The sequence below is a fragment of the Pseudomonas cremoricolorata DSM 17059 = NBRC 16634 genome, assembly GCF_000425745.1.
In the GTDB taxonomy this organism is placed as follows: Bacteria; Pseudomonadota; Gammaproteobacteria; order Pseudomonadales; family Pseudomonadaceae; genus Aquipseudomonas; species Aquipseudomonas cremoricolorata.
Genome location: NZ_AUEA01000002.1, coordinates 56,490 through 287,175, shown reverse-complemented (window position 1 = coordinate 287,175; position 230,686 = coordinate 56,490). Strand labels below are relative to the sequence as shown.

Here is a 230,686-nt window from a genome sequence, read left to right as displayed (position 1 = left end):
CCAGCCGCTCAGTGGCCCATCAGCCAATGCTGATGCGGGCCGGGTAAAGTCCACAGGCCGAAGAGCATCACCAGCACACCGCCGGCCCGGCGCACCGAGCGCCTGCGCAGCAGCGCCGCGACACGCTCGGCGGCAAGTCCGGTGCACAACAGCAGCGGCCAGGTGCCGACGCCAAAGGCCAGCATCAGCAATGCGCTGTGGCTGGCATTGCCCTGGCTCGCCGCCCACAGCAAGGTGCTGTACACCAGGCCGCAGGGCAGCCAGCCCCACAGCGCGCCGAGCAACAGCGCCCGCGCCACGCTGCGCACCGGCAGCAGGCGCGTGGCCAGCGGTTGCAGGTGGCGCCAGAGGCCGCGGCCCAGGCCTTCGACGCGGGTCAGCCCGCTCCACCAGCCGGCCAGGTACAGGCCCATGGCGATCAACAGCAATGCCGCCACGACGCGCAAGGCCAGCGCCAGCGGGCTGCTGGCCAGCGCCCAGCCGGCAAGGCCCAGCAGCACCCCGGCGCAGGCGTAGCTAAGCACCCGGCCGAGATTGTAGGCCACCAGCAGGCGCACGCGGCGCGCGCGTTGCTCGGGCGGAATGGCCAGAGTCAGGGCGCCCATCAGCCCGCCGCACATGCCCAGGCAATGACCGCTGCCGAGCAGGCCGAGCACCAGCGCCGAACCGAGCAAGGGCAGCAGGTCACTCACGGCGCTGGCCATCCTGGTCGGCATCGGTGCGTTGTTCGGGATGGATCGCGGCCTGGTGCGCAGGGTCCTGGTCGTCGAAAAGAATGCTGTGCGCCGGGCTGTCGAGGTCGTCGTACTGGCCGCTGTCGACTGCCCAGAAGAAGATGTAGATCGCCACGCCGACCAGCAGCACGGCAGCGGGGATCATGATGTACAGGGCAGGCATGGTCGGCAGGCTCGCAAGTAGAAGGGTGAAGCGGTCGCCCGCCACGGACGGCTCATGGGGCCACCGCCAGTGGCATCGGGGTCGCCGCCGGCACGGCAGGCTGGGGCGTCGAGCGGCTCAGGCGCAAGGCGTTGAGCACCACGATCAGCGAACTCAGCGACATGCCGATGGCGGCCCACACCGGGGTAATCCAGCCCAGCGCCGCGAAGGGTAGCATCAGGCCGTTGTAGAGAGTGGCCCAGAGCAGGTTCTGCACGATGTTGCGCCGGGTGCGGCGGGCCAGTTCGAAGGCCTGCACCAGGGCGTCGAGGCGGTTCGACAGCAGCACCGCGTCGGCGTTGGTCTTGGCAAGATCAGTGGCGCTGCCCATGGCGATGCTGATGTCTGCCGCCGCCAGCACCGGCACATCGTTGACCCCGTCGCCGAGCATCAGCACTTTATGCCCGTCATTTTGCAGCGCTTTGAGCCGGGCCAGCTTGTCGTCGGGGCGCAGGCCGCCAATGGCCTGGTCGATGCCCAGTTGCGCGGCCACTTCGGCGACCATCGGTGAGCTGTCGCCCGACAGCAGCACGGTGCGCCAGCCGCGCGCCTTGCAGGCGGCGAGCAGGGCTGGGGCATCGTCACGCAGGCGGTCGTCCAGGCCGAACCAGGCCAGTGCGCCGTGCTGATCGCCGAGCAGCAGCCATTGCCCGCTGGCGCTTGGCGTCGGGGGCACGTCGGCGCCGCTCAGGGCGCAGACGAACGCCGCCTGGCCGATGCGCAGGCGCCGCCCCGCAAGCTCGCCTTGCAGGCCCAGCCCTGGGGTGCTCTGCACCGCCTCGGCGGGCTGCGCAGCGTGGCCGAAGGCGCGGGCGATCGGGTGCTCGGAGCGGGTTTCCAGTGCCGCGGCCAAGGCCAGGCATTGATCGCTGTCGAGGGCGGCCAGCGGGCGAATGCTGCGCAAGGTCAGGCGGCCTTCGGTGAGGGTGCCGGTCTTGTCCAGCACCACCGTGTCGATCTGGTTCAGCCCTTCCAGCACATGCCCGCGGGTCACCAGCAGGCCGAGTCGATGCAGCGTGCCGGTGGCCGCGGTCAGCGCCGTCGGTGTGGCCAGCGACAGCGCGCACGGGCAGGTCGCCACCAGCATGGCCAGAACGATCCAGAACGCGCGGCTGGCATCCAGCTGCCACCACAGCGCGCCGATCACCAGTGCACCAATCAGCGAGCACAGCAGAAACAACCGCGCGGCGCGGTCGGCCAGGCGCGCCAGGCGCGGCTTTTCCGCCTGGGCGCGTTCCAGCAGGCGCACGATGGCCGACAAGCGGGTGGCCTGGCCGAGCGCCTCGACCTCGATGACCAGGCTGCTTTCCACATTCAGCGTGCCGCCAGTGACACGCTCGCCCTGGCGTCGCGGCAGCGGCAGGTATTCGCCGGTGAGCAGCGATTCGTCGACGCTCGAGCAGCCCTCGACGATGCGTCCATCGGCCGGAATCACCGCCCCTGGCAGCACCTGCAGGCGTTCGCCGACCTGCACTTCGCTGAGCAACACCCGCTGCGCCTCGCCGTCGGCGGTCAGGCGCAGGCACGAGGCCGGCAGCAGGTTGACCAGCTGCGCGGTGGCCGCTGCAGTGCGCTGCCGCGCGCGACGTTCCAGGTAGCGGCCGGTGAGCAGAAACAGCGCGAACATGCCCACGGTGTCGAAATACAGCTCGCCACTGCCGGTTATCGCGGTCCAGATGCCGGCGGCGAAGGCCAGGCCGATGGCCAGCGACACTGAAACGTCCATGGTCAACTGGCCGGTGCGCAGGTCACGGGCAGCGCCCTTGAAGAACGGCGCGCAGCTGTAGAAGACGATCGGTGTGGTCAGAAACAGCGCCACCCAGCGCAGGATGGTGTGCAGTTCAGGGGAAAGGTCGGCGTTGAATTCCGGCCAGGTGGCCATGGTCGCCATCATCGCCTGGAACCATAGCAGCCCAGCGACGCCCAGGCGCCGCAAGGCGCTGCGGTTTTCTGCGGCCAGGCGTTCGCTGGCCTGGTCCGGTTGATAGGGGTGGGCGGCGTAACCGATGCGCCGCAGTTCGCCAAGCACCTGCGACAGCGGCAGTTCGGCATCGGCCCAGCTGATCCGCAGGCGATGGCTGGACAGGTTCAACTGCGCCTCGGCCACTCCCGGCAACTGGCGCAGGCGTTTTTCGATCAGCCAGCCGCAGGCGGCGCAACTGATGCCCTCGACCATCAGCGTGGCCTCGGCCAGCTCGCCGCTGTGGCTGACGAAGCCGCGTTGCACGTCGGCGCGGTCGAACAGGCCAAGTTCATCCTGCAACTGTTGCGCCAGCGCCTGGGGGTTGGCGCTGCTCTGGCTGCGGTGCTGGTAGTAGTGCTCAAGACCGCCGGCGACGATCGACTCGGCCACCGCCTGGCAGCCGGGGCAGCAGAACAGCCGCGGCTCACCCAGAACAGCGGCACTGAAGCGTGCGCCGGCAGGCACCGGCAAGGCGCAGTGGTAGCAGGCGACTGGCGCGCCGGCAGGTTCACTCATGGGCGTTGCTCGGCGCCTTGCAAGGCTTCGTCGCCCAGCTCCAGGGTCACACCGTGGGCGACGTCTTCTTCCTCGAACAGGCGCCAGACCTTGCCATCCTGCTGGCCGAGCAGTTCGACGAAGCGACGGCCCTCGACCTGATCGTCCAGCTGCCCCACATATCGCCCCGGCGCAACCCGGTTGAGCTGCACCTTGCGGTCGCGCTCCGGCTGGGTCGGCGAGATCAGGTTCATCTCAAGGCTCTGCGGGTCGCTTTCGCCGTTCAGGCGCAGGGCCACTTCACCGGTCAGCTCGTCGAGCTCGAAAGCGGCCTTGAGGTTCAGCGACTGGGCCAGCAGCTCGCGGTCCAGCGAGCGGTTGATGCCTTTGCCAGCCTCGTAGTAGTTGTCGTTGACCAGGTCGTCCGGGTTGTTCACGGCGATGCTGACCATGGTCAGGCTCAGCGATACCGAGCAGGTGAGGATGCCAATCAGGATCCACGGCCAGAGGTGCTTGTACCAGGGGCTGGCGGCTGTAGCGGGCATAGCGGGTTCCCTTAACGAATGGCTGGGCCGATGAAGCGGCTCTGGGCGTGGATCTGCGTGTCGCTGTCGTCGGCGCTCTTGAGGGTGAAGGTGATTTCGTTGGTGGTCGAAGGCAGCGCCTCGGGGGCCACCGACAACTGCACCGGCAGGCTGACGATATCGCCCGCGGCGACGGCGATTTCCTGCCGGCCTTCCAGGCGCAGGTCAGGCAGGCCACTGGCATCGAGTACATACACGTGGTCGTGCTGGTCCTTGTTCATGACCTTGAGGCTGTAGACGTTCTCGATTCGCCCCTGGGCGTTCTCGCGGTACAGCACGCGGTCCTTGCTGACGTCCAGGCCCACCAGTGGACGCAGGGCGAAGGCGGTAGCCAGGGCGCCGATCATCACCAGCAGTACCGCGGCGTAGCCGATCAGGCGTGGGCGCAGCATCTGCGTGCGCTGGCCGGACAGGTTGTGTTCGGTGGTGTAGCTGACCAGCCCCTTGGGGTAGTTCATCTTTTCCATCACGTTGTCACAGGCATCGATGCACGCGGCGCAACCGATGCAGTCGATCTGCAGGCCGTCGCGGATGTCGATGCCGGTGGGGCAGACCTGCACGCACAGGGTGCAGTCGATGCATTCGCCCAGGCCCTGGGCTTGATAGTCGCTGCCCTTCTTGCGCGGGCCGCGGGCTTCACCGCGACGCGGGTCGTAGGAAACGATCAGCGTGTCCTTGTCGAACATCACGCTCTGGAAGCGCGAGTACGGGCACATGTGCACGCATACCTGTTCGCGCAGCCAGCCGGCGTTGCCGTAGGTGGCGAGGGTGAAGAAGCCGACCCAGAAGTACGCCCAGCCATCGGCCTGGCCGGTGAACAGTTCGAACACCAGGTCACGGATGGGCGAGAAGTAGCCGACGAAGGTCAGGCCGGTGACGAAGCCGATCAGCAGCCACAGGCTGTGCTTGGCCGACTTGCGCAGCAGCTTGTTGGCGCTCATCGGGGCCTTGTCGAGCTTGATGCGCTGGTTGCGGTCGCCCTCGGTGACCTTTTCGCACCACATGAAGATCCACGTCCACACGCTCTGCGGGCAGGTGTAGCCACACCACACCCGGCCGGCGTACACGGTGATGAAGAACAGGCCGAAGGCGGCGACGATGAGGATGCCCGACAGCAGGATGAAATCCTGCGGCCAGATGGTGGTGCCGAAGATGTAGAACTTGCGCTCGGGCAGGTTCCACCACACCGCCTGGTGGCCGCCCCAGTTCAGCCACACGGTGCCGAAGTAGAGCAGGAACAGGCCTGCGCCGGCGACCATGCGCAGACGGCGGAACAGGCCGGTGAAGGCTCGGGTGTAGATTTTTTCCCGTGAAGCGTAGAGGTCGACCGAGACCGTCCCCTTGGCAGGTGGGGTGACGTCCTGTACTGGAATCTGCTTGCTCATCATCGTGTCCCACGGCGGTGGAATGGGTGCCGCGGCCGGTACCTGCCAGCCGCGGTCGAAATCGCGTGCGCGGAGTTCGAGGTCAAAGTCCGGTGCGCTGCCGGCGACTTTTCGTACAACTCCTGGGGCGCCATGATACTCCCGCGATGACGGTGGATGACGGCGCTGCGACCTTTAGTCGCATTGGGATTAGCCTTTTATCGTGATATGGCGGATGTCAATTGACCCAGGTCAGGAAGCCGCCAGATCAGCCGGATCAGCTACCGGCGGCAACAGCGGCGCAGCCCTGGACACGCGTCTCATTGCCCTTGCTCGCTGGCCTCCGGGGTCGGGTGCGACAGGCTGTAGACGTAGGCCGCAAGCAGATGCACACGGTCGTTGCCCTGCAATTGCGCCTGGGCCGGCATCTCACCCTTGCGTCCGTAACGGATGGTCTGCTGCAACTGGGCGAAGCTCGAACCGTAGATGAACGCCTCAGGGCGGGTCAGGTCAGGCGCGCCCATGATCGGCGTACCTTTGCCCTGGGCACCGTGGCAGGCCACGCAAGTGGTCGCGAACAGCGTGCGGCCGTTGTCGACGTTGGCCTTGCTGTCGCCCGGCAGGGGGCGGCCGGCCAGTTCCTTGAGCACGAACGCCGAGACATCGGCCACGCCTTGCTCGCCGAGCATCTGAGCCCAGCCGGGCATCACCCCCATACGGCCGTTCATGATGCTGGCCTTGATGGTGTCCGGCTCGCCACCCCAGCGCCAGACGTCGTCGGTGAGGTTGGGAAAGCCATAGGCGCCCTTGGCATCCGAGCCGTGACACACCGCGCAGTTGGAGGCGAACAGTCGGCCGCCCATCTTCAGCGCCTTGGGATCCTTGGCCACCTCGGCCACCGGCATCGCCGCGTAGCGGGCGAACAGCGGGCCGTAGCGCGCCTCGGCACGGGCCATTTCCTTTTCCCACTCGTGTACGCCGGTCCAGCCTCGCTCGCCGCTGGCGAACTCGGTTTTGCCGGCGTTATCCAGGTAGTTGTAGCCGGGCAGCAGGCCACGCCATTTGCCCAGCCCCGGGTACAGCGCCAGGTAGCCGACGGCGAACAGCAAGGTGGCGATGAACAGCCAGAACCACCATTTGGGCAGCGGGTTGTCGTATTCCTCGATGCCGTCGAAGGCATGCCCGACGGTCTCCTCGGTGGTATCGCCGCGCTGGCCCTTGCGTGTCGAGAGCAGCAGCCAGGTCAGGGCGATGAGGGTGCCGAGGGTCAGCACGGTGATGTACAGGCTCCAGACGGTGCTCATGGCTGGTCACTCCTCGAACCGTCCTGAGCCTTGCGCTCGCGGGCCTGGTCGTCGTCAGCGAAGGGCAGGCGGGTGGCCTCGTCGAAGTCTTTCTTGCGCTTGGGGCTGAACACCCACAGGGCCAGGCCGATGAAGGCCACCAGCACCACCACGGTGCCCAGGCCACGAATCATTCCGATATCCATAGCGTCACCGTTTGCTCTTGATCAGCGTGCCCAGGCCTTGCAGGTAGGCCACCAGGGCGTCCATTTCGGTCTTGCCCTTGACTGCCGCAGCCGCGCCGGCAATGTCGGCGTCGCTGTAGGGCACGCCGAGGGTGCGCAGCACCTCAAGTTTTTTCGCCGTGTCGCGGCCGTCCAAGGTGTTCTCGACCAGCCACGGGTAGGCCGGCATCTTCGATTCCGGCACCACGTTGCGCGGGTTGTACAGGTGCGCGCGGTGCCAGTCGTCGGAGTAGCGCCCGCCCACTCGAGCAAGGTCGGGCCCGGTGCGTTTCGAGCCCCAGAGGAAGGGGTGATCCCAGACGCTTTCGCCGGCCACCGAATAGTGCCCGTAGCGCTCGGTCTCGGCGCGGAACGGGCGGATCATCTGCGAGTGGCAGCCGACGCAGCCCTCGCGGATGTAGATATCGCGGCCTTCGACTTCCAGCGCCGTGCGCGGCTTCATGCCCTCGACCGGCAGGTTGGTGACGTCCTGAAAGAACAGCGGGACGATCTGCGTCAGCCCGCCAATGCTCACGGCGATGACCATGAACAAGGCCAGCAGGCCGACGTTCTTCTCCAGCACTTCGTGTTTCATCGCTGCGCCCCCACGGTGACGATGTTCGCGGCATCAGCGGCCTGCGCCGGGTTGGCGGCGCGCACGGTGCGCCAGGTGTTCCAGGCCATCAGCAGCATGCCCGAGGCGAAGATCGCCCCACCCAGGGCGCGGACGATGTAGCCCGCATGGCTGGCCTGCAAGGATTCGACGAACGAATAGGTGAGGGTGCCGTCGTCGTTGACCGCCCGCCACATCAGGCCCTGGGTGATGCCGTTGACCCACATCGAGGCGATGTACAGCACGGTGCCGATGGTCGCCAGCCAGAAGTGCGCGTTGATCAGCCCGACGCTGTGCATCTGCTCGCGGCCATACAGGCGCGGCAGCATGTGATAGACCGAGCCGATGGAAATCATCGCCACCCAGCCCAGGGCGCCGGCATGCACGTGGCCGATGGTCCAGTCGGTGTAATGGGAAAGCGCGTTGACGGTCTTGATCGCCATCATCGGGCCTTCGAAGGTCGACATGCCGTAGAAGGCCAGCGAAACCACCAGAAAACGCAGGATCGGGTCGGTGCGCAGCTTATGCCAGGCCCCGGAGAGGGTCATCATGCCGTTGATCATGCCGCCCCAGCTCGGCGCCAGAAGGATGATCGACATGACCATACCCAGCGACTGCGCCCAGTCGGGCAGGGCGGTGTAGTGCAGGTGGTGCGGGCCTGCCCAGATGTACAGGGTGATCAGCGCCCAGAAATGCACGATCGACAGCCGGTAGGAATAGATCGGCCGCTCGGCCTGCTTGGGCACGAAGTAGTACATCATCCCGAGAAAACCGGTGGTGAGGAAAAAGCCCACCGCGTTGTGCCCGTACCACCACTGGATCATCGCGTCGGTGGCGCCGGCATAGGCTGAATACGACTTGAACCAGCTCACCGGCAAGGACGCGTGGTTGACGATGTGCAGCATCGCCGTGACCAGGATGAACGCCCCGTAGAACCAGTTGCCGACATAGATGTGCCGGGTCTTGCGCTTGACCAGCGTGCCGAAGAACACCAGCGCATAGCTGACCCAGACGATAGCCAGCAGCACGGCGATGGGCAGCTCCAGTTCGGCGTATTCCTTGCTGGTGGTGTAGCCCAGCGGCAGGGTGATGAGCGCGCCGAGAATCACCGCCTGCCAGCCCCAGAAGGTGAACGCGGCCAGGCCATCGGACACCAGCCGGGTCTGGCAGGTGCGCTGCACCACGTAGTAGCTGGTGCCGAACAACGCGCATCCGCCGAAGGCGAAGATCACCAGGTTGGTGTGCAACGGGCGCAGGCGGCCGAAGCTCAGCCAGGGCAGGTCGAAGTTGAGCTGGGGCCAGACCAGCTGCGAGGCGATGAAGACGCCCAGGCCCATGCCCAGGATGCCCCAGACCACGGTCATGATGGCGAACTGGCGCACGACCCGGTAGTTATAGGCGGTCGTTGCAGGTGCAGTGCTCATGGCAAGGTTCCACGGTATTGATGTTCTTGTTGGTCGAAAATCGCCGCCAGTATCAGAAACCCATCGGCTTCTGGCAACGCACGCTCACTGGCACCGACCCGTGTCCCGACCCCCACCCAGAACGACTGCACGGGTGCGGGGTGCTGGTGAGTGTACACAAACAAATAGTTGTTATGTGTACCGTTTCTCTGTTTTTTCTGATCGAACGGTCAGTGTTTTATTTCCGCCCGCGGTGAATCGACAGGCGTGCGAAAGCGCTAGGCGACCGAGGCCAAAGTCGCACAGGGGCAGCAAGCGCAGGGAAGGGGTGGTGCGGGGATGCCAGAAGCGGAGCGTTCATGGCTTGAAACACTTCGCGGGTGAACCGGTGTTCCGGTGCACCCGCGAACGACGTGCAGCGGACTCAGCGGGCGCTGGTCGCTTCGTCCTGTTCAGGTTGCGACAGGCTGTACACATAGGCGGCCAGCAGGTGCACCTTGTCGTTGCCCTGGATGTCGTGCTGGGCCGGCATCACGCCCGTACGGCCGTAACGGATGGTCTGCTGCAGCTGAGCGAAGCTCGAGCCGTAGATGAATGCCTGCGGCTCGGTCAGGTCGGGTGCACCGAGCATCGGCGTTCCTTTGCCTTGCGCACCGTGGCAGGCCACGCAGGTGCTGGCGAAGATCTCCTTGCCCTTGGCGACATCGACCTTGGCGGTGTCCGGCAGGCTGCGGCCAGCCAGCTGGGTCAGCACGAAGGCCGAGACATCCGCCACGCCCTGCTCGCCGATGGTCTCGGCCCAAGGCGGCATGACACCGGTACGGCCGTTCATGATCGAAGCCTTGATGGTCTCTGCCTCGCCGCCCCAGCGCCAGCTGTGGTCGGTGAGGTTGGGGAAACCGTACGAACCCTTGGCGTCCGAGCCGTGGCACACCGAGCAGTTGGAGGCGAACAGGCGAGCGCCCATCTTCAACGCCTGTTCGTCCTTGGCCACCTCTTCAACCGGCATCGCGGCGTACTTGGCGAACAGCGGCCCGAACCTGGCATCAGCCTTGTCCATCTCCTTCTGCCATTCGTTGACGCCGGTCCAGCCGTCCTTGTAGCCAGGCAACAGGCCTTTGAAGTTGCCGAGGCCGGGGTAGAGGATCAGATAACCCACCGCGAACACCAGGGTGCCGACGAACAGCCAGAACCACCACTTGGGCAGCGGATTGTCGTACTCCTCGATGCCGTCGAAGCTGTGGCCCATGGTCTGATCGGTGGTGTCGCTCTGGCCCTTGCGGGTCGAGAGCAGCAACCAGGTCAGGCCGATCAGGCTGCCCAAGGTCAGTACGCTGATGTACGTACTCCAGAAAGTGGTCATTGCCCGTTACTCCTCATGGCAGGCTCCTGCACCTCAGGGGGCAGGTTGTCGTCGCCGAAGGGCAGCAGGCGCGCCTCGGCGAAATCACGGTCGCGGCGACGGTTGAACACCCACAGGGTGAGGCCGATGAACGCGATCATCACCACCAGGGTGCCGAGGCCGCGGATCATGCCGATGTCCAGTTCCATCGCGATTACCTCTTGTTCTTGATCGCAGTGCCGAGCACTTGCAGGTAGTCCACCAAGGCGTCCATTTCGCTCTTGCCCTTGACCGCGTCGCGGGCGCCGGCGATGTCGGCATCGGTGTAGGGCACGCCGAGGCTGCGCATGACTTCGAGCTTTTTCGCCGTGTCGCGGCCGTCCAAGGTGTTCTCGACCAGCCACGGGTAGGCCGGCATCTTCGATTCCGGCACCACGTTGCGCGGGTTGTACAAGTGCGCGCGGTGCCAGTCGTCCGAGTAGCGCTTGCCGACCCGGGCCAGGTCCGGCCCGGTGCGCTTGGAGCCCCACAGGAAGGGGTGGTCCCAGACGCTCTCACCGGCCACCGAGTAGTGGCCGTAGCGCTCGGTCTCGGCGCGGAACGGACGAATCATCTGCGAGTGGCAGCCGACGCAGCCTTCGCGGATGTAGATGTCGCGGCCTTCGAGTTGCAGCGCGGTGTAGGGCTTCATGCCTTCGACCGGGGTGTTGGTGACGTCCTGGAAGAACAGCGGGACGATCTGCGTCAGGCCGCCGACGCTCACGGCGAGCACCATCAGCAGGGCCAGCAGGCCAACGTTCTTTTCAATGGCTTCGTGTTTCATCAGGCGGTTCTCCTCAGGCCAGCTGGGCGTTGGCGGTGGCGGCTGCACTGGCCGGGGCGCGCACGGTGCGCCAGGTGTTCCAGGCCATCAGCAGCATGCCGGTGAGGAAGATCGCACCACCGATGAAGCGCACGATGAAGCCAGGGTGGCTGGCGACCAGGGTCTCCACGAACGAGTAGGTCAGCGTGCCGTCGCTGTTGACCGCGCGCCACATCAGGCCCTGGGCGATGCCGTTGACCCACATCGAGGCGATGTACAGCACGGTGCCGATGGTCGCCAGCCAGAAGTGCGCGTTGATCAGGCCGATGCTGTACATGCGCTCTTTGCCGAACACCTTGGGGATGGTGTGGTACATGGCGCCGATGGAGATCATCGCCACCCAGCCCAGCGCACCGGCGTGTACGTGGCCGATGGTCCAGTCGGTGTAGTGGGAAAGCGCGTTGACGGTCTTGATGGCCATCATCGGGCCTTCGAAGGTCGACATGCCGTAGAAGGCCAGCGACACGACGAGGAAGCGCAAGATCGGGTCGCTGCGCAGTTTGTGCCAGGCCCCGGAGAGGGTCATCATGCCGTTGATCATGCCGCCCCAGCTTGGCGCCAGCAGCACCAGCGACATCACCATGCCCAGCGATTGCGCCCAGTCGGGCAGGGCGGTGTAGTGCAGGTGGTGAGGGCCTGCCCAGATGTACAGGGTGATCAGTGCCCAGAAGTGCACGATCGACAGGCGATACGAATACACCGGCCGCTCGGCCTGCTTGGGCACGTAGTAGTACATCATCCCCAGGAAGCCTGCGGTGAGGAAGAAGCCTACGGCGTTGTGGCCGTACCACCACTGCACCATGGCATCGGTGGCGCCGGCGTACACCGAGTACGACTTGGTCAGGCTCACCGGCACTTCCAGGTTGTTGACGATATGCAGAATCGCCACGGTGAGGATGAACGCGCCGAAGAACCAGTTGCCCACGTAGATGTGCTTGGTGTTGCGTTTCATCAGGGTGCCGAAGAAGACGATGGCGTAGGCCACCCAGACGATGGTGATGAGGATGTCGATCGGCCATTCCAGCTCGGCGTATTCCTTGGAGCTGGTGTAGCCAAGCGGCAGCGAGATCGCCGCCAGAAGAATCACCAGCTGCCAGCCCCAGAAGGTGAACGCGGCCAGTTGCGGCGCGAACAGGGTGGTCTGGCAGGTGCGTTGCACCGAGTAGTAGGAGGTGGCGAACAGCGCGCAACCGCCGAAGGCGAAGATCACGGCGTTGGTGTGCAGCGGTCGCAGGCGGCCGAAGCTGGTCCACGGCAGGTCGAAGTTCAGGGCAGGCCAGACGAGCTGGGCGGCGATGAAGACGCCGAGCCCCATCCCGACGATGCCCCACACCACCGTCATGATGGAGAATTGGCGGACCACCTTGTAGTTGTAGGCGGCTCTGAGGGTTGTGTTCATGTATGGGTTCCCATCCACGGTTATAGGCAGGCTAAACAGCGAGGGAAGGATGGAAGATGGGCAATTGGCCGGTATTGACTGGGATCAATGGGCGCAGATCGGAAAAGTCCCAGGCTGGCGCTGCGATGTCCCGCCGTTACAGGGCTGCGGCGAGTTTGCCGGGGCGCTGATTCTGGCCCACGGCGCAGGCGCGCCGATGGACAGCACGTTCATGCAGAGCATGGCGCTAAGGCTGGCAGGGCAAGGGGTGGCGGTGCTGCGCTTCGAGTTCCCCTACATGGCCCAGCGGCGTGTCGACGGCGGCAGGCGACCGCCCAATACGCAGAAGGTTCTGCTGCAACACTGGCGAGAGGTGTATCAGCAGGTGCGACCATTGGTCGCAGGCCGTCTGGCCGTCGGCGGCAAGTCGATGGGCGGGCGCATGGCCAGTTTGCTGGTCGATGAACTGGACGCTGACGCGCTGGTGTGCCTGGGCTACCCGTTCTATGCCGCAGGCAAGCCGGAAAAACCGCGCACCGAGCATCTGGCGACGCTGCACACGCGCAGCCTGATCATCCAGGGGGAGCGTGACGCGCTGGGCAACCGCCAGGCCGTCGAAGGCTATACCCTGGCGCCGGCCATCGAGCTGTGCTGGTTGCAGGCAGCCGATCACGACCTCAAACCGCTGAAAGCGTCAGGCTTTACCCATGAAGGGCATTTGCAGCGGGCGGCAGAGCGGGTGGCGGCATTCTTGCGAGGCTTGCCGTAGCGACAGGGCGGGGGCGTCGAGGTGCCCCCGCGGTGCAGCGATCAGTCGACGTATTCGCACAGGTAGGCGGTATCGACCTTGACCTGCAGCTGGAACTTGCTGTCGGCGGCGACCTGGAACTGGCTGCCTGCCTCGAAGGTTTCCCAGCTGTCGGCGCCTGGCAGCTTGACGGTCAGTGCGCCGGACACCACGTGCATGATTTCGCGCTTGGCGGTGCCGAATTCGTATTCGCCCGCCGCCATGACGCCGACAGTGGCAGGACCACTGGCGCTTTCGAAGGCGATCGACTTGACGGTGCCATCGAAGTACTCGTTGACCTTGAACATGGGGCGACTCCTGGAAGAGGGGGTAGGAAAAATCGGCCCGCCAGTATGCCCAAGGCGCCTGCCAGCGTCATCTGCTTTCAGGCACCCTGCATCGGCAGGCTCAACGGCAGCAGGCGTGCGGTATTGCGCGCATCTTCCAGGGCGCGGTGCTGCTGGCCGCTGAACTGCAGGCCTGCCAGGTGCAGCGCACCATTGAGGCCCATCGGCCGCTGCAACTGTCGGGCCTTGGCGAAGCGCTGCTTGAGGTTGATGTGCGGACGCTCGGTGAGCACGCTGTGAATCGCATGCAGGCGCCATTCCTGCAGCAGCTGCTGACGATCGTAGTCACCCCAGCTGACCCACGCCTGCAAGCGTGCGGCGTGCTGCGCCAGCCACGGTTCGAAGGCTGCCCACACCTGATCGAACGGTGCGGCGCCGTCGACACTGGCCTGGCTGATGTGGGTCAGCTGGCGGCAGAACGGCGTCAATTGCGGACGCCGCCTGGGGCGCACGAAGCGCTGGAAGTGATCGACCTCGCGCCCTTCGCGGGTGACCAGGGTGGCGCCGATCTCGATGATTTCCATATCCGTGACCGGCCAGCCACCTTCGTCGGTGGTGGCCTCCAGGTCGATGACCAACCAATGGCCCATGGCAGGCTCCTTTGAATAATCGCTACAGCGTAGACAAGGTCGGCAGACAAGGCCTTGGTAGTGTTGTGCGGCGACGACAAAGCGCCTAGCGTGGGAGCCTGTGCTTCCGATCATCGCGTTGAGTGCTTCAGCTTGAGTTCATCGTCCCGAGTAAAGACCGCGCTGCATTGCGTATCGTTCGCCCTGTTCTGGGTGCTCGGCGCTGCCTGGGCAGACGAGGCCGTCGAGGTGCGCATCGGCGCGGCGCATTTCCCGCCCTACACTCAGCACCCCGAGCGCGGCGCCGACAGCGGCCTGCTGCAACAGCTGGCGCAGTCACTCAACCAGTGCCAGCAGCGCTTCCGCTTCATTCTGGTCCCCACCTCGATCCCACGGCGCTTCGCCGACTTGCAGCAAGGTCGCACAGACCTCGCGATCTTCGAAAACCCGGCCTGGGGCTGGCAGGAGATCGCCCACCAGCGCGTCGACATGGCCCTGGAAGACGCCGAGGTGTTCGTCGCCCGGCAACTGCCCGGGCGCACTCAGGGCTACTTCGACACCCTGGCCGACAAGCGCCTGGCGCTGTTCAGCGGTTATCACTACGCGTTCGCCGGCTTCAACGCCGAGCGGCGCTACCTGCTGCAACACTTCAACGCCAACCTCAGCTATTCCCACGAGAGCAACCTGGCGATGGTCGAGCGCGGGCGGGTCGATGTCGCCCTGGTGTCGCGCTCGTACCTGAGCGACTACCTGGCGCGCCACCCGCGCAGCGCCGCGCGCCTGCTGGTGTCCGAGCGGGTCGATCAGGTGTATCGGCACTACGCCTTGCTGCGCCCGGCCGCGCCGATCAGCGCGGCGCAGTTCGCCGAGTTGCTCGAGCGCCTGCGCGCCGAGGGCGAACTCACGCGCATCTTCGCCCCGTATCGGATCGCCGTGCTCCCCAGGCCTTAAATTCCCGGGCGCTGGCGACGTTTCTGCAAGGTGTCCTTTTCCTGTCGAGCCTCGAGCATGCCTGCCACCGACCCGTCGCTGTCACTTCACCCGCCCCGTTGGCGCAGCCTGCAAGGGCGCTTGCAGCACGATCGGCTGAGCCTGAGCTGGGAGGGCCGGGCGCTGATCGAGCTGCGCGTGTTGCCGGGCGACATCCCGCAATTGCAGGTGCTGGAACTGTGCCACGAGCGCGCTCAGCACGCGCTGTGGGCGGCCTGCTACTGGATGTTCGCAAGCGATGTGCAGTGCCAGCGTCTGCTCTGGCGCCAGCCGGCCAGCGGCGGGCCGGGCCTGGCGGCGGCGCTCGACAGTGGCTTGCTGCTTGCAACCGAGCAGGCAGAACTGCTGCTGTGCGAGCGCGCGCTGTTCTGGCAATTGCCGCAGCCCTGGCTGGGCGCTGCGCAATGCCCGGCGTTTCCCCAGCAGATGCTGATGAGCGAGGGCAAGCGCCATCCGCGCCGGCCAGGCAAGCCCGTGGGCGAGGTGTATCGACGTTTTGACACGCGCCTGGGCGCCTGGGTGTCGCTGCGCACGCTGGACATCGACCAGGACCTTGCGCGCTTCAACCGTTGGCAGAACAACCCGCGGGTGCTGGCCTTCTGGCAGGAGGGCGGCAGCCTCGAGCAACACCAGCAGTACCTGGCAAGGCTCGCCGCCGATCCCCATGCGCTGACCCTGATCGGCTGCTTCGATGACCAGCCGTTCGCCTATTTCGAAGCCTATTGGGCCAAGGAAGACCGCATCGCCCCGTTCTATGACGCGCACGACTACGACCGCGGCATCCACATGCTGGTCGGCGAAGAGCACCAGCGCGGGCCGCATAAAGTCGCCAGCTGGATGTCGGCGCTGGTGCATTACCTGTTTCTCGATGACCCGCGCACCCAGCGCGTGGTGGCCGAGCCGCGGGCCGACAACCAGCGCATGATCGAGTACATGCAGCGCCAGGGGTTTCACTGCGACAAGGAATTCGATTTCCCGCACAAGCGCGCGGCGTTGATGGTGCTTGGACGCGAGCGCTTCTTCGAGCGCTGCCAGTTGGCGTGAGGCGGGCGGGCAGGGCGCCCGGCGCTGGCCGGGCAAGCCCTTGGCGTTATCAACCTTGGCGGTTGGCGGTCTTGCGGCAGTGGATCAGGGCGTCGCGGATCATGAAGTTGACCAGCGTCGGTGACACCCCCAGTTCCTTGGCGATGTCCTTCTGCGGGACGCCGTGCAGGCGGTACATCTCGAAGGCGTAGCGGGTGCGCTGGGGCAGTTCGTTGAGCGCTTCGGCGATGTGTTCAAGGGTGCTGAAGTTGATGTGGCTGGCTTCGGGCGAGGCATTGAGCAGCACCACGTTGAGGCCTTCTTCCTCGCTGCCGGAGTACTTCTGCTCCATGGCCTGCTTGCGGTAGTGATCGATGGCCAGGTTGCGCACGATCTGGAACAGGTAGCTGAGCTGGGCCTTGAACGACGAGGTGATCTGCGGTGCCGACGCCAGGCGGAAGAATGCGTCCTGCACCACATCTTCGGCGCGCGAGCGGCAGCCGGTGATGCGGGCGGCGATCTTCACCAGAATGTTGCGGTTGTCGACGAAGGCTTGGAGCAGGGGTGAATCGCACTTACTTGTGGATAGTTGTTCCGCCATGGAAATCACCTGGTCTCAAGAAGGAGAAGGACGCGGCATCGATCCGGCGCGTCCCAAGACGGTCGACACGCTATTCAAGATGATAATGATTGTCAATTGCGAAAGTTAATTAGTTTCTAACTTTTTCGTTCTATCGCTCGCGTTCCTGGCTATGAGTCGCCAGCCGGCGCCTGGCCTGGCGCGCCGCCCAGGTAGTAATTTCTGCTCAGGGCCATCCGTTCCTCAGAGTACTTCTCACCGCCGCCCCACGCTGCGCCAGACATGGCGCCCTGGCGCGGCGCGACCTACCCAGACTCTGGCAGGAACATTCCATGATGGACGCCTTCGAACTCCCGCTCACGCTGGTCCAGGCCCTGCGCCAACGCGCTGCGAGCACCCCCGAGCAGGTCGCCTTGCGCTTTCTGGCGGACGATCCCCGCGACCAGGCGGTGCTCAGCTACCGGGATCTCGATCAGCGTGCGCGCAGCATCGCCGCGGCGTTGCAGGCCCGCGCCGGGTTCGGCGAGCGGGCGGTGCTGCTGTTCCCAAGCGGCGCCGATTACGTGGCGGCGTTCTTCGGCTGCCTGTATGCCGGTGTCATCGCCGTGCCGGCCTACCCACCCGAATCTGCCCGCCAGCATCACCAGCAGCGCTTGCTGTCGATCATCGACGATGCCCAGCCGCGCCTGCTGCTGACCGTCGAGGCCCTGGCCAGCAGCCTCGGCGAGCTGGAGGCGCTGACCCGCATCGATGCGCCGCAGCTGCTTTCGGTCGACCACCTCGACCCCGCGCTGGCAGACAACTGGCAGGCGCCAGAGCTGGCGCCGCACGACATCGCCTTCCTGCAATACACCTCTGGCTCCACCGCCTTGCCCAAGGGCGTGCAGGTCAGCCATGGCAACCTGGTGGCCAACGAGCAACTGATTCGCCAGGGCTTTGGCATCGACCTCAACCCCGATGACGTCATCGTCAGCTGGCTGCCGCTGTACCACGACATGGGCCTGATCGGCGGGCTGCTGCAACCGATCTTCAGCGGCGTGCCCTGCGTGCTGATGTCGCCTGGCTATTTCCTCGCACGGCCGCAGCGCTGGTTGCAGGCGATCAGTGAATACGGCGGCACCATCAGCGGCGGCCCGGACTTCGCCTACCGCCTGTGCAGCGAGCGGGTCAGCGACGCCGCTCTGGCCGAGCTCGACCTGAGCCGCTGGCGGGTGGCCTATTCGGGCTCCGAGCCAATCCGCCACGACACCCTCCAAGCCTTTGCCGAGCGCTTCGCCGCCTGCCATTTCGGCGCGTCGAGCTTCTTCGCCAGCTATGGCCTGGCCGAGGCCACGCTGTTCGTCAGTGGCAGCCGGCGCGGCGCGGGTATCGCCGCGCTGGGCATCGAAGCCGAGGCGTTCGCCGCGCACCGGGTGGAGCCTGGCCACGACAGCGTGCTGATGGGCTGCGGCTTCGCCCAGCCAGGGCACGCCGTACAGGTGGTGGACACGCAGAGCCTGCAACCGCTGGCCGACAACCAGGTTGGCGAAATCTGGGCCGCCGGGCCGAGCATTGCCCAAGGCTACTGGCGCAACCCCGAAGCCACTGCGCGGACCTTCGTCGAGCGTGACGGCCAGACCTGGCTGCGCACCGGCGATCTGGGCTTTCTGCGCGGCGGCGAGCTGTTCGTCAGCGGCCGCCTGAAAGACTTGCTCATCGTGCGCGGGCAGAACCTCTACCCGCAGGACCTGGAACTGACCCTCGAGCGCGAAGTGCCGGGCCTGCGCAAGGGCCGGGTGGCGGTGTTCGCTGTCGAGCACGATGGCGCGGAGGGTATCGGCGTGGCTGTGGAGGTGGGCCGAGGGGTGCAGAAGAGCACCCCGGCCGACAGCCTGATCAAGCACATCCGCCAAGTGCTGGCCGAAGCCTGCAACCAGGCCCCGGCGGTGGTGCTGCTGCTCAACCCAGGTGGACTGCCAAAGACCTCCAGCGGCAAGCTGCAACGCTCGGCCTGCCGTCAGCGGCTGGGCGATGGCAGCCTCGATTGCTATGCACGCTTCCCGCTGCCGGCTCAACCTGCCGCGCCAGCAGCCGTAGCTGCCGGTGACTTGCAGCAGCGCATCGCCGCGCTGTGGTGCGAGCAGCTCAAGCTCGAGCGCGTGGCCGCCGATGACCACTTCCTGCTGCTGGGCGGCAACTCCATCGCCGCCGCGCAGCTAACCGCGCGGCTCAGCGATGAACTGGGCGTGGCGTTGAGCCTGCGCACCCTGTTCGAAGCGCCGCTGTTGGCCGATTACAGCGCCGCGGTGGCCGCGCTGCTGGGCGCTGCGCCGTCGACCAGCCCGGCCATGATCCGTCAGCCGCGCGACCGCGCCCTGGCGCAGTCGTTGGCGCAGAATCGCCTGTGGCTGCTGTGGCAACTGCAGCCCGAGTCGGCGGCCTACAACATCCCCGCCGGGCTGAGCCTGCGCGGCGAGCTGGACGTGGCCGCGGTGCAGGCTGCCTTCCAGGTACTGGTCGCGCGTCATGAGGCGTTGCGCACGCTGTTCAGCGAGGTCGACGGCCAGGCCCTGCAACACATCCAGCCGGCGCAGCCGTTCAGCGTGCAGCAGCGCGACTGCCGCGGGCTTGCGCCGCAGCAGGTGCTGGCGCTGCGCGAAGAGGAGGCGCAACAGCCGTTCGACCTGCGCCAGGGCCCGCTGCTGCGGGTGACCCTGGTACGCCTGGACGATGAGCTGCATCAGCTGTGGGTGACCCTGCACCACATCGTCGCTGACGGCTGGTCGCTGAACATCCTGCTCGATGAATTCGCCCGGTTGTACGCCGACCCAGGCGCCACACTACCGGCGCTGGCGCTGGGCAGCGCCGACCACGGCATCTGGCAACGCCAGTGGCTGGCCGAGGGTGAGGGCGCGCGGCAGTTGGCCTACTGGCAACAGCAGTTGGGCGATGCCCTGCCGGTGCTCGACCTGCACCCCGATCACCCGCGCAGTACCCTGCACAGCCAGCGCGCCGCGCGCCTGAGTGTGAAAGTGCCGGCGCCGCTGACCAGCGCCCTGCAGACCCTGGCGCAGGCGCAGCAGGCCAGTCTGTTCATGGTCTTGCTGGCCGGCTGGCAGGCGCTGCTGCACCGCTATACCGGCCAGGCCGACATCCGCGTCGGCGTGCCCAACGCCAACCGACCGCTGTTGGCGACCCAAGGCCTGGTCGGCTTCTTCATCAACACCCAGGTGCTGCGCGCCGAACTCGACCCGCGCCTGCCGTTCGCCGCGCTGCTCGAGCAGGTGCGCCAACGCACCCTCGAGGCCCAGGCCCATCAGGACCTGCCCTTCGAGCAACTGCTCGAGGCGCTGCCCGAGGCCCGCGAGCAGGGGCTGTTCCAGGTCATGTTCAACCATCAGCAGCGCGACCTGTCGGCGCTGCGGCGCTTGCCCGGATTGCTCGCCGAGGAACTGCCCTGGCACAGCCGCCAGGTTAAGTTCGACCTGCAACTGCACAGCGAGGAGGACCACCAGGGCCGCCTGACCCTGGCCTTCGACTACGCCGCCGAGCTGTTCGACGCCAGTACGGTGCAGCGCCTTGGCGCGCACCTGCTGGCCCTGCTGGAGCAGGTGTGTGCCCAGCCGCAGGTGGCCATCGGTGAGGTGCAGTTGCTCGATAGCGACAGCCGCCAGCAGTTGCTGACCTGGGGCCAGGCAGCGGCGACGCCCGCCACGCGCTGGCTGCCCGAACAACTCAACGAGCAGGCGCGGCTGTGTGGCGAGCGCATCGCCCTGCACTGGGACGGCGGTAGCCTGAGCTACGCCAGCCTGCACCAGCAGGCCAACCGTCTGGCGCATTACCTGCGTGACAAAGGCGTCGGCCCCGACACGTGCGTGGCGATTGCCCTGGAGCGTTCGCCGCAGTTGCTGGTCGGCCTGCTGGCGATCGTCAAGGCCGGGGGCGCCTATGTGCCGCTGGATGTCGATTATCCGGCCGAACGTCTGGCCTTCATGCTCAGTGACTGCGGCGCCGCGCTGCTGCTCAGCCACAGCGGCCTGCTGGCGCGCTTGCCGCAGTGCGAAGGGGTCAGCGCCATCGCCCTCGACCAACTGCACCTGGACAACTGGCCGAGCCAGCCGCCGCGGGTGACGCTGCACGGCGACAACCTGGCCTATGTCATCTACACCTCCGGCTCCACAGGCCAGCCCAAAGGCGTCGGCAACACCCATGCGGCAGTGGCCGAACGCTTGCAGTGGATGCAGGCTCACTACGGCCTCAGCGCTGACGATGTACTGTTGCAAAAGGCGCCGATCAGCTTCGACGTTTCGGTCTGGGAATGCTTCTGGCCGCTGCTCAGCGGCTGCTCGCTGGTGCTCGCAGGACCGGGCGAACACCGCGACCCGCAGCGCATCGCGGCGCTGGTGCAGCAGTTCGGCGTGACCACCGTGCACTTCGTGCCGCCCCTGTTGCAGGTGTTCGTGCACGAACCGCTGGCGGCCGCCTGCAGCAGCCTGCGGCGCATCTTCAGCGGCGGCGAGGCGTTGCCCGCGGCGCTGCGCGACCGGGTCTTGCAGCTGTGGCCGCAAGCACTGCTGGACAACCGCTATGGCCCCACCGAAACCGCCATCAACGTCACCCACTGGCGCTGCCAGGCCAGCGACGGTGGGTTGTCGCCGATCGGTCGGCCGCTGGGCAACGTCATCTGCCAGGTGCTCGATGATGAGCTGCAACTGAGCGCCCCGGGTGTGCCCGGCGAGCTGTGCCTGGGTGGCCTGGGCCTGGCCCGCGGTTACCTCGGCCGGCCAGGGCTGACCGCCGAGCGCTTCGTGCCGCGTGCCGATGGCCACGGCGAGCGCCTGTACCGCAGCGGTGACCGCGCCCGCTGGAACGTCCAGCATCAGGCCCTGGAATACCTCGGCCGCCTCGATCAGCAGGTGAAAGTGCGCGGTTTTCGCGTCGAGCCGGAAGAAGTGCAGGCCTGCCTGCTGGCCCAGGAGGGCGTCGAACAGGCCGTGGTGCTGATCCATGTCGATGCCGTGGGCGCGCAGTTGCTGGGTTACTACAGTGGCCGCGAGCAGAGCGAGCGCCTGCTCGCCACCCTGGCCGCGCAATTGCCGGCGTACATGGTGCCGGCGCAACTGCTGCATGTGGCGCAGATGCCGCTGGGGCCGAGCGGCAAGATCGACCGCAGCGCACTGCCGGCACCGACCTGGCAGCAGCGTCAGCACGTTGCTCCGCGCACTGGCCTGGAAATCCAGGTGGCGGCGATCTGGTGCGAGGTGCTGGGCCTGGCGCAGGTCGGCCTGCACGATGATTTCTTCGCCCTGGGCGGGCACTCGCTGCTGGCCACCCAGATCGTCTCGCGCTGCCGTCAGGCCTGTGACGTCGAGCTGCCGCTCAAGGCGCTGTTCGACGCCTGCGAGCTGGGCGCCTTCTGCGCTGAAATCGCCAGGGTCCAGGCCGCCGGTGAGCGCAACCGCCAAGGCCCGATCGCACGCATCGACCGCCGCCAGGCAGTACCGCTGTCGCATTCCCAGCAACGCATGTGGGTGCTCTGGCACATGCAGCCGGACAGCCCGGCGTACAACGTCGGCGGCATGGCCCGGCTGCGCGGTGCGCTGCACGTCGATGCCTTCGAGCGCGCCTTGCAGACGCTGCTGGCACGCCACGAAGCGCTGCGCACCACGTTCCCCAGCATCGACGGCAAGCCGCTGCAATGCGTTGCCGCCGACAGCGGCGTACAGCTGGGCTGGCATGATTTCAGCGCCCTGGCAGCGCCTGCGCGCAGTGAGGCCTTGCAGCGCCTGGCCGATGAACAGGCGCACTTGCCGTTCGACCTTGAGCGCGGGCCGCTGCTGCGCGCCTGCCTGGTCAAGAGCGCCGAGCGCGAGCACCATTTCGTGCTGACCCTGCACCACATCGTCACCGAAGGCTGGGCGATGGACATCTTCGCCCGCGAGCTGGGCGAGCTGTACGAGGCCTTCGTCGACGAGCGCGAATCGCCCCTGCCAGCGCTGGCCGTGCAGTACCTGGACTACAGCGTGTGGCAGCGCCAGTGGCTGGAAAGCGGCGAGGGCCAGCGTCAGCTCGATTACTGGAAGCAGCGCCTGGGCGATGAACACCCGCTGCTGAGCCTGCCCAGCGACCGCCCACGCCCGGCGGTGCAAAGCCACCGCGGCGGGCTGTACCGCTTCGACCTCGACCCGGCGCTGGCTGCCCGCGTGCATGCCTTCAACGCCGAGCACGGCCTGACCCTGTTCATGACCATGACCGCGACCCTGGCGATCTTGCTGCACCGCCACAGCGGGCAGCATGACCTGCGCATCGGCGCGCCGGTGGCCAACCGCATCCGCCCGGAAAGCGAAGGGTTGATCGGCGCCTTCCTCAACACCCAGGTGCTGCGCTGCGAACTGGACGGGCAGATGCCGGCCATGGCGCTGCTCGAGCAAGTACGCCAGACCATCATCGAAGGCCAGTCGCACCAGGACCTGCCCTTCGAGCAGTTGGTCGATGCCCTGCAACCGCCGCGCAGCAGCGCCTACAACCCGCTGTTCCAGGTGATGTGCAACGTGCAGCGCTGGGCCTTCCAGCAGAGCCGCGAGCTGTTGGGCATGCAGGTGGATTACCTGGTCAACGATGCCAGTGCGACCAAGTTCGACCTGTACCTGGAAGTCACCGACCTCGACGGCCGCCTTGGCTGCTGCCTGACCTACAGCCGCGACCTGTTCGACGAGCCGCGCATCGCGCGCATGGCCGAGCACTGGCAACAGTTGCTGGGCGGCCTGCTGGACGCCCCCGGGCAGCGCCTGAGCGAGCTGCCGATGCTCGGCGCCGCTGAGCGACACGCGTTGTTCAGCCAACTGCAAGGCGACCGCGACCTGAGCCTGGAGCACACCGTGCATGGCCTGTTCGCCGCCCAGGCGGCGCGTACCCCGACTGCACGCGCGCTGACCTTCGCCGGCAAGCATCTGAGCTATGCCGAGCTGGACCGAGAGGCCAACCGCCTGGCCCACGCCCTGCGCCAGCGCGGGGTCGGCCCGCAGGTGCGGGTGGGCCTGGCGCTGGAGCGTTCGCTGGAGATGGTGGTGGGCCTGCTGGCGATCCTCAAGGCCGGCGGCGCCTACGTACCGCTCGACCCCGAATACCCGCTGGAGCGCCTGCACTACATGATCGGCGACAGCCGGCTGGGCCTGCTGGTGGCCCAGCGCGCGCTGCTCCAACGCCTTGGCGAGCTGCCGGCAGGTGTCGTTACCTGGAGCCTGGAGGACGACTCCCAGGCGTTGGCCGAGTACAGCAGTGAGGCGCCGCAGGTCGCGAGCCTGGCGCAACATCAGGCGTACCTGATCTACACCTCCGGCTCCACCGGCCAGCCCAAGGGCGTGGTGGTCAGCCATGGCGAAATCGCCATGCACTGCCTGGCGGTGATCGAAGCCTTCGACATGCGCAGCGACGACTGCGAGCTGCATTTCTATTCGATCAACTTCGATGCCGCCAGCGAGCGTCTGCTGGTGCCGCTGCTGTGTGGCGCGCGGGTGGTGCTGCGCGCCCAGGGGCAGTGGGACGCCGAGCAAATCTGCCAACTGGTGCGCGAGCAGCAGGTCAGCGTGCTCGGCTTCACCCCAAGCTATGGCAGCCAGCTGGCGCAGCATCTGCAAAGCCAAGGCGAGCGCTTGCCGGTGCGCCTGGTGATTACCGGCGGTGAAGCGTTGCAGGCTGAACACGTGCAGCGCCTGCGCGAGGCGTTCGCCCCGCAGCAACTGTTCAACGCCTACGGCCCGACCGAAACCGTGGTGATGCCGCTGGCCTGCCGGGTGGCCGATGGCGTGCCTGCGCAGGAATCGAGTGTGCCCATTGGTCGGCTGATCGGCGCGCGCACGGGCTACGTGCTCGATGAAGACCTGGCGCTGTTGCCCCAGGGGGGTATCGGCGAGCTGTACATCGGTGGCGCCGGTCTGGCCCAGGGTTATCACGATCGCCCAGGGCTTAGCGCCGAACGCTTCGTCGCCGACCCGTTCGGCGCCCCCGGCGGGCGCCTGTACCGCACCGGTGACCTGGTGCGCCAGCGCAGCGACGGCCTGGTGGACTATGTTGGCCGCGCCGACCAGCAGGTGAAGATTCGCGGGTTCCGCATCGAACTGGGCGAAATCGAAAGCCGCCTGCAAGCCCATCAGGCGGTGGACGAAGCCGTGGTGCTGGCCCTCGACCTGCCCGGTGGCAAGCAGTTGGTGGGCTACCTGCTGAGCGCGCTGGCCGATGCCGAGCCTGCGGCGCAGCAGGCGCTGCGTGAAGCGGTCAAGGCCCAGGCCCGCCAGCACCTGCCCGACTACATGGTGCCGGCGCACCTGGTGCTGCTGGCGCAGTGGCCGCTGATGGGCAACGGCAAGCTCGACCGCCGCGCCTTGCCGGCACCTGACCTGCAACTGGCTCGCCAGCAGTACCAGGCGCCAGGCAACGCGCTGGAAACGCAGCTGGCGCAGGTCTGGAGCGAGGTGCTGCAAGTGCCGCAGGTGGGCGTGCAGGACAACTTCTTCGAGCTGGGCGGTGACTCGATCCTGTCGATCCAGGTGGTCAGCCGCGCGCGGCAACTGGGCTTGCAGTTCACCCCGCGTGACCTGTTCCAGCACCAGTCGATCCAGACGCTCGCCGCGGTGGTCACCCTGGGCGCTGCGCCGAGCCAGATCGAACAAGGCCCGCGCCAGGGCAGCACTGGCCTGACGCCGATCCAGCAGTGGTTCTTCGACAGCGACGTTCCGGCGCCGCAGCACTGGAACCAGGCGCTGCTGCTGAGCGCCCGCCAGCCGTTGCAGGCCGCGGCGCTGGAGCAGGCGCTGCACGCGCTGCTGGCCCACCACGACAGCCTGGGCCTGCGCTTCACCGCCGAGGGCGGGCGCTGGCAGGCGCACTATGCCGCGCCTGCCGAGCAGCGTGAGCACAGCCTGTTGTGGACGGCCAACGTGGCTGACCTGGACGACTGCCAGGCGCTGTACAGCGACGTGCAGCGCAGCCTCGATCTGGCCCAGGGGCCGCTGCTGCGCGGGCTGCTGGTGAGCGACGCCAGCGGCGCGCAGCGGCTGTTGCTGGCGATTCATCACCTGGTGGTCGATGGGGTGTCGTGGCGCGTGCTGCTGGAAGATTTGCAAACGCTGTACCGCGGCCACAGCCTGAGCGCCAAGACCCACGCCATGGGCGATTGGGCGGCACGCCTGGCGCACTACGCCAGCAGTGATTCGCTGCGTGACGAGGCGGGCTGGTGGCAGCGCGAGCTGAGCGCGGTGAGCCGCGAGCTGCCGTGCGATCACCCCCAGGGCGGCAACTTGCAGCGCCACGCGCGCTCCTTGAGCTGCGAGCTGGGCGTCGAGCACACCCGGCAACTGCTGCAACAGGCGCCGGCGGCCTACCGCACCCAGGTCAACGACCTGCTGCTCACCGCCCTGGCGCGCACCCTGTGCCAGTGGAGCGGCAGCGATGAGGTGCTGGTGCAACTGGAAGGACATGGCCGTGAAGGCCTGTTCGACGACATCGATCTGACCCGCAGCGTCGGCTGGTTCACCAACGCCTACCCGCTGCGCCTGAGCCCAGTGCCAGGCAACGACGCGGCCGCCCGCGGCGATTCGCTCAAACGGATCAAGGAGCACCTGCGCCAGGTGCCGCACAAGGGCCTGGGCTTTGGCGTGCTGCGCTACCTGGCCGAGCCGAGCACCTGCGAGCGCATGGCCGCCTTGCCCCAGGCACGCATCACCTTCAACTACCTGGGCCAGTTCGACCAGCAGTTCGACGACACCGCGCTGTGGCAGCCGGTCGATGGCCCCAGCGGCCTGGCCCATGACCTCGACGCGCCGTTGCCCAACTGGCTGAGCGTCGACGGCCAGGTGTATGGCGGCGCCCTGCAATTGCGCTGGACCTTCAGCACCGAGCGCTACGACGAGGCCACCATCGCCGAGCTGGCGGCGGCCTACCGCAGTGAGCTGCTGGCGCTGATCGAGCACTGCCTGACCCCCGGCAACGGCAGCTTCACGCCGTCGGACTTCCCTCTGGCGCAGCTCAGCCAGGCGCAGATCGAACAGTTGCCGGTGCCCAGCGCCGAGATCGAAGACGTCTACCCGCTGACGCCGATGCAGGAGGGCATGCTCCTGCACACCCTGCTCGAACCGGGCACCGGCCTTTACTACATGCAGGACCGCTACCGCATCGACAGCGCCCTCGACCCGCAGCGCTTCGCCGCCGCCTGGCAGGCCGTGGTGGCCCGGCACGAAGCCTTGCGCGCCTCGTTCAGCTGGAACGCCGGCGAGGCGATGCTGCAGATCATCCACAAACCCGGGCGCATCGAGGTCGACTACCAGGACTGGCGCGGCCTCGATCCGGCCACTCAGGAAGCGCGCCTGCAAGCCCTGCACAAGGCCGAGCGCGAGGCCGGCTTCGCCTTGCTCGAACGGCCACCGTTCCACCTGCGTCTGCTGCGCGTCGATGAGCAGCGTTACTGGTTCATGATGAGCAACCACCACATCCTCATCGATGCCTGGTGCCGTTCGCTGCTGATGAACGACTTCTTCGTGATCTACCAGGCGCTGGCCGAGGGCGCTCAGGCGCAACTGGCGCCGCCGCCGCGCTACCGCGACTACATCGCCTGGCTGCAACGTCAGGGCCTGGACGATGCGCGGCAGTGGTGGCAGCGCAACCTGACCGGCTTCGAGCGCGCCACCGCCATCCCCAGCGACCGCCCGCTGCGCCACGCTCACGCCGGTGACGGCATGCTGGTCGGCGACTGTTACACGCGGCTTGAGGTGGCGCAGGGCGCGCGTCTGCGCGAGCTGGCCCAGGCCCATCAGCTGACCGTCAACACCTTCGCCCAAGCGGCCTGGGCGCTGGTGCTGGCGCGCTACAGCGGTGAGCGCGACGTGCTCTTCGGGGTCACCGTGGCCGGGCGTCCGGTGAGCCTGCCGCAGATGCAGCGCACCGTCGGCCTGTTCATCAACAGCGTCGCCTTGCGCGTGCAACTGCCCGCCGCCGACGAGCGTTGCAGCGTGCGGCAGTGGTTGCGGGGCTTGCTGGAACGCAACATGGAACTGCGCGAGTACGAATACCTGCCGCTGGTGGCGATTCAGGCATGCAGCGAACTGCCCAAGGGCCAGCCGCTGTTCGACAGCCTGTTCGTGTTCGAGAACGCGCCGGTGGAAAGCGCCGTGCTCGACCATGCCCAGCAGTTCAACGCCAGCTCCGACTCCGGGCGTACCCACACCAACTTCCCCCTGACCGCGGTGTGCTACCCAGGCGACGACTTGGGCCTGCACCTGTCGTTCGACCAACGCTATTTCGACACGCCCACCGTCGAGCGTCTGCTGGCCGAATTCAAGCGCCTGCTGCTGGCGCTGGTCGAGCGGTTCGACGGCGATATGGCTGCCTTGCCGCTGCTCGGCGAGCAAGAACGGCGGTTCCTGCTCGATGACTGCAACCGCAGCACCCGCGACTACCCGTTGCAACGAAGCTACGTGGAACTGTTCGAGGCGCAGGTCGCGGCGCATCCGCAGCGCACCGTGGCGCGCTGCCTGGAGGCGAGCTTCGACTACGCCGGGCTCAACCTTGCCGGCAACCGCCTGGGCCATGCCCTGCGCGAGGCGGGGGTACAGCCCGATCAGCCGGTGGCGCTGCTGGCCGAGCGCGGCTTGCCGTTGCTGGGCATGATCGTCGGCAGCTTCAAGGCCGGCGCCGGCTACCTGCCGCTCGACCCGAGCCTGCCGAGTGCGCGACTGCAACGCATCGTCGAGCTCAGCCGCACGCCGCTGCTGGTGTGCACCGCCGCCTGCGCCGCGCAGGCCGAGGCGCTGCTCGACCAACTCGATGCGCTGGTGCGGCCAAGGCTGCTGGTGTGGGAGCAGGTGCAGGCCAGCGCGGTCGCCAGCCATAACCCGGGCATCTACAGCGGCCCGCAGCATTTGGCTTACGTGATCTACACCTCCGGCTCCACCGGCTTGCCCAAAGGGGTGATGGTCGAGCAGCGCGGCATGCTCAACAACCAGCTGAGCAAGGTGCCGTACCTGGCGCTGGACGAGCACGACGTGATCGCCCAGACCGCCTCGCAGAGCTTCGATATTTCCGTCTGGCAGTTCCTTGCCGCGCCGCTGTTCGGTGCCTGCGTGGAAATCGTGCCGAACGCCATCGCCCATGACCCGCAGGCCTTGCTGGCGCATGTCGAGGCCAGTGGTATCAGTGTGCTGGAAAGCGTGCCTTCACTGATTCAAGGCATGCTCGCAGACACCCATCAGGCACTCCCACGCCTGCGCTGGATGTTGCCCACCGGCGAAGCGATGCCGCCGGAGTTGGCGGCGCAATGGTTGCAGCGCTACCCACAGGTAGGCCTGGTGAATGCCTATGGCCCGGCGGAATGCTCGGATGACGTGGCATTCTTCCGCGTCGATGCCGCCTCGACCCAGGGCACTTACCTGCCGATCGGCACACCGACCGACAACAACCGCCTGTACCTGTATGGCGAAGAGCAGCAGCTGGTGCCGCTGGGCAGCGTTGGTGAGCTGTGCGTGGCCGGCACCGGAGTCGGTCGTGGCTATGTCGGTGACCCGCAGCGCACTGCGCTGGCCTTCGTGCCGCATGCCGACGGCGCTCCGGGTGAACGGCTGTACCGTACCGGTGACCTGGCGCGGCGCCGCGCCGATGGCGTACTGGAGTACGTCGGGCGTATCGACCATCAGGTGAAGATCCGCGGTTATCGCATCGAGCTGGGCGAAATCGAAGCGCGCCTGCACGAACAGCCCGAGCTGCGCGATGCCGCGGTTGCGGTGCAGCACGGCGACAACGGTGCGCATCTGGTCGGTTATCTGGTGGCCGCCCAAGGCATCAGCGCCGACGACTCCCTGCTCGATCGACTCAAGCAACGCCTGCGCGCCGAGCTGCCCGAGTACATGGTGCCGCTGCATTTCGCCTGGCTCGAGCAGTTGCCGCACAACGCCAACGGCAAGCTCGACCGCAAGGCGCTGCCGGCCATCGACATCGGCGGCCAGTTGCGTGGCGACTACCTGGCGCCGCGCGATGAGCTGGAGCAGCGCCTGGCCGAGATCTGGGCCGATGTGCTCAGGCTCGAGCGGGTCGGGGTGCGCGACTCGTTCTTCGAACTGGGCGGGCACTCGTTGCTGGCCACGCAGATCGCCTCGCGGGTACACAAGGGCCTGCAGCTCGACCTGCCGCTGCGCGCGATGTTCGAGTGCAGCACGGTGGAGGCGCTGGCCGAGTATGTGCGCGGCCTGCAGGGCAGCGTGCTGGATGACGACAAGGTCGAGCGCCTCAGTGACCTGATGGCCGAGCTGGAGGCGCTGTAACAGGCAAGGGGGGCGTCTAGCGCTTGCCGAGGATGCTTTCCAGCATCTGCGGCTGGGGCGCGCCCTGCTGGCGCTGCATGCGGCCTTGTTCGTCGAGGTAGAAGATCGCCGGGGTGGCTTGCAGGCCCATGCCCTGCATCAAGGCCATGTTGCGGGCCAGTTGCTGCTTGACCGCTTCAGGGATCGGCTCGAGCGCCTTGAGCGAGCTGTCCTTGCCGGCGGCCTCGTGCTGATGCAGGGCCTTGGCCGGGTCCTTGGCCGCCAGCAACGCCGCTGACTTGCCGGGGCTGTCGGCGCGGATGATGCCGACCATGATGTGGCGCAACTGCACCTTGCCCGACTCGACCCAGGGCCGCGCCTGCTCCCAGAACAGGTTGCAGTACGGGCAGTTGGGGTCGCTGAAGACATAGACGATGCGCGGTGCATCGGCCTTGCCGTCGGCGATCCAGGCGCTGTCCTGCAGTTTGCCCCAGAGCACCTTGCTCATCGGCTCATAGACCAGCCGTTGCAGTGGCTCGGCGCTCAAATCCTCGCCTTTGGCATCGAACAGGTTGCCCACCAGCACATGCTTGCCGTCAGCGGTCAGGTACAGCGCCAGGGCATTGCCCTGGTACTCGGCGGCGTAACCGCGCAGGCCGTCGGGGGCATCGAAGCGGCCTTTGATCAGCGCGCCCTTGGCCTCGATCTGTTGGATGGCGGCAGGCAGCGACTCGGCCTGGGCCAGCGGGGCGCCGAACAGCGCCAGTGTGAGCATCAATGCAGCAGAACGCATATCAGTTTCCTTGGGTTGCGGCGGGTGCGTCGAGGGCTTGGAGGGCGTGGCGCAGGCTGGCGCGCGACAGCTCGCCCAGGTGACTGCCGACCAGCCGGCCTTCGGCGGTGTAGAACAGGGTGGTGGGCAGGGCCAGCGAGCCGACCTGCTGGGCCAGGCGACCGCCACTGTCGAACAGCACATGGGACAGGTTCAGCCCGGTGGTGGTCATGAAGGTGCTGACGTTGGCCGCGCTCTCGCCCTGGTTGACGAACAGGAAGGTGACGTCCGGGTAGTCATGCTGGGCCTGCTGCAACACCGGCATTTCCCGCCGGCACGGCGGGCACCAGGTGGCCCACAGGTTGATCACCAGCGGTCGGCCACGGTAGTCGTGCAAGGCCACCGGCTCGCCCTGGCTATCGCGCAGGGTCAGTTCGGGCAGTTCGGTGCCCTTGCTGTACAAGTGGCTACCCAGGCTGGCCAGGCCCCAGAACAGCAGCCCGCAGCCCAGCGCCCAAGCCAGCGGACGGCGCAGGGCAGGGCGCCGGTAGCCCTGCCAGAGCGCGCCTGCGGCGAGGCCGAGCAGGCCGCTCCAGAGCACGAAGCCGCCGTCGCGGATGTCGATGATCTGCAACGGCTCGTTGCGGTACAGCGGCCAGTAGGCCAGCACGAAGCCTGCGCGGGCGCCGAGCAGGCCGAGCAGAAACAGGTTGAACAGCGCAGATTCCGGGTTCTCGCCACCGCGTCGGGCGACCCACCAGCCGACCAGGCTGGCCAGCCCCAGGGCGGTGAGCAGCAGCAGGTGATTGAGGGCCATGGTCAGTGGCCCGAGGGTGACGGTCAGCATCAGCCTTGGCTCCGGGTTGCGCTCCAGTGCTCGAGCAGGGTGGCGGCGTCGACTTCGCCGGTGATGCGCTGGGCGCGGCGCTCGTTGCCGTCAGGGCCGAGCCACAGCAGGCTGGGCGGGCCGGGCACCTGATAGCGTTGCAGCAGCGCGCGGCTGTCAGCCGAATCTGCGCTGACATCCAGACGCAGCAGGCGCACCTCGCTCAGTGCGGCTTGGACGTCAGCGCGGGCGAAGACGTTCTTTTCCATCACCTTGCAGGCCACGCACCACTCGGCAGAATAGTCGAGCATCACCCACTGGCCTGCCTTGCGGGCGGCGTCGAGCTCGCCTTGCAGCGCGGCCGGCGAGCGCACGTCGATAAAACCTGCATCGGTGCTCGCCACCGCTGCCGCGCGGGTGCCGGCAAAGGGCTGCAGAGGCTGCCACGGATCGCTGCCGCCAGCGGCCGCGCCGATCACCATCAAGGTTGCCCACAGCCCTGCGAGCAGCGCCAGCACGCGCAGCCCGGTGTGGCTTGCCAGCGCCCACCAGGCGCTCCAGGCCAGACTTGCCAGCCACGCCCCGGCCAGGCCCAGCAGCAGTGGCGCGGGCAGCAAGGTGCGTGCGATGTACAGCGCCATGCCGAGAAAGACGAAACCGAACAGCGCCTTGATCCGGTTCATCCAGGCGCCGGGGCGTGGCAGGAAGCGGTTGCCCACCGTCACCAGTAACAGCAGCGGCAGGCCCATGCCCAAGCCCAGGCTGAACAACACCAGCGCGCCCTGCAGCACGTCACCACTTTGCGCGATGTACAGCAGCGCACCGGCCAGCGGCGCGGTCATGCATGGGCCGAGCAGCAGCCCCGACAGCGCACCGAGCAGCGCAGCGCCCGGCAGGCTGCCGCCCTGGGTGCCGCGACCAGCGCGGTCAAGGCGATCGCGCAGCGCAGCCGGCAATTGCAGTTCGAAGGCGCCGAACATCGGCAAGGCCAGCAGCACGAACAATCCGGCCAGCGCGGCCAGCAGCCACGGTTGCTGCAACCAGGCCTGCAGACTGCCGCCCAGCAGCGCGGCGAGCACCCCCAGCCCGGCATACACCAGCGCCATGCTCAGCACGTAGCTGCCGGCCAGCAGCCAGCCGCGCCGAGGCGTTGCGCCCTGGCCCAGCACAAGCCCTGCGAGAATCGGCAGCATCGGCAGCGAGCAAGGGGTGAAGGCCAGCAGCAGGCCGAGGCCGAAGAACGCCAGCAGGCTCCAGCCCAGGCTCGCGCCTGCCAGCGAACCTGCCAGGACTTGATCGCTGGCCTGTGCCCCCGCGCCAGGCGCCGGGCCGCCGAGGTCGATCACGCTGGTTTGCGGCGGGTAGCACAACCCAGCGTCGGCGCAGCCCTGCCAGCCCAGGCGTAGTTGCCCTTGGGCGTCGGCAGGGATCAGCAGTTGCAGTTGGTCGCGGTAGATCGGGCTATCACCGAAGAACTCGTCATGATGGTTCAGCGGCGTTGGCAGCACCGGCTGCTGCTCGGCGCTCAGGCCATCGAACTTCAGGCGCTTCTGATACAGGTAGTAACCCGGCTGGATCTGGACATCGATGCGCAACTGACCGTCTTCCAAACGCTCATGGCTGACCCGAAACGCCTCATCCACCGGCAGGAAATCGGCCTTGGCGGCAAACGGGTTGGCGCTGAGCAACGGGCTCAGCAGCAGACTGAAAAACAACAACAGGACGCGCATCGACAGGCCTTGGTCAAAGTGAGAGTGCGCGTAGGCTGGCGGGAAGGGATTAACGCGGGGTTAATGGGGGGTTGATGTGGGTCAAGAAGGGGCGGTGCGGCTCAGTTGTTTCACCTACGAAGAACACGCCTACCACTGTCGTGTGGGCTCTCAGTGCCTGACTATCTGACGCAGCGGTTTGGCCGCTGAGTTCTTGATCTTGGTGCTCTTGTACATTGCCCGTCCAGACGACACCGAACGCGACTGTAGCCGGCCGGAGCGCAGGTGTTCGAAGGGGCGTGCGCGTCAGCGCACCCGAGGCGTAGCCGAGGACGCGAGGTGTTAGGGTTGCGCAGCAACCCTTGCCCGCGGCGCCCCGTAGAGCACCGGAGCGCAGGGGACCCGGAACGGAGCGAAGCGCAGTGCAGGGCCGGCTAGTGGAGCATGGGGTTTTGCCCCCTTTTTCCCTAAAAAGGGGGTCGCCGCCAGGCGAAACCAGGCCGTCAGTACATACTCAGCTTTACCGGCCATGCGCGACGTCTAGCAACCACAGGCGAAGCTACACCACCTCACAAATCATCAAAATACCGCTCATGCCAATCCACCAACGGCTGCGGCGAATTGAGCTTCTGCCCATAGATCACCGAGTACGACAGCACGTTCTGCACGTACTGCCGAGTCTCATCGAACGGAATCGACTCCACCCACACATCGAAGCTCAGATGCTTGGCCCCGCGCAGCCACTGCCGCACCCGCCCCGGGCCTGCGTTGTAGGCCGCCGAAGCCAGCACGCGGTTGCCGTTGAACTGGCTGTGCACCTGGCTCAGGTAAGCGGCGCCAAGCTGGATATTGGTGTCGGGGTTGAGCACCTGAGCCGGGGAGGCCAGCGGAATGCTGAACTTGCGTGCAGTTTCCTTGGCCGTGGCCGGCATCAGCTGCATCAGGCCGCTGGCGCCAACACCGGAACGCGCGTCGTCCATGAACGCGCTTTCCTGGCGGGTGATTGCGAACACCCAGCTCGAATGCAGCCCGCGCACCTTGGCTTCACGCACCAGGGTGTCGCGGTGGGCCATGGGGAAGCGAATGTCCAGATCGTCCCAGTACTGCGCCTGGCTGATGGTGCGGATCGCCGGGAAGTACCAGCGCAGTTCATAGGCCAGACGCGCCTGGGCGACCATTTCGTCGCGGTTGAAGTGGCGGCTGACGTGATACCACTCGCGCCGACCGTCGACGATCTGCCCGCGGGCATGGAATTCCAGGGCGCGGCGCACCCCTGGGGTGTTGCGCACCTTGTTGACCAGTTGCTGGCTCAGCACCAGCGGCTTGTTGTTCAGCTGGTACGGGGTCTGCGCCCGGTCGGCGGCGAGGAATCCGTAGAAATCACGCTCGCGGGCCACGGTCTTGTACAGCGCCGGCACTTGCGGGTTGTTCGGCTGGGCCAGCTCCAGGCTGCGCGCCTGCCAGTAGCGCCAGCGGTTGCTGGCGGCCAGTTCCGGCGGCAGGCGGCGGGTCAGGTCGTAGGCCTCCTGCCAGCGGCCCAGGCGCAGCAGCAGGCGCATGCGCCATTCGCTGACCGTATCGTCACGCAGGTCAGGGTCGTAGCCGGTCATCAGTTGCAGCGCGCGTGGATCGTAGCGGCGCGCCAGGGTCAGGCCGATCTCGCGGGCGATGGCGACTTTTTCATCGCGCGAGAAGTGCATGCGCTGGGCGTAGTCGTCGAGCATCGCCATGGCCCGTTCCGGGTCTTGCCGGGCCAGACGGCGCAAGCCAAGGCTGACGATGTCGGACATCGCCTCGGTGGCGGGCATGAAGCGCGAAGGCTGGTTGAGCAACTCGGGCTTCTGCGCCACATCGATCAGCAGCTTGCCCTGGCTGTTGAGGGTAGCAAGGCCATTGACCAGGCTGTTGGCCAGGGCGTAGTTGCGGGTCTGCGCGGCGAGTTTCAGGCGTTCCCAGCGCTTGGCCTCGGTCAGCTGACCTTCGGCGGCCCACATGCCGAACAGCACATCGCAGGCGGCCGGCTGCGACTTGCCGACATGCCAGAGTTTTTCTGCCGTGGCGAAGCCTTCGGCGCGCTGGCCATGGCTGAGCTGGTACTGGCCATTGAGGCAGTCGAGTTCGGTGAAGTTGAGCTTGGGGCTGTAGTAGCGGGCGAAAGTGTCCCATTCGCCACGCTCGGCCAGCCAGCGCAACCAGCGCAGCTTCATCCAGTTGGCCTGGGGCAGGTCGCCGTGGGCGGCGAGGAACGCTTCGATTTCCTGGTTGCTGGCCGATTTCAGCCGCGCGGTCAGTTCGTCGTAGGCCAGGTACGGCGTCAGCGGGTAATCGCTCAGAGCCTGGGCGTAACGCTGGTACGGGCCCTTGTCGCCCTTGGCCAGGGCGCGCTTGGCCTCATCGTAGTACTGGCGCTGCTGGGTGATGTCGGTGGCCTGGGCGGCGCTGGTGGCGGCGGCGCCGAGCAGCAGGCAGGAAATGATCTGGAACAGGCGGCTGCGCATGATACGTCCGTGCAGTTGAACCATGGAAAAGTGGCGGCGTAGCCAGCACTGTGGAGTGACAGGCGCCTAGCTTAGCCGTTTGCCGGGGCTGGGTGAAAGCTCCGCACGGCTGCATCCGGGTTCTGGACGGGCGGTGGGTGCGGCGGGCCGCGACTGCGCGTCTGGCGCGTGCTGCCGGGCGTCAAACCGGGTAGAATGCGCGCCCGTTTTCTGGAGACGCCCATGACCCTTCTCAAATTCAGCGATGTGTCCCTCGCGTTCGGCGCCATGCCGCTGCTCGACAAGGTGTCCTGGCAAATCGCCCGTGGCGAGCGGGTGTGCATCATCGGCCGCAACGGCACCGGCAAATCGAGCATGCTGCGCCTGGTGAAAGGCGAGCAGAAACCCGACGACGGCGAGATCTGGCGTAGCCCGGGGCTCAAGATCGGCGAACTGCCGCAGGAGCTGCCCGTGGCTGACGGGCGTAGCGTGTTCGATGTCGTCGCCGAGGGGCTCGATGGCGTCGGCGCGTTGCTCGCCCAGTACCATCACCTGAGCCAGAACATCCACAGCGACGCCGACCTGGACAAGCTCATGCATGTCCAGCACGAGCTCGAAGCGCGTGATGGCTGGCGTTTGCAGCAATTGGTCGACAGCACCCTGAGCCGTCTGCAACTGCCGGCCGACAAGACCCTCGCCGAGCTCTCCGGGGGCTGGCGGCGTCGCGTGCTGCTGGCCCAGGCGCTGGTGTCCGAACCCGACCTGCTGCTGCTCGACGAGCCGACCAACCACCTCGACATCGGCGCCATCGCCTGGCTCGAAGAAGCCCTCAAAGGCTTCGGCGGCGCCGTGCTGTTCATCACCCACGACCGTTCCTTCCTGCAAAACCTCGCCACCCGCATCCTCGAACTCGACCGCGGTGGGCTGATCGACTGGAACGGCGACTACGCCAGCTTCCTGGTGCACAAGGAAGCCGCGCTGGCCGCCGAGGAAACCGCCAACGCGCTGTTCGACAAGCGCCTGGCCCAGGAAGAGGTGTGGATCCGCCAGGGCATCAAGGCTCGGCGTACCCGTAACGAAGGCCGCGTGCGTGCGCTCAAGGCGCTGCGCGTCGAGCGCGGCGAGCGCCGTGAGCGTCAGGGCAAGGCCAACATCCAGATCGAGGCGGCAGAAAAATCCGGCAAGCAGGTCATGCAGCTGGAAAACGTCAGCTTCGCCCATCCCGGCGGGCCGCTGCTGGTCAAGGACTTCTCGATGGTCCTGCAACGTCAGGACCGCATCGGCCTGCTCGGCGCCAACGGCACCGGCAAGACCACCTTGCTGAAGATGATGCTCGGCGACCTGGAGCCGGTCAGCGGCCGGGTTGATCGCGGTACCAAGCTGGAAGTGGCCTACTTCGACCAGTTGCGCCATCAGCTCGACCTGGAAAAGACCGTCATCGACAACCTTGCCGAAGGCCGCGATTTCATCGAGATCGAAGGGCAGAACCGCCACGTGCTGAGCTACCTGGGCGATTTCCTGTTCAGCCCGCAGCGTGCGCGAACCCCGGTCAAGGCGCTTTCCGGTGGTGAGCGCGCACGTTTGCTGCTGGCCAAGCTGTTCAGCAAGCCGGCCAACCTGCTGGTGCTCGACGAACCGACCAACGACCTCGACGTCGAGACCCTCGAGCTGCTCGAAGAAGTGCTGGCCAACTACAAGGGCACGGTGCTGATGGTCAGCCACGACCGGGCCTTCCTCGACAACGTGGTCACCAGCACCCTGGTGTTCGAAGGCGAGGGGCGTGTACGTGAGTATGTCGGCGGTTATGAAGACTGGATTCGTCAGGGCGGCTCGCCGCGTCTGCTGGGCGTGACCGAGAGCAAGGGCGGCAAGTCCGAGCTCAACAGCGCCGTGGTGGCGAAAGTCGCCGAGGCGGCGCCCGCTGCGGTTGCGGCGGTGGCCGAGGCCGATGGCAGCAAGAAGAAGCTCAGCTACAAGCTGCAGCGCGAGCTTGAGCAGCTGCCGCTGCAGATCGATGCGCTGGAGCAGAAGATGGCAGCCGTGCAGGCCCAGATCGCTGATGCGGGGTTCTACCAGCGGCCAATCGGCGAGACCACCGCGGTGCTGGCGCAACTGGAGCAGTTGCAGGCTGAGCTCGATGGCCTGGTTGAGCGTTGGGCCGAACTGGAAGGGTAGGGCATATTGACGCTGCGGCGCCCGAGGGCGCCGCGTTGCCTGTCAGTCGTCTTTCTTCAGGCGCACGGCCAGCACATCGCACGGTGCACCGTGGAGCACGTCATTGGCGGTAGAGCCCAGCAGCAGTGCCAGGCCATGGCGCCCGTGGCTGCCGACCACGATCAGGTCACAGTGCTCGGTCTTGGCCAGTTCGTGGATTTCCTGGCGCGGCTGACCGTAGACCAGGTGCAGGTCGCCCGGCTCGATGGCGGGTCTGGAGCCGGTGGCGTCGGTCTTGGCCGAATACTTGTCGAGCACCTGCGACATGCGCAGCTTGGCCTGATCGAACTGTTGTTGCTGCAACTGCGACAGGTCCATCGGCACGTCACCGCCGAAGGCCATCGCCATCGGTTCGACAATGTGCACCAGTGACACCTTGGCGCCGGTCGGCCCGGCAATGGCCATGGCGCGTTTGATCACCGGGTCGCACTCTTCCGTCAGATCGACGGCGACCAGAAGATGGGTATAGGACATGAGCGGCGCTCCTGACAGTCGGGGTAATGGAAGTATGGTCGCTTTCGAGCCGCTTGCCGCAACCGGCACTGGCACGCTCATTCGCAACGCTTCAGGGGACGTACAGATATGACTTTCTGGCTAGTGGTGTCAATCCTCGGGCTGATCTTGAGCCCGCTGGCCTGGCTACGCCCTTCGCGCAAGCAGAGCCGGCAGATGGACCTGCGGCTTGAAGGACGGCGGGCGGGTCTGGCCATGCAGCTGGCGCCGCAGCAGTGGCCGCACTGGCTGGACAAGCAACCGCCCAGCCCCTGCCCGCAGTACCACCGTGGACGCCGCGCCGGGCGGCAGGATGCCTGGAGCTACTGGCAAGTCAGCCCCGGCGTGTGGTGGAACCAGTGGCGTGAGGAATGCACCGAGGCGCCACTGCTGAGCGTGTTCGCCAGCCTGCCTGAGAGCGTCTACAAGGTCGAAGCCGACCCGCGCATGATTGCCCTGTACTGGGGCGAGCGCGGCGATGAGGGCGTGGTGGATACCATCAAGCAGGCCCTCGACACTCTCGCCTGAAGTGCCTGGCCTGAAACATCTGGCTACCCAATAGTTCGCATCGTACAACGACATCGCGGGGCCGCAGTGCTCGCCGTCATCGGTCATGGATCGAGACGTGCGAACGCTGCGGCCCCGCGATGCGTTCTGCTTGCGCAGAAAGGCCAGGCAGGCCGGAAGCCTTCAGACTATAGACGTTGTTCGGCGACTGCAGGGTGTCGCTGCAGCGTTTGCCATATAGGCGTGGTCCCATGCCTTGTGTGAATGCCCGGTGATCAGCGTTGCGCAGGCGGGAACCGAACGGCTACAAACTGACTGCAAGGTCGCCATTTCCCCAGCGCTTCGGGCATTTGACAACCCTGCACATTTCGCAGAATCTGTGCGCACCCAAATCAAACGGGCGTATGAATTGAGCGTTTGTCTCTGATGACGCTTCTACAGAATCCCGAACAGCCTGCTGGCGGGTGTGCCTGGTAACGGCGGCGTCATGGCCACGGTTTGCCAGTGACCGGTGGGTACAGTTCAGCTTCCATATCGTGGAGATCAGTTGATGATTTACGAAGGTAAAGCCATCACGGTTAAGGCTCTTGAAAGCGGCATCGTCGAACTGCAGTTCGACCTCAAGGGTGAGTCCGTCAACAAGTTCAACCGTCTCACCCTCGAAGAGTTGCGCCAGGCCATCGAGGCCATCAGTGCCGATGCCTCGGTGAAGGGCGTGATCGTCAGCAGCGGCAAGGACGTGTTCATCGTCGGCGCCGACATCACCGAATTCGTCGACAACTTCAAGCTGCCGGAAGCTGAACTGGTGGCCGGCAGCCTGCAGGCCAATCGCATCTTCAACGCCTTCGAAGACCTCGAAGTACCCACGGTAGCCGCGATCAACGGCATCGCCCTGGGCGGCGGTCTGGAAATGTGCCTGGCCGCCGACTACCGGGTCATGGCCAGCAGCGCCAAGGTTGGCCTGCCGGAAGTCAAGTTGGGCATCTACCCAGGCTTCGGCGGCACCGTGCGCCTGCCGCGCCTGATCGGCCCGGACAACGCCATCGAGTGGATTGCCGCCGGCAAGGAAAACGGCGCAGATGACGCCCTCAAGGTCGGCGCGGTAGACGCTGTGGTAGCGCCCGAGCTGCTCCAGGCTGCGGCCCTCGACCTGGTCAAGCGCGCCATTTCCGGTGAGCTGGACTTCAAGGCCAAGCGTCAGCCCAAGCTCGACAAGCTCAAGCTCAATGCCATCGAGCAGATGATGGCCTTCGAAACCGCCAAGGGCTTCGTCGCAGGCCAGGCCGGGCCGAACTACCCGGCGCCGGTCGAAGCCATCAAGTCGATCCAGAAAGCGGCCAACTTTGGCCGTGACAAGGCCCTGGAAGTCGAAGCCGCAGGCTTCGCCAAGCTGGCCAAGACCTCGGTCGCCGAAAGCCTGATCGGCCTGTTCCTCAACGACCAGGAGCTCAAGCGCAAGGCCAAGGCCCACGACCAGATCGCCCGCGACGTGCAGCAGGCGGCCGTGCTAGGCGCCGGCATCATGGGCGGCGGCATCGCCTACCAGTCGGCGGTCAAGGGTACGCCGATCCTGATGAAGGACATCCGCGAAGAAGCCATCCAGCTGGGGCTCAACGAAGCCTCCAAGCTGCTCGGCAATCGCGTCGAGAAAGGCCGCCTGACCCCGGCGAAAATGGCCGAAGCGCTCAATGCGATTCGCCCGGTGTTGTCCTATGGCGACTTCGCCAATGTCGACATCGTGGTCGAAGCGGTGGTCGAGAACCCCAAGGTCAAGCAGGCCGTGCTGGCCGAGGTCGAAGGGCAGGTTAAGGAAGACGCTATTCTGGCCTCCAACACCTCGACGATCTCCATCAACCTTCTGGCCCAGGCGCTGAAACGGCCGGAAAACTTCGTCGGCATGCACTTCTTCAACCCGGTGCACATGATGCCGCTGGTGGAAGTGATTCGTGGCGAGAAGTCCAGCGATGTGGCGGTCGCCACCACCGTGGCCTACGCCAAGAAAATGGGCAAGAACCCGATCGTGGTCAACGACTGCCCGGGCTTTTTGGTCAACCGCGTGCTGTTCCCTTATTTCGGCGGCTTCGCCCGACTGGTCAGCGCCGGTGTCGACTTCGTGCGCATCGACAAGGTGATGGAGAAGTTCGGCTGGCCCATGGGCCCGGCGTACCTGATGGACGTGGTCGGTATCGACACCGGTCACCATGGCCGCGACGTCATGGCCGAAGGCTTCCCGGACCGCATGAAGGACGAGCGCCGCTCGGCGATTGATGCCTTGTACGAGGCCAAGCGCCTGGGTCAGAAGAACGGCAAGGGCTTCTACGCCTACGAAACCGACAAGCGCGGCAAGCCGAAGAAGGTCGCCGACCCGAGCGTGCTCGATGTGCTCAAGCCGGTGATCTACGAACAGCGCGAGCTGAGCGATGACGACATCGTCAACTGGATGATGATCCCGCTGTGCCTGGAAGTGGTGCGCTGCCTGGAAGACGGCATCGTCGAAACCGCCGCCGAAGCGGACATGGGCCTGGTCTACGGTATTGGCTTCCCTCCCTTCCGCGGCGGTGCGCTGCGCTACATCGACTCGGTCGGTGTTGCCGAATTCGTCGCCCTGGCCGATCGCTACGCCGACCTGGGGCCGCTGTACCACCCGACCGCCAAGCTGCGCGAAATGGCCGCCAGCGGCCAGCGTTTCTTCAACTGAGCGGTCCACAGCTAGAGCGAGAGATTTGATATGAGCCTGAATCCAAGAGACGTGGTGATCGTCGACTTCGGTCGTACGCCCATGGGCCGCTCCAAGGGTGGCATGCACCGCAATACCCGCGCCGAAGACATGTCGGCGCAACTGATCACCAAGGTGCTGGAACGCAACCCCAAGGTCGATCCGAAAGAAGTCGAGGACGTCATCTGGGGCTGCGTCAACCAGACCCTGGAACAGGGCTGGAACATCGCCCGCATGGCCTCGCTGATGACGCCGATTCCGCATACCTCGGCGGCGCAGACCGTCAGCCGTCTGTGCGGCTCGTCGATGAGCGCGCTGCACACCGCCGCCCAGGCCATCATGACTGGCAACGGTGACGTGTTCGTCATCGGCGGTGTCGAGCACATGGGACACGTGAGCATGATGCACGGCGTCGATCCCAACCCGCACCTGTCGCTGCACGCGGCCAAGGCCTCGGGCATGATGGGCCTGACCGCGGAAATGCTCGGCAAGATGCATGGCATCAGCCGCGAGCAGCAAGACCAGTTCGCCCTGCGCTCGCACCAGCTGGCGCACAAGGCAACAGTCGAGGGCAAGTTCAAGGACGAGATCATCCCCATGCAGGGGCATGACGCCGACGGTTTCCTCAAGGTCTTCGACTTCGATGAAACCATTCGTCCGGAAACCACCCTTGAAGGCCTGGCGGCGTTGAAGCCGGCCTTCAACCCCAAGGGTGGCACGGTCACGGCGGGCAGTTCCTCGCAGATCACCGACGGCGCCTCATGCATGATCGTGATGTCCGGCCAGCGCGCCATGGACCTTGGTATCGAGCCGCTGGCGGTACTGCGCTCGATGGCAGTGGCCGGTGTCGACCCGGCGATCATGGGTTACGGCCCGGTGCCTGCGACGCAGAAAGCGCTCAAACGCGCCGGCTTGAGCATTGCCGACATCGACTACTTCGAGCTCAACGAAGCCTTCGCTGCACAGGCCCTGCCGGTGCTGAAAGATTTGAAAGTGCTCGACAAGATGAATGAGAAGGTTAACCTGCACGGCGGCGCAATTGCCTTGGGCCATCCGTTCGGTTGCTCAGGTGCGCGAATTTCCGGCACCTTGCTCAACGTCATGAAGCAGAACGGCGGCACCCTGGGCGTGGCAACCATGTGTATCGGCCTGGGTCAGGGCATCACCACTGTGTTCGAACGCGTCTGATCGCGTCGTTGTCACAGCAGCCGGGGCCAAGTGCCCCGGCTTTTGTTTTTCACGCAGTTACAGCAGGAGTGCGACATGCAGGTGCAACCAGGCATTTATCGTCATTACAAAGGGCCTGAGTACCGCGTATTCGGCACCGCACGGCATTCGGAAAACGAAGAGTGGGTGGTCGTCTACCAGTGCCTGTATGGCGATTTCAGCCTGTGGATACGGCCGCTGGCGATGTTCCTCGAGACCGTCGAGGTTGACGGTGAGCAGGTGCCGCGCTTTGCTTTGCAGACAGCCGAAGCAGGGCGTTTTGATCCGCCGCCTGCGACCGAGGCCTAGACGACTGCGCTTGACCTCACTCTGTCGCCACTATATATAGCGGTGCCGCGTCCGGCACCTGGCGCGTTTTTCATCTTCAGATTCAGGAATATTCCGATCCATGGGCAAATCGCTGGTCATTGTGGAATCCCCGGCCAAGGCCAAGACCATCAACAAGTACTTGGGCAGCCAGTACGTGGTGAAGTCGAGTATCGGCCATATCCGCGACCTCCCCACCAGCGGTTCGGCTAGCGCCTCCAAGGAGCCGGCCGCCAAGCGCGGCAAGGCCGCGCCCGACGCACCGGTACTCACACCGAAGGAAAAGGCCCGTCGCCAGCTGGTGGCGCGCATGGGCGTCGACCCCGAATCGGGCTGGAAGGCCAAGTACGAAATCCTTCCTGGCAAGGAAAAGGTCATCGACGAACTGCGTCGTCTGGCCAAGGATGCCGACACCATCTATCTCGCAACCGACTTGGACCGCGAGGGGGAGGCCATCGCCTGGCACCTGCGCGAGGCCATCGGCGGCGATGACACCCGCTACAAGCGCGTGGTGTTCAACGAAATCACCAAGAAGGCCATTCAGGAAGCGTTCTCGCAACCGGGCGAACTCGACATCGATCGCGTCAATGCCCAGCAGGCGCGGCGCTTCCTCGATCGCGTGGTGGGCTACATGGTCTCGCCGCTGTTGTGGGCCAAGATCGCCCGCGGCCTGTCGGCGGGTCGCGTGCAGTCGGTGGCGGTCAAGCTGGTGGTCGAGCGCGAGCGTGAAATCCGCGCCTTCAACCCTGAGGAATACTGGGAAATCCACGCTGACCTGAGCAGCGCCAAGAACGCCAAGGTGCGCTTCGAAGTGGCGCGGCACAACGGCGAGGCCTTCAAACCGCTGAACCAGGCCCAGGCCATGGCCGCGCTGGACGCCCTCAAGGTGTCCAGCTACAGCGTCAGCAAGCGCGAAGACCGCCCGACCAGCAGCAAGCCGTCGGCGCCATTCATTACCTCGACCCTGCAGCAGGCCGCCAGCAACCGTCTGGGCTTCGGCGTGAAGAAGACCATGATGATGGCACAGCGCCTGTATGAGGCCGGCTACATCACCTACATGCGTACCGACTCGACCAACCTGTCGACCGATGCCGTGGAAATGGCCCGCAGCTACATCGAGCGCGAATTCGGCAGCCAATACCTGCCAGCCGCGCCGATCGTCTATGGCAGCAAGCAGGGTGCCCAGGAGGCGCACGAAGCGATCCGTCCTTCCGAGGTCAATACCCACCCGAGCAAGCTCACTGGCATGGAGCGCGATGCCGAGCGCCTGTACGAGCTGATCTGGCGCCAGTTCCTGGCCTGCCAGATGCCACCGGCGCAGTACCTGTCCACCAGCATCACCGCGGTGGCCGGCGACTTCGAGCTGCGGGCCAAGGGCCGTATTCTCAAGTTCGACGGCTACACCCGTGTGTTGCCGCAACAGAGCAAACCCGGCGAAGACGATGTGTTGCCGGAAATGGCCCAGGGCGAAGCGCTGAAGCTGCTCGAACTCGACCCCAGCCAGCATTTCACCAAGCCGCCGGCGCGCTTCACCGAAGCCAGCCTGGTCAAGGAAATGGAAAAACGCGGCATCGGTCGTCCTTCGACCTATGCGGCGATCATTTCCACCATCCAGGATCGCGGTTACGTCACCCTGCACAACCGCCGCTTCTATTCCGAGAAGATGGGCGATATCGTCACCGAGCGTCTTTCCGAAAGCTTCTCCAACCTGATGGACTATGGCTTCACCGCAGGCATGGAAGAAAACCTCGATGACGTCGCCCATGGCGAGCGCGACTGGAAGAACGTGCTCGACGAGTTCTATGGCGATTTCAGCCAGAAGCTGCTGACCGCTGAAGCCAGCGAGAATGGCATGCGCGCCAATCAGCCAACCCTGACCAACATTGCCTGCAAGGAATGCGGTCGGCCAATGATGATCCGTACCGCGTCCACCGGTGTGTTCCTCGGTTGCTCGGGCTACAGCCTGCCGCCCAAGGAACGCTGCAAGGCCACGGTGAACCTGGTGCCGGGCGACGAGATCGCTGCCGATGACGAGGGCGAGTCCGAGTCGCGGGTGCTGCGCGCCAAGCATCGCTGCCCGATCTGCGCCACGGCCATGGATGCGTATCTGCTCGACGAGAAGCACAAGCTGCATATCTGCGGTAACAACCCGGATTGCCCAGGCTACGAAATCGAGGAAGGCAGCTATCGCATCAAGGGCTATGAAGGCCCGAGCCTGGAATGCGACAAGTGCGGCAGCGAGATGCAGCTGAAAACCGGACGCTTCGGCAAGTTCTTCGGTTGCACCAATCCTGCGTGCAAGAACACCCGCAAGCTGCTCAAGAGCGGCGAAGCGGCGCCGCCGAAGATGGACAAGGTGGAAATGCCCGAGCTTAAGTGCGAGAAGGTCGATGACACCTACGTGCTGCGTGATGGCGCATCCGGGCTGTTCCTGGCCGCGAGTCAGTTCCCCAAGAACCGCGAGACCCGCGCGCCGCTGGTCAAGGAAATCGTGCCGCACAAGGCCGAGATCGACGCCAAGTACCATTTCCTCTGCGATGCACCGCAGCAGGATCCGGAAGGTCGTCCGAGCGTGATTCGCTACAGCCGCAAGACCAAGGAGCAATACGTGCAGACCGAGGTGGAGGGCAAACCGACGGGTTGGAAGGCCTTCTACGACGGCAAGGCGTGGAAGGTAGAAGACAAGCGCTGAGCGTGAGCTGAGCGGTCGAATCGGGGGCAAGCGGGGAAACCTGCTTGCCCCCGATGCGTTTGGGCTTGCCGCGGCCTTGTGATGTCGCTGACACTGCGCTTCTGACCTTATCCACTCAGGGAAACCCATCCATGGCCCAGGAACGCTACACCCGCACCAATCAGAAGCTGTTCTTCGCCGGCCTGGCGCTCGAATCGATGGCCAAGGCTCAGGAAAGCCGCGCGCTGAATGCCCAGGGGCTGATTCAGGCCGAGCGCGAAGCTGCCTTGTTTCACCTCTACGGGGCACTGTTGGGGTTGTGTCACGAGATCGCAGGCTTCTATCGCCTGGAGGAGGGCGGCCGCGACGCGCGAGCGCTGCTCAACGATTCGGCGCTGCGAGACCTGCGCATTCCGGAAATGGCCGAGATGCTCGAATTGGCAGGGCAGAGGGAAACCTGGCTGGCGCGTTTGCTCAGTGCTTATGAAGATTTGTTCCGACCGCCGGTCGCAGTGAAAGTCGCCAAGGGCGACGTCACGCAGCCGCTGATCCAAGCAGTGAATCTCGATGAGCCAGAGTCGCCAGCGCTTTGTCATGAGCAATTGCAGGAGTGGCGCGGTCAGCTCAAGGACGTTGTGCGACGCTTTCGTGACGCGTTGAGTGAGTGCTGATCGCCGCAGTGGCTGTTACAATGCACGCCTTTAGTGGAGAACAGCCCTTTATGTCAACGTCGTTTCTTGAAATTGTCGAGTTGCCGGACGGCCGCATCGAGCTGCGCCGCGCCGAAGATGAAGGGTCTCTGGTGACCTTGAGTTTCTCTGAAGACGCCAAGGTATTCTTGCAAGGACAGCACGTGGAAGTCGCCAAAGCCATGCTCAGCGTAGGCGTGCAGATGGCGGGACGTCTGGTCGAAGGCGACCTCGAGCGCGAAGAAGGCCCTCGCGTACTGCACTGATCGTGCGTACCGCTCAAGGGGCTGCAGAGTGTTTCATTCAGCGAAACAGGCAAAGCCTGGACATCAGCCGATGCGGATGTTCAGGCTTTGTGCGTTTCCGGCACTGGCAGAGCGGATCAGCAATTGCCGGCCACTGGCGTTAAGGCTGCCCAGCCAGCTGACCACGGTGTGGCTGCGGCCCAGGCGCAGCGCTTCTGCGGCCAGGTGCAGCGCGCTTTGATTGCTGCGCGGTTGCAGCAGCAGGATACGTTCGCGATTGAGCCCGGCGTGGCGTAGCCAAGCCTGAGTCAGGCTGGCGGGTGGGGCGATGAGGGTCAGCCAGCGGCTGTGGTCCTCTTCGCTGAGTTCCCTCAGAACCGGCGCCAACAGACTGTGGCAGGGACCCGACGCACCGCGCAGGGTCAGCTCGCTGAACAGGTCGGGTTCGAAATACTGGCCCGCGGGCTCGCGGACCTTGAGTCCGGGCAGCACGGGTTGGGCCAGAAAGGCTTCGAACAATGACAACTGGCTGTGCTCGGGTGCGTGGGTGGACGTATGCATGGGGATTCCTCGATCAGCGGCGAATCACGCCGACACTCAGGCCTTCGATGACCAGTTCCTGATCCTTCAGGTCGACCTCGATGGGCGCAAATTCAGGGTTTTCAGCGATCAGCCAGACCTTGCTGCCTTCACGCTTGAAGCGCTTGACCGTGACTTCGTCGCCAATCCGCGCCACGACGATCTGACCGTTGCGGGCTTCGCGGCAAGTGTGCACGGCGAGCAGGTCGCCATCGAAGATGCCGACGTCCTTCATGCTGGTGCCGTGGACGCGCAGCAGGTAATCGGCCCGAGGATTGAAGAAGTCGGGGCTGATGTTGCACGATTGCTCGATGTGCTGCTCGGCGAGAATCGGCGCACCGGCGGCGACGCGGCCGACGATCGGCAGGCTGGATTCTTCGGGCTTGGCTTCCAGACCCGGAATGCGAATGCCGCGGGATGCGCCAGGGGTCATTTCAATGGCGCCCTTGCGGGCCAGGGCCTTGAGGTGTTCCTCGGCCGCATTGGGCGACTTGAAGCCTAGCTCCTGAGCGATTTCCGCGCGGGTGGGGGGGAAGCCGTTGTCTTCCAGGCAGCGTTTGATGAAAGCGAGGATCTCGGCTTGGCGTGGCGTCAGTTTCAACATGGCGGGCGCTCTGTCTTTTTATCCAGTGACTGGGATTATATACAGTAGTTGGGCGGCTGCAAGCGTCCTGTGCCATCGGCGTGGCACCTCGCGCTATGAAAGCCGGGCAAGTATCGGGCGGACAGGGTAGCGAGCCGGGCGATTACAGGGCTGTCAGATAACGACCGGTCGGTCACTGATCCTTGACAGGGAAAGGACTGAAACGTATGTTTCAAACAACTGTTTGTCTGGCGAGTGGAATCAAGTCATGGCCCAATCCGAAACCGTTGAACGCATTCTCGACGCTGCCGAGCAGTTGTTCGCGGAACGAGGCTTTGCGGAAACCTCGCTGCGGCTGATCACCAGCAAGGCCGGGGTCAACCTGGCGGCGGTAAATTACCACTTCGGCTCGAAGAAAGCGCTGATCCAGGCGGTCTTCTCGCGTTTCCTCGGGCCGTTCTGTGCAAGCCTGGAACGTGAGCTGGAGCGGCGTCAGGCGCGGCCCGAACTCAAGCCGAGCCTTGAGGAGCTGCTGGAAATGCTGGTCGATCAGGCTTTGGCCGTGCAGCCTCGCAGCAACAACGACCTGTCCATCTTCATGCGCCTGCTGGGCCTTGCGTTCAGCGAGAGCCAGGGTCACCTGCGACGTTACCTGGAAGACATGTACGGCAAGGTGTTCCGCCGTTACATGCTGTTGGTCAACGAAGCCGCGCCTCGTATTCCGCCACTGGAGCTGTTCTGGCGCGTGCATTTCATGCTCGGCGCCGCCGCGTTCAGCATGTCCGGAATCAAGGCCTTGCGCGCCATCGCCGAGAACGATTTCGGCATCGATACCTCGATCGAGCAGGTGATGCGCCTGATGGTGCCGTTCCTCGCCGCCGGCATGCGCGCCGATACCGCCGTCAGTGATGCCGCCATGGCCGACGCGCAATTGCGCCCACGCAGCAAACCGCTCACCCCGCCTGCGCCAGCCAAGGCGTAGGCCCCGCGTTTCATTTCTTCCTGTATTCAAGGATTTCCTATGACTGCCCGCCTGCAAGGCTCCCTGATGGTGGATATCGACGGTCACTGGCTGACCGCTGAAGACCGCCACCTGCTTCGTCAGCCGCAAGTGGCCGGCCTGATCATCTTCGCCCGCAATATCGACAGCCCGCGTCAGGTGCGTGAGCTGTGCGCGTCGATTCGCGCCATCCGCCCAGACCTGATTCTGGCGGTGGATCAGGAAGGTGGCCGGGTGCAGCGCCTGCGCCAGGGCTTCGTGCGCCTGCCGGCCATGCGCAGCCTGGCAGAGCATGACAACGCCGAGTACCTGGCCGAGCAGTGCGGCTGGCTGATGGCCACCGAGGTGCTCGCGGTGGGGCTGGACCTTAGCTTCGCGCCGGTGCTCGACCTTGACCATCAGCGCAGCGCGGTGGTCGGCACACGCGCCTTCGAGGGCGATCCGCTGCGCGCCACCGCCCTGGCCGGCGCGTTCATCCGTGGCATGCATGCCGCCGGCATGGCCGCCTGTGGCAAGCACTTTCCCGGCCACGGCTGGGCCGAGGCCGACTCGCATGTCGCCATCCCTACCGACGAGCGCAGTCTCGAGCAACTGCGCCAGGCCGACTTGCTGCCGTTCAAGCACCTGAGCAGCCAACTGGCGGCGGTGATGCCGGCGCATGTCATCTACCCGCAGGTGGACAACCAGCCGGCCGGTTTCTCGCGGCGTTGGCTGCAGGACATCCTGCGCGGTGAGCTGGGCTTTACCGGGGTGATCTTCAGCGATGACCTGTCGATGGCCGGTGCCCATGTGGTCGGCGATGCCGCCAGCCGCATCGAAGCGGCCCTTAGCGCCGGGTGCGACATGGGCCTGGTGTGCAACGACCGCGCCGCCGCCGAACTGGCCCTGAGTGCCGCCCAACGCCTGCACATACAGCCCTCACCACGCATCGCCAGCATGCGCGGTCGCAGCTATCCCCGCACCGACTACCGCGAGCAGCCCCGTTGGCTCCAGGCGTTGGAGGCACTGCGCCGCGCGCAGTGAGCGGCGAACCGTAAGCGGCAAGTGGCAAGCTAAGGTTAGGCTTTGGCTTGCAGCTTGCAGCTTGCAGCTTGCAGCTTGCAGCTTGCAGCTGCGCCTAGCGCGTGCGCCGCGGCGGCAGTGGCGCGAACAGCGCCTCGATATCCTCGTCGCTCATGCGCCATTGCCCGGCCTGTTCGTCACCCAGCAGGCCTGCGGCCAGCGCTGCCTTGTCTTGCTGCAGTTGCTGAATCTTTTCCTCCACCGTGCCGCGGGTGATCAGCTTGAAGACGAACACGGGCTTGTCCTGGCCGATGCGGTAGGCGCGGTCGGTGGCCTGGTTTTCGCTGGCCGGGTTCCACCATGGGTCGTAGTGGATCACCGTGTCGGCAGCGGTCAGGTTCAGTCCGGTGCCCCCGGCCTTGAGGCTGATCAGAAACACCTCGCTGTCGCCGTTCTGGAAGGCCGCCACCGGCGCGCGGCGGTCGCGGGTGTCGCCGGTCAGCAGGCTGTAGCGAATGCCACGTTTGACCAACGCCTGCTCGATCAGCGCGAGCATCGAGGTGAACTGCGAGAACAACAGAATCCGCCGCCCTTCGCGCAGCAGCTCATCGAGCATCTCCAGCAGGCTGCCGAGCTTGCCTTTGTCGTGCTGGCTGCTCTTGACCTCACTGCCTTTGACCAGGCGCAGGTCGCAACACACCTGGCGCAGTTTGAGCAGCGCATCGAGGATGACGATCTGACTGCGCGCCGCACCGTTGCGGGCGATCTCCTCGCGCACTTTCTCGTCCATCGCCACGCGCACCGCTTCATAGGTATCGCGCTGGGCATCGCTGAGCTCGACCCAGTGAATCATCTCGGTCTTGGGCGGCAGGTCGCGGGCCACCTCTTCCTTGGTGCGGCGCAACAGGAACGGTCTGATGCGCCGGGCCAGGTGGGCCATGCGCTCGGTGTCGCCGTGGCGCTCGATGGGCGTACGGTAGTCGCGGTTGAAGCCCTTCTGATCGCCTAGCCAGCCCGGCATGAGGAAGTGAAACAGCGACCACAGCTCACCCAGGTTGTTTTCCACCGGTGTGCCGCTCAGGCAGATACGCTGCTGGGCCTGCAATTCTCGCAGCGCACTGGCGGCCTTGCTGGTGCTGCTCTTGATGTTCTGCGCTTCGTCGAGCACCAGCACATGCCATGGCTGTGCCTGCAGGTGCTCGAGATCGCGCGGCACCAGGGCGTAGGTGGTGAGCACCAGGTCGTATTCGGCAAGTTGGGCGAAATACTTGCTGCGGCCTGGGCCGTGCAGGCTGAGCACGCGCAGGTCGGGGGCGAAGCGCTGCGCTTCGTCGATCCAGTTCGGCACCAGGCTGGTGGGCAGCACCACCAGGGCGGGTCGCTGCAGGCGCCCGGCCTGTTTTTCCAGCAGCAGATGCGCCAGGGTCTGCAAGGTCTTGCCCAGGCCCATGTCATCGCCCAGCACACCGCCGACGCCCAGCTCGCGCAGCACCTGCAGCCAATTGAGCCCCTGCTGTTGGTAAGGCCGCAGGCTGGCCATCAGCCGCTCGGGCGGCGCCACCTGCAACTCACGGGCATCGCGCAGGCGCTGGCCAAGGTGGCGCACCGCCTCGCCGCCTTGCCACTTCAGCGGCAGCGCGTCGAGCTGGTTGAGGCGCGCGGCGTCGGCGCGGTCCAGGCGTAGCTGCGGGTTGCCTGGGTCATCGCTGTGGAACAGATCGCCGAGGGTCGCCATCAACGCGCGCAGGCGGCCGTAGGGCAAGGCCACGCGCAGGGCTGGGCCGTCGGGGCGCTGCTGATTGAGATCGACCAGCAAGTGTTCATCGTCGCCGCGCTTGGCCAGTTCGCCCTGACGCAGCAGTTCTGGGTTGCTGCGCAGCAGGTGCAGAACGATGGGCAGCAGGCTGTGGCGTTGGCCGTCGACCACGATGCCCAGTTCCAGGTCGAACCACTCGCGACCTGCGGCTTCGTCGATATCGGCGTACCAGTCCTCGACGCTGTGCAGGTTGAACGAGAAATCGCGCTGCACGTCGATCACCCAGCCCGCCTCGCGCAGGCGCGGCAGTGCCTCGCGAGATACGCTCAGCCAGGCTTCATCGTCGGGCAACTGCAGCATCTCGCCGGCGCTGTCGGGCAATGCCTTGCTTTGGCGCATGGCGGGCTTGAAACCCAGGTCGCGCAGCACCTTGCGCGCCGCGTTTTCCGCCTTCGGCTGGCGCTCGATGCGCTGGCTGACGGCGTCTTGCAGGCGGGTCAGCGGTTTGTCGCTGCTGCCGCTGGCGCGCACGCCCAGATAGTCGAACGACAGCGCGGCGCGGTGCTGCATCTGTCGCTGCATGCGTCCGGTCTTGGTTGCGTAGGCGCTGAACTCGATGCTGCCCAGGGCCAGGTGCGGCACCGGCTGCACGTCATCGAGGCGCTCACTGCGCACCTGGGTCGGGGTCGGCACCTGACGATTGAGCGCGTTGAGCCGATGGCTCAGCGGCACGACCAGGTGCTCGGGCACGCTCGGCGCCTGGGACAGTTGCGTGGCGATGAACGGGTCGAGTTCATGCTCCAGTTTGCCCAGCAGTCGTTGTTGGCTGTCGAGGTAGAACAATGGCGTCAGTGGCAGGATCTGTTCGAACGCAGCGTCGCCGTCGAACCAGGCGCCGCGGTAGTGCCCGCTGTCGTTGCGCAGCCAGCGAAATTCGCCGCTGCGCAGCGGGCCTGCGCTCAGGGCGGGCAGCTGTTGCGTCCACAGCAGACGCCCGGTTGCCAGGGCGTACTCGAGGATTTCCGCACCTTCGGCGCCATGCAGGGCAATTCTGGACAGCAACGTGCCGTGTGGGCGGTGACTCTCCAGCAGGCGCAGCAGGCGTTTGTCGCCGTCGCTGACGTAGCGCGGCGGATAGTAGACCAGCTCGGGCAACGATTTCACCGGGGTCAGCTCCAGCTCGCCGGCGCTGTCGAGCACGCCCTTGTGCACTTGCAGGTAGCACTGCGGTTCATCGATGCCGACCTGGTAATACAGCGCGCGGCCTTTGCTGTCGGGCTTGTCGGCGCTCGCAGTTGCCGGGTTTTCCAGGCCGCTCATCCAAGAGTTGAGTTCCGGCGGCAGTTGCTGCGAGTGATCATCGCCGGCGCTTGCCTGGGCCTGCTGCTGCAAGGTGTACAGCGCGGCGGCGCTGTGTTTGCAGTTGCCCTGCACCGGGCAACTGCAGCGGCAGATCAACCGCAGGCCAGCGGGCTGGGCGATGAGGTTGATCGACTGCTGGTAGAACTCGGCTCCCGAGCCTTCGCAGCGCGCGATGATCGACAGGTCATCGATCTTCACCAGCCGGGAACGGCCCTGGCGAGCGTACTCGGCGCCGCGCTTCAAGGTCCGCGGATCGAACTGCTCGACCCAGGCGTTGGACTGACGCAACAGGGTCAGGGCGCGCGGTTCGGCCACCGTCACTGCTCCAGCAGTTCAGTGTCGACCGGCGCCGGTTGTCGGCCGCCGACCGGGCTGACCTTGAGCAGCAGCGCCAGATGACCACCGTCGAGGAAGTTGAGCTGGGCGCGTTTGACGTTGGCATTGCTCTGGCGGAACTGTTCGCTTTCGATCACTCGCCCATTGCCGTCGAGCTGGTTGACCCAGAAGCGCGCCTGGGCTGCGATGAAGCGGCCCTCGGTGAGGCTCAGCGTGCCTTCGATGGGGAAGCGACCATAGGTCGACTCACCGCCGCTGAGGGCGATCAGGCTCGGCTGCGGGCCAAGCGACTGCTCCCACGACTTGTGCAGCAGCACGCTGTACTCAGGGTTGCCTTGCAGGCGCTCGAGCTCGCCGTTGAGCCGGGCTGGCCGCTCGGCGTCGGCCGCAAGCGGCGTGGCGCCCTCGCGCCAGTGGGCCGGGGCGGGGGCACTGGCCTGGGCGGGCACGGCATTCTGCCTGATCAGAATCATCTCGACCTGGTACAGGCCGTCAGCGCTGGCGAGGGGGGCAGCGAGGGCCAGCAGCAGGCTCAGGCAATGAATGGCACGCATGGATGTTCCTTCAGGCAGTCGGTGGTGTCAGGCGCTCGAACAGCGCCTCGAGGGTCGAGAAGCGCTCGTCGGCGCGTTCCATCGGAACGAGGAAGCGGAACTGCGTGGCGCCCTCGAACTTGTAGCGCTTGGGCTGGCCCTGAATCAGCTTGATCAGGGTTAGCGGATCGACCGGCGTTTCGGCCTCGAACTCGATCTTGCCGCCATTGGGCCCGGCATCGACTTTCTTGATGCCGAGTTTTTCGGCCTGCAATTTCAGCAGGGTCAGGCGAATCAGGTTCTTGGTCGGCTCCGGCAGCAGGCCAAAGCGGTCGATCATTTCCACCTGCAGGTCTTTGAGGCCTTCCTCGTCGGCGGCCGAGGCGATGCGTTTGTACAGGATCAGCCGGGCATGCACGTCCGGCAGGTAATCCTCGGGGATCAGCGCCGGCAGGCGCAGGTTGATCTCCGGCCCGCCGCCCAGCGGCTGCTCCAGGTTCGGCTGTGTGCCCTTGCGGATAGCCTTGACCGCCCGTTCGAGCATTTCCATGTACAGGGTGAAGCCGACTGCCTGAATCTGCCCGCTCTGGCCTTCGCCGAGCAGCTCGCCGGCGCCACGGATTTCCAGGTCGTTGGTGGCCAGCACGAAACCTGCGCCCAGGTCCTGGGTGTTGGCGATGGCTTCCAGGCGTTTTTCCGCATCGGCGCTGACCTGCTGGCGCGGTGGGGTGAGCAGGTAGGCATAAGCCTGGTGGTGACTGCGCCCGACCCGGCCACGCAACTGGTGCAACTGGGCCAGGCCGAACTTGTCGGCGCGTTCGATGACGATGGTGTTGGCGCTCGGCACGTCGATGCCGGTTTCGATGATGGTCGAGGCCACCAGCACGTTGAAGCGCTTGTGGTAGAAGTCGCTCATCACCTGTTCCAGCTCGCGCTCGCGCATCTGCCCGTGGCCGATGCCGATGCGCGCCTCAGGCACCAGCGCGGCGAGGTCGTTGGCGCATTTCTCGATGCTCTTCACGTCGTTGTGCAGGTAGTACACCTGGCCGCCGCGCAGCAGCTCACGCAGCAACGCTTCCTTGATGGTGCTGTTGTTCTGCTCCATGACGAACGTGCGCACCGACAGGCGCCGCGCCGGCGGAGTGGCGATGATCGACAGGTCGCGCATGCCGGCCACGGCCATGTTCAGCGTGCGCGGAATCGGCGTGGCGGTGAGGGTGAGGATGTCGACCTCGCTGCGCAGCGCCTTGAGCTGTTCCTTCTGGCGCACCCCGAAACGGTGCTCTTCGTCGATGATCACCAGGCCCAGGTCCTTGAAACGCACGTCATCCTGCAGCAGCTTGTGGGTGCCGATGAGGATGTCGATCTTGCCGTCGGCAAGCTCCGCTGCCGCGGCCGACACTTCCTTGGCCGACTTGAAGCGGCTCATGACCTCGACCTTCACCGGCCACTCGGCGAAGCGGTCGCGGAAGCTGTTGTAGTGCTGCTGGGCGAGCAAGGTGGTGGGCACCAGCAGGGCTACCTGTCGGCCACTGTGCACGGCGATGAACGCAGCGCGCATGGCCACTTCGGTCTTGCCGAAGCCGACATCGCCACAGACCAGGCGATCCATGGGCTTGGCGGCCAGCATGTCCTGGCGCACCGCTTCGATGGCCGACTGCTGGTCGGGGGTTTCTTCGAACGGGAAGCCGGCGCTGAAGGTGGCGTAGTCCGCCGCAGGGTCGGCAAAGGCGTGGCCCACCCGCGCCGCGCGGCGGGCGTAGATGTCGAGCAGCTCGGCGGCGACATCGCGGACCTGCTCGGCCGCCTTGCGCTTGGCCTTCTGCCAGGTTTCCGAACCCAGCCGGTGCAACGGCGCCAGAGCGTCGTCGCTGCCGGTGTAGCGGGCGATCAGGTGCAGGTTGGCGACCGGAACATACAGCTTGGCGCCTTCGGCGTATTCCAGCGTGAGGAATTCGGCGGCCTGGTCGTCGATTTCCAGGGTCGCCAGGCCCAGGTAGCGGCCCACACCATGGTCGATGTGCACCACCGGCGCGCCTTCGCGCAGCTCGGTGAGGTTCTTGATCACCGCATCGTTGGCTGCCTCGCCGCGCTTTTCGCGGCGCCGACGCTGCATCACGCGCTGGCCGAACAGCGGGCTTTCGGCGATCAGCGCCAAGTCGGGGTCTTGCAGCTGCAGGCCATCGTCCAGCGGCGCGATGGTGATCGCCAGGCGCGCGGCGCTGCTGACGAACTCGGCCCAGCTCTCGACGTTCTGCGGGCGCAGCTTGAGCCGTTCGAGCAGCTCGAGCAGCACTTCGCGCCGGCCGGCCGATTCGGCGGTGAACAGCACCCGGCCGGGGAACTGCTCGAGGAACTGCGAGAGCGCCGCCAGGGGCTGATTGGCCTTGGCTTCGATGGCAAGATCCGGCAGGCGCTGGGTGGCGAACTGCTGGCGCCCGGTGCCGCTGCCGACATCCTCGCTGCTGACCACCACGCGTGGCCATTGCTTGAGACGGGCGAAGCAGTCTTCCACCGGCAAGAACAGCTCGGCCGGCGGCAGCAGTGGCCGGCTGAGGTCGCCGCGGCGATCTTCATAGCGCCCGCGCACGTCGTTCCAGAAGGTTTCGGCGGCCTGCTCGACGCCTGGCAGGGAAAACACCTGGGTGTCGCCTGGCAGGTAATCGAACAGGGTCGAGGTTTCTTCGAAGAACAGCGGCAGGTAGTACTCGATGCCGGCCGGTACGATTCCGCTGGCCAGGTCCTGGAAGATCGCGCTGCGGCGAAAATCGACGTCGAAACGCTCGCGAAAGCGTGCCTTGAAGCGCGTCACTTCGTCTTTTTGCATCGGGAATTCGCGCGCCGGCAGCAGGCGAATCGATTCGACCTTGTCGATCGAGCGCTGGGTCTCGGGGTCGAAAGTGCGCAGGGTTTCGATCTCGTCATCGAACAGGTCGATGCGGTACGGCTGGCGGCTGCCCATGGGGAACAGGTCGATCAGCGCGCCGCGCACGGCGAACTCGCCGTGTTCGTACACCGTATCGACGCAGCGGTAGCCGCTGGCTTCAAGGCGTGCGCGCATCTGCTCGACGTCGATCTTCTGGCCGACATCCAGCACCAGGCTGCTGCCGAGCAGAAAACGCGTCGGCGCCAGGCGATGCAAAGCCGTGGTGATCGGTACCACGAGGATGCCGTGGTCCAGTTCCGGCAAGCGGTAGAGGCTGGCGATACGCTGGGAAATGATGTCCTGGTGCGGCGAGAACAGGTCGTACGGCAGGGTTTCCCAGTCAGGGAAAGGCAGTACCGGCAACTGCGGGGCGAAGAAGCGCAGTTCCTGTTCCAGACGATCGGCGGCCTGGCTGTCGGCGGTCAGCAGCAAGGTGAAGCGGCCGGCACTGCTGGCCGCCTCGGCAATGGCAAGGCTCAGGGCGGCGCCCTGCAGGTTGCCCCAGGTTTGTTTGCCGGCTGTTGCCGACATTTTCGGGAGGCGCAGAACTGACACGGGAGATCGGACTCCAAGCGTTGCGGCAAAGAGGTCGATTGTACCGGGGGCGGGCATGGCTGTCAGGTTCATGCGGCATTGAATATGCACCACCCCACACGCGTCGCCGATTGCCCGATAGACTCAGGGGCGGCATAATGTAGCCCCTTTTTTTTGTCCCTACATGTGGAAGGTTCCCGTGACTCAGAAGCCCGACCAGTGTCTTGGTGAGTGGATCGATCGTGAAGCGCTTGCCGAAGCGATGATTCCGCTGATTGGTCAGCTCTACCGCAATAACAACGTGGTAAGCTCGATCTATGGCCGCAGCCTGATCAACCGTTCGGTGATCTCGATCCTCAAGGCGCACCGCTTTGCGCGTCATCGTCAGACCGACGAAACCGAGCTGTCCGTGCACGAGACGTTCCCGCTGCTCAAGGCCATGAGCGAGCTGAAACTGGGCGCCGCTTCGGTCGACCTGGGCAAGCTGGCCAACAAGTTCAAGCTCGAAGGCAAGGGCCGTAGCGCCGAAGACTTCGTTCGCGAGGAACTGGCCGATGTAGTGGGTAAGCAAGGCAGCGGCGAGCGCAAGGGCACCGACGTGGTGCTGTACGGCTTTGGCCGTATTGGCCGCCTGCTGGCGCGCATCCTGATCGAGAAAACCGGTGGTGGCGACGGCCTGCGCCTGCGCGCCATCGTCGTGCGCAAGGGTTCGGAAAACGACCTGGTCAAGCGCGCCAGCCTGCTGCGTCGTGATTCGGTGCATGGCCCGTTCGACGGCACCATCGTCATCGACGAAGCCAACAACACCATCACCGCCAACGGCAACCTGATCCAGGTCATCTACGCCAAGAACCCCAGTGAAGTCGACTACACCCAGTACGGCATCAACAATGCCCTGATCGTCGACAACACCGGTGTATGGCGTGATGCCGACGGCCTCGGCCAGCACCTGACCTGCCCTGGCGCAGGCCGCGTGATCCTCACCGCACCGGGCAAGGGCGCGCTGAAGAACGTCGTGCATGGCATCAACCACGGCGACATCACCGCCGACGACAAGATCGTTTCCGCGGCCTCGTGCACCACCAACGCCATCGTGCCGGTGCTCAAGGCGGTCAACGACAAGTACGGCATCATCAACGGTCACGTCGAAACCGTTCACTCGTTCACCAACGACCAGAACCTGATCGACAACTTCCACAAGGGCAGCCGTCGTGGCCGCGCCGCGACGCTGAACATGGTCATCACCGAGACCGGCGCCGCCACCGCTGCGGCCAAGGCGCTGCCGGTGCTCAAGGGCAAGCTGACCGGCAACGCCATTCGCGTGCCGACGCCGAACGTGTCCATGGCCATTCTCAACCTGAACCTGGAAAAGCCGACCTCCCGCGAGGAGATCAACGAGTACCTGCGTCAGACCGCCATGCACTCTGACCTGCACAAGCAGATCGACTACGTCAGCTCGCAGGAAGTGGTCTCCACCGACTTCGTCGGCTCGCGCCACGCAGGCGTGGTGGATGCCGAGGCGACCATCGCCAACGACAACCGCGTCGTGCTGTACGTCTGGTACGACAACGAGTTTGGCTACAGCTGCCAGGTCGTGCGGGTGATGGAAGACATGGCCGGGGTCAACCCACCGGCATTCCCGCGCTGATCGGCGGGTAATGTGCAGGCGAAACGGGAACCTTCGGGTTCCCGTTTTGCGTCTGGCCTGCACAGACTGCGCAAGCGCACGAGCAAGGCGCGCCGAGCGCATGAAACGGCGCCAGCAAGCAAGCAGGCAAGTGACATGTAGTGCAGGCAGAATTGGCCTACGACGCGACCAAGGGTTAATGTGCGCGCCATTGGCGCTTCATTAAACTGCACAAGAATTTTTACATGGCGCTTGGGCGCCATGGCCAAGCCCCGCGGCCAGCTCGGCCGCCGGGCCCGTTCTGAAGGAGTACGCATGGCTGTCTACAACTACGACGTGGTGGTACTGGGTTCCGGCCCTGCCGGAGAAGGCGCGGCGATGAACGCCGCCAAGGCCGGTCGCAAGGTGGCGATGGTCGACACCCGCCGCCAGGTCGGCGGCAACTGCACCCACCTGGGCACCATTCCGTCCAAGGCCCTGCGTCACTCGGTGCGCCAGATCATGCAGTTCAACACCAATCCGATGTTCCGTGCCATCGGCGAGCCGCGCTGGTTCTCATTCCCCGACGTGCTCAAGAGCGCCGAGAAGGTCATCGCCAAGCAGGTCGCCTCGCGCACCGGCTACTACGCGCGCAACCGCGTCGACCTGTTCTTCGGCACCGGCAGCTTCGCCGACGAGCAGACCGTGCAAGTGGTGTGCCCCAACGGCGTGGTAGAGCAGCTGGTGGCCAAGCACATCATCATCGCCACCGGCTCGCGGCCTTATCGCCCGGCCGACATCGACTTCAATCACCCGCGCGTGTACGACAGCGACACCATCCTCAGCCTCAGCCACACCCCGCGCAAACTGATCGTCTACGGCGCCGGCGTGATCGGTTGCGAGTACGCTTCGATCTTCAGCGGCCTGGGCGTGCTGGTCGAGCTGGTGGACAACCGCGGGCAGTTGCTCAGCTTCCTTGACTCGGAAATTTCCCAGGCGCTGAGCTACCACTTCAGCAACAACAACATCACCGTCCGGCATAACGAAGACTACGAGCGCGTCGAAGGGCTCGACAACGGGGTGATCCTGCACCTGAAGTCGGGCAAGAAGATCAAGGCCGACGCCTTGCTCTGGTGCAACGGCCGCACCGGCAACACCGACAAGCTGGGCCTTGAGAACATCGGCATCAAGGTCAACAGCCGTGGCCAGATCGAAGTGGACGAGAACTACCGCACCGACGTCGCCAACATCTATGGCGCAGGCGATGTCATCGGCTGGCCGAGTCTGGCCAGTGCCGCACACGACCAGGGTCGCTCGGCGGCAGGCAGCATCGTCGACAACGGCAGCTGGCGCTTCGTCAACGACGTGCCGACCGGCATCTACACCATTCCGGAGATCAGCTCGATCGGCAAGAACGAACAGGAGCTGACCCAGGCCAAGGTGCCTTACGAAGTGGGCAAGGCCTTCTTCAAGAGCATGGCCCGCGCGCAGATCGCCGGTGAGCCGCAGGGCATGCTGAAGATCCTGTTCCACCGCGAAACCCTGGAAGTGCTTGGCGTGCACTGCTTCGGCTACCAGGCCTCGGAGATCGTGCACATTGGCCAGGCGGTGATGAGCCAGCCCGGCGAGCAGAACAACCTGAAGTACTTCGTCAATACCACCTTCAACTACCCGACCATGGCCGAAGCGTATCGGGTAGCGGCCTACGACGGCCTGAACCGGCTTTTTTGAGCGGCTCCGGCCGGTGGCCTGAGCCGGTCGGGGTGAGTGATTTCAGTCCTTGCCGAGGGTGGTCCTGGCCAAACCGGGAAAGTCTGTAATCAGGCTGTCGACACCAAAATCAGCCAGCCGGTGCATCAGCGCCGGCTCGTTGACCGTCCACACCGACACGTGCAGCCCCTGCGCCTGGGCCTTGCTCAGGCGCTCGGGGGTACACAGCGTCCAGTTCAGTGCGAGCACCTCGCAACCGTAGTTGTGCGCCACCTTCAGCGGATCGAGCCAGGCGTATTCGGCGACCAGGCCGCGCGATACATCCGGAACCAGATCCTGAGCCGCGTCCAGCACTTCCCGAGAGCTGGATGTGATCGTCACCTTGTCGAGCAGGTCGAACTGCTGGGCCAGTTCGCGAATCGCCAGCACCGTGCTGGCGGCGCGGGTGCGCGAAGCGCTTTTGACTTCCAACTGCCAGTGTTCGAAGTCGCATTGCTCGAACAGCGTTTTCAGCGTCGGTATGTGGCAAGGCTGAACCCAGCCTGGACCGCCCTGGCGGGCATCGTAGGTGGCCAGGTCGGCAGCGCTGTGCTCGACCACCTTGCCGCGCCGGCCGGTGGTGCGCTTGAGGGTCGGGTCGTGGATGACCATCAGCTCGTTATCGGCCGACAGGTGCAGGTCCAGCTCGCAGCGGGTCACGCCATGGGACAGGCATTGGCGGAAGCTGGTCAGGGTGTTCTCGGGGGCTTCGCCCTTGGCGCCGCGGTGGCCGTAGATGAGAGTCACGATCGTTCCTTCAGGTCGAGAGAGCAGGGGCTCACGGGGTCGTTGGGTCGTTCTGTTCCAAGGCCTGGCGACGTTGCTGCTGCTGGCGCTGCAGAATGTGCCGGGCCAGCAGCTGGCGCTGGGCATCGGTGAGTTCGGTGAATTCGGTGCTCAGGGCATAGTCACCTTCGGCGCGCGGCTGGCAAGCGCTGATGCGCCCACGCAGCACCAGGCCATGGGCCCTGGGCATGAGCACCATCTGCACGGCAACGCGGGTGCCGGGGGTGATCGGCTGCGCGCTGAGCGAGTCGACGCCATCTTCGGCCAGCATGACGTTCTGCGCGGGGCCGAGCTGCTCGAGCATGCCCTGGGCCACCACCGCGCTGAGCAGATCGATGCGCTTGTTCTGCGCGCGCAGAAAGGCGGCGAGCATGCGGTGCTTGTCGCTGAGCTGGCGCAGCAGGTGCTGGCTTTCGAAGTCGGCCAGGTGCAGCTCACTGAGCAGCGCCACCAGCGCTGAAGCGCCCTGGGTCAGCTCGCTGTCGGCCAGTTCGGCGGCGCTCAGCGGGGTGATTTGCAGTGCCATCCGATCTTCGATGCGGTAGTATCCCCGGCGTTCTTCGTCTGGTGTCGTCATGGTGAACCCATGGTAGCGGCGGTGGTCCGAGTGTAAAGCTGCCTTGCGCACCTCGCCACAAAGACGTTCCCTTTCATCCGAACAAGCCCCGACATGTTCAGACCTCTCTTCGTATTCATTGGTACGCGCTACACCCGTGCCAAGCGTCGCAACCATTTCGTCTCGTTCATTTCCCTGACCTCGATGATCGGCCTCGCCCTGGGCGTGGTGGTGATGATCGTGGTGCTCTCGGTGATGAACGGCTTCGATCACGAGATGCGCACCCGCGTGCTCGGCATGATCCCCCACGCCACCCTCGAATCGGGCGAACCGATCGACAACTGGCCGGCCCTGGCCGAGCGCGTCAAGCAGAACCGCCAGGTGCTGGCGGTGGCGCCCTTCACCCAGATGCAGGGCTTGCTGACCCACGACGGCAAGGTGCAGAAAGTGCTGCTCAACGGTGTCGATCCGGGCCTGGAAAAACAGGTCTCGATCATCGATCGTTTCACCTTGCAGGGCGGCCTGGAACGGCTGGCACCGGGCGAGTGGGGCATCATGATCGGCGACAAGGCCGCCGCCAAGCTGGGCGTAGGCATCGGTGACAAGCTGACCTTCGTCGCCCCCGAGGTCAGCGTGACCCCTGCCGGCATGTTCCCGCGCATGAAGCGCTTCACCGTGGTCGGCACTTTCCATGTCGGCGCGGGCGAGATCGACGGCTACCTGGGCATCACCAACATCACCGACCTGTCGCGCCTGCATCGATGGAAGGCCGATCAGGTGCAGGGTCTGCGCCTGAAGTTCGACGACCTGTTCGAAGCGCCGCGGGTGGCCATGGACATCGCCGAAAGTCTCGATCAACGCTTCTATTCGCGTGACTGGACCCGCACCCATGGCAACCTCTACCAGGCCATTCGCATGGAGAAATCCATGATCGGTCTGCTGTTGCTGCTGATCGTCGCGGTGGCGGCGTTCAACATCATTTCCACCCTGGTGATGGTGGTCAACGACAAGCGCGGCGACATCGCCATCCTGCGTACGCTGGGCGCCACGCCGCGGCAGATCATGGCCATCTTCATGGTCCAGGGTACGGTCATCGGGGTGGTCGGCACGCTGATCGGCGCGGTGGTGGGCATTCTTGCCGCGCTCAACGTCAGCGCCGCGATCGCCGGCATCGAGCGCCTGATCGGGCACAAATTCCTCAATGCCGACGTGTACTTCATCGATTACCTGCCGTCGCAGATCCTCGCCGAAGACGTGTGGATGATCTGCGGTGCGGCGCTGGCCCTGAGTTTCCTCGCCACCCTGTATCCGGCCTGGCGTGCCGCGCGCACCCAGCCTGCAGAGGCGCTACGTTATGAGTGAGTCGCCCATGAGTGATAAAGCCGTATTGAGTTGCCGCAACCTGGGCAAGTCCTACGAAGAGGGTCCTGAGTCGGTCCAGGTGCTGGCGAACCTGCAGCTCGAATTGCTGCCGGGCGAGCGCGTGGCCATCGTCGGCAGTTCCGGTTCGGGCAAAAGTACCTTGCTCAACCTGCTCGGCGGCCTCGACACCCCGAGCCAGGGCAGCGTCTGGCTGGCCGGTGAAGAGCTGTCGGCACTCGGTGAGCGGGCCCGCGGCTTGCTGCGCAACCGGGCACTGGGCTTCGTTTATCAGTTCCACCACCTGCTGGCCGAGTTCACTGCGCTGGAGAACGTCTGCATGCCGCTGCTGATCGGCCGTACACCGATTCCCGAGGCGCGCGAGCGTGCCGAAGCGCTGCTCAAGCGTGTGGGGCTGGGTCATCGGCTCAGCCACAAGCCGGCCGAGCTGTCCGGCGGCGAGCGCCAGCGCGTGGCCATCGCCCGAGCACTGGTCAATCGCCCCGGGCTGGTGATGCTCGATGAGCCGACCGGCAACCTCGACCACCATACCGCACAAGGTATTCAGGAATTGATGCAGGAGCTGTCGAGCGCTTCGCGCACGGCGTTCCTGGTCGTGACCCATGACCTGAACCTGGCGCGGCAGATGGATCGCGTGCTGCGTCTGGAAGACGGTCACCTGGTGCCGATCTGACCCTATCATCCGGGGCCTGGCACAGGCCCCGTCGTCTTTTTCTACTGGGTATCCCTGTCCATGTTCAGACCCTTGCCCCTGTTCCTCGGCGCTCGCTACACCCGCGCCAAGCGGCGCAATCACTTCATCTCGTTCATCTCCATGACCTCGATGATCGGCTTGTCCCTGGGCGTGCTGGCGATGATCGTGGTGCTGTCGGTGATGAACGGCTTCCAGCGCGAGATGAGCTCACGGATTCTGGGCCTGGTGCCGCACGCCAGCCTGCTGGGTTATCAGCCGCTGCAAGACTGGCGCAAAGTCGCCGATGTCGCCCTGCGCAACCCGGCCGTGGTCGCCGCTGCGCCACTCACCGAAATGGAAGGCATGCTCTCGTACAAGGGGGCGATGCAGCCGATTCAGGTCAGCGGCATCGACCCGGCCGAAGAGGGCAAGGTGTCGATCGTCGGTCAGCACATCATCCAGGGCAGCCTGCAAGACCTGGTGCCTGGTGAGTTCGGGGTGGTGATCGGCGAGCTCAGTGCGAGGCGTTTTCGTCTGAACACGGGCGACAAACTGACCCTCATCGTGCCGGAGATCAGCAAGGAGCCGGGGGGCATCACCCCGCGCATGCTCCGCCTGACGGTGGTCGGCATCTTCAAGGTCGGCGCCGAACTGGACGGTGCTCAGGCCTACATCCATGTGGCCGACGCTGCCGAAATGCAGCGCTGGGCGCCGGGCAGCGTGCAAGGGGTGCGCATCAAGCTGCACGATCTGTATGCCGCGCCGCAGGTGTCCAAGGCCATTGCCGCCGAGCTGGGCGAGGGTTACCACGCCGACGATTGGTCGCACACCCAGGGCAGCCTGTTCAGCGCCATGAAGATGGAAAAGACCATGATCGGTCTGCTGTTGATGATGATCATCGCCGTGGCTGCGTTCAACATCATCGCCACCTTGATCATGGTGGTGAACGACAAGGGCGCGGACATCGCCATCCTGCGCACCATCGGTGCCACGCCGGCGCAGATCATGGGCACCTTCATGGTTCAGGGGTCGTTGATCGGTATCGTCGGCACCCTGATCGGTGGCGCACTTGGGGTGGTGGCGGCGCTCAATGTCAGCCAGATCGTCGGCTGGCTCGAGCGGGTCAGCGGGCAGCATATCTTCACCTCTGACGTGTACTTCATCAGCAGCCTGCCGTCGGAGTTGCAGTGGGGGGATGTCGGCATGATCTGCACCGCAGGCCTGGTGATGAGCTTCCTGGCGACGGTGTACCCTGCGTACCGGGCTTCTCAGGTCGAGCCGGCGATGGCCCTGCGTTACGAGTAGGGGCGGGTTCGCCGCAGCGGCACAGCGTCCGCTCCACAGGCGTTGCAGTATCTCCATAAGCACAAAAGCCCCGGCATCGCTGCCGGGGCTTTTGCGTTACAGCCGGTGACTTACGCCTGGACTACCGGAATCTGCGCGGCCTTGGCGGCGTCGCGGAATTCGGCGATCTGGTCGAAGCTCAGGTAGCGGTAGACGTCGGCAGCCATGCTGTCGATGCTCTGCGCGTACTGCATGTACTCCTCGACGGTCGGCAGTTTGCCGATGATCGAGGCCACTGCCGCCAGCTCCGCCGAAGCGAGGTAGACGTTGGTGGCATCGCCCAGACGGTTGGGGAAGTTACGGGTCGAGGTGGAAACCACGGTCGAGCCCGTCTGCACGCGAGCCTGGTTACCCATGCACAGCGAGCAGCCCGGCATTTCCATGCGCGCACCGGCTTTGCCGAAGATGCCGTAGTAGCCTTCTTCGGTCAGCTGGTGAGCGTCCATCTTGGTCGGCGGAGCCAGCCACAGGCGAGTTGGAATACCGCCCTTGACCTTGTCCAGCAGCTTGCCGGCAGCGCGGAAGTGACCGATGTTGGTCATGCACGAGCCGATGAACACTTCGTCGATCTTCTCGCCCTGGACGCTGGACAGCAGGCGGGCGTCGTCCGGGTCGTTCGGCGCGCAGAGCACAGGCTCCTTGACGTCGGCCAGGTCGATTTCGATGATCTCAGCGTATTCGGCATCGGCGTCGGCCGACAGCAGCTCAGGGTTGGCCAGCCAGGCTTCCATGGCTTGCGCACGGCGCTCGAGGGTGCGTGGATCGCCGTAGCCTTCACCGATCATCCAGCGCAGCAGGGTGATATTCGATTGCAGGTACTCGGCGATGGCTTTTTCCGGCAGCTTGATGGTGCAACCGGCAGCCGAGCGCTCGGCCGAGGCGTCGGACAGCTCGAAAGCTTGCTCGACGGTCAGCTCGTCGAGGCCTTCGATTTCCAGGATGCGGCCGGAGAAGGCGTTCTTCTTGCCTTTCTTCTCGACGGTCAGCAGGCCGTTCTGAATGGCGTAGTACGGGATGGCGTGGACCAGGTCACGCAGGGTGATGCCAGGCTGCAGCTTGCCCTTGAAGCGCACCAGGATCGATTCGGGCATGTCCAGCGGCATGACGCCGGTCGCCGCTGCGAAGGCCACCAGGCCGGAACCTGCCGGGAACGAGATGCCGATCGGGAAGCGGGTGTGCGAGTCGCCGCCGGTGCCGACGGTGTCGGGCATCAGCATGCGGTTCAGCCAGCTGTGGATGATGCCATCGCCCGGACGCAGCGACACGCCGCCACGGGTGCGGATGAAGTCGGGCAGGGTGTGGTGGGTGGTGACGTCGATCGGCTTCGGATAGGCCGCGGTGTGGCAGAACGACTGCATCACCAGGTCGGCGGAGAAGCCCAGGCAGGCGAGGTCTTTGAGCTCGTCGCGGGTCATCGGGCCGGTGGTGTCCTGGGAGCCGACGGTGGTCATCTTCGGTTCGCAGTAGGTGCCAGGACGTACGCCCTTGTTGTCCGGCAAGCCGCAGGCGCGGCCGACCATCTTCTGCGCCAGGGTATAACCCTTGCCGGTGTCGACCGGCGCTTCTGGCAGTTTGAACAGGTTGGTGGCGCCCAGACCGAGTTCGGCGCGAGCCTTGTCGGTCAGGCCGCGGCCGACGATCAGTGGGATACGCCCGCCAGCGCGCACTTCATCGAGCAGCACTTCGGTTTTCAGCGCGAAGGTGGTGACCAGCTCGTCGCTTTCGTGACGGCGCACTTCACCTTTGTACGGATAGACGTCGATGACGTCGCCCATGTTCAGGTCGGTGCAGTCGAACTCGATCGGCAAGGCACCGGCATCTTCCATGGTGTTGTAGAAGATTGGCGCGATCTTGGTGCCGAAGCAGAAGCCACCGGCGCGCTTGTTCGGCACGTTGGGGATGTCGTCGCCGAAGAACCACAGCACCGAGTTGGTAGCCGATTTACGCGAGGAGCCAGTACCGACCACGTCACCGACGTAGGCGACCGGGAAGCCTTTGGCGCGCATGTCCTGAATCTGTTTCAGCGGGCCGACCGAACCGGGTTGTTCAGGCTCGATGCCGTCGCGGGTCATCTTCAGCATTGCCAGGGCGTGCAGCGGGATGTCCGGGCGCGACCAGGCGTCTGGCGCCGGGGAGAGGTCGTCGGTGTTGGTTTCGCCAGGCACCTTGAACACGGTCAGGGTGTACTTGTCGGCGATGGCCGCACGCTTGGTGAACCATTCGCCGGCGGCCCAGGATTCCAGCACGGCCTTGGCGTTGGCATTGCCAGCCTTGGCTTTTTCGGCCACGTCGTGGAAGGCGTCGAACATCAGCAAGGTGTGCTTGAGCTGCTCGGCCGCGACGGCGCCGAGGGTGGCGTCATCCAGCAGCTCGACCAGCGTGGCGATGTTGTAGCCGCCCTGCATGGTGCCCAGCAGCTCGGTGGCGCGCTTGCTGTCGATCAGGGGTGAGTTGACTTCGCCTTTCGCGACGGCGGAGAGGAAACCGGCCTTGACGTAGGCCGCTTCGTCGACGCCCGGCGGTACGCGGTCGGTGATCAGTTCAAGGAGGAAGGCTTCTTCGCCGGCCGGTGGATTCTTCAGCAGCTCGACCAGGCCTGCGGTCTGTTCGGCGTTCAACGGCTGGGGCACGATGCCCAGTGCGGCACGCTCTTCGATGTGTTTGCGGTAGGCTTCAAGCACAGTTATTACCCTCATCAGTGGTCCCTAAAGGGAGTCCGGGACGCTTATCCAGCACTTCCGGCACCCAAGCGCCGCAGCGGCTTTTTGAGCCGCCCAGCCAGGGTCGCTGGAAATCCTTGCAGAAGCTGTTTTCAAAGTTTTACGCCTGTAGAACGGAAGGCTGATGAGGGGTTGGTCGGCACATGCGGGGGAGGGCATGCCACCGGCCAACACCGTTCTACCGGATTGACTGTGCTCGTGACGCTTTGAAAACAGCTTCCAACGGACATGGTTGCCTTGAAAAGGCGGGGTGATTCTACGGGAAAAACCGGCCGATGGTAAGGCGAGCGAGGCGACTTTAGCGGGTGACCCTGGTTAGACAAAGGGCTAACATGGCCCGGTGTCTGTTTCAGAAGCTGTACCTCTGCCATGTCCAGCAACAATATCAAGACCCCCTGTGTCGGCCTCTGCTCCACGGTCTATGGCGACCTCGTGTGCCGCGGCTGCAAGCGCTTTCACCATGAAGTGATCCACTGGAACAGCTACGACGAGCAGGCCAAGCGCGCCGTCTGGCTGCGCCTGGAGCAACTGCTGGCACAGGTGATGATGGCCAAGCTGGAAGTGTTCGACGCCCAGCGCCTGCGCCAGCAGCTCGAGCAGCGTTCGATTCGCTTTCTCGCCCGGCAGTCGGAATATTGCTGGGCGTACCAGTTGATCGCCCGTGGCGCGCGCATGATCCGTGACCTCGAGGCCTATGGCGTGGCGCTGTTGCCGGAGTTTCGCGATTGGGAGCTGCCGCAGTTGCGCGACGCTATCGACCGGGAGTTCTTCCTGCTCTCCGAAGCCCACTACGAACGTTACATCGCGCCGGGCTTTCTCCAGCAAGGGCTGGATACCGAGCCCGTTTCCCGCTGAAACAATGATTGCCGAGCCATTAGCGTCTGCGTTGCCTATCCAATAGCAACGGAGCACGACAATGGCCGCGTACCAGTTCACCCCCTCCAAGAGCTTCATCGCCAAGCTGTACTGGCAGGACACGCCCATGAGCGCCGAGCAGTGGGATTTTTCACGGGTGCCGCGCATTGGCGGCACGCGCAATGGCGATGCGCCCTGGAGTAGCGAAGGCTGGTTGCACGCCGGTGCGGACGATTACACCGATCACAACGCCGCCGGCTATGTGATATCCCGGCGCAAGTTCGCCACTCAATTCTGGTTCGGCTGTTATGAAAGTGACGGCCAGTACGACTTCGAGATTCGCGCCGCCGGGGTCGACGATGACCACCCGCACTGGTCGTACGCCAACCGGCGTCTGGATATCAGCCGTAATGGCTACCTGGGCCTGTATCAGGCGGCCGAGCCGCCCGGACATCCGGCTGTGGAAAACGCCACCATGCTCTGGCGCTTCGATTCGCTCGCCGTCGACCACCTGGCCGCAGGCAACCTGTATGCCCAGCTGGAGCTGTACAGCCTGCAAGGCCTGAGGGTCAACCGCCACTACGAGGACGGTTTCGCCTACCTCAACGAGCAGCAGGGCGAGCACGGCTGGCTGGCGCTGGAGCTGATCCAGATGGGAGTGGCGCGGCCCTGAGCCGTACGCCCAGATAGCCCCATTTTGCGGGGTCGTGCATCGATGAGGTGCATCTTTCCTGCTGTGAGTGCACTGGTTGCAGGATTACGTTCGCTGCCCACATGTCGCCCATCGAGGAGCAATGAGAATGGCCAAGTACGTATTCAAACCTGAGAAAAGCTTCATTGCCAGAGTGTACTGGCATGGACCGGCCAGGACCGAGCGAGAGCTCGATTCCTCTAACTGGCAGCGTGTTTACGTCACCTATGACCAGGCCCTGCTGGGCAACAGGGGTTGGTTGCATATCGGCCATGTCCTGCCCAACCCTGAGCTGGAACACTACAGCTCCAATGGCGTGGGTGCTGTGCAGTTCTGGTTCGGCTGTTACCAGGGCGGCGAAGACTATCGATTCGAGATCCGCACCGCTGACCTGGAAGACGGTCACCCCTATTGGAACCACTCCAACTGCCGGCTGGACATCAGTCGTAACGGCTATCTCGGGGTTTACGGGGTGTCGGAAAAACCAGGGCATGATTTCGAAGCCAATGGCACCATGACTTGGCGCCTACCGGGGCTGGAACCTACGCGGCTGTCGGTGGATACACCACAAGGTGGGCTCGATCTGCTCACGCCGGACAGCAAATGCATCACGCGCTTGGACGAAGATGATTTTCCCTATCTGAGCACCAGGGCGGGTCAAAGAAGTTGGCTGGGCTTGAAACTCATCAAAATGGGTGTCGCACATCCCTGACGAAAAACGCCCCGGCAGCCGCGATGGCTGGCGGGGCGTTTTCATGTGCGCAGGTTCAGTCGCCGGTGTATTCGCAGCCGCTGGTGCAGGTTTCGTGAATACGCACCTTGGACAGCTCGGGCAGCAACGGCTTGACCTGATCCCAGATCCACTTGGCGATGACTTCGCTGGTGGGGTTTTCCAGGCCGGGGATATCGTTGAGATAGTTGTGGTCGAGCTGCTCATAGATCGGCTTGAACACGGCCTTGATCTCGCTGAAGTCGCGAATCCAACCGGTGTGCGGGTCGAGTGGCCCGGTCAGGTGCAGGGCGACCTTGAACGAATGGCCATGCAAGCGCCCGCATTTGTGTCCAGCCGGGACATTGGGCAGGCGGTGGGCCGATTCGAATGTGAATTCCTTGAAGATTTCCACGCGTAAACACTCTTGAAAACGATGCCGGGCGGCAGTCTACAGCATGTTTGCTTTCGCGGTTGCAGCCGTTGGGCGCTGTGGGCGGTCAAAGCGCAGGCGTGACCGTGGCCGGTGCTGCGGTATCATGCGGCCACCTTTTCAGTTTCAGTTAAGGCCGCGGCGCTAATGTTGTTTGCGTAGACCACTCGTGACCCATTGGAGAACACCTTATGAAAACTTTGACTGCCCTGTTCACCGCCGCCGCCCTGACCTTCGGCAGCGCCGCCGCCTTCGCCAAGGACGTACAGCCCGACGAAGTGGTGAAACTGGTAAACAACAAGACCATCAAGTCGCTCGATGAGCTGAAGAACGCCGCCATCGCCAAGCATCCGGGTTCCACCGTCACCGACAGCGAACTGGAAGACGAATACGGCCGCTACATCTACAAAGTCGAGCTGCGCGATGGCAACAACGTGGAATGGGACGTGGCCCTCGACGCCAAGACCGGTGAAGTGCTGAAGGACGAACAGGACCGCTGATGCGCACCCTGGCCCGGCCCGCACGCTACCTGGCGGTGTCGCTGCTGGTCGTCAGTGCGCTGGCGACCGCTCGCGACCTGGACCAGGACGAAGCGCTCGAACTGCGGCATCGGGGCACCATCATGCCCCTTGAGCAACTGCTCGAAGCAGCCCTGGGGCGACACCCCGGGGCTCGTCTGCTTGAAGCTGAACTCGAGCAGGAAGATGACCGCTACGAGTACGAAGTGGAAATCCTCACGCCCGAAGGCGTGGTGCGTGAAATCAAGTTTGATGCCGCGACTGGTGTGCTGCTCAAAGACGAGGAAGATGACTGAATGCGCCTGTTGCTTGTCGAAGACAACGTTCCGCTGGCCGATGAACTGACCGCCGCGTTGCAGCGCCAGGGCTATGCCGTCGACTGGCTGGCCGATGGCCGCGACGCGGTCTATCAGGGGCAGAGCGAACCTTACGATCTGATCATTCTCGACCTGGGCCTGCCCGGGTTGCCGGGCCTGGAGGTGCTGGCACAGTGGCGTGCTGGCGCTTTGGCGACCCCGGTGCTGATTCTGACCGCGCGCGGCTCATGGGCCGAGCGTATCGAAGGCCTCAAGGCCGGTGCCGACGATTACCTGAGCAAGCCGTTTCACCCCGAAGAACTGCAACTGCGCCTGCAGTCGCTGCTGCGCCGCGCCCGTGGCCTGGCCAATCAGCCGCGTCTGGAAGCGGCGGGGCTGCACTTGGATGAGGGCCGTCAGTGCGTGACTCGCGATGGCGACGACATTCAGCTGACTGCCGCCGAGTTTCGCCTGTTGCGCTATTTCATGCTGCATCCCAGGCAGATTCTGTCCAAGAGTCACCTCGCCGAGCATCTGTACGATGGCGAAACCGAGCGTGATTCCAACGTGCTCGAAGTGCACGTCAACCACCTGCGCCGCAAACTGGGCCGCAGCGTCATCGAAACCCGTCGCGGGCAGGGTTACCTGTATGCCGGGAGCGCTGCTTGAAGTCGATTCAGGGGCGTCTGAGCCTGGGCCTGGTGGCGGTGCTGATGGTCGTCGGGCTGGTGCTTGCGCAGTCGACGCTGTGGCTGTTCGAAGCCGGCTTGCAGCGCTACCTGCAAGCCGGGCTGCGCAAGGAAAGCGAGAACCTGTTGGCCGCGCTGGTGCGTGGTGAGGGCGGTATGCAGCTTGACGAGCGGCGCATCTCGGCGGCCTATCACCGGCCGTTTTCCGGCTACTACTTTCGCATCGACTTCCCTCAAGGCACCTGGCGCTCACGCTCGCTGTGGGACCTAGACATGCCACAGCCTACCAGTGCCGGCCTTGAAAAGAGCGCAGACCTTGGGCCCGATGGGCAGCAGTTGCTGGTGTTTCGCGCCGACTACCGGCGTCTTGGGCAAAACATTTCCATCAGCGTGGCGCAGGACTATTCGCCGGTGCGCGATGGCTTCCGGCGCATGCAGCAGATTGGCCTGGGTTTGGCTGGGGTGGCGCTGCTAGTGATTCTGGTGCTGCAGCGCATTACCGTGACCCGCTCGTTGCGCCCACTCGAGCGCGCGCGCCAACAGATTGCCCAGTTGCAGCAGGGCCAGCGCTCACAGCTCGATACCCAGGTGCCGGTTGAGCTGGAGCCGTTGGTGGCGCAGATCAACCACTTGCTCGCCCATACCGAAGACAGCCTGCGCCGCTCGCGCAACGCGCTGGGCAATCTTGGCCACGCACTGAAAACCCCGTTGGCCGTGCTGGTGAGCCTGGCCAGCAGCCCACAGCTGCGCCAGTTGCCGCAGCTCAGCGCGCAACTGCACGAACAGCTCGAGCAGATCCAGCAGCGCCTGGCGCGCGAGCTGAACCGTGCGCGCCTGGCCGGGGATGCCTTGCCGGGTGCGCAGTTCGACTGCGATGCCGAACTGCCTGGGCTGCTCTCGACCCTGGGCTTGATTCACGGCGAAGGCCTGCTGCTGGCGCGCGACATGCCGGGCGGCCTGCTGCTGCCCTGGGATCGCGAAGACTTGCTCGAGCTGCTCGGCAACCTGCTGGACAACGCCTGCAAATGGGCCGACAGCGAGGTGCGCCTGGGCATTGCCGAACAGCCCGAGGCGTACCAGCTGTGGGTCGACGACGACGGCCCGGGCATTCCCCAGGACGCTCGCGAGCACGTTCTCACCCGTGGTTCGCGGCTCGATGAGCAGGTGGCCGGGCATGGCCTGGGCCTGGGCATCGTGCGCGATATCGTCGACGCCTGGGGTGGGCGCATCGAGCTGCGCCAAAGCCCTCTGGGTGGGCTGCGGGTCAGTCTCGAGCTGCCGCGCAAGGCGCGTTGACCCAGGCGGTCAGCGAGGCTGCAAAAAAACTGCAGCGAGCGCGCCGTTTTTTGAATTGGCCGGATCCTGTGCAGTTGTGGACAATCGCGACCAGCACGTCCGCCCAACTGTGAAGACCCCAACGCCCCATGCCTTCCACCCCACGTCGTCTGCAACGCCTGTTTGCGCCGCCTTTGGCCCTTCCCCCGCAGCAGTGGCTACGCGCCGGTATCGGTGCGCTGGCCGGGCTGTTCCTCTCCGGTTACCTGTGTAGCCTGGCCTTCGGCGCGGGGATCGCCCTGCACCTGCTCGGCCCGTTGGCGGCAACGGCGGTGCTGGTCTTCGCCGTGCATTCAGGGCCATTGGCGCAACCGTGGCCGGTGCTGGGCAGTTACGTCGTGGCGTGCCTGGTCGGCCTGGCGCTGCGCCATTCCCTGGGCGGCACTTTGTGGGTCGCCGCCGCAGCGCTGGCCGCCTCGCTGGTACTGATGTGTGTGCTGCGCTGCCTGCACCCACCTGGTGGCGCCATGGCGGTCACTGCAGTGCTGGCCGACCCTGGTCTGGTTGCGCTGGGCGATCACTTGCTCGAACCTGTGTTGCTCAACGTCGTGGTGCTGCTGGCCGTGGCGATTGCCTATAACCGCCTGACCGGTGTGGCCTATCCCAAGGCTGCGGTGGTGGCCAAGGATGTGCATCACACCCGCGATCCACTGCCCAGCCAGCGCGTCGGCGTCAATGCCGACGACCTCGACCAGGCGCTGCTGGAGCTGGGAGAATTCGTCGACGTTGGCCGCGATGAGCTGCAACGGATCATCCAGGCCACCGAACAGCACGCCTTGCAGCGCAGCCTGGGCGGCATTACCGCAGCGGCGGTGATGGCTCGCGACGTGCAGTTCGCAACCCCGGAAACCACTCTCGAACAGGCCTGGGCGCTGCTCGCCGAGCATCGCCTGAAGACCTTGCCGGTCCTCGATGGCGGCAAGCTGGTGGGCATCGTCAGCCTCAGTGACCTGGTCGCCCCGGCCATGGCCCGTGGACGCCCGACCTGGCGCTCGGTGTTTCGCCGCGCGCCAGTGCGCATGGCCGAGGTGATGAGTCGGCGGGTGATCAGTGTCGGCAGCGAACACCCGTTGCACCGGCTGCTGCCGCTGCTGTGCGAGCAGGGCCTGCATTGCCTGCCGGTGCTCGATGGCGATACGGTGGTCGGGGTCATCACCCAGACCGATCTGATCGCCGGCTTGCAGCGGCAATTGCTCAGCGCCCAGCCGCAGCGCTCAGAGCGACGGGTCCCAGCGCTGTGACCAGTCGCTGGTACCGCCAGCGGCCAGTTCGCGCACGACCTGCAAAGCCTTGTGCAGCGCATCATCGGCAGTTTTGCGCGTGTACACGAGGAAGGTCGGGTAGGTGAATTCCGGCGCTTGCGGCACCCGCTCCAGCACACCGCTGTCCAGGTAAGCCTGCACCACGCGGGTGCGGAAGTAGCCGCTGCCGCCGCGCTCGAGAATGAACTGCAAGGCCAGCGGGCCGAGGTTGAACGACAGCGCCGCGCGCGCGCAGTCGGGTAGGGCTGCGTCATGCTGACGCCGGAACGCCTCGCCCCAGTCGATGTAGATATACGGCTCAGGCTGGCCGACTCGGCGTACGCGCACCAGCTTTTCTTCCAGCAACTGCTCGATCTGCAGCCCGGCAGCGTAATCGGGCTGGTACACCAGCGCCGCCTCGAGCACGCCCATGTCGACCTTGCGCAGCAAGGCCTGACCCTCACCGACCTCGCTGCGAATGCCGTGACTGGGCAGGGCGTCGTGCAGGGCACTGACCCAGTCCAGCAGTAGCGGGTTGCCCAGGCTCACCTCGCTGCCCACCCGCAGCAGTTGCTGGCGTTGGCGCGGCAAGGGCAGCTCACGGCGCGCCGCCTCCCAGGTCTGCACCAGTTGATTGGCATAGCTGACGAACGCCTCGCCATCGGCGGTCAGGCTGACGCCGCCCGGCCCGCGCAGAAACAGCCGGCAATCGAGTTGTCGCTCCAGGCGTTGCACCCGCGCGCTGATGGCGGTCTGCGACACGCACAAGCGCTCGGCTGCCGCCACCAGGCTGCCGCAGCGGATGATTTCCAGAAAGGTTCGGGCCTGATCGATGTCCATGCATGCTCGCTTGAAATAACCACTGCACTAAGTGCCGGCAGATGATACCGCCAACGCGGCGAGTCAGCCGAGCGGTTGCAGTTGGCCAAGGCGGCTGCGGGTTCTCATCAGGTCGGCCAGGCCCCCATGCAGTGACTCGGCCAGGGGCTTGCGGCCGATCACCAGCAGCTCGATGTCCTGGTCATACAGCACGTCCACCAGGTTGACGAAGCGCTGCTGGGCAGCCAGCGAGCATTCACCCAGATCAATCAGGCCGTCGATGATCCAGCGTGGATAGTCACGGGCCAGGGCCAGGTAGTCGATCACCGCCGTGGGCTGTTGGCACAGGTCATCGAAGGCGAACATCACCTGCCCAGGCTCACAGGCGAGCGCCCGCAGCGCACGGCGATTGACCGTCAGCGTGCACGGCGAGGGCTGCGGTATGGCCAGGCGCTGGCGCTGCTCTGGGGTGCCGGGATAAAGATAATGGCCGCGGGTGAAACGCTGGTGCGTTCGGTTGGCCGGCAAGCTGCGAAAATCGGTATCGCCATCGAGTTCGAGCACCTGCATGCGTTCGCCGATCAGCTCGATGACCGGCAGGAAGCGTTCGTGGTACAGCGGGTTGGGCAGCAGTTGGGCGGGGGCGTAGTTGGAGGTCAGGAGCACCAGGATGCTGCGCTCGAACAGGGCACTGAACAGCCGTTTGAGCAACATGGCATCGCCGATATCGTGCACGTGGAACTCATCGAAACACAGCACGCGGCAGTCGCCGATCAGCTCGTCGAGGGTCGCTGCGAGGGCGTCGTCGTGCTCGCGGTGGCGAAACATGCCTTGGTGCAGGCGGGCGAAGAAGTCATGAAAATGCAGGCGACGCTTGGCCGGCTCGGCCAGCGCCTGGAAAAACCCATCGAGCAGCCAGCTCTTGCCGCGCCCGACCGCGCCATGGATATACAAACCCCGTGGCGCGCCTCGATCCAGCTCGGCCACACGCTCAGCCATCGCCTGCACCACCTGCTGCTGGCCGGTGCTCAGGGTGTAGGCGCGGGCCGCGGCCTGAGCCTTGAAGAACTGCAGTAGATTCGGATCAGCGCTACTTGCTGGCTGGGCAAAGCGGTTCAGCGTGTTACGCATCCATTCAGACACGGGCATGGGCTCCTCGAAGACAGCGACCACTTGGCGGGCGCGGAGGGCATTCTGACCAATTGCCACATGCGACGGCAATCCGAGCAGCACATCACTGCACGGTGCCTGGCAAACCTGAGCAGCTCCAGCTCAGGCTTTGCGTTCCAGTTGCTGCTCGATCAGGTACTTCACCGTCAGGCGCTTTTCCTTGAGGTGGAGCAAATCTTCGTCGACGAAGTTGCCTGCAGAAATCGATTCGGCGGCCAGCACCTGATTGTCGATGTCGACGTACTCATCGATCAGGCTGTCGAGCCGTTGGTCCACCTTGCGCCGCTGCTGAACGATTTCGCGAGGGTAGTGCAGATCCTGGTACAGGTCATGTGAGACGGGCATGGCATCCTCCTGATGGGGCACTGGGGCAGTCATGGCGTTGGAATCGGCAAATCGAGCATTGTTAAGCGAAGCGGTGGATAAAAGCGACGAACGGTCATCTGCCCTGGGTCGGTTCGCTGGCCCGTCAGTAACTTGCTGTTTTCTGGAAATATTTTTAGCGTGCGGGGTTCCCAGGTGAATACTTTGTTGATAAAGTGCCGCGCATTCCTCGACAACATCCCCGTTGTCATTCAGCAGGAAGCATCTGGTCGATAGCGCATGCCGCTATCGAATCCGATACAGGGGCGTCGCCAAGCGGTAAGGCAGCAGGTTTTGATCCTGCCATGCGTTGGTTCGAATCCAGCCGCCCCTGCCATTCTTCTCCAATCTCTTGCAATCGATGTTCACCCGGGCTTGCCTGCGGTGGGTTTTCCTGCGTCCGGGTTTTCCCCGTCCGTAGGGCGCGGGCGTGGCGTAAGATAGGCGCTTTTGCCGGAACCGCTGCAATGCCCCTTGACCCGACCTGCCGCTACCAACAGGCCCTGAGCAGCGGCCAGATCGTCGCCGACCCCGCTCAGGCGCGGGCTGTCGAGGTGCTGCAGCGCTGCTTTGCCGCGGTGCATCAAGGCGCTGTCACTGACGGTGTGTACCTGTGGGGTCCGGTTGGCCGCGGCAAGACCTGGCTAATGGAGCTGTTCTACCGCAGCTTGCAGGTCAGTGCGCGGCGCCAGCATTTCCATCACTTCATGGCCTGGGTTCACCAGCGCTTGTTCCAGCTCAGTGGCACGGCCGACCCGCTCAGCGCGCTCGCCCGGCAGTTGGCCGGGGAGATTCGCGTGCTGTGCTTCGATGAACTGTTCGTCAGCGACATCGGTGACGCGATCATTCTCGGCCGGCTGTTCCAGGCCTTGTTCGCCGAAGGGGTGGTGATCGTCGCCACTTCCAACCAGCCGCCGCAGCAGCTCTACGCCGATGGCTTCAACCGCGAGCGCTTCATGCCTGCGATCAGCGCCATCGAGCGCCATATGCAGGTGGTGGCGGTGGCCGGCGAGCAGGATCATCGCCTGCACCCCGGGGTCGCCTGTCAGCGCTACTGGGTTGCAGACCCTCGGCAACCCAGCGCTTTTGCTGCGCTGTTCGAGCGCTTGAGCGAGGGCGCAGCCGCCAGCAGCGAGCCGCTGCACCTGGGCCAGCGCCGGCTGCAGGCCAAGCGGCACAGCGCTCACGTGCTCTGGTGCAGTTTCGCCGAGCTGTGCGAACAGCCGCTGTCGGCGCTGGAATTCATGGCTCTGTGCGATCGCTTCAAGGTGCTGATGCTTGAGGGCGTGCCGCAGCTCGGCGGCGTGCAGCGTGCCGGGCGTATCGCCCGCGGTACCGAAGATGGTGCCTGTCGGGTCGAGGCCGGCGACCGCCAGTTACCGGCGCTGGCGCCCCGGGATGACAGCGTGCGGCGCTTCATCGCCCTGGTCGACGAATGCTACGACCGCCGCGTGGCGTTGTACGTGCAGGCCGAGGTGCCGCTCGAGGCGCTGTACACCGAGGGTTATCTGGCCTTCGCCTACCAGCGCACCCTGAGCCGTCTGCGCGAGATGCAGCTTCAGCGTTTTGCCTGAGGCGCTGCTCAGGCCGCGCTCAAGCCCCCCAGGGTGACTGCCACCAGCACGGCATAGCGACCGGCCTTGGCCAGGGTCACCAGCAACAGGAAGCGCCACAGCGGTTCGCGCATCAGGCCGGCGATCAGGGTCAGAGGGTCGCCGATGATCGGCATCCAGCTCAACAACAGCGACCAGGTGCCCCAGCGGCGGTAGCGCTGCTGGGCGCGTGCCAATTGCGCGGCATTGAACGGAAACCAGCGTCGGTTGCGCAGGCGGTCGATGCCGCGGCCCAACAGCCAGTTGATCAGTGAGCCCAGCACGTTGCCTGCGCTTGCCACCAGCAGCAGGCCTAGCCAGGCCTGGGGTTCGCGCAGCAACAGCGCCACCAGCACCGCTTCCGATTGCATTGGCAGCAAGGTGGCGGCCACCAGGGCACTGAAGAACAGCGCGGTGTAGCCGAGCATCAATACTGGGCGACGACGATGTCCTGACCGTCGTGGGTCAGCCCGATCACCTGGTAGGCGTCCTGGCGCTCACCCATCTCCATGCCCGGCGAGCCGACCGGCATGCCCGGCACGGCAATGCCTTTGAGATCATCGCGGGCGGCTAGGGCGCGGATCTGCTCGGCAGGTACATGGCCTTCGACGAACTTGCCGTCGATCACCCCGGTGTGGCACGAACCGAGCCGCGGCGCCACGCCCAGACGCTGCTTGACCGCGCTCATCTGCGGCTCGATGTGGTCGTTGACGGTGAAACCGTTGTCGCGCAGGTGGCTGATCCATTTTTTGCAGCAGCCGCAGTTGGGGTCGCGGTACACATCGAGGGTGTCGCCGGCATGGGCGAGGCCGGTAACGGCCAGCAGGCTCAGGGGCAACAGGAGTTTGCGTAGCATGCTCGGGGCGCCTCCGGGCGCGGGCAATGGCGAGGGCCCGGGTGGGCGGGAAAGCCGGCGAAACTGGCGCAGCTTAGTGAGCCGCAGGTGGATTGTCACCTGCCCGCGCTGTCAGCCAGCTGAGGGCAAGATGACAGTTTTGTCAGCTCTGCAGGTCGCGCAGCAGCAGGCCGAAGGCCAGCGGCACCTGCTCGGGGATGGGCAGGTACACCACATGTCCGTCGCCAGGCGCGATGTCGAGGGTTCGACGCTGGGCATCGTGCAGCGTGTGCAGGTCGAAGTGGTAATTGCCGCCCGGGGTCATCAGTTCCAGATGATCGCCCACGGCGAAGCGGTTCTTCACCTTGACCTCGGCCAGGCCATCGACGCGCACGCCGGTCAGCTCGCCGACGAATTGCTGACGCTCGGACACCGAATTGCCGCGCTGGTAGTTCTGGTATTCGTCATGCACGTGGCGACGCAGGAAGCCTTCGGTATAACCGCGCTGGGCCAGCGATTCGAGATTGTCCATCAGGCTACGGTCGAACGGCCGGCCGGCTGCAGCATCATCGATCGCCTGGCGGTACGCCTGCACGGTACGGGCGCAATAGAAGTGCGACTTGGTACGCCCTTCTATCTTCAGCGAATGCACGCCCATTTGGGCCAGCCGCGCCACATGCTGCACGGCGCGCAGGTCCTTGGCGTTCATGATGTAGGTGCCGTGTTCATCCTCGAAGGCCGGCATGTCTTGATCGGGTCGCTGGCTCTCCTGCAGCACGAATACCTGGTCGGTGGGCGCACCGATGCCCAAGGTGGGCTCGACCTGGCGCACGATCTCGCCGGTGACATCTTCGCTGGCAGGGCTGGCCTGGTATTTCCAGCGACAGGCATTGGTGCAACTGCCCTGGTTGGCGTCGCGCCGATTGAGGTAGCCCGACAGCAGGCAGCGCCCCGAGTAGGCCATGCACAGCGCACCGTGCACGAACACCTCCAGCTCCATGCCCGGCACCTGCTGGCGAATTTCGGCGATTTCTTCCAGCGACAGCTCGCGCGAGAGAATCACCCGGCTCAGTCCCAGTTGTTGCCAGAACTGCACGCTCGCCCAGTTGACGGTGTTGGCCTGTACCGACAAGTGCACGGGCATGGCGGGGAAGTGCTGGCGCACCAGCATGATCAAGCCGGGATCGGACATGATCAGTGCATCCGGGCCCATGGCGATCACCGGCGCGAGGTCTTTGAGGAAGGTCTTGAGCTTGGCGTTGTGCGGGGCGATGTTGACCACCACGTACAGGCGCTTGCCCAGCGCGTGGGCTTCTTCGATGCCCTGGGCGAGCGTGGCGTGGTCGAAATCGTTGTTGCGTACCCGCAGGCTGTAGCGCGGCTGACCAGCGTAGACCGCATCGGCCCCATAGGCGAAGGCATAGCGCAGGGTCTTCAGGGAACCGGCGGGGGCCAGCAGTTCGGGTTTGCCGAGAAGGTTCATGGGGCACCTGGAAAAGCGGCGGATGCTACGACCTGGCAGGGCGATGAGTATTGATCTGCATCAACGGCACTTTTGCCCCCTCGGTGCGCACTAAGGAGGTGAATTCTCGAGGAAACCCCATGAACGAAACCGTTTTGCAGAACAAGGCGCTCACTGTTTTGCTCGCCGCGGTCACCATCGCTTTCGTCTGGATTCTGCTGCCGTATTACGGCGCGGTGTTCTGGGCGGTGGTTCTGGCGATCATCTTCGCCCCGATGCAACGCAACATGCTCATTCGCTTCGGGCGTCGACGCAACCTGGCGGCAGGTACCACGCTGATGATCTGCCTGACCATCGCCATCTTGCCGGTGATCATCATCAGTGTGCTGCTGGTGCAGGAGGGCGCTTCGCTGTATCAGCGCATCCAGAGCGGTAACCTGGACATTGCTGGCTACATCGAACACGGCAAGAACATGCTGCCGGCCTTCGCGCAGAATGGCCTGGATCGCCTGGGCGTCGGCAACCTCGACGGCTTGCGCCAGAAGATCACCCAGTTCGCAGGCCAAGGTAGCCAATACCTGGCGACCCAGGCGTTCAGCTTCGGTCAGGGCACGTTCGACTTCGTCGTGAGCTTCGGCATCATGCTCTACGTGCTGTTCTTCTTCCTGCGCGAAGGGCCGGAAACCGCACGCAAAGTGCGCCAGGCCGTACCGCTGCCCGAAGAGCAGAAACGCCGTCTGCAACTGAAGTTCAACCGTGTGGTGCGCGCCACGGTCAAGGGCAACCTGCTGGTGGCCATCACCCAAGGCGCATTGGGCGGGATCATCTTCTGGATCCTGGGCATCCCCAGTGCGTTGGTCTGGGCCGTGCTGATGGCCTTCCTCTCGCTGCTGCCTGCGGTAGGTGCCGGGCTCGTCTGGGGGCCGGTGGCGGTGTACTACGTAGCAACTGGGATGTACTGGCAGGGCATCATCCTCACCGCCTATGGGGTGCTGGTGATCGGTCTGGTGGACAACGTGCTGCGCCCCATTCTGGTGGGCAAGGACACGCGCATGCCCGACTACCTGATTCTGGTGTCGACCCTGGGCGGCATGGCGGTGTTCGGCCTCAACGGCTTCGTCATCGGCCCGCTGATCGCCGCGCTGTTCATCTCCAGCTGGGCGATCTTCGCCTCGACCAAGCCCAAGGTGCAGTTGCCCGACTGAGTCGGCGCAACAGCCTCCCGCGCCCTTGCCGGCGCGGGATCGGGCGGGCTTCAGCGCAAGCTGTATGCCACGCCCACATAGGCGGCAAACCCTTCCCCTGGCGTCGAGCGCGCCACATCCTGACCGTTGTCATTGAAGCCTGGAGTCACCGTGGCCGAGTAGCGCTGGTCGGTCAGGTTGCGCAGGTCGAGCCAGGTCTGCCAGTCCTGCTTGGGCGAATTCCACCCCAGCCGTGCCCCGAACGTGGCATAGGCATCGGCATGTCGGCTGTTGGCGTAGTCCACGTTTACCTTGGAGGCCAGCTGCGTGTTCAGCGCTGCGTATACGCCATTGACCCAGTCGTAGCGCACTTCGCCCTGGTAGTAGTGCACCGGCAGGCCCGGCAGGCGGTTACTGCCAAAGCGTGGATCGTTGCGGTAGTGGAAATCGCTGTAGGTATAGGCCTGGCGCAGGCTCAGGCGGCCACCGTCATCGCTGCGCCACAAGGTGCTGTCGAGCCCGGCTTCCAGGCCCTGATGCACGGTGGGACTGGCATTGAATTCGGCGGTACTGATGTTCGGTACCAGCTCGACCGCCAGCAGCTCATGGCGGACCTGGGCGTAGTACCAGGCCAGATTCCATTCACCGACCGGCGAATCGCCGCGGCCACCGACCTCAAGGGTGGTGGCGGTCTGGTTGCGCATTTCGATGGGCTGTATCTGACCGCCGGCCACCGGTGGCGAACTCCAGATCAGCGCCCACGGATGCGGCGGTTCGACCGAACGGCTGAGCGTGCCGTAGACCTGCAGGTCAGGGGTGACGTCGTAACGCAGGCCCAGGTGCGGGGCGTAGTCCCAGTCATGCTGGCTGACCTTTCCGCCTTGCTCGGGGTAGCTGACATCGCTCTCGCGGCGGGTGTAGATCAACGCCAGGCCGCTGGTCAGCCACAGGTCGGGGCTGAGCTCCAGCTGGTTGTTCAGGTGCACCACGGTGTCCGAGCCCTGGTAGCTGAAATCCCGCGTGCGGGTCCCGACCGGGCGCATGCCGTTGGCCGGCTCAGGCACGCGGACGAACTCCGAAGCGCCGGTGTTGGGCAGGTGCTTGGTGGTGCGCCAGCCCAGACTGGTGCGGCTGTCGTGGCCGGCCAGGGTGTCGCGACGCTGGTAGTCGAGGGTGGCACTGACGTCTGCATAGGCCACTTTCAGCCGGTTGGGGCCTTCGCGCAGGTCCATGGGGAAGTCGTGGTAGACCAGCCCGGCGACCAGGGTCGAGTCGTCATCGAGGGTGAAGGTTGTCTTGTTCGCCAGCCAGGTACTGCCCGGCTGCGGGCGGCTGGCGTCGCGGCGCAGGTACACCGCGTTGGCTGCGCGCGGGTCGTGCTTGATCTGCTGCTGGGTCAAGCGTCCGGCCAAGTCGTTGTCGGTTTCCCGGTAGCGCAGGTAGAAACGCGTTTCCAACTGCGGATTGAAGCGGTAGCCCAAGTTGGCCGCCACGCCCTTGGCGCGGCCACTGCTATGGGCCTGATAGCCGTCGTACTCGCTGTCGGTCAGCGCCACGTAGTAATCCAGATCGCCCAGCACCTGCCCGGAACTCACCTGGCGGTGCGCGTAGCCGCGGCTGCCCAACTCGTAGCGTACCTGCAAGGGCGCGGCATCCAAGCCTGTGTGCGTGACATAGTTGACCGCACCGCCCAGCGCCAGCGCGCCGCGCTGCAGGCCACTGGCACCGCGCAGTACTTCCACCCGGCTCAGCCACAGCGGTTCGAGCAGCTCATAGGGCGTACCCCCCGGACCTGTCAGCGGCAGGCCGTCGAACATCGCGTAGACCCCGGAGCCGTGGGCGCCTGGGGCACGGTTGATGCCCGAACCGCGAATGGAAAGCTTGATCCCGTCATTGCCCGCCGACTGGGCGAACACCCCAGGCTGGTAGGCCAGCACGTCCTGACCGCTGGCCACCCGGCCTTGCTCGACCTGGCCCATGTCCACCAGGTTGCTCGCGCCAGCGACTCCCCGCAGGCGCGCCGCAGCCTGTTCCAGTTCGCTGGTCGGCTCGTTGATGAGCAACTGGTCGAGCTCGACGGGTACCGATTCAGCAGCGCCGGCAGGCAACAGCACCAGCAGCGTCATATAGGAAGGAAGGTGTAAAGCGCGACGCATCAAGCTACTCCAGAACTAAGGCAGGCGGGCAATCGCAGTGAGACGCACGAAAGCTCCTACGAAGCACGGGGCATTTCACTGTCATGCAGTTGCCATCTGGGACGTAGTTGTCAGGACGTTCTTTACAAGTTGCGTCGATGGAGAGGGCGGGGCGCTGTTCGTAAGGTGACGGCTCCGGCACTGATCCCTGCATGGGAAGGCCTTTACGCTTGAGGAGCTTAGACAATGAACACAGCAGTGACCTTGCCCCCTGACGCAAAAACCGCGCCGGCTATTCATCTGACTCCGCGAGAGCGGCAAGTCCTGCTGTGGTGTGCCTATGGCAAGACGTCCTGGGAAATTGGACGAATTCTGGAGTGCAAGGAATCAACGGTGAATTTCCACGTTGGCAACATTCTGCGCAAATTCGACGTTGAAACCCGCGTGGCAGCGGTCATCAAGGCCATCCGCTACAACCTGCTGGCCGAGGATGTGTGCCATGCCCAGTGAGCCATTCGCCGAGCACCCTCAGATGGCGCATCTCGATCCTTGCGCCGATTCCCACGACCCCTTCTGGCCGCGGATCAGCCTGAACGATCTGCGCAGCAGGCTGGGTGTGGGCAACGAGGTCAGTGAAGCGCAGCTGCTGGTGGCCGCGCGGGGTGCCGCGATGACCGCCGCGCGTGAGTTCGCGCAGTGGCGGCATTCGCTGCGTGAGCGCGGATTCAGACGGCTGGAGACACTGGCCGGCCACGCCCCTGGCCGAGCCTTGCAACGCTGCTATCTGCGCAGCGTGGAAATGGCCACTCGCCGGGCATTACTCAAAGGCGCCGAGCGCAACCTGCTGCAAAGCGAGGTCAGGTCATGAGCGATGATTCCCTGTTACTGACCTGCCGCAACGCCATAGAGGCGGGGCTGGGCATTGATCCTGAGGTCGTGTTCGGCGCACTGCTGGGTTCGCTGCTGGTCAGTCTGGCCCGAGGGAGAATGAAAGTGTGGCTGATGCTCGGCGCCGATGACCGATTGTCGCTGCGCAAAAGCAGCCTGCTGGTGGTCTTGAGTGCAGGCGTAGGCTGCCTGTTCGAACCGCTGATACTGACGCTCTCCCCGCTACTGTCCAGCGGCATGGCCGCGTTCTCGGCAGCGGTGGTGGTCATCCCGATCAGCCTTAAGATCATGGTCTGGCTCGACGGACTCGACCTGCGCGACCTGTTGCAGCGGCTGCGTCGCCGTGGCTGAAGCCAGGCAGCGCGGTGTTCGCGCTCGCCGGCGGCGCCCATGGATCGAGCGTGTCGCAGGCGCCTTGGAAGCGGACTGGAAAAGAAATGACCGGAGGTGTTGCCCATCAAGCCAATTGGGTAACAGGGTGAGGGGACGCCCGGCCCAGGGGTCAGGCGTGAGGTGCAGGCATCTGGTCGAGCAGTTGCTGAAGTTGGCTTTCAAGTGCTTTTAGACGCTGCCTGTCCTGCACCTGAATCAGGATCGCCTGACGGTCGGAACCTGCCAGTTCACGCAACTGCGCCAGCAGTCCCACTTCCCACTCGCTCAACGCCACGCTCGATCGGTGCTGTTCACCTTCGCCGAGCAACAGCCAGTCAAGGGAGCACAGATGAGCACGCGCGAGTTCTACGCATAATGCGTAGGGAATGCTCTGGCGCACCTTCCAGCTGCTGAGTGTCTGCGGGCTGATATTGAGCGCGCGTGACAGCTCTGCGTCGGACTGCGAATGCGTCAGTTGCTTGAGACGGGTGAGTACCTCACCCAAGGGGTTGTTACTCATTTTGAATATCCATGACTAGTTTACTGCCGTTATCTAAGCGTAAACTACTCGTTACAAATACCGGCCTGTTATTAAATGAGAGCTTCTGCCATGACAGTCAATCAGCTAATTATCGCCTACAAAAGAGTAGATAAGTCTGACACATACTGCGGAAAAAACTTACATAGCATTCGTGCGACACGTGCTAGGTGCTGGCCGTGAGCGCGTACAAACTGGTGTGCCCCCATTGCCACAGTCGCATGCGTATCAGAACGAGCGAGGGGCGTCATATTTTTCTACGCATCGCCTATCTTCAGTGTTGCGCCGAAGCCTGTGGCTGGTCCGTGCGCGCACAGTTCGAAATGACCCATGAATTGTCACCCAGCGGTATGCCCAACCCGGAGGTCAAGTTGCCCAAGGCTGACCGCGCGCTGCGCCAGGCAGCGATGAACAGGGAAGTGGATGAAACGGTTCACAGCGATTGAACGCTGCAGGAAACAAAACACCCCGCCAAGGCGGGGTGTTTTCGTTGCGCGGTACCAGGATCAGCCCAGCAGCGGCAGACCTGCGTGTTGCACCAGATCCAGCAGAGGCTGCGGGTAGACGCCGAGCACGAAGGCAAGAATGGCGATCGCCAGCAGCATGACGCCACCAGTGCGCTGTTCCCACTTCAGCGGCGCATCATGGCGACGCAGGTTCGGTTCGGCCAGGTACAGCGTGACCATCACTCGCAGGTAGTAATACACGCCAATGGCGCTGCCGATCACCAGTGCGCCGACCAGCCACCACAGTTGCGACTCGACGCCGGTGGCGATGATGTAGAACTTGCCGATGAAGCCTGCGGTCAGCGGAATGCCCGCCAGCGACAGCATCATCACGGTCAGCACTGCGGTCAGGTACGGACGACGCCAGAACAGGCCGCGGTACTCGTACAGCGCATCGGCGTCGCGACCGGCGTAAGGCGAGGACATCAGGGTGATGACGCCGAAGGCGCCCAGGCTTGTGATCACGTAAGTGACCAGGTACACGCCCATGGCCTCCATTGCCAGACCTTTGCTCGCCACCAGGGCGATCAGCAGGTAGCCGAAGTGGGCGATCGACGAATAACCCAGCAGACGCTTGAGGTTGCTCTGGGTCAGCGCCAGCAGGTTGCCGACCAGAATCGAGGCTACCGCAATCACTGCCAGGACAGTACTCAGCACGCCGCTGCTGGCCGCAGGGGAGAGCATGAACAGGCGCACGACGACGGCGAACACCGCCACCTTGCTGGCCGTGGCGAGGAACGCCGCCACGGGTGCCGGAGCGCCTTCGTAGACGTCCGGGGTCCACAGGTGGAAGGGCACCAGCGACAGCTTGAAGGCCAGGCCTACCAGCATCATGCCCAGGCCCAGTTGCGCCAGCAGGCTGGGCATGCCGGTGCTGGCCAGGGCCTTGCCGATACCGTCGAAGCTCAGGCTGCCGGCGTCGGCATAGAGCAGCGCCATGCCGAACAGCAGGAAGGCCGAGCCGGCAGCCGACAGCACCATGTACTTGATGCCGGCTTCCAGCGAACGCTTGTTGAAGAAGGCATAGGCCACCAAGCCGTAGACCGGCACCGACAGCAGCTCCAGACCGATGAACAACCCGGCCAGGTGGTTGGCGCTGACCAGCACCAAGCCGCCCAGGGCCGACATCAGCAGCAGCAGGTACAGCTCTTCACGGTTGCCCGGGTAGCCGGTGGCACCTTCGCCAAGATAGGCGTGGGCCAGGGTGACGCACGCAAGCGTCGCCACCAGCATCAGCGCCATGTACAGACAGGCGAAGTAGTCGATGGTGATCAGGCCAGTCACTGCCAGTGGCGCGACCTTCATGGCCGGGATGATCGACAGCAGGGCTAGGTTCAGGCCGATGGTCGAGAGCAGGAAGGTCTGCGAGTGATTGCGCTTCCAGGCGATCGCCAGCATCACCACCACCGTGGTCACGGTGGTGATCAGCATCGGCGCCAGTGCGATGAAGTGTTGAGTGGTGAATTCCATAGCGCTCTTACCGGGCCGAAGCGAGTTGAGTGAAAGCGGAACCGAGCCATTGCTGCACACCGCTCATGGTGGCGGCAGAGGTATCGAGGAACGGCTGTGGGTACACGCCAAGCACGATCAGCAGGACCGCCAGGCCCAGCACCATGGTCAGCTCGCGGCCATCCATGCCGGCCAGAACGGTGTCCGACTTGGCCGGGCCGAAGTAGGCGCGGTGAATCATGATCAGCGAGTACACCGAGCCGAATACCAGGCCGGTGGTGGCAATCACGGTGATCCATGGCACGTGGGCGAAGCTGCCGATCAGGATCAGGAACTCGCCGACGAAGTTGCCGGTGCCCGGCAGACCCAGGGATGCGGCGGCGAAGAACAGGCTGATGGCAGGCAGGTAGGCGATACGGTGCCAGACCCCGCCCATTTGTCGCATGTCACGGGTGTGCAGACGCTCGTACAACTGACCGCTGAGGATGAACAGCGCGGCGGCCGAAACACCGTGGGCGAGCATCTGGATCACCGCGCCTTGCAGGGCCTGCTGGCTGCCGGAGTAGATACCGATCAGCACGAAGCCCATGTGCGAGACGCTGGAGAAGGCGATCAGGCGCTTGATGTCGGTCTGCGCGAAGGCCAGGAAGGCGCCGTAGAAGATGCCGATCAGGCCCAGGGTCATGGCGATCGGCGCGAACTCGGCCGAGGCGTTGGGGAACAGCGGCAGGGCGAAACGCAGCAGGCCGTAGGCGGCGGTTTTCAGCAGGATACCGGCCAGGTCCACGGAGCCGGCAGTGGGCGCCTGGGCGTGGGCATCGGGCAGCCAGGAGTGGAACGGCACCACCGGCAGCTTCACCGCGAAGGCGATGAAGAAGCCCAGCATCAGCAGGTACTCGACACCGGCAGGCAGCTCGGCCTTGAGCAGGTCGCTGTAGTTGAAGGTGATGACCCCGGTGCTGTTGTAGTTGACCAGCACCAGACCCAGGATCGCCACCAGCATGATCAGGCCGCTGGCCTGGGTGAAGATGAAGAACTTGGTCGCCGCATAGATGCGGGTCTTCTTGCCGTCTGCCGAACTGTGACCCCAGAGCGCGATGAGGAAGTACATCGGCACCAGCATCATTTCCCAGAAGAAGAAGAACAGGAACAGGTCCAGGGCCAGGAATACCCCGACCACGCCGCCCAGAATCCACATCAGGTTGAGGTGGAAGAAGCCGACGTGGCGCTGGATCTCGTTCCACGAGCACAGCACCGACAGCACACCGAGCAGGCCGGTGAGCAGGATCATCAGCAGCGACAGGCCGTCGAGGGCCAGGTGCAGGCTGATGCCGAAGCGCTGGATCCACTGGACCTTGAATTCCAGTGCCCAGGCCGGTTCAGCGCCCGGAGCGGGGGCGAGGGTGTAGTCGCCGTGAGCCCACAGCCACAGGCCGATGCCGAGCAGCAGGGACATGGTCAGCAACGCGATCCAGCGTGGCAGGGTGGCGCCGAAGCGCTCGCCCAGCCAGCACAGAAGGCCGCCGATGAAGGGAATCAGGATCAGCCAAGGCAGAATCATGACGGGTTCGTTTCCTTTCGCAGAGTCGCAAGGTTCGCAAGAGTCAGGGTCATACCGCGGCCACCAGGACAGCGCCAAGCACCAGTACGGCGCCCAGGGCGATGGAGGCGGTGTACCAGCGCAGCTGGCCGGTCTCGGTCTTGCTCATGGCCACGTGTCCGCCGCGCGCCAGACGCGGGATCAGACCGATGGTGCGGTCGACCGGGTCCTTGCGCAGGACATGGCAGATCAGCAGGTACGGCTTGACGAACAGCTTGTCGTACAGCCAGTCGAAGCCCCATGCGGCATACCACCAGGCCGACAGGAAGCGGCCGATGCCGCTGTTGGCGATGGCGCTGACCAGACGGCGCTTGCCCAGGAACAGCATCGCCGCCAGCAGGATACCGGCGATGGCGATGGCGCCCGAGGCGATTTCCAGGCTGTGCTGGGCTTCGCCACCGGCGTGCCCGGCGCTTTGTGGCAACACGCCAGCCAGCGGCGGATGGATCCAGGCGCCGATGAAGGTCGACAGCACGATCAGCACGCACAGCGGCAGGCCATGGGCCAGGCCATGGCCGGCGTGGGCTTCGGTCTTGGCTTCGCCGTGGAAGGCGATGAAGATCAGGCGGAAGGTGTACAGCGAGGTCATGAACGCACCGACCAGGCCGGCGTAGAGCAGGTTGCTGTTGCCGCTGGCGAAGGCCTCCCAGAGGATTTCGTCCTTGGAATAGAAGCCCACGGTGATGATCGGCAAGGCCGCCAGCGCCGCGCCACCCACCAGGAAGCTGGCATAGGCCAATGGCAGCTTCTTCCACAGTCCGCCCATCTTGAAGATGTTCTGCTCGTGGTGGCAGGCGTTGATCACCGAACCGGAGGCAAGGAACAGCAGCGCCTTGAAGAAGGCGTGGGTCATCAGGTGGAAGATCGCCGCTTCCCAGGCACCGACGCCCAGGGCCAGGAACATGTAGCCGATCTGGCTCATGGTCGAGTAGGCGAGGATACGCTTGATGTCGGTCTGCACCAGCGCGGCGAAGCCGGCCAGCACCAAGGTCACACCGCCGACCACACCCACCAGGTGAAGGATGTCCGGGGCCAGCAGGAACAGGCCATTGGTGCGCGCGATCAGGTAGACACCGGCGGTGACCATGGTCGCGGCGTGGATCAGTGCCGAAACCGGAGTCGGGCCGGCCATGGCGTCTGCCAGCCAGGTCTGCAGCGGCAGCTGCGCCGACTTACCGACCGCACCGCCCAGCAGCATCAAGGTCGCCAGCACCATCCAGGTATCACCGGCCTGGAATTTCTGCGGCGCCAGTACCAGCAGCTCCTGCACGTTCAAGGTGCCGAGCTGGGCGAACAGAATGAACAGGCCGATGGCCATGAACACGTCGCCGATGCGCGTGACGATGAACGCCTTGAGCGCCGCGTTACCGTTGTTGCGGTTGCTGTAGTAGAAGCCGATCAACAGGTACGAGCACAGGCCCACGCCTTCCCAACCGAAGTAGATGAACAGCAGGTTGTCGCCCAGGATCAGGAACAACATGCTGGCGATGAACAGGTTGGTGTAGGAGAAGAAGCGCGAATAGCCGCTCTCGCCGCGCATGTACCACGAGGCGAACAGGTGAATCAGGAAGCCCACACCGGTGACCACCCCGAGCATGGTGACCGACAGGCCATCCAGGTACAGGGTGAAGCTCGGCGCGAAGCCATCCACCGACATCCACTGCCACAGCACCTGGCTGTACGCACCGCCTTCAGGCGGCGCGATGTTGAACTGCCAGATCACGTAGGCGGCGACGGCGGCCGAAAGACCGACCGAGCCCACGCCGATCAGCGCGGAAAGGTTCTCGGAGAACCGCCCGCGGGAGAACGACAGCAGCAGGAAGCCGATCAGGGGAAAGACGAAAGTCAGGAAGAGAAGGTTCATCCGCGCATCTCACTGGCAGCATCGATGTCGAGAGTGTGGAAGCGGCGATACAGCTGCAGCAGGATCGCCAGGCCGATACTGGCCTCGGCGGCTGCCAGGCTGATCACCAGGATGAACATCACCTGGCCGTCGGGTTGTACCCAACGCGCGCCGGCGACGATGAACGCCAGGGCAGAGGCGTTCATCATGACTTCCAGGCTCATGAGCACGAAGAGAATGTTGCGCCGGACCATGAGGCCGACCAGTCCTAGACAGAACAGGATGCCGGCGACCGCCAGACCATGCTCGAGAGGGATAGCACCCATGATTTACTCCTTCGCCTCGTTGCGGCCCAGGTGGAAGGCGGTGACCGCTGCAGCGAGCAGCAGCATCGAGGCCAGCTCGACCACCAGCAGGTAAGGCCCGAACAGGCTGATGCCCACGGCCTTGGCGTCGACGGTGGTGCCGCTGATGCCGGCACCGCTCGAGGTCGCGAACAGCACGTAGAGCAGTTCGCCGAGCAGCAGTGCCGCGAGCAGCACCGGCCCCGCCCAGATGCCAGGCTTGAGCCAGCCGCGCTCCTGCGCGACCGAGGCCGGGCCCAGGTTGAGCATCATCACCACGAAGACGAACAGCACCATGATGGCGCCGGCGTAGGCGATCACTTCCAAGGCTCCTGCGAACGGGGCGCCGAGGGAGAAGAAAATCATCGCCACGGAGATCAGCGAAATGATCAGGTACAGCAGCGCATGCACGGGGTTGGTCCCGGTCACCACCCGAAGGGTGGAGACCACGGCGATCCCGGATGCGAAGTAGAACGCGAATTCCATCTTTCTGTCCTTATGGGAGCAAGCTCTTCACGTTGATCGGCTCGGCTTCGTTCTGCGCGGCGCCTTTCGGCTTGCCAGCGATCGCCATCCCGGCAACACGGTAGAAGTTGTAGTCAGGGTTCTTGCCTGGGCCGGAGATCAGCAGATCTTCCTTCTCGTACACCAGGTCCTGACGTTTGAACTCGGCCATTTCGAAATCCGGCGTCAGCTGGATCGCGGTGGTCGGGCACGCTTCCTCGCACAGGCCGCAGAAGATGCAGCGTGAGAAGTTGATGCGGAAGAACTCGGGGTACCAGCGACCGTCGTCGGTCTCGGCCTTCTGCAGCGAAATGCAGCCGACCGGACAGGCCACGGCGCACAGGTTGCAGGCCACGCAGCGCTCTTCGCCGTCGGGGTCACGGGTCAGGACGATACGGCCGCGGTAGCGCGGCGGCAGGTACACGGGTTCTTCGGGGTACTGCAGGGTGTCGCGCTTGCGAAACCCGTGGGAGAACACCATCGCCAGGCTGCGCAGCTGGGTGCCGGTGCCCTTAACGATGTGGCCGATATATTTGAACATGGGTCAAATCCTCACTGGGCCGCGACGGCTGGTGTGTTGTAGAGCACGATCGCAGCGGTCACCAGCAAATTGATCAGGGTCAGCGGCAGGCAGAATTTCCAGCTGAAATCCATCACCTGGTCATAGCGCGGGCGCGGAATCGAGGCGCGCAGCAGGATGAACAGCATGATGAAGAACGCGGTCTTCAGCGCGAACCACAGGAACGGCACCTGCGGCAGCAGATCGAACGGGCCATGCCAGCCACCGAAGAACAGCGTCACCAGCAGCGCCGACACCAGGATGATGCCGATGTACTCACCGACGAAGAACATGCCCCACTTCATGCCGGCATACTCGATGTGGTAGCCGTCGGCCAGTTCCTGCTCCGCTTCCGGCTGGTCGAAGGGGTGACGGTGAGTCACGGCGACGCCGGCGATGAAGAAGGTACAGAAGCCGAAGAACTGCGGAATGATGAACCACAGGTTCTGCGCCTGGTACTCGACGATGTCGCGCATGTTGAACGAGCCCACTTGCACCACCACGCCCATCAGTGCAAGACCCAGGAACACTTCGTACGACACGGTCTGCGCCGAAGCCCGCAGGCTGCCGAGCAGGGCGTACTTGTTGTTCGAGGCCCAGCCGGCGAACAGCACCGCGTAGACCGAAAGACCGGCCATGGCGAAGAAGAACAGCAGGCCGATGTTCAGGTCCGCGACGCCCCACAGCGGGGTGATCGGAATCACCGCGAAGGCGATCAGCAGGGCGCTCATCGCCACCACCGGCGCCAGGGTGAAGATGAAGCGGTCGACGAAGGGTGGGTTCCAGTCTTCCTTGAAGAACATCTTCAGCATGTCGGCAGCGATCTGGAACATGCCGAACGGGCCGACCCGGTTCGGGCCGTAGCGGTCTTGCCACCAGCCCAGCAGACGGCGCTCGACGAAGCTGAGCAGCGCGCCGCAGACGACCACGGCGAGCAGCACCACGATGGCCCGGACGACGCTGAGGATCACATCGATCACTTCGGGGGTGAACCAACTCATTGTGCTGCCTCCTGCAGGCCTTCGACGGTGGCGCCGAAGATCGCCGGCGGAATCCCGTCCAGGCCCTTCGGCAGGGCAACCAGGCCAGCGCCCAGCTCAGCAACGATACGCAGCGGCAGGCGCAGCGACTGGCCGCCTGCGGTAAAGCTCAGCAGGGCGCCATCGTTGACCCCGAGGCGGTCGGCTTCGGACTTGGCCAGGGCGACGTAGGCTTGCGGGATGCGCGACTGCACCGGGGCGGCGCGCGAGGAGTTCTCTTCGCTGCCGAACAGGTGGAACAGCGGCACCACTTTCCAGGTGCCACGGGCCGGGTTGTAGGCACCCGGAATGGCGCTGAACCAGCCCAGGCGATCACCCTGGGTTTCGATCAGGCGCACGCCCGGATCGCCGGCACGCAGGTGACCACCGACTTCATCCTGAAACTTGTTCCACGCCTGGGGCGAGTTCCAGCCCGGCGACCAGGCGAACGGCACCTGCTGGCGCGGTTCGGCCGACCCCGAATAGCCTTCCATGGAGAAGGCGAATGCGGTGTCTTTGTCTTGCGGAGTGCGCGGCTCGTGCACGCTGATGTCGGCGCGCATGGCGGTACGCCCGGAATAGCGCAGCGGCTCACGGGCAAGCTTCATGCCCTTGATGCGGAAGGCAGCGCTTGGCGCGGCGTCGACGATGCCAGCCAGTTGCGGCGAAACCTGCGCGCAGGCCTGGGTGACGTGGTCGAGCTGGGTCCAGTCCACCGGCTTGTTCAGCAGCGTGGCGCGAAGGGCATGCAGCCAGCGCCAGCCTTCGTGGATCTGGATGCTGCTGTCCAGGTATTGCGGGTCGAACACCTGGAAGAAGCGTTGCGCGCGGCCTTCCTGGCTGACCAGGGTGCCGTCGCCTTCGGCGAACGAGGCCGCCGGCAATACCAGGTGCGCACGATCGCTGGTGGCGGTCTTGCTGTGGTCGGCAACGATCACCACCTTGGCCGCAGCCAGGGCCGCATCGACCTTGGCCGCCGGCAGGCGGGCGTAGAGGTCGTTCTCCAGCACCACGATGGCGTCGGCCTTGCCGTCGATCACCGCGTCCAGCGCCGCGTCGGCGCTGTCGCCCCCGAACATGGCCATCCCTAAGCTGTTGGCCTCAGGCACCACCAGGCTCAGCGAGCCGTTTTTCTCGCGAAGTTTCAGCGCCTTGGCGATGTTCGCCGCCGCTTCGATCAGTGCCGGATCGGCCAGCGAAGTGCCGGCGACCACCAGGGGACGTTGCGCCGCTACCAACGCGTCGGCGATGCGCTGGGCAAGGGCCTTGGCCTCATCGTCCAGGTTGATCACCGCAGGCGCGCTCGGGTCGATGGCGTGGGCCACGGCAAAGCCCAGGCGGGCGAGGTCGGCCGGTGCTGCATGTACGCATTCTTCGGCGACGTCGTCGAGCTTGGTCTCGGCCAGCGAGGCGATGAACAGCGGGTACAGCGCGTGCTGACCGATGTTCTTCACCGCCGCATCCAGCCACGGCTGGACCTTCATGGCTTCGGCCATGGCCTCGGCCTTGCCTTTGGTGGCCTGGCGCACGGCCAGGGCGACGCGGGCTGCGGTCTGGGTGAGGTCTTCGCCGAGTACGAATACGGCGTCGTGGTCTTCGATGTCGCGCAGGGTCGGCACTGGCAGCGGGCTGTTGTTGAGCACCTCCAGCACCAGGCGCACGCGCGCCAGTTCGCCGGCTTCGATGCCTGAGTAGAAGTACTCGGCGCCGACCAGTTCACGCAGGCCGTAGTTGCTTTCAAGGCTCGCGCGTGGCGAACCGATGCCGACGATGGTGCGACCGCGCAGCAGGTCGGCGGCCTTGTCCAACGCGGCGTCGAGGCCAAGCTTGCTGCCATCGGCCAGCAGCGGCTGGCGCGGACGATCCTTGCGGTTGACGTAGCCATAGCCGAAGCGGCCACGGTCACAGAGGAAATACTGGTTCACCGAACCGTTGAAACGGTTCTCGATGCGCCGCAGCTCGCCGTAGCGCTCGCCGGGGCTGATGTTGCAGCCGCTCGAGCAGCCATGGCAGATGCTTGGGGCGAACTGCATGTCCCACTTGCGGTTGTAGCGCTCGGAGTGGGTCTTGTCGGTGAACACGCCGGTCGGGCAGACCTCGGTGAGGTTGCCGGAGAACTCGCTTTCCAGCACGCCGTCTTCGACGCGGCCGAAGTACACGTTGTCGTGGGCGCCATAGACGCCCAGGTCGGTGCCGCCGGCGTAGTCCTTGTAGTAGCGCACGCAGCGGTAGCAGGCGATGCAGCGGTTCATCTCGTGGGCGATGAACGGGCCGAGGTCCTGGTTCTGGTGGGTGCGTTTGGTGAAGCGATAACGGCGCTCGTTGTGGCCGGTCATCACCGTCATGTCTTGCAGGTGGCAGTGACCGCCTTCCTCGCACACCGGGCAGTCGTGCGGGTGGTTGGTCATCAGCCATTCGACGACGCTGGCGCGAAACGCCTTGGATTCGTCGTCTTCAATGGAGATCCAGGTGCCGTCGGAGGCGGGGGTCATGCACGACATGACGATACGACCGCGGGTGTCGTTCTCGTCGGTGTACTGCTTGACCGCGCACTGGCGGCAGGCGCCGACGCTACCGAGCGCCGGGTGCCAGCAGAAATAAGGGATGTCGAGGCCAAGCGACAGACAGGCCTGTAACAGGTTGTCCGCACCGTTGACTTCGAGCGCTTTGCCGTCTACGTGGATAGTGGCCATGGTTCAAAGTTCTTCGTTGGCCCGCGTGAGCAGGCGTGGCTAATGGAAATCGGTGTGCCTGCGGCCTGCCTCGAGAAGCTCGGGTCGGCCTGCAGGCGAGCGGATGGCACGGACCACCCGCTGTTCATCTTGTTATGCGCCGACCACGACCGGACCGGCCGGCACGGGTTTGGCCAGGTTCGGGCTCAAGGTGGCGCCTGCAGCTGCAGGCGCGACACCGGCCTCGAACTCTTCGCGGAAGTATTTGATCGCACTGCCCAACGGCTCGACGGCACCGGGTGCGTGAGCGCAGAAGGTGCGGCCAGGGCCGAGGAAGTTGACCAGACCCAGCAGGGTCTCGATGTCCTCGGCGCGGCCCTGGCCTTTTTCCAGGGCGCGCAGCATCTTCACGCTCCACGGCAGGCCGTCGCGGCACGGTGTGCACCAGCCGCACGACTCACGGGCGAAGAACTCTTCCATGTTGCGCAGCAGCGAAACCATGTTGATCGAATCATCGACCGCCATCGCCAGGCCCGTACCCATGCGCGTGCCGACCTTGGCGATGCCGCCGGCATACATCTGGGCGTCGAGGTGCTCGGGCAGCAGGAAGCCGGTACCGGCGCCGCCCGGCTGCCAGCACTTGAGCCTGAAGCCATCGCGCATGCCGCCGGCGTAGTCTTCGAACAGCTCGCGGGCGGTGACGCCGAACGGCAGCTCCCACAGGCCAGGGTTCTTCACCTTGCCGGAGAAGCCCATCAGCTTGGTGCCGTGGTCTTCACTGCCGGCGCGGGCCAGGGACTTGTACCAGTCGTTGCCGTTGGCGACGATGGCCGGCACGTTGCACAGGGTCTCGACGTTGTTGACGCAGGTCGGCTTGCCCCACACGCCGACGGCGGCAGGGAAGGGCGGCTTGGAACGCGGGTTGGCGCGGCGGCCTTCGAGGGAGTTGATCAGCGCGGTTTCTTCGCCACAGATGTAGCGACCGGCGCCGGTGTGGACGAACAGCTCGAAGTCAAAGCCCGAACCGAGGATGTTCTTGCCCAGCAGGCCCGCGGCCTTGGCTTCATCGATGGCGCGGTTGAGGTTCTTCGCCGCGGCGGTGTATTCGCCACGCAGGAAGATGTAGCCGCGATAGGCCTTGAGCGCGCGGGCGCTGATCAGCATGCCTTCGATCAGCAGATGGGGCTGTTGCTCCATCAGCATGCGGTCTTTCCAGGTGTTGGGTTCCATTTCATCCGCGTTGCACAGCAGGTAGCGGATGTTCATGGATTCATCTTTGGGCATCAGGCCCCACTTCACGCCAGTGGGGAAGCCTGCGCCGCCACGGCCCTTGAGGCCGGAGTCCTTGACGCTCTGCACGATGTCGTCGGGGGCCATCTGCGCCAGCGCGGTACGCGCGGCGACGTAGCCGTTCTTCGACTCGTACTCGGCAAGCCACACCGGCTCGCCGTCGTCACGCAGGCGCCAGGTCAGCGGATGGGTTTCGGCTGCACGCGCGATACGGTTGGCCGGGCCGAAGGAAGTGATGGTCATGCGTAACCCTCCAGCAGTTTGGCGACGCCGGCAGGTTGCACGTCGCCGAAGGTGTCGTCGTCGATCATCAGCGCCGGGGCCTTGTCGCAGTTGCCCAGGCAGCACACCGGCAGCAGGGTGAAACGCCCGTCTGCGGTGGTCTGGCCCAGGCCGATGCCCAGTTCGCTCTGGATCTGGCCGACCACCGATTCATGGCCGCCGATGTAGCAGACCATGCTGTCGCAGACGCGGATGATGTGGCGACCGACCGGCTGGCGGAAGATCTGGCTGTAGAAGGTGGCGACACCTTCGACGTCGCTGGCCGGAATACCGAGCACCTCGCCGATGGCGTGGATCGCGCCATCGGGCACCCAGCCACGGGCCTTCTGCACGATCTTCAGCGCTTCGATGGAGGCCGCGCGCGGATCTTCGTAGTGGTGCATCTCGTGCTCGATGGCCGAGCGCTCGGCTTCGCTCAGGGCGAAGCGGTCAGTCTGGATAAGCGTGCTGTTCATGCTTAGCGGTCCACGTCAGCCATAACGAAGTCGATACTGCCCAGATACGCAATGAGGTCGGCGACCATGCTGCCTTTGATCACCGAGGGGATCTGCTGCAGGTGCGGGTAGCTCGGGGTGCGGATACGGGTGCGGTAGCTCATGGTGCCGCCGTCGCTCGTCAGGTAGTAACTGTTGATGCCCTTGGTCGCTTCGATCATCTGGAACGACTCGTTGGCCGGCATGACCGGGCCCCACGAGACTTGCAGGAAGTGCGTGATCAAGGTCTCGATGTGCTGCAGGGTGCGCTCTTTGGGCGGCGGCGTGGTCAGCGGGTGGTCCGCCTTGTACGGGCCTTCTGGCATGTTGCGCAGGCACTGGTCGATGATGCGGATGCTCTGGCGCATCTCTTCGACGCGGACCATGCAGCGGTCGTAGGCATCGCCGTTGTGCGCCAGCGGCACTTCGAATTCGAAGTTCTCGTAGCCCGAGTACGGGCGCGCCTTGCGCAGGTCGAAGTCGCAACCGGTGGAGCGCAGGCCGGCACCGGTGGTGCCCCATTCCAGCGCTTCCTTGGTGTTGTAGGCGGCAACGCCGATGGTCCGGCCCTTGAGGATGCTGTTCTGCAGGGCAGCCTTGGTGTACTCGTCGAGGCGCTTGGGCAGCCAGTCGACGAAGTCCTTGACCAGCTTGTCCCAGCCGCGTGGCAGGTCGTGGGCGACGCCGCCGATGCGGTACCAGGCCGGGTGCAGGCGGAAACCGGTGATGGCTTCGATCACGGTGTAGGCGCGCTGACGGTCGGTGAAGGTGAAGAACACCGGGGTCATGGCGCCGACGTCCTGAATATAGGTACCCAGGAACAGCAGGTGGCTGGTGATACGGAAGAATTCGGCGAGCATGATGCGAATCACGTCGACCTTCTGCGGCACCTGGATACCGGCCAGCTTCTCTACCGCCAACACGTACGGCAGGTTGTTCATCACCCCACCGAGGTAGTCGATACGGTCGGTATAGGGAATGAAGCTGTGCCACGACTGGCGCTCGGCCATTTTCTCGGCGCCACGGTGGTGGTAGCCGATGTCGGGCACGCAGTCGACGATCTCTTCGCCGTCCAGTTGCAGCACGATACGGAACGCACCGTGCGCGGACGGGTGGTTGGGGCCCAGGTTGAGGAACATGTAGTCCTCGTTGGCACCCTGGCGCTTCATGCCCCAGGCCTCGGGGTTGAAGCGCGCCGACTCTTCTTCGAGCTGCTGCTTGGCCAGGGTCAGGCTGTAGGGGTCGAACTCGGTGGCGCGCGCCGGGTAGTCCTTGCGCAGCGGGTGACCTTCCCAGGTCGGCGGCATCATGATGCGGCTCAGGTGCGGGTGGCCGGCGAAATCGATGCCGAACATGTCCCACACTTCGCGCTCGTACCAGTTGGCGTTGGGCCAGATGCCGGTCACGGATGGCAGGTTCAGGTCGCCCTCGCTGAGCGAGACCTTGATCATCACGTCGCTGTTACGTTCTACCGAGAGCAGGTGGTAGAACACGCTGAAATCGGCGGCAGGCAGGCCGCGGCGCTGGGTGCGCAGGCGCTCGTCGACGCCGTGCAGGTCGTACAGCATGCTGTAGGGCTTGGCGACATTGCGCAGGAAGCTCAGGATTTCCTTGAGCTGGGCACGCTTGACCCACAGCACCGGCATGCCGGTACGGGTTTCCTGGGCGACGAAGGCGTCGGCGCCAAAGCGATTGTGCAGTTCGACGACCACATCCTGGTCGTCAGCCTTGTAAGGCGGAATGTAAATAGCGGTGTCCGCTGTCATGGTCTCGGTCGCTTTCGGTCAACGTAGAGAATGAAGCCAGGCCGCCGGCTCCAGGGGAGCGGGCGGCAGGTCGCTGGATCAGACTTCGTCGGGGCTGCGCAGGTTGGTTACCGCGATTCGCTGTTCGCGGCGCAGGTCCTTCTGGGCAGGCATCTCGGCACGGTAGATGCCTTGATCGCCCACCACCCAGGACAGCGGGCGACGCTCTTGCCCGATCGACTCCTGCAACAGCATCAGCCCTTGCAGGAAGGCTTCGGGGCGAGGCGGGCAGCCCGGCACGTAGACGTCCACGGGGAGGAACTTGTCGACCCCCTGAACGACCGAGTAGATGTCGTACATGCCGCCGGAATTGGCGCACGAACCCATGGAGATGACCCATTTCGGCTCGAGCATCTGCTCGTACAGGCGCTGGATGATCGGCGCCATCTTGATGAAGCAGGTGCCGGCGATGACCATGAAGTCGGCCTGACGCGGCGAGGCCCGGATGACTTCGGCGCCGAAGCGGGCGATGTCGTGGGGTGCCGTGAAGGCCGTGGTCATTTCCACGTAGCAGCAGGAAAGGCCGAAGTTGTACGGCCACAGGGAGTTCTTGCGACCCCAGTTGACCGCGCCCCGCAGAACATCCTCGAGTTTCCCCATGTAGATGTTCTTGTGGACCTGATCTTCCAGCAGCTGGTCGGTTACGGTTTCCCGCTCGCCGACCGGATACTGCTCGTTAGGCGCGTCCGGATCGATTCTGGTGAGATTGTATTGCATTGCCAAAGCCTCATTGTTTCAGCTTCGCTTGCCGCTTGCGGCGTGCTTCCGGCGCCCAGTCAAGGGCCCCCACACGCCATAGGTAGACAAGACCTGCCAACAGAATTGCTATGAAAACGAGTGCTTCGACGAATCCGGTCCAGCCGCTTTCGCGGACGGACACAGACCAGGCAAAGAGAAAGAGGGCTTCGATGTCGAAGATCACGAACAGCATCGCGACCAGATAGAATTTGGCGGACAGGCGCAGACGGGCGCTGCCGGTGGGCAGCATGCCGGACTCGAACGGCTCGTTCTTGGCCCGGCCCCAGGCCTTGCTGCCCAGCAGGCTGGAAAGACCGAGCATGAAGGCACACAGGCCGACGACACCGAGAAGGAAGATGGCCAGGCCCCAGTTGTGGGCGATCAGTCCTGTCGAATCGGGCATGCTCAAGTCCTTATACAGAGCCCAGGCTCTGCGTTCTGAAAATAATTAAAGCGGCGACGTGGTGTCGCAGGCGCAGTGACCAAATGTCGCAGCTGGATCAATCCGGCTGATTTTATGGGTAAACCCTATGCAAGTAAATTTACCCAGGCAAATTTATTCGTAGGATTAAGAACAAAAATCGCTCTTAACTCGCTGAAGCCCTTGAATTTCGGGCATTCGCGCACTTCTCTCAATTGTGTTTATTGTTTCCGGTAACGTTCGTCTTGTTTGTAATGATAATTACTATCATCTAAATAAGCCTGATCGTTTTAGTTGGTCTTTAATGCACTAACTGCGCATCAACGAGCCTCACGCTGAACGTGCAGGCAGCCGACTGTTGTACGCAAAAATGGGCTGGGGTGCGCGGTGCTGGATCAATGAATCGACGACGGACTGCCGTCTCGGTGCGAAGGGGTGCAGGTGCGCAGGCCAGTGAGCGGGACATGTAACCGTCCTTGCTTCTTTATTGTCTGCCAAGCATAGCCCGTATTTCCCTGTGCGCACGGATCGATTCGGCAAGCCCGAGCGCGTGCGCCGTTGTCGTACGGCCCATGACCTTGCGCACACAGCACGAGGCCCGGAGCGCTGGCGCGGTCCGGGCCTCGATGATTGCCGGGCGAATCAGTGGAACTGTTCTTCCTCGGTCGAGCCGGTGAGGGCGGTGACCGACGATGCGCCACCCTGGATCACGGTGGTCACGTCATCGAAGTAGCCGGTGCCCACCTCCTGCTGGTGGGCGACGAAGGTGTAGCCCTTGCTGGCGTCGGCGAACTCCTGTTCCTGCAGCTTGACGTAGGCGGTCATGTCGTTGCGGGCGTAGTCGTGCGCCAGGTTGAACATGCCGTGCCACATGTTGTGGATGCCGGCCAGGGTGATGAACTGGTGCTTGTAGCCCATCGCCGACAGCTCGCGCTGGAATTTGGCGATGGTGGCGTCGTCGAGGTTCTTCTTCCAGTTGAACGACGGCGAGCAGTTGTACGACAGCAGTTGGTCTGGGTATTCCTTCTTGATCGCCTCGGCGAAGCGACGTGCCTCGTCCAGGTCGGGCTTGGCGGTTTCACACCAGATCAGGTCGGCGTAGGGCGCGTAGGCCAGGCCGCGGGCAATCGCCTGGTCCAGGCCGGCACGTACCTTGTAGAAGCCTTCGCGGGTGCGCTCGCCGATCACGAACGGTTGGTCGTACGGGTCGCAGTCGCTGGTCAGCAGGTCGGCGGCGTTGGCGTCGGTGCGCGCGAGGATGATCGTCGGCGTACCGGCAACGTCGGCTGCAAGGCGCGCGGCGACCAGTTTCTGCACCGCTTCCTGGGTGGGCACCAGAACTTTGCCGCCCATGTGCCCGCATTTTTTCACCGAGGCCAGTTGGTCTTCGAAGTGCACACCGGCAGCGCCGGCCTCGATCATGCTTTTCATCAGTTCATAGGCGTTGAGCACGCCGCCAAAACCGGCTTCGGCGTCGGCGACGATCGGCGCGAAGTAGTCGATGTAGCCGTCGTCACCCGGGTTCTTGCCGGCTTTCCACTGAATCTGGTCGGCGCGGCGGAAGGAGTTGTTGATGCGCTTGACCACCGTCGGCACCGAATCGACCGGGTACAGCGACTGGTCGGGGTACATCGATTCAGCCGAGTTGTTGTCGGCGGCGACCTGCCAGCCCGACAGGTAGATGGCCTGGATGCCGGCCTTGACCTGCTGTACGGCCTGGCCGCCGGTCAGGGCGCCCATGCAGTTGACGAAGTCTTTTTCGGGGCGGAAGGAGGGATGGGCACCTTGGGTGACCAACTTCCAGAGTTTCTCGGCACCGGCGCGGGCCAGGGTGTATTCCGGTTGCAGCGAACCGCGCAGGCGCACGACATCGGCGGCGGTGTAGGTACGGGTCACGCCTTTCCAGCGCGGGTTCTCGGCCCAGTCTTTCTCGAGGGCTGCAATTTGCTGTTCGCGTGTCAGTGCCATGGAAATAACCTCGTCGCATCAGTCGGTGAAGTAGGTGCTGGGCTCGGCGCACGGCTCAGGGGGCGTGGCGGCTGTCCTGCGCGAGGAAGGTGATGCAGCGAAGGGGTGAGGGCGGAAGAAAGCAGGCGCGGTGGACTTGCCGGCAGCGTGGCTCGTGGATGCCGTGCTGCACAGGCGACGTCGGTGGCCGTGGCTGCGGTAAAGCGCTTCCGTCCCTCGGGACAACTTCTTCGTTGCAGTCACCATCGCGTCGCGCTGCCTTTTGGGCTGCATGGACACGGAGCGCCTCCACAGGTGGCGGGAGTGCGCCCCGCAGGCCCGGTCAGGGCCCCTGATCAGCGGGAGCGAGGCAATCATGCCCAGTGCAAAAAGCGCCTGTCAACGACTTTGTAGTGGTTTTATATGCTCACTACATCTTTGGTCTAATACGACTTGTCAGTCAGTTTCGGGGCCTCTGGTCGCAGGCCGGAGGGGTCGATATCAGTCCACCAGGTCGACTTTTACCCGCAGGGTCATGTTCTCGCCCTGCTGGGTGCTGTAGCTGAGCCTTCCGGGAGTCCGGTCTGCCTGACTTTGCTGGTTGAATCCGGCGAGGATGATCCAGGTGCCCAGCTCACCGCTGACTGTCGTGTCGGTGCTCTGAACATTCACTACATCTGCACGTTCACGGCTGATGCGATCATTATTGCTGCTGATTTGCAGCTGAACCGTATTGCCCATTACCTGCGGGGTGACATAGAACCCCTGGGTGACATTGCGATATTCAGTGTCGCTCTGTACGCGCCCATAGCCATCGCTCGAGGTGCTTGTGAACGGAACGCTCTGGCCGACCTGAATCAGTGCCGGCTGCCCTTCGCTGGCGCGGATTTGCTGCAGGCCGCCCTCGCGGTTGCGGGTGCCGTGGCGGATGATCCTGGCGTTGCCGCGGGTGTCCTGGAAGTTGCTGTCCTGGGTGTCGACGCTGATCAGCAAGCGCTTGGGGGCAGTGTCGAGCTGCTGCAGCAGTGTGCGCAGCTCATCGATGCGCGGCTGGCTGGCATCGACCACCAGCTTGTTTTCGAAGGCGCTGACGGTGCCTTCGCTGCCGATGAATGCCTGGGCGGTGGGCAGCAACTGGGCGCTGCTGCGGTGCTCCAGGGGCAGTACGGCGGTGGCTGCCTGGCAGGCGAAGCTGCTGCACAACAACAAGGTGGCGAACGAGGGGCGTAGCGGCATGGCGGCGGTCTCCGCGAGTGGAGTCAGCATGATGGCAAATTTGGCGGCAGTCTGCCGCTTGGTCGGTCCTGGGCTGCGGCTGGTCGGGCGGGCACAAATTCCGTAACATCGCGCCTCTTTTTCCGCTTGCGTCATCCGCTCACTGCTGTTCAAGCACAGCCGAACGCTGGCCTGACCACAGGACCTTCATGAAACCCGTTCGTCTTCGCGCCGACTTGCTGGCCGGCCTGACCACTGCCTTCGCCCTGGTGCCCGAGTGCATCGCCTTTGCCCTGGTGGCCCACCTCAACCCGCTGATGGGCCTGTATGGCGCGTTCATCATCTGCACCCTGACCGCGTTGTTCGGTGGTCGCCCGGGGATGATTTCCGGTGCTGCCGGGTCGATGGCGGTGGTGATCATCGCGCTGGTGGTGCAGCACGGTGTCGAGTATCTGCTGGCGACCGTGCTGCTGGGCGGTGCCTTGATGGTGCTGTTCGGAGTGCTGCGCCTGGGCAAGTTGATTCGTCTGGTGCCGTACCCGGTGATGCTTGGCTTCGTCAACGGTCTGGCCATCGTCATCGCCCTGGCGCAATTGGAGCACTTCAAGCGCGGCGAGCAATGGCTCAGCGGTACGCCGCTGTACGTGATGATTGGCCTGGTGGCGTTGACCATGCTGGTGGTCTACGTACTGCCCAAAATCACCCGCGCCGTGCCGCCGGCACTGGTGGCGATTCTGGGTGTGGGCTTGCTGGTGTATGGCCTGGAGCTGCCGACCCGCACCCTCGGGGACATGGCGCAGATCGCTGGCGGCTTGCCGGCGCTGGCTTGGCCGCAGGTGCCGTGGAGCCTCGAGACCCTGCGCATCATCGCCCCTTACGCGTTGCTTATGGCCATGGTCGGCCTTCTGGAAACCTTGCTGACCCTCAACCTGACCGACGAAATCACTGAGAGCCGCGGCTTTCCGGACCGCGAATGCGTGGCGCTGGGCGCGGCCAACATGGCTTCGGGCCTGTGTGGCGGCATGGGCGGCTGCGCGATGATCGGCCAGACCGTGATCAACCTCAGCTCGGGTGGCCGCGGGCGGCTGTCCGGGGTCACCGCAGGGGTGATGATTCTGCTGTTCGTCCTGTTCCTGTCGCCGCTGATCGAACGCATTCCGCTGGCGGCGCTGGTGGGGGTGATGTTCGTGGTGGCGCAGCAGACCTTCGCCTGGGCCTCGCTGCGGGTGCTGCACAAGGTGCCGGCCAGCGACGTGCTGGCGATCGTCGCGGTGACGGTGGTTACGGTGCTCACCGATCTGGCCGCGGCGGTGCTGTTCGGCATCGTAATCGCCGCGATCAACTTCGCCTGGCAGCACGCCCGCGAGCTGTACGCCGACAGCCGTATGGAAGGCGACGGGCATAAGCATTACCAGGTGCACGGCACGTTGTTCTTCGCCTCGACCACGCCGTTTCTCAACCAGTTCGACCCGGCCGGAGATCCGCCGAGCGTGACCCTGGACTGCCAGCACCTGAGCTTTGTCGATTACTCGGCCATCGCCGCACTGAAAACCCTGCGCGAGCGCTATGCCAAGGCGGGCAAGCATTTGCGCGTGGTGCACCTGTCAGAGCGCTGCAAGAAATTGCTCAAGCGGGCGGGCGAGCAGCATTGAGTGCGCCGGCCTGAGGGCTCAGGCCAGCGCAATCAGGGGCGAGTCGACTCAGTCGGCCAAGGCCTGCAGGTGCCACTGGCCGTCTTCCTCGCGGGCCAGGCCGCTGGCGCCGAGCAGTGCGAACAGGCGCGGGTGCAGGGCGCTGTCGGTGAAGGTCTTGAGGGTGTCGAGGTCGATCACGCCAAGGGTTTGCAGCTCGGCCTGGGTATACGACAACCAGGCCTTCTTGAGCTTTTGCAGAACGTCGCTGGCGGCGGTGCTGGCAAAGCGCCGATGTGCGGGCTTGGCGTCGAACTCGAAGGTGTGCAGGTGGCTGTAGTCGGTCTGATCGCCGCCGCTCTCGGCGCAGCGATAGCAACTGCAAGGGCCGTCGCCGAAGGCGCTGCGCAGGTAGCTGTTGAAGTCGGTGACTGGCTTCAGGCTCAGGCGTTTGTCGACTTCGAACAGGTCGGCGGTCATGGGTTGCTCGGCGCTCACGTTCGGCTCCTGATGTGGTGGGGCGGGCATCGGCGGGCACCCTAACAGATCGGCCCCTTCCAGGCCATCGGTGCGCTAGAGACAAGTGCCTGGCCGTGCCGTACCCTACGCGGCCCTGAAACTGCGAGGTCATCGGCTTGAGCACCTACCCCTACACCGCCACCATCACCGTCAGCACCGAGAACTTCGGCGGCGATGTCGAGGCCACGGAAAACCCAGGCATCCGCGTGGGCCTGGAAGCGGTCACCGAAACCCTGAAGAAAGTGCACTTCGTGCACACCCTGGCGGCCCCGGACGGCGCTACCCATATCTGCGTGACCCTGGACAACGGCCTGAGCTACTACGGCCCGATCGTCAACGGTCACGCCGAGCTCGAAGGCGGCTGGATCGCCTTCGAATGCGACATGCTCACGCCGCAGGAACTGGGGTTGTAGGCATACTTCGTCGAACGCATAGCCTGCGCGGCGTCTGGCGCTCAGCGTAACTGCGCCAGGCAGCGTTCGAGGATATCCAGCCCTTCCTCCAGCACCTGGGCCTCGATGGTCAGCGGTGCCAGCAGGCGCACGATGTGCCGCGCCTTGCCACTGGGCATCAGCAGCAGGCCCTGGGCGCGCGCCGCATCGAGCAGCGCGCTCAATTGCGCCGGGGCAGGGGTGCCGTCCGGGTTGATCAACTCGATGCCGCGCATGGCACCGACGCCGGTCAGGCGGCCGAGGAACGGGCTCAGGCCTGCGGCCTGCCAGCGCGAGTAGCGGGCAAGCAAAGCCTGCTCCTGACGCTCGCCCCAGGTGGCCAGATTGTCGTCGCTCATCTGCGCCAGGCTGGCCAGTGCCGCGGCGCAGGCGATGGGGTTGCCCGAGTAGGTGCCGCCGAGCCCGCCCTTGGGCAGCGCTGACAGCAGCTCGCGGCGACCCACCACCGCGCCCAGCGGCATGCCGCCGGCGATGCTCTTGGCCAGCAGCAGCAGGTCGGGTTCGATGCCCAGTCGCGAGAAGGCGAAACGCTGGCCGGTGCGGCCGAAGCCCGACTGGATTTCATCGACGATCAGCACGATGCCGTGGCTGTCGCAGAAGCGGCGCAAGGCCTGGGCGAAGGTCGGGTCGAGCGCCAGAAAGCCACCTTCGCCCTGCACCGGCTCGATGATGAACGCCGCCACGTCCTCCACTGCCAGCTCGACGCTGAACAGCCGCTCCAGTGCCTTGAGCCCTTCGGCGCAGCTGACGCCGTTGTCGGCGCTGGGGTAGGGCAGGTGATACACCGGGCCGGGCAGCTCGCCCACGCGCTGTTTGTAAGGCGCGACCTTGCCGTTGAGGTTGAGGGTGGCCAGGGTGCGGCCATGGAAGCCCCCGTCGAAGGCGATCACCGCGCGCTTGCCGGTGGCGCCACGGGCGACCTTCAAGGCGTTTTCGGCGGCCTCGGCACCACTGTTGGTGAGCATGCCAGCGATGGGGTAGCTCAGCGGCACGAACTGGCCGAGGCGCTCCATCAACTGCAGGTACGGCGCGTGGGGCGCTGCGTTGAACGCCGAGTGGGTGAGCTGGGTCGCCTGGTTGCAGATCGCCTCGACCACTGCCGGGTTGCAATGGCCCAGGTTGAGCACGCCAATGCCGCCGACGAAGTCGATATAACGGTTGCCGTCGGTGTCCCAGACTTCCGCATTACGGCCGTGGGAAAGTGTAATCGGGTGAACGATGGAAATGGATTGACTGATACTTTCCGGATTCATCTGCTCGCAGGCCTGTGTTCAAGTTTCTTATTATCCAAGCGCTTCGCGCAGCCCATGCGCAAACGAATTATCCGATTGGCTTCATTCCCTCAACTATGGAAGTTACGGCTCACACACCTTCCGCGACCCGCTCGCGTATCCACTGCACGAAGGCGCGCACCTTCGGTACCTGCGCGGCATGCTCGGCGTGTGCCATGAAATGCCGGCCATTGCTGGGCACCGGGTGGTCCCACGCCACCACCAGCTTGCCCTCGGTCAGTTCTTCGGCCACCAGGTAGCGGGGAATCAAGGCGATGCCGCAGCCGGCGATGGCTGCGCGAATGCACAGGTAGAACGTATCGAAGCGGGGGCCGTGGTAGCTGTTGTGGCTGTGCAGGCCCTGACCGAGGAACCACTCGTGCCAGGCCTCGGGGCGCGAGGCGCATTGCAGCAGGCGGTGCTCGATCAGCGCCTCGGTACTGGCGAAACGCTGTTGCTCGAGCAGCTGCGGCGCACACACCGGCAGCACTTCCTCACTGAACAGCTCGATGCACGTGGCCCCGGGCCAGGTGCCCTGGCCGAAGAAGAAGGCGACGTCAGCCTTGGCCTGCACCAGGTCGAAAGGCTCGAGTTCGTTGCGAATGTCCAGGTGAATGCGTGGGAAGCGTTCGCCGAAACCCTTGAGCCGTGGCACCAGCCAGCGTGCGCCGAAGGTCGGCTGGGTGGCGATGCGCAGCACTTCGGTTTCATCGCCATAGCTGAGGATGTAGCGGCTCGAGATGTCGATCTGGGTGAGGATCTTGTTCACCTCGGTCAGGTACAGCGCCCCGGCCGGGGTCAGGTGCAGGCGCCGACGAACGCGCTCGAACAGTGGGTGCGAGAGCATGTCTTCGAGCTGCGCGACCTGCTTGCTGACCGCGCTCTGGGTCAGGTGCAGCTCTTGCGCGGCGCGGGTGAAGCTCAGGTGGCGGGCGGCCGCTTCGAAGCACTGCAGGGCGGTGGTCGAGGGCATCAGGCGTTTGGACATGGCGATGGCGTACCCCGCGAAAAGTCAGGAGTTCATTCTCTAATGGAATCATGTACTGCAAAAAGGTCGTTTGTTGACGACCCGCGGGTAGATTAATACTGACCTGCATCAATGAAGGCAAGCCGGGATTGAACGAGGAGGAAAGTGCGCGTCGCCGGCATCTGCAGAACAACAAAAACATGCATTCGAACTTGAGCTGAATCTGCTCCAACAGTCAGTCGCCCACTGTGCGACAACCCAGTCGAGGGTTTTTCATGGCGTCCCCCCACAATAAAAAACAACGCTCGTTGCAGCATGGCCTGAGCTCGCGTCAGGTCTCGATGATTTCCATTGCCGGCATCATTGGTGCCGGATTGTTCATTGGTTCGTCCAATGCCATCGCCACGGCCGGCCCGGCCATTCTGATTTCCTATGCCATGACCGGGCTGCTGGTGCTGCTGGTCATGCGCATGCTTGGCGAAATGGCCATCGCCAACCCCAACAGCGGCTCGTTTTCCACCTACGCCACCGAGGCCATCGGCCCCTGGGCCGGGTTCACCATCGGCTGGTTGTACTGGTGGTTCTGGGTGCTGATCATTCCGGTCGAGGCCATCGCCGGCGCCGACATTCTTCACGTGTACTTCCCGGCGGTGCCATCCTGGTTGTTCGCGTTCCTGATCATGCTGCTGTTGTCGTGTACCAACCTGGTCAGCGTGCGCAACTTCGGCGCGTTCGAGTACTGGTTCGCGCTGGTCAAGGTGATCGCCATCATCGCCTTCATCGGCATTTGCAGCCTGGCCGTGCTGGGCTTCTGGCCGCTGGCCGAGACCTCCGGGGTCAGCCGTCTGTGGGAAAACGGCGGCTTCATGCCCAATGGCTTCGGCACCGTGCTGGGCGGGGTGCTGATCACCATCTTCTCGTTCTTCGGCGCCGAGATCGTCACCATCGCCGCCGACGAAACCGCCAACCCCAAGGAAAAAATCCGCCGCGCCACCAACCTGGTGGTGTATCGCATCGCCATCTTCTACCTGGCGTCGATCTTTCTGGTGGTGTCGCTGGTCGCCTGGAACGACCCGGCGCTCAAGGAAGTCGGCTCGTTCCAGCGGGTGCTGGACGTGCTGAATGTGCCGGGTGCCAAGTTCGTGGTCGACATGGTGGTGCTGGTGGCCGTGACCAGTTGCATGAACTCGGGCCTGTATACCGCTTCGCGCATGCTGTATTCGCTGGGTGCGCGGGGTGAGGCGCCAGTGATGACCCGGCGTATCTCCGGCGCCGGTGTGCCGACCGTGGCGGTGCTGCTGTCGACCCTGGCCGGGTTCGTCGGCTGCCTGGTCAACTACGTGTTTCCCGGCAAGGTCTTCGGCTTCCTGCTGTCGACCACCGGCGCGATCGCGTTGCTGGTGTACCTGGTCATCGCCGTTTCGCAGTTGCGCATGCGCGCTCGCGCCGACCGTGACGGCACCGTGCTGGAGCTGAAGATGTGGCTGTTCCCCTGGCTCACCTGGCTGGTGATCGGCACCATCGCCCTGGTGCTGGGCTACATGTTGTTCAGCGATGCGTACCGCTACGAGACGCTGATGACCGCTGCGGTGACCTCGATCATTCTGCTGATCTCGCTGAGCCGGCGGCGTGCTGCGGCGAACGCTCTGCAGGCCAGTGTGCAGGGCGGTCAATGACCCACCGAGACTGACGCAACGCCAAGCCCGCGGTACCTGCCGCGGGCTTTTTTCGTCCTCAGGGGGTAGCCGTCTTACGCCGCGGTTGACGGGGTTTGCCGGCAGCTTTGCTGGCGCCTTTGCCGGCGCTCTTGGCCTTGCCTGCGCCGCTGCGCTTGTTTTTCCACGCAGGGGCCTTGTTGCCGCTGCCCAGAGGCGGTCCGCTGATGACCAGGCGCATGCCCGCGCAGCGCTGCACCAGCTTGCTCATCCACGCCGATTGGCGCGCAACGAACTCCTCCAGGCTCATTTCACCGCTTTGCACCATGTCCAGAGCCTGCTCCCAGATCGCCGTGGTGCCGGGGTCGGCGATCGCCCGGGGCACGGCATCGATCAGGCTGAAGGCCGCCGGCGTGGCGGCCAAGGCCTTGCCGTTCTTGCTCAGGTAACCACGGTCGAGCAGGCCCTGGATGATGCTGGCGCGGGTGGCCTCTGTGCCGATGCCGGTGGTGTCCTTGAGTTTTTGTTTGAGCAGTGGGTCTTGCACCAGCTTGGCGACGTTTTTCATCGCCTTGATCAAATCGCCTTCGGTGAAAGGTTTGGGCGGCTGGGTCCACAAGTCTTTCAGGTACACCTGCTCGACGGCGCACAGCTGGCCCTGCTGCAACGCCGGCAGAACCTGTGCCGGTGGCGCCTCGCGGCCTTTGCTTGGGGTCAGCGCTTCGGGCAGTGCGCGGCGCCAGCCCGGTTCGATGATGTGCTTGCCCACCGCCCGCAGGTGTTGGCCGGTGCAGTCGAACTCCGCCTGGGTGCGGTCGAAGCTGTGTGGCGGCAGGAACTGCGCCAGGTAGCGGGCGCGAATCAGGGTGTAGACCGCCTTGTGCTTGCTCGGCAGCCGGCTCGGGTCGCTGGCGGCGAGCGTGGGAATGATGCCGTGGTGAGCACTGACCTTGGCATCGTTCCAGGCCCGCGAGCGGCGACTGGCATCCAGATGCACCTGCAGCGCAGCCAGCGAAGAGTCGGCACGCTGCAGGGCTGCGAGGATGGCGCCAGCTTCGCCGTGCTGGCTGAGCGGCAGGTAGCCGCAGTCGCTGCGCGGGTAGGTGATCAGCTTGTGGGTTTCGTACAGCGCCTGGGCGATGTCGAGGGTTTCCTGGGCGCCCAGGCCGAGCTTCTTCGAGCACAGTTCCTGCAGGGTGCCGAGGTCGAACGGCAGCGGGGCGGCTTCGCGGACGCGCTCGGTTTCAATCTTCAGCAGCACTGCCTGGGCCGCGCTGCGCATGGCCTCGGCTGCCTGTTGCGCCAGCGCTTGCTGCAGGCAGCGGCCTTGGTCGTCGCAGGCATCGTCCGGCGCCCGCCATTGGGCCATGAACGACTGCCCGGCATGGCCGAGTTGAACCTCGATGGCCCAGAACGGCACCGGCACGAAGTCGGCGATGCTGCGGTCGCGGTCGACCACCAGGCGCAGGGTCGGGGTCTGCACGCGGCCGACCGGCAACACGCCTTGATAACCCGATTGCCGGCCCAGCAAGGTGAACAGACGGCTCATGTTCATGCCGATCAGCCAATCGGCCCGTGAACGACCCAGCGCCGAGTGGTAGAGGGTGAAGGTCTGCTGGCCGGGCAGCAGGCGGGCCAGTGCCTTGCGGATCGAGGCGTCGTCCAGTGCCGACAGCCACAGGCGCTGCACCGGGCCGCGGTAGCGGCAGTGTTCGAGCAGCTCACGGGCGATCATTTCCCCCTCACGATCTGCGTCGGTGGCGATCACCAGCTCCCGCGCTTCACCGAGCAGGCGCTTGACCGCCTTGAACTGGCTGGCGGTCTTGGTCTTGACCAGCATCTTCCATTTTTCCGGAATGATCGGCAGGTCATCGAGCGCCCAACGCTTGTAACGGGCGTCGTAGCTGTCGGGCGGAGCGGTTTCCAGCAGGTGACCAATGCACCAGGTGACGCACACGTCGGTGCCTTGCCAGCAGCCATCGCCCTTGCGCGTGGCGCCGAGCACTTTGGCGATGTCTTTGGCCTGGGAGGGTTTTTCGCAGAGAAACAGGCGCATGGCCGGGCACGCTCAAGTCGCAGGTGATGAGCGACAGGATGCGCAAACGAAAGCCTGGAGGCAAGGTTTATCTGGATGGATGTACAGTCTTTCAGGGATTTGCAGGAGCGGACCGCCCGCTCCTGCAACTCGCGCCCCGCAATCGGCGCGCGACAGCGTGGTTACTCGCGAACCATATCCACGTGGGGAATGCCGGCTTCGAGGAATTCCTCGCTGACCACACGAAAGCCCAGGCGCTCGTAGAACGAGGTTGCGTGCACCTGGGCACTGAGCCGCTGCGGCGCGAGCTGGCGGCGCTGGGCTTCGGCGATCACTGCCTGCATGAGCGCGTCGCCGACCTTCAGCCCGCGCCAGTCCTTGAGCACCGAAACACGGCCGATGGTGCCGTCAGCCAGCAGCCGGGCGGTGCCTATCGGGTAGTCGCCTTCCAGGGCCAGAAAGTGCACGGCGTCCTGGTCGTCGGCGTCCCACTCGAGCTCCGCTGGCACCTGCTGCTCGGCGACGAACACCGCCTCGCGGATGCGCCGCAGGTCGGCGTTGTCCTGCTGCCAGTCGGCCAGACGCACACGGATCTTATTCATCGGCGAATCCCAGGCTGCCTTGGGTGACCAGTTGGCAGACCAGCAGCATGGCTTCTTCGTCTTCGAGCCATGCAGCGAGGTTGTCGCTGTGCAGGGCATCGGCGGCGCAGATCAGCTTGAGCAGCTCACGCAGGTGGCCGGAGAGCAGGCGGCTCTGGCCGCTGGCGAACAGCACCAGGTTGTCTTCCATTTCCGACCAGGCCAGCCGCGCGCTCGGGTTGCGAATCAGCAGCGCGCCTTGCTCCAGGCTCTGGCGCAGGTCGTCTTCGCTGAGTTCTTCGCCCGTGACTTGCTCTGGGTAGCGCGGCTCGGTCATGAACTGGCCGAACCAGGTCAGCAGCAGGCGCTCGTCGCCCATGTGCTCGGCCAGCAGCGCCTTCAGGCGATCGAGGGCGTCATGCTGAATCTGATGCGGGTCGCTGACCGGCTGCGCATCGGCGTCGCTGTAGCGCTCTTCGTCGGGCAGGAACTGGCTGAGGAAGTCGGTGAAGTGGGTCAGCACTTCAGCGGCGCTCGGCGCGCGGAAACCGACCGAGTAGGTCAGGCAGGCGTTCTCGGCGATGCCGTAGTGGGCCAGGCGCGGCGGCAGATAGAGCATGTCGCCCGGTTCGAGCACCCACTCTTCACTCTGCTCGAAGTCGGCCAGGATGCGCAGGTCGGCATGGTCGAGCAGGGCGCTGTCGCTGTCGCACATCTGGCCGATTTTCCAGTTGCGCTTGCCGTGGCCTTGCAGCAGGAACACGTCGTAGTTGTCGAAATGCGGACCGACGCTGCCACCTGGGGCTGCGTAGCTGATCATCACGTCATCGATGCGCCAGCTGGGCAGGAAGCGGAAGTTTTCCAGCAGCTCGGCCACTTCGGGTACGAACTGGTCGACGGCCTGCACCAGCAAGGTCCAGTCACGCTCGGGCAGGTCGGCGAAGGCGTCTTCGGCGAACGGGCCGCGGCGCAGTTCCCACGGACGCTCGCCGTGCTCGAGCACCAGGCGCGACTCGACTTCTTCTTCCAGGGCCAGGCCGGCCAGCTCATCCGGGTCGATGGGGCTTTCGAAATCGCTGAACGCCTGGCGCACCAGCAGCGGCTTTTTCTGCCAGTAGTCACGCAGGAATTCACGGGCCGTCAAGCCGCCAAGCAGCTGCAGTGGAGTATCAGGATTCATCTTCAACCTATTGAAAAAATGTAGTTTTCGTCCGCGAATAAAAACGCCCGGCTAAGCCGGGCGTTGGCCGCATGGCATCGATCAGACGCGTTTGGCCTGGGCCACGGCGTTGCCGATGTAGCTGGCAGGGGTCAGTCGCTTGAGCTCGGCCTTGGCCTCGGCCGGCATGTCCAGGCCGTCGATGAAGCTCAGCAGGGCATCGGGGGTGATGCCTTTGCCACGGGTCAGCTCCTTGAGCTTCTCGTAGGGGTTGTCGATGTTGAAACGACGCATGACGGTCTGGATCGGCTCAGCCAGGACTTCCCAGCAGGCGTCCAGATCAGCGGCGATGCGCGCGGTGTTGATTTCCAGCTTGCCGATACCTTTGAGGCTGGCCTCGTAGGCGATCACGCTGTGGGCGAAGCCGACACCGAGGTTGCGCAGCACGGTGGAATCGGTGAGGTCACGCTGCCAGCGCGAGATCGGCAGCTTGCTCGCCAGGTGCTGGAACAGCGCGTTGGCGATGCCCAGGTTGCCTTCGGAGTTTTCGAAGTCGATCGGGTTGACCTTGTGCGGCATGGTCGAGGAGCCGATTTCGCCGGCAACGGTCTTCTGCTTGAAGTAGCCCAGCGAGATGTAGCCCCAGACATCGCGATCGAAGTCGATGAGGATGGTGTTGAAGCGGGCGATGGCATCGAACAGCTCGGCGATGTAGTCGTGCGGCTCGATCTGCGTGGTGTAGGGGTTGAACTGCAGGCCCAGCTCGTCTTCGATGAAGGCGCGGGCGTTGGCTTCCCAGTCGATCTGCGAGTAGGCCGAGAGGTGCGCGTTGTAGTTGCCCACGGCGCCGTTGATCTTGCCCAGCAGCGGCACGGCTGCGACTTGGGCGATCTGCCGCTCGAGGCGGTAGACGACGTTGGCCAGTTCCTTGCCCAGGGTGGTCGGCGAGGCCGGCTGACCGTGGGTGCGCGACAGCATCGGCACGTCGGCGTACTGGTGGGCGAGGGTGCGCAGGGCTTCGGCGATCTGGCGCATCAGCGGCAGCAGCACTTCGTCACGGCCGGCGCGCAGCATCAGCGCGTGGGACAGGTTGTTGATGTCTTCGCTGGTGCAGGCGAAGTGGATGAACTCGCTGACCTTGGCCAGCTCCGGCACGCCTGCGGCCTGCTCCTTGAGCAGGTATTCGATGGCCTTGACGTCGTGGTTGGTGGTGCGCTCGATTTCCTTGACCCGCTCGGCGTGGGCCAGCTGGAAGTCGGTGGCCAGGGTGTCGAGTACCGCATTGGCCTCGGCGGAGAAGGCCGGCACCTCATCGATCTGCGGGTGAGCGGCCAGGCGCTGCAGCCAGCGCACTTCCACCAGGGCGCGGAAACGGATCAGGCCGTATTCGCTGAAAATGGGGCGCAAGGCCTGGGTTTTGCCGGCGTAGCGGCCGTCTACAGGGGAAACCGCAGTGAGCGAGGAGAGCTGCATGGCGTGTTCTCGGACAGTCAGGCTTTTGGGGGCGCGTATCATACACGAAAAAGCAGCTGCGAGCTGCGAGCTCTGAGCTGCAAGCAGTGAGCGTCACGGCAGCACTGCCTGCTCGCCTCAGCCGCGCATCAGGTCGTACAGGGCGTTGAGCAGTTTGCGGCGGCTGAACACCAGCTGCCAGCGATGGCCGCCCAACTGGCGCCACAGGCGTGCCGAACGAATCCCGGCGAGCAGGATGGCGCGGATCTTCGAGGCGTTGTTAGCCTGTTGCAGGAAGCGTGTGTCGCCGTGCACCTGAATGCGTTGGCGGAAGGTACTGAGGGTGTCCTGGTACAGCGCGCCGCACGAGGCGATCACGTTGTCGTGGACCAGGCCGAAATGGTCGGCCTGGGATTGCACTTGCGGCAGGCGCTTGCCGATCACTTCCAACAGGTCGCCGCGCTTGGCCAGTTGCCGCTCCAGGCCCAGCATCGCCAGGGCGTAGCGCAGCGGTTCGCGCTGCAGGATGGCCGGATCGCGCTCCAGTGCACCGACCAGCGCGCGGTAACCGTCGCGCAGTTGCTGGTCGTTGCCGCCGAACACCTCCAGGGTGTCCTTGGGGTCGAGCACCAGCAGGCTGCCGAGCATGCAGCCCAGCGGCGCCTCGCCGACCTGGCCGGTGCGGGCGATCTGATCCACCAGTACGGCGGCCTGGAACACGCCGCCCAGCGCGATCAGCTGATCGTCAAGGTTGCTCATGGACGCGGGCTCCACGCTTCGGCCGCTTCGATGACGCCGCCGCCCAGGCACACCTCACCGTCGTAGAACACCACCGACTGGCCGGGTGTGACAGCGCGTTGCGGCTCATCGAACACCGCGCGGTAGCCGGCTTCGGTGCGCTCCAGCAGGCAGCGCTGATCGCCCTGGCGGTAGCGCACCTTGGCGCTCAGCTGGCGCGGCGCGCCGAGGTCGACCGGGTTGACCCAGAAGATCTCCGAGGCCAGCAGCGCACGCGAGAACAGCCATGGATGCTCATTGCCCTGACCGACCACCAGCACGTTGCGGGCAAGGTCTTTTTCCAGCACGTACCACGGTTCGTCGCCAGCATCCTTGAGGCCGCCGATGCCCAGCCCCTGACGTTGGCCGATGGTGTGGTACATCAGGCCGTGGTGCTGGCCGATCACCTCACCCTCGGTGGTCTGGATTTCACCGGGCTGGGCGGGCAGGTACTGTTTGAGGAAGTCGCTGAAACGGCGCTCGCCAATGAAGCAGATGCCGGTGGAGTCTTTCTTCTTGGCCGTAGCCAGGCCGTGCTTCTCGGCGATGGCGCGCACTTCAGGCTTTTCCAGCTCGCCGACCGGGAACAGCGTACGGGCGATTTCGTTGCCGCCCACGGCATGCAGGAAGTAGCTCTGGTCCTTGTTCGGGTCCAGGCCCTTGAGCAGCTCGGTGCGGCCTTCGGTGTCGCGACGACGCACATAGTGACCGGTGGCGATCAGGTCGGCACCCAGCGACAGGGCGTAGTCGAGGAAGGCTTTGAACTTGATTTCCCGGTTGCAGAGGATGTCCGGGTTGGGCGTGCGCCCGGCTTTATATTCTTCGAGGAAATGTTCGAAGACGTTGTCCCAGTATTCGGCGGCGAAGTTGGCGGTGTGCAGCTTGATGCCAATGCGGTCGCACACGGCCTGGGCGTCGGCGAGGTCCTCGCGGGCGGTGCAGTATTCGGTGCCGTCGTCTTCTTCCCAGTTCTTCATGAACAGCCCTTCCACCTGGTAGCCCTGCTCGAGCAGCAGGACGGCGGAAACGGACGAGTCCACGCCGCCGGACATGCCGACGATGACGCGGGTCTGGGCGGGTGCTTTGAGTGCTGGGTTGGTCATGATTACCGGCGTGTATCAGGGAAAAAACGCCGATTCTATCAGGCTGCTGGCTGCCCGTCAGTCGCGCAGCAACTGCAGGCTGTGCAGCGGGCCTGCCAGATAGTCGTCCAGGCAGCGTGGCACCAGCTCGCTGCGCCAGCGCTGCGGCTCGGCCAGCAGCTGCTCGCGAGTCAGCCACACGGCGCGGGTGATATCGCTGTCCAGGGCGCGATCGGGGTGATGGCGCACAGGCTTTGCGGCAAAGCAGATGCGCTGGTAGGTCACGCCGTTGCTCGGTGCGGTGTACAGGTAAATGCCCACCACGCCGGTGAGTTCGACGTCCCAGGCGGTTTCTTCGAGGGTTTCGCGCAGCGCGGCTTGGCTCAGGGTTTCATGGGCTTCCAGGTGCCCGGCCGGTTGGTTGAAAACCTGGCTGCCAGCCTTGAATTCTTCGACGAAAAGAAACTTGCCATCGTCCTCGACGACGGTGGCGACGGTGATATGCGGTTGCCAGTTCATGGGGACACCTTGGGCGCGTGAGTGTAAGAATCGTGTGCAACGTTCGCGGATAGTGAGCCCATAACGCACGAACCCCGGTGCGTGGCCGGGGTTCGTGGTTGTTGCAGCTCAGGCTTACAGGGCGGCGAGCGCGCTGTTGAAGGTCTGGCTTGGGCGCATCACTTTCTTGGTCAGCTCAGGGCTTGGCGCGTAGTAGCCGCCGATGTCGGCCGGCTTGCCTTGCACGGCGTTGAGCTCGGCGACGATAGCGGCTTCGTTCTCGCCCAGCACCTTGGCCAGCGGAGCGAAGCGCGCTTGCAGGGCGCTGTCGTCGTTTTGAGCTGCCAGGGCCTCGGCCCAGTACAGGGTCAGGTAGAAGTGGCTGCCACGGTTGTCGATGCCGCCGACCTTGCGCGAAGGCGACTTGTTGGTGTCGAGGAACTTGCCGGTGGCCTTGTCCAGGGTGCTGGCCAGCACCTTGGCGCGTGGGTTGTCGTAGACGTTGCCCAGGTGCTCCAGGGAAGCGGCCAGGGCGAGGAATTCACCCAGCGAATCCCAGCGCAGGAAGTTCTCTTCCACCAACTGTTGCACATGCTTGGGCGCCGAACCGCCAGCACCAGTTTCGAACAGACCGCCACCGCTCATCAGCGGCACGATCGACAGCATCTTGGCGCTGGTGCCCAGTTCCATGATCGGGAACAGGTCGGTCAGGTAGTCGCGCAGCACGTTGCCGGTCACCGAAATGGTGTCCTTGCCTTCACGGATACGAGCCAGAGAGAACTTGATCGCTTCGACCGGTTCGAGGATGCGGATGTCCAGGCCGCTGGTGTCGTGGTCCTTGAGGTACTTCTGGACTTTTTCGATCATCACCGCGTCGTGGGCGCGTGCCGGGTCGAGCCAGAACACCGCAGGGGTGTCGCTCAGGCGGGCACGGTTGACGGCCAGCTTGACCCAGTCCTGGATCGGCGCGTCCTTGGTCTGGCACATGCGGAAGATGTCACCGGCTTCGACGTTCTGCTCGAGAATCACCTTACCGCTGGCATCGACCACGCGCACCACGCCGTCGGCCTTGATCTGGAAGGTCTTGTCGTGCGAGCCGTACTCTTCGGCCTTCTGCGCCATCAGGCCGACGTTCGGCACGCTGCCCATGGTGGTCGGGTCGAAGGCGCCGTTGGCCTTGCAGTCTTCGATGGTGGCCTGGTAGATGCCGGCGTAGCAGCGGTCAGGAATGATCGCCTTGGCGTCCTGCAGTTCACCTGCGGCGTTCCACATCTTGCCCGAGTCACGGATCATCGCCGGCATCGAGGCGTCGACGATCACGTCGCTTGGCACATGCAGGTTGGTGATGCCCTTGTCGGAGTTGACCATGGCCAGGGACGGACGGTCGGCGTACAGGGTGTTGATGTCGGCTTCGATCTGCGCTTGCAGCTCGGCCGGAAGCTCTTTGATGCGGGCGTAGAGGTCGCCGATGCCATTGTTCGGGTTGAAACCGACGTCGGTCAGCGACGAGGCGTACTTCTTCAGCACTTCGCCATAGAAGGCTTCGACGATGATGCCGAACATGATCGGGTCGGAGACCTTCATCATGGTCGCCTTCAGGTGCACCGAGAGCAGCACGCCGGCGGCCTTGGCATCGGCGATCTGCTCGACGATGAAGGCTTGCAGGGCCTTGCGGCTCAAGGTGGCGCAGTCGACCACTTCAGCGGCCTTGACGGCGGTTTTTTCTTTCAGGACGGTGGTGTTGCCATCCTTGCCGATCAGTTCGATGCGCAGGCTGCCATCGGCTTCGATCAGCGCAGCTTTTTCGCTGCCGTAGAAGTCGCCGCTGGTCATGTGCGCCACGTGGGACTTCGAATCGGCGCTCCACGCGCCCATCTTGTGCGGGTGCTTGCGGGCGTAGTTCTTCACAGACAGCGGCGCGCGGCGGTCGGAGTTGCCTTCGCGCAGTACCGGGTTGACGGCGCTGCCCTTGATGCGGTCGTAACGGGCGCGCGACTCTTGCTCGGCGTCGGTGGACGGCTCATCGGCATAGTCGGGGATGGCGTAGCCCTGGGCCTGCAGTTCCTTGATCGCAGCCTTGAGCTGCGGAACCGACGCCGAGATGTTCGGCAGCTTGATGATGTTGGCTTCAGGCGTGGTTGCCAGTTGGCCCAGTTCCGCCAGGTGATCGGCTACCTGCTTCTCGGCACCCAGTTGCTCGGGGAACGCCGCGAGAATACGACCGGCCAGGGAGATGTCCCGGGTTTCGACGGCGATATCGGCACACGCCGTGAACGCCTCGATGACGGGCAGCAGTGAGTAGGTGGCGAGGGCGGGGGCTTCGTCGGTGAAGGTATAGATGATCTTGGAACGGGTGGGCATGCGGGTTAACTCTCTGTGTTGCTGCGCGAGCCCGTGTCTCGAAATGCGCTGGGTAGGCGCAGCGCCCAGCAAGGGCGTGGTCGAGCGGCCGCGAGCGGTGATGGTGGATGCATCATTCGAGCGTCAATGCTGGCGTGCGGTAACACGTCAGGCTTGTCCAGGTCAGGCGGCCATTGCCAGCCGGCCCGGGGTGGAGCGAGCCGCATATTCCAAGGGTTCGCCCCGATGACCCTACGGTCAGCGCCGGAGTATATCAAACCCATCGGCGTAATCAGCAAGGCCAAGTGCGATCGGGCTGCATATGCGACCAAAGACTGAGAGACAATGCGGTGCGTTGCCGCAGCGAATGCGCGGGTTCGAAGGGGGGATTTTGCGAAGGCTGGAACTGAACGAGGCGGCGCTCGAGCAGGGGAGTGCGGCGGGGTGACCGGCCAGTGATCGCCACTGGCCAGTCTGGCTAGGCTCACGCCTTGACGGCGTCTTCCTGAGCCCGGGCTTGAGCGCCCACGGCCTGGGTTGCGTTCGCCTCGGACCGGATCGAGCAAGCATGCGGGCCTTTCGGGCCTTCGATGATGTCGAAAAGCACTCGGTCGTTAGCTTTCAGAGATTTGTAACCATCTCCTACGATCTGGCTGTAATGGGCAAATATGTCACCCATTTCCTTGCCATCCGCTATCAGGAAACCAAACCCTTTGGCATTGTTGAACCACTTGACTTTACCGCTCGCCATCCCTACGTACCTCTGCAAAGGACTCCATCACTGGAGTATCATCCCGGTATCCGCCAGCCCATCGGCAAAAAACTGATTGACTGTGCGGAGCTTTTTACACCACGGTGAGTTCATATTGGTTGTAACACCGATTCAGCGTTAGTCAAGGTCACCCGGCGGCGCCTGCGCGGACCGTCTGGGCCGCGGACTCAACCCTCCAACCTGTCGATGTGATGAATTTCTTTCCATGCATGCACACAGCCAGACTCGTCTAACATTCAATCAGGATCCTCCGCACGAGCAGGAAGACGGCGCTTCGGGCCTGGCTGTCGAAGAGGCCAAGCCGATCCTGCAGGCACCACCGATGTACAAGGTGGTCTTGTTCAATGATGACTACACACCAATGGATTTCGTCGTCGAGGTGCTCGAGACGTTCTTCAGTTTGAACCGGGAGTTGGCCACCAAGATAATGCTGACCGTCCATACCGAAGGGCGCGCAGTGTGCGGCTTGTTTACCCGCGATATTGCCGAAACCAAGGCTATGCAGGTCAACCAGTACGCCAGGGAGAGCCAGCATCCGCTACTCTGTGAAATCGAGAAGGACGGTTAATCGCCGACCACTTGGGTATGAGGTGAAGCTATGTTGAACCGCGAACTCGAAGTCACCCTCAATCTGGCCTTCAAGGAGGCCCGCTCGAAACGTCATGAGTTCATGACCGTCGAGCATCTGCTGCTGGCGCTCCTTGACAATGAAGCCGCCGCTACCGTGCTGCGCGCCTGTGGCGCCAATCTGGACAAGCTCAAGCACGACCTGCAAGAGTTCATCGACTCCACCACCCCGCTGATTCCGGTTCACGATGAAGACCGTGAAACGCAACCGACCCTGGGTTTCCAGCGCGTTCTGCAACGCGCCGTGTTCCATGTGCAGAGCTCGGGCAAGCGTGAAGTCACCGGCGCCAACGTGCTGGTAGCGATTTTCAGCGAGCAGGAAAGCCAGGCCGTGTTCTTGCTCAAGCAGCAAAGCGTGGCCCGTATCGATGTGGTCAACTTCATCGCCCACGGCATCTCCAAGGTGCCAGGACACGGCGCCAGTTCCGATGGCGAGCAAGACATGCAGGACGAAGAGAGCGGCGAAGCCAGCTCGTCCAGCAACCCGCTCGATGCCTACGCCAGCAACCTCAACGAGCAGGCTCGTCAGGGGCGCATCGACCCGTTGGTCGGGCGTGAATCGGAAGTCGAGCGCGTCGCGCAGATCCTTGCCCGGCGGCGCAAGAACAACCCGCTGCTGGTCGGTGAGGCCGGTGTTGGCAAGACCGCCATCGCCGAAGGCCTGGCCAAGCGCATCGTCGATGGTCAGGTGCCTGATCTGCTCGCGCAGAGCGTGGTGTATTCGCTCGATCTTGGCGCGCTGCTGGCCGGCACCAAGTACCGCGGCGACTTCGAAAAACGCTTCAAGGCGCTGCTCGGTGAACTGCGCAAGCGGCCCCAGGCGATTTTGTTCATCGACGAGATTCACACCATCATCGGTGCCGGGGCGGCTTCAGGGGGCGTGATGGACGCTTCCAATCTGCTCAAGCCGCTGCTGTCGTCTGGTGAAATCCGCTGCATCGGCTCTACCACCTTCCAGGAGTTTCGCGGCATCTTCGAGAAAGACCGCGCGCTGGCGCGGCGCTTCCAGAAGGTCGACGTTTCCGAACCTTCGGTGGAAGACACCGTGGGCATCCTGCGCGGCCTGAAGGGGCGCTTCGAGAGCCACCACAACATCGAATACAGCGACGAGGCCCTGCGCGCCGCTGCCGAACTCGCTGCCCGTTACATCAACGATCGGCACATGCCCGACAAGGCCATCGACGTCATCGATGAAGCCGGTGCCTATCAGCGTCTACAACCTGAGGCCAATCGGGTCAAGCGCATCGATGTGCCCCAGGTCGAGGACATCGTCGCCAAGATCGCGCGGATTCCGCCAAAGCATGTCAGCAGCTCCGACAAGGAACTGCTGCGTAACCTGGAGCGCGACCTCAAGCTCACGGTGTTCGGTCAGGACCAGGCCATCGATGCCCTGGCAACGGCAATCAAACTGTCGCGGGCTGGCCTCAAGTCGCCTGACAAGCCGGTTGGCTCGTTCCTCTTCGCTGGCCCTACCGGGGTGGGTAAAACCGAGGCGGCGCGGCAGTTGGCCAAGTCGCTTGGGGTCGAGCTGGTGCGTTTCGACATGTCCGAATACATGGAGCGCCACACCGTTTCGCGCCTGATCGGTGCGCCGCCAGGCTACGTCGGTTTCGATCAGGGTGGTCTGCTGACCGAGGCCATCACCAAGCAGCCCCATTGCGTACTGCTGCTCGATGAAATCGAAAAAGCGCATCCGGAAGTCTTCAACCTGCTGCTGCAGGTCATGGACCACGGCACGCTGACCGACAACAACGGGCGCAAGGCCGACTTCCGCAACGTGATTCTGATCATGACCACCAACGCCGGCGCCGAGACCGCAGCGCGCGCCTCGATCGGCTTCACCCATCAGGACCACGCCTCCGATGCCATGGAGGTCATTCGCAAGAGCTTCACGCCGGAATTCCGCAACCGCCTGGATACCATCATCCAGTTCGGTCGTCTCTCCCACGAGACCATCAAGAGCATCGTCGACAAGTTCCTCATCGAGCTTCAGGCGCAGCTGGAAGACAAGCGGGTGCTGCTGGAAGTCAGCGAAGAGGCGCGGGGCTGGCTGGCGAGTTCTGGCTACGATGTGCAGATGGGCGCGCGGCCGATGGGTCGTCTGATTCAGGACAAGATCAAGCGGCCATTGGCCGAAGAGATCCTGTTCGGCGAATTGGCCGAGCATGGGGGTGTGGTTCACGTCGAGCTGCGCGATGGCGAGCTGGTCTTCGATTTCGAAACCACCGCTGAAGTCGCCTGACGTGCTACCGGGGCTCATTGGGCCCCGGTTCAGCCCCTCATCGATGACGCATAAAAAACCCGGCTCGATGGCCGGGTTTTTTCATGGCTTGGCTTAGCGGGCGCGGTAGGTGATGCGGCCCTTGCTCAAGTCGTACGGCGTCAGTTCGACGCGCACTTTGTCGCCAGTAAGAATACGGATGTAGTTCTTGCGCATCTTTCCGGAGATGTGCGCGGTCACGACGTGCCCGTTTTCCAACTCCACGCGGAACATGGTGTTGGGCAGGGTGTCGACGACAGTACCTTCCATTTCGAAGCTGTCTTCTTTCGACATTCAGTAGAGCCCTCGGTATACAGTTGACCGCCCCCTGCATGAAAGGCAGCGGGCAAAAAAGTGGCGTGGATTATGCCCGAAAAGTGCAGGTGCAGCCACTGCTTTCAGTTGACAGTGACCCAGCGCTGGTTGATGAGCAGTTCGATAGGCCGATACTGCGTCTTGTAATTCATCTTCTGGCAGTTCTTGATCCAGTAGCCCAGATAGACCGCTTCCAGGTTTTGCCGCAGGCTTTCGCCGATCTGCCAGAGAATGGCGAAGCGGCCCAGGCTACGGCGTTCCTCACTCGGGTCGTAGAAGGTGTAAACCGCCGACAGCCCATTGGGCAGGACGTCGCAGACCGCGACGGCGACCAGGCGTCCGTTGAGGCGAAACTCGTAAAACCAGCAGAACGGCAGATCGCGCACCAGGAACGTCGAGAATTGCTCACGGCTGGGCGGGAACATGTCGCCATCGGCGTGGCGCTGTTCGATGTAGCGCCGGTACAGCTCGAAATATTCCTCTTTGAAAGCAGGGCGCGTCGCGCGCACGCTGATGTCCTGGTTGCGCTTGAGAATGCGCCGTTGCTGGCGGTTGGGGATGAACCTGGCGGCCGGGATGCGCGCCGGTATGCAGGCATTGCACTGTTGGCAATGCGGCCGGTAGAGGTGATCGCCGCTGCGGCGAAAGCCCATGTCCGACAGATCGGCATAGACATGCACATCCATCGGCTGGCTGGGGTCGAGGAACAGCGTGGTGGCCTGTTGCTCGGGCAGGTAGCTGCAGGAATGAGGTTGAGTGGCATAGAACTTCAAGCGCGCCAGCTCTGTCATGATCTACCCCTCCTGTGTGATGCCGTCGATTAAGTGTATGCCAGTCGCAAGGCGCATGCTCAGACGTGCCAGCGCATGCCGTTGGGCTGGTCGCAGTACTCGCGCAGAGACTGCGCGAACTGGCTGCGGCTGATGGCGCGGGCGCCGAAGCTGTGCAGATGCTGGGAGGGCATCTGGCAGTCGATAAATATGAAACCTGCGGCGCGCAGGTGTTCAACCAAGGTTGCGAAGCCGACCTTGGAGGCGTTGTCGGCGCGGCTGAACATCGATTCGCCGAAGAATAGCCGGCCCATGGCCAGGCCATACAACCCACCGACCAGCTCGCCATCGGCCCAGACCTCGACCGAGTGGGCCACGCCCTGGGCATGCAGCTGGCAATAGGCCGCCTGCATGCCGGCGGTGATCCAGGTGCCATCGGCGTAACTGCGCGGCGCGGCGCAGGCGGCGATGACCGCAGCGAAGTCGTTGTCGAAGGTCACCTGGTAGCGGCCCTGGCGCATGAGCTTGGCCAATGAGCGCGACACGCGCAGCTCGTCGGTGAACAGTACCGTGCGCGGATCGGGCGCCCACCACAGAATCGGCTGGCCATCCTGGTACCAGGGGAAGCAGCCATGTCGGTAGGCCTGGACCAGGCGCTCGGCACTCAGGTCGCCGCCGGCGGCCAGCAAGCCGTTGGGTTCGCGCAGCGCTTTTTCCAGCGGTGGGAAGGTCAGGGAGTCGCGATTGAGCCAGGTCAGCATGATCGTCAGGCGGCAGGGGAGGGGAGAACCCGCAGCATGGCGGCAGCGGCCAAGCAGGTCAACGCCTGAACCAAAGCCTCTGGGCTGGGGTTTATTCCCACTTGACGACGCTAATCGGCACCATCTGCCACATTTGCTGTCACACCTGTGCAAAAACACAGCATAAGCCTTTGTCACGCAAGACAATGCGTGCTCAAATTGGCCCTTATCGGAAATCGTTCACCGTTGATGCCCCGTTGGCGACCTGTCATGGCGGCAGGTGGGCAGTAATGTTAAAAGTAGTGGACATCGGCCAGTGCCCGGCTGAGCACTAGTGAACGCGCAGCCTGCGCAGGAATACACGCGTTTTGAAAAAAACCACCGCAACCCCGACCCCTCTGCCCGTGCCGCTATGGCGCCAGCAGATGCATTACCGGCTCAAGGAAGGTGCACTGATTGCCGTCGGCGCGCTGTGCCTGTACCTGTGGATGGCGCTGCTCACCTACGATGCCGCCGACCCAGGCTTCAGCCACACCAGCAACGTCGACCAGGTGCAGAATGCCGCTGGCCGCGCCGGTGCCTACTTCGCCGATGTGATGTTCATGGTGCTGGGCTATTTCGCCTATATCTTCCCCTTGCTGCTGGCGATCAAGACCCTGCAGATCTTCCGTGACCGCCACCAGCCCTGGCAGTGGAGCGGCTGGCTGTTCTCCTGGCGGCTGATCGGCCTGGTGTTCCTGGTGCTGTCGGGCGCGGCGCTGGCGCACATCCACTTCCACCCAACTGCCAATCTGCCGTTCGCAGCCGGTGGGGCGTTGGGCGAAGGGCTGGGTGAGCTGGCCCGCAGCCTGCTGAACGTGCAGGGCAGCACCCTGATGTTCATCGCACTGTTCCTGTTCGGCCTGACCGTGTTCACCGACCTGTCGTGGTTCAAGGTGATGGACATGACCGGCAAGATCACCCTCGACCTGTTCGAGCTGCTGCAGGGCGCGGCCAGCCGCTGGTGGGAGGCGCGCAACGAGCGCAAGCGTCTGCACGCGCAGTTGCGTGAGGTGGACGAGCCAGTACTGAACACCCCCGCAGAACGCCGTGAGCCGAGCAAGGCACGAGAGCGCGTGGCCGACCGCGAGCCGGTGCCGAGCAAGCCCGTTGCCGCCATCGCCAGCGCCGCTGCCAAGGAAGCGCCGGCGCCCCGCGAGGTGGTGGTGGCGCGCGAGACCGTGGTTGCCCGTGAGCCTGCGCCGGTCGTGGCCCGCGAGAACAAACCGGCACCTGTGATCATCCCGCCGTCGAGCAAGGCGCCCGAGCCGGTCAAGCGTGTGGTGGCCGAGAAGCCCCAGGCGCCGGTGGTCGACACCGCCATGCAAGGCACCTTGCCGCCGATCTCCATCCTCGATCAGGCCGAAGAGAAAAAAATCGAGTACTCGCCCGAGTCGCTGGCAGGCGTGGGCAATCTGCTGGAAATCAAGCTCAAGGAATTCGGTGTCGAGGTCACGGTGGACTCGATCCATCCGGGCCCTGTGATTACCCGCTACGAAATTCAGCCGGCCGCAGGGGTCAAGGTCAGCCGCATCGCAAACCTCGCCAAGGACCTGGCGCGCTCACTGGCAGTGACCAGCGTGCGGGTGGTCGAGGTGATTCCCGGCAAGACCACGGTGGGTATCGAGATTCCCAACGACAACCGGCAGATCGTGCGCTTCTCCGAGGTGCTTTCGTCCAATCTGTTCGATGAGTCGAAATCGCCAGTGGCCCTGGCCCTGGGCCATGACATCGGTGGCAAACCGGTGATCACCGACCTTGCGAAGATGCCGCACCTGCTGGTGGCCGGTACCACAGGCTCCGGTAAATCGGTGGGGGTCAACGCGATGATCCTGTCGATCCTGTTCAAGTCGGGCCCTGAAGATGCGCGGCTGATCATGATCGACCCGAAAATGCTCGAGCTGTCCATCTACGAAGGCATTCCGCACCTGCTGTGCCCGGTGGTCACCGACATGAAGGACGCCGCCAACGCCCTGCGCTGGAGCGTTGCCGAGATGGAGCGCCGCTACAAGCTGATGGCGGCCATGGGCGTGCGCAACCTGGCAGGCTTCAACCGCAAGATCAAAGACGCCGAAGCTGCGGGTGAAATCATCCATGACCCGCTGTATCGCCGCGAAAGCATGGACGATGAACCACCGGCGCTGAAGCCCCTGCCCACCATCGTCGTCGTGGTCGACGAATTCGCCGACATGATGATGATCGTCGGCAAGAAGGTCGAAGAGCTGATTGCGCGCATCGCGCAGAAAGCGCGGGCTGCCGGTATCCACCTGATCCTCGCCACCCAGCGACCGTCGGTGGACGTGATTACCGGCCTGATCAAGGCCAACATCCCCACGCGCATGGCGTTCCAGGTGTCGAGCAAGATCGACTCGCGGACCATCATCGACCAGGGCGGCGCCGAGCAGTTGCTGGGCCACGGTGACATGCTCTACATGCCGCCGGGCACCAGCCTGCCGATTCGGGTGCATGGTGCCTTCGTCTCCGACGATGAGGTGCACCGCGTGGTCGAGGCGTGGAAACAGCGTGGCGCCCCGGATTACAACGACGACATCCTCAACGGCGTCGAGGAGGCCGGCAGCGGCTTCGAAGGCGGCGGCGGTGGCGATGGCGACGATGCCGAAACCGACGCGTTGTACGACGAAGCCGTACAGTTCGTTCTGGAAAGCCGCCGTGCATCGATTTCCGCCGTGCAGCGCAAGCTCAAGATCGGTTACAACCGCGCCGCGCGAATGATCGAATCGATGGAAATGGCCGGCGTGGTCACGCCCATGAACAGCAACGGCTCGCGGGAAGTGATTGCCCCCGGCGGCCCGCGCGATTGATGATCTACCTGCCGGGCGCCCTTCAGGGCCCCGGCCCCTTCACTGTTCGACGAGGATTTCCATGCCCGCGATTCGCATGTTGTTGGTTTCTGCTCTGACTGTAGCCAGCGTATCGGCCATTGCCGGTGAAAAAGACGTATCCCGCCTGACCCAGTTGCTGGAAAAGTCCCAGACCATCGACGCCAGCTTTTCCCAGCTGACCCTCGATGCCAGCGGCACCAGCCTGCAGGAAACCACCGGCAAGATGACGGTCAAGCGCCCGGGCCTGTTCTACTGGCACACCGATGCGCCGCAGGAACAGGTGGTGGTCTCCGATGGCAAGAAGGTCACCCTGTGGGACCCTGACCTGGAGCAGGCCACCATCAAGAAGCTCGACGTGCGTCTGAACCAGACCCCGGCCCTGCTGCTGTCTGGCGATGTGTCGAAAATCAGCCAGAGCTTCGACATCACCTCCAAGGAAGAGGGCGAGGTGATGGACTTCACCCTCAAGCCCAAGACCAAGGACACCTTGTTCGATTCGCTGCGCGTCTCGTTCCGCAAAGGGCTGATCAACGACATGCAACTGATCGACAGCGTCGGCCAGCGCACCAACATTCTGTTCAACGGGGTCAAGGCCAACCAGCCGGTGGCCGCCGACCGTTTCGTGTTCAACGTGCCCAAGGGCGCGGACGTCATTCAGGAGTAACCCGAGCGCGCCATGGACCTGTTTCGAAGCGAACCTGTCGCCCAGCCCCTGGCGGCGCGCCTGCGTGCGTCGAACCTGGATGAGTACGTCGGCCAGGAGCATCTGCTGGCACGCGGCAAGCCGCTGCGTGAAGCGCTGGAACAGGGCGCGCTGCACTCGATGATCTTCTGGGGCCCGCCAGGGGTCGGCAAGACCACCTTGGCGCGGTTGCTGGCGCAATTTTGCGATGCACATTTCGAAACCGTCTCGGCGGTGCTGGCCGGGGTCAAGGAGATTCGCCAGGCCGTCGAGGTGGCGCGGCAGCAGGCGGCACAGTACGGCCGCCGGACCATCCTGTTCGTCGATGAAGTGCACCGTTTCAACAAGTCGCAACAAGACGCCTTTCTGCCGTTCGTCGAGGACGGCACGCTGATCTTCATCGGCGCTACCACCGAGAACCCCTCCTTCGAACTGAACAACGCGTTGCTTTCGCGGGCGCGGGTGTATGTGCTCAAAAGCCTCGACGAGGCTGCCCTGCAGCGCCTGGTGCAGCGCGCCCTGAGCGATGAGCGCGGGCTGGGCAAGCGGCGGTTGCGTGTGAGTGAAGAGGCCATGCAGATGCTCATGGCTGCCGCCGATGGCGATGGTCGGCGCATGCTCAACTTCCTCGAGAACGCTTCGGACCTTGCCGAGGATGGTGATGAGATCGACATCGCCATGTTGCAAAGCCTGCTGGGTGACAGCCGGCGGCGCTTCGACAAGGGCGGCGAGGCGTTCTACGACCAGATATCGGCGCTGCACAAGTCGGTGCGCGGCTCCAACCCAGACGCTGCACTGTACTGGTACGCGCGCATGCTCGATGGTGGCTGTGATCCGCTGTACATCGCCCGGCGCGTGGTGCGCATGGCCAGCGAGGACATCGGCAACGCCGACCCACGGGCGTTGAGCCTGTGTCTCTCGGCCTGGGATGTACAAGAGCGCCTCGGCAGCCCGGAAGGCGAGCTGGCGGTGGCCCAGGCCATTACCTACATCGCCTGTGCGCCGAAGAGCAACGCCGTGTACAGCGGTTTCAAGGCGGCCATGCGCGAGGCCGCCGAGCATGGCTCGCTGGAGGTGCCTCTGCACCTGCGCAACGCGCCGACCAAGCTGATGAAACAGCTCGGCTACGGTGACGAGTACCGCTATGCCCACGATGAGCCCGATGCCTATGCCGCCGGGGAAGACTACTTCCCCGATCAATTGCCACCGCGCCCCTACTATCAGCCCGTGCCACGGGGTCTTGAATTGAAGATCGGCGAGAAGCTGCGGCACCTGGCAGAACTGGACCGCAACAGCCCACGTCAGCGGAGAAAGCCATGATTGCCCTGATTGCAGCGGTTACGGCGGGCGGTATCGCCGGTACACTGTTGCGCTTTGCCACCGGAAACTGGGTGGTGGCGCACTGGCCGAGGCACTTTTATCTCGGCACGCTGGCGGTCAACCTGGTGGGTTGCCTGCTGATCGGCTTTTTGTACGGCCTGTTTCTGCTCAAGCCTTCAGTACCGATCGAGTTGCGTGCCGGGCTGATCGTCGGATTTCTCGGCGGCCTGACCACGTTTTCGTCGTTTTCGCTGGATACCGTGCGCCTGCTGGAAAGCGGGCAAGTTGCGCTGGCCCTGGGTTACACCAGCGCCAGCGTGGTGGGCGGGCTGCTGGCCACCTGGGCTGGCCTGGCCCTGACCCGAATCTGAACCAACCTATTAGATAACGAGAGAACGCTATGCTCGATGCCAAACTGTTACGCGGCCAACTTCAGGAAGTGGCGCAGCGCCTGGCCTCCCGGGGCTTCAGCCTGGATGTCGCGCGCATCGAATCGCTTGAAGAGCGCCGCAAGTCGGTGCAGACCCGTACCGAACAACTGCAGGCCGAGCGCAATGCCCGCTCCAAGTCCATTGGCCACGCCAAGGCCAAGGGCGAAGACATCGCGCCGCTGATGGCCGACGTCGAGCGCATGGCCGCAGAACTGACCGAAGGCAAGGGCGAGCTGGATGCGATCCAGGCCGAGCTGGACGGCATTCTGCTGACCATTCCCAACCTGCCCGATGCCAGCGTGCCGGTCGGCGCCAGTGAAGATGACAACGTCGAAGTACGCCGCTGGGGCACCCCGAGCGAATTCGATTTCGAGGTCAAGGATCACGTCGCGCTGGGTGAAATCAGCGGTGGCCTGGACTTCGAAACTGCCGCCAAGCTCTCTGGTGCGCGCTTTGCCGTGCTGCGTGGGCCGATCGCCCGCCTGCACCGCGCCTTGGCGCAGTTCATGATCAACCTGCATACCAGCGAGCATGGCTACGAAGAAGCCTATACCCCGTACCTGGTACAGGCCCCGGCGCTGCAAGGCACCGGGCAGTTGCCCAAGTTCGAGGAAGATCTGTTCAAGATCAGCCGAGAAGGCGAGGCCGACTTCTACCTGATCCCGACTGCCGAAGTGTCGCTGACCAACCTGGTGGCTGGTGAGATTCTCGACGCCAAGCAGCTGCCGCTCAAGCTGGTGGCGCATACGCCGTGCTTCCGCAGCGAAGCCGGTGCCTCCGGGCGTGACACCCGCGGGATGATCCGTCAGCACCAGTTCGACAAGGTCGAGATGGTCCAGGTGGTGGCGCCAGCCACTTCGATGGAGGCTCTGGATGGCCTCACCGCCAACGCTGAACGCGTGTTGCAGGCGCTCGAGCTGCCGTACCGCGTGCTGGCCCTGTGCACCGGAGACATGGGCTTCAGTGCAGTGAAAACCTTCGACCTGGAAGTCTGGGTGCCGAGCCAGGGCAAGTACCGCGAGATCAGCTCGTGCTCCAACTGCGGCGACTTCCAGGCGCGGCGCATGGGTGCGCGCTGGCGCAACTCGGAAACCGGCAAGCCGGAATTGGTGCATACCCTCAACGGTTCGGGCCTGGCCGTGGGTCGCACCCTGGTCGCGGTACTCGAGAACTACCAGCAGGCCGACGGTTCGATCCGCGTGCCAGAGGTGCTCAAGCCGTACATGGCGGGCGTCGAGGTCATCCGCTAAATGGATTACCTGCCGCTGTTTCACAAGCTGCAGGGCGCGCGCGTGCTGGTGGTGGGTGGGGGCGAGATTGCCTTGCGCAAGGCGCGCCTGCTCAGTGACGCCGGCGCCGAGCTGCGCGTCGTGGCGCCACAGGTCGATGGGCAACTGGTCGAGCTGGTTGCCCAAAGTGGCGGCCAGGTGTTTGGTCGCGGCTACCAGGCCAGTGACCTGACCGGCTGCCGGCTGGTGATCGCCGCCACCGATGATCCGCAGCTCAACGCCCAGGTGTCGAGCGAGGCGCAGGCGCTCAGCGTGCCGGTCAACGTGGTCGATGCCCCGGCGCTGTGCACGGTGATCTTTCCGGCCATCGTCGACCGCTCGCCGTTGGTGGTGGCGGTGTCCAGTGGCGGCGACGCGCCGGTCCTGGCACGCCTGATTCGCGCCAAGCTCGAAGCCTGGATTCCGGCCGCCTACGGTGAGCTGGCTGGGCTGGCGGCGCGGTTTCGGCATCAGGTCAAGGCGCTGTACCCGGACGTCAACCAGCGCCGCGGCTTCTGGGAGGATGTCTTCCAGGGGCCGATCGCCGAGCGCCAGTTGGCGGGGCAGGGCGATGAAGCTGAGCGCCTGCTGCGCGCCAAGGTCGAAGGCGCGCCGGCGCAGCAGGGTGGCGAGGTGTATCTGGTCGGTGCGGGCCCTGGCGACCCCGATCTTCTGACCTTCCGCGCCCTGCGCCTGATGCAGCAGGCCGATGTGGTGCTGTACGACCGCCTGGTGGCGCCGGCGATCATCGACATGTGCCGACGTGACGCCGAGCGTATCTACGTCGGCAAGCGTCGCTCCGAGCATGCCGTGCCGCAAGATCAGATCAACCGCCTGTTGGTCGATCTGGCTCAGCAGGGCAAGCGCGTGCTGCGTCTGAAGGGCGGCGATCCGTTCATCTTCGGCCGTGGCGGGGAAGAGATCGAAGAGCTGGCCGAGCATGGCATCCCCTTCCAGGTGGTGCCGGGCATCACCGCCGCCAGTGGCTGCTCGTCGTATGCCGGCATTCCGCTGACCCACCGCGACCATGCGCAGTCGGTACGCTTCGTGACCGGGCACCTGAAGGATGGCAGCAGCAACCTGCCGTGGCTGGACTTGGTGGCGCCGAACCAGACCCTGGTGTTCTACATGGGCCTGGTGGGGTTGCCGACCATCTGCGCCGAGCTGATCGCCCATGGCCGTGCCAGCGACACCCCGGCAGCCCTGGTGCAACAGGGCACCACGCGCAACCAGCGGGTGTTCACCGGCACCTTGGCCAATCTGCCCGAGCTGGTCGCCCAGCACGAAGTGCACGCGCCAACTCTGGTGATCGTCGGCGAAGTGGTGCAACTGCGCGACAAGCTGGCCTGGTTCGAAGGCGCGCAGCCTTCCTGAATCCGACGCGCTGCTGCGACCGGCTGCTGGTCAGCCGGTCCGCCGCGCTTTGAAACATCACGAATTACCGCCACGCTCCTCTTAACCACTTCACAACGAACCTGTCGGCGTTTCGGCCATCCAAGGCACATGCGCGCGTTTTCGTACATGAGGTGGAGTATGCGTCCTACATTGCCAAGCCTGACCGTCGGCCTGCTGCTGAGCGTGCTGGCCGCCGTCTGCGCAGCTGGCGCCCCGGTTCTTGTGGCCAACGACGGGGTTCGCGCCAACAGCACCAACCCCTATAACAGCCCCATTCAGCGGGCCAATCCCAACAGTCGCCAAGGCAGTATCCCGGCCAGCCCGCCCGTGCGCGGGCCGTCGACCGAACCGATAGTGCGGCCACCGACTTTGGAAAACCGCGGCATCGGCAACGGTGACAACCTGCGCCGGCAACAGCAGGCGCCTGCGCTGGAACCTGCCCGCCCGCCGCGTGACAGTTCGCGCACGCCTTGAATCCTGGCGCTACCGCCAACTCGCCCCTCTCCACATCGAAGGAATCGAGCATGAAGCCACGCCTGCTGCTGAGCACCCTGACCGCCGCTGTGCTATTCCCCTTGCTGGCCCACGCCGCCGATGAGCAACGTCTGCCCAGCGAGGAGGGCGAGCTGACGGTCAGTACCGTGGCCGATGGCTTGCGTTACCCCTGGGGCCTGGCATTTCTGCCTGGCGGCAAGGACATGCTGGTGACCGAGCGACCCGGCAACCTGCGTCTGGTCGGCGCCGATGGCAAGGTCGGCCCGGCGCTGTCCGGCGTACCCAAGGTCTGGGCCGAAGGCCAGGGCGGTCTGCTGGATGTAGCGCTGTCGCCGAGTTTTCCCAACGACCGCACGGTGTACCTGTCGTTCGCCGAAGTCGGTGAAGACGGCAAGGCCGGCACCGCCGTGGGCCGTGGTCAGCTCTCGCAGGATCGCACCCGCCTGGAAAATTTCACGGTGATCTTCCGCCAGCAGCCCAAGCTGTCGGTGGGCAACCACTTCGGTTCGCGCCTGGTGTTCGACCGTGAGGGCTATCTGTTCATCGCCCTGGGCGAGAACAACCAGCGCGCCACGGCCCAGGACCTGGACAAGCTGCAAGGCAAGCTGGTGCGCATCCTGCCGGATGGTGAAGTGCCCAAAGACAACCCCTTTGTCGGGCAGAACAACGTCAAGCCGCAGATCTGGTCGTTCGGTCACCGTAACCAGCAGGGCGCCGCGCTCAATCCGTGGACCGACCAGATCTGGACCCACGAGCACGGCCCGCGTGGCGGCGATGAGATCAACATTCCCCAGGCCGGTAAGAACTACGGCTGGCCGGTGGCGACCCACGGCATCGATTACTCCGGGCAGCCCATCCGCGAGGCCCAGGGCAAGCATGTCGAGGGTATGCAAGACCCCCATCACGTGTGGGAAAAGTCGCCAGGTATCAGCGGCATGGCTTTCTACGACAACCCGACCTTCACCGCCTGGCAGCACAACCTGTTCATTGGCGCACTGGCCAGCAAGGAGCTGATTCGCCTGCAACTGGACGGCGACAAGATCATCCATGAAGAGCGTCTGCTGGGCGAGCTGAAAGCGCGCATACGTGATGTGCGGGTGGGCCCGGATGGCTACCTGTATGTGCTCACCGATGCCAAGGACGGAGCGCTGCTCAAGGTGGGCCTGAGCACCGAGTGAGCCGTAATGGCATGACGCAGGCCGCCTGCCGGCGGCCGCTTCAGGCGCTCAACGATTGCGCGCCACCGAGCAGGTCTTTCAGCGCCTGGGCCAGATGCTGGGGCTGCACAGGCTTTTGCATCACCACGCTGTCGGGCAGATCGAGCCCTTGTAGCTCGGCGTAACCGGTCAGAAACACCACCGGCATGCGTGGGAAACGCTCGCGTACCGCGTTGGCCAGCTGGCCGCCGTTGAATTCCGGCATGGCGAAGTCCGTCAGCAGCAAGTCGATGCCATCGTCCAGCAGCGCCAATGCCTGCTCGCCGCTGTGCGCCTGGCGCACGCGATAGCCGTACTGGCGCAGCACATCGCCGAGCAGGTCGCGCACCAGGTGATCGTCATCGACCAGCAGAATGGTGCGGTCCAGCCCGCTGTCATCCAGGCTCAGCGGCGCGCTGACGGGCGTCGCTTCCACCACCGGCAGCTCGCGTACGGCGGGCAGGTAGACGCTCACCTGCGTGCCCTTGCCAGGTGTGGTGTCGATGCGCACACCGCCGCCGGACTGCTTGGCGAAGCCGAACACCTGGGCCAGGCCCAGGCCTGAACCTTTGCCGATGTCCTTGGTGGTGAAGAATGGCTCGAAGACCTTGGCCAGCACCTCTTCGCTCATGCCACAACCGGTGTCGCGGATGGTCAGCACCACGTAGTCGCCTGGCTCAGGGTCTTCCGGGCGCTGCGCCGGTTCGAGCAGTTGCGTGTTGCGTGTGGTCAGCACCAGCTGGCCGCCATCGGGCATGGCGTCGCGGGCGTTGATCGCAAGGTTGAGAATGATCATCTCGGTCTGGGTCGGGTCGGTCATCGCCTGCCACAGCTGCGGATCGAGGTCCAGACGCACGGCGATGTTGCCGCCCAGGCTGCGCTGCAACAGCTCCTGCACGCCATCGACGGTGCGGTTGAGGTTCAGCGCGACAGGTTCCAGGCGCTGCTTGCGCGAGAACGCGAGCAACTGCGAGGTCAGCTTGGCACCGCGCTCACCGGCTTCGCGAATGTGTTGCAGGCGTGAGCGGGCCTTGGCCAGGTCTTCCTTGTGCAGGTCGCGTTCCAGGAAGCTGGCGCCGGTGATGATCACGGTCAGCAGGTTGTTGAAGTCGTGGGCCACGCCTGCGGTCAGCTGGCCGACCGCTTCCAGGCGCTGCATCTGTTGCAGGGCGGCCTCGATGCGCTCGCGCTCACCGATCTGCTCACGCAGACGGTCGTTGGCCTCGGCCAGGCCGATCGCCGATTCGCGCTCGCTGGTGATGTCACGGGCGACCACATACAGCAGGTTGTCTTCACGCACCACCACCCACGACAGCCAGCGCTGATGACCACTGACATGCTGGATGCGCCCGACGAAGCGGGCACTTGTACGGCCCTGGGTGAGGGCTTTGAGTTCGTCGAGAAAATGCGCCTGTTCGCTACTCGGCACCAGGTGCAGCAGCGAGGTCTGGCTCAGCCGCTCACGGCTGATGCCCAGGGTCGCCTCCCAGGCCGGGTTGAGCGCCACGGGTGTGAGGTCGTTGTTGAGCACGGCGAGCAGGTCGTGGGACAGCTCCCAAGCCCGGTCGCGCTCACGGGTGCGCAGCTCGACTCGCTCACCGAGCAACTCATTGAGGTGCTTGAGCCCTTGAGTGGCCTGGCGCTGCTGATGAATATCCTGCAGCACGCCTGAAAAGCGCACGCACTGGCCGTCGGCGAAACGCGCCTGGCCGGTGCTCAACAGCCAGTGCGGCTCCTGGCCGTCTGCCATGTTGATGCGAAACTCGGCGCGGTAGTGGCCGTCGCCTGTAGGGTCCATGGCCAGGTCGACGGCGGCACGCACCGCTTCGACATCCTCGTGATAGATGCCGGCATAGAACACCTCGAGCGTGACCTCGGCATTGGGCGTCAGGCCGAACAGGGTCTTGCTGCGCTCGTCCCAGTGCAGGGTGCCTTCGACCGGGCGCAGGTCCCAGCTGCCCATGCCGGCGGCATCGATGGCGATGCGTGCACGCGCCTCGACGTCGGCCAGGGCTTCCTCGGCGTGGCGCCGACGCTGGCGTTCCTGCACCTCGGTAAGCGCGCGACGCACGGCCTTGGGCAACACCAGCAGGTTTTTCTTCAGCACATAGTCGGTGGCGCCCAGGCGGATCATCTCCACCGCGTGCTCTTCACCATAGATGCCGGAGAGGAAGATGAACGGCACGTCTGGGGCCAGGCGCTGGGCGACTTCCAGCACTTGCGTGCCCGAAGAGCTGGGCAGCACGCAGTCGCAGAGAATCAGGTCGAACGATTGCGCCGCGAGCGCCTGCTCCACGCCAACATGGTCGAACACCAGGCGCGACTGGATCTGCAAGCCGCTGCGTTCGAGCCGCAGCAGGGTCAGCTCGGCGTCCATCGAGCTGTCTTCCACCATCAGCAGTTTCAGCGGCGTTTGCTGCATCGTGCGCGCCTCAAGAGTTACCGCGACGGTTCAGACGCAGCGAGCCGGGTGGTGGCTCGTTGAGTACCGCCCAGAACACGCCGAGGTCGGAGATGGCGGTGACGAATTCCTTGAACTCCACCGGCTTGACCACGTAGGCGTTGACGCCCAGTTCGTAGGCACGCAGCAGGTCGGGTTCCTCGCGCGAAGAGGTCAGCATCACTGTGGGGATGCTGCGCAGCTCCGGGGTCGAACGCACGGCCTTGAGCACCTCCAGGCCATCGACCTTGGGCAGTTTCAGGTCGAGCAGCAGTACGGCCGGGTTACCGTCGTCACGGTCGCTGTAAGCATTGCGACGCAGCAGGTAGTCCAGTGCGTCGGCGCCATCGCGCAGGATGATGACTTCATTGGCCAGCTGGCTGCGCTCCAGCGCGACGAGGGTCAACTCCAGGTCTTTGGGGTTGTCTTCTACCAACAGGATAGGTTTGAGCATGATCGGTGTGCTTCCCTCAGGATTGCAGGGGGTGTAGGGGGAGGGCGAAGTGGAACGTCGCGCCCTGGTCAATCTCGCCTTCGGCCCAGACTCGGCCCTCGTGTCGCTCGATGATGCGGCGCACGCTGGCAAGGCCAATGCCGGTGCCTTCGAAGTCTTCCATGCGGTGCAAGCGCTGGAACACGCCGAAGAGCTTGTTGGTGTACGCCATGTCGAAGCCCACGCCGTTGTCACGCACGTAGATTTCCACCTCATCGGCATGCTCGCGCGCGCCGATCTCGATGCGCGCAGGTTGCCGGCCACGGGTGTACTTGATGGCGTTGGAAATCAGATTTTGCAGCACCAGGTTGATGAACGCCGGGTCAGCGATGACCTTGGGCAGTTGCTCGACCTGCCAGACGATGTCGCGCCCGGCGTAGTCCGGCGCCGATTCGGCGAGGATAGTGTCGATCAGTGCATTGAGGTCGACGTCCGACATGCGCAGGGCCGAGCGGCCCATCTGCGAAAAATTCAGCAGGTTGTCGACCAGGGTGCCGGCAAAATGCGCGGCTTCCTCGATGTGCTGCAGGAAGCGCTGGCCGCGTTCCGAGAGGTTCTGGCCTTCGATCTCGCCGAGCAGCTCGCTGTAGCCTGCGATGTGCCGCAACGGCGCGCGCAAGTCGTGGGACACGCTGTATGAGAACGCTTCGAGCTCTTTGTTCGAGCGTTTCAGCTCGCCGGCCAGCTGGGCCAGCTCTTCGGCCTTGCGCAGCACGATGCCCAGCACGGAAATCCGCAGCTCCAGCACGCCCTCGATGATCAACGGGTCCCATGGCGTGCAGAAACCGCGGATTTCCTCGTGCCAGCGCTCGAAACTGTGCCGCGGGCTGAGATTGCCGGCGGCGCTGATCTGCTTCTCCGGGCGACCCGCCCAGTTGACCATGCGTGCCTGTTCCGGGCGGAACCACACCAGGTAGTGCGAGTGAATCTGCGAAATCGCCACGGCCAGCACGCCACCGACGTGCTCGGCCAGCTCCGGCAGCAGGGGAATGTCGCGCTCGACGTTGTCGCTGACGAACACGCCTTCTTCATCCTGCTGGCCCAGCCAGTGCACCAGGGCGAGGACCAGCGATTCGGGCGGGGTCTGGCCGATCAGGTCGCAGCGCTCGGCGCTGATGATCGCAGCCCCGCTGGCGCCTGCGAACTCCAGCATCACCTTGGGCAAGGCCAGCAAGCCGTCGCTGACGCTGTCGCGGTCGGCCATGGCGGCGAGCATCTGCACGATGTGCCGGCGCAGGTCGAGGAGCATGCGCGTATTGGTGTGCGATTCGCGCGATTCGATCTGCAACGACAGCACACTGGCCAGCAGCTCGCAGGCGGTGCGGGTCTGGAAGTCGACCGCGCGTGGCACCTCGTGGTGGCAGGAAACCAGGCCCCACAGGCGACCATCGACCACGATCGACAGCGACATCGAACCCAGCGTGCCCATGTTGCGCATGTATTGCAGGTGCACCGGCGAGACGCTGCGCAGCGACGCGAAACTCATGTCCAGGGGTTTGCCGGTGCGCGGGTTGTTGACCGGCAGCAGCGGCGAGGGTTGGTAATTGGCGTCTTCGATCACGCGGATACGGTTGATGCGGTACAGCTCGCGGGCCTGGCGCGGAATGTCGGAGGCCGGAAAGCTCAAGCCCAGGTAGCCGGCATAGCCAGGGTCGGCGGCTTCGGCCATCACCGTGCCATTGCCCTCGGCATCGAAACGGTAGGCTTTGACACGACCGAAGCCGGTCAGGCGCTTGATCTGCAATACCGAGCGCTCGAGCAGCTCTTCGAGGCTGGCGGCATGGTGCAGGCTGCTGACGAAGCCGCGCACCAAGGGGTAGTAATCGGCATGCGCGCCTGAGCGGCACGGCTCGAACTCGGCGATCAGTACCTGGTCGTGGCGGTGTACCAGCAGGCGCAGCGGCTCTTGCCAAGGAGCATCGGCGTGCAGCGTGACGTCACCCAGGTGAAATGGAAAAACGTCTTCTACGGGCAACTGCTGCAAATGCTTGCGCAGGTCGAACGCGCCGCTGACCAGTTCATTGAACGGGCGCTCGAGCAGGCGTTGCGCGCCGACGCCCAGCCAGCGCTGGACATTGTCGCTGGCCTGCACGACACGCAGGTCCTGTTCGTCCAGGACTAGCATGAAGCCGTGGGGCTGGATGCTACCTGGCACCTGAATCGGCTCCTGGGCGCAGCGTTCGACGGCCTGGTCGAAGGCACTCTGGGCAGTTGTCAAGGAACACTCTCCGGTCATGGCCCCGTGGTCAGGCCGCAAGCAGGTGATTAAGAAGGGGATTTAGTTACCCACGTTATCAGAAAAGTGCCAATCCATCGTTGGATTATGGCCTTTTGAGGCCAATTGGCCGGGTAGGTTCTACGCCGAAGGGGGTTTTGTACAACTTTTTTCAATGCTTGGCGTGGATTGCTGAGCACGCGCTCGGCGAACGTTGCCCGCCTCTGCGCCTGCCCATTGCAGGCTGGCGCAGAGGCGAGCCGATCAGCGCAGAGTGGCGGCCATCGTCTGCAAGGTGTCCAGCACCGCTGCAGCGAGGGCCTTGGAGCGATGGCCTGACCAGCCCGTTTCGGCATTGGGCGCATCGTCGTGGTCCTTGAACGGCATCTCCAAGGTCAACGCCAGGCAGTCATGGGTCTGGCCAACCGCATTGCAAGCCAGGGTCATGTTGGCCTGGCCGGGGGCGCTGCGGGTGTAGCCGTGAACCTGCTGGAAGTCGCGGGTCAGGCTGCACAGGGTGTCGCGGAACTGCGCTTCCAGGGCGGCCAGGCGAGGCGTGTAGCCAGGGTTGCCTTCGCAGGCAGCGGTGAACACATGGGGAATTTCTTCATCACCGTGCACATCGATGAACGCGTCGACGCCGTAGCGCTGCATTTGCGTCTGGGCAAAGAACACCTCCGGGCTCAGCTCGACGCTGGCGTCCTGCCAGGCACGGTTGAGGTCCTGACCTTTGAGGTTGGTGCGCAGATGGCCGTGGTAGGCACCATCAGGGTTCATGTTGCAGATCAGGTACAGGTCTGCGAACGCCAGCAGTTGCTGAATCGAGGTGTCGTTGCCTTGCAGGCGGTCGATGACGCCCTCCATGAACCATTCGGCCATGTGCTCGCCAGGGTGCTGTTGAGCGATCAGCCACACTTTGCGTTTACCCGGTGCGCCATCGCCGGCGCGCAGCAGGGGGATTTCCCGGCCTTCGACGCTGCGGCCACTGGCAAGCACGTGCACGCCAGGCAAGTGCCGGGCGCGTTCGATCAACTGGTTGTGGCGCGCGCGCGGGTAGGGCTCGAAGTAGGCGAACCAGGCTTGCGTCTGCTCGGCGTCGAGGCTGAAATGGAGCGCAGCTCCATCGAACTGGCTGGGGACACGGAACCAGCGCTGCTGATCGTAGGACGCCACCGCCTGATAGCCGCTCCAGGCATGGGGATAGGACGATTGCCCGGCGTTCTCGAGACTGAATCGATGGCGCTGCCCGGGAATCAGCCCGCTGCTGCGAAAGTGAAACCACTGAAAGTGCGCGCTGTGTGTGTCGGGGCGAATCGCCAGGCGCACGTTGAACGGGTCGCTCGAGTCGAGCACCTCGATGTTGCCTGAATCGAAATCACAGTCGATGTGTAGCGGGGTTGGCGTCACGGTCATTGCCCGGCTCCTCCGGCATTGTTGTGACGCTACTTTACACCCCTCAGCTCCACAGACCGAACGCCAGCAGCGCAGCCGCGCCAAGCCCCAGGGCCAGCGAGCAGCCACCCATGGAGAAGGCCGCACGACCGGTGCGGTACCAGCCTTGTTCACCCAGTTCGCGTGCCGGTGCCAGCAGGCTGCGCCAGTGCAGTTCGGTGGCGTGAAAGGCTTGCAGGTGGTCGGGTGACGCATCCAGCCAGCGGCGAAAATCGATGCGTTCGCAGGCGCTGGCGGCCGGACTTTGCAGGCGTACGTACCAGCGCGCGGCCTGGGCGTTGAGGGCAGTCGATTCGGCTGAGGTACTGAGCAGGGCTTCGATCATCAACTGCTCGACCCTGGGCAAGGGCAGAGTCAGCCGTGTGGCAATCAGGGCAAACTCCAGTTGGTCGAGGCGATTGAGCAGAAACACCTGTTGCGCCCGGCGCGGCAGGCGTCGCAGGCCATGCAGCAATACCTGGCTGGCAGGTTCATCGACAGCGCGCGGGCCGTGGTCAAGCGGCAGCAGTAGACGGCTCATGGAGATTCCTTGCAGAAGGGTGGGGGCATCTTCCGTGACGCGGCGCCAGCTTAATCTTAACGAGATTGATTCTCAAGTGCTGATTCGGCAAAACCTTGCAATATGCTTTTATCGGGCGATATGGGTTTGCTATCATCGCCGGCATTACAGCGGTAACCCTTCTTCATTAGCCTGAAGAGCCAAAAAAAAGACCCAGCAAAAGCTGGGTCAAAAACCGTGATTAGCCTGATGAGGAGATAGTCTGAAAGCCCGACCTGAGGGCCTTCGGATTATCCAGCGGGTCTCTCGACCTGCTGAGTGCAATAATAATCGTTATCATTTGGCAGTCAAATGATTTTTAGCGATGTGGCGAAAAAAAACGCCTGAGCACTTCCTGATTGCGGTTTTGCACCTTCCTCGCTGCCTGATGGCTGCCCTCGTTATTCACGTCAGTTGCGCATTCTTTTGCTCGAGCAGTGACCTGGCCATGTTGATCATGTGCATCAGGGCGTACATGACCTCCCGCACATTACCTTGCTGATGGCTTGCGCTGTCACAGGCCGTGGCCGCCGCGCTGCGCAGCAGATTCATCACATGGGCATCGACCATCTCGGGCGTCGCATCATCGCGTACCGCCCAGGGCGTGTTGTCTACGCTGGTGCTCGAAGGGGTCGGGTTGAGGTAATAATCCAGGGCGCGGCGGGCAGCCTCGCTGTCGAGATCCTTGTCTGAATATGTCGTGGGTTTCATCCTGTTACCAATCAGTTGTGAGTGAGACATGAATACCACTCGAATAATAGTACATGCCGTACTTGATTGGATGGTCACAAATACTACAATTTGTGTATTGAGCGCCTCGGGGCAGTCCGTATCGTGCGGGCGATGGATAAATGGATCGCGCTGGTAAAGCAAAAACTACGTGAACTCGGCCTTTCGCAGGAGCAGCTCGCCGAACGCATCGGGGTCACCCAAGGCGGTGTCGGGCACTGGCTGCGGGGTACCCGTACCCCCAAGGTCGAAATGATGAACAAGGTGCTGGTGGCCCTGGGCATGCCGCACCTGCAGGTTTCTCTGAAGATCCTGCCGGTGACGGGCGTCGGTGAGCGTGCAGGCACCTATGCCGGTGCGCCGAACGAGTCCGAGGTCGATGACAGCGGGCAGTACATCCTGTCGTTTCGCTACCCCGTGCTGGCCTGGGCTGAACTCGATGGGCCGTTGCCGCTCACCAGTATCGTTACCGAACAGACCGACTACTGCGCCCAGGGCAATGCGTTCTGGTTGCGGGTAGAGGGCGATCTGATGAGTTCGGCCACCGGCCCCAGCGTGCCAGAGAACATGCTGGTGCTGGTCGACCCTGGCGTGCCGGCAGCCCCGGGCAAGCTGGTCATCGCCCGCCAGGCCGGTACCTCGGCGATGTTTCGCCAGTTGGTCGAAGATGGCGGTCAGCGCTACCTGAAACCGCTCAACCCCACCTATCCCAAGCTGCTCTGCGGCGAGGGCTTTGAAGTGCTTGGCGTCGTGGTGCGTTCCCACGGCATGCATTGAGAGACCGCGGCCTGGCCAGGGCCGCGTCTGTTTCAGCTCGGTGTCAGCGCTACCAGCAGCGTGCCTTCACTGACCATGTTGCCTTCCTCACACATCAGCGCGCTGACCGTGCCCGCCTCGGGCGCGCGGATGCTGTGCTCCATCTTCATCGCCTCCAGCACCACCAGCGCGGTGCCGGCTTCTACCGTCTGACCCAACTCGACCAACACCCGCACGATGCTGCCGTTCATTGGTGCACTCAGCCCCCCCACACACGCATCTGCATGGCTTGCAGCCGCTGCCGGGTCGTCCAGCTCCACCTCATGCACTTCACCCTGCCACTGAAGGTACAGCGTATCGCCGTGCAGCTCGGTCAATGGCTGGCGCAGCCAGTCGATCTGGGCGAGCCCTCCACGCGGGTCGTAGTCCAGGCTGACCACCTGCCGTTGATCCTGGCTGCGCAGCGACAGCACGCCGCGTGCTGGCTGACCAAGGCGCAGGCCGCTGGGCTCGGTCCAGGGTGATTGGCCATCGTCGGCGCGGTGGACATAGCCGCGCCAGTGCAGCCAGGCCATGGCGGCGTTCTTCCAGAACTCGCTCGGCAGCGGCCCGCTGGGCGGCGGCAACAGTTCGGCGGCATGCCGGGCGATGAACCCGGTGTCCAGCTCGGCGGCGACGAAGGCGGGGTGGGCAAGAATGTGTCTGAGGAAACGCAGGTTGCTTCTTACCCCGGCGATTGCCATTTCTTCCAGCATCGCGAGCAGACGTTGCCGCGCCTGTTCGCGGTCTTGCCCCCAGGCGATCAGCTTGCCCAGCATCGGGTCGTAGTACGGCGAAACCGTGTCGCCCTGGTCCACGCCGCTGTCGATTCGACGGCCCTCGCCTGGCGCCGGTTCGCGGTACACCACCAGGGTGCCGGTGGAGGGCAGAAAATCCTGCTGCGGGTCTTCGGCATACAGCCGCACTTCAATGGCATGCCCTTGCAGCGGCACTTGAGCCTGGCTGATGGGGAGCGGCTCGCCACGGGCCACTTCGATTTGCCAGGCCACTAGATCGAGGCCGGTGATGGCTTCGGTGACCGGGTGCTCCACTTGCAGGCGGGTGTTCATTTCCATGAAGAAAAAATCGCCCCGGGCGTCGAGCAGGAACTCCACGGTGCCTGCCCCCACGTAGCCAATCGCTTGCGCTGCGCGCACCGCGGCCTCGCCCATGGCCTGGCGCAGGGCAGGGGACAGCCCCGGTGCCGGCGCTTCTTCGACGACTTTCTGATGCCGGCGCTGGATCGAGCAGTCGCGCTCGTGCAGGTACAGGCAATGCCCGTGCTGGTCAGCGAATACCTGGATCTCCACGTGACGCGGTTGCAACAGGTATTTTTCCAGCAGCATGCGCGCGTCACCGAACGCCGATTGCGCCTCGCGCTGCGCCGAGGCCAGGGCTTCGGCCAGTTGGTCTGGTTGCTCGACCACTTTCATGCCTTTGCCGCCGCCGCCGGCACTGGCTTTGAGCAGCAGTGGGTAGCCGATGGCGTCGGCGGCCTGCTGGAAGGCGCGCAGGTCCTGTGCCTCGCCGTGATAGCCGGGCACCAGCGGCACGCCGGCTGCGGCCATCAGCGCCTTGGCCGCCGATTTGCTGCCCATGGCTTCGATGGCGCTCACCGGTGGCCCGATCAGCAGCAGGCCGGCGTCGGCCACGGCTTGGGCGAACTGGGGGTTTTCGGACAAAAAACCGTAGCCAGGGTGAATGGCCTGGGCGCCGCTGCTGCGGGCGGCGTCGAGCAGCTTGGCGATGTCCAGGTAGCTTTCGCTGGCCTTGGCGCCGCCCAGGTCGACGCGCCGGTCGGCTTCGCGCACATGGCGCGCATCACGGTCGACGCTGCTATGCACGGCCACGGTGCTCAGGCCCATGGCCTTGGCGGTGCGCATGATGCGGCAGGCGATTTCGCCACGGTTGGCGACCAGCAGGGTGGTCAGGGTCGGTTGGCTCATGACTGCGGGTCCTGTGCGGTAATGCCGGCCTGCCAGGCCGGAGGGCGTTTTTGCAAAAAGGCCTGCAAGCCTTCCTGGCCTTCGGCGCTGACGCGAAGTTCGGCGATGCAGTGCTGGCAGGCCTGGCGCAGTTCGCTGCTCGGAGCGCCGCCTTCGACCTCGACCAGCAGCGCCTTGCTGGCACGCAGTGCCTGCGGGCTGTTGAGCAGCAGGTTGTCGACCCAGCGCGCCAGTTGTGCTTCCAGCTCGGTGGCCTCACACACTTCACTGAACAGCCCCAGTTGCCCGGCGCGCTCAGCGTCGAAACGCTCGGCGCTGAGGGCGTAGCGGCGCGCCGCGCGGGCGCCGATGGCGCGGGCCACGAACGGGCTGATCACCGCAGGCGCAAGGCCGATGCGCACCTCCGACAGGCACAGCGTGGCGTCACGGCTGCCCAGGGCCATGTCGCAGCAGCTGATCAGCCCCAGCGCACCGCCAAAGGCCGCGCCGTGGACCACGGCCAGGGTCGGCATGGGCAGGCCGTGCAGGCGATACATCACCTCGCCCAGGGCCTGGGCATCGCGCAGGTTGGCTGCGTAATCGAGCTGCGCCGCCGCGCGCATCCATTGCAGGTCGGCGCCGGCGCTGAAGTGCCGGCCGCGGCCGCGCAGCACGACGAACCTCAATGAGGCATCGGCGGCAAGCTGCTCCAGGGCGCGATTGAGCTCGGCGATCATCTGCCCGTCGAAGGCGTTGTGTTTCTCGGCGCGGTTCAGCCACAAGGTGGCGAAGCCGCGTGGGTCGTGAATCAGTTCCAGGGTGTCGAACAGGCTCATGGGCTTACATCCGGAAGATGCCGAAGCGGCTGGGGGCAATCGGGGCGTTGAGCGCGGCGGACAGTGCCAGCGCCAGCACGTCGCGGGTCTGCGCCGGGTCGATGACGCCGTCGTCCCACAGCCGCGCGCTGGAGTAGTAGGGGTGAGCCTGACGTTCGTACTGTTCGACGATCGGCTGGCGCAGCGTGCGTTCATCCTCGTCGCTGAACTCCTTGCCACTGCGCTCGCTCTGCTCGCGCTTGACCTGCACCAGCACGCCTGCAGCCTGTTCGGCGCCCATCACGCCGATGCGCGCGTTGGGCCACATCCACAGAAAGCGTGGGTCGTAGGCTCGGCCACACATGCCGTAGTTGCCGGCGCCGAAGCTGCCGCCGATGATCACCGTGAATTTCGGCACCTGCGCGCAGGCCACTGCGGTGACCAGCTTGGCGCCATGCTTGGCGATACCGCCTTCTTCATACTTCTTGCCGACCATGAAGCCTGTGATGTTCTGCAGGAACAGCAGGGGAATGCCGCGCTGGCACGCCAGCTCGATGAAATGCGCGCCTTTCTGCGCCGCCTCGGCGAACAGGATGCCGTTGTTGGCGAGGATGGCGATCGGGTAGCCGTGCAGGTGGGCGAAGCCGCACACCAGGGTGGTGCCGAACAGCGCCTTGAATTCATCGAACTGCGAGCCGTCCACCAGCCGCGCGATCACCTCGCGCACATCGAACGGCTGCTTGGCATCGCTTGGGATGACCCCGTACAGCTGCTCGGCGTCGTAACGTGGCTTTTGCGGGATCTGCGTGTGCAGTTGCCCGAGCTTGCGCCAGTTGAGGTTGGCGATGCAGCGTCGCGCCAGGGCCAGCGCGTGTTCATCGTTCTCGGCATAGTGGTCGGCCACACCGCTGGTGCGGCAATGCACGTCGGCGCCGCCCAGAGCCTCGGCGCTGACCACCTCGCCGGTGGCGGCCTTGACCAGTGGCGGGCCGGCGAGAAAAATCGTCGCCTGCTCGCGGACCATGATCGCCTCGTCGGCCATGGCCGGCACGTAGGCGCCGCCTGCGGTGCACGAACCCATGACCACCGCGATCTGCGGGATGCCCGCGGCGCTGAGGTTGGCCTGGTTGAAGAAGATCCGCCCGAAGTGCTCGCGGTCGGGGAAGACCTCGTCCTGGCGCGGCAGGTTGGCCCCGCCCGAGTCCACCAGATAGATGCACGGCAGGCGGTTCTGCTCGGCGATGGTCTGTCCGCGCAGGTGCTTTTTCACCGTCAGCGGATAGTACGAGCCACCCTTGACCGTCGCATCGTTGGCGATGATCAGGCATTCGACGCTCTGCACTCGGCCGATACCGACGATCAGCCCGGCGGCCGGTACGTCTTCGCCGTAGACCTCATGGGCTGCCAACTGGCCGATTTCGACGAAGGCAGAACCGGGGTCGAGCAGGCGGTCGATGCGCTCGCGCGGCAGCAATTTGCCCCGCGCGCTGTGACGCGCCTGGGCCTGGGCACCGCCGCCCTGGCTGACCTTGCTCAGCAGGGCGCGCAGGTCGTTGACCAAGGCCTGCATGGCGGCGCGGTTGGCCTGGAATTCGGACGATTGCGGGTTCAACTGCGACTTCAGAATCATGGCGTTCCTCTGCGGAGCTGCAAGGGTTGAGCGGCAAGCGGCGAGCTGACCTGCCGCCGGCTGCGAAGCCAGGCGTTCACATGGTCTCGTTGAACAGTTCGCGGCCAATGAGCATGCGGCGGATTTCGCTGGTGCCGGCGCCGATTTCGTACAGCTTGGCGTCGCGCAGCAGACGCCCTGCGGGGAATTCATTGATGTAGCCGTTGCCGCCAAGAATCTGGATCGCCTCCAGCGCCATCTGCGTGGCCCGCTCGGCGCTGTAGAGGATCACTCCAGCGGCGTCCTTGCGCGTGGTCTCGCCACGCTCGCAAGCCTGGGCCACGGCATACAGGTAGGCGCGGCTGGCGTTGAGCTGGGTGTACATGTCGGCGAGCTTGCCCTGGATCAGCTGGAATTCGCCGATGCTCTGGCCGAACTGCTTGCGGTCGTGAACGTAGGGAATGACCAGGTCCAGGCAGGCCTGCATGATGCCGGTCGGCCCGCCGGCGAGCACCACCCGCTCATAGTCCAGGCCGCTCATCAGCACCCGCGCGCCGCCGTCCACCTGGCCGAGTACGTTGTCTTGCGGCACCTCGACATCATCGAAGAACAGTTCACAGGTGTTCGAGCCGCGCATGCCCAGCTTGTCGAACTTCTGGCTGCGGGAAAACCCTTTCCAGTCACGCTCGACGATGAATGCGGTGATGCCTTTGCTGCCGCGTTCCGGGTTGGTCTTGGCGTAGATCACATAGGTATTGGCGTCCGGGCCGTTGGTGATCCAGGTCTTGCTGCCATTGAGCACGTAGCGGTCGCCGCGCTTGTCGGCGCGCAGCTTCATCGACACCACGTCAGAGCCGGCGTTGGGTTCGCTCATGGCCAGGGCGCCGATGTGCTCGCCGCTGATCAGCCGGGGCAGGTAGGTTCGCTTTTGCTGGTCGGTGCCGTTGCGGTTGATCTGGTTCACGCACAGGTTCGAATGGGCACCGTACGACAACGCCACCGATGCCGAGCCGCGGCTGATTTCCTCCATGACCAGCACATGGGCCAGGTAGCCCAGGCCCGCGCCGCCGTACTCCTCCGGCACGGTGATGCCGAGCAGGCCCATGTCACCGAACTTGCGCCACAGATCTGCGGGGAACTGGTTGTCCTGGTCGATCTGCGTGGCGCGCGGCGCCACCTCGGCGGCGACGAACTGGCGCACTTGGTCGCGCAGCATGTCGTGGGTTTCGCCAAGGGCGAAGTTGAGGGTGGGGTAATGCATGGCGGGCACCTTGTTGTTGTTCGGCGGTTGCTCAAAACCCTAGACCAAGATCAGCGCCACCTACCTTGAACGGAAACGGCGGGTGCGTATGGCTGGGATCAATTTCACCTTTACGTTAACGTAAACGTGCCTGCGGGTGCTGTCAAACGCTCAGTCACCTTTACGTAAACGTAAATATGCACCACAGTTATTGCCGCTTGCCTCAGCCATGCCCCGACACAATCACAACAAGGGATCATCATGCGCCAATCCAGTTACGTCCGCGGCCGGCAGGACCGCCCATTGTTGCAGCAGACCATCGGCCAGGCCTTCGATGCCACGCGTGCCCTTCACCCCGAGCGCGATGCCCTGGTGGTGCGGCACCAGAACCTGCGTTACACCTGGCATGAGCTGGGCGAGCAAGTCGACCTGCATGCCCGGGCGCTGCTGGCGCTGGGCATCGAGGTGGGCGAGCGGGTGGGTGTCTGGGCGCCGAACTGCGCCGAGTGGTGCATCCTGCAACTGGCCAGCGCCAAGCTCGGTGCGGTGCTGGTGAACATCAACCCGGCTTATCGGCTGGGTGAGCTGGAGTACGTGCTGCGCCAGTCGGGGTGCGCCTGGCTGGTGTGCGCCGGCGCCTTCAGGCAGTCGGACTATCACGCAATGCTCGGCGAACTCCTGCCGGGCCTGCGCGTGCAAGCGCCCGGCACGTGCCTGAGCGACGCGTTGCCCGAGCTGCGTGGGGTGGTCAGCCTGGCGGCGGCGCCACCTGAGGGCTTCGTGCCCTGGCACACACTGGCGGCCCGCGCCAGCGAGGTCACCGAGGCTGTTTATCAGGCGCGCCAATCCAGCCTCAGTCCCGAGCAGGCGGTGAACATCCAGTACACCTCAGGCACCACAGGCTCGCCCAAGGGCGCCACCCTGAGCCACCACAACATCCTCAACAACGGCTTCATGGTCGGTGCCAGCCTGGGCCTGAGCGCAACTGATCGGCTGGTGATTCCGGTGCCGCTGTACCACTGCTTCGGCATGGTCATGGGCAACCTGGCCTGCGTTGCCCACGGCAGTTGCATGGTTTACCCCAGCGAAGCCTTCGACGCCGAGCAAGCCCTGCGCAGCGTCGCCAACGAGCGTGCGACCGTGCTCTACGGCGTGCCGACCATGTTCATCGCCTTGCTCGACCATCCGCTGCGCACAACATTGGACTTGTCTTCCCTGCGCAGCGGCATCATGGCCGGGGCCACCTGCCCGATCGAGGTCATGCGCCGGGTCATCGAGCAGTTGCACATGCGCGAGGTGCAGATCGCCTATGGCATGACCGAAACCAGCCCGGTGTCATTGCAGACCGCCGCCAGCGACGACCTCGAACACCGCGTCAGCAGTGTCGGGCGCACCCAGCCACACCTGGAAACGCAGTTGCTCGATGAGCGTGGGCAGGTGGTCGCGCGCGGCGAGATTGGCGAGCTGTGCACCCGTGGCTACAGCGTGATGCTCGGCTACTGGGCCAACCCGCAGGCCACGGCCGAAGCGATCGATGCGCAGGGCTGGATGCACAGCGGCGACCTGGCAGTGATGGATGAGCACGGCTACGTGTCGATCGTCGGGCGCAGCAAGGACATGATCATCCGCGGCGGCGAGAACATTTACCCGCGCGAGCTCGAAGAGTTCTTCCACCGCCATCCGGCCGTGGCTGAAGCGCAGGTGGTGGGGATTCCATGTCCGACCTACGGCGAGGAAATCGTCGCCTGGATTCGTCTGCATCCAGGCCATGAAGTCGATGGCGAGACCCTGCGCCAGTGGTGCAAGAGCCACCTGGCGCACTTCAAGGCCCCGCGGCATTTTCGTTTCGTCGACAGCTTTCCGATGACCGTCACCGGCAAGGTGCAGAAATTCAGAATGCGCGAGATCAGTATCGAGGAGCTGGGGCGCGGCTGAAGCGCCGCGCAGTGTCAGCGTCTTGCACCACTGAGGGAGAAGGCCGCACTCACAAAGGAGTGGCCTTCATTGGCGGCTCATCACTGGGCGGATCGCCCACCGTCGGCGGTACGGTCGGCTTTACCGGCAGTTCATCGGGTTCTTCGTCGGGCACCGGCGGCGGCAGGCTGGGGTCGTCGATGTTCGGATCGGGGGTTTCCGGCGGGGTTGGAATGTTCATGACGGCACCTCTGGGTTTGGAGTGGGCGTTGCAGTGAACGGTTGTCTGGGTTAAGACCGACGTGCGGCCTGCCTGGCTCAATGTTTTTTTGAACCACGTGCTGGCCGGCCCGCTCTGAACCTTCACCGCCTCAGTCCCAGGGAGCAAGGTCCGATGTCAGGTAACGCGCCTTTTGAACACGTACCCACGGCCAACGATCACCCCGACCAGGCGATCAGCCTGGCCGAGGCGCTGATGGCGCCGCGGATCGTCATCGAAGATGTCCAGCCGACCCTTGATGGCGGCGCTTTCCCGGCCAAAGCCACCGTCGGCCAGCCGGTATCGGTATCGGCCAAGGTCTACAGCGATGGCCACGACCGTCTGGCCGTGATGCTGCACTGGCGCGCCGGCGGCCAGGGTGACTGGCACAGCACCAGCCTGATCAGCCAGGGCAACGACCTGTGGACGGGCGAGTTCACCCCCGAAGCGCTCGGTCCGCACCAGTTCCACCTGCAAGCCTGGATCGACCCCTACGCGACCTTCTGCTACGACCTGGAAAAGAAATTCCAGGCCGGTGTCGATGTGGCGCTGGAACTCGAAGAAGGCCGCCTGATGCTCGGCCATGCCAGCGAACGCTGCTCGGGCGATGTGCGCCAGCGCCTGGAACAGGTGCAGGCAAGCCTAGCCGGGCGTGAGCCGGTCGAGCAGGTGGCGCTGCTCCTGCAAGCCGACACTGCGCTGGCGATGGCCGACGCCGAGCATCGCAGCTACCTGACCCGCAGCGCCGAACTGCCGCTGGATGTCGACCGTGAGGCGGCGTTGTTCGCCAGCTGGTACGAGCTGTTCCCGCGCTCGATCACCGATGACGCCGAACGCCACGGCACTTTCGACGATGTTCACCAGCGACTGCCGATGATCCGTGACATGGGCTTCGACGTGCTGTACTTCCCGCCGATCCACCCCATCGGCACGCAGCACCGCAAGGGGCGCAACAACGCCCTCAACGCCCAGCCCGGTGACCCCGGCAGCCCGTATGCGATTGGCAGCGAGGACGGTGGCCATGAAGCCATTCACCCGCAATTGGGCAGCCGCGAAGACTTCCGTCGCCTGGTCGCTGCCGCCGCCGAGCATGGCCTGGAAATCGCCCTGGATTTCGCCATCCAGTGCTCCCAGGACCACCCATGGCTGAAACAGCATCCGGGCTGGTTCAGCTGGCGCCCCGACGGCACCATTCGCTATGCCGAGAACCCGCCGAAGAAGTACCAGGACATCGTCAACGTCGACTTCTACGCTGCCGATGCCGTGCCGTCACTGTGGCTGGCGCTGCGTGACGTGATCATCGGCTGGGTCGAGGAGGGCGTGAAGACGTTCCGCGTCGACAACCCGCACACCAAGCCGCTGCCGTTCTGGCAGTGGTTGATCGCCAACGTGCGCAGCCAGTACCCCGAGGTGCTGTTCCTCGCCGAGGCGTTCACCAAGCCGGCGATGATGGCGCGTCTGGGCAAGGTCGGTTATGCGCAGAGCTACACCTACTTCACCTGGCGCAACACCAAGGAAGAACTGCGCGAATACTTCGAGCAGCTCAACCAGCCGCCATGGCGCGATTGCTACCGGCCGAACTTCTTCGTCAATACCCCAGACATCAACCCGTTCTTCCTGCAGCAGTCGGGCCGCGCCGGTTTTCTCATCCGCGCCGCCCTGGCGACCATGGGCTCGGGGCTGTGGGGTATGTATTCAGGCTTCGAGCTGTGCGAGGGCGCCGGGCTGCCCGGCAAAGAGGAATACCTCGACTCGGAAAAGTACGAGATTCGCCCGCGCGATTTCACAGCGCCCGGCAACATCATTGCCGAGATCGCTCAGCTCAACCGCATCCGTCGGCAGAACCGCGCGCTGCAAACGCACCTGGGGGTGACTTTCCTCAACTGCTGGAACGACAACATCCTGTACTTCGCCAAGCGCACGGCAGAACTGGACAACTACATCCTCATCGCCATCAGCCTCGACCCGCACAACGTGCAGGAAGCGCATTTCGAGCTGCCGCTGTGGGAGCTGGGCCTGGATGACGGTGCCGACACCCAAGGCGAAGACCTGATGAACGGCCATCGCTGGACCTGGCATGGCAAGACCCAGTGGATGCGCATCGATCCCAATTACCAACCCTTCGGCATCTGGCGCATCCAAACGCTGGCGTGACCCTTGGCAGCAGGTGAGCCGGCGTGCCGGCCGCCCGCGGTTGCAGGTCGCGAGGATTATCAGAGGAGTCGCACATGGCCAAACGCGCACGCTCGGCAGCTTTCATCGATGATCCGCTGTGGTACAAGGACGCGGTGATCTACCAGTTGCACGTCAAGTCGTTCTTCGATGCCAACGGCGATGGCATCGGTGATTTTGCAGGGCTGATCAGCAAGCTCGACTACATCAGCGAGCTGGGCGTGAACACGCTGTGGCTTCTGCCGTTCTACCCCTCGCCGCGTCGCGACGATGGCTACGACATCGCCGAGTACAAGGCCGTCCACCCCGACTACGGCAACCTGGCCGATGCCAGGCGCTTCATTGCCGAGGCGCACAAGCGCGGCCTGCGGGTGATCACCGAGTTGGTGATCAATCACACCTCCGACCAGCACCCGTGGTTCCAGCGTGCGCGGCATGCCAAGCCGGGCAGCAAGGCCCGCGACTTCTACGTGTGGTCCGACTCGGAGCAGAAGTACGACGGCACGCGAATCATCTTCCTCGACACGGAAAAGTCGAACTGGACCTGGGACCCGGTCGCCGGCCAGTACTTCTGGCACCGCTTCTATTCGCATCAGCCGGACCTTAACTTCGACAACCCGCAGGTGCTCAAGGCGGTGATGGCGGTGATGCGCTTCTGGCTCGACATCGGCGTCGATGGCCTGCGCCTGGACGCCATCCCGTATCTGATCGAGCGCGACGGCACCAACAACGAGAACCTGCCCGAGACCCATCAGGTGCTCAAGGCCATCCGCGCCGAGATCGATGCCAACTACCCCGACCGCATGCTGCTCGCCGAGGCCAACCAATGGCCGGAAGACACCCGCCCGTACTTCGGTGAAGGCGAGGGCGACGAATGCCACATGGCCTTCCACTTCCCGCTGATGCCGCGCATGTACATGGCCCTGGCCATGGAAGACCGCTTCCCGATCACCGACATCCTGCGCCAGACCCCGGAGATTCCGGCCAAGTGCCAGTGGGCGATCTTCCTGCGCAACCACGATGAGCTGACCCTGGAAATGGTCACCGACCGTGAGCGCGACTACCTGTGGAACCACTACGCCGAAGACCGCCGCGCGCGCATCAATCTGGGCATCCGCCGGCGCCTGGCGCCGCTGTTGCAGCGTGACCGCCGACGTATCGAACTGCTCACCAGCCTGCTGCTGTCGATGCCCGGCACCCCGACCCTGTACTACGGCGACGAGCTGGGCATGGGCGACAACATCTATCTCGGCGACCGCGACGGCGTGCGCACGCCCATGCAGTGGTCGCCGGACCGCAACGGCGGCTTCTCGCGGGCCGACCCGCAGCGCCTGGTGCTGCCCCCGGTGATGGACCCGCTGTACGGCTTTCAGACGGTCAACGTCGAGGCGCAGTCCCACGACCCGCACTCGCTGCTCAACTGGAATCGTCGGCTGATTGCCGTGCGCAACCAGCAAAAGGCCTTTGGCCGCGGCACGCTGAAAACGCTGACGCCGAGCAACCGGCGCATCCTTGCCTACCTGCGTGAATACACCGACGACGCCGGCAATCAGGAAATCATCCTTTGCGTGGCCAACGTCTCGCGCACCGCACAGGCGGCCGAGCTCGACCTCTCTGCGTATGTCGACAAAGTACCGGTGGAGATGCTCGGCGGCAGTGCCTTCCCGCCCATCGGCCAACTGCCGTTCCTGCTGACCCTGGCGCCCTATGGCTTTTATTGGTTCCAGCTGGCCAACCGCGAGCGCATGCCCAGCTGGCATCAGGAGCCTGCCGAAGCGCTGCCCGAACTGACCACGCTGGTGCTGCGCCAGCGCATGGAAGAACTGCTGCAAACGCCTGCGCGCGACACCCTGCAACAGGCCATCCTGCCGCAGTACTTGCCCAAGCGGCGCTGGTTCGCTGGCAAGGAAGGGCCGCTCGACGATATCCGCCTGTGCTACGGCGTGCGCTTGGGCACCGCCGAGACGCCGGTGCTGCTGACTGAAATCGAAGTGCTCAGCAATGGCGTCGCCAGCCGCTATCAATTGCCGTTCGGCCTGCTGCGCGAGGAACACATCAGCAGCGCGCTGCCGCAACAACTGGCCTTGTCGCGGGTGCGCCGGGGCAGGGAAGTGGGGTTGATCACCGATGGCTTCGTGCTCGAGCCGTTCATTCGCCAGGTGCTGCTGGCTTGTCAGCAGCAGTCGCGCTTGGCGCTGGAGGACGGCGAGCTGCAATTCCACTGCACCAAGCAACTGGCCGCGCACGGTATCGACGAGCAGACCTCGGTGCGCTACCTCAGCGCCGAGCAGTCCAACAGCTCGGTGGTGGTCGGCGAGAGCCTGGTGCTCAAGCTGATCCGCCGGGTCAACGGTGGTATCCACCCTGAACTGGAAATGAGCGCCTACCTCACCGCTGCAGGCTTTGCCAACATCTCGCCGCTGCTGGCCTGGGTCAGCCGCGTCGATGCCCAAGAGCAACCCCACCTCTTGATGATTGCCCAGGGCTACCTGAGCAACCAGGGCGATGCCTGGGCCTGGACCCAGAACACCCTGGAGCGAGCGATTCGCGATGAGCTGGAGGCCGATCAGCATTTCGAGCAAGGTCATGCCGACGCCCAGGCCGAGCTGGCCGCCTTTGCCGCGCTGTTCGGTCGGCGCCTGGGCGAGATGCACCTGCACCTGGCGGCGCCCAGCGACGACCCAGCGTTCGCCCCGCAGGTGAGCGAGGCGGCCGACAGTCAGCGCTGGGCCACCCAGATCAGCGCTGAACTCAGCCACGCCCTCGACCTGCTCGAACAGCACCGCGACAGCCTCGATGCCGACAGCCAGGCGCTGGTCGATGACCTGCTGCAACAGCGTGGCGGCCTTGCCGAGCAGATCGCGCGCCTGGCCGAACAAGCCCGCGGCGGCGTGCTGATTCGCGTGCACGGCGACCTGCACCTGGGACAGGTGCTGGTGGTGCAGGGAGATGCCTACCTGATCGACTTCGAAGGCGAGCCGTCGCGGCCGCTGGAGGAGCGTCGCGCGCGGCACAGCCCGTTCAAAGATGTCAGCGGCGTACTGCGTTCTTTCGACTATGCTGGCGCCATGATTCTGCGCAGCGCCGCAGCCGGCGAACTCGCCGACAGCGAGCGCCAGGCGCGGCAGCGCGTTGCCCGGCAGTACCTGCACCAGTCGCGACAAGCCTTCATCGATGCCTACAGCCTGGCCACTGCCGATTTGCCCCATGCCTGGGCACAGTCCGGGGGCGAGCGCGCGGCACTGGAGCTGTTCAGCCTGGAGAAGGCTGCCTACGAGATCACTTACGAAGCCGAAAACCGTCCCGCTTGGTTGGCCGTGCCTTTGCATGGCCTGCATGGACTGATCAGTACCTGGGGAGAGTCCTGAATGAATGCGACAACGCGTGACAATGGCGGCTTGCGCCAGCGCGATCTGAACGCCCTGGCGCGCGCCGAGCACGCCGACCCGTTCGCCGTGCTTGGCCCGCACCGCGACGCGAGCGGTGGTATCAGCGTACGGGCTTTCCTGCCCAATGCCCTGCACGCAAAGGTGCTGGCCCGCGACGATGGCCGCGTGCTGGCCGAGATGCAACAAGGCAGCCTGCCCGGCCTGTTCACCGCGCAGTTGCAGCAGTCGCAGCCTTACCTGCTGCAGATCGGCTGGGCCGGCGGCGAGCAAGTCACCGAAGACCCCTACAGTTTCGGCGCGGTACTCGGCGATATCGACCTGCACCTGTTCAATGAAGGCACCCACCGTGACCTGTCGTCGCGCTTTGGCGCGCAGCCGATGCAGGTCGAGGGGGTCGATGGTGTGTGTTTCTCGGTCTGGGCGCCCAACGCCCGGCGCGTTTCGGTGGTTGGGTATTTCAACAACTGGGATGGACGTCGCCACCCGATGCGTCTGCGCCATGGCGCTGGCGTGTGGGAGCTGTTCGTGCCGCGCCTGGGCCCCGGTGAAACCTACAAGTTCGAAGTGCTGGGCGCCGAAGGCGTGCTGCCGCTCAAGGCCGACCCGCTGGCGCGCGCCACCGAGCTGCCGCCGAGCACCGCCTCCAAGGTGGCCGGGCCGCTGGCGCACAGCTGGGGCGATGGTGAATGGATGGCCCAGCGTGACCAGCGCCACGCAGTGAGCGCACCGCTGTCGATCTACGAGCTGCATGCAGGCTCGTGGCGCTGCGAACTGGACGACCTGGGCGACACCGCGCGGCTGTACAACTGGCGCGAGCTGGCCGAGCACCTGGTGCCCTACGTTCAGCAACTGGGCTTCACCCACATCGAGCTGCTGCCGATCATGGAGCACCCCTTCGGCGGTTCCTGGGGCTACCAGCCGTTGTCGATGTTCGCCCCGACGTCGCGCTACGGCAGCGCAGAAGATTTCGCCGCGTTCATCGACGCCTGTCACCAGGGCGGCATCGGCGTGATTCTCGACTGGGTACCGGCGCATTTCCCCACCGACGAGCATGGCCTGGCACGTTTCGATGGCACGGCGCTGTATGAGTACGCCAACCCCCACGAAGGCTTCCACCAGGACTGGAACACGCTGATCTACAACCTGGGCCGCAACGAGGTGCGCGGCTTCATGCTGGCGTCGGCGCTGCACTGGCTCAAGCACTTCCACATCGACGGCCTGCGCGTCGATGCGGTGGCCTCGATGCTCTACCGCGACTACTCGCGCAAGGCCGGCGAATGGGTGCCGAACCGGTACGGCGGGCGCGAGAACCTCGAAGCCATCGAGTTCATCCGCCAGCTCAATAGCGTGGCGGCGCAGGAGGTGCCGGGGGCGTTGATCATCGCTGAAGAGTCCACCGCCTGGCCTGGGGTCAGCCAACCGGTCGAGCAGGGCGGTCTTGGCTTCAACTACAAGTGGAACATGGGCTGGATGCACGACACGCTGCACTACATCCAGAACGACCCGATCCACCGCCCGCATCATCACAATGAGCTGAGTTTCGGCCTGGTGTATGCCTACTCCGAGCGTTTCGTGCTGCCGATTTCCCACGACGAGGTGGTGCACGGCAAGCATTCGCTGATCGACAAGATGCCCGGCGACCGTTGGCAGAAGTTCGCCAACCTGCGCGCTTACCTGGCCTTCATGTGGATGCATCCGGGCAAGAAGCTGCTGTTCATGGGCTGCGAATTCGGCCAGTGGCGTGAGTGGAACCATGACCATCAGCTGGACTGGTACCTGTTGCAGTACGCCGAACACCGTGGCGTGCAGGATCTGGTCAGCGACCTCAACCGTCTGTATCGCGAGCTTCCTGCCCTGCACGAGCAGGACTGCAAGCCGGCCGGCTTCCAGTGGCTGATCGGCGACGACGCGCAGAACAGCGTGTTCGCCTGGCTGCGCTGGGGTCGTACTGGCGAGCCGGTACTGGTGGTCGCCAACTTCACGCCGGTGCCGCGTGAAGGTTATAGGGTAGGCGTGCCGTCGCAAGGTCAATGGCGCGAGCTACTCAACAGCGATGCCGAGCGCTATGCCGGGAGCAACGTCGGCAACGGCGGCGGCGTGAATGCCGAGCCCCTGCCCAGCCATGGACAGGGGTACTCGTTGTCGCTGAACCTGCCGCCGTTGGGTGTGCTGGTGATGCAGCTCGAAGCGTCCACGCAGGCGTAAGCGATTCGGGTTCGTCTCGCGGCCCCATCCTCACAGGCACGGCCCTCGCTCGAGGGTCGGCCCGATGTTTTCCCACACCGCTATGCCTCGCGCAGGCCGCTCGTTCGTTCGAGCGGCAGCGCTGCGCCTTGGCTGGACCTCAACCTTCGACGCCATGGCAGCGGTCATAGCCATTGACCTTGGGCGCGACCCAGCCCTCAGGTCGCTGTGTGGCCGCGTAGATTTCCACCAGCAGCGGGTAACACTTGGCCGAGTCGGACGAGTGCTCGGAAGAGCAATCGCCGCCCGGGCAGGCCGACAGACACCCCAGCAGATCGAGCTCGGCGAAAAACTCCAGAAAGTCCCCCGGCCTTACGGGGCTTGCCTTCATGAAGTACTGCCCGGTATCGCGGGTGAAACCGGTGCACATGAACACATTGAGCACATCGTGCACATGGGGTTCGGCCTGGTGCGGCGTGAGGCCAGTGCCGGCCGACAGCGCGCGGATCAGGTTGGAGTGGCAGCAATGATGGTACTGGCCGCCGTCGCTGAGCAGGTTGTGCGTGTAGGGGTCGCAGCGCGTGCCGATGACATCGTGCACCGAGCCGCCGAAGGCGTCGAAGCCATACCAGTCGAGGGTGTCGTGGGTGATGGTGGCCATCGGCCGCAAGGTCGGAAAGCTGGTGAACAGCTGGTCGCCGACGCCCAGGTGGGTGCCGTTCAGGGCGCGGGTCTTGCCGGTGTAGAAGCGTTCGCTTAGGTCGTGTTGGTTGAACAGGTTGAGGTCGCCGACTTGCGGGCCTTCGGTCGAGACGATGCGAAAGAATCCGCCAGCGGGCACGCGGAAGGTGGCGGCGTCGCGAGCCGGCACCACCACGGTCTCGACCAGCGTGAGCCCTTCGCGTACTGCGCGGTAGGCGTCGATGTCAGGCCGTGGCAGGGTTTGCACCGGGTAGCAGAGCACCGGCGCGATGGCCTTGCGCTGCGCGGCGTCGTCGGGAGCTTGGGTCAGGGCAACGGGTTTCATGGGTATCTCCATAGGCCGGCCAGCACAGGTGCTGGGCTAGGCGCGGGCAGGGTGGCTCAACAGATCGAGCAGGGCATGCTCGGAATCGTCGAGGTAACGGTTCATGGCTTCGGCCGCCGCCTGGCGCTGGCCGGCGGCGAGCAGGTCGTGGATTTCGTGGTCGCGTTCGAGCCACGGGCGCTGGAAGTTCTCTTCATCGGGCGCCACCGCGAACACCAGGCGCATTTGCGCCGCGGTGTTGGTGAAGAAGTCGTCCAGCAAGGGGCTGCGCAGCAAACCGACGATGTGCTGGTGGAAGCGCAGGCTGTGGGTGCCGAAGGCTTGCCAGTCTTCGCGCTCGCGGGCCAGCTCTGCCGCCTCGATGGCTTCGAGCATGCGGTCGGACTGGTACTCACGCAGCGGCTTGCTGCCCAGAATGGCCTGGATCTCCAGCGTGCGCCGCACCAGGAACAGGTCGCGCACCTCGGCGGCGCCGACGCGCCGGACCATCACCCCTTTGTTGCGCACGTAGGTGGCCAGGCCTTCACGACCGAGCCGGTGCAGGGCCTCGCGCACGGTATTGCGCGAGGCGTTGTAGCGGTTCACCAGGTCTGCTTCGACCAGCGCCATGCCCGGCAGCAGGCGCCCGCCGATGATGTCTTCGCGCAGCTCGCAGGCCACTTGGTCGGCCAGTGACAAACCGGTTTCGGTTGGAGTCTTCATGCCAGTTGCACGTCCTTGAGAAAACGCCCCATGCGCTCGCTGCGGTTGTCCAGCAACTGGCGCGGCGAGCCGGCCTGGACGATTTGCCCGCTTTCCATGAACACCACACGGTCCGAGACCTGGAACGCGAACTTCATCTCGTGGGTGACGATGATCATGGTCATGCCCTCGCGTGCCAGCTCCTCGATGACCTTCAGCACGTCGCCCACCAGCTCCGGGTCCAGGGCCGAGGTCGGTTCGTCGAAGAGCATCACCTTGGGCCGCATGGCCAGGGCACGGGCGATCGCCACGCGCTGCTGCTGGCCGCCAGACAGTTGGTGCGGGTATTTGCCGGCATGTTCGCGCAGGCCCACCTTGGCCAGCAGCGCAAGGCCCAGGGCACGCAACTGCTCGGCATCGGCGTGGCCATGGTGGCGCGGGGCGAGCAGCACGTTGTCGAGCACGGTCTGGTGTGGAAACAGGTTGAAGCCTTGGAACACCATGCCGACCTGCACGATGCCGTCCATGTGCCGGCGCGTTCCCAGCGCGCCGCCAGGCTCCTGGGCACCGCGCAGGAAGGCGTGCCCGCACAGCTCGACACTGCCGCGGTCCAGGCTTTCGAGGCCGTTGAGGGTGCGGATCAGGGTGGTCTTGCCCGAGCCGGACGGGCCGATGATCGACACCACTTCGCCGAAGCGCACGTCCAGGTCAATGCCCTTGAGCACTTCGAGCTGGCCATAGTGCTTGCCCGCACCGCGCACGCTGAGCGCCAGCCCGTCTTGCCCGGCGCCTGGCGGCGCCGGCGCTGCGACGTTGGCAGTGCTGTCGGCGACCGCGCGCGGCTTGCGCTGGCTGACGTCCAGGTAACGCTCCAGGCGCTGCAGCAGGAAGCTGAACACGGTGACGATCAGCACGTAGTAGAACGCCACCGCCAGCATGGTCTCCATGACCAGGAAGTTCTGCGTGTACAGCTGTTGGCCGACCAGCAGGATTTCGGCCAGCGAGATCACCGACACCAGCGAGGTCAGCTTGACGATGGTGATGTACTCGTTGGCGAGCGTCGGCAAGGCCACGCGCAGGGCCTGGGGAATGACGATCAGCCGTTGTACGCCGCTGTAGCCGATGCCCAGGGCCTTGCCGGCCTCCAGTTGCCCCTTGGCTACGGCCAGCAGGCCGCCGCGATGGATCTCGGCGATGTAGGCCGCCTCGCTCAGCACCAGGGCGATCAGCCCTGCCGCATAAGGGTTGGAGAGCAGCACGCTGGTGGACGGAAACACCTGCGGCAGGTTGTAGACGAAGATCAGCAGCACCAGCAGCGGCAGGCTGCGGAAGAACCAGATGTACAGCGCCGCGGCGCGGTTGAGCACGCGCCTGGGCGATTGCCGGGCCAGGGCCAGGAGAAAGCCCAGCACGATGCCCAGCACCCAGGTTTCCAGGCTCAGCTCGACCACGGTGCCTACGGCTTTCCAGAAGTCGCCGTTGGTCAAGAGGCCGAGGGCGTAATGCCAGTCGAATTGCATGGGAAGAACTCCGGTCTACTGCGCGGCGGCGGTGGGCTGGCCCAGGGCCTGGGCGATGTCGGCGGCGCTGGGTTCGGCCAGGTTGTACTGGCTGAGCAAGGTCTGGTACTCGCCGCTGGCCTTGAGCGCGCTGAAGCCCTCACGCAGCTCACCGAGCAGCGCCTCGTTGCCCTTGCGCACGGCCAGGCCGATGACCACCGGGTAGATCAGGCTATCGGAACTCAGGGTGACGCGGCCCTTGAGCTTGTCGCTGATGATGCGCGCCACGGCGGCGTCTTCGAATTGCACGTCGATGGCCTTGGACAGCAGGGCCTGGGCCGCTTCCGGCGAGGTGGGGTATTCGCGCGAATCGATCGGCGCCTGGCCGTTGGCCCGGCAGTAGTCCTTCGAAAGCTGGGTCAGCTTGGGAATCCACGAACCGCCCTTGATCGAGCCGACCCGCTTGCCGCACAGGTCTTCGGGGCGCTGCGGGCGGAAACTGTCGTCGGCGCGCACCATCAGCGATGCGCCGCTTTTCAGGTAGGGCAGAAAATCCACCTGGGCTGCGCGCTCCGGGGTGACGTACAGCGCCGAGGCGACCAGATCGAAACGGCGGGCGTTGACGCCCATCACCAGGTTAGCGAAGCGCGTGTCGACGAAGGCCGCTTCCAGCTTCAGGTGCTTGCTCAGCAGGCCCATGAAGGTCGGATCGAAGCCGGCGGGCTTGCCCTGTTCGAGGTAGGCATAGGGTGGGTAGGTGAGGTCGGAGCCGATGCTCAGGCGCTGTGGTTGCAGGGTCGCGTCGGCGGCATGGGCGCCGGCACTGGCGAGCAGGGCGGTGACAAGCAGGGAAAGGGCAGGGCTGGCACGTCGAGACATGGGTGACTCCGGAAGGTGGATTGTTCAACAATCGTTATCCGAATGCATATCAATTGGCGTGCCAAGAATTGCCTGTGTCACGTTTTTAGTGGGCTCGATTCGCTGTATCTTTGGCTGCGACGATTTTGCCAATGCCCAATTTTGGGTTGCCAGCCGGCTACAGTGTTACCCGATGGTGCGTTTTCAGTTCACACGCGCATGCCCTTGGGGCAATCCCGCCGCGTGAGCCGCGGCGGCGATACGCGCCGCATCGACCAGATTCTCGACCCTGTCCAGGCCCGCGCCCACACGCCAGGTGGCGAACATCTGCAGATCCGCAGGCAACGGCTGCACGCGCAGCTGGCACAGACGGCCATTGCGCAGGGCATCGTCGACCAGCGCAGGCGGCAGCGCGGCAATGCCGAAATCTTCGGCCAGCAGCCGTTCGATGGCCGCCACCGAATTGATGCAGCACAAGCGCGGGGCGCGCAGGCCATGGGCGTGGAGCAGGCCGAGCAGGTCCTGGTGCGGGCGCGAATGGCGGGAAAACGTGATCAGGCGCTGCTGCGAAATCTGCGCAAGGTCGGCCGCGGCCCAGGCGCTCGCCGGACGCGCCAGCCAGGCCATGGGGTAGCTCGCCAGGTGGGCGTTGCGCAGGCCCTCGTCGGGCAACGGGTCGGTTTGCAGGATCAGGTCGAGCTGGCCACGGCGCAATTGCTCGGCCAGGTGGCGTGCGGTGTCGGCCTGCAGGTCGAGCTCCAGGGCCGGATACAGGCTGCCGACACGCTGGATGAAGGGTGCCAGCCAGGTGTGGATCACGCTTTCCATCACCCCCACACGCACGCGCCCCGGCTGGTCGGCCACTGCCGCCTGGCGCAGCGCGTGGCTGCTGTCGAGCACCTGTTCGGCATGGCCGAGCAGCGCCTGGCCGCGCGGCGTCAGGGTGGCGCCGCGGGCGTCGCGCTCGAACAGGCGCACGCCCAGGTCCTGTTCCAGCGCGGCGATGCGGTTGGACACCGCGGCCTGGGTGCTGAACAGCTTTTGCGCCGCCAGTCGAAAGCTGCCCAGGCGCGCGACCCAGATGAAGGTTTCCAGGAACTTGAGATTCATGCCGCATGCCTGTGCCAGGGAAAGGTCTCCATCATAGGGTGATCGACTTTACTGTTCACCCCTGGCCGGAATAACCCGTTGGACGGCTGCGCGAGCCGGGCGCGACCATCGAGGCATCGGTCATCTGGAGACGCCCATGAAACGCCCCCTGCTCAATTGCGATATCGGCGAAAGCTTCGGCGCCTGGTCCATGGGGCTGGACGAACAGGTCATGCCCCTGATCGACTGCGCCAACATCGCCTGCGGCTTTCACGCCGGCGACCCTGGGATCATGCGCCGCACTGTGGCCCTGGCCGTGCGCCATGGCGTACGCATCGGCGCGCACCCGGCCTATCCCGACCTGGCAGGCTTCGGCCGGCGCAGCATGGCCTGCTCGGCGCAGGAGATCGAAGACCTGGTGCTGTATCAACTGGGCGCGCTGGAGGCGATGTGCCGAGCCGAGGGGACTCAGGTGCGCTACGTCAAACCCCACGGCGCGCTGTACAACGACATGATGGCCGACCCGCTGCGCCTGGCAGCGGTGATGCGTGCCGTGCGCGCCTATGACGCGCAGTTGCCGCTGATGCTGATGGCCACTGCCGATACCCGCGCCAGCCGCGCCTTGGCTGCCGAACATGGCCTGAACCTCTGGTTCGAAGCGTTCGCCGACCGTGCCTACGAACCCGATGGGCAACTGGTCAGTCGGCGCCTGCCCGGCGCGGTGCACCACGAGCCGGCGCAGGTGGTAGCGCAAGCCCTGGGCCTGGCGCGCGGTGAACCCTTGCTCACCCGCGACGGCAGCGCCTTGCGCTTGCAGGTCGACACCCTCTGCGTGCATGGCGACAACCCGGCATCGGTGGCCGCGGTGCGGCAGATCCGTCAGGCCTTGGACGGTCTGCCGGCATGAACCTGCGCGTGGAACTTGCCGCCATCGACTGCCTGACCCTGCGCCTGTTCGATGCCATCGACGAAGCCAACGTGCCCTGGCTGCTGGCCGCCGCCGAGCGGCTTCGCGCAACGTTCGGTACGGCGCTGGTGGATCTGGTGCCGTCGTACACCACGTTGATGCTGCACTACGACCTGGCGCAACTGGACGATACCCAGGCCCGCGCCCTGTGCCAGCAAGCCTTGAGTGGACTCACCCCAGCGCTGGCCGAGCGGGGCCGCGAAGTGTCGTTGCCGGTGTGGTACCACCCAAGCGTCGGCCCCGACCTGGAACCTCTGGCCCGCCAGCGCGGCCTGGCCGTGGACGAACTGATCGCCCTGCACAGCGGCCGCGCCTATTCGGTGTTCGCCCTGGGCTTTGCGCCCGGCTTCGGCTTCATGGGCCTGGTCGACCCACGGCTTGCCAGCCCGCGCCTGGCTACGCCGCGCAAGGCGGTGGCCGCCGGCAGTGTGGGCATCGCCGAGCGGCAGACGGCGATCTACCCGGCCGTCTCGCCCGGTGGCTGGAACCTGGTGGGGCGCAGCCCGACCCGCTTGTTCGACCCGGCGCTGGAGGGTTTCAGCCTGCTGCGGCCCGGCGACCGGGTGCGCTTCGTGCCGATCGAACGTGACCAATTCCTTCGCCTGGGCGGCGATGCAACGCCGATGGAGGCGCAGCCATGACGGCACTGATCGTGGAAAAGGCCGGCCCGCAAGCCAGCGTGCAGGACGGCGGCCGCAGCGGGGTACGGCACCTGGGCCTGACCCAGGGCGGCGCGCTCGACTGGCTGGCCCAGCACTGGGCCAACTGGATGCTGGGCAACGACCTGAACGCCGCCGTGGTGGAAATCACCCTCGGCGGGCTGCACCTGGAGTGCCAGGGTGAGGGTTGGTTGGCGCTGGCCGGCGCAGACCTCGGCGCGACATTGGATGGGCAGCCGCTTGAGGTATGGCGCCCGTTCAAGGTCGCTCTCGGGCAGCGGCTGCGCTTCGCCAGCCCGCGCCTGGGCGCACGGGCCTACCTGGCGCTACCGGGCGGCGTGCAGGCGCCGCTGCTGGCCGGCAGTTGCGCCACGGTGCAGCGCGAAGGGGTAGGCGGGCTGGATGGCCAGGGCAGCGCCTTGCGTGTGGGCGACCGCCTGGCCTGGATCGATGAGCCGGCTGCCGTGCGCGCCGTGCCGGCGGCGCGGATTCCCGACCTGTTAAGCCCTGCGCGGCTTGAACTGATTCTCGGCGCCCAGGCCGGTGGTTTTACCGGGCAAAGCCTGTTCGATGCCTTCAACCGACCCTGGACCGTGGATGCACGCAGCGACCGCATGGGCCTGCGCCTGACCGGCGAGCCGCTGCGCTATAGCGGGCCGGGCCTGATTTCCGAAGGCATCCCGCTGGGTGCGGTGCAGGTGCCGCCCGATGGTCAGCCGATCATCCTGCTCAACGACCGCCAGACCATCGGCGGGTATCCGCGGCTGGGCGCGTTGAGCCCGTTGGCGGTCGCGCGGTTGGCGCAGTGCCTGCCGGGCGAGACGGTGCAGCTGTGGCCGCAGGTGGCCTATGCGGCGCAGCAGCGCCATCGTCAGGCGGCCGTGAAGGCGGGTTGAACCGCGGCAGGTCAGCCCAGGCAGCGGGTCACATGCTTGACCGACTGGTACGCGCTCAGCCCCCACGGCCCCAGCTCGCGGCCGATACCGCTGGCTTTGCTGCCGCCCCACGACGTTTCGACGAACACCGCTTGCACTGAGTTGATCCACACATGCCCCACCTCCAGCGCCGCAGCCACCCGCTCGGCACGCTGCAGGTCGGCGCTGGCCACGGTGGCGACCAGGCCGAAATGGCTGTCGTTGGCCAGGGCGATGGCCTGTTCCTCGCTGCTGAAGCGCTGCGCGCAGAGCACCGGGCCGAAGATTTCTTCAGTCCACAGACGGCTGTGGCCGGGGACAGCGGCATACAGCGTCGGCGCGACGAACCAGCCCGGGCCGTGCAGTTGCCGCCCACCGGCCAGGCAGCGCAGGCCCTCGTGCTCGGCCACGGCAAAGTACTCGCCCACCTTGTGCCACTGGGCTTGGCTGGTCAGCGGGCCCATATCGATATCCTGCTCCAGCGGATTGCCGACCCGCAGCCCGTCGAGCGCTTCGGCCAGGCGCTGCAACAGCGCATCGGCGATGCCGTCCTGCACCAGCAGGCGCGAGGTGGCCGAGCACATCTGCCCGGCGTTCCAGGCGATGCCGGCGACGATCCAGTCGACGGCTTGGGCGACATCGCAGTCGTCGAAGACGATGATCGCCGACTTGCCGCCCAGCTCCAGGGTCAGCGGCCGGCAGTGTTCGGCGGCGCTGTGCATGACCCGGCTGCCCACCGCGTTGCTGCCGGTGAACGACAGCTTGTCCAGGCCGCGATGGGCGCTGAGCGCCGCGCCCACTTCGGCCTTGCCGGAGGCGATGTTCAGCACCCCTGGCGGCAGGCCGAGTTCATCGGCGATCTGGCCGTAGACGAGCTCGATCAGCGGGGTGACTTCCGAGGGTTTGAGCACCACCGTGCAGCCTGCCGCCAGGGCCGGGGCGATCTTCCAGGCGCTGGTCACCAGCGGGAAGTTCCAGGGCACGATCAGGCCCACCACGCCGATGGCTTCCAGGCGTGTGTGCGAGCTGAAACCCGGCGCGGCCAGGGCGACCGGGTGGTTCTGCCGATCATCCAGGCCCTCGGTCAGCTCGGCGTAGTAGCTGAAGGTGGCGATGGCGTCATCCAGGTCGACTTCGGCTTCATGGCGCGGTTTGCCGTTGTTGCGCATCTGCTGTTCGATCAGCGCCGTGCGGCGTTTGCCAATAGCCTCGGCGAAGCCGCGCAAGTAGCTGGCGCGCTGGCTGGATGAGGTGGTTTTCCAGGCCGGCAGCGCCTGACGTGCTGCCATTACCGCCTGATCGACCTGCTCAGTGCTGGCGGCGCGTAGTTCGGCGTAGGGCTTGGCCGTGGCGGGTTCGAACACGCTGATGATCTCGGCGCCCTGGCCTTGCTGCCAGTGGCCCGCGATGTAGTGGGGGTGGTTCATGAATCTCTCCGATGGCGCTTGTCATGGGCCGTAGCGAATAGAGGGGGAGAAGCGGTGGCGTTAGTTACCCTGTGATCACGGCGCAAAGGGCGGCGCCTCGGCCAGTTCGATCAGCAGGGGTCGGTCATCCGGCGCCTCGCGCAGCAGCGCTTGCAAATGCGCATGGTCGCGGGCGCGCTCGGCCACGCAACCGAAGCCGCGGGCGATGGCGATGAAATCCGGCGTGTAGATGTCGACGCCCACTGGGGTGATGTCGCGCCGCTGCATGTAGCGCTTGATTTCCCCATAGCCCTGGTTGTTCCACAGCAGCACGACCACGCCGACTCGCGCCTCGACCGCACTGGCAAGCTCGGCCAGGGTGAACTGGATACCGCCGTCGCCCATCAGGCTGATCACCGGGCGGCTCGGCTCGGCCAGTTTGGCGCCGATCGCTGCCGGCAGGCCGTAGCCCAGGGTGCCGTAGCCGGTGGATGAGTTGAACCAGCGGCGCGGGCCGTCCAGCTCCAGCAGGTGGTTGCCGCTGTAGACCGTCTGCGTCGAATCACCGACCAGGCGCGCGGTGGGCAGCACCTCGAGGATGGTGTCGAACAGGCGTCGGTAATGCGCCCAGCCGCTGAACTCGGCGGCCAGTTGCCGACGCGCGGCCGCCGCCCGCGCGGCTCCGCCTCGCTCAGCGCTCTGTGGCAGTTGCGCGAGCAGCGCGGCGATGGCCAGGCCCGCGTCGGCCTGGATGGCCAGCGTCGGTGCGTGGTTGCGGGTCAGTTGCGCCGCGTCGATATCGATACGAATCAGCGCGCCGCCGATCTGGAAGTTGCCGTCGAACACCACGTCGTAGTCGGTCTCGCCAAGTTCGGTGCCGATGGCCAGCACCACATCGGCGTCGCGCGCCAACTGCCGCACCGGCGCCAGCGACTGGTTGCTGCCCAGCAGCAACGGGTGATCCGGCGCCAGCAGACCCTTGGCGTTGATGGTCAACGCCGTGGGCGCATCCAGCGCCTCGGCCAGCCGGCGCACGGCATCGGCCTGCGCCACGCAACCGCCGCCGATCAACAGCAGCGGGGCCTGCGCCTGGCGCAAGCGCTGCGCGGCCTGTTCGATCAGCGCAGGGTGCGCAGCCGGCGGTGGGGTGATGACCCGTGGGCGCAGCGGCAGGTGCCCGGCCGCAGCAGTGATCACATCCAGCGGCAGCTCGATGTGTACAGGCCGCGGCCGCTGACTGTCGAAGACCGCGAAGGCGCGGGCCAGCACCTCGGGCAATTGCTCGACCGTCATCACCGTATGACTGAACGCGGCCACCCCGGCGACCAGCGCGCGTTGGTCGGGCAGCTCGTGCAGATACCCCTTGCCCAGGCCCAGACGGTCACGTTCGTTGACGCTGGAGATCACCAGCATCGGGATCGAGTCGGCATAGGCCTGGGCCATGGCGGTGAGGATATTGGTCATTCCGGGCCCGGTGATGATCAAGCACACACCGGGTTTGCCGCTGACCCGCGCGTAACCGTCGGCCATGAACCCTGCGCCCTGCTCGTGGCGTGGGGTGACATGGCGGATGCCGCTGCCCGGCAGGCCGCGATACAGCTCGACGGTGTGCACGCCGGGAATGCCGAACACGGTGTCCACGCCCCAGGCCTGGAGCTGCTGGACGAGAAATTCTCCACAGGTGGTCATGCTGGTTTTCCTTTGAAGTGAGCACGCGGCACCTGTGCTGGCTGGCACCGGTGCAGCGAATCGACGCCAGACCTTAGGCAATGCGCGTGGCGTGCAACTGCGGCCGGGTCAGCAGGCTGCCCAGCACGAAGGCCAGCAGGCCGACGCTCAGGCTGTAGTAGATCGGTGTATTGGCTTCCAGGCCGTCGCGCAGCATGAACACCAGCGCCGTGCCGCAGCCCAGCGCCATGCTCAGAATCGCCCCGGTGGTGGTCGCACGCTTCCAGTAGATGGCGCCGAGCATCGGAATCAGGATGCCGCCGACCAGCAGGTTGTAGGCCAGGGTCAGCGCGCCGATCACATCCGTGACCACCAGGGCGATGCCCAGCACCAGCAAACCGGTGAGGAAGGTGAAGGCGCGGGCCATGCCCAGGCTCGATGCGCGACCGCCGCGCAGCCTGGGCAGCAGGTCTTCGGTGATGGTGGTCGAGGCGGCCAGCAGCCCGGCGCTGGCGGTGGACATCATCGCCGCCAGGGCAGCGGCGATCACCAGGCCGCGAATGCCGTCGGGCAAGGCGCTCTGCACGATCGAGGCGAAGGCGTTGTTGGCGTTGGCAAGGTCGGGCAGCAGCACTTTGGCGCACATGCCGATCAGCGCGCCGACCAAGCCATAGATCACGCAGTACATCCCGGCCAGGCTGCCGGCCACCCGCGCCACGCGTTCGCTGCGTGCGGTGAACACCCGTTGCCAGATGTCCTGGCCGATGAGGATGCCGAAGAAGTAGATCAGGAAGTAGGTGAGGATGGTGTCGTAGCCCAGGGTGGTGAAGCTGAACGCGGCGTCGGGCAATTTCGCTTGCAGGGCCTCCCAGCCGCCGACGCGCCACAGGCAGATCGGCAACAGCACGAACATCAGGCCGACGGTCTTGATCACGAACTGCACGATGTCGGTCAGGGTCAGCGACCACATGCCGCCGATGCTCGAATACACCACCACCACGCCACCGGCCAGCAGAATGGCGGCGACGAAGGGCAGGTCGAACAGCACCTGCAGCACGGTGCCACTGGCCAGGGTGGAGACCACGGCGATCATCAGCGCGTAGGCGAACATCACCACCGCGCTGGCCTGACGCGCCATCGGCGTGTAGCGGCGCTCGAGGATCTGCGTCACGGTGCTGATGCGCAGCCTGAGCAGGGGTTTTGCCAGGAACAGGTTGAGCACGATGATCCCGGCGCCCAGGGCCGCGCACAGCCAGAACCCGGAAATGCCGTGCACATAGCCCAGGCGCACGGTGCCGACGGTCGCCGCACCGCCCAGCACGGTGGCCGCCATGGTGCCCAGATAGAAGGCCGGGCCGAGGTTGCGCCCGGCCACCAGGTAATCTTCCTGGGTGCGTGCGCGGCGCATGCCGTACCAGCCGAGCAGCAGCATGCCGGCGGCGTAAACGATCACTACGGAAATATCCAGGAGCATGGTGTTGTTCTCATTGTTCTGGAAAGGAAGTGGGCCGGGCGCCGCGCGCCCGGTGCACGAAGGCTCAGGCCAGACCCGCGCCCTTCACGGGCAGGCCGGTGGGACTTTTCTGCCGCACCCAGCGCGGGCCGGCAGGCCCATAGACCTCGGCCGGTTCCGGGAACAGGTTGAGCAGCGCCAGGTACAGCAGCGCGGCCAGGCCCAGGGTCACCGGCAGGCTGATGTCGATGCCGCCGGCCAGCGTGCCCAGCGGGCCGACGAACTGACCGGGCAGGTTGACCAGGCACAGGCCCAGCGCCGCGCTCGGCAGCCAGGCGCCCAGTCCACGCCAGTTCCAGCCATGCTCGAACCAGTAGCGCCCGCCGCGCTCACCACGGGTGAACACCTGCAGGTCGTCGGCGTGGTAGACGCCGCGGCGCACGATCAGGCCAAGGATCATGATCACCATCCACGGGCTGGTGCAGGTGACGATCAGCACGGCGAAGGTCGAGACGCTCTGCACCAGGTTGAAGGCGAAGCGGCCGATGAAGATGAACGCGATCGCCGCCACGCCGATCAGAAGCGTTGCCAGCGCGCGGCTGAGCACCCGCGGGAACATGCTCGACATGTCCAGACCCGTGCCATACAGCGCGGTGGTGCCGGTGGACATGCCGCCGATCAGCGCGATCAGGCACACCGGCAGGAAGAACCAGCTCGGCGCGATCGCCAGCAGGCCGCCGACGTAGTTGCTCGCCTCGATGTACTGCGGCGCCTGGGTCGCTACCAGGGTGGCGGTGCACAGGCCGAACAGAAACGGAATCAACGTACCGGCCTGGGCCGCGACCACCGCCAGCATGATCCGGCGCTTGGGGGTGTGGCGCGGGATATAGCGCGACCAGTCGCCGAGAAAGGCGCCGAACGACACCGGGTTGCTCATCGCCAGCAGCGCCGCGCCGATGAACGCCGCCCAGAACCCTGGCTGCTCGACGCTGAGGGTGCCGGCGTAGTTGACGTCGAACGGCCCGGCGAAGGCGACCACACCGAGCAGGAACAGCAGACTCGACGCCCACACCGCGACCTTGTTGACCCACAGCATGATGCGAAAGCCATAGATGCACACTGCCAGCACCAGCACGGCGAACAGCCCATAGGCAAGACCCAGGGTCAGGTCGTTTTCGGGTAGGCCGACCAGGCGCCGGGCGCCGCCGATCAGCGCATCGCCCGAGCTCCACACCGACAGTGAGAAGAACGCCACCGCCGTGAGCAGTGAAAGGAACGAGCCGACGATGCGCCCGTGCACGCCGAAGTGTGCGCCGGAGGAGACCGCGTTGTTGGTGCCGTTGAGCGCGCCGAACAGCCCCATGGGCGCAAGAATCACCGCGCCCACCGCCACGCCGAGAATGATCGCCCAGACCCCGGCCTGGAACGACAGGCCGAACAGCACCGGAAAGCTGCCCAGCACCGCCGTGGCGAAGGTGTTGGCGCCGCCGAAGATCAGTCGGAACAGGTCGGTGGGGGAGGCATTGCGCTGGGCGTCGGGAATCTGCTCGACGCCGAAGGTTTCGATACCCGTGGAGTGACTCATGGTGGTTCTCCGGTGCCTGTCACGGTTCTTGTAAGGTCGGCTCAGGCTCGCCGACCTTTTTATTCACCCCCGGCAAGCGCCGGTGGGCGGTGTTACGGCAATACGGCAAGGCCCTGGATGTGGGGCCACGGCGCGCGCGGGGAGGGTAGCCCCAGGCGCGCCGGCGATCAGCTCAGGCTGGGGGCCGAGAGGTGCTCGTGGCACGCCAGCCAGCGTCCGTCCTCGCGACGAAAGACGATGGTCTCGCGCTCCTGCAAGTGCTGTTCCTGGCCGTCCAGATACAACTGCGTGGCAACGTCATGGATGAAGATCGCTACCTCGCCGTACAAGCTGACGTGCGCTGCGCTGGAGCGACAGCCCAGTACCGCGAAGCCCTCGCTCTGCCACTGCTGCCAGAGCGCTTTGTACGCCTCGAGCGACAGCGGCCGCGGCTGGGTGTGGAAGACGAACGTCGCATCGTCACTGAAACAGGCGAAGTAGCGCGCCGTGTCGTTGCTGGCGAAGGCCTCCACCAGCCGTTCGGCGGCGGCCTGCACCTCGGCTTCGCGGCCGTTCGGTGCACTGTCTGGCAGCGCGGCGCTCATCGGTGCACCACCCCTGGCAGCACGCAGAGCATCTCATACAGCAGGTTGGCGCCCAGCAGCGCGGTGTTGCCGCTGGTGTCGTAGGGCGGGGAGACCTCGACCAGGTCGCAGCCGATCAGATTCAGGCCCTGACAGCCACGGATGATTTCCAGCGCCTGGATGGTGGTCAGCCCGCCGACTTCCGGGGTGCCGGTGCCCGGCGCCCAGGCCGGGTCGATGCCATCGATGTCGAACGACAGGTACACCGGGCCGCCATCGACCTTGGCCCGCACCTCAGCCATCAACGGCGCCAGCGACTGGTGCCAGCACTCTTCGGCCTGCACCACGCGAAAGCCCTGGTTGCGGCTCCAGTTGAAGTCGTCGGCGGTATAGCCCTGGGCGCGCAGGCCGATCTGCACCACGCGCTCGCTGTCGAGCAGGCCTTCCTCCTGGGCGCGGCGGAAAGTGGTGCCGTGGGCGATCTTCTCACCGAACATGTGGTCGTTGACGTCGGCGTGGGCATCGACGTGGACCAGGCCGACCTTGCCGTACTTCTTTTTCATCGCACGCAGAATCGGCAGGGTCAGGGTGTGGTCGCCACCCAGGGTCAGCGGGATGATGCCGTGTTCGAGAATGCCGTCGTAGTGCTGCTCGATGATGCGCACGGTGTCGAGCAGGTTGAAGGTGTTGAGCGCGACGTCGCCGATGTCGGCCACGTTCAGCGAGTCGAACGGCGCCGCACCGGTGGCCATGTTGTAAGGGCGAATCATCACCGACTCGGCGCGAATCTGCCGGGGGCCGAAGCGCGTGCCGGAGCGCAGCGAGGTGCCGATGTCGAGGGGGATGCCGATGAAGGCGGCGTCGAGCCGGGCGAGTTCTTCCGGGGCCTGCACATGGGGCAGGCGCAGCATGGTGGCGATGCCGCCGAAGCGCGGCATCTGGTTGCCGCCCAGGGGTTGGTGGAGGGAGTCGTCCACGGTGGGCCTCACAGATTTTATGGTTGTCGTGGGCCGATTCTGGGCACTGCGCGGGGTGCGACAAATCGCTGCGAGCAAATAATCACTTCAGAGATTTCTGAACTATCGGACGCTAGACTGGCGCTCTCTGTGATCTCTCCCAGGAACGCCGTCATGTCGTCCGCATTGCCCGATCTCAAGCTGCTGCGCATCTTTGCCAGCGTGGTGCGCAACCAGGGGTTTGCCGCCGCCCAGCAAGAGTTGAATCTTTCCACCTCGGCGATCAGTACCTACATGAGCCAGCTGGAGTCGCTGCTCGGGGTTGCCCTGTGCCATCGCGGTCGCGGCGGTTTCAGCCTGACCGGCAAGGGCGAGCTGTTTCATCAGGAGACCTTGCGCATGCTGGCCGAGCTGCACGACTTCGAGCGCTATGCCGCCTCGTTGAAAGGCGAGCTGCGCGGCACGCTCAACCTCGGTGTGCTGGACTCCACCGTCAGCGACCCGGCGCTGCCGCTCGCCGACATCATCGGCGCCTACACCCAGGAGCATCCGGCGGTGCACCTGCACCTGGCGGTGCTCAGCCCGGCCGAACTGCAACTGGGCCTGCTGGACAATCGGCTGGATCTGGCCATCGGCGCCTTCTCGGTGCGCACCAGCGGGCTGGTGTACCAGGCGCTGTACAAGGAGCAGCACTGGTTGTACTGCAGCGACCGCCATCCGCTGTACACGCAGACGCGCATCCCCGCCGAAGTCATCGCCCAACAGCGCATGGTCGGACGCGGCTACTGGAGCCAGTCGGAACTGGCGCGGCACGGGTTCAAGCAAAGCGCCGCCACCGTCGAGTCGATGGAAGCCCAGCTGATTCTGGTGCTGTCAGGTGCCTATATCGGTTATTTGCCCGAGCACCACGCCCAGCACTGGGTCGAGCGCAAGCGCCTGAAGGTCTTGCTGCCCAACACCTTTGGCTATCAGGCGCCCTTCACCACGGCCATACGCCGCGGCCGTTCCCGCGAGCCGCTGATTCAGAGCTTTCGCGATCGCATCAAGGTGCAGGCGGGCAAACAGCCGACGGCGCCCACAGCCCCGGAGAAACCGCCTGCAGCCTAGAACTGCACCTCAACCGTCAATGGCAGATGATCGGACAAATGCGTCCAGGGCCTGTGGCCGAGAATCTTCGGCGCATGGCTCTGGGCATTGCGCAGGTAGATGCGGTCCAGGCGCAGCAGTGGCAGGCGCGCGGGGTAGGTGCGCGCCAGCAGGCCGTGGTGGCGTTCGAAGGCTTCGTGCAGCTCGGCTTCTTCTGCCAGGGTGCGGTTGCCGCGCAGTTGCCAGTCGTTGAAATCGCCAGCGATGATCACCGGTGCCTCCGCGGGCAGTGAGGCGAGCAGCCGGCGCAGCAGTTGCAGCTGCTGCTGGCGGTGGCTTTCCAGCAGCGACAGGTGCACGCAGATGGCATGCACCGGCTGCGGGCCGGGCACATCCAGCACGCAGTGCAGCAGGCCGCGACGCTCGGGGCCGGTGATCGACACATCGAGGTTGCGGTGCTCGAGAATCGGGTATTTGGACAGCAGCGCGTTGCCATGGTGACCGGCCGGGTACACGGCGTTGCGCCCATAGGCGTAGTCGCTCCACATGCTGTCGGCGAGAAATTCGTATTGCGAGGTGGCCGGCCAGCCAGGGTGGCGGGCGGCGTGGCGATCGTGGTTGCCGAGCACTTCCTGAAGGAAGACGATGTCGGCCTGGGTGCTGCGCACCGCATCGCGCAGTTCCGGCAGGATGAAGCGCCGGTTGAATGCAGTGAAGCCCTTGTGGGTGTTGACCGTCAGGACCCGCAGCCGGTGTACGGCTGCGGCCTGGGCGGAAGTGGCGAAACCTTGACCGCCGGCTTCGTGATTCACGCGTCCTCCTGAAACTGCCGTCGGGGCGGGCAGATACTGTCTACGACACAGCCCGCCCCGGCGCGGTTCAGTCCTCCTCGCGCTGCAAGGCGAACAGCAGCAGCGAACGCCCCTTGACCTCGAACTGCGTGTCGAAGGCGTGTTGCTCGCCCTTGCGCAGCTTGGGTCGGTCGGTGTCGATCAGGCAGTTCCATTGATCGCCATCGGGCACCGAAGGCAGGGTGAACGGCACGGTGTCGTGGTGGGCGTTGACGATCAGCAGCAAGCTGGCGTCCTCACCCTTGCGGGCGATGCCGCTGACCTGCGCGCGGCCATCCATGAGCATGCCCAGGCAGCGGCCATTGGCGTCTTCCCACTGCTCGACGTTCATCTCGTTGCCGTCGGGCGCCAGCCAGGTGACGTCCTTGACCCCGGTGGCCTCGTTGAAGTCACCGACCAGGAAGCGCGACCGACGCAGTACCGGGTAGGTCGAGCGCAGGCGGGTCAGGCGCTTGACGAAGGCCAGCAGCTCACTGCCTTCCTCGTCCAGCTCCCAGTTGATCCAGCCGATCTCGCTGTCCTGACAGTAGGCGTTGTTGTTGCCGTGCTGGGTGCGGCTGAACTCGTCGCCGGCAACGATCATTGGTGTGCCCTGGGACAACAGCAGGGTGGCGAAGAAGTTGCGCATCTGGCGCATGCGCAGGGCTTTGATCTCCGGGTTCTCGGTGGGGCCTTCTTCACCGCAGTTCCACGAGATGTTGTTGTTGCTGCCGTCGTTGTTGTCTTCGCCGTTGTCCTCGTTGTGCTTGTCGTTGTACGACACCAGGTCGCGCAGGGTGAAGCCATCGTGGGCGGTGATGAAGTTGACCGAGGCGTAAGGCCTGCGACCACGATTGTTGAACTGATCACCGGAGGCGGTGATGCGCCCGGCGAAATCGGCCAGCTGGCCTTCATCGCCTTTCCAGAAGGCGCGCACGGTGTCGCGGAAGGCGTCGTTCCATTCGGCCCAGCCGGGGGCGAAGTTGCCCACCTGGTAGCCGCCCGGGCCGCAGTCCCACGGCTCTGCAATGAGCTTGACCGATCGCAGCAGCGGGTCCTGGCGGCAGGCGACGAGGAAGCTGTGACGCTCGTTGAAGCCGTCGTGGTAGCGGCCAAGGATGGTCGCCAGGTCGAAGCGGAAGCCGTCGACATGCATCTCGCCGGCCCAGTAGCGCAGCGAATCGGTCACCAGCTGCAACACGCACGGGTGGCTCAGGTCGAGGGTGTTGCCGGTGCCGGAATCGTTGATGTAGTAGCGCTTTTCTTCTGGCATCAGGCGGTAGTACGAGGCGTTGTCGATACCGCGCATCGACAAGGTCGGGCCTTTTTCGTTGCCCTCGGCGGTGTGGTTGTAGACCACATCGAGAATCACCTCCAGGCCCGCGTCATGCAGGTGCGCGACCATCTCCTTGAATTCGGCGATCTTGCCGCTGGCAAGATACGCCGGGTGCGGCGCGAAGAAGGCGATCGAGTTGTAGCCCCAGTAGTTGTTCAAGCCCTTGTCGAGCAAGTGCTGGTCGTTGACGAAGGCATGGATCGGCAGCAGCTCGATGCTCGAGACGCCCAGGTCCTTGATGTGCTTGAGCAGATCATCGTTAGCCAGGCCTGCGAAGGTGCCGCGCAGTTTCTCCGGAACCGAAGGGTGGCGCATGCTGATGCCACGGGTATGGGCTTCGTAGAACACGGTATTTTCCCACGGCACCTGCACGCGCTGGTCTCGGCCCCAGGTGAAAGCGGGGTCGATGACCTTGCACTTGGGCACGAAGGGGGCACTGTCGCGCTCGTCGAACGTGGTGTCCTCTTCACCCAGCACGTAGCCGAACAGCGCAGGGTCCCACTTCAGCTCACCGACCAGCTGCTTGGCGTAGGGGTCGATCAGCAGCTTGTTGTGGTTGAAGCGGTGGCCGTTCTCAGGCTCGTACGGGCCATACACACGGTAGCCGTAGACCAGCCCGGGATGGGCGTCGGGCAGGTAGCCGTGGTAGATCTCGTCGGTGTATTCGGGCAGCTCGATGCGTTCGAGTTCGTTCTCGCCGGAGGAGTCGAAAATGCACAGCTCGACCTTGGTCGCGTTGGCCGAGAACAAGGCGAAGTTGACGCCCAGTCCATCCCAGGTGGCGCCGAGGGGAAAGGGCATGCCTTCACGAATGCGCGAAGGGGCGACAGAGCGGTTTTTCTTCGGTTTACGTTGGGTCATGGCAGTCTCGGATGGCCAAGTGATCGGGGACGGTGAAACGTTTCAGGCCTCCACGCCAACCGGTCCGTTCCCCGTCAGGGGCGGACCGATTCGCAGGTAATGCCGGTACAGGTACAGCGGGGTGAAGGGCGCTGCCGGGCGGCAGCGCGAAAACCGCAAGGGTCAGCCGTCGGTGGCTTTCTTGGCCGCAGTGCGTGGCTTTTTCGCAGCCGTGGTCTTGCCCTGCGGCGAAGGCTCGGCGCCAGGCAGGGCAGCGCTCTTGGCGACGCTGGCGCGCTTGGCCGGGGCGGCGCTGCGGGTAGGGTCTTGGCTGACGTCGGCGCTGGTCTTGCCTTTGGCCGCTGCGCGCTTGCGCGGCGCTGCCTTGGGCGCCAGCGACTCGGCTTCGGCCAGCTTGCGGGCCATGCCCCAGTGGCGCTCTTCCTGGCCTTCTGGCTTACCTTCCGATTCCCAGATCTGGTAGGCGAACTCGCGGATACGTTTATCTTCGACACTCATCGTTATGCTCCTGGATGCGCTTAATCATGTTCGATGAACAGGTTGACCGGAAACTCGGCTAACGCGGCGCTCAACTTCAGCTCCTTAGTAGGGCTGACAGCGGCGTTTGCGAAAAGTCCCGACCATGTGGCAGGGGAGAAGTCGAACGGCAAGATCACCCGGGTGTCGTCCCATGTCTGGGCAGGGATCAACGGCGTCTGCGCCTGCTCACCGAGCAGGCTGGCGGCCAGCCGCGGGAGAATCACGATGGCACGCTCGCCATCAGCGACGCGGGCGAAGGCCATGACCTTGTCGGCATGCCGGCCCTCTACGCTCAGCGGCTGATATTCGCCGCGGCGGAACAGCTCGGGGTGGGCGCGGCGACAGTCGAGCACCCGTGCGATCAGCGTCTGCTTGATACGCCCGTCGCGCCAGTGAGCGAGCAGCTCATCGAGCGCGACGCTGTCATCCAGGCTGCGCCGACGCGCCGGGTAGTCGACCGGGCGGCGGTTGTCCGGGTCGACCAACGACAAGTCCCAGTACTCGTTGCCCTGATACAGGTCAGGCACGCCCGGCACGGTCATGCGCAGCAGGCACTGCGCCAGGCCGGTGAGGGCACCGGGGCAGGCGATGGCGTCGGCTGCCTGGTGCAGCGATTCACGCAGCTCGGCGTGCGCGTCGGCGCTGAGCAGGTCGGCGATATAGGTGGCGCAGACCTGCTCGTAGTCTTGGTTGGGTGCATTCCAGCTGCTGCGCAGTTTGGCCTCGCGCAGGGCTTTTTGCTGCCACTGCTGCAAGCGCTCGATGTAGCTCTTGACCGCGCTGCTGTCGTTGAGATCGAGGTCAAGCGGCCAGCTGCCGAGCAGGGTCTGCAACAGCATCATTTCATCGGCCGGGCTCGGCGCCGGGCCGTCCGCGTCGTCCTTGCGCAGGGGCGCGGCCAGGCTGCGCCAGTGCTCGATGCGCTCGGCCAGCCACGGGCCGCGCTCGCTGAGCACCGCCAGGCGCGCGCGGGTGTCCTCGCCACGTTTGTGGTCGTGGGTGGCGGTGGCCAGCAGGTTGTCGGGGAAGGCGCCAAGGCGGCGCTGCGCCTCGATGTGGAAATCCTCCAGCGGGGCGCTGAAGCGCTCGGCCTCGAAGCCCACATCGTTGCGCGACAGCAGCCGCGCCGAACGGTAGAAGGCGGTGTCTTCCACGGCCTTGGCCGCGCTTGGGGCGGTGAGCTGCTGGAAGCGTACGCAGGCGTGGCGCAATTGCTTGCGCGCCTTGCCCGGCGGCAGGCTGCGCCAGCGTTGCCCGCCCAGCCACACTTGCAGTTGCTCGAGCACCGGCCAGTCTGCTTCGGGCAGTGACTGGCGGGCATCACTCAACGCCTGCTGGAAGAACGACTCGTCCTCGGCCGGGCGGCCCAGGGCGTTGATGTAGGTGCGGTACACCGAATAGTGCTCGACCAGCGCCTGCACGCCGCGGCGGATCGCGCCGAGGGTGATGTCGCGGGTCATCAGGTCGTTGCGCGCCACCTGCAGCAAGGCCTGCGCCACTGACTCGAAGTCGCCGGCAAGGCTGGCATTGAGCACCAGCGCACGGGCCTGGCGCACTTCCTCGGCGAACAGCGGACGTTCGCTCAGGCGCTGCCACAGCTCGGTGAGCGGGGCCTCGCCGGCTGGGTCGTGCAGCACCAGCGACACCTGGTTCATGAATTCATAGCCGGTGGTGCCGTCGGTCAGCCAATCGCGGTGCAGGTGCTCGCCGGTGCCGAGGATCTTCTCGACGTAGATCGGGAAGTGCTCCACAGCGGTGTCCAGCGGACGCGCCGCCAGCAGGCCATCGACCCGGCGGCGCAGTTTGCGGCAATAGCCGCGCGGGTCGGCCAGGCCGTCGATGTGGTCGATGCGCAGGCCATCGACCAGGCCGCGCTCGATCAGCTCGAACAGCTTGGCGTGGGTCGCCTCGAAGACCATCGCGCGCTCGACGCGCAGACCGCCCAGTTCGTTGATGTCGAAGAAGCGCCGCCAGTTGATGTCGTCAGCGGCGGTGCGCCAGCTGGCCAAGCGATAAGCCTGGCGCTCGAGCAGTGCGTGCAGCCGCTTGAGGCCGGCTTCGCTGCGGGCGTCGAAGGCTCGCAGTTGCGCATCGAGGCGCACACCATCGGCATGCAGTTGCGCCAGCTCGCCTTGCAACGCCTGGGCGGCTGCCAGCGGCACGGCGGCATCGCGCAAGGCGCCGAAGCGCGCGGCCAGGGCTTGCAGCTCAGGGCTGTCGCTGCCTTGCAGTACCTGGGCGTAATCGAGCGGGCAGATCGGGAAGCGGTGCTCGTGGTGGGCCACTTCCAGGCGGCCGTGTTCGCCGTCGAAGGTCAGCGGCAGCTCACCGTTCTTCAGCGCGATGCCGTAGTCGTTGCCAAGGAACGGCAGCAGCAACTGGCCGGCCAGCAGCGGGTCGCTGGAGTGCCACTGGATGTCGAAGAACTCGGCATACGGGCTGCGCCGACCCCAGGCCAGCAGGCTCTGCCACCAAGGGTTGTCGGCGCCGCCGACGGCCATGTGGTTGGACACGGTGTCGAGAATGAAGCCCATACCGTGCTGGCGCAGCGCGGCGATCAGCCGTTCCAGTGCGGCTTCGCCGCCCAGCTCAGGGTTGACCTGGGTCGGGTCGACCACGTCATAGCCATGCCGTGAGCCGGCACGGGCCTTGAGGATCGGTGAGGCGTACAGGTGGCTGATGCCCAGCTGGGCAAAGTAGGGCACCAGCGGCACGGCGTCGTCGAGGGTGAAGTCACTGTGAAATTGCAGGCGTACGGTTGCAGTCAATGGCTTCATCGGTCGCGCTCCCACGCGTATTCACGGGCTTGTGCCAGCAGTTCCAGACGCCGGGCGGCGTCGACCTCGTCGAGTAGCTTGGCGGCAGGCGGCGCCAGGCGCCGCTGCCAGTTGGGGTGGCCGTCGGTGGTGCCGGGCATGTTCGGTTGCTCGCTGTTGCCGAGCAGGTCTTCCAGGGGAATCAGCACCAGCGGTGCGCGGGTCTTGCCAAGGAAGGCGATGGCCGCATCGATCACCGCCTCGTCGTCATCCAGCGCGCCGCATGCCTGTTCGAGCAGGGCGCGCAGCCCGGCAGTTTCCTTGTCGCGTTCCTCACGCCAGGACCGTTCGGCGTCGTCGTCGATCAGCTCCAGGCGCTTCTGCCAGTCGATGTCGCGCGCTTGCAGCCAGCCTGCCAGCGGCGCCAGATCATGGGTGCCGGTGGTGGCCAGGGCGTTGTCGGGCCACTGCATCTGCGGGGTGAAATTGCCCGGGCCCTGTTGCTCGAAGGCCAGCACGCGCATACCCAGCACGGCCTTGTCGGCCAGCTGTTCGCGCAGGCCTTCGGGCACGGTGCCGAGGTCTTCACCGAGCATCACCGCCTGATGGCGCACCGATTCCAGGGCCAGCAGGCGCAGCATGTCGTCGAACGGGTAGTGTACGTAGGCACCTTCTTTGGGTGAGGCACCCTTGGGGATCAGCCAAAGCCGGCGCAGGCCCATCACATGGTCGATGCGCAGGCCGCCGGCATGCGCCAGGTTGGCCCGCAGCATTTCGATGAAGGCGCGGAACCCGTTGCGCTTGAGCCCTTCGGGCGAGAAACCGCAGATGCCCCAGTCTTGGCCTGCGCGGTTGATGATGTCTGGCGGGGCGCCGACGGTGAGGTCTGCGAGCAGTTCATCCTGACGGCTCCAGGCCTGGCTGCCGGCACCATCGGCACCGACCGCCAGGTCAGCGATCAACCCCACCTGCATGCCATTGCCCCGGGCCGCCTGTTGCGCCCGTTGCAGGCTGCGGTCGGTCAGCCACTGGCAGAAGGCGCGAAACTCGATGCGCGCCGGGTAGGTACTGGCGAAGGCCTCGACTTCAGCGTGGTAGGGGTCTTGCCAGGCCTTCGGCCAGCGCCGCCAGTCGGCGCCCAGCCCCTGGTCGACCGCTTCGCCTTGCAGCACTTCGAAGCGGCAATGGTGTTCCAGCGCTTCGCCAGCGGCCTCGCGGAAGCTGTCGAAGTCGGCGCGCAATGGGTGCTGGCCCTGGCTGAAGTCCTTGTACAGCGCCTGCAACAGGCGCTCACGCACCTCGGCGGCGCGCGGCCAGTCGACCAACGGTTGGGCTTCCAGGTCTTCGAGAATCTGCCCCAGTCCTTCAGCCTCGATCGCCGCGCGCACTTCACGCTCACCGAGCAAGGCGGCGGGGCTGGCGTAGAGGCTGTTGAGCAGCAGGCGGCTTGACGGTGAGTAGGGGCTGTAGTGCTGTTGTTCGTAGGGCGACAAGGCATGGATCGGGCTGATGGCGATGGCATCGGCGCCGCGTTCGGCCGCGCTGCGCGCCAGATGCTCCAGGGCCAGCAGGTCGCCATAGCCGCCGTCACCGCTGCGGCGCAGGCTGTACAGCTGGGCGGCCAGGCCCCAGCAGCGCGCAGGCGGCTCGCCAACGGCGTCGTCAAGGCTATGGCAGCGCAGCGGCGCGACGGCAACGCTCAGGCTGCGGCCGTCGACGTCGATCTGGTAGTAGCCGATGGGCAGGTCGTTGGGCAGCTCGGCCTGCTCGCCGAGGGTCAACTCGCGGCTGGCGCCGGTCTCATCGGTGCAGCGGGCGGTGCTGCCAGGGCTGAACCACGGTTGCAGCGTCAGCGCCTGACCGACATCGCAGGTGAGTAGTTTGGGCAATGCCTGAAGATCTTGCGCTTGTTCCAGCTCGGCCAGGCTGGCGCTGACCTCACCGGCGTCGGCGGCGGGGTGACCCAGGGCGCCGAGTACACCGCGCAGCACGTCATCGCTGACCTGCTGCGCACGGTTGTTGGCGTCGGTCCAGTCGCGGGCGATGCCGACCCGTGCCGCCAGTTGATGCAGGGGGTTGTCGCTCATGGCGTCTCCGCGGCAGGTGGAGTCAGGCTGACGACGCAGCTGTAGGCCGCCAGCATCGAGTCGGAATGGGCGTTGTCACTGCTGTCGAACAGGCGCTGGGCCGGGGCCGGCAGCTCGACCGCCTGGGGCCGCTCGGCAAGGTTGAGGTCGATGCGCAGCTCGCTGCCATCGCCCAGGCGCCAGCGCGCGGTGAGGGCCTTGTCGCCCAGCACCTGGCTGCCCAGGCTGTGGCTGCCGGGCAGGTGCGGCACGATGCGCTGATGACGCAGCGCCAGCAGCTGTTGGTACAGGCCATGCCAGCCGGCCAGCACGTCGTCGCCGTGAGGCTGGCTGGAGTGGAAGGTGGCAAGGGCGTTGGGGTCGGGGATGTTTTCCCGGGTGTCGGGGTCGGCGAAGGCGGCAAAGTGCGCGAATTCACCGCGGCGGCCTTCGCGCACAGCGTCGGCCAGCTCGTCATGGAAGTCGGTGAAGAACAGGAACGGCGCGCGACTGCCTTCTTCATCGCCCATGAACAGCAACGGGATCATCGGCGACAGCAACAGCAGGCCGGTGGCGGCGCGCAGCGCGGCAGGCGGGCACAGCCGGGTCAGGCGCTCGCCCAGCGCACGGTTGCCGATCTGGTCGTGGTTTTGCAGAAACAGCACGAAGGCGCTCGGCGGCAGGTGCCCGCTCGGCTCGCCGCGCGCTTCGCCGTGGCGGTTTTGCTGGCCCTGGAACACGAAGCCTTCTGCCAGGCAGCGCGCCAGTTGCTCGATGGGGCGGTCCTTGTAGTCGGCGTAATAGCCTTCGGTTTCGCCGGTCAGCAGCACGTGCAGGGCGTTGTGGCCGTCGTCGTTCCACTGCGCGTCGAAATCCTCCTCCAGCAAAAACGCCTGGTTGTGCTCGTTTTCCAGCACCAGCCAGACCTCACGGCCAGCGGTTTGTTCGCGCACGCGCTGCGACAGTTGCTTGAGAAAGTCCGGCGAGTCGATGGCGTGCACGGCGTCCAGGCGCAGGCCGTCGATGCGGTAGTCCTGCAGCCACATCAGGGCGTTCTGCATGAAGAACTCGCGCACCGCCGCCTGCTTGAAGTCGATGGCCGCGCCCCACGGGGTTTTCTTCGCCTCGTTGAAAAAGCTCGGGGCGTATTCATGCAAGTAGTTGCCGTCGGGGCCGAAGTGGTTGTAGACCACATCGAGCATCACCGCCATGCCCAGCCGGTGCGCTTCATCGACCAGTTGGCAGAGCTCTTCGGGGGTGCCGTAGCTGTGCTGCGGGGCGAACGGCAGTACGCCGTCATAGCCCCAGTTGCGCTCACCGGGAAATTGCCCAAGCGGCATCAGCTCGATGGCGGTGATGCCCAGCTTGGCCAGGCGCGGCAACTGCTCGGCGACACCCTTGTAGCCACCGAGCACGCCAACGTGGACTTCCTGAATCACCGCCTCGTGCCAGGGCCGGCCATTGAACGGGTGCTGCCAGGCGAACCATTCGGGTGCAACCACCTCGCTGGGGCCGTTGACACCTTCAGGTTGATAACGCGAAGCGGGGTCGGCGACCTTGAGCTGGCCGTCGATGACGAAGCGATAATGCTGCCCGGCCTGGGCTGGGCCGGTGGCGCTGAACCAGCCATCGGGCTCAGGCTGCAAGGTCAGCGGTGATTGCCCTGCGACTTCCACGCTCACATCGCGTGCGCCAGGCGCCCAGAGGGCGAAGCGCGCGGACGTGGCGTCCACCAGGTGTACGCCGTGTCTGTGCATCTTCAGCTCTCCGAATCAGTAGTGGGCCAGCTGGCTCTGCTTGACCAGGTCCTCGTACAGGCGCGCATAGGGCGTGACCGCCTGGCACCAGTTGAAGGGTTGCGTCATCGACAGGCAGCGCATGGCGTTGAGCAGGTCGGGCTTGCTGTAGATGTAGAAGGCCCGGGCCAGTGCCTCGCGGTAGCTGTCGGCGGTCGATTCGTCGAAGAGAAAGCCTGTGACGCCATTTTCGATGGTGTCGGCCAGCCCGCCGGTATTGCGCGCCACCGGCAGCGAGCCGAAGCGTTGCGCGTACATCTGGCTCAGGCCGCACGGCTCGTAGCGCGAGGGCATCAGCAGGAAATCGCTGCCGGCGAACATGCGCCGCGCATCGGTCTCATTGAAGCCGATGCGTACGCCGATGCGCCCGGGATGGCGCAGCGCCAGCTCGCGCATGGCTTGCTCTTCTTCCGGTTCGCCGCGGCCGATGATCGCGATCTGACCGCCTTGCTCGACGATGAAGTCGGCCACTGCCAGGGTCAGGTCCAGGCCTTTCTGGTAGACCAGACGCGAGACCACGGCGAACAGCGGCCCTTCGCTCGGCTCGAGCTCGAACAGTTCACGCACTTCATCGCCATTGAGCGATTTGCCCTCCCAGTCATTGAGGCTGAAGTTGTGCTGCAGGTGCTGGTCGGTGGCTGCATCCCAGCTTTCATCGATGCCGTTGGGAATGCCGCCGAGCAGGCCCTGCTGGGCTTTGCTGGCGAGAAAACCATCGAGGCCGCAGCCAAATTCGGCAGTGGTGATTTCCTTGGCGTAGGTGGCGCTGACCGTGGTGATGTGGCTGGAGTAGGCGAGGCCGGCCTTGAGGAACGACAGCTTGCCGTAGAACTCCATGCCTTCTTGTTGCAGCGCATGCTCGGGAATCGCCAGCTCCGGGCAGCAGGCCAGGCTGTACACGCCCTGGTAGGCCAGGTTGTGGATGGTGAACAGGGTCGGCGTGCTCAGGCCGCGCCAGTGCATGTAGGCCGGCGCCAGGCCTGCCGGCCAGTCATGGGCGTGAACCAGATCAGGGGTCCAGTGCGCCATGCCTTCACCGGCGGCGATGTCGGCGGCTGCCAGCCCCAAGCGGGCGAAACGAATATGGTTGTCTGGCCAGTCGCGACCATTGTTGGCGCCGTAGGGGGTGCCTTCACGCTCGTACAGTTCGGGGCAGATGAGGACGTAGATGACCAGGCCGTCCGGCAAGTCCATGCGGCCGATCTTGCACGGCGGCAGGGCGGCGTGACCGCTCAGCTCACCGACGATGTGGATCGGGTTGTCGCTGTCCATCACCTGCGGGTAGCCGGGGATCAGCACGCGCACGTCGTGCAGATCGGACATCGCCCGCGGCAGAGCGGCGGACACGTCGCCCAGGCCGCCGGTCTTGACCAGGTCGGCGATTTCCGAGGTCACGAACAGGACCTTGCGCTTGTTCGGGTTGTTCTGGCGCTTGGCGCCCGGTGCCTTGGCTGTCGTGATGAAACTCGGAGTCAGCGGCTCGCGATGCGGCGTGGTGAAGGTGTTTACAGATGGCTCGACAGCGGCACTGATCATTAGTCTCTCTCCGTCCCTATGTTCGGGTGCTGGGACCCGATGCATTTACATCACGTTGATTCTCGCTTGTGCATGTTGCGGTAATGCATATTGCGTTCCGTGCCCCGAGTCATGCACAGCTGCACCGCGCACTGGCCGTCCTGGCCAAAGGCGCTTGAGCTGCTTGGGGTAGGCAGGCGTGGCAGGCGAGTGAAGTAGCCATGGCCTGCTTAGTGATGACTGGCCGCGCTAGAGGAAAGTTCGACTGATTTCAGGCGATTGTTCCGAACGGTGCGCGGGCCGAATTTGAGTGTAGGAGAGAAGGGTGATAAGAGCGTGACCCGTTGGTCACTTTTCGTTATTTAACCGACGGGATGCCTTGGGCAGGCTGTTCGCGGCTTGAGCCGCTACTACAGGACCACCACGTTCCAGGAATGGGTTTAGCCGCGATGGCCTGCGTCGCAGGCCCAGTTCACACGACCACCGTTCACTGATGCCGCTGCAATGGCGCCTCACTCGCACCCCGCTCATCGTTCACTTCAGCTTCCTTGAGCGGCACTTCACCGATCTGCAAGGCACGCTCGATCGACAGGCTGTCGCCCTGGGCCTGCAAGAGGGCCTGCAATCGCTGGAAATCCCCGCACCAGAGGGTTTCGATGTCGCGGTCGCGCTGCCGATCACGTTCGGCGTGCAGAGCCACTGCGCGCACTTGCAGGCGACCGCTTTCGGCCTGTCCGCCGACCTCGACGCCGTAGCCCGGCGTGGCTGGCTTGCGCAGCACCACGCGACCGGTCTGCGCCCAGCCGGTGGCCATGCCTTCACGCACTTCGTAGCCAAGGCTAGCCAAACCTTGCAGCACCGCCTGGCGTCGCGCCTCGGCGGCCAGGGCGTTGGCATGCTCGGCCAGCACCGCCTCGGCGCGCTCGATCAGTGCGTCGAGCTGCGCGGTTTGCGTCTGGTTGGTGCACGCATCCAGTTGCGCCAGCAGCTCGCTTTGGGTGTCAGGCAGCAGTTCGGCGATCTCGCCGCTCAAGGTGTGCAGCTGTTCCAGGCGCTCACGGCGTTGTTCGCCGCTACGGGTGGCGGCGGCCAGGTCGAGCACCAAGCTGTCGAGCAGCAGATTGCGCTGGCCCCCGGCAGGCAACGCCTCGGCGCGCTGCAAAGCGCCGAGGAAGGCCACGGCAGCGTCATCGCCCTGCAGCAGCTGCAGCTCGACGATGTGCCGGTCGATGCGTTGCAGGCGCGGGTCGCGAGCCTCGTCGCTGCCGTGCTCGGCCAGCCACTGGGCATAGCTGGGCTGCTGCTGGCCGTCGTGCAACCGCTCAGCGAGCTGTTGCTGGGCCAGCGACAGCGGGGCCTCGGCTTCAGGCACGGCGAGCAGGGCGAAGGCCTGAGCCAGGCGCTGCTCGGCATCGGCCTGGGCCGGGCGTGCGGCGAGTTCATCGAGGTCACGCAACGCCGCCGCACTGGCAGGCGTCCCCGGCACCGCTGCCAGTGCCTTGTGCAGTACCGCGGCGTTGTCCTGCACCCGGCGTTGCCGCTGGCGCTGCTCGGCGCCGCGCTCGATGGCCTGGGCCTGGCGTTCGCGCAGGTCGCGCTTGAGAAAGGCTTGCTCCACCGCCACGGCGTCCTGCACCTCCCGGAAGCGATCTTGCGCCAGCAGGGCGCGCAGGCGTTGGTCGCGTGCCTCGATCGCGGCGAGCTGAGTGGCGTCGAGCGTACCCAGGCGCTGCGCCTGGGCCTGCCAGCGCGCGGTGGCCTTGTCGAGGCGCTGCAATGCGGTTTCGCACTGGGCGAGGATTTCTTCGCGGGTGACGATGCGCACCACCTTCGGACCACTCATGGCGTCACCTGTGTTGGCGTTTGAGTTTCGGCTGGCGGGGTGCCGGCAGCAGCGGCAAGTGCCTGTTCGATGGCCGCCTGCAAGCGCGCCTGTTCACCTGCCGGGTCGTGGTACCAGGCTTGCGAGGACACCCGGTGCAGGTGCGCAATGGCCCGCCCGAGCACCTGCGGGCGCCAGATTTCCCGCGCCCTGGCCCGCGCCAGCAGGCCGTGGCACGGCGCGTCGCACTCGATCCCGATGGCGTACAGGCCGGTGCCGGGGTCTTCGATGGCGAAATCCAGGCCGAAAGCATCGCCTGCACTGGCCGGGGTCGCCAGCCAGCCCTGGGCGGCGATGAACGCCGCCACTTCCCTGACGAAGCCGTCACTGGCACCGGCCTGAGTGCGCGGCGCGGCGCTGCTGCGGTCGGTTTGCAGGCGCTCGAGCAGGCGGGCGCCGTTGTCGAACTCTCCCGCCGAGAGGCTGCGGGCGTACTCTAGATACCCTTGCAGGTAGTCACGCGGGCTGCTCGGTGCACGCTGGGTGTTGAGCATGTCGGAAATGTCGCCAATCGGCATCGAGGTGATCATCACCACCTTGCGCCGGGCGCGGGTCACCGCAACGTTGAGCCGGCGCTCGCCGCCGGTCTGCCCGAGTACGCCGAAGTTGCGCCGGAAGCTGCCCTGGGCATTGCGCCCGAAGGTGGAGGAAAACACGATGATGTCGCGCTCATCGCCCTGGACGTTCTCGACGTTCTTGACGAACACCGCCATGTTCTCGCCGTCTTCGCTGCGTTCGCGTTCCTCGGCGTAGGCGGCGCGGAACGCGGGGTCTTGTTCGGCGCGTTGCTCCAGGCAGTCCTCGATCAGTTCGGCCTGCTTGCGGTTGAAGGTCACCACGCCCACCGAGTCGCGCTCGGCATAGGGGCGCTGCCACAGGGCGGCCAGGTAGTCGACCACCCGTTCGGCTTCGGTCGGGTTGCTCTGGTTCTGGTAGATGCCCTGAACCTGAATCAGCTCAAGCGGCTTGATGCGCAGAATGTTGGCCTGCGGATGACGCACCGGCACGTTCAGGCGGTTGCCATAGAACGAGGCATTGGAGAAGCCGATCAGTTCGCGGTAGGCCGAGCGGTAGTGAATCTGCAAGGTGGTGCTGGGCAGGGCATTGCGCGCCAGTTGCAGCAGGTCTGGGCAGTCTTTGATCTCGCGGCGGTTCCAGGTGTCTTCGAAGGCCTCGCGCTCCTCTTCGTCGGCGTCTTCATCAGGCTCGTCGCCGTCGAACAGCTGCGCTTCGTCGCTTTCCACGCGGCTCGAGAAGAACGCTGTGGGCGGCATTTGCTTCTCGTCGCCGCTGACCACCGTGACCTTGCCGCGGAACAGGGTCGGCAGGGCGAATTCCACCGGCATCTGCGAGGCTTCGTCATAGATCACCGTGTCGAACAGGCCCTGGGTCAGCGGTAGCACGCGGCTGGCGACGTCGGGGTTCATCAGCCAGACCGGGCGCAGCTCCATCAGCCCCAGGCGACTGCCCATTTCGATGAATTCACGCAGGCGCCGCGAGCGCTTGCCGGTCAGCCGGGTGACATCCTCCCACTGCTTGCGGTTGCCCAGGCGGCTGAGGTCGATGCCCTGGCCGAGCAGGCTGCGGTTGAGTTCGCGCATCTGCGCATCGGCTTGGGCCAGGTTGGCGATCTTGGTCTGGGTCTCGGCCTGGCTGAACAGCAGTTCGGGGTTGGCCTGCTCGATGCGGTGCTTCCAGCCCAGGCGTGCTTCACGCTTGAGCAGGCGGCGCACGGCGGCTTCGAGCTGGTCTGCCGGGATGTGCTCGAGCGCGTCCTGACGCTGGCGCAGCAGGGCCAACAGGTGCAGCTCGTCGCTGCCCAGTTGCCCGGCGCGGGCGCGAAAGTGCTGATAGGCCGGTAGGCTCGGCAGCGCCTGTTGCAAGGCGTGAAGGACCGCCTCGTTGCTCTGGTTGTGCGCCAGCGCCGTGGCCAGTTGCGCCTGCAATGGTTCGCTGAGCCATTGGCCGAGAGCCTGCAAGCTGTGCTGGCTGGTTTCCCGCGCGGCCTGGCGCAGCAGCGCAGCGTCGAGGTCATCGAACAGCGCCTGAAGCTGCGCCGGCTCGCCACTGAGCGCGGCGGCATCGCTCTGCGCAGCGCGCGGCGAGGCGGCCAGCGCCGCCGCCAGGCGTTCGACCTGCTGCACCTGGCTGTGCACGCTGTGCACCGCCCCCGGCAACTGCAAGCCGCCCTCGCTGGCTTGCACTGGCAGGCCAAGCTGCTGGCGGATGCTGGTGAACTGGTCGTGCAATGGGTACCAGGCCAGTTGCAACTGCGCGGCACTGGCCAGCGCGGCCAGTTGGGCAGGCTCGGCCTGTTGCCCCTGCTGGCGCAGGAAACCTTGCACGCGGTTGCGCCGCAGCCAGTGCAGCGGGTTGAGCCAGCGCGGCCAGCCAGCAGGGGCGAGCAGTGCCTGGCTGTCGTCCAGCATCTGCCGCAGTTGCCCACGGGGCATGGCGGCCAGGGCCGGGGACACACTGGGCTGGTAGTGCCCGGCGTCCAGCTCGGCCAGTCGCTCTTGCACCTGCTGCAACTGCGCCAGCAGCTGGGCGCCGCGCAGGGGCTGCTCGGCACGCTGCTGACGGAACAACCCCAGCCACTGCGCCAGACGCTCACGGCTGGCGGCATCGAGGCTCAGCAGGCGCTCGGCATGGGCGGTGCGCCAGGCGCGGTAGGGCGCCGGGTCGTCGACCTCGAAGCTGGCCGGGTGTGCCTGCAAGGTCTCCAGCCGCGCCTGCTCTGCGGCGCAGAAGCGCGCCAAGCTGTCAGTAAACGCCTGCACGCTGGCGGCATCGGCGGCGAAGCTGCGCAGTTGGGCGAACGGGCTGCCCTCGAACTGTGCCGGCAACCAGTGGCGAATCAGCGGGGCGCAGTGTTCTTCCAGCTGCGCCAGGCGGCCCACATCGAGCGCACCCAGGCGCTGGCGCAGGGCGGGAAATTCCAGTGGCGCAGGCCCTGCCTGCAAGTCGATGAGCTCACCGAGCAGGGCGCGGTAGCTCAGGCCGGTGGCCGGGTCAGGCTGGTGCAGGCTGTGCTGGAAGCGGTCGAGCTCGCCTTCCAGTGCTTCGATGCGCGCGGCCACTTGCTGGCGCTGATGCTGCACGCTGTGCGGCGCGCCAGCCGGGTCGAGCAGCGCTTCGAGTTGCTCGCGCACGCTGCGGATCACCGGCTCGCGGTCGCGGTTGATGTCGTTGAGCATGACGATGCGCTGGCCCAGCCCCTCGGCCACCAGGCGCTTGTACACCACCTCCAGCGCCGCGTGCTTCTGGCAGACGATCAGCAGGCTGCGTTGGCGGCCGATGGCATCGCCGACCATGTTGACGATGGTCTGGCTCTTGCCGGTGCCGGGCGGACCTTCCACCAGCAGGCCCGGAGCCTGGCGCGCCTGCAGCACCGCCGCTTCCTGCGACGGGTCGCTGGCGACGGTGAAGAAGCGCTGCAGTTCGCCGACCGCCTGCACCTGTGCCGGGGCCTCATCGCTGCGCAGACGCAGGGCGGTTTCCAGGCCCGTGCCGGCCGGCGACAGGCCTTTGAGCAGGCGCAGGTCTTCACCGATCGCCTGGCCCATGAAGGTGACGTGGAACAGCACGGCCGCGCAGGCCAGTTGATCCTGATACGGCGCAAGCTCGACGCTGCTGGCAGGCAACGGGCCGAGGCTGCGCGACAGCGTGCCGGCGAGCAGGCCGAAGGCGTCCAGCACATCGCCTGCGCGCAGCGACGAGCGACCCAGCAGTTCATCGGCGATGCTGCGCCAGCGCTTGCACGCCTCGACCCCGAGCACGCCTTCCAGGGCCGGGTTCAGGCGCACTTCTTCACGTTCACTGTCGAAGGCCAGGGCTGCCTGGCCACGGCGGCCGAGTTCCAGTTGCAGCTTGACCGGCCACAGCAGCAGCGGCATCAGCCGCGGTCGTGCGGTGCCGCGCGGGTCACGGCTGAGCAGGAACGGGAAGCCCAGGTACAGGCCGTCGATGCCGGTATCGCGGCGATACAGCGCACTCTGCCGGTACAGCCCGTGCAGGCGCGACTCCACGGTATCGTTGCTGGCGAAGCATTCCGGGTCGAGGGTCACCTCGCGGGCGTTGCGTTGCAGCAGGTGGTCGAGCAACGCCGCGGCCGGGCGGCGCTCGCTGTGCAGCTCGTTGAGGTCGACCCGCGCGGTGGTCTTGCCGATGCTCATGCGCACCAGCGGCCCGCGCAGCACGGCGTTGACCACCTTCTTTTCGAAGTAATCGAGAATCTGCGCCACGTATTGCTGTTTCTGCGGCTCCAGCCACTGGCTGGAAGGGATCGCCAGCAGCACCAGGGCATTGGCCAGTGGCATGCGCCGCTCGAGGCGGAACTGCTCGGCCCACTCATCGACCGTGCCCACGCCGCAGCGGGCGAAGCCCTGGATGCGCTGGTCGATGGCCCTGAACAGCTCGCTCTGGCCCTGCTGCAACAGCGCGCTGGCAGCCTCGGCCTCGAACCAGCCGACCTCGGCGCTGCGGGCAAGCTCGGCTGCCTCATTGACGATCGACTCGGCCGAGCGGAACTGGCCGAGCTCGGCACTGAGCAGCACGATCAGGTCTTCTTCGGCGATCACCCGGCGCTGTGTCAGTGACACCACACCGGAGTGGTCGCTGTCGGGGAACAGGCGCTGACGGGCCTGCCATTGGCTGGCGAGGTTGGCGCGCGAGGTCGACAGCAGGTAGATACGCAGGGTCTGTTCGTCCAGCTCGATGTGCTGGTGCAAGGCGCGCTGACGCACGTTCTGCGCGCGGGTCTTGAGCCGCGACAGCCAGGTGTCGGTCTGCAAGTGTTCGAGCAGGTCGGGCACCGCGCCGCTGATCAGCCGGTAGCCTTCCAGCGGATGCTGCAGCAGCCAGCCAGGGGTGACGATCTCGCCCTGGTAGATCAGCGGAATCTGCGGGTTGAGCAGTTTCAGCGCCAGCATCAGGCGCAGGTCGTCTTCCAGACCCTCGTGCTGCACCACCTGGCGCAACCCGGCGAGCACCGTCGAGGGCAGGCCCTGTTGTTCTGCCCAGGTCACCAGCACACCGCGCAGCAGGTGATCGAGGGCCTGCGGCCAGTGCTCGGCCTGGGCGGCGGCGAGGGCGAAGATGCGTGGGTTGCGGTACTGCTGCTGACCGAGCTGCACGGTGGCGCCTTCGCGGTCATCGGCCTGTTCACCGGCGCTGGCCGGGGCCTGTACCGGCTCACCGGCCAGCCAGGCACTGACCTGCGGCCATTGCCAGCGCTGGTGGCGGTCGCGTGCGAGCAGGCCGCGCAACAGCAGGTGCAGTTGCGGGTCGAGGTCATCGGGCAGCGGCACACCGTTGGCCAGCACATGAATCAGGTAAGCGTTGGCGTTGATCCCGGCAAAGCACGCGCCGTGGGTCAGCTGTTCGAGCAGGATCATGCCCAGGCTCCACCAGTCCGAGGCCGCCGCCACGCCACCGGCCACAGCTTCCGGGGCCATGTAGCGGCTGGTCTCCAGTGGCGAGACGATGTCCAGGTCGAACTCCGAAAGCCGCGCCGAGCCGAAACCGCTGATGACCATGTCCAGCGGCTCGCGGCTGCGCAGCAACAGGCTGGTGGGACGCAGGTCGCGGTGGCGCAGGCCGGCTTCGTTGAACGCGTGCAGGGCCTGACCCAGCTCGCGCAGCACGTTGCGCACGCTGTCCAGGTCGTCGAGCACGCTGCCCAGGTCCGCCAGGCTGCCGGCCAGCGCTTCGCTGACCTCATAGGCGCGATCGTGCCAGCGGCCGGTGACGAACAACTGCGGCACGTGCTCAAGCGGCAGGCGGCGCAGCACGTCGTAGATGGCCGGGTCCGGCTCGGCGCCGGCGCGGTAGAGGGTCAGCACCGCCTGCTGGCCGGTGTCGCGGTGGCGGGCGTGGTAGCGCTCGCGGATGCCGTCGGTGTTGCTGATCTGCTGCTGCAACTGCCAGCCGTCGATCTCGCTGGCTTCATCTGCGCTGTGCTCGACGGTCGCCGGCTGGATGACAGCGTCGCTGCCGGCAGCGACGCTGGCTGGGGCGGCGGCGCCGGTTTCGATGGCGCTGGCGCCGCAGGTCAGGCACAGCAGGTCACCCGGTTCGAGGGGGTGGCCGTTGCTGCAGGTGGGCGTGGCGGAATCGGCAGCGGCTGGGGCACTTTCAGCTGCGGCGGCCGACGCTGGCGCAGGCGTTTCTTGCGCAGGCGTTGTTTCGCCAGGCGATCCTGCGGCAGGCGATCCTGCGGCAGGCGACCCTGCGGCAGGCGATCCTGCGGCAGGCGACCCTGCGCCAGGCAACCCTGCGCCAGGCGCGGGCGCCGCCGACCTGATCGGTTCGGCAGACAAATCCCAGCCACACGGCTGGCCGTGCACGCTGCCGGCGCAGAACAGCTCGTCGAGGCCGCGCTCGGTGTGGCAATTGGGGCAAAAACGAATCATCGGTGAACTCCACTCAGCGCCGCGGTCGGTGCGCGCTGGTCTGAATCTGGTGGCCCTGGGCTTGCAACAGATCGTGCAGGCGCAGCAGGTCGCCACGTTGGGGTATGCCAGCCATCCACACGCTGCCCGCCTCATCGAACATCACGTCGAGGGCCTTGTCGGCCGCCTGCAAGGGACGCTCGTAGCTGCCCAGACGTTCCCGTCCAAGCGCCGTCAGCAGGCTCAGGCGCTGGTTGTCGCTGCCGCGCAGGGCCAGGGTTTGTGCGCTGTCATTTTGGAATGGGTCGCTGATCAGCGCGTCGATCAGCCCTTGGGCCTGCTGCAACTGCGCCTGCAATTCCTCTAGTGCGTAGCCGCTGTAAACCAGAATGTCGCCGCCGCTGCGCTGGCGCAGGCCGCGCAGCAAGTGCAGCAACGCATCGAACTGCTCGAACGGCTCGCCCCCCGACAGGGTGATGCCGTCGGCCTCGGCCAGCCACGGGCTGATCTGATCGAGCAACGCCTCGACGCTCAGCCAGCGCTGGCCGGCACCCCAGGTGTCGGCGGAAATACAGCCCGGGCAGCGGATGCTGCAGCCTTGCAGCCAGATCCCGACGCGCCTTCCCGGCCCCAGCGTGGTCACCGGAAAGTGCACCCGTGACAGGCTCAGTTGCAGGCTCAAAGACGTTGCACGGTAAGGCCGGCGAGGTCGACGGCGGTGATGCTCAGCGCTTCGCCGGGCTTGATGTCCTGGTCGAACAGCACCCGCGCCAGCGGGTTGAGCAGGCGCGCTTCGAGCTGGTTGCGAATGCCGCGCCCGCCATTGGACAAATCTTCAAGGCACAGCGCGCGCAAGGTCTGCTCGGCCGGCTCGCTGAGGCTCACCTGATAGCCTTGGGCGTGCAGGTCGGCGAAGGTGCCGGCGACCATCTGCTGGAAGATCTGCGCCGCCACATCCTCACGAATGAAGTCGAAGACGATGATGTTCTCGCCGATGCGGTTGAGGATTTCCGGGCGGTTGAGCACCAGTTTGAAATAGCGCTCGATTTCACTGTTGACCTTGTCCTGGACCTGCTCGAACGGCTCGGTGGGCAGCACGTTGGCGACCCGCTCGCCGTTCTCGCCCTGGCGGTATATGCCCAGGTTGGAGGTGAAGACGATCAGCGCTTCGGAAAAGTACACCCGGTCGCCGCGCCCGGAGGTGAGCACGCCGTCGTCGAGAATCTGCAGGAATTTATCGAGGATGCGCGGGTGGGCTTTTTCGATTTCATCGAACAGCACCACGCTGAAGGGTTTTTCGCGGATGGCGTTGGTCAGCTCACCGCCAACGTCGTAGCCGACATAGCCCGGCGGTGCGCCAATAAGGCGCTGGTCGGCGTGCTCGGCACTGAACTCCGACATGTCGAAGCGAATGTAGGCGCTTTCATCGCCGAACAGCAGGCGCGTGATGGTCTTGGCCAGTTCGGTCTTGCCGACCCCGGTGGGGCCGGCGAGGAAGGCCACCCCGCGCGGGCGATTGCCCTTGCGGCTGGCGCCGACGCCGGTGAGCGCGCGCTTGACGATGTCGAGCATGTGCGTCACCGCGTGCTGCTGGCCCTTGACTCGCTGCTGGACGATGCCATGGGCGTCGCGGATGCGCGTGCGGTCCAGCTGCAGCCACGGGTCTTCGGTGACGCCGACCTTGTAGCGGCGCACGGCGTCGGCGATCTGAGTCATGTCCACGCCCTCGACCCGCGCCAGCTGGGCGATGGCGCTGAGGTCAAGCAGCAGCAGCCCTTCGGTGTTCTCGACGAAGGCCTCGACCGCCTGTTGCAGGGCCTCGGGCTCGGCGCCCTGGCTGCCGGCAAGGCCGCGCAGCAACGCCGGAGCCAGGGCGCGGCGGCAGCGCTGGTCGGGCTTGCCCACCGGCACGTGGCGCAGGCGCGGGTTGTCCACCAGCAGCCAGTCGGGCAGATCGCCTTCCTTTTCCACCAGCCACAGCACGCTGTTGAAGAACGGTTTGCGCTGCTCGCCCGCCGGGCGGCTGCGGGCCTGGTGCGATTGCACCAGGGCCTGGGTGAACAGGCGATGCTCGGTGGCGCTGAGGTTGTCGTTGCGCACCGCCAGGCGCGAGGCGAAATCGATGATCAGCGCCACCGGCTCCGCGTTGTGCGCCACCAGGCGGCTGAGGGTCGCGCCGAGCAGGTCGATACCGGCCGGGGCCACGCCATCCACCGGGTTCAGGCCAAAGCCGCGCAGCACGCCATGGCTGGCACTGGGGTCACCGCCGGGGCGGGTCAGGGCGCTGAAACCGGCCACAGGGTCCCACAGCAGGACGTGGCTGTAGCCACTGTCGAGCAGCGCGGTGCACAGGGTCTGGTTGAAGCTCTGCGCGGTGACGGCGCCGGGCGCGACCTCCGAGGCTTGCAGGTCACGGATGTTGCCTGACAGCACGAACTGGCTCTTGAGCGGCAGAAAGCGCAGCAGGTCGCGCAGCCAGCGTGGACGTTCGAATTGGGCAATCCCTGTCATGTGCGTACTCGCAGCGCTGGTCGATAGGGCAGGGTATTGCTGGCAACGCGGATTTTCCAGTGCTGATGTAAGAATGTGTCTTGGTTTTCGTCAGACATATAGCTGGCCGCTGTGCAGCGGGTGCTGGCGCGTACAACGCGACGCTGGCATGCCAGAAGACCATCTACCGCGTGGCTTGCGGCCGATCATCCGATTTCATCCGGCGCGCCTGGCAAGGGCTTGCTTCCCGCTTCGCTTAGGCTACGGTTGCCGATGCGAGATCGGATCAATACGTCTTTAGTCGAAGGAGCGAGCGACATGAGAATCCGTGGTGACCAGTTCTGGTCATGGGCTGACCCCAATCTGCACCATCGCCGGCATGACGAGACCCTGAGCAACGGCACCTGTATCGATGTGCAGGTGCGCCTGTCACGCACCGGCGCCACGCAGTTGTTCCTGGGTATTTACGCGGTGTCCGGCGCGGCCCTGCATGAAGAAGCCTTCGACGCCCGCCCCGGTGAATCGATGACCCGCGCGCTGGCCTGGGGCGTTGCGCGGGCCCGCGCCATCGCCGCCGGCACAGGGCTGGTCGCTGGCGTGGAGAGCCTGCCGGCGCAGCGCCTGCGCGCTGGGTTGCGCTGATTGTGCGAAGGCGCACTGGCCGCGTCAGGTTGTGTCGTTGCCCTCTGCTAGGCTCGGCGGATGTCCGCAGCCAAGGAGTGGCGCATGAAGTATGTGGTCATCAAGGCCCACCGCAGCGAGTACCCGCAGCCGATCTGTTTCGACAAAGGTGCGCTGCTGTCGGTTGGCCAGCGCTTTGAGGGCAACGACGGCTGGCAGGACTGGTTCCTGTGCACCTGCCCGGCCCAGGAGCCGGGCTGGGTCCCGGCGCAGATCATCGAAGCCCTGGGCGTCGGCCAGGGCCGCGCTCGTGAGCAGTACAACGCCCACGAACTGGACGTAGACCCCGGACAACTGATCGAAACCCTGCGCGCGCTCAATGGCTGGTACTGGTGCCGGCGCCTGAGCACCGGCGAGCTCGGCTGGCTGCCGAGTGAGGTGCTGCATTTGCAGGGGTGATCGGCTCAGGCCGTGCTCACCCAGGGCGGCGGGCGAGCGGCTGTCGTTGGCAGTTGCGCAGGCGCCGGCAGCGGTTCATGCAAACCCCGCAGGCCACCTCGAGCTGAGCGAGTCGACTCAGAAATCGTCTTTCGGACTCTTTTTGAAGGTCCAGTCGCTCAGGTTCTTGTTCTTGTCCGCCAGCAGGGCCTGGCAGGCATCCTTGAACTGCTGCTTGTTCGCGTCCTTGGACAAGCTGGCCAAGTGCTGTTCGTACTGATCTGGCGCGCAGGTGACTTCGGTGGCTTGCGGTACTTTTTCTTCCGAGCAACCTGCCAGCAGTACGGCGATGCCCAGCGCCGCGCTCAGTGAAGTCCATTTGCTCAACATGTCTCGTTCCTTCCTCGATGGTTTGGTTGCACAGAGCGGGCTAGGTGGAGCCCGCGCTAGCCTAACGGCGGGCTTAGGAAATTGCCACATGGTGTTACAGCGGCGGCGAGTCACGGCGTATCTGATCTGCTTTTTTTCCACGAACCTGCATCTGTAACCGTATCAGTCACAGGCGGAAAATGCCTACCAGCCCCAGCCATTGATCTCGGCCTGTGCTGGGCAGGTCGCACTGCGCCGCTGGTGGCGCGCGTCGGCCAGGCCGTTCGTTCTCCGCAGAGTAGAGGTTCGCAATGGGCAAGATGGCATGGTTCATAGGTGGTTTTCTCGTGCTGGCAATCGTCGTTGGCCTGCTCGGCACCATCCCGCCGGGTTGAGACCCGCGCTACACGGCCTGCCTCCCTCGCAGGCAGGCCCGCTGCTGCCGTCCTGGCAGCACGCGTGCACCTCGCCCGTGTCAATGGGTTCAGGTCATCACTCTTTCATGTCTGGTCGGTTAACCTGCGCGGCGTTCCAGGTGGGAGGAAGTGCGGGTGATCATGCGACACGATAACGGGATGACGGCCATCGGCCAGTGGCGTAACCGGTTCCTGGGTTTGCCCGGTTTCCACGAAGACGACTACCAGCGCGCCTTGCTGCAGGCGCAGGCGCTCGAGCACGACGGGGTGATCAGCACCCGCGAGTGGATCGAGCTGGTTCGCCAGGCCAACCAAGCGCTGATGACGGTGCGATAAGGCGATCGTTGCCAGGGAAATCTGTCCACAAAAAGCGTGGGTAGGTCTGTGGATAACGCGCTGGATGCCATGATCGCCAAGGCTTGGCGCGGGTTGGACATAATTTGTACAGGTGCCGTTGGCCGTGCACACGGCGCAATAGGCAAAGGCTGCCCGGCGTCGACGGAGCGGTTTTGCAAGGCTGTGAGCTGGAGTTCGCACAAATTGCCAATAGTGGCTGAACATTAGGTTTGGATTGCTGCTTGTGCTCGTTCGCTGGCATAGAAGGCAATTGTTTCGTGTAGCGCCTTTGTATACTGCTGATCCCCTTCAAGGATCAGCCCCATGCAAGCACTGGTCATGGACTACGCCCACGGCGACGCCGTGGCCGAGCACTGTCACAGCGAAGACCAACTGATCTACGCCGCCTGCGGGGTCATGCGCGTGAACACGGCCGCAGGCAGCTGGGTGATCCCGTCAGGCCACGCGCTGTGGATGCCGGCAGGGGTGGAGCATGCGGTCCGCATGGAAGGCTCGGTGGGCATGCGCACCTTGCTGTTGCCCGCGCGCATCGAGCGCTGTGAAGTGATCGTGGTCTCGGGTTTGTTGCACGAACTGGTTCTGGCCGCCTCGCGCTTGCTGGAGCGTGAAGTCAGCGCCTCGGCACGGGCGCTGATCTTCGACGAACTGACCATGGCCCAGCGAATTTGCGCTTTCGTGCCCGTGCCACAGCACCGGCGCCTGCGCGCCTGGTGCGAAACCTTCCTCGACGACCCGGCGCAGGAGGTCAGCCTCGAGCAGTGCGGGGCACGCCTGAACCTCAGCGCGCGTAGCGTCGCCCGTCTATTTCAACGGGAAGTGGGGATGACCTTCGGTGAATGGCGCAGCCATGCGCGGGTCATGCTCAGTCAGCGCTGCCTGGCTGCCGGTCAACCGATCCTCATCGTCGCCCTCGATCATGGCTACCAGAGCGCCAGTGCCTTCGCGGCGATGTTCAAGCGCGTGCTCGGCCATAGCCCGCGGCATTGGCAGTTGAACACCCTGCAACGACGCGGTGGGTTGCGCTGAGCGCCACGCTGTCCATTTCGCGCGCATGCTTGTCCGTCACGCGGCGGCGGCCGCTCGAGCGCCTTGGTTAACCTCGCTTCACCTTCGATGATGCGATGTCGCCATGCCCACAGTTGCCCCCTTCAACGCGATAGTCCTGCGCGCCAGTGCGCTTGCCGCCCTGGCGACGCTGCTCGGCGCCTGCGCCGTCCCCCCAGTGACCGAGCCCACGCAGCCGCTGCTGCAGCTCGAGCGTCCCGCGCAGTTGCCGCCAGGCCTGAGCGAACAGCCGCTGCCTGCGCGCTGGTGGTCGGTGTTCGATGATCCGCAACTGGACCGCTGGGTCGAGCGCGCATTGGCGCACAACCAGCGTTTGGCCGAGGCCGATGCGCATATCCAGGTGCTGCTGGCGGGCCTGGACGCTGAGCAGGCGCGGCGTTTACCGAGTACCGAACTGAGCCTTGCGGCCGACTATGGCAAGCGTGCCGATGAGCAGATCCTGGCGACAGCCGAGGATCGCCACGCCTCCACGCGCTGGCGCTTGAGCCCCGGCCTGGACCTGAGCTATCAGATCGATGTCTGGGGCCAGGTGCGTGCAGCCATCGAGCGCGCCGCCACCCAGGTGCAGGCTGCGCAGGCGGCGCGAGAACTGTTGCGCCTGCAGGTGGCGTTGCAGACCAGCCGCGCTTACCTCGACCAGTGCGCCGCCCAGGCGCGCCTGGAGCAGACCCGTCAAGGTCTGGACAACCTGCAACGCAGCGTGCGTTTGCTCGAGCGCCTGCAACGGGCGGGGGTCGCTGGCGCGCTGGAGGTCGAGCGACTGCTGGCCCTGCGCGACACCCTGCGTGCTCGCCTGCCGCCGTTGCAGGCGGCAGGCCAGGTAGCCGCGTTCGAGTTGAGCCAGTTGAGCGGACACGCGCAGCTCGATGAATCGGCCAGTTGCAGGGCCATTCCCCAGCCAAGCGGCGCATTGCCGCTCGGCGATGGCTGGCCGTTGCTGGCGCGCCGTCCTGACCTGCGCCAGGCCGAACGCGAGCTGCGCGCAGCGAGCCTTGGGGTTCAGGTCGCCACCGCCGACCTGTATCCGCAGGTGCGTTTCGGCGCCGCGCTGGCCGCCAGCGACAGCCACCTCGACGGGCTGGGCAACAGCCGCGCGCTGACCTTCGGCATTGGTCCGCTGATCACCTGGCAGTTCCCCAATCTGCGCGCCAACCGCGCCAGGGTCGACCAGGCCCAGGCCCTGCGCCAGGGGCAGATCGCTCGTTACCACGGCGTGGCCCTGGCAGCGTTGAAGCAGGTGCGCCAGGCCCTGGCCGAATACAGCGCCGCGCAGGAGGCGCTTGATGGCGCCGGCGCTGCGCTCGCACACGGCGAGCAGGCCCAGCGTCTGCTTCGCCATGGGCTGGCGGCCGGCAGTGTCGATGGCCTGACGGTGCTCGACAGCGAGCGGCAACTGCTCGGCCTGCGCGCTCGACAGGTCGACGCCAGGGTGCGCCTGGCTCACGCCCAACTGATGCTGTTGCACGCCCTCGGCGGGCGCTGGCAGCACCACCCCCCTGAAACGGAAAACCCCGCATGAATGTCGCTGACAGCGCCTCGACCGAAGCTGTGCAGAACCCGCCAGCTACCCCAAACCGTCGCCGTATCACGCTGATCAGCGCCGGCCTGGCAGCCTTGCTGGTGTTGGCCGGCTACCTCAGCCATTGGTGGCTGCAGGGACGCTTCGTGCAAAGCACCGACGACGCCTATGTGCAGGCCGACTGGATCGCGCTGAGCCCACGGGTAGCGGGTTATGTCGCCAAGGTGCTGGTGGCCGACGATCAGCCGGTCAAGGCCGGCGACATCGTCGTGCGCCTGCAGCCGCGTGATTATCAGGCGCACCTTGAGCAGGCCCGCGCGGCTGTGGCCCAGGCCGAGGCAGCGCTGGCGGCAGGGGTGGCCGACCAGCAAGTGGCGCAGGCGCACATCCGCCAGCAGCAGGCGGCCATTGACCAGGCGCAGGCCGCGGTGCGCAGCGCGCTGGCCGAGCATCGGCGAAGCCAACTGGACGTGCGGCGCTATCGCGATCTGGTCAGCGATCACGCGGCCAGCGCCCAGCGCCTGGAACGCGTCCACGCCGCCGCCGCTCAGGCTCAAGCGGCGTGGCGGGGTGCCGAGGCAGCGCTGCGCGCACGCCAGGCGCGGGCGGCGATGGTCGAGGCCCAGGCCGAACAGGCCGCCGCGCGCCGGCACCAGCAACAGGCGGCGGTACGCAGTGCACGGGCGCGCCAGGCGCTGGCCGAACACGACGCCGAGGACACCGTGCTGCGCGCACCGGTCGATGGCGTGGTGGGGCAGCGCCGCGTGCGCGCCGGTCAATACGTGGTGCCGGGCCAGCCGCTGCTGGCCGTGGTGCCGTTGCAGCGCACCTACGTGGTCGCCAACTACAAAGAGACCCAGCTGCACGCCATGCACCCTGGCCAGCCCGTGCGGATCGAGGTCGACAGCGTCCCCGGCACGCCGCTGAGTGGACGGGTGGCCAGTGTGTCACCGGCCTCGGGCAACGTGTTCGCGCTGCTGCCGTCGGACAACGCCACCGGCAATTTCACCAAGATCGTCCAGCGTTTTGCCGTGCGCATCGTGCTCGATCCGCTGCCACCGGGCGTGACGCTGCGCCCGGGCATGTCGGTGCTCAGCCAGGTCGACACCCGTCCCGAGGGCGCCGCCCATGCCCGCTGAGACGGTGTCGCCGCGGGCCTGGGTGGCGGTGCTCGGCGGCTTGCTGGGCTGCTTCATGGCGGGCATGAACGTGCATGTCACCAGCGCCGCCTTGCCGGAGATTCGCGGCTCGCTGGGGGCAAGCTTCGAGGAGGGGTCGTGGATTTCCACGGCCTACCTGGTGGCGGAAATCGTCATGATTCCGCTGACTGCCTGGCTGGTGGAGGTGTTCTCGCTGCGCCGGGTGATGTGGAGCGGTTCGCTGATTTTCCTGCTCGCCTCGCTGGCGTGTTCGGCAGCGCCCAACCTGTCGAGCATGATCGTCTTGCGGGTGATCCAGGGCGCGGCGGGTGCGGTGCTGATTCCGCTGTCGTTTCAACTGATCATCACCCAGTTGCCAGCCAGCCGGATGGCCATGGGCATGGCGCTGTTCAGCCTGGCCAACAGCGTCGCCCAGGCCGCCGGGCCGTCGCTCGGCGGTTGGCTCACCGATGCCTATTCATGGCGCTGGATCTTCTACCTGCAAGTGCTGCCCGGGGCGCTGCTGCTGTGGGCCATCGCCTGGTCGATCGATGCCAGGCCGATGCAACTGGCCTTGTTGCGCCGTGGCGACTGGCTAGGCATCACGGCGATGGTGGTGGGCCTGGGCGGCTTGCAGATCGTGTTGGAGGAGGGCGGTCGGCTGGATTGGTTCGAATCAGGGCTGATCGTGGGCCTGAGCCTGCTGGCCGGCATTGCTCTGGTGCTGTTCGTGGTCACGCAACTGTATGGCAGGCGCGCGTTCATCAACCTGCGCTTGCTGGGGCACTACAATTTCGGTGTCGCCAGTGTGGCGATGTTCGTGTTCGGTGCGGCCACCTTTGGCCTGGTGTTCCTGGTGCCCAATTATCTGTCGCAGATTCAGGGCTACAGCGCCCATGACGTCGGCGTGGCGCTGATCGCCTATGGCGTCGTGCAACTGCTGCTGGCGCCCTTGATGCCCACCCTGATGGGCTGGACCAGCGCCAAGTTCATGGTCGCCAGTGGTTTTCTGATCATGGCCCTGGGCTGCTGGCTGGGTGCGAGCCTGAGCGCCGATAGCGCAGCCAATGTCATCATTCCTTCGACCGTGGTGCGCGGCATTGGTCAGCCGTTCATCATGGTCGCGCTGTCGGTGCTGGCCGTGGCCGGGCTGGATAAGGCCCAGGCAGGTTCGGCCTCGGCGCTGTTCTCGATGTTGCGCAATCTGGGTGGCGCCATCGGCACTGCGGCATTGACGCAGATCGTCGCCAGCCGCGAACGATTGCACAGCGCGCGTCTGCACGAACAGCTCAACGCATTCGCCCCGGCCGTGCAGGAACGCCTGGGCGCGAACCCGCCTACCTGGCTGCCCGAGCATCAGCAAAGCTTGGAAGTCATCGCCCGCAGCGTGCGCCAGCAGGCCTACCTGATGGGTTACAGCGACGCCTTCTACCTCGCCTGCCTGGCGTTGCTGGGCTGCGCGTTGGCAGCGTTGTTGTTGCGCGGGCGGCGTGTGGGCTAGGCGCCTGCATCGACCCAGAATCCGGCCGTGCGCTGTGTGCGGCGACAGATGGATACATATCGCGCTACGTGCAAACCCTCAGCAGCAATGGGGGGCATGCTATGATCCGCGCCATCGTTCAGGAGGACTGGCTGGATGAAATCCAGAGTTTTTTTCTCTAACCAATTAGTCTCTGAGGCCAACGCCAAGCTCGCCTCGCGCAGAGAACATACCCATCGCAAATTACCGCTGGAAGTCAACGAGATCATCTCTTGCTCTCGTCGCACGCCCGAGGAAATTCGCTTGGCCCTGGAAGCCGCCTCTGCACGGATGAGGGAGGCCTGAACCCATGCCCAAGGAAGGCTATAACTTCATCTACACGGAGCTCGTCAAGAATCAGGACGATATCCTCGGTGCCATAGCGTATTCACTCTATAAGCGGCAAAAAATCTAGTTCGTCAAAAACTTCCATGACAAGCACGCGCGCAACCCTGTCGATGCAGAACTGATCCAGTTTCATGAAGTCAGTAACTCCGGTTTCCAGCTGCAAGCTTACAGAAATGAAGCGGTGAAACTGGCCCAGGACTTCCTCAATACGTCCTTGGAATCTGAGGCCGAGCGCCTTGATCAGTACTATGAAGCCAAGCTGAATGAGCAACTCAAAGGCTATAGACCTAGCTTCTGGTCAGGTGTGTCTCAAGGCGTGGTTGCCTCGATAATCTTTGTCTTGTTGTTGGGTGTGCTGGTTATCTTTACGTGGAGCCTCAATCAAGGGCCCAGGCAAGTGATCGAACAAATCTTCAATGTCAGAATTCTCGACAACACTGCGACCTCGACAGGCCCCGTGAGGGAGCCCCAGCCCGCTGATTCATAGGTCGGTTTGAAATCTGTACAACCAAGGATTGAGCGGCACCCGTCTCAACGCTCAATGACACCTCTCCTTTATCTCGATCGAACCGCTCCCTGCCGCTGCTTGCCTCACACCACCTCGCGCCGCACCTCATACTGCACCACCCGATTGCGCCCCATGGCCTTGGCCTGGTACAGCGCCTGGTCGGCGTGGGCGAGGAGGATGTCGAGGTGATCGCCCGGCCCGACCAGGCTGGAGCCGGACAACCCGGTACTGACAGTGATGTGCAGGCGCTGGCCCGCGTGCAGCGGGGCCAGTTCTTCGATGGCGCGGCGCAGCCGTTCGGCGATGAAGCTGGCCTGGTACGGGGCGACACCCGACACTACGATGGCGAACTCTTCGCCGCCCAGGCGGGCGAACAGTGCAGCCTCGGGCAGATGTTCCTGCACGGTGCGGGCGAACTGGCGCAGCACCAGATCGCCAACGGCGTGACCGTGGCGGTCGTTGATGGCTTTGAAGTGGTCGATGTCGAGCATCATCAGGGTCAGCGGCACGCGCGCGGCGCGGCATTGCTCGAGCAGGCTGCCGGCCTTGTGGGTAAAGGCGCTACGGCTCAGTGCGCCGGTCAGATGATCGACCGCCGCCTGGTGCTCGAGGCGCCCGAGCAACAGGCGATTGGCCTGGCTGACGCAAGCCACCAGCAACGGGCCGAGCACCAGCATGGCAATGCCCAGGCGCGCCGACATCAGCGCCGTCACCGCCGTTTCGCTCTGCGGCAGGCTGAAGTGCATGACATTCTGCGCGACCGCCACGATCAGCGTACTGCCGGTGCCCAAAGTCAGCAGCGAGAGCAGAAACGGCGAGTAGCTCAGCGCACACCACAGCAGCGCAGCGATGGGGAAGGCGATGGCACCCGGACCGCCCACCAGCAGCCCCAGGCCCAGGGCTGCCAGCAGCACCAGCAACGGCGCCAGGCGAATCGCCTGGCTGCCACTGCGCAGCAACGCGCGCGGTGTGGGGGCGGTGAGCACCAGCGGCAGCACCAGCACGCTGGTCGAGAACTGCTCGCTGAACCAGGCAAGCCAGGTGGTGCGCAGCGACTCTTCGAACCAGGGCGTTGCCACCAGACACGCCAGGCTGGCGGCGACCACCGCGGCCAGGGCGCTGGCGCCAAACAGGTGCAGCACCCCCTGCGCGGTGCGCAAGCGCCGCTGCGCCAACGGCAGGCGGACCATCAGCGACCACAGGGTCAACACCACGCTGAGGTTGCACAGGTTCAGCCACATCGCCGGCTGCCAGGCGCTGCCACAGGCAAGGTCCGCCGTGAGCATGCCCAGGTACACCAGGCCCCAGCCCAGCGGCGTGGCGCGTCGCGGGTGACGCAGCAGCAGGCCGGCAAGCACCGCGTTCACCGGCCAGAACAGCGACAGCGTGGCGAACGGCCGGGCCAGGATGCCGGCCAGCGTGAGCCCCAGCGTCACGCTGAACAGCAGCACATAGACCAGTAGGCGCGACTGGGCCGAAGACACCATGAACAGAACCCACATAACGCGGTGAGGGAAGGCTGCCAGGCGGCCCGGCGGCCAGTTCCCAGCGGCAAATGCGCGCAGTGTGTTGCAACCGAGTAATTGATGTCAAACAGATATCATCGTGTCGACATCGGTGTCGATAGTGCCCATAGCTCAGTACTCATGACAGCTTCATGACAGCGGAAACAGCCACGGCACCATCACCACGGTCACCAGCATCACCAGCAAGGTGAACGGCACGCCGACTTTGACGAAGTCGCCGAAGCGGTACTGGCCAGGGCCGAGTACCAGGGTATTGACCGGTGACGATACCGGGGTCATGAACGCCGCCGACGCGGCCAGTGCCACGGTCATGGCGAACGGGTAGGGCGACAGCCCCAGCTGGCTGGCGGTGCTGATCGCCACCGGCGCCATCAGCACGGCGGTGGCGGTGTTGGAAATGAACAGCCCGATCACTGCGGTGAGGGCGAACAGACAGGCCAGCATCACCTGCGGGCCGGCGCCACCGAGCAGTTGCACCAGCGCGCTCACCACCAGGTCGATGCCGCCGGTCTTCTGCAGAGCCAGGGCGAAGGGCAGCATGCCGACGATCAGCACCAGGCTTGGCCAGTGGATGGCACGGTAGGCGCTATTCATGTCGATGCAGCGTCCGGCGCCCATCAGCAGGCAACCGATCAGCGCGGCCACCACGTTGGGCACCAGGCCGCTGACCATCAGCACCACCATCACCGCCAGACTCAGCAGCGCCTGTGGCGCGCGGCGACGCGCCGGGGCCACCTGGTCGATCTCCGCCGGCAGGCTGAGCACGAGAAAGTCATGCGGCAGGGTCTGCAACTGGCGAATCGACTTCCACGGGCCGACCATCAGCAAGGTGTCGCCCATGCGCAGCGGGGTTTCGATCAGTTGCTCGTCGATGGCGTTCTGCTCGCGGCGCAGGCCCACGACATTGAGCCCGTAGCGACTGCGCAGGGCCAGGCCCAGAACGGTCTGGCCGAGCAGCGCCGAACCCGGCGGCAGCGACACTTCGGCCATGCCCAGCTCCTGCGACTGGTCGATGAAATACGCCGCCTTGAAGCGCAGCGGTTCGAGCTGCATCGACTGACACAGGCTGCGCAGGTTGTCGCCCTCGGCGAACAGGTCGAGCAACAGCACGTCGCCTTGGTGCAGCACGGTCGCCGAGTCCGGGTTGAGTACCCGCGTGGTCAGATGGTGCTGGCGCTCGATGCCGATCACATTGGCGCCGTGGCGGGTGCGTAATTTCAGCTCGCCCAGCGAATGGCCTATAAGCGGTGAGTGCGGGCGGATGCGCAGGCGCCGCTCGCGGCCGCTCAGGCGGTAGTCGAGCACCAGGTCGTGCAAGGTACGGCGGCTCTGCTCGCGGCCCTGATCGCCAGCTTCGCCCCTGAGCCAGGTGCGCGTCAGCAGCATGTAGCCGACGCCCAGCAGCAGGATCACCAGGCCGAACGGGGTGAAGCTGAAGAAGCCGAAACCGCTGCCCAGGTGGCGCACCAGCTCGCTGTGCACGACCACGTTCGGCGGCGTCGCTACCAGGCTCAGCATGCCGCTGATCAGGCCGGCAAAGCTCAGCGGCATCATCAGCCGACCGGGCGCCACCCGCAGGCGCGCGGCGATGCTGAGCACGATGGGAATGAAGATGGCCACCACCCCGGTGGAACTCATCACCGAGCCCAGCAAGGCCACCGCGACCATCAGCAGCACTAGCAGGCGCACCTCGCTGTTGCCGGCGGTCTCGCTCAGCCACTCGCCGATGCGGTAGGCGATGCCCGTGCGCACCAGCCCCTCGCCTATGACGAACAGCGCCGCGATCAGCACCACGTTGGGGTCGCTGAAACCGGCCAGGGCTTGTTCCAGGGTCAGCACCCCGGACAGCGGCAGGGCGAGGATCACCAGCAGGGCGACCACGTCCATGCGCGGACGATTGATGATGAACAGCGCGACGACGATGGCCAGCAGGCCAATCACCCATAACAGCTCGACATTCATGGGGGAGGTGATCCTTCACTTCGGGATACGCGGGGAAAGGTTGCCAGTGTGCCAGCCTGCGCGAGATTGCGGGTTGATGTATTGCAGGCTTTTTCACCGCGCCGTAGAGCATCTGCGCCTGTTGGCTGCTGTTCTGTCCCGTTGGGTCATGGCTGCGCAGCTCGCAGGCCCCGTACACTCGCCCCAGGCCGCAGCGAAGACGGCCATCTGCCACACGGTGAAGAGCATGATTGCCCATACCCCGACGCTGTTCGGTGCGGTTGCCCTGGTGGCGACCATCCTGGCGTTTTGCCTGTTGCTGGTCGGCCGCGTCAATCGCCGCGATCCGCTGATTCTCACCGGCGCCGGCCTGCTGGTGCACGCCCTGGCCTATGTCTGCTACACGCTGTACGGGCAGGTCTCGCTGCTGGTCAGCTATGGCCTGGGCAACAGCCTGCTGTCGCTGGCGGTGGCGTTGTACAGCGCCGGGCTGTTCCGCGTGCGTGAGCAGGCGGTGCCGTGGCGGCGCATCTTCCTGCTGCCGGCGAGCATGCTGGTGGGGCTGATGCTGCTGCTCGACACCCTTGAACCGCGGATGTTGCTGGCCTCGTTACTGCTGATGGCGCAGTGCGCGCTGCTGCTGTACTGGGCCCAGCGCCACCAGCAATGGCAGGGCCGTGCGCACCTGCTGCTGTCGATCGGTGCGGTGATCAGCCTGGTTGGCCTCGGGCTGCGGGTGGTGGCGGTGCTCAGTGGGGGGGCGGCGCAAATGCGCTACGACACCAGTAACCTCAAGCAGACCCTCTCGGTGAGCATCGGCACGGTGACGGTGATGATGTTTTCCATCGGCCTGGTGCTGATGGCCAAGGAGCGTAGCGAATCGCGCTTGCAGCACATGGCCCTGCGCGATGGCCTGACCAGCACCTTCAACCGTCGGGCGATGCTCGCGCGTTTTTCCCAGGAGCTGCAGCGCTCGGCAGGCGGCGGGCACAGCCTGGCGGTCGCGATGATCGACATCGATCACTTCAAGCGCATCAACGATGTTCATGGCCATCAGGCCGGCGATGAGGTGCTGTGCCATTGCGTGCGGCAATTGCAGCAGCGTTTGCGGCGCAGCGATTGCCTGGGCCGCTGGGGAGGCGAGGAGTTTCTGTTGCTGCTGCCAGACACCGACCGCGAAGGGGCGCTGGCGATGCTCGATGACCTGCGCCGCACGCTTTCGAGCAACCCGGCACAGTTTGCTGGCCAGAGCATCGAGGTGCGTTTCAGCGTGGGCTTATGGTGTGGGGTACCGCAGGGGTCAGACAGCACCGCATCGTTGATCGCTCAGGCCGATGCAGCGCTTTACCAGGCCAAGGCCAACGGGCGCAACGCAGTGCACCTGGTGGCCTTGCGTGAGGCAGTGTGAGCCTTCAAACCGTCTCACTTGCCCGAATGGATCGCCAGTACTACGCCGTTGGTGACCTGCACCAGCACGTAGCGCCCACCCATCTTCACCCATTGGCTTTCTTTCTCAGGCTCAGGCAAGCCTTTGGCTTTCCAGTCCTGCACGGCTTCTTCCTTGCGTTTGTACTGGTCAGGGGCTTTGTCGCCGACTTCCAGCTCGCGGTTGTGGGTGTCAGGCGCCTTGACGCTTTCCTGGGTGGATTCGGCGGCGTGGGCCACCACCGGCAGGCCGGCAAGCGAGCCAGTGAACAGCAGGGCGCAGAGCAGAGAGTTGGCTTTCATACCGTCATTCCTTGTAGGGCGGGTGTGCAGATTCGGACACCGGCGGCTACGGACAATTCACTCCAGGTGCGGGCCGGTGCTAGAGTCGCGTTCTTTTTTTCGCGAGGAAGCGAACATGCGAGCACTTGTACCGATGGCTGCCGTGCTGCTGCTGGTGGGCTGCGCCTCATCGACCATGGAGGCCGCGCGCAGCGGCGCACCGACTGCCCAGCTCGAATCGCGCAAGGCCCCCGAGCGGGTCGCCGAGTGCATTCAGTACAGCTGGCAGGATGAAGCGGTGTTCGGCGTCGATGCCAGCGGCTACCTCGACCCGCGCAAGGCAGGTGGTTTCACCGTGTACACCCGCGAGGCGGAGGCGTTCGTCGACGTCTATGCGCAAGGTGCTGGCAGTCACGTCGATTTCTACGCCAAACAGCAGGACGCCAGCGCCCTGCGGCGCAAGGCTGCGGCTGCCACCTGCCTTTGAGGTGGCTTCAGGCCAGATAACCGCCATCGACGTTGAGGCTGGTGCCGGTGGTGTAGCTGGAGGCGGCGCTGGCCAGGTACAGCACAGCGCCGGCCATCTCGCTGGGCGCGGCCACGCGCTTGAGCGGAATATGCTGCAGGGCTGCGTCGAGGATGGTCGGGTTGTTGACCAGCGCCGAGGCGAAGCGGGTGTCGGTCAGACCGGGTAGCAGCGCGTTGCAGCGGATGTTGAACGGCGCGCATTCCTTGGCGAAGGCCTTGGTCATGTTGATCACCGCGGCCTTGGTGACCGAATAGATACCCTGGAAATGCCCGGGGCTGACGCCGTTGATCGAAGCCACGTTGATGATGCTGCCGCCGGCACCTTCGCGCATCAGCTTGCCGGCGGCCACCGACATGAAGAAATAACCGCGAATGTTCACGTCGACCGTCTTCTGGAACGCCGCAGGCTCGGTGTCGAGGATGTTGCAGAACTGCGGGTTGGTGGCAGCGTTGTTGACCAGAATGTCCAATCGTCCGAAGCGTTGGCGGATCTCGGCGAAGGTCTGCTCGATCTGCTCCAGCTCGCCGATATGACACGCCAGCGCGCTGGCCTTGCCACCGGCTGCGGTGATCGCCTCAGCGACCTGCTGGCAGCCGTCGAGCTTGCGGCTGGAGACGATGACATGGGCGCCGTGGGCGGCCAGCAGGTGGGCGATGGCTTCACCGATCCCGCGGCTGGCGCCGGACACCAGGGCGATCTTGCCGTCGAGGTCGAACAGGTTGGGGCTGGGCATGCGGTGCTCCGAAATGGATTTGTCAGAGGGGCGAGCGGGCGATGACCTCGAGGGTCATGCGTTCGAGCAGGCGGTTCATGTCGATGAACGCGGCGAAACGCCGGTCTTTGGTCTGGCCGTGGAAGTAACGGTAATAGATTTGCTGGACGATGCCGGCCAGGCGAAACAGGCCATACACATGGTAGAAGTCGACGTTGTCCAGGCGCAGGCCGCTGCGTTCGGCATAGTGGGCAACGAACTGCTGACGGCTGAGCATGCCGGGGGCGTTGCTCGGTTGCCGGCGCAGTTGCTGAATCGGCGCCGGGTCGTCGGCCTCGATCCAGTAGGCCAGGCTGTTGCCCAGGTCCATCAGCGGGTCACCGACGGTGGCCATTTCCCAGTCCAGCACGCCGATGATGCGGGTGGGCTGCCGCGAATCGAGAATGACGTTGTCGAGGCGGTAGTCGTTGTGGATGATCGCCGGGCGCGGATGATCGGCCGGCTGGTGCTCGCGCAGCCAGGTGATCACCGCCTCCCAGCGCGGCGCATCGGCGGTCAGTGCATCTTCATAGCGCCCGGCCCAGCCCTCGACCTGACGCTGCACGTAGCCCTGCGGCTTGCCCAGGCCGGCCAGGCCACAGGCCTGGTAGTCGACCCGGTGCAGCTCGACCAGGCGCTCGATGAAGTGTTCGCACAGCACTCGGCTGGCGTCGGCATCCAGGCCTGCGGCCTGGGGCAGGTCGGCCCGCAGGATGATGCCCTCGACCCGCTGCATCACGTAGAACTCGCTGCCGATCACCGCCGGATCGGCGCAGTGCAGATACGCCTTGGGGCAGTAGGGGAAACCTGCATTGAGGTGGTTGAGGATATGAAACTCGCGCGCCATGTCGTGGGCGCTCCTGGCCTTGTGGCCGAATGGCGGCCGGCGCAGCACCAGCTCGCGATCGGCGTAGCTCAGCAGGTAGGTGAGGTTCGAGGCGCCACCCGGGAACTGGCGGATCGTCGGCGTGCCGCGCAGATCGGGCAGGTGCGCCTTGAGGTAGGCATCGACCGCCTGGGCGTCGAGTGCTTCGCCGGGGCGTGCCTGGGTCGCTTGATCGGTCAGGGGCATGGCGCTTCCTTGTCGTTCTGGCTGCGGTGGCGCTGTGCCTAAGCTAGACAGCCTGGCCAGCGCGGGCAAGTGCGTGGGGCCTGCATCGACGTGGGTGTTGCCAGGCGATCAGATCCCCTGATGCAGGCCGCAGACGAAAAAAAAACCGAAGCCAGGTGGCTTCGGTTTCTTGGCATGCGATGAGTTCGACCTCAGGCCGGGAACAGTTCGCTGAGTTTCATCGACAGCATCATGTCGCCCTCGACGCGCAGCTTGCCGCCCATGAACGCCTGCATACCGTCGGTTTCGCCACTGACGATACCCTTGAGGGTTTCGCTGTCCATCACCAGGGTGCAGTTGGCGTCCGGGTTCTCGCCTTCCTGCAGTTCGCAGGTGCCGTCCTTGATGATCAGCGCGTAGTGCTTGTCTTCGTCGGTGACGTTGAAGCCGTAGACCAGGTCCAGGCCCTGGGCAGCGGCGGGGTTGAACTTCTCTTGCATTTTCTTGACGGCATCGGCTACGGAGGTCATGGCGTGTTCCTTATTGAGTGAAAGTTGCATCGCGCAGGGTAGAGCGGGCCGGTTCATCGGTAGGTGATGAGCTCCGGGGATTGCAGCAGGCGCACATGGGCCTGGCTGTTGAACGTGCTGAGGCTGACCTCGCGGCCGCGGAATTTCAGGTGGCTGAACGAGGTGTTGATGATCTGCCAGTTGAGCGTGAATGCCTGGGCCGGGGTGATGCCGGTGAACAGGTGCAGCAGCGTCGCAATGCTGCCACCGGAGGTGAATACAGCGATGTCGTCGGCTGGGCTGGCGGCGTCGAGCAGGCGCTGCAAGCCGCGTTCGATGCGTGCGGTGAAGGCTGTCCAGGTTTCCAGGCCCGCGTCGTGTTCGCCTGCGTGCCAGCGCTGCACCATCAGGGCGAACAGGCGCTGGAATTCACTGCGTTGCTCGCGCGGGTCGCGCAGCACCTGCAAGGCGTCGGGTTCATCGCGCAGCAGCGCCGGGGTGAGGCTGCGCACCAGGCCTTCGGCATCGAACTCGTTGAAGTCGGGGTCTGTCTCGATGTCGGGAGCTGCGCAGCCGCTGGCTTGCAGGGCCTCGAGGGTCAGTCGCGCAGTGTCTTGCTGGCGTCGCAGGCTGCCAGCGATGCAGCGGTCCAGGCGCAGGCCCAACTGGCCCAGGTGTACGCCCAGCGCATGGCTTTGACGCGCGCCCAGTTCGGAGAGCACGTCGTAGTCAGCGGCGCCGAACGAGGCCTGGCCATGTCGAATCAGATAGAGGTTGCCCACCGGATTGCCTGCACACACGGGGAAGTGATGCGAGGGTAGGACGCACTCCGCGGGCTGTCAACGAAAAAGCATACAAGCGTTTGAAAAGGGCGTTTGAATGGTAGTCCCCGCTGCGGTTCACCGTGGCAGCGGCCGTTGCGGCGCTGCCACGGCTTGCGCCATCAATGCGCCCCGGCCGCCTTGCTCAGGTCGCTCTCGGCCCATTCGGTGTAGATGCAGGCATCGGCCACTGCCCAGCGCACCTTCACCGTTTCGCCCGGTTGCATCGGCATGCCGGCTGCCGACAGCGCCTTGACCGTCAGCTCGGTGCCGCCGTCGGTGCGCACGTGGCAGGTCTGGCTTTCACCGAGGAACAGCACTTCGCCGACCTTGGCACTGACTTCGTTCCAGCCTGCCGGCAATGGTTCGGCGGCGGCCTGTTGCAGGGTCATGGCCAAGGCTTTTTCCGGGCGCACCATGATCAGCGCTTGGCTGCCGGCATCGAGCCCAGGGGTCAGGCGAATGGCCAGCGGCTGACCTTCGAAGGTGCCGGCGCCGTTGCTCTGGGCAGTGATGCGCAGGAAGTTGGAGTTGCCCAGGAACGAGGCGACGAAGGCATTGGGCGGGTTCTGGTAGAGGTCGTAGCCGGTGCCCAGACCGACGATCTTGCCGTGGCTGAAGATGGCGATGCGCTGCGACAGGCGCATGGCTTCTTCCTGGTCGTGGGTCACGTAGACGATGGTGATGCCCAGGCGCCGGTGTAACTGGCGCAGTTCATCCTGCAGGTCTTCACGCAACTTTTTATCAAGCGCCCCGAGCGGTTCGTCCATCAGCAGAATGCGTGGCTCGTACACCAGTGCGCGGGCAATCGCCACGCGCTGCTGCTGGCCGCCGGACATCTGCGACGGCTTGCGGTGCGCGAACGGCTCGAGCTGCACCAGCTTGAGCATGGCGTCGACGCGCTTGCGGGTTTCAGCCGCGGCCAGTTTGCGGATGGTCAGCGGGAAGGCGATGTTGTCGCGCACGTTCAGGTGCGGGAACAGCGAGTAGCGCTGAAACACCATACCGATGTCGCGCTTGTGCGGTGGCACCTGCACCAACGACTGGCCGTCGACCAGAATCTCGCCGCTGCTGGGGGTTTCGAAGCCTGCGAGCATCGACAAGGTGGTGGATTTGCCCGAGCCGCTGGAGCCGAGGAAGGTGAGGAATTCACCGTCCTGAATGTCCAGATCGAGGTTGTCCACGGCGGTGAAGTCACCGTAATGCTTGTTCAGGCCGCGCAGGCTGACCAGGGTCTTGCCCGGCGCGTTGTCTTGGATCACTGCACTCATTGTTGTTGTCTCCGCAGGGCTCAGGCGTTGGCTTCGGCGCGCCGGCGCAAGGCGGCGGCAATGAACATGACGAACAGCGACAGACCGATCAGCAGCGTCGAGGCGACGGCGATCACCGGGCTCAGGTCCTGACGCAGGGTGGTCCACATTTTCACCGGCAGGGTTTGCAGGTCGGGGCTTGCCATCATCACGCTAAGCACCACTTCATCCCACGAGACCAAGAAGGCGAACAGGCCGCCGGCGATCATCCCCGGGCGTATCGCCGGGAAGGTCACCTTGAAGATCGCCTGCAAGCGCGAGGCGCCGCAGATAACCGCAGCATCCTCGATCGACTGGTCGAACAATTTGAGCGAGTTGATGATCGAGATGATGGTGAACGGCAGGGCGACGATCACATGGCTGACCACGAAGGCGAACAGCGTGCCGGTGTAGCCAAGCTTGAGAAACAGCGCGTAGACCGCCACGGCGATGATCACCAGCGGCACGATCATCGGCAGGGTGAACAGCCCGTAAAGCATCTCGCGACCGGGAAAGCGGCCGCGCACCAGGGCGAAAGCGGTCGGCAGGCCCAGCGCCACGGCGGCGATCGTGGTGAGCACGGCGACCTTGAGGCTGGCCAGAGCCGCGTCCATCCATTCGGGGTTGGAGAAGAACTGGCCGTACCACTTCAGGGTCCAGCCCGGCGGCGGGAACACCAGCCACTGCGACGAGCCGAACGACAGCAGCACGATGAACACCACCGGCAGCAGCAGGAAGGCGGCGATGACCCCGGTGGTCAGGTACAGGCCGGTGCGCAGCGGCCGGCCCATGGCGTTGGGTGAAAGAAGCATGCTGAATTACCTCGCGTTGCCGACCGGGGATTCCGGTTGCAGCTTCAGGTACAGGTAGAAGAGCACCAGGGTGATCGCCACCAGCAGTGCCGCGGCAGCGCTGGCCATGCCCCAGTTGAGGAACGACTGCACCTGCTGAATGATGAACTCAGGCAGCATCATGTTCTGCGCGCCGCCCAGCAGCGCTGGGGTCACGTAGTAGCCCAGCGACATGACGAAGACCATCAAGGCGCCCGAGAACAGCCCCGAGCGGCACAGCGGCAGGAACACCTTCCAGAAATTGGTCCAGGGGCTGGCGCCGCAGATCGAGCCTGCCTGCAGCACCATCGGGTCGATGGCGTGCATGGTCGCCTGCAGCGGCAGCACGATGAACGGAATCATGATGTAGCTCATGCCGATCACCACCCCGGTGAGGTTGTGCACCATTTCAATCGGCGCATCGATGATGCCCAGCGCCATCAACACCTTGTTCACCACCCCGGAGCTTTGCAGCAGCACCAGCCAGGAGTAGGTCCGCGCCAGCAGGCTGGTCCACATCGACAGCAGCACGATGTTCAGCAGCCAGCGGCCCCAGCCGCGTGGCACCAGGGTGATCGCCCAGGCCAGCGGGAAGCCCAGCAGCACACTGATCACCGTCACCAGCCCGGCCACCGAGAAGGTGTTGACCAGCACCCGGGTGTACGCCGAGTTGGCGAACAGCTGCTCGTAGTTGCCCAGCCCCGGCACCGGTTCGAGCACGCCGCGCAGCAGCAGGCCGATCAGTGGCACGAAGAAGAACAGGCCGAGGAACAGCAGGGCAGGCAGCAGGTTGCGGCTGCCTTTCCAGCGCTGGCCGAGACCTGGGCGACGGGCTACGCCGCCTGCTGCCCCAGGGCCCTGGGCGTTTTGCAAGGCGTTGATGGCGACTTTCATTTCACCAACCACTCATTCCAGCGCGCGGCGATGGCCTGACCGTTCTTGGCCCAGTAGGCGAAGTCCAGGGTCACCTGATCGCTGACATGGGCGGTTGGCAGGTTGGGCGCCAGGTCCTTGTCGAGCTTGGCCACGCTGTCGAGGTTGACCGGCGCGTAGGCGGTCTTGTTGGCGAAATCAGCCTGACCCTGGGCGCTGCTGGCATTGGCCAGGAACTTCATGGCCGCGTCCTTGTTCTTCGCGCCTTTGGGGATGACCAGGAAATCGGCCATGACCAGGTTCTGCTTCCAGCTCACGCCGACCGGCGCGCCGTCTTGCTGCAGGGCGTAGACCCGGCCGTTCCAGAACTGGCCCAGCGAGGCTTCACCCGAGGCGAGCAGTTGCTGCGACTGTGCGCCACCGCCCCACCAGACGATGTCTTTCTTGATGGTGTCGAGTTTCTTGAACGCGCGGTCCAGGTCGAGCGGGTAGAGCTTGTCGGGGGCGACGCCGTCGGCCAGCAGGGCCAGTTCCAGCACGCCCGGGCTTGGCCACTTGTACAGCGCGCGCTTGCCGGGGTAGGTCTTGGTGTCGAACAGCGCGCTCCAGTCCACTGGCTTGTTGGCGCCGACCTTGCCGTCGTTGTAACCGAGCACGAAGGAGAAGAAGAACGAACCGACACCGTGGTCGGAGACGAAGCGCGGGTCGATCTTGTCGCGCTGGATGGTGTTGAAGTCCAGCGGCTCGAGCAGCCCTTCACTGGCTGCACGCAGGGCGAAGTCGGCTTCGACATCGACCACGTCCCACTGCACGTTGCCGCTTTCGACCATGGCCTTGAGCTTGCCGTAGTCGGTTGGGCCGTCCTGCACCACTTTGATGTCGGTCTGCTTGCTGAAAGGGATGGCCCAGGCTTCTTTCTGCGCATCCTGGGTAGTGCCACCCCAGCTGACGAAATTGACGCTCTCGGCGGCAGTCGCGGCCTGGCAGGCCAGGGTGAGCAGGCTGGCAGACAGCACTGCGGTGACACGTTTGCTCAACAGCATGGTTACGCCCTCGTTACTTTTGTTATTCGAGGCAGGCTGGAATGTGTGCCCGCCAATCGTGTTCGGGGAGCAGCTTTGCAGCAGGTGCAGCACCGGAATTCCGGGGGTAAGACGGTGGGGCAGTTATTTAGGTCTACGGAATATCATATTATGGTATTCCAAGATTTTGGCAAGTGGGAGCAGGCGACCGGCCCTCACTCGGTGACAACGCGTGATGGCCGGTGGATCGTGGCTATGCCTGTGGCTCGAACGGGATGCTCTGCACCACTTCCAGCTCATAACCGGCCAGGCCTGCGTACTTGAGTGGCGGGCCGAGGTGGCGCAGCTTGCCGACGCCCAGGTCTTGCAGGATCTGTGCGCCGGTGCCAACTTCCGAATACACCTTCGATTGCCCACGCTGATAAGGCCGTGCCGGTTGGGTCAACTGCGGAATGCGTTCGAGCAGGGCCTGGGAGGATTCGTGGTTGGCGAGAATCACCACCACCCCGGTGCCTTCGCTGGCGACCTTCTCCAGTGCCGCCCACAGCGTCCAGTTGGCTGGGCCTGCATATTCGGCGCCGACCAGGTCGCGCAGCGGGTCGATGACGTGCACGCGCACCAGGGTCGGTTGCTCGCGGCGGATGTCGCCCATGACCATCGCCATGTGCACGCCGCCTTCGATGCGGTCTTCATAGCTGACCAGGCGGAAGGTGCCGTGCACGGTGGGCAGCTCGCGCTCGCCGATGCGCTTGATGGTCTGCTCGGTGCTCAGGCGGTAGTGAATGAGGTCGGCGATGGTGCCAATCTTGATGCCGTGGCGCGCGGCGAAGACTTCCAGGTCGGGGCGGCGGGCCATGGTGCCGTCGTCGTTGAGCACCTCGACGATCACCGAGGCCGGGGTGAAACCGGCCAGGCGCGCCAGGTCGCAGCCGGCTTCGGTATGCCCGGCGCGGTTGAGCACCCCGCCTTCACGGGCGCGCAGCGGAAAGATATGCCCGGGTTGCACCAGGTCTTCCGGGCGGGCGTCGACGGCCATCGCGGCGGCGACGGTGCGCGCCCGGTCGGCGGCGGAGATGCCCGTGGTGACGCCGCTGGCCGCTTCGATGGACACCGTGAACGCAGTGCTGAACACGCTGCCGTTGGCCGGCACCATCTGCTCGAGCCCAAGACGCTGGCAGTGATCATCGGTGAGGGTCAGGCAGATCAACCCGCGGGCTTCACGGGCCATGAAATTGATGGCGTGGGCATCACAGCGCTCGGCGGCGATCAGCAGATCGCCTTCGTTTTCCCGGTCTTCATCGTCCACCAGCAGCACCATCTTGCCCTGGCGGTAGTCCTCGAGGAGTTCTTCGATGCTGTTGAAAGCCATGGTGCACACTCACTGTCTAGGGTGATTATTATGGTATACCATCATACACAAATTCCGTTGAAGGAGCGTGCAGATGAAGGCTTACTGGATTGCCCATGTCGATGTCACAGACCCCGAGCAGTACCAGCACTACACCCAGCGTGCGCCGGCCGCGTTCACGCTGTACGGCGGGCGTTTTCTGGCCCGAGGCGGGCGCAGTGAGGCGCTGGAAGGGCGGCCGACGCCGCAACGCAGTGTGGTGATCGAGTTCGATTCGTACGAACAGGCGCTGGCCTGTTATCGCTCTGCCGAGTACCAGGACGCTTGTGGTCATCGCCAGGGTGCAGCGCAGGCCGAGGTGATCATTGTAGAAGGTGTGGCGCCCTGAGCCAGGTGACGGCTCAGTAAACCCACACCTCGACCCGGCGATTGCGCAGGCGGTCTTGCGCCTGCTGATTGCCGGCGACCGGCAACTGTTCGCCCAGGCCGTTGACCTGCAAGGTCTCGACGCCGTGGCGCGCCAGTTCACGGCGCACCGCCAAGGCCCGCAGGCGCGACAGCAGGGCAGCCCGGCCAGGGGTTTCCTTGCGGTCGCCAAACCCCACCAGCACCGCGCGACCGCGCAACTTGCCGGTGCTTTCCAGGTAGCTGGCGATGCGCTGCACATCGCGCAGCGCCTTGTTGTCCAACTGCGCACTGCCGGGCTGAAAGCGCAGGCTCACGCTCAGGCGCCTGGCCTGCTGCGCAAGGTCTGCATAGGCCGGGGGCTGGTCGGCGTGCAGGGCCACGGGCAAGGCCTGGATCTGCTGGGAAACGAAGCCTTGCGCAGCGACGATGGCCTGGCCCGCAGCGCTCTGGGTGAAGTCGACCAGGGCGCGGGCCTCGCTACTGGCAGGCTGGGGTAGATAGAAGTACAAGCGCCGCGCCAGCGGATAGTCTTCGCTGGCCACCAGCGCCCGACTGGGCAGCAGCGCGGGCGCGTCGCCGGCAGCGATCGCCAAGGTCCGCACGCCGTGCACCGAGGCCAGGCCGCTGAAGCCGATCGCCTGGCGGTCGGCCTCCACCTGTGCGGCCAGCTCATCGGCTGACTCGAAACGCCGCGCCGAACTGGCGAGCGGGCGCTGCGCCGGCAGCAGCACCAGGCCATTGAAGGTATCGAAAGTGCCGGAGCGCTCGTCGCGCGTATACAGATGAATCTCGCCACCGCTGACACCTAGCTGCTCCCAGCGCTGCACCTGGCCGGAAAACACCTGGGCCAGTTGCTCGATGCTCAGTCGTGTCAGCGGGTTGTCTGGGTGGGTGATGATCGCCACCGCGTCCAGGCCGATGATCTGCTCGCTCGAGGCCGCGCGCAGATCCCCCCGCGCGCGCAGCGCGTGGGCTTCATCGTCACTGATCGGCCGAGAGGCGCTGACGATGTCGGCGCTGCCCGCTGCCAGGGCGCTGAAGCCGGTGCGCGTGCCATGGGCGCCGATGTCGATCTGCTGCGCCCGACCGGTGCTGTCGCGGGCGCGAATGACCCATTCGTTGGCGCTGTTGCCCTTCGTCTGCTCGATTGCCGTGGCCCCTTGCGCCCGTAACCAAGCCTGCACCAGCGCCGGGGCCAGAGCCGTGCCAATGGTGTTGGAGCCCTGGATACGCAGTTGCGCCGGGTCTGCCACGGCCAGGGCGGGAAGTAACATGCACAGCATGATGAGGCGGCGGAGCATGCCGGTCGGCCTGAAGCGGGAAGGTGCGCCGCAGCCTACGACGGTCACGTGAAGGGCAGGTGACAGGCGCGGCGTGACTGTAGCGCTGCCACAGCGGATAACTGTTGCGGTCGCGGCAACGGCAATCGGTTTATGCTGTTTCGAAATATTTCTATAACCGTTCGTACAAGGAACAGCCTGATGCCGCTCAAGGACCTGCTGATCGCCCTGGTGGTGATCGTTGCATGGGGAGTCAACTTCGTGGTTATCAAGGTGGGGCTGGATGGTCTGCCGCCGATGCTGCTCGGTGCCCTACGGTTTTTGCTGGTGGCCTTTCCCGCGGTGTTGCTGGTCAAGCGCCCCAAGCTGCCATGGCGCTGGCTGATCGCCTACGGCGCGACCATTTCGCTCGGGCAGTTCGCCTTTCTGTTCCAGGCCATGTACAGCGGCATGCCGCCAGGGCTGGCATCGCTGGTGTTGCAGTCGCAAGCGTTCTTCACCCTGGGCTTTGCCGCGCTGTTTCTTGGCGAGCGCTTGCGCGTGGCAAGCGTTTTGGGGCTGCTGGTGGCAGCGGCGGGCCTGGCGGTGATCGGTAGCGAGGACAGCAGCCATGTGCCGCTGATCGCGCTGTTGCTGACCCTGTGCGGCGGGGCGATGTGGGGGCTGGGCAACATCATTACCCGGCGCTTCGGCAAGGTCGACCTGGTGGCGCTGGTGATCTGGGGCGGGCTGATTCCGCCGCTGCCATTTCTGGCGTTGTCGTGGTGGCTGGAAGGTCCCGAGGCCATCAGTCATGCCCTGCTGAACATCTCGCTCAATTCGGTGCTGGCGCTGGCCTACCTGGCGTTCATCGCCACCATGGTCGGCTACAGCCTGTGGAGCACACTGTTGTCGCGCCATCCGGCGGGCAAGGTGGCGCCTTTTTCACTGCTGGTGCCGGTCATCGGCTTGAGCTCTTCGGCGATGTTGCTCGGCGAGCGACTGAGCACACTGCAATGCTGGGGCGCGGCGCTGGTGATGCTGGGGCTGTTGATCAACGTGTTTGGCGCGCGGCTGGGTCAGCGTCTGATCGGCAAGGCCGGGCGCGCAGCGTGATGGGTCGGGCAAGCCTTGCTCGAGTGCTGAGCGGCGGGCTTTTCTGCCGATTGCTTGATCTTGCGCAGCGTATCGGTAGATAGCGCTCGTTGAGCACAGGCTTGTGTGGTCTTCTGTAAGGCATTTCAACAATGCCGAGGGAAAGTGCCATGCGAGTCAGGGAAGATGTCTACTGGCAATGGGCCGACGCCAATCTGCACAGCCGTTGTCACGATGAAGCGCTGAGCGACGGCACATCGTTCGATGTGCAGGTGCGTCTTTCACGTCTGGGCGCCACCCAGCTGTTTCTGGGCCTGTACAGCCGTGAGGGCAGGGCGATCCATGAGGAATACCACCGCCATCGCCCCGGCGAGAGCATGACCCGGGCCATGGTCTGGGGCGTCAACCGTGCGCGTGCTCTGGCCACCGCCGCAGAACCCTTGCCGAGCAAACGCTTGCGCGCCTGAAGGGTTCAAACGACAACGCCCGGCAGGATCGCCGGGCGTTGTGTTCATGCAAGGCAGGTCATTAGATCGGTTCGATCACTTTCACCGCATCACGCTCGCGGGCCGCTGGCCATTCCTGTTGCAGGGTCTGCAGCACCCGGGCGACGAATTCGGTGTCGGCTGCCGCCTTCTTGCCGACAAAGCCCTGGCCGCGGCGGTACACCTTGAAGCGTGCGCGCATGCTCGGCAGATGCTCGAGGCATTCATCGACGGCGGAGTTCGGCGGCAGGCGGTCGAGGCGGACTTCGCCGGACTGGCTGAGCCACAGCAGATGGTCATCCAGGCTGTCCTTGCGCGCGGCGAACAGCTGGGCCAATTGATCGATAGTCGGTTTGTCGTTCAGGTTCATCATAAAGCCCCCATTACCCATTGTCGGTGTCGTTCAGACTTGGCGCCACGTGGTGTAGCGCACTTCCAAAGCTGCTACGCAGCATTGCAACAGGGGCTTTCTCACGCTGTCTTTTGGACAGTTCCCGCTCCAGAGACGGCTTGCGTTACCGCGCAAGCCGTCTGGAATACCCGTGCCACCGTCCCCGATCAGGGAGACGGCCCAATCATGCCCAAGCCCAAAACAGCTCGTCAATAGTTTTGTAGTGGAAATTATTGCCCACTACAAAATCAATGTCGCAGCGCGGCTGGCGCTCGAGACCTGTGAGCGACTGGGGTTTTTCTCAAAGCGGCGTTTATCATTGCGAACCCTCGCCCGCTAAACGGGTCAGGGTTACGCTAGTTTTCATAAAAGCGTCAGCCAGACGCGCAGCAGGAGTTTCACGTGTATGCCGATAAAGCCCGACCAGGAAAAACCCGCCAGCATCAACCCTCCCGTCTTTTGGATCTCGGCTTTTCTGCTGTTGGTGCTGGTGCTCTACGCCAGCGTCTTCCAGACCCACGCCCAGGCGCTGTTCGCCGAGATTCAAGGCTGGATCATCAGCAACGTCAGCTGGTTCTACATTCTTGCGGTGGCGATCATTCTCGGTACGGTGGTGTTTCTCGGCTTCAGTCGCTACGGCGATATCAAGCTCGGGCCTGACCACAGCACCCCCGACTACAGCAGCACCACCTGGTTCGCCATGCTGTTCTCAGCAGGCATGGGCATCGGCCTGATGTTCTTCGGCGTTGCCGAACCTGTGATGCACTTCGCCAAGCCGCCGTTCGGCGACGGCGGTACGGTGCAGGCGGCAGGCGAGGCGATGCGCATCACCTTCTTCCACTGGGGCCTGCATGCCTGGGCCATCTACGCCATCGTGGCGCTGATCCTGGCGTATTTCAGCTTCCGTCATGGCCTGCCGCTGACCTTGCGTTCGGCGCTGTACCCACTGATCGGTGAGCGCATCTACGGCCCTATCGGCCATGCCGTGGACATCTTCGCCATCATCGGTACGGTGTTTGGCGTGGCGACCTCGCTGGGCTTTGGCGTATCGCAGATCAACACTGGCCTGAATGCGTTGTTCGGCGTTCCGGTTTCGATTCCGATCCAGATCGCGCTGATCATCGGTACCACCTTCCTCGCCACGCTGTCGGTGGTATCGGGCCTGGACAAAGGCATCCGTCGCCTGTCCGAGCTCAACCTCGGCCTTGCCGTACTGCTGCTGCTGATGGTCATAGTCCTCGGCCCGACCGTACTGATTCTGCAGACCTTCGTGCAGAACACCGGCGGCTACCTGGGCGAGATCGTCAGCCGCACCATGAACCTCAACGCCTACCAGCAGAGCGACTGGATCGGCGGCTGGACCCTGTTCTACTGGGGCTGGTGGCTGGCCTGGTCGCCCTTCGTCGGCCTGTTCATCGCGCGGATTTCCCGTGGCCGTACCATCCGTGAGTTCGTCACCGGCGTGCTGCTGGTACCCACCGGCTTCACCCTGCTGTGGATGACCGTGTTCGGCAACACCGCGATCCACATGATCCTCGACCAGGGCTTCACCGACCTGGCCCAGGCGGTGGACAAAGACACCTCACTGGCGTTATTCGCCTTCCTCGAGCACTTCCCGTTCTCCAGCGCCATCAGCACGCTGGCGATCGTCATGGTGGTGGTGTTCTTCGTCACCTCGGCTGACTCCGGTGCCATGGTGGTGGACATGCTCGCTTCGGGCGGGCAGGAAAACACCCCGGTTCGTCAGCGCATTTTCTGGGCGTCGAGCATGGGCCTGGTAGCCATCGCACTGTTGCTGGCTGACGGTCTCAAGGCATTGCAGACAGCCACCATCGCCAGTGCCTTGCCGTTCACCATCGCGCTGCTGTTCAGCATGCGCGGGTTGCTCAAGGCGCTGAAACTCGATGCCACCAAGCGCGGCCTACGCCACCAGGCGCTGGCGATCTCGCCGAACTCCTCGCGTGGGGCGAGCAACTGGCAGCGCCGCTTGCGCACCCTGGCGATGTTCCCGCGCCGCTCGCACGTGCTGCGTTTCATCAGCGATGTCGGCCTGCCAGCGTGCCAGTCGGTGGCCGAAGAATGGCGTCGGCAGGGTTATGAATGCAGCGTCGAAGAGGGCGATGATGGCGATGTGACCCTCAAGGTCGGGCCGAGCGACGATACCTTCATCTACCACATCCGCCCTCAGGCCTACGCCATGCCCAGCTTCGTCACCAGCGACGCCGATGGCGACGACCGCAAGTACTTCCGCGCCGAAGTGCATTTGCGTGAAGGCGGCCAGGACCATGACGTGATGGGCTGGTCCAAGGATGAAGTGATTGGCGACATCCTCGACCACTACGAACGCCACCTGCACTTCCTGCATTTGGTGGGGTGACAGGGAGTTCAGTTATACCGCTTTGATTGGGGCCGCCTGGCGGCCCCAATGGCTTGAACCAACAGCACGAGCCGCATGATGCGGCCCTCGGTCACTTGTCGAAATCTGCCGCGCTGTGACGCTCGACCACCTGGGTCGCTTCATCCCCCCAGGGCCGGTTGACCCGGGTGCCGCGCTGCACGGCCGGGCGTTCGGCGATGGCCTTGGCCCAGTGCAGCACATGCGGATATTCCTCGACCGCGAGGAACTCGGCGGCGTCATACACCGTGCCCAGCACCAGTTGCCCGTACCACGACCACACGGCGATATCCGCGATGCTGTAGTCGTCACCCCCCAGATACGGACTCACCGCCAGGCGCCGTTCAAGCACATCCAGTTGCCGCTTGGCCTCCATGGTGAAGCGGTTGATGGCGTACTCGATTTTCTCTGGCGCGTAGACGTAGAAGTGACCAAAGCCGCCGCCCAGATAGGGTGCCGAGCCCATTTGCCAGAACAGCCAGTTCAGGGTTTCCGTGCGAGCGGCGAGGTCTTTGGGCAGCAAGGCACCGAATTTCTCGGCCAGGTGCAGCAGGATCGAACCCGACTCGAACACCCGCAGCGGCGGTTCGACGCTGCGGTCGAGCAGGGCGGGAATCTTCGAGTTGGGGTTGACCTCGACGAAGCCACTGGAGAACTGATCGCCATCGCCGATCTTGATCAACCAGGCGTCGTACTCCGCGCCACTGTGGCCGAGGGCGAGCAGTTCCTCGAGCATGATGGTGACCTTGACCCCGTTGGGCGTGGCCAGCGAGTAGAGCTGCAAGGGCTGTTTGCCGACGGGCAAATCCTGGTCATGGGTGGGGCCAGCCACCGGCCGGTTGGTGCTGGCGAACTTGCCGCCGGAGGCTGCATCGTTGCGCCAGACCTTGGGCGGCACGTAGGGGGAACTGCTCATGGAAATGTCTCCTGAAGGTGGGAAAGGCTGACGAGCAATGGACCGGTTGGCACAGGGGAGGGTTCGATACCCTCGGTCTCGGTGGCCCTCAACTGTAGAAAGATGGCGTCGGCAGCACCCGTTTCAAGGCCCACTCGCCCAGTTCATGCAGTTTGTAGTCGAGCGGGTCGTGCAGGGTTTGCACGCGCAGGTTGCGCCAGTAGCGGTCGAGGCGTAGCGCGGCCTGGGTGGCGCGTGCCCCGGTGACTTCAAAAAGGCGGTTGCAGATGTCCAGCCCGCTGCGGCTGGCCGCGACCTTGGCCGTGGCGATCGACACCGCCAGTTGCCCACGTTGCTCGGCACCGAGCGCCTCACCCTCGGCCCAGGCCTGATCCAGCTGCTGCGCGGCGCGCTGCACCAACAGGCGCACGCCCTCCAGTGCCACCCAGAACTCGCCGTAGTGACGCAGCACGTAGGGGTCATCGCTGGCCTGCTCGACCTTGGCCCGCAGCCAGGGGCGGCTCTGCTGCAAGGTGTACTGGCGGGCCTCTGCCAAAGCACCTTCGGCGATGCCCAGGAACAGGTGGGTGAAGTGCAATTGCGCGATCAGTGGCCGCAGGCAGGCAAACGGCGTGCTCAGCGGACCGGGATCGAGCAGCAGCTCGTGGTCTTCGACGCGCACCGCCTCGAAGCTGGCGCTGCCGCTGTCGGTTTGCCGCTGGCCGATGTTGTCCCAGTCATCATGCAGGGTGATACCGGTGCGCGAGGTGGGAATGGCGGCAATCAGCAAACGCCCGCCCGCAGCGGGGTCGACGGCCGAGGCAATCAGCATCTGTGAGTCGCTGGCACCCGAGCAGAAGCTTTTCTGACCGTTGAAGGTGCGCACCCCGTCGACCACCTCGACCACCGTGCGCTGGTCCAGCGGATTCAGCGCATTGCCCCAGAACAGTTGCTGCTCGGCCGTCTGCGCAAGCCAGGGCCGCCACTGTGCGGGCTGCGCGAACAAGCGCACGGTGGCGAGCATCAGGTGATGAAAGCCGAACACGTGGGCCACTGAGCTGTCGACCGTGGCCAGCTCGCGCACCACATCGAGGGTTTCACTCCAGGTGGCGCCGTGGCCACCGAGCTCACCGGGAATGCTCAAGGCCAGCAGACCGCTGTGGCGCAGTGCGTCGCGCTCAGCCTTCGGCGTTCCCCCGAGCACGTCCCGCTCACGGGCGGTTTCGGCGAACTGTGCAGCGAGCTGACGGGCAGTGGTTATTGCATCGAAGGGGCGGGGCGTGGGCGCTGAAGTCATGCAGGTGTCCAGGGCTGGGGGCTGTGAAGGTGGCGACGTCGAAGGGTGAGCTTCAGGTGATAGCATGCGTCGCTCAACAGCCTAGCAGTGGCGCAGTGCAGCGCACGTCCCAGGAGGTCACCATCAAAGCCTTATCCATCGTCCATCCCGGCGGCATGCGCATCGCGTGTGGCGAGAAAACCCTGGAAATCCGTCGCTGGGCCCCTGAATTGCAGCCCGACGAAGACCTGCTGATCGTGGAAAATCGCCGCTTCCTGCACGTCGATGGCGAGCAAGACGGCGATGGTCGGGCGG

General features: G+C 65.0%; 188 protein-coding genes, 1 tRNA gene and 1 pseudogene (1 of these 190 running past the window's edge). 71 read left to right on the top strand and 119 right to left on the bottom strand.

Features of this window, described 5'->3' with window-relative positions; genetic code table 11:
* Window positions 1-8: 8 nt before the first annotated feature.
* The 13 genes from H618_RS0103715 to ccoN (H618_RS0103655) form a co-directional block, all read right to left on the bottom strand.
* Entirely contained in the window at window positions 9-692 is a 684-nt protein-coding gene (locus H618_RS0103715) for a sulfite exporter TauE/SafE family protein (RefSeq protein WP_028693788.1), read from the bottom strand.
* The gene (gene ccoS / locus H618_RS0103710; protein ID WP_028693787.1) at window positions 685-897 is read right to left on the bottom strand and encodes a cbb3-type cytochrome oxidase assembly protein CcoS; all 213 of its coding nucleotides are present in this window, start codon (window positions 895-897) and stop codon (window positions 685-687) included. The genes H618_RS0103715 and ccoS overlap by 8 nt, the downstream gene beginning before the upstream one ends.
* A gap of 52 nt (window positions 898-949) precedes the next feature.
* Window positions 950-3,415, bottom strand: a complete 2,466-nt coding sequence (locus H618_RS0103705; RefSeq protein ID WP_028693786.1) for a heavy metal translocating P-type ATPase — start codon at window positions 3,413-3,415, stop codon at window positions 950-952.
* Window positions 3,412-3,939 (bottom strand): FixH family protein, encoded by a 528-nt coding sequence (locus H618_RS0103700; RefSeq protein ID WP_028693785.1) that lies wholly within the window; start codon window positions 3,937-3,939, stop codon window positions 3,412-3,414. Before H618_RS0103700 ends, H618_RS0103705 begins: the two co-directional genes overlap by 4 nt.
* 11 nt (window positions 3,940-3,950) lie before the next feature.
* Window positions 3,951-5,363, bottom strand: a complete 1,413-nt coding sequence (gene ccoG, locus H618_RS0103695; protein WP_028693784.1) for a cytochrome c oxidase accessory protein CcoG — start codon at window positions 5,361-5,363, stop codon at window positions 3,951-3,953.
* Between the two features lie 299 nt (window positions 5,364-5,662).
* Window positions 5,663-6,646 (bottom strand): cytochrome-c oxidase, cbb3-type subunit III, encoded by a 984-nt coding sequence (ccoP, locus tag H618_RS0103690; RefSeq protein WP_028693783.1) that lies wholly within the window; start codon window positions 6,644-6,646, stop codon window positions 5,663-5,665.
* Window positions 6,643-6,831 carry a CcoQ/FixQ family Cbb3-type cytochrome c oxidase assembly chaperone gene (locus H618_RS0103685; protein ID WP_028693782.1) on the bottom strand — a complete coding sequence of 63 codons (189 nt, stop codon included), beginning with the start codon at window positions 6,829-6,831 and terminating at the stop codon, window positions 6,643-6,645. Before H618_RS0103685 ends, ccoP (H618_RS0103690) begins: the two co-directional genes overlap by 4 nt.
* Window positions 6,832-6,835: 4 nt before the next feature.
* Window positions 6,836-7,444, bottom strand: a complete 609-nt coding sequence (gene ccoO, locus H618_RS0103680) for a cytochrome-c oxidase, cbb3-type subunit II (protein ID WP_028693781.1) — start codon at window positions 7,442-7,444, stop codon at window positions 6,836-6,838.
* The gene (ccoN, locus tag H618_RS0103675) at window positions 7,441-8,886 is read right to left on the bottom strand and encodes a cytochrome-c oxidase, cbb3-type subunit I (RefSeq protein ID WP_028693780.1); all 1,446 of its coding nucleotides are present in this window, start codon (window positions 8,884-8,886) and stop codon (window positions 7,441-7,443) included. Before ccoN (H618_RS0103675) ends, ccoO (H618_RS0103680) begins: the two co-directional genes overlap by 4 nt.
* Window positions 8,887-9,289: 403 nt before the next feature.
* A complete protein-coding gene (gene ccoP, locus H618_RS0103670) occupies window positions 9,290-10,228 on the bottom strand; it encodes a cytochrome-c oxidase, cbb3-type subunit III (RefSeq protein WP_028693779.1) in 939 nt (312 codons plus the stop codon).
* A complete protein-coding gene (locus H618_RS0103665; RefSeq protein WP_028693778.1) occupies window positions 10,225-10,416 on the bottom strand; it encodes a cbb3-type cytochrome oxidase subunit 3 in 192 nt (63 codons plus the stop codon). The genes ccoP (H618_RS0103670) and H618_RS0103665 overlap by 4 nt, the downstream gene beginning before the upstream one ends.
* Window positions 10,417-10,421: 5 nt before the next feature.
* On the bottom strand, window positions 10,422-11,030 hold the full coding sequence (gene ccoO / locus H618_RS0103660) for a cytochrome-c oxidase, cbb3-type subunit II (RefSeq protein ID WP_028693777.1): 609 nt from the start codon (window positions 11,028-11,030) through the stop codon (window positions 10,422-10,424).
* Between the two features lie 13 nt (window positions 11,031-11,043).
* Window positions 11,044-12,468 (bottom strand): cytochrome-c oxidase, cbb3-type subunit I, encoded by a 1,425-nt coding sequence (gene ccoN / locus H618_RS0103655; protein ID WP_028693776.1) that lies wholly within the window; start codon window positions 12,466-12,468, stop codon window positions 11,044-11,046.
* Between the two features lie 49 nt (window positions 12,469-12,517).
* Between ccoN (H618_RS0103655) and H618_RS0103650 the strand changes: the two genes are divergently transcribed.
* A complete protein-coding gene (locus H618_RS0103650; RefSeq protein ID WP_028693775.1) occupies window positions 12,518-13,216 on the top strand; it encodes an alpha/beta family hydrolase in 699 nt (232 codons plus the stop codon).
* Between the two features lie 41 nt (window positions 13,217-13,257).
* On the opposite strand, the gene ppnP is transcribed toward H618_RS0103650, so the two are convergent.
* Window positions 13,258-13,542, bottom strand: coding sequence for a pyrimidine/purine nucleoside phosphorylase (gene ppnP, locus H618_RS0103645; RefSeq protein ID WP_028693774.1), 285 nt, complete (start codon window positions 13,540-13,542; stop codon window positions 13,258-13,260).
* 77 nt (window positions 13,543-13,619) lie between these two features.
* Complete coding sequence (locus H618_RS0103640) at window positions 13,620-14,171, bottom strand: 3'-5' exonuclease (protein WP_028693773.1); 552 nt, start codon at window positions 14,169-14,171, stop codon at window positions 13,620-13,622.
* A 132-nt stretch (window positions 14,172-14,303) separates the two neighbouring features.
* Here H618_RS0103640 and H618_RS0103635 point away from each other — a divergent pair, with 132 nt between their 5' ends.
* Window positions 14,304-15,101, top strand: coding sequence for a substrate-binding periplasmic protein (locus H618_RS0103635; RefSeq protein WP_081673697.1), 798 nt, complete (start codon window positions 14,304-14,306; stop codon window positions 15,099-15,101).
* A 57-nt stretch (window positions 15,102-15,158) separates the two neighbouring features.
* Window positions 15,159-16,184, top strand: coding sequence for a GNAT family N-acetyltransferase (locus H618_RS0103630; RefSeq protein WP_028693771.1), 1,026 nt, complete (start codon window positions 15,159-15,161; stop codon window positions 16,182-16,184).
* A 49-nt stretch (window positions 16,185-16,233) separates the two neighbouring features.
* Here H618_RS0103630 and H618_RS0103625 read toward each other — a convergent pair whose 3' ends face one another.
* Complete coding sequence (locus H618_RS0103625) at window positions 16,234-16,764, bottom strand: RNA polymerase factor sigma-70 (protein ID WP_028693770.1); 531 nt, start codon at window positions 16,762-16,764, stop codon at window positions 16,234-16,236.
* 311 nt (window positions 16,765-17,075) lie between these two features.
* On the opposite strand from H618_RS0103625, the gene H618_RS0103620 reads away from it, so the two are divergent.
* Entirely contained in the window at window positions 17,076-30,029 is a 12,954-nt protein-coding gene (locus H618_RS0103620) for a non-ribosomal peptide synthase/polyketide synthase (protein WP_028693769.1), read from the top strand.
* Between the two features lie 16 nt (window positions 30,030-30,045).
* On the opposite strand, the gene dsbG is transcribed toward H618_RS0103620, so the two are convergent.
* The 4 genes from dsbG to H618_RS0103600 form a co-directional block, all read right to left on the bottom strand.
* Window positions 30,046-30,801 (bottom strand): thiol:disulfide interchange protein DsbG, encoded by a 756-nt coding sequence (gene dsbG, locus H618_RS0103615; RefSeq protein ID WP_028693768.1) that lies wholly within the window; start codon window positions 30,799-30,801, stop codon window positions 30,046-30,048.
* A gap of 1 nt (window position 30,802) precedes the next feature.
* Window positions 30,803-31,627, bottom strand: coding sequence for a TlpA family protein disulfide reductase (locus tag H618_RS0103610; protein ID WP_028693767.1), 825 nt, complete (start codon window positions 31,625-31,627; stop codon window positions 30,803-30,805).
* Window positions 31,627-33,336, bottom strand: a complete 1,710-nt coding sequence (gene dsbD / locus H618_RS0103605; protein ID WP_028693766.1) for a protein-disulfide reductase DsbD — start codon at window positions 33,334-33,336, stop codon at window positions 31,627-31,629. Before dsbD ends, H618_RS0103610 begins: the two co-directional genes overlap by 1 nt.
* 548 nt (window positions 33,337-33,884) lie before the next feature.
* Complete coding sequence (locus tag H618_RS0103600; RefSeq protein WP_028693765.1) at window positions 33,885-35,813, bottom strand: transglycosylase SLT domain-containing protein; 1,929 nt, start codon at window positions 35,811-35,813, stop codon at window positions 33,885-33,887.
* 222 nt (window positions 35,814-36,035) lie between these two features.
* On the opposite strand from H618_RS0103600, the gene H618_RS0103595 reads away from it, so the two are divergent.
* Complete coding sequence (locus tag H618_RS0103595) at window positions 36,036-37,967, top strand: ATP-binding cassette domain-containing protein (RefSeq protein WP_028693764.1); 1,932 nt, start codon at window positions 36,036-36,038, stop codon at window positions 37,965-37,967.
* A gap of 42 nt (window positions 37,968-38,009) precedes the next feature.
* Here the strand turns inward: H618_RS0103595 and H618_RS0103590 are convergent, their stop codons facing one another.
* Window positions 38,010-38,480, bottom strand: a complete 471-nt coding sequence (locus H618_RS0103590; protein ID WP_028693763.1) for a universal stress protein — start codon at window positions 38,478-38,480, stop codon at window positions 38,010-38,012.
* 108 nt (window positions 38,481-38,588) lie between these two features.
* Between H618_RS0103590 and H618_RS0103585 the strand changes: the two genes are divergently transcribed.
* The 7 genes from H618_RS0103585 to H618_RS0103555 all read left to right on the top strand — a co-directional run bounded on the left by H618_RS0103585 (window position 38,589) and on the right by H618_RS0103555 (window position 46,880).
* Window positions 38,589-39,026, top strand: coding sequence for a hypothetical protein (locus H618_RS0103585; RefSeq protein ID WP_028693762.1), 438 nt, complete (start codon window positions 38,589-38,591; stop codon window positions 39,024-39,026).
* 529 nt (window positions 39,027-39,555) lie between these two features.
* Window positions 39,556-41,703 carry a fatty acid oxidation complex subunit alpha FadB gene (fadB, locus tag H618_RS0103580; RefSeq protein WP_028693761.1) on the top strand — a complete coding sequence of 716 codons (2,148 nt, stop codon included), beginning with the start codon at window positions 39,556-39,558 and terminating at the stop codon, window positions 41,701-41,703.
* Between the two features lie 30 nt (window positions 41,704-41,733).
* The gene (fadA, locus tag H618_RS0103575) at window positions 41,734-42,909 is read left to right on the top strand and encodes an acetyl-CoA C-acyltransferase FadA (RefSeq protein WP_028693760.1); all 1,176 of its coding nucleotides are present in this window, start codon (window positions 41,734-41,736) and stop codon (window positions 42,907-42,909) included.
* 75 nt (window positions 42,910-42,984) lie between these two features.
* Window positions 42,985-43,236 carry a DUF1653 domain-containing protein gene (locus H618_RS0103570; RefSeq protein ID WP_028693759.1) on the top strand — a complete coding sequence of 84 codons (252 nt, stop codon included), beginning with the start codon at window positions 42,985-42,987 and terminating at the stop codon, window positions 43,234-43,236.
* A 100-nt stretch (window positions 43,237-43,336) separates the two neighbouring features.
* Window positions 43,337-45,946 (top strand): type I DNA topoisomerase, encoded by a 2,610-nt coding sequence (topA, locus tag H618_RS0103565; protein ID WP_028693758.1) that lies wholly within the window; start codon window positions 43,337-43,339, stop codon window positions 45,944-45,946.
* A 131-nt stretch (window positions 45,947-46,077) separates the two neighbouring features.
* Entirely contained in the window at window positions 46,078-46,596 is a 519-nt protein-coding gene (locus H618_RS0103560; RefSeq protein WP_028693757.1) for a DUF6586 family protein, read from the top strand.
* Window positions 46,597-46,646: 50 nt separating this feature from the next.
* Window positions 46,647-46,880, top strand: a complete 234-nt coding sequence (locus tag H618_RS0103555) for a hypothetical protein (protein WP_028693756.1) — start codon at window positions 46,647-46,649, stop codon at window positions 46,878-46,880.
* Window positions 46,881-46,943: 63 nt separating this feature from the next.
* Here H618_RS0103555 and sulA read toward each other — a convergent pair whose 3' ends face one another.
* Window positions 46,944-47,420, bottom strand: coding sequence for an SOS-induced cell division inhibitor SulA (sulA, locus tag H618_RS0103550; protein WP_028693755.1), 477 nt, complete (start codon window positions 47,418-47,420; stop codon window positions 46,944-46,946).
* A 13-nt stretch (window positions 47,421-47,433) separates the two neighbouring features.
* On the bottom strand, window positions 47,434-48,042 hold the full coding sequence (gene lexA, locus H618_RS0103545; RefSeq protein ID WP_028693754.1) for a transcriptional repressor LexA: 609 nt from the start codon (window positions 48,040-48,042) through the stop codon (window positions 47,434-47,436).
* Window positions 48,043-48,289: 247 nt separating this feature from the next.
* Here lexA and H618_RS0103540 point away from each other — a divergent pair, with 247 nt between their 5' ends.
* Together H618_RS0103540 and nagZ are read left to right on the top strand one after the other, a co-directional pair.
* Entirely contained in the window at window positions 48,290-49,003 is a 714-nt protein-coding gene (locus tag H618_RS0103540; protein WP_028693753.1) for a TetR/AcrR family transcriptional regulator, read from the top strand.
* 51 nt (window positions 49,004-49,054) lie between these two features.
* Window positions 49,055-50,044, top strand: coding sequence for a beta-N-acetylhexosaminidase (nagZ, locus tag H618_RS0103535; protein ID WP_211232351.1), 990 nt, complete (start codon window positions 49,055-49,057; stop codon window positions 50,042-50,044).
* A gap of 94 nt (window positions 50,045-50,138) precedes the next feature.
* On the opposite strand, the gene H618_RS22275 is transcribed toward nagZ, so the two are convergent.
* The 3 genes from H618_RS22275 to mfd are packed head-to-tail and all read right to left on the bottom strand — an operon-like array spanning window position 50,139 to window position 57,491.
* The gene (locus H618_RS22275; RefSeq protein WP_081673696.1) at window positions 50,139-53,456 is read right to left on the bottom strand and encodes a DEAD/DEAH box helicase; all 3,318 of its coding nucleotides are present in this window, start codon (window positions 53,454-53,456) and stop codon (window positions 50,139-50,141) included.
* A gap of 2 nt (window positions 53,457-53,458) precedes the next feature.
* Window positions 53,459-54,031 (bottom strand): CsiV family protein, encoded by a 573-nt coding sequence (locus tag H618_RS0103525; RefSeq protein ID WP_028693751.1) that lies wholly within the window; start codon window positions 54,029-54,031, stop codon window positions 53,459-53,461.
* Window positions 54,032-54,041: 10 nt separating this feature from the next.
* The gene (gene mfd, locus H618_RS0103520; RefSeq protein WP_028693750.1) at window positions 54,042-57,491 is read right to left on the bottom strand and encodes a transcription-repair coupling factor; all 3,450 of its coding nucleotides are present in this window, start codon (window positions 57,489-57,491) and stop codon (window positions 54,042-54,044) included.
* A gap of 163 nt (window positions 57,492-57,654) precedes the next feature.
* Between mfd and H618_RS0103515 the strand changes: the two genes are divergently transcribed.
* Together H618_RS0103515 and sthA are read left to right on the top strand one after the other, a co-directional pair.
* Complete coding sequence (locus tag H618_RS0103515; RefSeq protein ID WP_028693749.1) at window positions 57,655-59,118, top strand: glyceraldehyde-3-phosphate dehydrogenase; 1,464 nt, start codon at window positions 57,655-57,657, stop codon at window positions 59,116-59,118.
* Between the two features lie 294 nt (window positions 59,119-59,412).
* Window positions 59,413-60,807: a Si-specific NAD(P)(+) transhydrogenase gene (gene sthA / locus H618_RS0103510; RefSeq protein WP_028693748.1), complete on the top strand. Its 1,395-nt coding sequence runs from the start codon at window positions 59,413-59,415 to the stop codon at window positions 60,805-60,807.
* A 42-nt stretch (window positions 60,808-60,849) separates the two neighbouring features.
* On the opposite strand, the gene H618_RS0103505 is transcribed toward sthA, so the two are convergent.
* Together H618_RS0103505 and H618_RS0103500 are read right to left on the bottom strand one after the other, a co-directional pair.
* On the bottom strand, window positions 60,850-61,572 hold the full coding sequence (locus H618_RS0103505; protein ID WP_028693747.1) for a glycerophosphodiester phosphodiesterase: 723 nt from the start codon (window positions 61,570-61,572) through the stop codon (window positions 60,850-60,852).
* Between the two features lie 31 nt (window positions 61,573-61,603).
* Window positions 61,604-62,188: a PilZ domain-containing protein gene (locus H618_RS0103500; RefSeq protein ID WP_028693746.1), complete on the bottom strand. Its 585-nt coding sequence runs from the start codon at window positions 62,186-62,188 to the stop codon at window positions 61,604-61,606.
* Window positions 62,189-62,281: 93 nt separating this feature from the next.
* Between H618_RS0103500 and H618_RS0103495 the strand changes: the two genes are divergently transcribed.
* Genes H618_RS0103495 through H618_RS0103485 form a run of 3 tightly spaced genes read left to right on the top strand, consistent with a single transcriptional unit; the run spans window position 62,282 to window position 65,525 of the window.
* A complete protein-coding gene (locus H618_RS0103495) occupies window positions 62,282-63,529 on the top strand; it encodes a lipoprotein-releasing ABC transporter permease subunit (RefSeq protein WP_028693745.1) in 1,248 nt (415 codons plus the stop codon).
* A 7-nt stretch (window positions 63,530-63,536) separates the two neighbouring features.
* A complete protein-coding gene (lolD, locus tag H618_RS0103490; RefSeq protein ID WP_205621220.1) occupies window positions 63,537-64,220 on the top strand; it encodes a lipoprotein-releasing ABC transporter ATP-binding protein LolD in 684 nt (227 codons plus the stop codon).
* A 60-nt stretch (window positions 64,221-64,280) separates the two neighbouring features.
* Window positions 64,281-65,525, top strand: coding sequence for a lipoprotein-releasing ABC transporter permease subunit (locus tag H618_RS0103485; RefSeq protein ID WP_028693743.1), 1,245 nt, complete (start codon window positions 64,281-64,283; stop codon window positions 65,523-65,525).
* Between the two features lie 110 nt (window positions 65,526-65,635).
* Here the strand turns inward: H618_RS0103485 and acnB are convergent, their stop codons facing one another.
* Entirely contained in the window at window positions 65,636-68,245 is a 2,610-nt protein-coding gene (gene acnB, locus H618_RS0103480; protein ID WP_028693742.1) for a bifunctional aconitate hydratase 2/2-methylisocitrate dehydratase, read from the bottom strand.
* 408 nt (window positions 68,246-68,653) lie between these two features.
* On the opposite strand from acnB, the gene H618_RS0103475 reads away from it, so the two are divergent.
* From H618_RS0103475 to H618_RS0103465, 3 genes are all read left to right on the top strand, one after another.
* Window positions 68,654-69,139 (top strand): DUF1289 domain-containing protein, encoded by a 486-nt coding sequence (locus tag H618_RS0103475; RefSeq protein ID WP_028693741.1) that lies wholly within the window; start codon window positions 68,654-68,656, stop codon window positions 69,137-69,139.
* Window positions 69,140-69,200: 61 nt separating this feature from the next.
* The gene (locus H618_RS0103470) at window positions 69,201-69,812 is read left to right on the top strand and encodes a hypothetical protein (RefSeq protein WP_028693740.1); all 612 of its coding nucleotides are present in this window, start codon (window positions 69,201-69,203) and stop codon (window positions 69,810-69,812) included.
* 127 nt (window positions 69,813-69,939) lie between these two features.
* A complete protein-coding gene (locus tag H618_RS0103465) occupies window positions 69,940-70,542 on the top strand; it encodes a hypothetical protein (RefSeq protein ID WP_028693739.1) in 603 nt (200 codons plus the stop codon).
* 55 nt (window positions 70,543-70,597) lie between these two features.
* On the opposite strand, the gene queD is transcribed toward H618_RS0103465, so the two are convergent.
* Window positions 70,598-70,954 carry a 6-carboxytetrahydropterin synthase QueD gene (queD, locus tag H618_RS0103460; RefSeq protein ID WP_028693738.1) on the bottom strand — a complete coding sequence of 119 codons (357 nt, stop codon included), beginning with the start codon at window positions 70,952-70,954 and terminating at the stop codon, window positions 70,598-70,600.
* Window positions 70,955-71,163: 209 nt separating this feature from the next.
* Between queD and H618_RS0103455 the strand changes: the two genes are divergently transcribed.
* The 5 genes from H618_RS0103455 (at window position 71,164) to H618_RS0103435 (ending at window position 75,051) form a co-directional block, all read left to right on the top strand.
* The gene (locus H618_RS0103455; RefSeq protein WP_028693737.1) at window positions 71,164-71,472 is read left to right on the top strand and encodes a PepSY domain-containing protein; all 309 of its coding nucleotides are present in this window, start codon (window positions 71,164-71,166) and stop codon (window positions 71,470-71,472) included.
* On the top strand, window positions 71,472-71,786 hold the full coding sequence (locus H618_RS0103450) for a PepSY domain-containing protein (RefSeq protein WP_028693736.1): 315 nt from the start codon (window positions 71,472-71,474) through the stop codon (window positions 71,784-71,786). Before H618_RS0103455 ends, H618_RS0103450 begins: the two co-directional genes overlap by 1 nt.
* Window positions 71,787-72,455, top strand: coding sequence for a response regulator transcription factor (locus H618_RS0103445; protein WP_028693735.1), 669 nt, complete (start codon window positions 71,787-71,789; stop codon window positions 72,453-72,455). It abuts the gene before it with no gap.
* The gene (locus tag H618_RS0103440; RefSeq protein WP_028693734.1) at window positions 72,452-73,771 is read left to right on the top strand and encodes a sensor histidine kinase; all 1,320 of its coding nucleotides are present in this window, start codon (window positions 72,452-72,454) and stop codon (window positions 73,769-73,771) included. Before H618_RS0103445 ends, H618_RS0103440 begins: the two co-directional genes overlap by 4 nt.
* A gap of 128 nt (window positions 73,772-73,899) precedes the next feature.
* A complete protein-coding gene (locus H618_RS0103435; protein WP_028693733.1) occupies window positions 73,900-75,051 on the top strand; it encodes an HPP family protein in 1,152 nt (383 codons plus the stop codon).
* On the opposite strand, the gene H618_RS0103430 is transcribed toward H618_RS0103435, so the two are convergent.
* From H618_RS0103430 to H618_RS0103420, 3 genes are all read right to left on the bottom strand, one after another.
* On the bottom strand, window positions 75,025-75,891 hold the full coding sequence (locus H618_RS0103430) for a LysR family transcriptional regulator (RefSeq protein WP_028693732.1): 867 nt from the start codon (window positions 75,889-75,891) through the stop codon (window positions 75,025-75,027). The two genes, H618_RS0103435 and H618_RS0103430, sit on opposite strands and share 27 nt — an antisense overlap.
* Window positions 75,892-75,954: 63 nt before the next feature.
* Window positions 75,955-77,013 carry a cell division protein ZapE gene (gene zapE, locus H618_RS0103425; protein ID WP_033727483.1) on the bottom strand — a complete coding sequence of 353 codons (1,059 nt, stop codon included), beginning with the start codon at window positions 77,011-77,013 and terminating at the stop codon, window positions 75,955-75,957.
* 129 nt (window positions 77,014-77,142) lie between these two features.
* Window positions 77,143-77,385 carry a hypothetical protein gene (locus tag H618_RS0103420; protein ID WP_028693730.1) on the bottom strand — a complete coding sequence of 81 codons (243 nt, stop codon included), beginning with the start codon at window positions 77,383-77,385 and terminating at the stop codon, window positions 77,143-77,145.
* 280 nt (window positions 77,386-77,665) lie between these two features.
* Between H618_RS0103420 and H618_RS0103415 the strand changes: the two genes are divergently transcribed.
* Window positions 77,666-77,740 (top strand) — tRNA-Gln (locus tag H618_RS0103415).
* Between the two features lie 130 nt (window positions 77,741-77,870).
* Entirely contained in the window at window positions 77,871-78,977 is a 1,107-nt protein-coding gene (gene zapE / locus H618_RS0103410; protein ID WP_028693729.1) for a cell division protein ZapE, read from the top strand.
* 8 nt (window positions 78,978-78,985) lie between these two features.
* Here the strand turns inward: zapE (H618_RS0103410) and H618_RS0103405 are convergent, their stop codons facing one another.
* From H618_RS0103405 to trhP, 3 genes are all read right to left on the bottom strand, one after another.
* A complete protein-coding gene (locus H618_RS0103405; RefSeq protein WP_028693728.1) occupies window positions 78,986-79,423 on the bottom strand; it encodes a YqaA family protein in 438 nt (145 codons plus the stop codon).
* A complete protein-coding gene (locus H618_RS0103400; protein WP_028693727.1) occupies window positions 79,423-79,851 on the bottom strand; it encodes a DUF411 domain-containing protein in 429 nt (142 codons plus the stop codon). Before H618_RS0103400 ends, H618_RS0103405 begins: the two co-directional genes overlap by 1 nt.
* A 142-nt stretch (window positions 79,852-79,993) precedes the next feature.
* Window positions 79,994-81,313 carry a prephenate-dependent tRNA uridine(34) hydroxylase TrhP gene (gene trhP, locus H618_RS0103395; protein ID WP_028693726.1) on the bottom strand — a complete coding sequence of 440 codons (1,320 nt, stop codon included), beginning with the start codon at window positions 81,311-81,313 and terminating at the stop codon, window positions 79,994-79,996.
* 119 nt (window positions 81,314-81,432) lie between these two features.
* On the opposite strand from trhP, the gene H618_RS0103390 reads away from it, so the two are divergent.
* On the top strand, window positions 81,433-82,497 hold the full coding sequence (locus H618_RS0103390; RefSeq protein WP_028693725.1) for an AI-2E family transporter: 1,065 nt from the start codon (window positions 81,433-81,435) through the stop codon (window positions 82,495-82,497).
* Window positions 82,498-82,547: 50 nt separating this feature from the next.
* On the opposite strand, the gene H618_RS0103385 is transcribed toward H618_RS0103390, so the two are convergent.
* The gene (locus H618_RS0103385; RefSeq protein WP_028693724.1) at window positions 82,548-84,632 is read right to left on the bottom strand and encodes a TonB-dependent receptor family protein; all 2,085 of its coding nucleotides are present in this window, start codon (window positions 84,630-84,632) and stop codon (window positions 82,548-82,550) included.
* Between the two features lie 225 nt (window positions 84,633-84,857).
* Here H618_RS0103385 and H618_RS0103380 point away from each other — a divergent pair, with 225 nt between their 5' ends.
* The 3 genes from H618_RS0103380 to H618_RS0103370 are packed head-to-tail and all read left to right on the top strand — an operon-like array spanning window position 84,858 to window position 85,850.
* On the top strand, window positions 84,858-85,121 hold the full coding sequence (locus H618_RS0103380; RefSeq protein ID WP_050577191.1) for a helix-turn-helix domain-containing protein: 264 nt from the start codon (window positions 84,858-84,860) through the stop codon (window positions 85,119-85,121).
* A complete protein-coding gene (locus tag H618_RS21185) occupies window positions 85,111-85,479 on the top strand; it encodes a head completion/stabilization protein (RefSeq protein ID WP_245586745.1) in 369 nt (122 codons plus the stop codon). The genes H618_RS0103380 and H618_RS21185 overlap by 11 nt, the downstream gene beginning before the upstream one ends.
* Window positions 85,476-85,850, top strand: coding sequence for a hypothetical protein (locus H618_RS0103370; RefSeq protein WP_028693722.1), 375 nt, complete (start codon window positions 85,476-85,478; stop codon window positions 85,848-85,850). Before H618_RS21185 ends, H618_RS0103370 begins: the two co-directional genes overlap by 4 nt.
* A 151-nt stretch (window positions 85,851-86,001) precedes the next feature.
* Here the strand turns inward: H618_RS0103370 and H618_RS0103365 are convergent, their stop codons facing one another.
* Window positions 86,002-86,391 carry a helix-turn-helix domain-containing protein gene (locus H618_RS0103365; protein ID WP_028693721.1) on the bottom strand — a complete coding sequence of 130 codons (390 nt, stop codon included), beginning with the start codon at window positions 86,389-86,391 and terminating at the stop codon, window positions 86,002-86,004.
* Window positions 86,392-86,588: 197 nt separating this feature from the next.
* Between H618_RS0103365 and H618_RS22270 the strand changes: the two genes are divergently transcribed.
* Complete coding sequence (locus tag H618_RS22270; protein WP_081673706.1) at window positions 86,589-86,855, top strand: Ogr/Delta-like zinc finger protein; 267 nt, start codon at window positions 86,589-86,591, stop codon at window positions 86,853-86,855.
* Between the two features lie 60 nt (window positions 86,856-86,915).
* Here the strand turns inward: H618_RS22270 and nuoN are convergent, their stop codons facing one another.
* From nuoN to H618_RS0103285, 15 genes are all read right to left on the bottom strand, one after another.
* Complete coding sequence (gene nuoN, locus H618_RS0103355) at window positions 86,916-88,385, bottom strand: NADH-quinone oxidoreductase subunit NuoN (RefSeq protein WP_028693720.1); 1,470 nt, start codon at window positions 88,383-88,385, stop codon at window positions 86,916-86,918.
* 7 nt (window positions 88,386-88,392) lie between these two features.
* Window positions 88,393-89,925, bottom strand: a complete 1,533-nt coding sequence (nuoM, locus tag H618_RS0103350; RefSeq protein WP_028693719.1) for an NADH-quinone oxidoreductase subunit M — start codon at window positions 89,923-89,925, stop codon at window positions 88,393-88,395.
* Between the two features lie 49 nt (window positions 89,926-89,974).
* Window positions 89,975-91,828, bottom strand: a complete 1,854-nt coding sequence (gene nuoL, locus H618_RS0103345) for an NADH-quinone oxidoreductase subunit L (RefSeq protein ID WP_028693718.1) — start codon at window positions 91,826-91,828, stop codon at window positions 89,975-89,977.
* Window positions 91,825-92,133, bottom strand: a complete 309-nt coding sequence (gene nuoK / locus H618_RS0103340; RefSeq protein ID WP_008096201.1) for an NADH-quinone oxidoreductase subunit NuoK — start codon at window positions 92,131-92,133, stop codon at window positions 91,825-91,827. Before nuoK ends, nuoL begins: the two co-directional genes overlap by 4 nt.
* A gap of 3 nt (window positions 92,134-92,136) precedes the next feature.
* Complete coding sequence (nuoJ, locus tag H618_RS0103335) at window positions 92,137-92,637, bottom strand: NADH-quinone oxidoreductase subunit J (RefSeq protein WP_028693717.1); 501 nt, start codon at window positions 92,635-92,637, stop codon at window positions 92,137-92,139.
* 10 nt (window positions 92,638-92,647) lie between these two features.
* Window positions 92,648-93,196, bottom strand: coding sequence for an NADH-quinone oxidoreductase subunit NuoI (nuoI, locus tag H618_RS0103330; RefSeq protein WP_028693716.1), 549 nt, complete (start codon window positions 93,194-93,196; stop codon window positions 92,648-92,650).
* Between the two features lie 11 nt (window positions 93,197-93,207).
* Window positions 93,208-94,215 (bottom strand): NADH-quinone oxidoreductase subunit NuoH, encoded by a 1,008-nt coding sequence (gene nuoH / locus H618_RS0103325; protein WP_028693715.1) that lies wholly within the window; start codon window positions 94,213-94,215, stop codon window positions 93,208-93,210.
* Window positions 94,212-96,926, bottom strand: coding sequence for an NADH-quinone oxidoreductase subunit NuoG (nuoG, locus tag H618_RS0103320; RefSeq protein ID WP_028693714.1), 2,715 nt, complete (start codon window positions 96,924-96,926; stop codon window positions 94,212-94,214). The genes nuoH and nuoG overlap by 4 nt, the downstream gene beginning before the upstream one ends.
* A gap of 132 nt (window positions 96,927-97,058) precedes the next feature.
* The gene (gene nuoF / locus H618_RS0103315) at window positions 97,059-98,438 is read right to left on the bottom strand and encodes an NADH-quinone oxidoreductase subunit NuoF (protein WP_028693713.1); all 1,380 of its coding nucleotides are present in this window, start codon (window positions 98,436-98,438) and stop codon (window positions 97,059-97,061) included.
* Window positions 98,435-98,932 carry an NADH-quinone oxidoreductase subunit NuoE gene (gene nuoE, locus H618_RS0103310; RefSeq protein WP_028693712.1) on the bottom strand — a complete coding sequence of 166 codons (498 nt, stop codon included), beginning with the start codon at window positions 98,930-98,932 and terminating at the stop codon, window positions 98,435-98,437. The genes nuoF and nuoE overlap by 4 nt, the downstream gene beginning before the upstream one ends.
* 2 nt (window positions 98,933-98,934) lie before the next feature.
* Window positions 98,935-100,716 (bottom strand): NADH-quinone oxidoreductase subunit C/D, encoded by a 1,782-nt coding sequence (gene nuoC / locus H618_RS0103305; RefSeq protein ID WP_028693711.1) that lies wholly within the window; start codon window positions 100,714-100,716, stop codon window positions 98,935-98,937.
* Between the two features lie 78 nt (window positions 100,717-100,794).
* Entirely contained in the window at window positions 100,795-101,472 is a 678-nt protein-coding gene (locus H618_RS0103300; protein ID WP_012313769.1) for a NuoB/complex I 20 kDa subunit family protein, read from the bottom strand.
* A gap of 10 nt (window positions 101,473-101,482) precedes the next feature.
* Window positions 101,483-101,896, bottom strand: coding sequence for an NADH-quinone oxidoreductase subunit A (locus H618_RS0103295; RefSeq protein ID WP_028693710.1), 414 nt, complete (start codon window positions 101,894-101,896; stop codon window positions 101,483-101,485).
* Between the two features lie 660 nt (window positions 101,897-102,556).
* Window positions 102,557-103,882: an isocitrate lyase gene (gene aceA, locus H618_RS0103290; protein ID WP_028693709.1), complete on the bottom strand. Its 1,326-nt coding sequence runs from the start codon at window positions 103,880-103,882 to the stop codon at window positions 102,557-102,559.
* Window positions 103,883-104,362: 480 nt separating this feature from the next.
* Window positions 104,363-105,097, bottom strand: coding sequence for a secretin N-terminal domain-containing protein (locus tag H618_RS0103285; protein ID WP_028693708.1), 735 nt, complete (start codon window positions 105,095-105,097; stop codon window positions 104,363-104,365).
* Window positions 105,098-105,285: 188 nt separating this feature from the next.
* Here H618_RS0103285 and H618_RS0103280 point away from each other — a divergent pair, with 188 nt between their 5' ends.
* A complete protein-coding gene (locus tag H618_RS0103280) occupies window positions 105,286-106,728 on the top strand; it encodes a SulP family inorganic anion transporter (RefSeq protein WP_028693707.1) in 1,443 nt (480 codons plus the stop codon).
* Between the two features lie 48 nt (window positions 106,729-106,776).
* On the opposite strand, the gene H618_RS0103275 is transcribed toward H618_RS0103280, so the two are convergent.
* Window positions 106,777-107,205: a hypothetical protein gene (locus H618_RS0103275; RefSeq protein ID WP_028693706.1), complete on the bottom strand. Its 429-nt coding sequence runs from the start codon at window positions 107,203-107,205 to the stop codon at window positions 106,777-106,779.
* Between the two features lie 137 nt (window positions 107,206-107,342).
* Between H618_RS0103275 and H618_RS0103270 the strand changes: the two genes are divergently transcribed.
* Window positions 107,343-107,639 carry a hypothetical protein gene (locus H618_RS0103270; protein WP_028693705.1) on the top strand — a complete coding sequence of 99 codons (297 nt, stop codon included), beginning with the start codon at window positions 107,343-107,345 and terminating at the stop codon, window positions 107,637-107,639.
* A gap of 41 nt (window positions 107,640-107,680) precedes the next feature.
* Here the strand turns inward: H618_RS0103270 and H618_RS0103265 are convergent, their stop codons facing one another.
* Window positions 107,681-108,931, bottom strand: coding sequence for a 2-aminoadipate transaminase (locus H618_RS0103265; RefSeq protein WP_028693704.1), 1,251 nt, complete (start codon window positions 108,929-108,931; stop codon window positions 107,681-107,683).
* Window positions 108,932-109,040: 109 nt separating this feature from the next.
* A complete protein-coding gene (gene gcvA, locus H618_RS0103260; protein ID WP_028693703.1) occupies window positions 109,041-109,937 on the bottom strand; it encodes a transcriptional regulator GcvA in 897 nt (298 codons plus the stop codon).
* A 254-nt stretch (window positions 109,938-110,191) separates the two neighbouring features.
* Here gcvA and H618_RS0103255 point away from each other — a divergent pair, with 254 nt between their 5' ends.
* A complete protein-coding gene (locus tag H618_RS0103255; RefSeq protein ID WP_028693702.1) occupies window positions 110,192-111,592 on the top strand; it encodes an amino acid permease in 1,401 nt (466 codons plus the stop codon).
* A 58-nt stretch (window positions 111,593-111,650) separates the two neighbouring features.
* On the opposite strand, the gene H618_RS0103250 is transcribed toward H618_RS0103255, so the two are convergent.
* The 9 genes from H618_RS0103250 to H618_RS0103210 all read right to left on the bottom strand — a co-directional run bounded on the left by H618_RS0103250 (window position 111,651) and on the right by H618_RS0103210 (window position 122,246).
* Window positions 111,651-113,627, bottom strand: coding sequence for a DNA topoisomerase III (locus H618_RS0103250; protein ID WP_028693701.1), 1,977 nt, complete (start codon window positions 113,625-113,627; stop codon window positions 111,651-111,653).
* Window positions 113,628-113,788: 161 nt separating this feature from the next.
* Window positions 113,789-114,208, bottom strand: coding sequence for a GNAT family N-acetyltransferase (locus H618_RS0103245; protein WP_028693700.1), 420 nt, complete (start codon window positions 114,206-114,208; stop codon window positions 113,789-113,791).
* Window positions 114,201-115,367 (bottom strand): ribosomal protein uL16 3-hydroxylase, encoded by a 1,167-nt coding sequence (locus tag H618_RS0103240; RefSeq protein WP_028693699.1) that lies wholly within the window; start codon window positions 115,365-115,367, stop codon window positions 114,201-114,203. Before H618_RS0103240 ends, H618_RS0103245 begins: the two co-directional genes overlap by 8 nt.
* Before the next feature lie 81 nt (window positions 115,368-115,448).
* Complete coding sequence (purB, locus tag H618_RS0103235; protein ID WP_028693698.1) at window positions 115,449-116,819, bottom strand: adenylosuccinate lyase; 1,371 nt, start codon at window positions 116,817-116,819, stop codon at window positions 115,449-115,451.
* A gap of 117 nt (window positions 116,820-116,936) precedes the next feature.
* Complete coding sequence (gene hflD / locus H618_RS0103230; RefSeq protein ID WP_028693697.1) at window positions 116,937-117,557, bottom strand: high frequency lysogenization protein HflD; 621 nt, start codon at window positions 117,555-117,557, stop codon at window positions 116,937-116,939.
* Window positions 117,554-118,678 (bottom strand): tRNA 2-thiouridine(34) synthase MnmA, encoded by a 1,125-nt coding sequence (mnmA, locus tag H618_RS0103225; RefSeq protein WP_028693696.1) that lies wholly within the window; start codon window positions 118,676-118,678, stop codon window positions 117,554-117,556. Before mnmA ends, hflD begins: the two co-directional genes overlap by 4 nt.
* Window positions 118,679-118,735: 57 nt before the next feature.
* Window positions 118,736-119,176, bottom strand: coding sequence for an NUDIX hydrolase (locus H618_RS0103220; protein WP_028693695.1), 441 nt, complete (start codon window positions 119,174-119,176; stop codon window positions 118,736-118,738).
* Between the two features lie 114 nt (window positions 119,177-119,290).
* Window positions 119,291-121,516 carry an NADP-dependent isocitrate dehydrogenase gene (locus H618_RS0103215; RefSeq protein ID WP_028693694.1) on the bottom strand — a complete coding sequence of 742 codons (2,226 nt, stop codon included), beginning with the start codon at window positions 121,514-121,516 and terminating at the stop codon, window positions 119,291-119,293.
* A gap of 463 nt (window positions 121,517-121,979) precedes the next feature.
* Entirely contained in the window at window positions 121,980-122,246 is a 267-nt protein-coding gene (locus tag H618_RS0103210) for a cold shock domain-containing protein (protein ID WP_028693693.1), read from the bottom strand.
* Between the two features lie 226 nt (window positions 122,247-122,472).
* On the opposite strand from H618_RS0103210, the gene clpS reads away from it, so the two are divergent.
* Together clpS and clpA are read left to right on the top strand one after the other, a co-directional pair.
* Window positions 122,473-122,835: an ATP-dependent Clp protease adapter ClpS gene (clpS, locus tag H618_RS0103205; RefSeq protein ID WP_028693692.1), complete on the top strand. Its 363-nt coding sequence runs from the start codon at window positions 122,473-122,475 to the stop codon at window positions 122,833-122,835.
* 30 nt (window positions 122,836-122,865) lie between these two features.
* Complete coding sequence (gene clpA / locus H618_RS0103200) at window positions 122,866-125,136, top strand: ATP-dependent Clp protease ATP-binding subunit ClpA (RefSeq protein ID WP_028693691.1); 2,271 nt, start codon at window positions 122,866-122,868, stop codon at window positions 125,134-125,136.
* A 93-nt stretch (window positions 125,137-125,229) separates the two neighbouring features.
* Here clpA and infA read toward each other — a convergent pair whose 3' ends face one another.
* From infA to aat, 3 genes are all read right to left on the bottom strand, one after another.
* Window positions 125,230-125,448, bottom strand: coding sequence for a translation initiation factor IF-1 (gene infA / locus H618_RS0103195; RefSeq protein WP_002553999.1), 219 nt, complete (start codon window positions 125,446-125,448; stop codon window positions 125,230-125,232).
* Between the two features lie 104 nt (window positions 125,449-125,552).
* A complete protein-coding gene (locus H618_RS0103190; protein WP_028693690.1) occupies window positions 125,553-126,260 on the bottom strand; it encodes an arginyltransferase in 708 nt (235 codons plus the stop codon).
* Between the two features lie 59 nt (window positions 126,261-126,319).
* Complete coding sequence (gene aat / locus H618_RS0103185; RefSeq protein WP_028693689.1) at window positions 126,320-127,000, bottom strand: leucyl/phenylalanyl-tRNA--protein transferase; 681 nt, start codon at window positions 126,998-127,000, stop codon at window positions 126,320-126,322.
* Window positions 127,001-127,347: 347 nt separating this feature from the next.
* On the opposite strand from aat, the gene H618_RS0103180 reads away from it, so the two are divergent.
* The 8 genes from H618_RS0103180 (at window position 127,348) to H618_RS0103145 (ending at window position 136,630) form a co-directional block, all read left to right on the top strand.
* Window positions 127,348-129,840, top strand: coding sequence for a DNA translocase FtsK (locus H618_RS0103180; RefSeq protein ID WP_028693688.1), 2,493 nt, complete (start codon window positions 127,348-127,350; stop codon window positions 129,838-129,840).
* A 61-nt stretch (window positions 129,841-129,901) separates the two neighbouring features.
* Window positions 129,902-130,525, top strand: a complete 624-nt coding sequence (gene lolA, locus H618_RS0103175; RefSeq protein WP_028693687.1) for an outer membrane lipoprotein periplasmic chaperone LolA — start codon at window positions 129,902-129,904, stop codon at window positions 130,523-130,525.
* A 12-nt stretch (window positions 130,526-130,537) separates the two neighbouring features.
* A complete protein-coding gene (locus H618_RS0103170) occupies window positions 130,538-131,863 on the top strand; it encodes a replication-associated recombination protein A (RefSeq protein WP_028693686.1) in 1,326 nt (441 codons plus the stop codon).
* Entirely contained in the window at window positions 131,860-132,234 is a 375-nt protein-coding gene (crcB, locus tag H618_RS0103165) for a fluoride efflux transporter CrcB (RefSeq protein WP_028693685.1), read from the top strand. Before H618_RS0103170 ends, crcB begins: the two co-directional genes overlap by 4 nt.
* A 29-nt stretch (window positions 132,235-132,263) precedes the next feature.
* A complete protein-coding gene (gene serS / locus H618_RS0103160; protein ID WP_028693684.1) occupies window positions 132,264-133,544 on the top strand; it encodes a serine--tRNA ligase in 1,281 nt (426 codons plus the stop codon).
* Window positions 133,545-134,936, top strand: a complete 1,392-nt coding sequence (gene cysG / locus H618_RS0103155; protein ID WP_028693683.1) for a siroheme synthase CysG — start codon at window positions 133,545-133,547, stop codon at window positions 134,934-134,936.
* Between the two features lie 159 nt (window positions 134,937-135,095).
* Complete coding sequence (locus H618_RS0103150; protein WP_028693682.1) at window positions 135,096-135,431, top strand: hypothetical protein; 336 nt, start codon at window positions 135,096-135,098, stop codon at window positions 135,429-135,431.
* A 50-nt stretch (window positions 135,432-135,481) separates the two neighbouring features.
* Window positions 135,482-136,630, top strand: a complete 1,149-nt coding sequence (locus H618_RS0103145) for a PQQ-dependent sugar dehydrogenase (protein WP_028693681.1) — start codon at window positions 135,482-135,484, stop codon at window positions 136,628-136,630.
* A 40-nt stretch (window positions 136,631-136,670) separates the two neighbouring features.
* On the opposite strand, the gene H618_RS0103140 is transcribed toward H618_RS0103145, so the two are convergent.
* The 6 genes from H618_RS0103140 to H618_RS0103115 all read right to left on the bottom strand — a co-directional run bounded on the left by H618_RS0103140 (window position 136,671) and on the right by H618_RS0103115 (window position 144,497).
* Window positions 136,671-139,070 carry a response regulator gene (locus H618_RS0103140; protein WP_028693680.1) on the bottom strand — a complete coding sequence of 800 codons (2,400 nt, stop codon included), beginning with the start codon at window positions 139,068-139,070 and terminating at the stop codon, window positions 136,671-136,673.
* A 10-nt stretch (window positions 139,071-139,080) separates the two neighbouring features.
* Entirely contained in the window at window positions 139,081-139,542 is a 462-nt protein-coding gene (locus H618_RS0103135; RefSeq protein WP_028693679.1) for a response regulator, read from the bottom strand.
* A 16-nt stretch (window positions 139,543-139,558) separates the two neighbouring features.
* Window positions 139,559-141,817 (bottom strand): ATP-binding protein, encoded by a 2,259-nt coding sequence (locus H618_RS0103130; protein ID WP_033727442.1) that lies wholly within the window; start codon window positions 141,815-141,817, stop codon window positions 139,559-139,561.
* Between the two features lie 243 nt (window positions 141,818-142,060).
* Window positions 142,061-143,209: a M14 family metallopeptidase gene (locus tag H618_RS0103125; protein WP_028693677.1), complete on the bottom strand. Its 1,149-nt coding sequence runs from the start codon at window positions 143,207-143,209 to the stop codon at window positions 142,061-142,063.
* 43 nt (window positions 143,210-143,252) lie between these two features.
* Window positions 143,253-143,768: a DUF4880 domain-containing protein gene (locus H618_RS0103120; protein WP_028693676.1), complete on the bottom strand. Its 516-nt coding sequence runs from the start codon at window positions 143,766-143,768 to the stop codon at window positions 143,253-143,255.
* Between the two features lie 423 nt (window positions 143,769-144,191).
* Window positions 144,192-144,497: a DUF6124 family protein gene (locus H618_RS0103115; protein ID WP_028693675.1), complete on the bottom strand. Its 306-nt coding sequence runs from the start codon at window positions 144,495-144,497 to the stop codon at window positions 144,192-144,194.
* Between the two features lie 132 nt (window positions 144,498-144,629).
* Between H618_RS0103115 and H618_RS0103110 the strand changes: the two genes are divergently transcribed.
* Complete coding sequence (locus H618_RS0103110) at window positions 144,630-145,292, top strand: LexA family protein (RefSeq protein WP_033727440.1); 663 nt, start codon at window positions 144,630-144,632, stop codon at window positions 145,290-145,292.
* Window positions 145,293-145,324: 32 nt separating this feature from the next.
* Here the strand turns inward: H618_RS0103110 and H618_RS0103105 are convergent, their stop codons facing one another.
* From H618_RS0103105 to H618_RS0103090, 4 genes are all read right to left on the bottom strand, one after another.
* The gene (locus tag H618_RS0103105) at window positions 145,325-147,256 is read right to left on the bottom strand and encodes an acetyl/propionyl/methylcrotonyl-CoA carboxylase subunit alpha (protein ID WP_028693673.1); all 1,932 of its coding nucleotides are present in this window, start codon (window positions 147,254-147,256) and stop codon (window positions 145,325-145,327) included.
* Window positions 147,253-148,071 carry a gamma-carboxygeranoyl-CoA hydratase gene (locus tag H618_RS0103100; protein WP_028693672.1) on the bottom strand — a complete coding sequence of 273 codons (819 nt, stop codon included), beginning with the start codon at window positions 148,069-148,071 and terminating at the stop codon, window positions 147,253-147,255. Before H618_RS0103100 ends, H618_RS0103105 begins: the two co-directional genes overlap by 4 nt.
* A 4-nt stretch (window positions 148,072-148,075) precedes the next feature.
* A complete protein-coding gene (locus H618_RS0103095) occupies window positions 148,076-149,680 on the bottom strand; it encodes a carboxyl transferase domain-containing protein (RefSeq protein WP_028693671.1) in 1,605 nt (534 codons plus the stop codon).
* 76 nt (window positions 149,681-149,756) lie between these two features.
* Window positions 149,757-150,920: an isovaleryl-CoA dehydrogenase gene (locus H618_RS0103090; protein ID WP_028693670.1), complete on the bottom strand. Its 1,164-nt coding sequence runs from the start codon at window positions 150,918-150,920 to the stop codon at window positions 149,757-149,759.
* A 240-nt stretch (window positions 150,921-151,160) separates the two neighbouring features.
* Between H618_RS0103090 and H618_RS0103085 the strand changes: the two genes are divergently transcribed.
* Window positions 151,161-152,834: an AMP-binding protein gene (locus tag H618_RS0103085; RefSeq protein ID WP_028693669.1), complete on the top strand. Its 1,674-nt coding sequence runs from the start codon at window positions 151,161-151,163 to the stop codon at window positions 152,832-152,834.
* Between the two features lie 49 nt (window positions 152,835-152,883).
* Here the strand turns inward: H618_RS0103085 and H618_RS22910 are convergent, their stop codons facing one another.
* Entirely contained in the window at window positions 152,884-153,054 is a 171-nt protein-coding gene (locus H618_RS22910) for a hypothetical protein (protein ID WP_169338828.1), read from the bottom strand.
* Window positions 153,055-153,207: 153 nt separating this feature from the next.
* Between H618_RS22910 and H618_RS0103075 the strand changes: the two genes are divergently transcribed.
* From H618_RS0103075 to glgB, 3 genes are all read left to right on the top strand, one after another.
* Window positions 153,208-155,226, top strand: a complete 2,019-nt coding sequence (locus tag H618_RS0103075; protein WP_028693668.1) for an alpha-1,4-glucan--maltose-1-phosphate maltosyltransferase — start codon at window positions 153,208-153,210, stop codon at window positions 155,224-155,226.
* Window positions 155,227-155,300: 74 nt separating this feature from the next.
* A complete protein-coding gene (treS, locus tag H618_RS0103070) occupies window positions 155,301-158,612 on the top strand; it encodes a maltose alpha-D-glucosyltransferase (RefSeq protein WP_028693667.1) in 3,312 nt (1,103 codons plus the stop codon).
* Window positions 158,613-160,838: a 1,4-alpha-glucan branching protein GlgB gene (gene glgB, locus H618_RS0103065; protein ID WP_028693666.1), complete on the top strand. Its 2,226-nt coding sequence runs from the start codon at window positions 158,613-158,615 to the stop codon at window positions 160,836-160,838.
* A 139-nt stretch (window positions 160,839-160,977) separates the two neighbouring features.
* Here the strand turns inward: glgB and H618_RS0103060 are convergent, their stop codons facing one another.
* The 5 genes from H618_RS0103060 to H618_RS0103040 all read right to left on the bottom strand — a co-directional run bounded on the left by H618_RS0103060 (window position 160,978) and on the right by H618_RS0103040 (window position 165,992).
* A complete protein-coding gene (locus H618_RS0103060) occupies window positions 160,978-161,844 on the bottom strand; it encodes an urea carboxylase-associated family protein (RefSeq protein ID WP_028693665.1) in 867 nt (288 codons plus the stop codon).
* Window positions 161,845-161,880: 36 nt separating this feature from the next.
* Window positions 161,881-162,546, bottom strand: coding sequence for a GntR family transcriptional regulator (locus tag H618_RS0103055; RefSeq protein ID WP_028693664.1), 666 nt, complete (start codon window positions 162,544-162,546; stop codon window positions 161,881-161,883).
* Window positions 162,543-164,045, bottom strand: a complete 1,503-nt coding sequence (locus H618_RS23250) for an amino acid ABC transporter permease/ATP-binding protein (protein ID WP_028693663.1) — start codon at window positions 164,043-164,045, stop codon at window positions 162,543-162,545. The genes H618_RS0103055 and H618_RS23250 overlap by 4 nt, the downstream gene beginning before the upstream one ends.
* A gap of 15 nt (window positions 164,046-164,060) precedes the next feature.
* A complete protein-coding gene (locus H618_RS0103045; protein ID WP_028693662.1) occupies window positions 164,061-164,903 on the bottom strand; it encodes a transporter substrate-binding domain-containing protein in 843 nt (280 codons plus the stop codon).
* Between the two features lie 183 nt (window positions 164,904-165,086).
* Window positions 165,087-165,992 carry a LysR family transcriptional regulator gene (locus H618_RS0103040; protein ID WP_028693661.1) on the bottom strand — a complete coding sequence of 302 codons (906 nt, stop codon included), beginning with the start codon at window positions 165,990-165,992 and terminating at the stop codon, window positions 165,087-165,089.
* A 136-nt stretch (window positions 165,993-166,128) separates the two neighbouring features.
* Here H618_RS0103040 and H618_RS0103035 point away from each other — a divergent pair, with 136 nt between their 5' ends.
* Genes H618_RS0103035 through H618_RS0103025 form a run of 3 tightly spaced genes read left to right on the top strand, consistent with a single transcriptional unit; the run spans window position 166,129 to window position 168,493 of the window.
* Window positions 166,129-166,878, top strand: a complete 750-nt coding sequence (locus H618_RS0103035) for a 5-oxoprolinase subunit PxpA (RefSeq protein ID WP_028693660.1) — start codon at window positions 166,129-166,131, stop codon at window positions 166,876-166,878.
* Window positions 166,875-167,579 carry a 5-oxoprolinase subunit PxpB gene (pxpB, locus tag H618_RS0103030; protein ID WP_028693659.1) on the top strand — a complete coding sequence of 235 codons (705 nt, stop codon included), beginning with the start codon at window positions 166,875-166,877 and terminating at the stop codon, window positions 167,577-167,579. The genes H618_RS0103035 and pxpB overlap by 4 nt, the downstream gene beginning before the upstream one ends.
* Window positions 167,576-168,493 (top strand): 5-oxoprolinase subunit C family protein, encoded by a 918-nt coding sequence (locus H618_RS0103025; protein WP_028693658.1) that lies wholly within the window; start codon window positions 167,576-167,578, stop codon window positions 168,491-168,493. Before pxpB ends, H618_RS0103025 begins: the two co-directional genes overlap by 4 nt.
* Window positions 168,494-168,504: 11 nt before the next feature.
* Here H618_RS0103025 and H618_RS0103020 read toward each other — a convergent pair whose 3' ends face one another.
* The 6 genes from H618_RS0103020 to speB all read right to left on the bottom strand — a co-directional run bounded on the left by H618_RS0103020 (window position 168,505) and on the right by speB (window position 176,163).
* Complete coding sequence (locus tag H618_RS0103020) at window positions 168,505-169,938, bottom strand: aldehyde dehydrogenase family protein (protein WP_028693657.1); 1,434 nt, start codon at window positions 169,936-169,938, stop codon at window positions 168,505-168,507.
* Window positions 169,939-170,013: 75 nt separating this feature from the next.
* Window positions 170,014-171,606: a 5-guanidino-2-oxopentanoate decarboxylase gene (locus H618_RS0103015; RefSeq protein ID WP_028693656.1), complete on the bottom strand. Its 1,593-nt coding sequence runs from the start codon at window positions 171,604-171,606 to the stop codon at window positions 170,014-170,016.
* Window positions 171,607-171,679: 73 nt separating this feature from the next.
* Window positions 171,680-173,059: a sodium:solute symporter family protein gene (locus H618_RS0103010; RefSeq protein ID WP_028693655.1), complete on the bottom strand. Its 1,380-nt coding sequence runs from the start codon at window positions 173,057-173,059 to the stop codon at window positions 171,680-171,682.
* A gap of 64 nt (window positions 173,060-173,123) precedes the next feature.
* The gene (locus tag H618_RS0103005; RefSeq protein ID WP_028693654.1) at window positions 173,124-174,623 is read right to left on the bottom strand and encodes a purine-cytosine permease family protein; all 1,500 of its coding nucleotides are present in this window, start codon (window positions 174,621-174,623) and stop codon (window positions 173,124-173,126) included.
* 167 nt (window positions 174,624-174,790) lie between these two features.
* Window positions 174,791-175,207: a YybH family protein gene (locus H618_RS0103000; protein WP_050577190.1), complete on the bottom strand. Its 417-nt coding sequence runs from the start codon at window positions 175,205-175,207 to the stop codon at window positions 174,791-174,793.
* The gene (gene speB / locus H618_RS0102995) at window positions 175,204-176,163 is read right to left on the bottom strand and encodes an agmatinase (protein ID WP_028693652.1); all 960 of its coding nucleotides are present in this window, start codon (window positions 176,161-176,163) and stop codon (window positions 175,204-175,206) included. Before speB ends, H618_RS0103000 begins: the two co-directional genes overlap by 4 nt.
* Before the next feature lie 153 nt (window positions 176,164-176,316).
* Here speB and H618_RS21180 point away from each other — a divergent pair, with 153 nt between their 5' ends.
* Window positions 176,317-177,249 (top strand): LysR family transcriptional regulator, encoded by a 933-nt coding sequence (locus H618_RS21180; RefSeq protein ID WP_050577189.1) that lies wholly within the window; start codon window positions 176,317-176,319, stop codon window positions 177,247-177,249.
* Here the strand turns inward: H618_RS21180 and H618_RS0102985 are convergent.
* The 11 genes and pseudogenes from H618_RS0102985 to H618_RS0102935 all read right to left on the bottom strand — a co-directional run bounded on the left by H618_RS0102985 (window position 177,246) and on the right by H618_RS0102935 (window position 199,759).
* A complete protein-coding gene (locus tag H618_RS0102985; RefSeq protein WP_028693651.1) occupies window positions 177,246-178,040 on the bottom strand; it encodes an endonuclease/exonuclease/phosphatase family protein in 795 nt (264 codons plus the stop codon). The genes H618_RS21180 and H618_RS0102985 overlap by 4 nt on opposite strands.
* Before the next feature lie 67 nt (window positions 178,041-178,107).
* Window positions 178,108-180,255, bottom strand: a complete 2,148-nt coding sequence (gene glgX, locus H618_RS0102980) for a glycogen debranching protein GlgX (protein ID WP_028693650.1) — start codon at window positions 180,253-180,255, stop codon at window positions 178,108-178,110.
* 162 nt (window positions 180,256-180,417) lie between these two features.
* Window positions 180,418-180,753: a DUF2934 domain-containing protein gene (locus tag H618_RS0102975; RefSeq protein ID WP_028693649.1), complete on the bottom strand. Its 336-nt coding sequence runs from the start codon at window positions 180,751-180,753 to the stop codon at window positions 180,418-180,420.
* A gap of 20 nt (window positions 180,754-180,773) precedes the next feature.
* Window positions 180,774-183,551 carry a malto-oligosyltrehalose synthase gene (locus H618_RS0102970; protein WP_028693648.1) on the bottom strand — a complete coding sequence of 926 codons (2,778 nt, stop codon included), beginning with the start codon at window positions 183,549-183,551 and terminating at the stop codon, window positions 180,774-180,776.
* A complete protein-coding gene (malQ, locus tag H618_RS0102965) occupies window positions 183,548-185,617 on the bottom strand; it encodes a 4-alpha-glucanotransferase (protein WP_028693647.1) in 2,070 nt (689 codons plus the stop codon). The genes H618_RS0102970 and malQ overlap by 4 nt, the downstream gene beginning before the upstream one ends.
* Window positions 185,614-187,353, bottom strand: a complete 1,740-nt coding sequence (gene treZ / locus H618_RS0102960) for a malto-oligosyltrehalose trehalohydrolase (RefSeq protein ID WP_028693646.1) — start codon at window positions 187,351-187,353, stop codon at window positions 185,614-185,616. The genes malQ and treZ overlap by 4 nt, the downstream gene beginning before the upstream one ends.
* A gap of 15 nt (window positions 187,354-187,368) precedes the next feature.
* Window positions 187,369-188,928, bottom strand: a complete 1,560-nt coding sequence (gene glgA, locus H618_RS0102955; RefSeq protein ID WP_028693645.1) for a glycogen synthase GlgA — start codon at window positions 188,926-188,928, stop codon at window positions 187,369-187,371.
* Between the two features lie 466 nt (window positions 188,929-189,394).
* On the bottom strand, window positions 189,395-190,750 hold the full coding sequence (locus tag H618_RS0102950; protein ID WP_028693644.1) for a hypothetical protein: 1,356 nt from the start codon (window positions 190,748-190,750) through the stop codon (window positions 189,395-189,397).
* Window positions 190,747-197,202, bottom strand: coding sequence for an AAA domain-containing protein (locus H618_RS0102945; RefSeq protein WP_028693643.1), 6,456 nt, complete (start codon window positions 197,200-197,202; stop codon window positions 190,747-190,749). The genes H618_RS0102950 and H618_RS0102945 overlap by 4 nt, the downstream gene beginning before the upstream one ends.
* Before the next feature lie 13 nt (window positions 197,203-197,215).
* On the bottom strand, window positions 197,216-197,857 hold the full coding sequence (locus H618_RS0102940; protein ID WP_028693642.1) for a 4Fe-4S single cluster domain-containing protein: 642 nt from the start codon (window positions 197,855-197,857) through the stop codon (window positions 197,216-197,218).
* A gap of 2 nt (window positions 197,858-197,859) precedes the next feature.
* A pseudogene (locus H618_RS0102935) lies at window positions 197,860-199,759 on the bottom strand (AAA family ATPase).
* A 230-nt stretch (window positions 199,760-199,989) separates the two neighbouring features.
* Here H618_RS0102935 and H618_RS0102930 point away from each other — a divergent pair.
* Both H618_RS0102930 and H618_RS0102925 read left to right on the top strand, forming a co-directional pair.
* Window positions 199,990-200,313: a hypothetical protein gene (locus tag H618_RS0102930; RefSeq protein ID WP_028693640.1), complete on the top strand. Its 324-nt coding sequence runs from the start codon at window positions 199,990-199,992 to the stop codon at window positions 200,311-200,313.
* A gap of 84 nt (window positions 200,314-200,397) precedes the next feature.
* Window positions 200,398-200,751, top strand: a complete 354-nt coding sequence (locus tag H618_RS0102925) for an SH3 domain-containing protein (RefSeq protein WP_028693639.1) — start codon at window positions 200,398-200,400, stop codon at window positions 200,749-200,751.
* A gap of 117 nt (window positions 200,752-200,868) precedes the next feature.
* On the opposite strand, the gene trbK is transcribed toward H618_RS0102925, so the two are convergent.
* Entirely contained in the window at window positions 200,869-201,120 is a 252-nt protein-coding gene (gene trbK / locus H618_RS0102920; protein ID WP_028693638.1) for an entry exclusion lipoprotein TrbK, read from the bottom strand.
* A 536-nt stretch (window positions 201,121-201,656) separates the two neighbouring features.
* Between trbK and H618_RS0102910 the strand changes: the two genes are divergently transcribed.
* From H618_RS0102910 to H618_RS0102885, 6 genes are all read left to right on the top strand, one after another.
* Window positions 201,657-201,851, top strand: coding sequence for a hypothetical protein (locus H618_RS0102910; RefSeq protein WP_028693637.1), 195 nt, complete (start codon window positions 201,657-201,659; stop codon window positions 201,849-201,851).
* Between the two features lie 324 nt (window positions 201,852-202,175).
* The gene (locus tag H618_RS0102905; protein ID WP_028693636.1) at window positions 202,176-202,898 is read left to right on the top strand and encodes an AraC family transcriptional regulator; all 723 of its coding nucleotides are present in this window, start codon (window positions 202,176-202,178) and stop codon (window positions 202,896-202,898) included.
* Window positions 202,899-203,142: 244 nt separating this feature from the next.
* Complete coding sequence (locus H618_RS21175; protein ID WP_050577205.1) at window positions 203,143-204,456, top strand: TolC family protein; 1,314 nt, start codon at window positions 203,143-203,145, stop codon at window positions 204,454-204,456.
* On the top strand, window positions 204,453-205,595 hold the full coding sequence (locus H618_RS0102895) for an HlyD family secretion protein (protein WP_028693635.1): 1,143 nt from the start codon (window positions 204,453-204,455) through the stop codon (window positions 205,593-205,595). Before H618_RS21175 ends, H618_RS0102895 begins: the two co-directional genes overlap by 4 nt.
* Window positions 205,585-207,096, top strand: a complete 1,512-nt coding sequence (locus H618_RS0102890; RefSeq protein WP_028693634.1) for a DHA2 family efflux MFS transporter permease subunit — start codon at window positions 205,585-205,587, stop codon at window positions 207,094-207,096. Before H618_RS0102895 ends, H618_RS0102890 begins: the two co-directional genes overlap by 11 nt.
* Window positions 207,097-207,231: 135 nt before the next feature.
* Window positions 207,232-207,420: a hypothetical protein gene (locus tag H618_RS0102885; protein ID WP_028693633.1), complete on the top strand. Its 189-nt coding sequence runs from the start codon at window positions 207,232-207,234 to the stop codon at window positions 207,418-207,420.
* Between the two features lie 82 nt (window positions 207,421-207,502).
* Here the strand turns inward: H618_RS0102885 and H618_RS22690 are convergent, their stop codons facing one another.
* The 3 genes from H618_RS22690 to H618_RS0102870 form a co-directional block, all read right to left on the bottom strand.
* A complete protein-coding gene (locus tag H618_RS22690) occupies window positions 207,503-207,733 on the bottom strand; it encodes a hypothetical protein (RefSeq protein WP_154660613.1) in 231 nt (76 codons plus the stop codon).
* Window positions 207,734-208,053: 320 nt separating this feature from the next.
* Window positions 208,054-209,472, bottom strand: coding sequence for a GGDEF domain-containing protein (locus tag H618_RS0102875; protein WP_028693632.1), 1,419 nt, complete (start codon window positions 209,470-209,472; stop codon window positions 208,054-208,056).
* Window positions 209,473-209,625: 153 nt separating this feature from the next.
* Entirely contained in the window at window positions 209,626-211,458 is a 1,833-nt protein-coding gene (locus tag H618_RS0102870) for an SLC13 family permease (protein ID WP_028693631.1), read from the bottom strand.
* A gap of 226 nt (window positions 211,459-211,684) precedes the next feature.
* On the opposite strand from H618_RS0102870, the gene H618_RS0102865 reads away from it, so the two are divergent.
* Window positions 211,685-212,845, top strand: coding sequence for a GGDEF domain-containing protein (locus H618_RS0102865; protein WP_028693630.1), 1,161 nt, complete (start codon window positions 211,685-211,687; stop codon window positions 212,843-212,845).
* 14 nt (window positions 212,846-212,859) lie between these two features.
* Here H618_RS0102865 and H618_RS0102860 read toward each other — a convergent pair whose 3' ends face one another.
* Entirely contained in the window at window positions 212,860-213,165 is a 306-nt protein-coding gene (locus H618_RS0102860) for an RcnB family protein (protein ID WP_028693629.1), read from the bottom strand.
* A gap of 115 nt (window positions 213,166-213,280) precedes the next feature.
* Between H618_RS0102860 and H618_RS0102855 the strand changes: the two genes are divergently transcribed.
* Window positions 213,281-213,631, top strand: a complete 351-nt coding sequence (locus H618_RS0102855; protein WP_028693628.1) for a hypothetical protein — start codon at window positions 213,281-213,283, stop codon at window positions 213,629-213,631.
* A gap of 7 nt (window positions 213,632-213,638) precedes the next feature.
* Here H618_RS0102855 and H618_RS0102850 read toward each other — a convergent pair whose 3' ends face one another.
* The 9 genes from H618_RS0102850 to ribBA all read right to left on the bottom strand — a co-directional run bounded on the left by H618_RS0102850 (window position 213,639) and on the right by ribBA (window position 222,188).
* Window positions 213,639-214,406 carry an SDR family oxidoreductase gene (locus H618_RS0102850; RefSeq protein ID WP_028693627.1) on the bottom strand — a complete coding sequence of 256 codons (768 nt, stop codon included), beginning with the start codon at window positions 214,404-214,406 and terminating at the stop codon, window positions 213,639-213,641.
* 22 nt (window positions 214,407-214,428) lie between these two features.
* Window positions 214,429-215,496 carry a phosphotransferase family protein gene (locus H618_RS0102845; protein ID WP_028693626.1) on the bottom strand — a complete coding sequence of 356 codons (1,068 nt, stop codon included), beginning with the start codon at window positions 215,494-215,496 and terminating at the stop codon, window positions 214,429-214,431.
* Between the two features lie 191 nt (window positions 215,497-215,687).
* A complete protein-coding gene (locus tag H618_RS0102840) occupies window positions 215,688-216,005 on the bottom strand; it encodes an SCP2 sterol-binding domain-containing protein (protein WP_028693625.1) in 318 nt (105 codons plus the stop codon).
* Window positions 216,006-216,058: 53 nt separating this feature from the next.
* The gene (locus tag H618_RS0102835; protein WP_028693624.1) at window positions 216,059-216,766 is read right to left on the bottom strand and encodes a histidine phosphatase family protein; all 708 of its coding nucleotides are present in this window, start codon (window positions 216,764-216,766) and stop codon (window positions 216,059-216,061) included.
* A gap of 161 nt (window positions 216,767-216,927) precedes the next feature.
* Complete coding sequence (locus H618_RS0102830) at window positions 216,928-218,076, bottom strand: ABC transporter ATP-binding protein (protein ID WP_028693623.1); 1,149 nt, start codon at window positions 218,074-218,076, stop codon at window positions 216,928-216,930.
* Window positions 218,077-218,096: 20 nt separating this feature from the next.
* A complete protein-coding gene (locus tag H618_RS0102825) occupies window positions 218,097-218,906 on the bottom strand; it encodes an ABC transporter permease (RefSeq protein WP_028693622.1) in 810 nt (269 codons plus the stop codon).
* A gap of 6 nt (window positions 218,907-218,912) precedes the next feature.
* Window positions 218,913-219,818: an ABC transporter permease gene (locus tag H618_RS0102820; RefSeq protein ID WP_028693621.1), complete on the bottom strand. Its 906-nt coding sequence runs from the start codon at window positions 219,816-219,818 to the stop codon at window positions 218,913-218,915.
* Window positions 219,815-220,840, bottom strand: a complete 1,026-nt coding sequence (locus H618_RS0102815) for a polyamine ABC transporter substrate-binding protein (RefSeq protein ID WP_028693620.1) — start codon at window positions 220,838-220,840, stop codon at window positions 219,815-219,817. The genes H618_RS0102820 and H618_RS0102815 overlap by 4 nt, the downstream gene beginning before the upstream one ends.
* A gap of 232 nt (window positions 220,841-221,072) precedes the next feature.
* Window positions 221,073-222,188 carry a bifunctional 3,4-dihydroxy-2-butanone-4-phosphate synthase/GTP cyclohydrolase II gene (gene ribBA, locus H618_RS0102810; RefSeq protein WP_028693619.1) on the bottom strand — a complete coding sequence of 372 codons (1,116 nt, stop codon included), beginning with the start codon at window positions 222,186-222,188 and terminating at the stop codon, window positions 221,073-221,075.
* 73 nt (window positions 222,189-222,261) lie between these two features.
* On the opposite strand from ribBA, the gene H618_RS0102805 reads away from it, so the two are divergent.
* Window positions 222,262-222,555 carry a DUF1330 domain-containing protein gene (locus H618_RS0102805; RefSeq protein WP_028693618.1) on the top strand — a complete coding sequence of 98 codons (294 nt, stop codon included), beginning with the start codon at window positions 222,262-222,264 and terminating at the stop codon, window positions 222,553-222,555.
* 13 nt (window positions 222,556-222,568) lie between these two features.
* Here the strand turns inward: H618_RS0102805 and H618_RS0102800 are convergent, their stop codons facing one another.
* The gene (locus tag H618_RS0102800; RefSeq protein ID WP_028693617.1) at window positions 222,569-223,876 is read right to left on the bottom strand and encodes a phosphate ABC transporter substrate-binding/OmpA family protein; all 1,308 of its coding nucleotides are present in this window, start codon (window positions 223,874-223,876) and stop codon (window positions 222,569-222,571) included.
* Between the two features lie 180 nt (window positions 223,877-224,056).
* Between H618_RS0102800 and H618_RS0102795 the strand changes: the two genes are divergently transcribed.
* The gene (locus tag H618_RS0102795; RefSeq protein WP_028693616.1) at window positions 224,057-224,950 is read left to right on the top strand and encodes an EamA family transporter; all 894 of its coding nucleotides are present in this window, start codon (window positions 224,057-224,059) and stop codon (window positions 224,948-224,950) included.
* A 149-nt stretch (window positions 224,951-225,099) separates the two neighbouring features.
* The gene (locus tag H618_RS0102790) at window positions 225,100-225,396 is read left to right on the top strand and encodes a hypothetical protein (protein WP_028693615.1); all 297 of its coding nucleotides are present in this window, start codon (window positions 225,100-225,102) and stop codon (window positions 225,394-225,396) included.
* Window positions 225,397-225,457: 61 nt separating this feature from the next.
* On the opposite strand, the gene H618_RS0102785 is transcribed toward H618_RS0102790, so the two are convergent.
* The gene (locus H618_RS0102785) at window positions 225,458-225,787 is read right to left on the bottom strand and encodes a hypothetical protein (RefSeq protein ID WP_028693614.1); all 330 of its coding nucleotides are present in this window, start codon (window positions 225,785-225,787) and stop codon (window positions 225,458-225,460) included.
* A 424-nt stretch (window positions 225,788-226,211) separates the two neighbouring features.
* On the opposite strand from H618_RS0102785, the gene H618_RS0102780 reads away from it, so the two are divergent.
* On the top strand, window positions 226,212-228,182 hold the full coding sequence (locus H618_RS0102780) for a BCCT family transporter (RefSeq protein WP_028693613.1): 1,971 nt from the start codon (window positions 226,212-226,214) through the stop codon (window positions 228,180-228,182).
* Between the two features lie 91 nt (window positions 228,183-228,273).
* Here the strand turns inward: H618_RS0102780 and yghU are convergent, their stop codons facing one another.
* Window positions 228,274-229,116: a glutathione-dependent disulfide-bond oxidoreductase gene (gene yghU, locus H618_RS0102775; RefSeq protein WP_028693612.1), complete on the bottom strand. Its 843-nt coding sequence runs from the start codon at window positions 229,114-229,116 to the stop codon at window positions 228,274-228,276.
* 88 nt (window positions 229,117-229,204) lie between these two features.
* Window positions 229,205-230,392 carry an acyl-CoA dehydrogenase family protein gene (locus tag H618_RS0102770; RefSeq protein ID WP_028693611.1) on the bottom strand — a complete coding sequence of 396 codons (1,188 nt, stop codon included), beginning with the start codon at window positions 230,390-230,392 and terminating at the stop codon, window positions 229,205-229,207.
* A gap of 95 nt (window positions 230,393-230,487) precedes the next feature.
* On the opposite strand from H618_RS0102770, the gene H618_RS21165 reads away from it, so the two are divergent.
* Window positions 230,488-230,686, top strand: the 5' end (the start) of a protein-coding gene (locus tag H618_RS21165; RefSeq protein WP_245586744.1) for an ASCH domain-containing protein. 242 nt of this gene lie beyond the right edge of the window; only the first 199 of its 441 coding nucleotides appear in the window; the start codon lies at window positions 230,488-230,490; its stop codon lies off the right edge, out of view.

Bases quoted from the DNA above. Each gene is read 5' to 3' on its own strand.
- H618_RS0102815 (WP_028693620.1), bottom strand. From the start codon at position 220,840: ATGCTGTTGAGCAAACGTGTCACCGCAGTGCTGTCTGCCAGCCTGCTC.
- H618_RS0102785 (WP_028693614.1), bottom strand. From the start codon at position 225,787: ATGATGAACCTGAACGACAAACCGACTATCGATCAATTGGCCCAGCTG.
- H618_RS21185 (WP_245586745.1), top strand. From the start codon at position 85,111: ATGCCCAGTGAGCCATTCGCCGAGCACCCTCAGATGGCGCATCTCGAT.
- H618_RS22910 (WP_169338828.1), bottom strand. From the start codon at position 153,054: ATGAACATTCCAACCCCGCCGGAAACCCCCGATCCGAACATCGACGAC.
- H618_RS0103665 (WP_028693778.1), bottom strand. From the start codon at position 10,416: ATGGAACTGGACATCGGCATGATCCGCGGCCTCGGCACCCTGGTGGTG.
- H618_RS0102910 (WP_028693637.1), top strand. From the start codon at position 201,657: ATGCGACACGATAACGGGATGACGGCCATCGGCCAGTGGCGTAACCGG.
- ribBA (WP_028693619.1), bottom strand. From the start codon at position 222,188: ATGGCTTTCAACAGCATCGAAGAACTCCTCGAGGACTACCGCCAGGGC.
- aceA (WP_028693709.1), bottom strand. From the start codon at position 103,882: ATGGCACTGACACGCGAACAGCAAATTGCAGCCCTCGAGAAAGACTGG.
- H618_RS0102850 (WP_028693627.1), bottom strand. From the start codon at position 214,406: ATGCCCAGCCCCAACCTGTTCGACCTCGACGGCAAGATCGCCCTGGTG.
- H618_RS0102925 (WP_028693639.1), top strand. From the start codon at position 200,398: ATGAAGTATGTGGTCATCAAGGCCCACCGCAGCGAGTACCCGCAGCCG.
- H618_RS0102905 (WP_028693636.1), top strand. From the start codon at position 202,176: ATGCAAGCACTGGTCATGGACTACGCCCACGGCGACGCCGTGGCCGAG.
- H618_RS0102930 (WP_028693640.1), top strand. From the start codon at position 199,990: ATGAGAATCCGTGGTGACCAGTTCTGGTCATGGGCTGACCCCAATCTG.
- H618_RS0103255 (WP_028693702.1), top strand. From the start codon at position 110,192: ATGGCGTCCCCCCACAATAAAAAACAACGCTCGTTGCAGCATGGCCTG.
- H618_RS0103285 (WP_028693708.1), bottom strand. From the start codon at position 105,097: ATGCCGCTACGCCCCTCGTTCGCCACCTTGTTGTTGTGCAGCAGCTTC.
- H618_RS0103475 (WP_028693741.1), top strand. From the start codon at position 68,654: ATGTCCAGCAACAATATCAAGACCCCCTGTGTCGGCCTCTGCTCCACG.
- H618_RS0103240 (WP_028693699.1), bottom strand. From the start codon at position 115,367: ATGAATCCTGATACTCCACTGCAGCTGCTTGGCGGCTTGACGGCCCGT.
- H618_RS0103450 (WP_028693736.1), top strand. From the start codon at position 71,472: ATGCGCACCCTGGCCCGGCCCGCACGCTACCTGGCGGTGTCGCTGCTG.
- H618_RS0103170 (WP_028693686.1), top strand. From the start codon at position 130,538: ATGGACCTGTTTCGAAGCGAACCTGTCGCCCAGCCCCTGGCGGCGCGC.
- nuoE (WP_028693712.1), bottom strand. From the start codon at position 98,932: ATGAACAGCACGCTTATCCAGACTGACCGCTTCGCCCTGAGCGAAGCC.
- H618_RS0103055 (WP_028693664.1), bottom strand. From the start codon at position 162,546: ATGAAGACTCCAACCGAAACCGGTTTGTCACTGGCCGACCAAGTGGCC.
- H618_RS21180 (WP_050577189.1), top strand. From the start codon at position 176,317: ATGTCGTCCGCATTGCCCGATCTCAAGCTGCTGCGCATCTTTGCCAGC.
- H618_RS0103125 (WP_028693677.1), bottom strand. From the start codon at position 143,209: ATGACCGTGACGCCAACCCCGCTACACATCGACTGTGATTTCGATTCA.
- H618_RS0103075 (WP_028693668.1), top strand. From the start codon at position 153,208: ATGTCAGGTAACGCGCCTTTTGAACACGTACCCACGGCCAACGATCAC.
- dsbG (WP_028693768.1), bottom strand. From the start codon at position 30,801: ATGCGTTCTGCTGCATTGATGCTCACACTGGCGCTGTTCGGCGCCCCG.
- H618_RS0103150 (WP_028693682.1), top strand. From the start codon at position 135,096: ATGCGTCCTACATTGCCAAGCCTGACCGTCGGCCTGCTGCTGAGCGTG.
- H618_RS0102945 (WP_028693643.1), bottom strand. From the start codon at position 197,202: ATGATTCGTTTTTGCCCCAATTGCCACACCGAGCGCGGCCTCGACGAG.
- H618_RS0103120 (WP_028693676.1), bottom strand. From the start codon at position 143,768: ATGAGCCGTCTACTGCTGCCGCTTGACCACGGCCCGCGCGCTGTCGAT.
- H618_RS0102845 (WP_028693626.1), bottom strand. From the start codon at position 215,496: ATGCCCCTGACCGATCAAGCGACCCAGGCACGCCCCGGCGAAGCACTC.
- H618_RS0102805 (WP_028693618.1), top strand. From the start codon at position 222,262: ATGAAGGCTTACTGGATTGCCCATGTCGATGTCACAGACCCCGAGCAG.
- H618_RS0103600 (WP_028693765.1), bottom strand. From the start codon at position 35,813: ATGCGCAGCCGCCTGTTCCAGATCATTTCCTGCCTGCTGCTCGGCGCC.
- H618_RS23250 (WP_028693663.1), bottom strand. From the start codon at position 164,045: ATGCAATTCGACTGGCATTACGCCCTCGGCCTCTTGACCAACGGCGAC.
- H618_RS0103370 (WP_028693722.1), top strand. From the start codon at position 85,476: ATGAGCGATGATTCCCTGTTACTGACCTGCCGCAACGCCATAGAGGCG.
- sulA (WP_028693755.1), bottom strand. From the start codon at position 47,420: ATGCATACGTCCACCCACGCACCCGAGCACAGCCAGTTGTCATTGTTC.
- H618_RS0103400 (WP_028693727.1), bottom strand. From the start codon at position 79,851: ATGCTACGCAAACTCCTGTTGCCCCTGAGCCTGCTGGCCGTTACCGGC.
- H618_RS0103585 (WP_028693762.1), top strand. From the start codon at position 38,589: ATGACTTTCTGGCTAGTGGTGTCAATCCTCGGGCTGATCTTGAGCCCG.
- clpS (WP_028693692.1), top strand. From the start codon at position 122,473: ATGCATGCACACAGCCAGACTCGTCTAACATTCAATCAGGATCCTCCG.
- H618_RS0103280 (WP_028693707.1), top strand. From the start codon at position 105,286: ATGAAACCCGTTCGTCTTCGCGCCGACTTGCTGGCCGGCCTGACCACT.
- dsbD (WP_028693766.1), bottom strand. From the start codon at position 33,336: ATGCGCGTCCTGTTGTTGTTTTTCAGTCTGCTGCTGAGCCCGTTGCTC.
- H618_RS0103515 (WP_028693749.1), top strand. From the start codon at position 57,655: ATGTGGAAGGTTCCCGTGACTCAGAAGCCCGACCAGTGTCTTGGTGAG.
- ccoO (WP_028693777.1), bottom strand. From the start codon at position 11,030: ATGAAACACGAAGCCATTGAAAAGAACGTTGGCCTGCTGGCCCTGCTG.
- H618_RS0103250 (WP_028693701.1), bottom strand. From the start codon at position 113,627: ATGCGCCTGTTTCTCTGCGAAAAACCCTCCCAGGCCAAAGACATCGCC.
- H618_RS0103060 (WP_028693665.1), bottom strand. From the start codon at position 161,844: ATGAAACCCGTTGCCCTGACCCAAGCTCCCGACGACGCCGCGCAGCGC.
- malQ (WP_028693647.1), bottom strand. From the start codon at position 185,617: ATGAGCGACAACCCCCTGCATCAACTGGCGGCACGGGTCGGCATCGCC.
- nuoH (WP_028693715.1), bottom strand. From the start codon at position 94,215: ATGAGTTGGTTCACCCCCGAAGTGATCGATGTGATCCTCAGCGTCGTC.
- infA (WP_002553999.1), bottom strand. From the start codon at position 125,448: ATGTCGAAAGAAGACAGCTTCGAAATGGAAGGTACTGTCGTCGACACC.
- H618_RS0103110 (WP_033727440.1), top strand. From the start codon at position 144,630: ATGGATAAATGGATCGCGCTGGTAAAGCAAAAACTACGTGAACTCGGC.
- H618_RS0103630 (WP_028693771.1), top strand. From the start codon at position 15,159: ATGCCTGCCACCGACCCGTCGCTGTCACTTCACCCGCCCCGTTGGCGC.
- aat (WP_028693689.1), bottom strand. From the start codon at position 127,000: ATGCTGACCTGGCTCAATCGCGACTCCCTGACCTTCCCACCGCTGGAA.
- H618_RS0103145 (WP_028693681.1), top strand. From the start codon at position 135,482: ATGAAGCCACGCCTGCTGCTGAGCACCCTGACCGCCGCTGTGCTATTC.
- H618_RS0103705 (WP_028693786.1), bottom strand. From the start codon at position 3,415: ATGAGTGAACCTGCCGGCGCGCCAGTCGCCTGCTACCACTGCGCCTTG.
- H618_RS0103135 (WP_028693679.1), bottom strand. From the start codon at position 139,542: ATGCTCAAACCTATCCTGTTGGTAGAAGACAACCCCAAAGACCTGGAG.
- H618_RS0102950 (WP_028693644.1), bottom strand. From the start codon at position 190,750: ATGAGTGGTCCGAAGGTGGTGCGCATCGTCACCCGCGAAGAAATCCTC.
- ppnP (WP_028693774.1), bottom strand. From the start codon at position 13,542: ATGTTCAAGGTCAACGAGTACTTCGATGGCACCGTCAAGTCGATCGCC.
- H618_RS0102890 (WP_028693634.1), top strand. From the start codon at position 205,585: ATGCCCGCTGAGACGGTGTCGCCGCGGGCCTGGGTGGCGGTGCTCGGC.
- H618_RS0103435 (WP_028693733.1), top strand. From the start codon at position 73,900: ATGCCTTCCACCCCACGTCGTCTGCAACGCCTGTTTGCGCCGCCTTTG.
- H618_RS0103540 (WP_028693753.1), top strand. From the start codon at position 48,290: ATGGCCCAATCCGAAACCGTTGAACGCATTCTCGACGCTGCCGAGCAG.
- pxpB (WP_028693659.1), top strand. From the start codon at position 166,875: ATGAACCTGCGCGTGGAACTTGCCGCCATCGACTGCCTGACCCTGCGC.
- nuoK (WP_008096201.1), bottom strand. From the start codon at position 92,133: ATGGGTGCTATCCCTCTCGAGCATGGTCTGGCGGTCGCCGGCATCCTG.
- H618_RS0103005 (WP_028693654.1), bottom strand. From the start codon at position 174,623: ATGAGTCACTCCACGGGTATCGAAACCTTCGGCGTCGAGCAGATTCCC.
- nuoG (WP_028693714.1), bottom strand. From the start codon at position 96,926: ATGGCCACTATCCACGTAGACGGCAAAGCGCTCGAAGTCAACGGTGCG.
- sthA (WP_028693748.1), top strand. From the start codon at position 59,413: ATGGCTGTCTACAACTACGACGTGGTGGTACTGGGTTCCGGCCCTGCC.
- nuoN (WP_028693720.1), bottom strand. From the start codon at position 88,385: ATGGAATTCACCACTCAACACTTCATCGCACTGGCGCCGATGCTGATC.
- H618_RS0103245 (WP_028693700.1), bottom strand. From the start codon at position 114,208: ATGAATAAGATCCGTGTGCGTCTGGCCGACTGGCAGCAGGACAACGCC.
- H618_RS0102975 (WP_028693649.1), bottom strand. From the start codon at position 180,753: ATGAGTGTCGAAGATAAACGTATCCGCGAGTTCGCCTACCAGATCTGG.
- treS (WP_028693667.1), top strand. From the start codon at position 155,301: ATGGCCAAACGCGCACGCTCGGCAGCTTTCATCGATGATCCGCTGTGG.
- clpA (WP_028693691.1), top strand. From the start codon at position 122,866: ATGTTGAACCGCGAACTCGAAGTCACCCTCAATCTGGCCTTCAAGGAG.
- H618_RS0102825 (WP_028693622.1), bottom strand. From the start codon at position 218,906: ATGCTTCTTTCACCCAACGCCATGGGCCGGCCGCTGCGCACCGGCCTG.
- glgA (WP_028693645.1), bottom strand. From the start codon at position 188,928: ATGATCAGTGCCGCTGTCGAGCCATCTGTAAACACCTTCACCACGCCG.
- H618_RS0103485 (WP_028693743.1), top strand. From the start codon at position 64,281: ATGTTCAGACCCTTGCCCCTGTTCCTCGGCGCTCGCTACACCCGCGCC.
- H618_RS0103020 (WP_028693657.1), bottom strand. From the start codon at position 169,938: ATGAACCACCCCCACTACATCGCGGGCCACTGGCAGCAAGGCCAGGGC.
- H618_RS0103295 (WP_028693710.1), bottom strand. From the start codon at position 101,896: ATGCCCGATTCGACAGGACTGATCGCCCACAACTGGGGCCTGGCCATC.
- H618_RS0103365 (WP_028693721.1), bottom strand. From the start codon at position 86,391: ATGAGTAACAACCCCTTGGGTGAGGTACTCACCCGTCTCAAGCAACTG.
- H618_RS0103420 (WP_028693730.1), bottom strand. From the start codon at position 77,385: ATGCCCGTCTCACATGACCTGTACCAGGATCTGCACTACCCTCGCGAA.
- mnmA (WP_028693696.1), bottom strand. From the start codon at position 118,678: ATGACCAACCCAGCACTCAAAGCACCCGCCCAGACCCGCGTCATCGTC.
- H618_RS0103000 (WP_050577190.1), bottom strand. From the start codon at position 175,207: ATGAGCGCCGCGCTGCCAGACAGTGCACCGAACGGCCGCGAAGCCGAG.
- H618_RS0103100 (WP_028693672.1), bottom strand. From the start codon at position 148,071: ATGAGCCTGTTCGACACCCTGGAACTGATTCACGACCCACGCGGCTTC.
- ccoS (WP_028693787.1), bottom strand. From the start codon at position 897: ATGCCTGCCCTGTACATCATGATCCCCGCTGCCGTGCTGCTGGTCGGC.
- yghU (WP_028693612.1), bottom strand. From the start codon at position 229,116: ATGAGCAGTTCCCCCTACGTGCCGCCCAAGGTCTGGCGCAACGATGCA.
- H618_RS0103210 (WP_028693693.1), bottom strand. From the start codon at position 122,246: ATGGCGAGCGGTAAAGTCAAGTGGTTCAACAATGCCAAAGGGTTTGGT.
- H618_RS0103465 (WP_028693739.1), top strand. From the start codon at position 69,940: ATGGCCAAGTACGTATTCAAACCTGAGAAAAGCTTCATTGCCAGAGTG.
- nuoF (WP_028693713.1), bottom strand. From the start codon at position 98,438: ATGACCATCACTTCCTTCGGCCCGGCCAACCGTATCGCGCGTGCAGCC.
- H618_RS0103650 (WP_028693775.1), top strand. From the start codon at position 12,518: ATGGAAGATGGGCAATTGGCCGGTATTGACTGGGATCAATGGGCGCAG.
- H618_RS0103220 (WP_028693695.1), bottom strand. From the start codon at position 119,176: ATGAACTGGCAACCGCATATCACCGTCGCCACCGTCGTCGAGGACGAT.
- serS (WP_028693684.1), top strand. From the start codon at position 132,264: ATGCTCGATGCCAAACTGTTACGCGGCCAACTTCAGGAAGTGGCGCAG.
- H618_RS0103455 (WP_028693737.1), top strand. From the start codon at position 71,164: ATGAAAACTTTGACTGCCCTGTTCACCGCCGCCGCCCTGACCTTCGGC.
- H618_RS0103265 (WP_028693704.1), bottom strand. From the start codon at position 108,931: ATGAATCCGGAAAGTATCAGTCAATCCATTTCCATCGTTCACCCGATT.
- H618_RS0103095 (WP_028693671.1), bottom strand. From the start codon at position 149,680: ATGATTCTGAAGTCGCAGTTGAACCCGCAATCGTCCGAATTCCAGGCC.
- H618_RS0103500 (WP_028693746.1), bottom strand. From the start codon at position 62,188: ATGACGACACCAGACGAAGAACGCCGGGGATACTACCGCATCGAAGAT.
- H618_RS0102840 (WP_028693625.1), bottom strand. From the start codon at position 216,005: ATGACCTCCGTAGCCGATGCCGTCAAGAAAATGCAAGAGAAGTTCAAC.
- H618_RS0103570 (WP_028693759.1), top strand. From the start codon at position 42,985: ATGCAGGTGCAACCAGGCATTTATCGTCATTACAAAGGGCCTGAGTAC.
- H618_RS0102855 (WP_028693628.1), top strand. From the start codon at position 213,281: ATGCGAGCACTTGTACCGATGGCTGCCGTGCTGCTGCTGGTGGGCTGC.
- trhP (WP_028693726.1), bottom strand. From the start codon at position 81,313: ATGAACCTTCTCGGCAAACCCGAACTGCTGGCCCCCGCCGGTTCCCTG.
- H618_RS0103300 (WP_012313769.1), bottom strand. From the start codon at position 101,472: ATGCAATACAATCTCACCAGAATCGATCCGGACGCGCCTAACGAGCAG.
- fadA (WP_028693760.1), top strand. From the start codon at position 41,734: ATGAGCCTGAATCCAAGAGACGTGGTGATCGTCGACTTCGGTCGTACG.
- glgX (WP_028693650.1), bottom strand. From the start codon at position 180,255: ATGACCCAACGTAAACCGAAGAAAAACCGCTCTGTCGCCCCTTCGCGC.
- H618_RS0103015 (WP_028693656.1), bottom strand. From the start codon at position 171,606: ATGACCACCTGTGGAGAATTTCTCGTCCAGCAGCTCCAGGCCTGGGGC.
- ccoN (WP_028693780.1), bottom strand. From the start codon at position 8,886: ATGAGCACTGCACCTGCAACGACCGCCTATAACTACCGGGTCGTGCGC.
- H618_RS0103610 (WP_028693767.1), bottom strand. From the start codon at position 31,627: ATGCTGACCGTCACCCTCGGGCCACTGACCATGGCCCTCAATCACCTG.
- H618_RS0103560 (WP_028693757.1), top strand. From the start codon at position 46,078: ATGGCCCAGGAACGCTACACCCGCACCAATCAGAAGCTGTTCTTCGCC.
- H618_RS0102865 (WP_028693630.1), top strand. From the start codon at position 211,685: ATGATTGCCCATACCCCGACGCTGTTCGGTGCGGTTGCCCTGGTGGCG.
- H618_RS0103595 (WP_028693764.1), top strand. From the start codon at position 36,036: ATGACCCTTCTCAAATTCAGCGATGTGTCCCTCGCGTTCGGCGCCATG.
- glgB (WP_028693666.1), top strand. From the start codon at position 158,613: ATGAATGCGACAACGCGTGACAATGGCGGCTTGCGCCAGCGCGATCTG.
- H618_RS0102790 (WP_028693615.1), top strand. From the start codon at position 225,100: ATGCGAGTCAGGGAAGATGTCTACTGGCAATGGGCCGACGCCAATCTG.
- H618_RS0102895 (WP_028693635.1), top strand. From the start codon at position 204,453: ATGAATGTCGCTGACAGCGCCTCGACCGAAGCTGTGCAGAACCCGCCA.
- H618_RS0103700 (WP_028693785.1), bottom strand. From the start codon at position 3,939: ATGCCCGCTACAGCCGCCAGCCCCTGGTACAAGCACCTCTGGCCGTGG.
- H618_RS0103115 (WP_028693675.1), bottom strand. From the start codon at position 144,497: ATGAAACCCACGACATATTCAGACAAGGATCTCGACAGCGAGGCTGCC.
- trbK (WP_028693638.1), bottom strand. From the start codon at position 201,120: ATGTTGAGCAAATGGACTTCACTGAGCGCGGCGCTGGGCATCGCCGTA.
- H618_RS0103640 (WP_028693773.1), bottom strand. From the start codon at position 14,171: ATGGGCCATTGGTTGGTCATCGACCTGGAGGCCACCACCGACGAAGGT.
- H618_RS0102970 (WP_028693648.1), bottom strand. From the start codon at position 183,551: ATGAAGCCATTGACTGCAACCGTACGCCTGCAATTTCACAGTGACTTC.
- purB (WP_028693698.1), bottom strand. From the start codon at position 116,819: ATGCAGCTCTCCTCGCTCACTGCGGTTTCCCCTGTAGACGGCCGCTAC.
- H618_RS0103430 (WP_028693732.1), bottom strand. From the start codon at position 75,891: ATGGACATCGATCAGGCCCGAACCTTTCTGGAAATCATCCGCTGCGGC.
- H618_RS0103555 (WP_028693756.1), top strand. From the start codon at position 46,647: ATGTCAACGTCGTTTCTTGAAATTGTCGAGTTGCCGGACGGCCGCATC.
- gcvA (WP_028693703.1), bottom strand. From the start codon at position 109,937: ATGTCCAAACGCCTGATGCCCTCGACCACCGCCCTGCAGTGCTTCGAA.
- H618_RS0103215 (WP_028693694.1), bottom strand. From the start codon at position 121,516: ATGCCCACCCGTTCCAAGATCATCTATACCTTCACCGACGAAGCCCCC.
- H618_RS0103620 (WP_028693769.1), top strand. From the start codon at position 17,076: ATGATGGACGCCTTCGAACTCCCGCTCACGCTGGTCCAGGCCCTGCGC.
- H618_RS0102830 (WP_028693623.1), bottom strand. From the start codon at position 218,076: ATGAGTGCAGTGATCCAAGACAACGCGCCGGGCAAGACCCTGGTCAGC.
- H618_RS0103130 (WP_033727442.1), bottom strand. From the start codon at position 141,817: ATGACCGGAGAGTGTTCCTTGACAACTGCCCAGAGTGCCTTCGACCAG.
- H618_RS0102770 (WP_028693611.1), bottom strand. From the start codon at position 230,392: ATGACTTCAGCGCCCACGCCCCGCCCCTTCGATGCAATAACCACTGCC.
- H618_RS0103405 (WP_028693728.1), bottom strand. From the start codon at position 79,423: ATGCTCGGCTACACCGCGCTGTTCTTCAGTGCCCTGGTGGCCGCCACC.
- ccoG (WP_028693784.1), bottom strand. From the start codon at position 5,363: ATGAGCAAGCAGATTCCAGTACAGGACGTCACCCCACCTGCCAAGGGG.
- H618_RS0102860 (WP_028693629.1), bottom strand. From the start codon at position 213,165: ATGAAAGCCAACTCTCTGCTCTGCGCCCTGCTGTTCACTGGCTCGCTT.
- H618_RS0103525 (WP_028693751.1), bottom strand. From the start codon at position 54,031: ATGCGTGCCATTCATTGCCTGAGCCTGCTGCTGGCCCTCGCTGCCCCC.
- lexA (WP_028693754.1), bottom strand. From the start codon at position 48,042: ATGTTGAAACTGACGCCACGCCAAGCCGAGATCCTCGCTTTCATCAAA.
- H618_RS0103590 (WP_028693763.1), bottom strand. From the start codon at position 38,480: ATGTCCTATACCCATCTTCTGGTCGCCGTCGATCTGACGGAAGAGTGC.
- H618_RS0103140 (WP_028693680.1), bottom strand. From the start codon at position 139,070: ATGCAGCAAACGCCGCTGAAACTGCTGATGGTGGAAGACAGCTCGATG.
- H618_RS0102870 (WP_028693631.1), bottom strand. From the start codon at position 211,458: ATGAATGTCGAGCTGTTATGGGTGATTGGCCTGCTGGCCATCGTCGTC.
- nuoC (WP_028693711.1), bottom strand. From the start codon at position 100,716: ATGACAGCGGACACCGCTATTTACATTCCGCCTTACAAGGCTGACGAC.
- H618_RS0103010 (WP_028693655.1), bottom strand. From the start codon at position 173,059: ATGCTCCTGGATATTTCCGTAGTGATCGTTTACGCCGCCGGCATGCTG.
- nuoJ (WP_028693717.1), bottom strand. From the start codon at position 92,637: ATGGAATTCGCGTTCTACTTCGCATCCGGGATCGCCGTGGTCTCCACC.
- ccoO (WP_028693781.1), bottom strand. From the start codon at position 7,444: ATGAAACACGAAGTGCTGGAGAAGAACGTCGGCCTGCTGGCCTTGTTC.
- H618_RS0103040 (WP_028693661.1), bottom strand. From the start codon at position 165,992: ATGAATCTCAAGTTCCTGGAAACCTTCATCTGGGTCGCGCGCCTGGGC.
- H618_RS0102795 (WP_028693616.1), top strand. From the start codon at position 224,057: ATGCCGCTCAAGGACCTGCTGATCGCCCTGGTGGTGATCGTTGCATGG.
- H618_RS0103105 (WP_028693673.1), bottom strand. From the start codon at position 147,256: ATGAGCCAACCGACCCTGACCACCCTGCTGGTCGCCAACCGTGGCGAA.
- H618_RS0102885 (WP_028693633.1), top strand. From the start codon at position 207,232: ATGAAATCCAGAGTTTTTTTCTCTAACCAATTAGTCTCTGAGGCCAAC.
- H618_RS0103390 (WP_028693725.1), top strand. From the start codon at position 81,433: ATGAACGAAACCGTTTTGCAGAACAAGGCGCTCACTGTTTTGCTCGCC.
- H618_RS0103085 (WP_028693669.1), top strand. From the start codon at position 151,161: ATGCGCCAATCCAGTTACGTCCGCGGCCGGCAGGACCGCCCATTGTTG.
- H618_RS0103495 (WP_028693745.1), top strand. From the start codon at position 62,282: ATGTTCAGACCTCTCTTCGTATTCATTGGTACGCGCTACACCCGTGCC.
- nuoI (WP_028693716.1), bottom strand. From the start codon at position 93,196: ATGTTCAAATATATCGGCCACATCGTTAAGGGCACCGGCACCCAGCTG.
- crcB (WP_028693685.1), top strand. From the start codon at position 131,860: ATGATTGCCCTGATTGCAGCGGTTACGGCGGGCGGTATCGCCGGTACA.
- H618_RS0103380 (WP_050577191.1), top strand. From the start codon at position 84,858: ATGAACACAGCAGTGACCTTGCCCCCTGACGCAAAAACCGCGCCGGCT.
- H618_RS0103385 (WP_028693724.1), bottom strand. From the start codon at position 84,632: ATGCGTCGCGCTTTACACCTTCCTTCCTATATGACGCTGCTGGTGCTG.
- H618_RS0102820 (WP_028693621.1), bottom strand. From the start codon at position 219,818: ATGAAAGTCGCCATCAACGCCTTGCAAAACGCCCAGGGCCCTGGGGCA.
- nuoM (WP_028693719.1), bottom strand. From the start codon at position 89,925: ATGATTCTGCCTTGGCTGATCCTGATTCCCTTCATCGGCGGCCTTCTG.
- H618_RS0103445 (WP_028693735.1), top strand. From the start codon at position 71,787: ATGCGCCTGTTGCTTGTCGAAGACAACGTTCCGCTGGCCGATGAACTG.
- ccoP (WP_028693779.1), bottom strand. From the start codon at position 10,228: ATGACCACTTTCTGGAGTACGTACATCAGCGTACTGACCTTGGGCAGC.
- H618_RS0103090 (WP_028693670.1), bottom strand. From the start codon at position 150,920: ATGCATTACCCCACCCTCAACTTCGCCCTTGGCGAAACCCACGACATG.
- H618_RS0103190 (WP_028693690.1), bottom strand. From the start codon at position 126,260: ATGACAGAGCTGGCGCGCTTGAAGTTCTATGCCACTCAACCTCATTCC.
- ccoN (WP_028693776.1), bottom strand. From the start codon at position 12,468: ATGAACACAACCCTCAGAGCCGCCTACAACTACAAGGTGGTCCGCCAA.
- H618_RS0102875 (WP_028693632.1), bottom strand. From the start codon at position 209,472: ATGTGGGTTCTGTTCATGGTGTCTTCGGCCCAGTCGCGCCTACTGGTC.
- H618_RS0103625 (WP_028693770.1), bottom strand. From the start codon at position 16,764: ATGGCGGAACAACTATCCACAAGTAAGTGCGATTCACCCCTGCTCCAA.
- cysG (WP_028693683.1), top strand. From the start codon at position 133,545: ATGGATTACCTGCCGCTGTTTCACAAGCTGCAGGGCGCGCGCGTGCTG.
- H618_RS0103685 (WP_028693782.1), bottom strand. From the start codon at position 6,831: ATGGATATCGGAATGATTCGTGGCCTGGGCACCGTGGTGGTGCTGGTG.
- lolA (WP_028693687.1), top strand. From the start codon at position 129,902: ATGCCCGCGATTCGCATGTTGTTGGTTTCTGCTCTGACTGTAGCCAGC.
- hflD (WP_028693697.1), bottom strand. From the start codon at position 117,557: ATGAGCAACCTTGACGATCAGCTGATCGCGCTGGGCGGCGTGTTCCAG.
- topA (WP_028693758.1), top strand. From the start codon at position 43,337: ATGGGCAAATCGCTGGTCATTGTGGAATCCCCGGCCAAGGCCAAGACC.
- H618_RS0102800 (WP_028693617.1), bottom strand. From the start codon at position 223,876: ATGCTCCGCCGCCTCATCATGCTGTGCATGTTACTTCCCGCCCTGGCC.
- H618_RS0102780 (WP_028693613.1), top strand. From the start codon at position 226,212: ATGCCGATAAAGCCCGACCAGGAAAAACCCGCCAGCATCAACCCTCCC.
- treZ (WP_028693646.1), bottom strand. From the start codon at position 187,353: ATGCACAGACACGGCGTACACCTGGTGGACGCCACGTCCGCGCGCTTC.
- zapE (WP_028693729.1), top strand. From the start codon at position 77,871: ATGCCCCTTGACCCGACCTGCCGCTACCAACAGGCCCTGAGCAGCGGC.
- H618_RS0103025 (WP_028693658.1), top strand. From the start codon at position 167,576: ATGACGGCACTGATCGTGGAAAAGGCCGGCCCGCAAGCCAGCGTGCAG.
- H618_RS0103045 (WP_028693662.1), bottom strand. From the start codon at position 164,903: ATGTCTCGACGTGCCAGCCCTGCCCTTTCCCTGCTTGTCACCGCCCTG.
- ccoP (WP_028693783.1), bottom strand. From the start codon at position 6,646: ATGAGCACCGTCTGGAGCCTGTACATCACCGTGCTGACCCTCGGCACC.
- nuoL (WP_028693718.1), bottom strand. From the start codon at position 91,828: ATGAACCTTCTCTTCCTGACTTTCGTCTTTCCCCTGATCGGCTTCCTG.
- fadB (WP_028693761.1), top strand. From the start codon at position 39,556: ATGATTTACGAAGGTAAAGCCATCACGGTTAAGGCTCTTGAAAGCGGC.
- H618_RS0103470 (WP_028693740.1), top strand. From the start codon at position 69,201: ATGGCCGCGTACCAGTTCACCCCCTCCAAGAGCTTCATCGCCAAGCTG.
- lolD (WP_205621220.1), top strand. From the start codon at position 63,537: ATGAGTGATAAAGCCGTATTGAGTTGCCGCAACCTGGGCAAGTCCTAC.
- H618_RS0103035 (WP_028693660.1), top strand. From the start codon at position 166,129: ATGAAACGCCCCCTGCTCAATTGCGATATCGGCGAAAGCTTCGGCGCC.